The sequence below is a fragment of the Pseudomonas sp. NPDC090203 genome (genome assembly GCF_044746765.1).
GTDB classification, from domain to species: Bacteria; Pseudomonadota; Gammaproteobacteria; order Pseudomonadales; family Pseudomonadaceae; genus Aquipseudomonas; species Aquipseudomonas putida_AD.
The window spans coordinates 338,669-531,352 of record NZ_JBIVCV010000003.1 but is presented as its reverse complement, the minus strand read 5'-3'; the positions used below and the strand labels follow the sequence as shown (position 1 = coordinate 531,352).

The following is a 192,684-nucleotide window of genomic DNA, read 5'->3' as shown; positions in this document are numbered from 1 at the left end:
CGCCCCCGCCGGCAAGCCGTGCTGCTACGGGGTGTGGGGGTGTTCACCAGAGGCAAGCACACCCCGATCCCCGTAGGAGCGCGCTTGCCCGCGACCGCGTCAGGTCCGGCGCCGCGATGTTGAATGACCCACCGCCGTCGCGGGCAAGCGCGCTCCTACAGGTTTGTGGCGGGTTCGAAAGACCGTAGCAGCCGGGCTTGCCCGCGGGGGCGTACTTGAAATCGCCCCTGGCACCGACCTCACAGCCCCTCAGCCCAGATCAGCTTCGATGATGATCATTTCCCGGCTGGATGCACGCAGGGCCAATACCATCGCCTGCTGATAGGCGGGATCGTCGTAGCACGCCTTGGCCTGGGCATAGCTGGGAAATTCGACGATCACGACACGGCGTGTATCGCGGGTTTCGATGAAGGTCTGGGCGTTGGGTGCCTTGAGCCTTGCGCTGTATTTCTCTGCGATGGGCGCCCAGAGCCTGCCGTACTCCTGCTGGGCTTCGGTGTCCGTCACGTCCGAGCCAAAAATGATCCAGTAGCCTTTCATCGAGCGTCCTCATTCTGGTTGTTTGTCGAGAGCGTAGTCGTTGCAGTGTCCGTGTGAACAATGTTCATGGGCGGGCCGGATATTAACCACCAGCAGCCCGATCAATGAAAGCACCGCACCCAGGATAAACCCGTCGCTGGTCGTCTCATCCAGCAGCCACATGCCGATCAGCACCCCGAACAGCGGCGTCATGAACGCCATCACCCCAAGGCGCGCCGCCAGATAGCGCCTGAGCATCCAGAACCAGATCAGGTAGCTGGCAAACGCCACCACCAGTGTCTGAAACACCAGGCTCGCCCAGGCTACCCCGTTGAGCACCATGCCGGCCTTGCCCGTGATGAATGCAACGGGCACCAACACCAACGATGCGCCCATGAGCTGGTAGTACAGGGTCTGCGTGGCCGGGGCTTCGCTGAGCTTGCTGGTGCGTACGGCCACTGTGGTCATTCCCCAGGCCGCGCCTGCGCACAACCCCATCGCATCGCCCAGCAAGCCTTGGAGCAGCGGGGCGGCGTCCTGTGTGTCACCCCGTGGTGCAAGAAAGGTGATGGCGATGCCGATGAACGCCAGCGCGATACCCAGCCATTGTCGAGGCCCGAGGCGTTCTTCAGGCAAGCGGATGTGCAGCCCGATGGCGGCGAACAGCGGCGCCGTGTAGAGAAAAACTGCCATGTGCGACGCTGTCGTGCGCAACAGACCTTCGGCGATGAACAGAAACTCTGCGGCGAACAGCAGCCCGACGATCAGGCCGGAGCGACACCAGAGCCCCGGCAACCAGGCTTCATCCACGATTTTTCGTCCGACGAGCCAGACCAGACCCGCCGCAATCGCCGAGCGCAAGCCCACCTGCATCATCGGGTCCACATCGTCGGCAATGGCTTTGATGGCGACCTGTTGCGCGCCCCAGGCCAGGCACAGCAGGGTCATGATCAGCATCGCCGGGCCATCCACTGGTTTTCTCACGTGCACACTCATTCTCTGTCAATTCTCGATAATCCATTGTCTCGGCTACGCAGGCGCGTTACAAATCATGTGTCTTGACGCTATGGAAGAGAAAAACTGCAGCATGCGCGCGGATACTCCCCTGAAGGCCATCGCCTGTTTCGATGCCGTGATGCGCACGGGCAGCGTCACACTGGCCGCTGAAGTGCTCTTCGTCACCCCTGGCGCCGTTGGCCAGCAACTTCGCAAGCTGGAGCAATGGCTGGGCATCCCGTTGTTCGTGCGCAGCGTGCGCAAGCTGCAACCGACCGAAGAGGCACTGCGCTACTGGCAGCAAGTCAGGCCGGCTCTGGAGCAGATCGATGAAGCAAGCGCATCGGTGCAGGGCAGAGGCGCCCTGCAGGTGTCGCTCTCCATGCCGCCTGCGTTTGCCAACACCTGGTTCGCCCGGCGCATGGCCGATCTCACCCAGGCACTGCCTGATTTGCAGCTGCGGATCAATGCGGCAGAAGAGGCCGTCGATGTCGTGAGCGGCCCCTACGATCTGGCGGTTCGACACTTTGACGGCAAGACGGACACACTGCACGCATCGCTGTTGCTGCGCGATGAGGTCAGCGTCTTTTGCAGCCCGCAGTACCGTGATGGCCTGCCACTGCGCGGGGTTGAGGATGTGCAACAGGCAACGCTGCTGCACATCACCTCACACGCCAACTGGTCGCGCTGGCTGGCAGATGCGGGCGTCGAATCGAACGGCAAGAAAAGCGGCCTGCGCTTTGACCAGTCGGAGCTGGCCATCGACGCCGCCCGGCGCGGACAAGGGCTGGTACTGACCAGCCCCTGGTTGGTGGAAGATGATCTGGAACAGGGCCGGCTGGTGCAGGTGTTCACACAGCCACTGCGCACAGGCAAGAGCTACTACCTGGTTCACGCCCGGGAGAAAACCCTCAGCCCCGGCGCGCAGCAGTTGCATGAGTGGATCGTTTCAATGAGCGAGCAGTGCGTCACTTGATCCCGGCATACACCAGCTTGACGAAGTGATCCGGCCCGATCACGAAATGTCCCCACTTCTGGTCAAAGGTTGCAGTGGGTTTCGCAGCGATCACCTCATCCAGTGATTTGCCCTGGTGTATGAGTTCAGCGACGTTTTCGCGCACCTGTACCAGCATGTCGCGAAACTCGATCACTTGCGCGCGGGTACCCACCGGGCCATGGCCGGGAATCACGATGGTGTGCGCAGTGGTACGTTCGATGGCCTTGTTCGCCCACTGGATGGCGGCGTCGATGCTGCCTCCGTCGTCGTTATCGATAAATGGATAACCCGCATTCCAGAAGGTGTCGCCCATCGCCAGGACATCGGCTTTTTCGAAATAGACCCACAGGTCGCCGTCCGTATGTCCGGGGCCGAAGTGCTCGACCTTGATCTTACTGCCGGCGAACGTGAACTCCTTCAGGTCATCGACCAGCAGTGTCGGGCGTGCCCCAAGCGGAACAGGCTCGAAGGTCCAGTTCCAGTCGTTGACGTGGGTGGTGCTCGACAGGTGATGCAGGGTGTTGGCCTGCGCCACGATGGTCGCACCAGCGGCATGCATTGCGGCATTGCCGTCGACGTGGTCCCAATGCCAGTGAGTATTGACCACGTACTTGACCGGCGCAGGACTGATCTGGAGCAACGCGGCCTTGACCTTGTCAGCGGATTTGCTGATACCCGCGTCCACCAGGAACTTGCCCTGTTTGCCGGACAGCACCACGATGTTGGCGCCTGAACCTTCCAGCACACTGATGCCATCGCGCAGGGTTTCGGTGACGATGGCGCCATCCGCTCGATGCAGATAATGATTGCCGGCGCCGGTATGAAAGTAGTCGTCGGGAGCCGACTGTTCATCGGCGTGAATCAGGTTCGAAGTGCAGAGGCAGGCAGCGGCGATCATCGCTGCGATACGTGAACGGGAGCACTGCTTCAGCGCGCGCCCTTGAAAAGATTTCATGTCGTTTTGCTCGATTGCGGGTGAGAAGTACGCGGTCTTTTGGTGCTCAGAAACCATGCAGCGAAGCGAAGGCTTCAATCGGTGCCTTGGGCATCTGTGGACGCTGCTGTGCCCATTGCGGATCGCCAAAGCCAATCGCCATGCTGCAAACCACCATTTCCTCGGCAGCCAGGGGCAGGTGGTCGCGGATCACCAGGTGGTAGCGCGAGAGAAATTCCTGGGTGCAGGTATCCAGGCCTCGGGCCGTGGCCGCGAGCATGATGTTCTGGATGAACATGCCCAGGTCCAGCCAGCTGCCTTTCTCCAGGCGGCGGTCGATGGTGAAGATCAAGGCAACCGGGGCATCGAAAAAACGGCAATTACGAGTGGTCTGCTCCGCCCGTGCGGCAACGTCATCGGCGGCGATGTTCAGCGAGCCGTAGAAGAGCGAGCCGAATTCGCGCCGGCGGGAGGCAAAGGGTTCCGGCAGTGGGTCCGGAAAGTAGCTGAACTCGGACCGATGGGCGCCTGGCGCTGTGGCGTGCACGTCGCTGAGGGCTGCGGTCAGCGCGTCTTTCACCGCGCCGGTGGTGACGTAGGCCCGCCATGGCTGCACGTTTGCGCCGGTGCCTGCGTAGCGTGCCGCATCGAGAATGCCTCGAATGGTCTCAACGTCGACTGCACGATCTATATAGAAGCGGTTGGCAAAACGACTCTTCATGATCCGCTCGACTTCGGACACTTCATTCGTCGCAGGCGCGGGATGGTTTGTCATGGTTCAGATCCGACTGGTTGATGATTTCTGTGCCGCCAACCTACGCCGCGCGGATGATGTCCAGAAGTGAACTTTCTACACTGTGAAAATGCACATCGTGCATGTGCGCATCTTTGATTCGCCTGCGCAATGTATGCACATCGTGCATTGCGGTGTTGCTGAAATTGCACTTCTTGTTTGCCAATCCACCCCGTAAGAATGCTCTCGGCACGCAATAACTTGCCTATTTCATTCTTACGTGCGGAAGCATCACTTATGACTTTCAACCGACACTCGGATACTGGCCGGCTAGTTGGCTTGGGTATCAAGATTCCCGACAGCTCACTGGCGCGCGAGATCACGCAATATGTTTGCGATTGTGAGAGTGAGCTGCTGTTCAGGCACTCGTGTCGCGTCTATTGCTGGGGCGCCAGGCTAGGCGTGCAAAGGCAGTTGAACTTCGACCCGGAGCTGCTTTACGCATCGGCCATGTTCCATGACGTGGGATTGACCCAGGCTTACCACAACAGCGACCTGCGTTTTGAAGTGGATGGCGCCAATGCCGCCCGTGATTTCCTGCGCGGGCATGGCATCTCGGCAGCCGATACCGAGAAGGTCTGGAATGCCGTTGCGTTGCACACCACCCCCGGCATTGCGGAACACATGGGCCCGGAGATCGCGCTGACGCAGGCAGGGGCGGGTATGGATGTGGCAGGGCGCGGTTTTGAACGCTTCACGGATGAGGAGCGCGCCGCCGTTCTGGACGTCTTTCCCCGTGAGGCCGATTTTGCGCAGCAGATGATCGATGTGTTCTACGACGGCATGAAACACCGCCCCGCGACCACCTTTGGCACCTTCAACGATGACTTCCTTGCCTACAAGAATCCGGACTTTCAACGGGTCAATCTTTGCAGCCTGATGCTGTGCTCTCACTGGACGAAGTAACCTGATCGTCCGCAACTCTTTGATTGCCTACCGGTGCTGGCGCGAGTTCGCGCGGCACTGCCGGGTTTTGGCTGTGTTCCTACAACAATAAGAGATTTTTTCCATGGCACATCACGACGCACTTGAAGTCGCTGCAACGGCGCCAGTGAACCGGTTCCATTACGGTCTGCTGTTCTGGTGTTCTTTCATCATGCTGTTTGACGGCTATGACCTGGTCATTTACGGATCGGTCGTGCCTCACCTGATGGAACAATGGTCGCTACCCGCCGTGCAGGCGGGGTGGATGGGAAGTGCCGCACTGTTCGGAATGATGTTCGGTGCATTGACCCTCGGCCCGCTGGCTGACCGTTTCGGGCGGCGCAAGGTCATTCTGGTCGCGATTGGCCTTGGCAGCCTGACCGCGCTGGCCAATGCTTTCGCGTGGGATGCCTGGAGCTTCGCGGTGCTGCGGTTCGTGACCGGCATCGGACTGGGTGGAACCATCCCCAATATCGTCGCACTCATCAACGACATGGCGCCCAGGGCCCGACGCAACATCATGACCACCATCATGCTGGGCTGCTATTCCTTGGGCGCGCTGCTGTCGGCGTTGGTGGCGCTGCTGGTGCTGGCGCGGTTCGGATGGCGTTCGACCTTCATCATCGCGGGCCTGCCGCTGCTGACGTTGCCTTGGATGTACCGTTACTTGCCTGAATCGCTGCCTTATCTGGTCAGGCGCGACAAGGCTTCGGCAAGTGCGCTGTTGCGCCGGATCAAGCCGTCCCTGGACGTAGCGAGTGTGCGCTGGCCGGTCGTGGATGCCCCGCAGGTGGGCGGTAGCGTCCAAGGCTTGTTCACCGAGGGCCGCGGGCTGCGTACGTTGGCGCTGTGGATCGGCTTCGCCATGTGCCTGCTGATGGTCTACGGCCTCAATACCTGGTTGCCGAAGATCATGGTCGCGGGCGGATACCCTTTGGTGTCCGGGCTGAAATTTCTCGTCACCATGAACCTGGGCGCGACGGCGGGGGCGCTGGGCGGAGGCTGGCTGGCCGACCGTTGGGGAGCGAAGCCGACGCTGTTGATTCTGTTGCTGCTGTCAGTGATTTCCCTTGGCGTGCTGGGGCTCAAGCCGGGCCCAGTGATGCTCTACGTCGTGCTGCTGATTGCAGGCGCGGCGACGCTTGGCAGTCTGGCGGTGATTCACGGATTTGCGGCGCAGCAATACCCCACCGATATTCGGGCAACCGGCATCAGCTGGTGCTCGGCGATGGGGCGCCTGGGCGGGATCGCGGGACCTGCGCTAGGTGGATTGATGCTGAGCATGAACCTGTCGCTGCAACTCAATTTCGTGTTGTGTGCGGTGCCGGGGGTGATTGGGTTTCTGGCGGTGGCGGCGGTCATCGAGCGCCGCGACCGGGGGCCGGGGCTGGTTCAGCTGCACGACTTGAATGCTTGAAAGAGGGTTGATTTGAGAGAGCCGTCAGATGAATCTGGCGGCTTTTTTATGGTCTGGACGCAGATACGTATTGAGGGGATGACGGCGCCCGTGCCGGGCGCCGCCCTCACTTAAAACAGCACGCCTAATCGCACGAAACCGGTGTAGTCGAACTTGTACCCGCCACGCACTTCCAGATCACGGTTGATCTCGGTGTACAGATGAACATTCTTGCGCAACCAATAGCCGATTCCCGCACGGGCGCGCAGATAGTCGGTGCGTCGGCCGGTGGGTTCGCCGTCAAGCGTCGACTCTCCGCCCCATGTGCGTGCAATCCCCAGCGATGTGGTGACTTTGTTGTCGAAGCTGTAGCTCACCCACGGCTGGAAGTTGAACGTTGGGTCCTGCTTGAGACGGCGATTGTCGGCGCCGGACTGGTTATTGTCGCCGTACCAGGTCACATCCTGGTTGAGCTCCAGCCGCCATGGGCCCCAGGCCTGGGAGTAAGCCGCCACGATGGCGTGGGCGTAACGGTTGTTGCCCATGTTCAATGACTGCTTGCTGTCATAGGCGCCTGTGGGAAACAGCATGTAGCCGGTAAATGACAGGTAGCGCTTGTGCTCGGGGTCGTCGATCGGCCAGAAGGTTGCCGCAATGTAGGGGTCGGACAAGCCGCTCTCATGGCCGATTTTTCTGCCGTTGAAGGTCAGGTCCTGGCTGCCGAAGGGCAAGCCGAACTGAAGCTGTACGCGGTGTTGTGCGACCTCGAACATATGAAACAGCCTGACCAGGCCCATGCGGGTTTTCAACTCCGTGCCCTTGCTGACCGCGTGGCCGTGGTCCGGTTGAAACTCGCCGGCCTTGCCACCGCCCAGATAGAGCAAGGCCAGATTACTTCCGACAGGGATCGGGATATAGGCACCAGGGGATGCATCGACGGCGTAGGCGTTATTGGCGCACACAGCGCCCAGAGCCAGAGAAAGGGTAAAGCCGGCGCGCAGGCTTAGCCTGCACGCGCATTGGGAAGTGTGCATGAAAGTACCTTATTGTTGTTATTGAAGTTGGCAGTGCAACGAAGTTGTTTATCGGTTGAGCACCTCCCATAGTGCGGGCAGGAAAACTTCCTGAACCAGGATCTGTTGGTGTTTGCGGCTGAATATGGAGTGTCGTTGCCAATGGTTTTCAGGCGCGCGGCACAGGTGTATTTCGCTGCGTGACCAGGGCGTATCGCCGAACAGCAATTGCCCCAGTGGGACACTGCCCCGTTGTAACGGGGCCGCTGTGTCATCGCTGCCGTTGGCCGCAACCATCACCGAGCGGGCGAAGATCAGAGGCTGGCCCAAACCCGTCAGGTGAACCTCGCGGATCCAGCCTGCTGCACCCCGTGGCTGGCCCAGCCGCTGGCATTCGTCTGCCGACAATGTCCCGGGCTCTTCGCGCAAGGTGACAACGGCGAAGGACGGGCCGGCGATTTCAACCAGCCGGCGGGTCAGCGATCCTCGGTCCAGCAACCAGTCGGCGCAGATCGCGTCCAGCCCCGGGACGGGCTCAGCCTTGCGCCTGGATGTCATAGGAAATGCGACCTGCAGGCAGGAAGAAGAAGGCAATCAAGGCGCCGTTCTTGACCTCGGGGTAGTGGTGGCTGCCAGGCGAAGGTGCCGTCCAGCCAGCGCCTTGCCAGCCCAGCGGCCCGGCCAGCACCGCGTCCTTGTCCAGGGGAATGACCATGTTCAGCTCGCCATAGGGGTGGCTGTGGTAGTCGCCACGGAAGGTGCGCTGGGTGTTGTCCAGTTCGAAGCCTTTGCTGTCCATGTACACCGCCGTGATGCTGAAATAGAAGGTTTCAGCACAAGGTTCACAGAGTCGGCTGCGGCGATAATGGGGCCCTGCGATTTCGATATTGGCCGCCCAGCCCTCGGCGACGCCTTCGATGACCAGGTCAGCGATGCGTCGATAGGTCTCGCTGTCCGGGCCGTAATGACGGTTGAGCCATTTTTCGATATCGGCGCTTGCGGTCTTGTCTTTTATCGTTGCCAGAAACTCGATGCACAGCTCAATCAGTTGATCGCGCTTTTCCATCTGCCAATCCTCACGGGTTTAATTAATCAATAATTTCCCATAGTTGCGAACAGGCAAAAAACGATCATTCTGCAGAGTCGTATTGCACGCTGTTCATATGGCCTGGGCCTTTGAATATCAGCTTGCAATCGATTGAACCTTGGATTCCAATTCACGGCACAATTGTTCGTACCGACCGCACCTTAATGTGACTGATACCTGATGATTGCTTTCGACAAGCTGGATCTGAACTTGATAAGAGTGTTCGACGCGGTCATGCAGGAGCGCAGTGTGCTGCGTGCCAGCCAGCGTCTGCATCTGAGTCAGTCAGCGGTCAGCCACGCCTTGTCACGGCTGCGTGAAGGCCTGGGTCAGGAGATTTTCGTGCGCACGGCAAAGGGCATGACGCCCACCAGTTTCGCCATCGAAATCAGCGGCCCGTTGCGTGACGCGCTCAACAGCATGAGCAACGCCCTGGCGCAGGCCGCCTCGGCGTTTGAACCCCATAGCGTCAGCCGCTCATTCACCCTGGCTGCCAATGACTACATCTGCGCGACCTTGCTGCCGCAACTCAACCGGCAGTTGGCTCAGGCCGCGCCAGACATCGATCTCATCATCACCCCATCGACCCGCCTGGACCTGGCCGAGCAGATCGATCTGGGGTGCATCGACGTGGCCATTGGCGCGTATCGCAGCGTGCCTGACCGGCTGCGCACGATACCGTTGCTGTCGCAGGAGGAAGTGCTGTTGTGCAGCCGTCAGCACCCCCTTGGCACGGGCGCAGTGACGCTGCAGGATCTGGTCAGGTACCCGCTGGCGGTGGTGTCGCTGGGCGGGGATGGGGAAGGCGCGCTCAGTGGCTACATTCTGGAGCGAGGGCTCGCCCGACAGGCTCAGATGTATGATCGCAATGCGCTGGAACAGGCCCTGACACAGGCCGGGTTATCGGTACGCAGGCAGATCGTGCTGCCTCATTTCCTGGCGCTTCCGATGCTGCTCGAAGACAGCGAGCTTCTGGCAATCATGCCGCTGCCACTGGCCCGAACTTTCGCCCGAACCCTGGGATTTGTGGTCAAGCCACTGCCTTACCCCGTGGCGCGGCAACAGGTGGACATGGTCTGGCACAGCAGCAACGACAACGACCCTGCCCATCGCTGGCTGCATGGCCAGATCAGCGCGGCGGCCAATGCAATCGTCAATCAGGACGGCTGATTTCCCTGTAGGTGCACGGCTTGCGAGCGGGGTGGAGTGTCAGGGGATATCTTCGTCACAGACACATCGTCCCGCCGGCAAGCCGTGCTGCTCCGAGGCCGTCAGAGAATCAGCCTTGGCGCACGGCGCGGCAGCATTTGACCAGAGCCTCACCCACGGCTTTGACTTCGCCGGCAACAACCTCGTTGTTCAACTGGTTGTTGTCGCCGAACGCCTGATAGGCCTGGCCCAAGGTAAAGCTCTGAGGAATGACCAGAGCGCCAAGTTTCTCCAACACGCCGCGCATCGCCAACATCGAGCGGATGCCGCCCATGGGCCCTGGCGATGCGGAGATCACCGCCGCCGGCGTATTGGCGAACAGCTCCATGCCCGAGCGCACTTGCGCAATCGGACGGCTCATCCAGTCGATGGTGTTCTTCAACAGCGCAGGATAGCCACCGTTGTAGTCAGGTGACGCGACCAGCAGCGCATCGTGTTCGCCGAACAACGCTTGCAGGCGCCTGGCGTGATCGGGAACGCCCAGTTCCTTCTCAAGGTCGCTGTCGTAGAACGGCAACGGGTAATCCCTCAGTGAAACCACAGTGACTTGCGCTCCCGCTGCCAATGCGCCTTGCACGGCGACATTCAGGAGTTTCTGATTCACGGAACCTACACGCGCACTGCCACACATGGCCAGGATTCTGACTGCCATCTTGATGTACACCTCATGTTGCGGTTGAAGAAACGCAGAAGACGGGGACGGTGAAGTGTTCCCGGTGATTACTGATCGAATCCGATGAATCGCGCCAGCTCTTCGGTCCGTGCGCGGGGCATGCGCAGCGAGTTGAGCAGCGCGTTGTCGTCGGCATAGCCCAGCGACATGCCGCAGACGATCTCCTGCCCGTCGTCCAGATGCAGGAAGTCGCCGATCAGGTTTTGAAAGCGAGCGAAGGAGACTTGAGGGCAGGTCGCAAGGCCCCGGGCCTGAGCGCTGAGCATCAGGGTCTGGAGGAAAATGCCGTAGTCGACCCAGCTGTATTTTTTCAGGTTCGAATCGATGGTGAAGATCAGTCCAACCGGCGCGCCGAAGAATCCGAAGTTCAATCCGCTGACTCGCGCTCTTGCGCCAGCATCGCATTTGTCGACTTGGTGCAATCCATAGAACAGCGCTCCGAACAGCTCCTGACGCTGGCGGTATCGTTGCCCAAGATCACTTGGAAAATGGGTCAGCTGTTCCGAATGGGGGTCGTTGTGGGCGGCCATCAGCAAAGCGCTCAGTGCCTGCTTCGGCTCGCCGGTCAGCACATGGACATTCCAGGGCTGAATATTGGAATTGCTCGGCGCAAGGCGCGCGATGTCGAGGATCTCGCTGATCAGGGTCTTGGGCACAGGCGTTGGCAAAAATGCCCGAGCTGCCCGACGTGAAGTGACCAGTGAATCAAATTCAAGCACACGCGAACTCATAGCAGACCCCACCACACGAACTGTCTTGTAATTAGTCAGGCGAGTGTTGCACAGCGTCCGGGGGAACAGCAGTGAAGTGTATGCAGCCTGAAAGTGTACGGCGTGCAGTTGGGTTTCCAGGGTTTTTCATCGCGGTGTGTCACTGATCGAGCCCTGAGGCCCCGTCCGTCGAATCAAGTGCACTTACCCTTCGGGCATTTCCTCTGAATGATAGGCGCGGGTGTTCTGCGTCACTGATGGGAGAGTTGCCATGTCTATCGACCACAACGGGCCAGATGCCGCGTACCCAGGCCCAGACGAGAAATCATTCGATACCGGCCAGGAGTCGGGCCTTGAGCAGGCCAGTAGCGAACCCAAACAGGGCAGCGGCGAGCGGCCTGAAGACTGGAATCCTCCGCCGGGCAATCCTGGGTCCGATCAGGATGCGCAAACCGGTCGCGACAATGGTGGCGCCGGGGCAGGAGAGAAGGAGGGCGTCGATGACGAGTTGGGGTTTGACCCTGACTCACCGGATCTTGCCGATCCGCAGATCGACCCGCCGCATCCGGCGCGTACCAGCAACGATCCTTGATGTGGGAGTGGGTTAGGGATTATTGCGCCACGTCCGAGGTGTGCGCAAAATCGCGCGATATCCCCGTAGCAGTCCGGCTTGTCGGCGATGGCGATCTTGAATCCGCCCCCGCCGGCAAGCCGTGCTGCTACGGAACGGCAGCCATGCCCAGATTCCGCGAACAACCCGACCCCGTAGCAGCCGGGCTTGCCCGCGGGAGCGATTCTGAGGCCGCCGACGCCGGCAAGCCGGACTGCTACGCGAGCGTGGTGGTCCGCCAGGTCCGCGCGGTCATTCCTCGGACGGAGTTACAGCCTCAGGCGCTGCTTCAGCCGCCAGCTTCAAACGGTCGGCCTTGCTGATGTAGGTCGATTTGCGCTTGGGCGCGAGTTTGGCGCTGGCTTTTTTTGCGTGGGCCTTGAGCAGTTGCTTGATTTTCTTCTGACGGTTCATGGTTTTCGATTCGAGGCAATGGTGCGTGCGCGGGCCTGCCAGAATACTGAGAAGGCCGGGTGAACACCACTCGTGTTAACGTTTGCGCTCATCTTGCCGAGACCCTGCACCATGTCCATCGCCGACAATATCCTGGCCTTTACCCTGGCCGCGACCGTGTTGACCCTCACCCCTGGCCTGGACACCGCCCTGGTGCTGCGCACAGCGACGGTGGAGGGCAGGTTTCAGGCGTTTCGGGCGGCGCTGGGCATCAATGCCGGGTGCCTGTTGTGGGGGGCGGCGGTCGCTTTCGGACTGGGTGCGTTGATCGCGGTGTCCGAGCTTGCCTTTAATGTGCTGAAATTCTGCGGCGCGGGCTATCTGGCCTGGCTGGGGCTGAACATGCTGTGGCGCCCCCGTCGCTCGCTGGCTTCCGAAGCGACTGCCGCAAGGCCTGACGCCAACTGGTTCATGAAAGGGATGCTGGGCAATCTGCTCAATCCCAAGATCGGCATTTTCTACGTGTCGTTCCTGCCGCAGTTCATTCCGCAGGGTCAGCCGCTGGTGGCCTGGACCTTCGGTCTGGTGAGCATTCATGTGGTGCTTGGGTTGCTCTGGTCGCTGGCGCTGATCGCCGCCACGCAGCCTCTTGCCGGTGTACTGCGCAGTCCGCAGGTCATTACCTGGATGGACCGCGCCACGGGCATGATCTTCGTGCTGTTCGCGGCGCGTCTGGCGTTCAGCAAGCGCTGAATGCAGGGCGATTGCCCGGCCGGAGCCGGGCAACCGTTTCGTCAGCCCAGGTGATGGGTTTCGGCCAGCCCGAACACCGGGGTCGGCAGCCCTTCGAAGCGTGCCTTGAGTTGCAGCGCCAGGTACAGCGAGTAATGCCGTGACTGGTGCAGGTTGCCGCCGTGGAACCACAGATTCTGCTGTTGCGTGGGCTTCCACATGTTGCGCAGCTCACCCACGTACGGTCCTGGGTCCTTGGTGGTGCCCGAACCCAGCCCCCAGCAGCGGCCCACCTTGTCGGCGACTTCCTGGGAGATCAGCTTCGCCGCCCAGCCATTCATCGAGCCGTAGCCGGTGGCATAGACGATCAGGTCAGCCGGCAGGCGGGTGCCATCGTTGAGCACCACGGCGTCGGCTTCGATGCGCTCCACGCCAAGCCCCGGCGCGCTCTTGAGCTTGATGGTGCCGTCGGCGATCAGTTGCGAGGCGCCGACGTCGATGTAATAGCCCGAGCCGCGCCGCACGTACTTCATGAACAGCCCCGATTCGTCATCGCCGAAATCGAGCATGAAACCGGCCTTGCTCAGGCCCTCGTAGAAGTCCTTGTCACGCTCCTTGATGGCGTCGAACACCGGCTGGTGGAAGCTGGGCATGACCTTGTACGGAATCGAGGCAAACAGCATATCGGCCTTGTCGGTGGTCAGCCCGCTCTCCACGGCGTCTTCGGAGTACAGCCCGCCGAACACCAGATCCATCAGGCTGTCGGAGCGCACGATGTGGGTCGAGGAGCGCTGGACCATGGTCACCTCTGCGCCGTTCTCTACCAGGTCCGCGCAGATGTCGTGGGCCGAGTTGTTGGCGCCGATGACCACTGCGCGCTTGCCGCGCCAGGCATCGCCACCGGGGTGGCGGCTGGAATGATGCTGCTGGCCCTTGAAGCTTTCGGCACCCGGATAGCTCGGCACGTTGGCAACGCCGGACATGCCGGTGGCAAGGATCAACTGGGTCGGGTGCAGGGTCAGGCGCTCGCCGTTGCGCTGGACTTCCACGGTCCAGGTGCCGCTCTGCTCGTCGAAGCTGGCGCCGATGCACTCGGTGCGGGTCCAGTAGTTGAGCTCCATGACTTTGCTGTACATCTCCAGCCAGTCGCCGATCTGGTCCTTGGGCGTGAACACCGGCCAGTGATCGGGGAAGGGCAGGTAGGGCATGTGGTCGTACCAGACCGGGTCGTGCAGGCACAGCGACTTGTAGCGGCCGCGCCATTGATCGCCGGGGCGCTCGGCCTTGTCGATGATCAGGGTAGGCACGCCCATGCGCTTGAGGCGTGCCGCCAGCCCCAGGCCGCCCTGGCCGCCGCCGACGATCAGGCAGTAAGGTTGAGTGGTAATGCCTAGGGAGGCTTCTTCATCGCGGCGGCGCTCAGCCCAGTTGCGTTTGTCAGGGTGGCCATGGCCGTGGGTGGCCCCAAGCGGGCGGCGGCGGCCGTTGGGTTCCTCGAACCCCTTGAGTTCACGCATGGTGGTCAATAGCGTCCAGCACAGGCCGTTCTTAAGGCGCACGTAGCCCTTGCCGCGAGCGGTATCGGTTTCCAGGCTGATCCAGCCTTCGAGCACGCCGTTGTCCAGCGTGGCGTCGCCTTCGACTTTCCAGCCCTGCGGGCGAGTCTGTTCAAGGCGGGTTTCGAGCATGTCCCGGATGGCGGGCTTGCCTTCCAGAGTGACGAGGTTCCAACTGAACAGCAGCAGGTCTCGCCAGTAGCACTCTTCACTGAACAGGCCGAGGGTGGCATCCAGATCGCCCTGGCCGAGCGATTGCTCCAGGCGTTCGAGCCAGTCGGTGAGCTGGGCAGTGGGGTTCTGTAGCGGGGTTTCGATCGCGACATTCATGGGGCTTCTCCCTGTTTTTTGTTTTTGTGGCGACAGGGCTGTCAGCAAGGGCCGGGCCATCTCGCTGAAAGGCGCTTTGTAGAGGGCGTGCGAGCCGATCTGCCAGACGACGGCGGGGATGCCGCCGGCGTGAATGTCACGAATTCGGGAATGGCGCAGGACAAATTGTCACCCCTGCAGCGCTGGTGACGATAACCGACCGGTAATCCGCCCATGCCGCGGCATTTGTTCTAAGCTGCCCATTCAAGTTGTGTCGCAATCGCAGCGGAGAACAAGAACAATGACATCTGCCTTGATCAGCGCCCATGCCCAGCAGGTGCTGCAAGCGGTGCATGGCTCGGCCCAGACGCAGGGCCATGGTCCGATGGCCGACGCCGCCATCACCCGCTCATGGCGCCGATGCCTGGACCAGCACCAGCTCGATCCGGCCAGCCAGCGTGCGCCCAATGTGGTCGAACACCCGCGCTTGCAGGATCACCGTGCGCCGCTGGAACACATCATCGCCGTGGCCCGCTGGCAGATGAGCAGCCTGCATCAGCAGCTGGGTGGCGACGGCCATGTGGTGCTGCTGACCGACGCCCAGGGCGTGGTGATCGACAGTGTGTTCAATGAGGCCGAGCGGGTGGATTTCCAGCGCGCCGGGCTGTGGATGGGCGCGATGTGGAGCGAGGACATCGAAGGCACCAATGGCGTGGGCACCTGCCTGGTGGAACGTCAGCATGTGACGATCCGCCGGGATGAACATTTCCGTGGCCGTCACGCGGGCCTGACCTGTTCGGCAAGCCCCATCTTCGACGCCCGCGGCGAACTGCTGGCGGTGCTCAACCTGTCCAGCGCCCGTGAAGAGCACAGCCTGCACCAGCGCTTCCAGGCCATGGCGCTGACCAATCTTTCCGCCAAGCTGATCGAAAACTGTTTTTTCCTCGGTCACGAGCCCCATCGCTATCTGTTGCGGTTTCACCCCGAGGCGCGGTTCGTCGGGTTGTTGGGGGAGGGCTTGTTGAGTTTTGACGACACTGCGCGGATCTGTTCGGTCAATCAGGCGGCGCTGGATCTGTTGGGACTGGCCCGTGAACAATTGGTTGGACAGCCCCTGACGCTGTTGCTCGAATCGCCCCTTGAGCAGTTGCTCGCCCACGCGAGCCCGCAACCTGGCCTGTGCTGGCCGCTGCGCCTGGCTGACGGGCGCCTGTTCTATGGCCAGTTGCGCGAGCCGGTTCGCACCCCCGCAAGACCTGCGGCCGAGCTGCCAAAAATCCTCGACACCCGAGTGTGCCTCGAAGACCCGCGTCTGCAGCGCGGTCTGTCCCGCGCATTGCGGGTGCTGGAGCGGGACGTGCCGGTGTTCCTGCATGGCGAAACCGGCACCGGCAAGGAGGCGTTCGCCGCAGCGCTGCACCGCGCCAGCTCCCGGGCGCGCCAGCCGTTTGTGGCAATCAACTGTGCGGCCATTCCTGAAACACTGATCGAGAGCGAACTGTTCGGCTATCGCGGCGGCAGTTTCACCGGGGCGCGCAAGGAGGGCATGGTCGGCAAGCTCGAGCAGGCCCATGGCGGCATCCTGTTTCTCGACGAAATCGGCGACATGCCGCTGGCCCTGCAAACCCGTTTGTTGCGGGTGCTGGAAGAGCGTCAGGTGGTGCCCCTGGGCAGCGCAACGGCCCGTGCGGTGGATGTGCGGCTGATCAGCGCCAGCCATCAGGACCTGCAAGCCAGCGTGGCCGAAGGGCATTTTCGTGAAGACCTGTTTTACCGGCTGGGCGGGTTCACCGTGCAACTGCCGCCTCTGCGTGAACGCTCGGACAAAGGCAGCCTGCTCGATCTGTTGCTGCGTGAAGAGGCGGCGGGTAGCGCGATCACCCTGGAACCGGGCGTGCGCGAGCATCTGTTGGCACAACCCTGGCCTGGCAACGTGCGCCAACTGCGCACTTGTCTGCGCACTCTCGTGGCACTGGCATGGGAAGGGCTCGTCAGTCTCGAAGACGTCGTCGAACTGCTGCCGGGAGCAACTACGCCGCGTACATTGGGGGAGGATCCGCTCGGCACTTCAGAGCGACAGACCCTGTTGACGCTGATCGACGAGGAGCACTGGCACATCGGCCGGGTGGCCGAGCGTCTGGGAATCAGCCGAAATACCTTGTATCGCAAACTCAAGCAGCACGGCATTGCCCGGCAGGGATCGGCCCAGGGCCAATAGCCTTTGGGGCAGTTCTGCCAGCCGGATGAGCCCCGCCAGACATCGGCGGGGCCCGGTCGCGTCAGCTCAGGGCGACCTTGGGGAAGTCCACAGGGATATTCAGGGCGACGTTGATGTAGTTGGTGAACAGGTTCAGCGCGATATGCGCCATGATCTCCACGACCTGCTCATCGCTGAAGCCGGCGTCGCGCAGGCCGGTGACGTCCTGATCGGTAATCTGTGCGCGCTGTTCGACCACTTTCAGGGCGAAGGTCAGAGCGGCAGCAGTCTTGGCATCGTTAGCCTTGCCGATCTGCGCAGCCGACATTTCAGCGGACGTCGCACCGGCTTTCTGACCGAGCACGGTGTGGGCCGCCAGGCAGTATTCGCAGCGGTTGCGATTGGCGATGGCCACGGCGATCTGCTCGCCGAGCTTGGCGCCCAGCGTGCCTTTGCCCAGTGCGCCGAAAGCAGCCCACATGCTCTGCAGGGCCACCGGAGAGTTGGACACGGCCTTGAACATGTTCGGCGTAGCGCCGAATGCCTGGTGGATCTGGGCCAGGATCGGCTGGCTGGCGGCAGGGGCGTTTTGGGTCTGAAGGTTTACACGGGACATATCGATCTCCTGAGAAGTGGGTGCTGTGTGATACAGCGTGGCCAGTCTAGGAAAAGTTGCTGTATGATTGGGATCAATACATTCACTAAACATACCCATTAGTACAAATGCAGACACTGCCCCCACTGGATCGACTTTCAGGCATCCTCGAACGCTTTCGGGTTCAGGCTCAGCTCTATCATTCGGGTGCCCTGTGCGGAGTAACGACCTTTTCCGCGAGTGAAGGGTATGGCTACCTGCATGTCCTGCGCCGTGGCGAGTTGCAGGTGAGCCACCCGGGCGACCGTCGTGGGCTGGGCTTGCTGCGATTCGATGAGCCGACGTTGCTGCTGTACCCACGGCCCTTGACCCATCGCTTTCACAATCCGCCGCAAGAGGGTTCGGACTTCACCTGCGCGCGGCTGAGCTTCGATGGCGGCGCCTACAATCCCCTGGCCCGGGCGTTGCCAGCGCTGGTGGCGATACCCCTGGCCCGGGTACCGGGGCTGGAGATGGCCCTTGAGTTGTTGTTCTCAGAGACCGATCAACTGCGCTGCGGCCAGCGACTGCTGGTGGACCGCATCTTCGAGGTGGTGGTGATCCAGTTGATGCGCTGGTTGCTCGACCATCCTCAGGAAGCCGGGGTGCAACCGGGCTTCATCACCGGGCTGTCGGACCCGCGCCTGGCCCGGGCCCTGGTGGCCATGCATGACGCACCGGGGGAGAACTGGTCGCTGGAACGCATGGCCGGCTGTGCGGGGATGTCGCGCACGGCCTTCGCCAATCGCTTTCGCGAGGTGGTCGGGCAGACACCTGCGGATTATCTGGGTGACTGGCGCATGGCATTGGCCCAGGGGCGACTGCGCGCCGGGCAGCCGATCAAGTTGCTGGCCGAGGAGCTGGGCTACGCCAACCCCTCGGCGCTGTCGCGGGCATTCGCGGCCAAGGTGGGGATGTCGCCACGGGAGTGGCTGGCCAAGGCGGCGCAAGAGGCCGACGTCTGAGGAGGTTGCGATGAAACAACTGCTGATCATCGGCATCGGTGCAGGGAATCCTGAATACATCACGATTCAAGCGGTCAAGGCGCTCAACCGGGCCGATGTGGTTTTCCTGATGGACAAGGGCTCGGACAAGGTCAAGCTCAACGACCTGCGCAGGGACATCTGCGAGCGCTACATCGAGCACGGCAATTATCGGATCGTCGAGGCGCTGAATCCCGAGCGGCGGCGCGAGGCTGCGGATTACCGGCGGGCGGTTGACGATCTGAACGCGCAAAAGCAGCAGACCTTCGAGCGTCTGATTGCCGAAGAACTGGCCGATGGGGAGTGTGGGGCCTTTCTGGTGTGGGGCGACCCGTCGCTGTACGACAGCACCATCCGCATTGTGGATGCGATCATCGAGCAAGGCCGGCACGACATTGCCTACGAGGTCATCCCCGGCATCACCAGCGTTCAGGCGCTCACGGCCCGGCACCGCGTACCGCTCAACAGTATCGGGCAATCGGTCGAGATCACCACCGGGCGGCGTGTGGCCAAGGGCCTGACCGGAGATGCCGAGAGCGTGGTGGTGATGCTGGACGCCGAGAACAGTTGGCAGACCCTGGTGGATCAGGACCTGGATATCTATTGGGGGGCGTACCTGGGGACGCCGGATGAGATCCTGATTGCCGGCAGGTTGAAGGACGTCGCCGACGAGATTCAGCGCGAGCGCAGCGCGGCTCGGCAGCGGCATGGCTGGATCATGGATACCTATTTGCTCAAGCGAAGGGATTAGGCAACCCCCGTAGCAGTCCGGCTCGCCGGCGACAGCGTCCTCAAGATCGCCCCCGCGGGCAAGCCCGGCTGCTACGGGTTTGGTGTCGAACGTAGAATTTGCGTACATCCATTTGTCTGTAGCAGTCCGGCTCGCCGGCGTCAGCGGTTTCGAGATCGGCGACGCCGGCAAGCCGGACTGCTACGGGTTTGGTGTCGGACCTGGCATTTGCGTACCCCAATGCTTCGTAGCAGCCGGGCTTGCCCGCGGGGACGGGCTTGAGGGCACTATTGCAGTTGGGTCAGGCGCGTTTACCCAGGCGCCAGATCAGCAGCGCCGCCAGTAGCTGGCTGATGGCGTAGAAGGTAAACAGGCCTTGGGCCGTCCACTGGGCGTCGATCAGCAAGCCGGCTGCAGCGGGGGAGACGATTGAACCCAGGCGCCCGGCCGCCAGCACCAGACCCACGCCGCGGGTGCGGATGGCAGTGGAAAACGCCCGTGGCGCCAGCGTAAATAGCCCGGCAATCGCGCCATACAGCAACATACCGCTGCAAAAGCCCACCGCGCCCCCGAGCCAGCCCAGGCGGGTCGCGGGCACGATCAAGCCCATCAAGATCGCATCCAGCAACACAAACCCCAACAACAACCTGCCAACGCCTATTCGGTTGCCGCCCAAGCCCATCGCCAATGCACCGAGCATGCCGCCACTACTGAGCAACATGCCGCCTGCCGCGCCGTCCTTTTCGGAAAAGCCACTCTGAATCAGCAGCGTCGGCGTCCAGCTGGTCACGAAGTAGAAACTGAACATGATCAGAAACAGCGCCGTCGCCAAGGGCACCGTCAGTTGCCACTGGCCCGGGGCGAACAGTTGCCGGTAGTTCATCGACACCGAAGCAGGCCCTGAGCTGCGCTGACGGCGGGTGCCGAGCGCAAGAAATGCCTCGGACTCACGCAACCACAACACCCCGGTCAGCCAGCCGCCCAAGGTAATGCAGCCACCCGCCAGAAACACATAGCGCCAGCCTTCAGTGTCATTGAGCGTGTGAGCCAGCATGCCGCCCACGCTTGCGCCCAGCCCGAATCCCACCGACTGCAGGGCCACGGCAAGGCTGCGTCGCTCGGGGCTTGCATGTTCATGGGCCAGCACGTTGGCCCCCACCACGACCGCCCCGACGCCAAGCCCCGTCAGGCCACGCAGCAGCATCAACGAGTACAGGTTCTCGCTCCAGAACGACAACAGCATGCACAGACCGCTCAGCAGCAGCCCCATCAGCAACATCGGCCGGCGCCCATGACGGTCGGCAGCAGGCGCGGCGAACATCGACCCGCAGGCCATGCCCACCAGGCTTGCACTGAGCAGCACCCCAAGCTGCGAGCCGCTGAGCCCCCATTGCGCCGAGACGCTGTTGGCCGTGAACGCCATCGCCATGACGTCCAGCCCGTTGATGACGTTGAACAGCATGCAGAGGCTGACGATCGCCCACTGAAACGCCGACATGGAGATGGGGTTGATCCCTTCGCGCACCAATCACTTACTCTTGTTGTTGTGGCCTGTTCCATTGGCAGGTCCCGCTAGGGCAACCGCCACGTTCGCACGGCGCGCATGGTATCAATACTTGGCGCGCTGGCGTGTGTGTCATGAATGGCGATTGACGTTATTTCCAGCTTCTGGATATCTTGTCCAGATGAAAAAACACACCCCCGAACAACACGCCCTCATCGAACAGCTCGGCCACATCGCCAAGGGCCTGAGCGAGACCTTCAGCCCGTTCTGCGAAGTGGTGTTGCACGATCTGCGCGATCCTCAACATGCGATCCTGGCGATTCACAACAACCTCTCCGGGCGCAGCGAAGGCGACCCCGCCACGGAACTGGGCCTGGCGCGGATTGCCGACCCGGCCTATCCCCAGGTGATCGCCAATTACCCGAACCGCTTCAGCGATGGCCGACAGGTGAAAAGCACTTCGATTGGCATCAAGGACTCCACCGGCAAGTACGTTGCGGCGCTGTGCATGAACGTCGATCTCTCGGTTTTCCGGGGGCTGCAGGGCATGCTTGACCAGTTCAGTGCCTTTGGCGAAGACCGTCCCGAAGAAACGCTGGAGGTGGGCAGCGCAGAGCTGATACGTGGCCGCATCGACCAGTTTTCCGCACGCCTTGCCACCACGCCGCGCGCGCTAAAGGCGGCGGACCGGCGTGTGCTGATGCAGGAATTGCGCGAGGCCGGGCTGCTGGACATCCGCCGCTCGATGGAAACCGTGGCTGCGTACCTGGGGGTTTCCCGGGCGACGGTCTACAACGACGCCCGGTAAGGTTCAGGTTGGCTCAGGGCAGGGCGCTGACCTGTGCCAGCGCTTCGATTTCCACCAGATAGCCATGGTGCAATTCCGGCACCGGCACCACCACCCGGGCCGGGCGATGGTTGCCCAGGCGCTGGGCATAGACCCGGTCGAACTCCGGCCAATGCTCCACGCCCGCCACATACACCGTGACCTTGACCAAATCCTCCACCGAACAGCCGGCCGCCTCCAGAATGGCCAGCAGATTGTCGAGCATCAGCCCCACCTGTTGGGTGAACGGCGCGTCGAGGTGATGGCGCCCGTCGGGGCTGACCGGCAGTTGACCTGAAATGTGCAGCGAACCTTGATGGATGACTGCCTGCGAGTAATGCCCGGCAGGTGGTGAGGCGCGCTCGGTGGTCACGATGTGCATGGTGTCTTTCCTGGCCCCGGCGTTCATGAAGTGAGCAACGCCGCGTAGCGTTCGATGTCGACGTTGCCGCCGGTGATGATCACGCCCACGCGCTTGCCCCGCAGTTGCTCTTTCATCTTGCGCACCGCTGCCAGCCCCAGGCAGCCGGTGGGCTCGACCACTATCTTCATGCGCTGGGCGAAGAACTTCATGGCGGCCACCAGTTCAGCGTCGGACACCGTGACGATGTCGGTCACCCCGGCCTGAATGATCGGAAAGGTGTAGCGCCCCAGATGCTGGGTCTGGGCACCATCGGCCAGGGTCGCTGGGGTATCGATGTGGACGATCTCGCCCTTGCGCAGCGATTGCAACCCGTCATCGCCAGCTTCTGGCTCGACGCCATACAGCAGGCAATCCGGGGCCAGGGCGCGGGTGGACAGCGTCGTTCCCGAGAGCATGCCACCGCCGCCGAGCCCGACGAACAGCGCGTCCAGCGGGCCGGTGCTTTCCAGCAACTCCTTGGCGGCGGTGCCTTGTCCTGCCAGCACATCGGGGTGATCGTACGGAGGAATCATGGTCATCCCGTGTTCCAGCGCCAAGGCCCGGCCGATGGCTTCGCGATCCTCGGTGTAGCGATCGTAGAACACCACTGTCGCGCCGTAGCCCTGGGTCGCTGCCACTTTGGCCGCCGGTGCGTCGTTGGGCATGACGATGGTGGCGGGCATCTTCAGCAGCGCTGCCGCCAGTGCAATGCCCTGGGCGTGGTTGCCCGAAGAGAAGGCCACCACACCGCCCTTGCGTTGCTGTTCATCGAACCGGGACAGGGTGTTGAACGCTCCGCGAAACTTGAACGAGCCGGTGCGCTGCAGGTTTTCACACTTGAAGAACAGCTGCGCGCCGATTTCTTCGTCAATGGTGCGTGAGGTCAGGACCGGGGTCTGGTGCGCATGACCTTCGATGCGCGCGGCCGCATCCTGTACGTCTTTGAAGGTGGGTAGAGACAGTGAGTCCACAGCGATCTCCTCGGGTGCAGAGTGAATGGCGTTGCAAGACACATTATCCATATTTAGACGTTGTGTAAATTGGCGGGCGACAGCTGTGATCCGCCCGGGCTTTCCGGGGTATCATTGAGCCTCGATCAACGTCCCAGCCCGCCTGTACGGGGCACCTCCCAAGAGCCGCATACCTGATGCTATCCGCCGAGTTGAAATCCTTCCACATGGTTGCTCGCCTGGGCAGCATCACCCAGGCGGCGAAGAAGCTCGGCTTGAGCCAGCCCACCGTCACCACACAGATTCGCAACCTGGAAGCGCAATACGGGGTCGAGCTGTTTTATCGCGGCGGTCGTCGCCTGACGGTCAGCGAGGAGGGCGCCCGCCTGCTGCCGATGGTGCAGAAACTGCTGCAGCAGGAGGCCGACATCGAGTTCTTCCTGCGTAACAGCGGGCAGATGCAGGGCTGCCTGAGGATCGCGGCGACGGCGCCTTACTACGTGCTGGATCTGGTCCGGCGTTTTCGAGAGCGCTTCCCGCAGATCCAGGTGACCCTGGAAATCGGCAACTCGCAGCAAGTGGTCGAGGCGCTGGAGGAGTACCGGGTGGACCTGGCCGCGTCTTCGCAACTGGAGGACGACGGGCGATTCACCCAGTTGGTGCTTGGCCACGATCCTCTGGTGCTGGCGGTGCATCGCAGCCACCCGTTGGCGGTTCATTCGCGGCTGTCGCCTGCGGCCCTGGCCGGGCATTGCCTGCTGATGCGCGAGACCGGCTCCACGACGCGGATGCTCACCGAGCAGATGCTGCGCGCAGCAGGTGTGGCGCCTGGGCCAATGCTGGAGATTGGCAGCCGCGAGTCGATCCGTGAAGCGGTGCTGCGCAACATCGGCATCAGCGTGATTGGTCGCCATGAGGTGCCGGACAACCCGGATCTGCGCGTGGTGACGCTGGACGATGCGCCGATGATCCCCGAATATCTCTACTGTCTGCGCGAGCGTCGCCAGGCACGCCTGCCAGCGGCGTTCCTGAGCATTGCCCGGGAAACCTGCTAGCCCCGCCGTTTCACATCACAAAAATGCTGATACCACTATCGGCAGCTTTTGCCTTTTTGCCACGAAGCCTTCGCAAGCGGCGCTCAGGATAACCCTCGTTTTCTATCAAGCGAGGTTACCCCCATGGCCACTGTCGATCTGCAATTGCGCGACATTCATAAAGGCTTCGGCACGTTCAAGGCGCTGGACGGCGTGTCGCTGGATATCGCGGCGGGGGAACTGGTCTGCCTGCTGGGCCCGTCGGGCTGCGGCAAGACAACCTTGCTGCGCTGCATCGCGGGCCTGGAGCATCAGGATAAGGGACGCATTCACTTTTCCGGGCGTGATGTCTCGACCTTGCCGCCACAGGCCCGGGACTACGGCATCCTGTTCCAGTCCTACGCGCTGTTTCCCAACCTGACCGTCGGCCAGAACATCGCCTACGGTCTGTCGGGGCAGGGGCGCGAGGCCATTCGTGCGCGGGTTGCCGAAATGCTCGAACTGGTCGGTCTCGGTTCAAGCACCCACAAATACCCGGCGCAGCTCTCCGGCGGCCAACAGCAGCGCGTTGCCCTGGCGCGTGCCCTGGCGCCCAGCCCGTCACTGCTGTTGCTCGACGAGCCGATGTCGGCACTCGATGCGCGGGTGCGTGAGCACCTGTGCACAGAGCTACGGGGGCTGCAGCGCCAGCTCGGGATCACCACCCTGATGGTGACCCACAACCAGGATGAAGCCATGTTGATGGCTGACCGCATTGCGGTCATGAATCACGGCCGGGTGGAGCAGTACGCGACAGCGCAGCAGATCTACGACAAACCCGCGACTCCCTTCGTCGCCGAGTTCGTGGGCCAGGGGAACTGGCTGCCGTGCCATCGCGAAGGCAGCCAGGCCCGCGTGGGGCAGATCAGTCTTCGCCTGGCCCAGGCCGGCGGCAATGCCCAGGGCCGTCTGTTCTGCCGCCCCGAGGCGGTGATGATCAACCCCCAGGCGCAACAGGAAAACCAGTTCGCGGCGCGCATGCACGAGATGACCTTTCTCGGCAATCGCTGCCGTGTGAGCTTCGAACTCGATGACTTGCCGGGCCACGCGCTGCTGGCCGAGATGGCGCCGGAAGCCATGCCGCTGTTGCAGGGCAACCGGATTCGGGTCGCCATGCCCCCGCACAGCCTGCAGGTGTTCGTCTGATGGAACAGGTAAGCACCCTGTCGGCGCAGGCGACAAGCACTCGCCGATCCGAAGACCTGACCGACCGCCTGTTCATCCAGGGCGGCCAATGGCTGATGCTGGTTCTGCTGGTGCTGGCCGTGGTCCTGCCGCTGCTGGCCATGATCTGGCGCGGGCTTGCCGGTGATGCGCAGCAGGGCGGGGGGCTGGCTGCGGCGGCGGAGCTGTTCGGCGGTGCCAACTTTCGCTGGCTGCTGGGTAACAGCCTGACCAGCGCCATGACCGTGGTGATGATCGTTGTGCCATTGGCCTACGGTTTCGCCTATGCCCTGCAGCGCACCTGTATCCCGGGCAAGGGCGTGTGGCGTGGCATCTCGTTGCTGCCGCTGCTGGCGCCGTCGATGTTGCCGGGGATCGCGCTGATCTACCTGTTCGGCAACCAGGGGCTGCTGCGGGGCTGGGTCGCGGACAACATCTATGGTTTCTGGGGCATCGTGCTGGGTCAGGCGATCTACACCTTTCCCCATGCCTTGATGGTCCTGCTCAGCGCGCTGGCACTGGCCGACGCAAGGCTGTTCGATGCGGCGTCGAGCATGGGGGCTTCGCCGTGGCGCGCCTTTCGCAGCATCACCTGGCCGAGCAGCCGCCAGGGCGTGTTCGCGGCCGGCTGCCTGGTGTTCACCCTGTGCGTCACCGATTTCGGCGTGCCGGTGGTGGTCGGTGGCGACTATCAGGTGTTGGCCCTGGAAGCCTACAAGGCAGTGCTCGGCCAGCAACAGTTCGGCCGCGGCGCGCTGATCGGCATGTTCCTGCTGCTGCCGGCACTGCTCAGTTTCGCGGTGGACTTGTGGTTGCGCCGTCGCCAGCGCGATGCGATGAGTGGCCGTGCGCAGATCTATCATCCCAAGCCCCACCGCCGTCGCGACGCAGGCTTCCTGCTGCTGGTCGCACTGGTCAGTGCAGCGTTGCTCGGAGTGTTTGGGATGGCGGTGTATTCGTCGCTGGTCAAGTTCTGGCCGTACGACCTGTCCCTGTCGCTGAACAACTACGGTTTCTCCGAATTGCCTGGCGGCTGGCTCGCCTACCGCAACAGCCTGCTGCTGGCCGGTGCCTGCGCGCTGTTCGGCGGTGCGCTGATCTTCACCGGCAGCTACCTGCTGGAGAAGACCCGCCAGACTCGCCTGACCCAGGTATTGCGCCTGCTCTGCTTCATCCCCATGGCGGTGCCGGGGCTGGTGCTGGGTCTGGGCTACGTGTTCTTTTTCAACCTGCCGGCCAATCCGCTGCACGCGCTGTACGGAAGCATGACGCTGCTGGTGATCTGCACCGTGGCGCACCTGCTGACCACCGCGCAAATGACCACCGCCACTGCGCTGCGCCAGCTCGACGGCGAGTTCGAGGCGGCAGCGCTGTCGCTCAAGGTGCCGATGTACCGCCACTTCCTGCGTGTGACCTTGCCGATTTGCCTGCCCGCACTGCTGGACATCATCCGCTACCTGTTCGTGTCGGCCATGACCACGGTGTCGGCGGTGATCTTCCTCTACAGCCCGGACACGGTGCTGGCGTCGGTTGCCGTGCTGAACATGGATGACGCCGGCAGCGTCGGCGGTGCCGCCGCCATGTCCACCCTGATCCTGCTCACATCCGCGGGCGTCTCGCTGCTGCTCGCCCAGGTTTCGCGCGGCTTGCTCAAGCGTTCCCAGGCCTGGCGCGTGGCGCCCGGTCATTGATGCGCTAACCCGGCACGAACTCTCTGATCGTCTTCTCAATCAAGCCCATTTCCCCACAGGAGCTCTCCCATGTTCAAACCCGTTGTCGTGCTCACCAGCCTGCTCGCCGCCATGACCCTGCAAGCCCAGGCAGCCACTGAACTGACCGTCTACACCGCGCTGGAAGTCGAGCAGCTCAAGCCTTATCAGGAGGCGTTCGAGAAGCAGAACCCCGACATCCGCATCAAGTGGGTGCGCGACTCCACCGGCATCGTCACGGCCAAGCTGATGGCCGAGAAAGACCGTCCCCAGGCTGACGTGGTCTGGGGCTTGGCGGCATCCAGTCTGGCGATCCTGGACAAGCAGGGCATGCTCGACGCTTATGCGCCCAAGAACCTGGATCAGATCAGGGCCAACTACCGCGACAGCGCCAACCCGCCGTCCTGGGTCGGCATGGACGTCTGGGCCGCGAGCATCTGCTTCAACACCGTCGAGGCGCAGAAGCAGGGTCTGCCCAAGCCAACCAAGTGGGAAGACCTGGCCGATCCGGTCTACAAGGGCAAGATCATCATGCCTAACCCGGCGTCCTCCGGGACCGGCTACCTGGACGTCAGCGCCTGGCTGCAGACCTTTGGCGAAGACGGCGGCTGGGCCTACATGGACAAGCTGCACCAGAACATCGGCCAGTACACCCACTCCGGCTCCAAGCCCTGCAAGCAGGCGGCGGCGGGTGAGTTCCCGATCGGCATTTCCTTCGAATACCCGGCCGTGCAGCTCAAGCGCAAGGGCGCGCCACTGGACATCGTGCTGCCCAAGGAAGGCCTGGGCTGGGAGATCGAGGCCACTGGCATCATCAAGGGGACTGCCCATCTGGATGCCGCGCGCAAGCTTGCAGACTTCTCTGCCAGCCGCGAGGCCATGAACCTCTACAAGGCCAACTTCGCGGTGCTGGCCCAGCCTGGCCTGGCCGAGCCATTCCAGGAGCTGCCGGCCGACTACGAACAGCGCCTGATCAAGAACGACTTCAACTGGGCCTCGGAGAACCGCGACCGCATCCTCGCCGAATGGCGCAAGCGCTATGACGGCAAGTCCGAGCCTGTGAGCAAGTGATCAACGGGCGTCACCCGTCATCCGGGTGACGCCCTGATCTATCCCGCCGCTGTGGCGGTTCTCTTTCAGTTCAGGAGTTTCTCAATGAGTCAGCACGACTGTGACTTGCTGATCGTCGGCGCGGGCATTCTGGGGCTTGCCCATGCCTGGGCGGGTGTTCGCCGTGGTCTGAAGGTGCGGGTCTTCGAGCGCAGCGACCGGCCCCTGGGCGCTTCGATCCGTAACTTCGGCCAGGCATTGGTCACCGGCCAGGCGCCGGGGCCAATGCTTGACCTGGCGCGCCAATCCCACGGTTTGTGGGGCGAACTGGCCGACGCTGCCGGTCTGGCCTTGAAAAAACAGGGTTCGTTGATCTTTGCACGCAGCGAGGCCGAAGAAGCGATGCTTGAGGCGTTCTGCAGAGGTCGCGCCCGCGAGCAGGGCTATCGCGTCGAACTGCTGCGCGGCGCTGCGTTGCAGGATCTGTACGATGGCCGCTTCGTGCACCATCGCGCCGCCTTGCACGGCCTGGATGACCAGCAGCTGTTTTCTCGCGAGGCCTTGCCGCAGATCGTCGATTACCTGCGTGGGCTGGGGGTCGAGTTCCACTTTTCGACCCTGGTGAGGGATGTCGAAGCAGGTGCTGCGTTGACCACGGCTGGCCGCTTCAAGGCACGGCATGTGGTGGCCTGCTCGGGGCACGATTACCAGACGCTGCTGGCCGAGCAGATAGCGACGTTGAAGCCTTCGGTGTGCCGCTTGCAGATGCTGCGCGCTCGCCTGGAGCAACCTCTGGACCTGCAGCATTCGGTACTCACGGGCTTGAGCTGTGTCCATTACGGCGCGTTCTCCGACCTGCCGGAGGCCGAGTCGATCCGCACGCAGATTCGGCGCGACACCCCTGAACTGGAAACCCATGGCATCCATTTGCTGGCAAGCCCCACGCCCTACGGCGAACTGATCATTGGCGACTCCCATCACTACGGCAACGACGCCGAGCCGTTCAACGACGAAGCCGTCGACCGTCTGATGATCGACCTGGCCGAACACACCCTGGGTGGGCGGCTCCAGGTGCTGGAACGCTGGCAAGGGGTGTATGGCAGCCGTGGGCCGGGGCCGTTCAGTGTCTTGCAAGTCGGTGATACCGTGACTGCGGTACTGATGCACACCGGGCTTGGCATGAGTGTCGGCCTGGGGCTGGGCGAGCGCACGGTGGCGGCGTTGCTGGGGGAGGGGCGCTGGCCTGACGCGATGTCGGGGTAGGGTGTGGCTGAACGCGGTTGAGTGCACCGTGAGGATTTATTACCGGCACCGGGAGCATCCGTGAACTAAGCTGCGGGATCGTGCGAGGCGCATTTTCGACGGTACGCGCAAGATGCCTCCCGGGTTGGCCATCCCTGAAGCAAGGGCTGCCAATCAACGACGTACCACCTGCATCGGGTCGATGACCAAGGACGTCAGAGGTTGCGTATGTTCAAGCGTCACTCGGGCTGGTTCATGTCGCTCCTGATCACGGTCTGCCTGCCCCCCGGCGTCGCGCTCGGAGCCGAGGGCTGCAATCACCTGACGGCCACCGGCAACGCCGAATATCCCCCGTACCTGTGGCGCGATCCGCAGAACCCGCAACGGTTGATCGGTGCCAACGCCGAGTTGCTCAAGCAGTTGGGCACCCGGCTGGGGCTCGACATCGACGTGGTGTATGCCGGCCCCTGGTCGCGAGCGCAGGAGGAGGTGCGGGCAGGGCGCATCGACATGCTGGCCGGGTATTTCCTCACCCAGGCGCGCCAGCAGGTGGTGGACTTCATCGATCCGCCGTTTCTGGTGACCTCCAGCCGGGTCTGGGTGCGGCGCGACGAAACGCTGGTCTACCGGGGCTGGAACGACCTGATCGGGCACAGCGGCGGCACCCTGGTCAACAACAGCAACGGCCAGGGCTTCGACGATTTTGCCCGGGCCAATCTGTCCCTCGAAGCCGTGCCGACCGCCACCCAGGCTTTCCAGAAGCTGATCCTCAAGCGCAATGACTACGTGATCTTCGAGTACTACCCCGGCATGGCGCTGGCCCGCACGCTGGGCATCGAGGACGTGGTGCAGGCCCTGGAGCCGCCAGTGAGTAGCGAAGGGCTCTATCTGGCGCTGTCGCGCAGTTCGACCTGCATGACTACGGCGCTGCGCGAGCGGGTTGCCGCGCAGATGCAGGAAATCGTCTCGGGCCCTGTGCCACAGGCGCTGTTGAAGGCCAATCTGGAACTCTGGGGTTCGCAACAGCGCCAGGCGGTGAAACCCTGAGTGCTATCCGTGTTCAGAAAGGGCGGCCTGATTGACGGCGTCTTCCATTGCCCTGATCCAGGGCTTATCGCCGACGCTTTGTGCCAGCAATCGCGCGCCCAGCATGGCGGCGAACAGCACCATGGCCTTGTTCTGGTCCGGGATCGCTGGCGGGTTGTCGGTGCTTGCCGGGGCCATGGCATCGAGAAAGCTGTCGAACAGGGTTTTCGTGCCTGAAACGTAGGCGTCGGCACAGGCCTGGTCCACTTCGCCTGTGGCCACGGAGCCTGCGAACATCAGCATCGGGCAGTGCAGGGGGGATGAGCGGTTGTGCAGGTACTGGCGCACCATCGCTGTGCCTGGGTGTTCCAACTGGCTGTCGGCGCGCTGGCGAACCTGCTGCCAGCCCCCTCTGGACTGATCGAAGGCCAGGGCGAAGGCTTCGGCCACCAACGCATCCTTGGACTCGAAATGCTTGTAGAAGCCGCCGACGGTCATGTCGTTCGCCGCCATGATCTGCGCCACGGAAACGTTCTCCACCCCTGATTCCCGAAACATCCGGCAGGCGGTCTCGACGATGCTGGCGCGATTCTCCTGCGCTTTTTCCTTTGAAGAACGTCCCACGATGCACTCCCGCATTTGATATTTCTGAGCGCTTGCTGAAATAGATTATGTCGATTATCTTAATTTCTCAACAGGTATTGCCTGTCTCGTCTGATCCCTTTCCCAAGGAGTTGCCCATGCCACTGGTACGAATCGACATCATCAAACAGAACGACCCGGCTCACCTGCAGAAGATCGGGCAGGTCGTCTACAACTGCATGAAGGAGACCATCAACGTTCCGGACCATGACAACTTTCAGGTGCTGACCGAACACGAGCGCGACCGCCTGGTGTATGACGCGCAGTACCTGGGGATCCAGCGTTCGGATGGCCAGGTGTTCATCCAGATCACCCTCAACGAAGGGCGCACAGTGGATCAGAAGAAAGCCCTGTACCACGCCATTGCCCATCGTCTGAAGGAAGTTGCGGGGGTGAGGCTGGAAGACGTGTTCATCAGCCTGGTGGAAGTGCGTAAGGAGAACTGGTCATTCGGCAATGGCGTGGCGCAATACGCGACCTGACTCGATGCATCTCGTAGGAGCGCGCTTGCCCGCGACCGCGCCGGGTCAGACACCGCGATGTTGAATGACACACCGCCGTCGCGGGCAAGCGCGCTCCTACAGGTTTGTGGCGTGTTCGAAAGGCCGTAGCAGCCGGGCTTGCCCGCGGGTCGATCTTGAGGCCGCCCCCGCCGGCAAGCCGTGCTGCTACGGGTTTTGGCGTCGTTCCCGACTGCATGCCCACCCCAATTCCCGTAGGAGCGCGCTTGCCCGCGACGGCGCCGGGTCAGACACCGCGATGTTGGATGACACACCGCCGTCGCGGGCAAGCGCGCTCCTACAGCGTTGGTCACTGGCGCGCGGGATTTCACTGGGCGACGATCAGCTCGATGGTCAGCCCGGGGGCGAGGCTGACCCAGAGCTGGCGATCACTGAGCTCGTCGCTTTCGCTGATCTGGTAGGCAATGCCATGGTTGCGCAGGCGGCTGATGATAGCGTCCCACTGGTTCAGGTCATCGATGCGCAGGGCGATGTGGTCGATGCGCGGGGTCACGCGCGCAGCGGGCAGGCCGCCGGTGGCCTGGGTGAGGTGTATCAGCGGGCGGTCCTGATGATAGAGCCAGGCGCCCGGCACGCCGAACCCTGGCCGTGGGCCGAGGGTCAAGCCCAGTACCTGCGTGAAAAACCCGACAGTCTTGTCGAGCTCCGGGGTGACGATGTTGGCGTGATCCAGATGCATGTGCGTGCCCAGGTCGTTGAATGAAGTTGCGCCATTCTGCAAATCCGCCGGGCATTTGATAATTGACCTGACGGTTGATGGATTATCAAATTAACTGGAAAAATCCCGCTGTTAACCCAATCAGACCGATCAGTTTAAATGCTGTTCGACCCACCCGCCTGCTCAAACCGCTCACGCAAGAAATCCAGCAGCGCCCGCACCCGTGGCGCCAGGTAGCGACTGCGGGGATAGAGCGCATACACCGGCGCTTCGGCGGTTTGCCACTCGGGCATGACCCGAACCAGGCGGCCTGCTGCCAGATCGGCGCGGATGTCCCAGATCGATTTGAGCGCGATACCGTGGCCGTCGATTGCCCACTGCCGTGCCAGCGCGCCGTCATTGGTTTCGCGGGCAGCTTCCAGCGGCACCTTGAAAACGATCATTTCATCTTCACTTTGCAGCCGCCACTCGCTGGCCCATCCCGATTGCCCCGACACGATGTGCTCGAAATCAGCCAGTTGCCGTGGATGCAAGGGCGTGCCCCTGCGTTGCAGATAACCCGGTGCGGCGCACAGCACGCGGTGGTTGTCGGCCAGTTGCCGGGCAATGAGCGAGCTGTCCGGCGGCACACCGAAACGGATCAGCAGATCGACATCGTCGGCGATCAGGTGTGACAGCGAATCTGACAGCAGCAGGGCGGGCACCACCCCGGGATAGCGCGCCGTGAATTCATCAAGCCATGGATTGAGCACGTGACGCCCGAAGTCCGATGTGGCCGAGAGACGGATCTTCCCGCGAATTTCCTTTTTCTCCGCCGACAATGCAGCCCGTGCATCGTCCAGCGCCTGCAAGGCCTGACGGCAATGTTGCAGGTACAGCCGCCCCTCATCGGTCAGCCTCAATTGGCGCGTGGTGCGTTCGAACAGGCGGGTAGATAGCGAAGCCTCCAGCTTGAGCAGTCGGGCACTGGCCGCGGCCGGCGACAGCCCTAGCTTGCGGCCGGCGGCGGAGAGTCCGCCCAATTGCGCAGCCTCGACGAACAGGCGTATGGCTTCCAGGTTGTCCATGATTATTCCGCTATTTTTGAAAATCCATCAAAGACTAGCCCAATTATCAAACCCCGTACCTGATTGCAGACTGAGCCCATCCCCTCTCACTCGCTCAGGAAACTCACCATGACAACGTCTTCTTCGTTATTCACCCCCATCCAGTTCGCCGGCCTGAACGCCGCTCACCGCGTCGTGATGGCGCCCATGACCCGCGCTCGCAGCAGTCAGCCCGGCGATGTGCCCAACGCGCTGAACGCGCAGTACTACGCCCAGCGCGCTTCGGCGGCATTGATCGTCACCGAAGCGAGCCAGATCTCGCCTCAAGGCAAGGGCTACTCATTCACCCCCGGCATCTACAGCGATGCCCAGGTCGAGGGCTGGCGTGGCGTGACCCAGGCCGTTCACGCCGAAGGCGGGCGGATTTTCCTGCAACTGTGGCATGTGGGGCGTATGTCCCACCCGGACTTTCATCAGGGCGAGCTGCCGGTGGCGCCGTCAGCAGTGCCGTTTGAAGGCCAAATCTGGAAAGTTGACCCGGCCACAGGACTCGGCGCCATGGTCGATTGCCCGACGCCCCGGGAACTGAGCCGCAGCGAGATCGCGCAGATCGTCGATGATTTCCGTCAGGCCGCTCGCCGCGCCATCGACGCGGGCTTCGACGGTGTGGAAGTGCACGGCGCCAACGGTTACCTGATTGACCAGTTCCTGCGCACCACCTCCAACACCCGCACCGACGAATACGGTGGTTCGCGCAGCAATCGCCTGCGTTTTCTGCGGGAAGTGATCGATGCGATCAGCGACGAAATCGGTGCCGAGCGCACCGCGATTCGCCTGGCGCCGTTCTTGACCGCCCGTGGGATGGACTGCCCGGACATTCTGCCGACCATTCTTGAAGCCGCGCAGTATCTGCAGGAAAAGGGCATCGGCTACCTGCACCTGGTCGAAGCCGACTGGGACGATGCGCCAGTGTTCACCGAGTCGTTCCGCCAGGCGCTGCGTGAACGCTTCGCCCGTCCGATCATCGTTGCCGGCAACTATGATCGCGCCCGCGCCGAGTGGGTGATCGCCAAGGGTTATGCGGACCTGGTGGCATTCGGCAGGGCATTCGTCGGTAACCCTGACCTGCCGCTGCGCCTGGAACGCGATCTGCCGCTGGCGTCCCTGGACCCTGCCACCTTGTTCGGCGGCAACGCCCAGGGCTACAGCGACTATCCCGCCGCCGCCACCGCCCAGGCCTGAGGCGCACATCCTGGCAGCGTACCGCGGTGCGCTGCTATTCCACCGCTTCGGCCACCCCTTGATCCTCACCCAGAAACCCGCCGCTCTGGTGCTGCCAGAGCCGCGCATACACGCCGTTCTTCTCCAGCAACTGGGCGTGGGTGCCCTGTTCGATGATCCGCCCGTCATCCATGACGATCAGCCGATCCATCGCCGCAATCGTCGACAAGCGGTGGGCGATGGCGATCACCGTCTTGCCCTGCATCATCTCATCCAGGCTTTCCTGAATCGCCACTTCCACTTCCGAATCCAGCGCGCTGGTGGCTTCGTCCAGCAGCAGGATCGGCGCGTTCTTGAGCATCACCCGGGCGATGGCGACACGTTGACGCTGGCCACCGGAGAGCTTGATGCCGCGCTCGCCGACCAGAGTGTCATAGCCGCTGTTGCCTTGCTTGTCGGTCAGTTGCGAGATGAAACCATCGGCCTGGGCATTGGCGGCGGCGCTGCGGATCTGCGCATCGGTGGCGTCGGGCCGGCCGTAGGCGATGTTGTCGCGGATCGAGCGGTGCAGCAGCGAAGTGTCCTGGGTGACCATGCCGATGGCGCCGCGCAGGCTGTCCTGGGTCACGTGGGCGATGTCCTGGCCGTCGATGCGGATCTGCCCGCTGTTGACGTCGTAGAAACGCAGCAGCAGGTTGATGAGCGTGGACTTGCCCGCGCCGGAGCGGCCCACCAGACCGATTTTCTCCCCCGGCTGGATGCTCAGGCTCAGGTCGTTGAGCACCTGGCGTTCGCCGTTGTAGTTGAAGCTGACCTTGTCGAAGGTCACCGCGCCGCCGGTGGTCTTGAGTTCGGTGGCGTCTGCGGCATCCTGCACTTTGGGGCCACGGGTCAGGGTCGCCATGCCGTCCTGAACGGTGCCGATGTTCTCGAACAGCGAGGTCATCTGCCACATGATCCAGTGCGACATGCCGTTGATGCGCAGCGCCATGGCGGTGATCGCCGCGACCGCACCGGTACCGACTTCGCCCTGATGCCACAGCCACAGCGCGTAGCCGCCGGCGCCCATGATCAGCGCGACCACCAGCGCCTGATTGACGATCTCGAACTGGCTGACCAGACGCATCTGGCGAAAGCCGGTCTGTTTGAAATCTTCCATCGCGGCACGGGCGAAATGCGCCTCGCGCTTGGAGTGGGAGAACAGTTTTACCGTGGTGATGTTGGTGTAGGCATCCGACACGCGCCCGGTCATCGAAGAGCGTGCATTGGCCTGCTCCTGTCCAACTTGCCCCAGACGCGGCACGAAGTACCACATGGCCACGCCGAACAGGGCGATCCAGGCCAGGAACGGCAGCATCAGTTTCAGGGCAAAGCCGCCCGCCAGCGCGATGATTGCAATGAAATACACGCCGATACCGGGTGCGATTTCGATCACGGTGAACAGCACTTCGCGCACCGCGAGGGCAGTCTGCATGACCTTGGTGGTCACGCGGCCGGAGAATTCGTCGGAAAAGAACGACAGGCTCTGGCGCAGCATCAGCCGGTGGAAATCCCAGCGCAGGCGCAGCGGCAGGTTGATCGCCAGCACCTGGTGCTGAACCATGGTACGCAGTGCAACCAGCAAGACGCTGGTCAGCAGGACCAGGCCGATGCCCCACAACACGCGGCTCTCCTGGCCGCCTGAATCGCCGCCGTTCTGCCACGCCGAAAGCAGGTCGACGACCTGTCCGAGGAAGGAAAACAGCCAGGCTTCGTAGATCGACACCCCAGCGCTGAGCAGTGCCAGTGCGAGGATATAACCCCGGGCGCCACGGGTGCAGGCCCAGAGGAAACGGGCCAGGCCGACGGGGGGCGGTGGCACCTCGTCAGGCGGAAAAGGGTCGAGCCAACGCTCAAACACACGAAACATACGGGTCTCCATAACCATCAAGTCATGGGGATTCTGCCATCTATCGGGTGGCTTGAGGGGATCAATGGCAAGGGCGCGTGCTGTCTGCCAGTGGCAGGCCTGTGATACGGCAGACAGTTCGCGCCCTGTACGCTGACCAGATCAGCCAGCGTGGATGCGGCACTATTGCCCTTTGGTGCGGCTGCTGTCTTGCGAGCCTTCACCGCCTGAGGTCTTGCTGCCGAAGCCCGAATTGCCGCCGCTACCGGCTTCGCCACCGGAGCCTGGCAGGGCAGTGCCCTTGGTGGCCTGGCCGTTGGTGCCTTCGGGGCTGGATGATTTATCCGTCGATGTGGATTTGCCGCTCGACGTCGATGCCGAGTTGCTCATGCCGCTGGAGGTGCTGCCTGGCGTGGTTTCAGCCATTACCGGCATTGCCAGTACACAGGTCAGGCCAGTCATGGCCATCAAGCAGGTCAGTTTCTTGTTCATTGGAATGACGCCTCATCGTTGGAAAAAACGGAGCAGGGCGATGGCGTCTTCGCCGATCGCAATATTGTTGTGACTGGCCGGCGCAGCGGAAAGGTTTGAAAAAATGCCGAATCTGCGATGAACGGTTGCAGCACTTCATGAATGAATGGAATGAGCCCGCGACTATTTATCGTTTGTCTTGCCCGGCAGCCCTCGCTTGAATGGACGCACTTTCACCAGGAACTGCGACAGGCCATGAATCAGGACTGCATCAGCCAATCGATCAACATCGTCCACCCCGTGGAACTGACCCATGGCCGCAACGCGCAGGTCTGGGACACCCACGGCAAGCGCTACATCGACTTCATTGCCGGCATCGGCGTGCTCAACCTGGGCCACTGCAACACCGCTGTGGTCGAGGCGATTCGCGAGCAGGCCGGGCGCATGGTCCACGCCGCGTTCAATGCCGTGCCCCACGATCAATACGGCGCGTACATGCGCGCCCTCGCGGGGTTCATTCCGGTCAGCTACCCGGTGTCCGGCATGCTCACCAACAGCGGCGCGGAAGCGGCGGAAAACGCCCTGAAGATCATCCGCGCCGCCACCGGCCGCGGGGCTGTCGTGGCCTTTGACGGTGGCTTTCATGGCCGCACCCTGGCGACCCTGAACCTCAACGGCAAGGTCGCGCCGTACAAACAGAAGGTCGGCAGCCTGCCGGGGCCGGTGTTTCACCTGCCATATCCAAGCGTCGACACTGGCGTCACCGCCGAGCAAGGGCTCAAGGCGCTGGAGCGGCTGATCAGCGTGGAGATCGATGTCGAGGAAATCGGTGCGATCTTCGTCGAGTCGGTGCAGGGTGAAGGTGGTTTCCTTGCCCTGGATGCCGGGTTTGCCAAATCCCTGCGCGGGTTCTGTGATCGCCACGGCATCGTGCTGGTCATCGACGAGGTGCAGTCCGGGTTTGGTCGCACCGGCGAGCGCTTCGGTTTCACCCGCCTGGGGATCGAGCCCGACCTGTTGTTGCTCGGCAAGAGCATGGCCGGCGGGGTGCCGCTGGGTGCGGTGGTCGGTCGCCGGGAGCTGCTCGACACCTTGCCCAAGGGCGGGCTGGGCGGCACCTATTCCGGCAACCCGCTGGCCTGCGCTGCAGGGCTGGCAACGCTTGCGCAGATGACCGATGAAAACCTCTCGCGCTGGGGCGAGGAGCAAGGGCAGGCGATCGCCCGCTATCATGCTCGCTGGAAAGAACGCTTCACCTGTGTCGGGCGCCTGAGCGGTGTCGGCGCGATGCGCGGGCTGGAGCTGGTCAACCCTGACGGCAGCCCGGCGCCGCAACACCTTTCGGCGATTCTGGCCAGCGCCCGTGAAGCCGGGCTGTTGCTGATGCCCAGCGGCAAGGCGCGGCATATCATCCGCCTGCTGCCGCCGTTGACCACCGAACCGGCCATTCTGGAAGAAGGCCTGAATATCCTGGAACAATGCCTGGCTCAACTGGCCTGAGCGGAGACCGTCCAATGAGCAATTTCGTTTCCCCTGATCGCATTCGCGCCGATTTTTCCCGGGCCATGAGCGCCATGTACCAGCAGGAGGTGCCTCTTTACGGGGACCTGATGCAACTGGTCGCCGACACCAACGCCCGCACGCTCCAGGCACAGCCTTCGCTGGCCCAGGCCTTGACCCACACCGGAGAAATCGAGCGCCTGGACCTTGAGCGACACGGCGCGATCCGCGTCGGCACCGCAGAAGAACTGGCGACCCTGGGCCGGCTGTTCGCGGTCATGGGCATGTTGCCGGTGGGCTATTACGACCTGACGCCAGCGGGCGTGCCCGTGCACTCCACCGCTTTTCGTGCGGTGGAGGAGGCGGCGTTGCGCGCCAGCCCGTTTCGCGTATTCACCTCGCTGCTGCGCCTGGAGCTGATCGAAGACACGCAGCTTCGCGCCTTCGCCGAGCGCACCCTGGCGGCGCGACAGATCTTCACCCCGCGGGTCATCGAGTTGATCGAACAGGCCGAGGGCGAAGGTGGCCTGAGCGAGGCGGCTGCCAGCGAGTTCGTGACCCAGGCGCTGGAAACCTTCCGCTGGCACGGGCAGGCCACGGTGAGCCTGGCCGATTATCAGCGTCTGGATGGTGCCCACCGCCTGATCGCCGACGTGGTAGCGTTCAAGGGCCCGCACATCAACCACCTGACGCCGCGCACCCTGGACATCGACAAGGTTCAGGCCGACATGCCGTCCCGTGGCATCACGCCCAAGGCTGTGATCGAAGGTCCGCCACGACGCCAGTGCCCGATCCTGCTGCGCCAGACCAGCTTCAAGGCGCTCAACGAAGCCATCGATTTCGTCGGTGCTCAGGGCGTGGAGCAGGGCAGCCACTCGGCGCGCTTCGGCGAGATTGAACAGCGCGGTGTGGCGCTGACGCCCGAGGGCAGGGCGCTGTACGACTCCTTGCTGGGTCAGGCGCGGGAGGCGCTGGGGGGCTTCCCTTCAGAAGCCAACGCGCTGCGCTACAGCGAATTGCTGGCCGACGTCTTCAAGGCGTTCCCCGACGATTACGACACCCTGCGTCGCGAGCGACTGGCGTTCTTCCGCTACCGTGCCGTCGAGCCTGCGGGCGCCGGGGACGAGGCGTCTGCCGATGTGGAGGCGCTGCTGGCCAGCGGGCGTCTGGCCTGTGAGCCGCTGGTCTACGAGGACTTTTTGCCGGTCAGTGCCGCCGGGATCTTCCAGTCCAATCTGGGTGACAACGCCCAGGCTCAGTACGCGCAGGTGTCCAACCGTGACGCTTTCGAGCAGGCGCTGGGGCGTGAAACCCTGGATGAACTGCAGATCTACGCGCGCACCCAGCAGGCCTCGCTGGACAATGCCCTCAAGGCGCTGGGCGTGCCCGGCCACGCCGCAGCGGTCTGACTCAAGGTCATTGTCGGTGCTTCATTGCACCGACAGGCCCTGGGCGATGGCGCTGGCTGTGTCGATATGGCACAGCCGGCCCTGATGGTCGAACAGCACCCATTCATTGCCCATGCAGCGCAGTTGCGCATGGTGCAGCGGCCAGTGCAGAACTGCGCACAGGCGGTCACTGCTGCGGTGAATGAAGTGCCAGCGGGCGTCATCCTCGCCGACCCCGTAGCAGACCACCAGCCACTGCTCGAACGGGTAGACGTGCAGCGGGTCGACCGACTCTTCAAGCAGGCCGGGCAAGCGATAGCCCTTACTCGCGCCGTTTTCGTGGACCATCAGCACCGGGTCGCTGTCGGCGGCGGACTTGATCCAGTATTCGGTGGTGCGGCCAGCCGCGTTGAACACCTGGGCGCTGTGGGCCTGATGCCTGGCAGGCGTCGGCTCTCGGCTGAGCAGGCGGCGGTCGGGCAGGCGGTAGTGCCAGATCAGGCTCTCTTGCCCGGTGTGCAGCAAGGCTGACTCGTTGCGCTCGTCATCGCGGATGTAGGCCACTTTCCCCGGCAGGTCGCTGACGTGCCAGAGGGTTTCGAACTTGCGGTCCACGACCACCACGCGCAACTGTTCGCCTCGGCCCACCGTCCAGGCGGTGCCGTCGAAGGTTCTGGCGAAGGCGTCGAGCATCAGCACCCCCAGGTCGCTGGCGCTGCGATTGACCAGGTCCAGTTTGCAGATGCGCCAGACATCGCCGCGCCGGGCCAGCGCCAGTGCAACCTGACGGCTCTGGCCCTGGACGATGACCTGGGTCGGCACCGGGAAGTGAAAGAGCGTCTTGCCGCTGGCGTCGACCACCAGTGCGCCAGCCTCGCCCAGCGCCAGCAGGAAGCGTCCGTCGGGCAGCGGCACCGCGTCAGAGATGCTGCGGTTGCCCGGCTCCGGCGCGGTGAAGTTCAATGGCTGGCTAGCCCGTTCGAGGCCCAGGCTGGCGAGTCTGTTGCGCGGCAGGGCGTTGCCGGGCAGGTCGGCCTGCAGCAGTTTGTCCTTGCTCATCTTCACCAGCGCTTGCAGCTGGTTCTGGCTGAGATACGCCTGCGGCCCGGCCTGATCGCAGAGCATGGCCCGCACGGTCGCGGCGGCGAGCCAGGCCAGCGCTGGGCTGTGGGTCTTGTGGGCCAGCAGCGCCTGGGCCAGGGTGGCGCGTTCGGTGATGCGCTCGGGGTCGTTGCGCAGTTTGTCGACGAAGGCCTCGTAGCGGGTGAGGGTGTCGGGAAGCAGGATGGCCCGCTTGACCAGCGCGCTAATGGCCAGGCTGCCGCCAGCGGATTCGGCGGCGAGCAGCCATTGCGCGGCGCGCTCGCGTTCGGCCGCAAGGCTCCAGATCACGTCCACCGCCTGCAGCCACAGGCCTTTGTCGATCAGCGCCAGCGCCCATTCCAGGCGCAGGCGTGCAGCGGCTTCAGGCCACTTCTTCTCGAGCAGGATCACTGCGTCGCAGAACGCATTGTCCCGCCGCGCCACCTGCAATGCCCGTTGCCAGTCCCCGGCCAGGCACAGCAGGCGCACGATGGTCGAGGACGGCATGTCCCAGGCCAGCGCCAGGTCGGCGGCCTGCTGCTGACGCTGGTGTTTTTCCAGGTAGTCGAGTGCTTCCTGTCGGGCCCTGAGCAGTTCGGCCAGGACGAACACCGCTTCTTCGATGCGCCCCTCGCGGTCCAGCCGCTCGAATGAGGCTCGGTAGATCTTCTTCAGATGGCCTTCCAGATCGGCTTCGAACAGCATGTTCGACCGTGGCCCCGACTGCTGCGAAAGGGTCAGGTCGTTGCGCCGGGTGGGCGTGCCGAATGCCTGGCCGCCATCAGGATCGCCGCTGCCCAGCGGGATGGCGTGGCGCAGCGCTTCCTGCAGATCGCCATTCTCGAACATCTCCAGCATGCGCTGCATGTACGCCGCCTGACGCTTGCCGTACAGCGCCGACAGCCGCGAGTTCTGGGTCAGGCGCGTCAGCCAGCGTCGCCACCTGGCCGGACCACGCGGCTTGCCCGATGCCCGTGCCCTAATGCCAGGTTTTACAGGACGGGCGGCGGGTGCAGCGTTGCCCTTGGCGGTCGCTTTGACGGCGGCGGTGCCTGCCTCGCCGCGGCGCATCCAGGCGCGCACCGCAATCAGCGCCAGCGTCAGGAGCAGCGATCCTGCGATTGTCCAGAACACCGCACTGCCCAGATCGAATGTAGATGGGTCTGCCGCACGCGCAGGCTTGACCGCCCTGGCCGCAGAACCCGCCGGGCTCACCTGGGAATTGTTGTAAGTGTGCAGCCCGTAGAGCCCGAAACCCACGGCCACGGCGACGTAACCGGCCATGCTGTCTTTGATCAGGCCGGCGCCTTGCGGGGCATTCACCGGGTTGGGCGTGGGTTTGGCAGCAGGTTTGCTGTTTGCCGTCGCCGTGCGCTGGCGCTCGAGCAGCGCTCGCATCACCGCCTCCCGCTCGGGGCTGACCGGGGCGAGGGCATCGCCGAGGATTTCGCGGATGTTGGTCTGCACGGCCAGTGGCTCGGTTTCGGCTTCGGGGAGCACGTCGCGGCAGTCATAGGTGTCGAGCAGGGCGTACTGGCTGACGTCGATCCACTGGCCCGGCGCCAGGGTCGTGGCATCGCGCAGGTGCAGGGCGTTGACCTGGGTGCCGCGCACCAGCCAGACATCGGCGTGGGCCAGGCGCTGGATTTCTTCCTCCCTCAGCCGTGCCGAGCAGAGCGTGCGGCCCTGGCGGATCAGCGGCCAGCCGGCAAGGCCCTCGCACAGCCTCGAACTGGCCTTGGGAAAGCGCAGCAGGTCGCCCTCGGCAAAGCGAAAGGCCCGGGCGCCGGTCTGCCAGTGGGCGAGGATCAGGCGAGCCCGTTCCTGCTCGCTGAAGCGCTCGGCGGGAAACCACAGTGCTTCGATCTGCTGGTAGCCGGTCAGCGCCGGACGGCGAATGGTGACTGCGTCAGGTCCGGACATCGGCGTTGTCCTCCACATCCGCTTGGGTCTGATTGCACATGATCTGCAACACCCGGTGGTCAGTGCGCACCGAATACACCACCAGTTCCCTGGCCTTGGTCAGCGCGGCAATGAGCCCGCTCATCGGGCAGAAGCTGATGCGTACGATGGTGTCGTTGGTGGTGAACAGCACGTGTTGCTCGCCGCGCTGGTACAGCGAGACAGTGCGCTGGATGGGGCCGGTCAGGACCATGGAAAACACCCCTTCGTCGTCGATCAGCAGCCCCAGGCCTTTCCAGCCGGGGGCGAGGTCAAGCTGTTCGGTCTGCCCGTCCGGCGACACCAGTTGCCACTGTTGCTGATCCTCGACCTGGCGCATCCAGGCGCAGCCGGCAAAGGCCTGCTCCCAGCGAGAACTGGCCGGGAACAGTACCTGATCGACCTGTCTGGCCGTACCGACCACATGGCCCTGGCTCTGGGTGAGCCAGGGATTGATCCGGTGCACGTAGAGCCTGCCGGCATCCAGGCGCAGATAGGCCAGCATGCTGCGGTCGACCTGGGCCATGCCCACCACCTTATCGGCCATGGAGTGGGTGATACCGGGCTGGTGCGGGGTGGGCAACTTGCCGTTGTCGATCACCCAGAATGCCAGATGGCCCTGATTGTCGAGCAGGAACACCCGGCCATAGGTGCCGTTGTGCAACCAGATCACCGGCAGCAGCGCAGCGGTGCCCACAGGCGCCTGCAGTTGCTCGCGGCCTGGCCTTGGAACGTGCTTGACCCCGGCCATGTTCCAGAACACCAGTTGTTCATCCATGCTCAGGATCGCCCCGGGCATGCGCCCCGGGAAGGTAATGGCCAGCGGCGTGCCCCGTGCGCTCCAGTGAGTCTGGCGCACGTCGAGGGGTTTTTTCTGCCGTGGTGCCGGCAGCTTGATGACCACCAGCCCCGGCTCGTCGAGCATTTTCAGGGCAACATGGCTGCCGTTGTTGGCAATGATCGGTGCCAGCGTCAACGCGACCCGAGGAATGTGCGCCTTGATCGCTGTGCGGGCGATCTGCCGGGCGATGTCGAACTCGCCTTTGATCAGTTGTAGCGCCATGCGCGGCTCGGGGTTGGGCAGGGCGACTTCCCGCGCCGTGCCGCCTTGCACCGCGAAGGTCAGGCTATGGCCGTCGAGGCTGCGCTGGATGTGCACCCGGTGGGTACAGGTGCTGGCATCGGTGGCGGGCAGGCGCTGGCCGACGAGCCAGCGTTCGCCGCTGTCGTACGCCTGTTCCGCGAGCCAGTCGCGCCAGGCGTGCCAGTGTTCATCGCTGACGGTGTGGTAGGTGCGGGCGTCGAGCAATTGCTTGAGGTGCGCTGCGTCCTTGAACTCATGCAGGTGCGGCCTGTTCTGCAGGATGCCCCAGCGCAATTCTGCACCGGCTTCGCGGGCACGGCGGGCAAGCAGGATCAGCAATGCCAGGTGCACCAGCCTCGGTCCGCCCAGTTGCAGGGGGCCTGCATCGAACAGCACGACAATCATGCGATTGGCCTGATGGGTGCGGTATTGCGGCGCCAGAAACAGATGCTCGCCCACCGCCGCCCGACGCAGGAATTCATCGGGCAATTCCTCGGCCAGCAACCACTCGCTGGTCAGCAGGCGCTCATAGGGGCCACGACGCTGCAGGTCGCCCAGGCCGTCGGGTTCGGGCACGCCGCCCTGGTGCATGCCGCGCAACGGGCCGAGCAGCGGATTGAGGCGGGCGAAGAGGTCCGCCAGCAGGGGCAGTTGTCCGGGGGTGAACCATTGCAGCCATTCGCGCCAGGGTTGCAGGGATTGCGGTAATTGCATCAGCGACCTGCCCACCCGTCATGAATGCGTTGCAGATGCAGGGCCGTGACAGGCAGGCATCGGTCCAGCGGCAGCACCACGGCGGGTGCATGCCACAGCAGAAGCGGCGCGCGGGCGAATCGGTCGAGCAGCGCCTGGCCTATCAGATCCAGTGGCACATCGGGTTCCCAACTGGTGGGCAGCCACAGACCGGGCGCCGCGGGCTCGGCGCAGGCGTACTCGACGCCCTCGACCCACGGCAGGTCAACGGCATCTGCGGTGACGATCAGCACTTCGCGGTTGGCGGTGGCTTGCAGGCGCGCGGTCTGTTCCTCGGGCATGCGCAGCAGCCTTGCGTGCAGGCGTGCCCAGGCTTCGCCCCAGGCCACCGCCGCCTGGGGTTGGCCGGGCTCGCGCCGCGCCCGCCAGTTCCAGTCGATGGCAGGGGCGCTGGCCATGTTCGTCATGCCTGGGCCGTCAGCAGGTGGGCCACGCGACCCCGGGCCTCGTGCAGGCGCGCAGGGATGGTCTGGCTGTTGAAATTGGCGTCGATCTCCCGCAGCAGCGCTTCGAGCAACGGGCTGGCCGGCGGTTCGCTGCGGCTCAGGTAATCCTCGGCGGTTTCAAGCAGACGATGCAGGCGCGCCATGGGTTGCAGCGTCGCTTCCTCCACGGCGCTGAACAGGTGGCTGTTGCTGCATTGGGCGAACAGGTCCTGCAACACCTCACGGCCGTGCTGCTGGATCTCCCGGGTCGGCAGCACATAGAGCAGCGGCCAGAGGTCGGCTTCGGTGGCCAGGCGCTGCCCGCGCAACAGCGCTGCGGCGGCGATCAGGCGCTGGGACTTGACGATGCGCCGGTCCGACAGCTGAATGCCGGCCTCGCGCAATCGGCGAATGGCCTGGGCCAGCGCCGGGCGGACCTGGGCCAGATCGACGTCCTTGAGCGCGTGGCCCAGGGTGTCCAGTTGGGTCAGGCCGAGCAACTGTGGCACCGGACGCTGCTCCGACTGCCAGCCGCCGGCGAGCATCGCTTCGAGCTGGTTGTCGGGCACGGCATCGACGAACAGGTGCAGCAGGAAGCGATCACCGAAGGCCGCCAGCGACTCGTCGTCGGGCAGGCCGTTCGCCGCGCCGACACAGACCCGCAACGGGCACTGCACCTGGGTGTGGCCGCGGCGGAAACGCCGTTCGTTGAGGACGCCCAGCAGGGTGTTGAGGATGGCGGTGGAACCCAGGAAAACCTCGTCCAGAAACACGATGTCGGCTTCGGGCAGCATGCCGCTGATGTCGGTTTCCACGGTGCCTTCGCGCAGTTTCTTCAGATCCACCGTGCCGAACAGCTCCGAAGGCTCGGTGAAGCGCCCCAGCAGATACTCGAAATAACGCCCGCCCATGGACTGCGCAACCCGGCGCACCACGGCGCTCTTGGCGGTGCCGGGCGGGCCGACCACCAGGATGTGCTCCTGGGCGACGGCCGCCAGCACGATCAACTCGGCCAGTTGTTCACGGCCAACCAGGCCCTCGGTGGCGGCGCGGACGGCATGGCGGATCTGGGTGGCTGCGAGGTCGAGCGAAGCGGACATGGGGGCATCTTCCCTGATTCTTGAAGGGGTCTATCTTGCCTGAAGGCGAGGGCGAACTGGCAAGTTCATCGGCACGCAAGGCCCAATCTTGAGCCTTGCGCGCGGTCAATCGCGGCTCAACTGCGCCTGCAGCCAGTGGCTGAAGCTGCGCGCCATGGGGTCGTTCTCGCTGTCGCGGTGGGTCAGCATGGCCCAGTTCGGTCCGCGAATGGTGCCCTCCACCAGCGGCTGCAACAGCCCCTTGGCGCGGGCATCCTGGCCGAGCAACTGGCTGACCAGTGCGATGCCAAGTCCGCTGCAGGCGGCGTCCAGCAACAGGCCCGGATCGGAGAAATTCAGCCCCTGATCCTGCTGCCCGACATCGACCCCGGCTTCCACCGCCCAGTGGCTCCAGTCCATCTCGCGCTCGCCGTGCAAGGTGGTGCGCAGCTCGGGGGCCACTGACAGCAGGTCAGGGTGGCACGCCGGGTACAGGCGGTCGGCATGCAGTACCTTGAAGCTGCATTCGGCCTGGGAACTGATGTCGTCGCGCACGGCGATATCGATGGTCTGGGTCGCCATGTCCGGCACTTCATCGGTAGTGAACAGCCACAGGTCGATCCGCGGATGCTCGCGCCGAAACTCCCCAAGGCGAGGCAACAGCCAGTGCCGGGCAAAGGCCGGGGTGGTGTTGAGCACTAACTGGTTGGGCTTCTGATACTGGCCCAGACGGCGGATACCCACCGCAAGCTGTTGCAGCATGGCCTGGGTGGTGCTGAGCAGGTCGTGGCCGGCGTCGGTCAGGCTGACGCTGCGCCCGCTGCGGTAGAACAGCGGCTGTTCGAGATACGCCTCAAGGCTGCGAATCTGCTGGCTGATCGCGGACTGAGTGAGGTTCAGCTCGTCGGCCGCCTTGTGAAAACTGCCCAGTCGGGCGGCCGCTTCAAAGCCTCGAAGCGAGCTGAGTGGTGGCCAGTGTTTAAGCATGATCGATAAGCTCCCCTAATCAGTTTTCGGCAAAATCCATCGTTTGTCCGCCTTTTTTGCCGCACGTAGCATGGAATCCAACGCCAGCACGGCCGTTGCCATTGAACACAATGGCTTAACTCTAAGGGCTTTTTCCATGCAGCAGAACAACAAAAACAGTAGCGGCTGGCGCATGCCCGCCGAATGGGTGAACCACGCAGCGACCTGGATGGTGTGGCCGCACAATCAGGCGCTGTGGGAGTCGGGTTGGCGCGTGACCCTGCCACAGGTGCAGGAGGATTTCGCCGGGGTGGCCAACGCCATCGCCCGCTTCGAGCCGGTCAAGATGGTGGTCGACCCGAGCGCCGTTGCCAGCGCCGAACGCCTGTGCGGACCGAACATCGAGCTGATCCCGCTGGCGGTCAACGACAGTTGGTGCCGCGACTCCGGCCCCAGTTTCGTCTGTCACCCTGAACAGGGGCTGGCCGGGGTGAGCTGGCGTTTCAACGCCTGGGGCGGTAAATCGGTCCACGACCTGGACGAAGGCCTGGCGCGCCGCGTGCTCAACCTGCTGGGCGGACAGTGCTTTGGCACGCCGCTGGCCAATGAGGGCGGGGCGATTCATGTGGACGGCGAGGGCACGCTGATCACCACCGAATCGGTGCTGCTCAACCCCAATCGCAACCCGGGCGTGACCAAGGCCGACTTCGAGGAAGTGTTCAGCCGCCTGCTCGGCGTGACCAAGACCATCTGGCTGCCGGGCGATCCGGATTACGTCACCGGCGACATGACCGACGGCCACGTCGATGGCGTCTGCGCCTTTGCCCGCCCCGGCGTGCTGCTGGTCGATGCCACCCGCGACCAGAGCTCGGTGTATGCCAAGGTGGCGCGAGAGAATCGCCGGGCGCTGGAGCTGGCCACTGATGCCCGAGGCCGCCGCTTCGAGCTGATTGAACTGTTCGAAGCCAGCGAGGCGGTGGACCCGGAGGCCGACGTGTTCTGCGCGTCGTACACCAATTTCTACATCTGTAACAGTGCGATCATCATGCCCGCCTACGGCATCGAGGCGGACCAGGTCGCGGCGCAGACCCTGGCCTACGCCTTCCCCGGTCGCGAGGTGGTGCCGGTGCGCATCAACCATCTGGCCCACGGCGGCGGCGGGGTGCATTGCATCACCCAGCAGCAGCCTGCCTGGCCGGTGGAGGGCTGAGCCATGACTGTGATTAATGTCGCTGCCACGCAGATGCCATGCACCTGGGATCTGCCGAAGAACCTCGACCGCGCCGAACACCTGGTGCGTGAAGCCGCCGCTCAGGGCGCCCAGGTGATTCTGCTGCAGGAGCTGTTCGCCACGCCGTATTTCTGCATCGAGCAAGACCACCGGCACCTGGCGCTGGCTCAGGAGTACGGCAACAGCGCCATCCTCAAGCGTTTCGCCGACCTTGCCCGGGAGCTGGGCGTGGTGCTGCCCTTGAGCTGGTTCGAGAAGGCCGGCAATGCCTACTTCAACTCACTGAGCGTGGCCGACGCCGACGGCCGCCTGCTGGGTGTGTATCGCAAGACGCACATTCCCAATGCTATCGGCTATCAGGAGAAGGAATATTTCAGCCCCGGCGATACCGGTTTCCGGGTCTGGGACACCGCCTTCGCGCGCCTTGGCCTGGGCATCTGCTGGGATCAATGGTTCCCCGAAACGGCGCGTTGCCTGGCGCTGATGGGCGCCGAAGTGCTGCTGTTTCCCACCGCTATCGGCTCCGAGCCCGGCTGCGCCACCCTGGATTCCCGCGACCATTGGCAGATGACCATGCGCGGCCACGCTGCGGCCAATCTGCTACCGGTGATGGCGTCCAATCGCGTGGGCTGTGAAGTGGCGGCCAGCGATGCGGACCTGCAAATGCGCTTCTACGGTTCCTCGTTCATCTGCGATCACAAGGGCAAGCTGCTCGCCGAAGCGGACCGCGAGAGCTGCGGCGTGACGTTGCAGCGCCTGGACCTGACAGCCATGGAACAGGAGCGGCTGACCTGGGGCATCTTCCGCGACCGTCGCCCGGAGATGTACGGGGCGCTGTTGAGCCAGGACGGTCGTCGCCTTCATTCACGCTGGAATGGGCAAGGAGTCTGACATGGGCATCGCTAGCCGATATTTGCTTGGCGCACTGGCTCTGGCCTGCGCAATCCCCGCCGCTCAGGCCGAGGAGAAAATCCTGCGGCTGTACAACTGGGCCGACTATTTTGCCGAAGACACGCTCACCCGTTTCACCACTGAGACCGGCATCCGGGTGATCTATGACGTGATGGACGGCAGCGAAACCCTGGAGGCCAAGCTGCTGGCCGGCGGTAGCGGTTATGACCTAATCTTTCCCGGCGACACGGTGGCCGAGCGCTTGATGCGCGCCGGCAGCCTGCAGCCGCTGGATCAGGGCAAGATCACCGCGCTGGTTGACATCGAGTCTGGTTTGCAGGCGCTGCACAACCATTACGAGCATTCGAGCCAGGCCACGGTGCCCTACACCTGGGGCACCATCGGCCTGACCTACAACGCCGAGCAGATCAAACAGCGCATGAGCGATGCGCCGGTCAACAGCCTTGACATGTTGTTCAAGCCGGAACTGGCGGCGAAATTCGCCGATTGCGGGATCTCGATGATCGATTCCCCCGCCGAAGTGCTGGCCGTGGTGCTCAACTACCTGGGCCGCGATCCACGCAGCGGCAAGCGCGAAGACCTCGCCGCCGCCAGTGACCTGCTGCGCAAGCTGCGGCCCTACATTCGCAAGTTCCAGTCGCAGCCTGTGACCGACCTGGTCAACGGCAACCTGTGCCTGTCGCTGGGCTACAGCGGCGACATGACCCAGGCCCAGCGCACCTCAGACAGCGCTGGCAAGACCACGCGCTTCCAGTACCGCATCCCCAGGGAGGGCACCACGGTGTGGATGGACACCATGGCCATTCCCGTGGACGCCCGGCATCCGGACTACGCCTACGCTTTCATCAACTTCGTGATGCGCCCGGAGAACATGGCCGCCATCAGCAATTTCACTGGCTACCCGACTTCGAACGCCAAGGCGCGGCCGATGGTCGATGCCTCCATGCGCGACAATCCGGACATCTATCTTGATGAAGCCACCTATAAACGCCTGATTCCGGGCAAAGACATTCCCCAGGCCGACATGCGGGCACGCATGCGCACCTGGACACAATTCAAAACCGCAACTGCAAAGTGATTCAGGAAGCTATTCATGCCGACCCGTCGAGAGTTCATCAAACAGGTATCCGTCGCTGCCAGCGTGGGGGCCGCCGTCATGGGCCTGGGCCTGTCACCGGCCAGGCTCCTGGCCGCGGGGCAGGGCCGCTGGTTCATGCCCGACGAAGGCGAAAAGCACGAACGGGCATTCATCGCTTTTGGTGCGCAGGATGCGATCTGGGAGGACTTCACTGAAGATGTACAGGCGGCGCTGGGACGTATTGCCCGTGCCATCGCCCGTTTCGAACCGGTCACGGTGTTCTGCCGCGAAAGCGAGCGCAGCCTGGCAGAAGAGCACTGCGGCAGCGCCAACGTCACCTACGTGACCGCCGCACTGGATGACATCTGGATGCGCGATATCAGCGCCAACTTCGTGGTAGACGACAACGGCGCGCTGGGTGCAGTGGATTTCAACTTCAACGGCTGGGGCGATAAACAGCAGCACGGCAAGGATGCGAAGATCGCTCGGCGGGTCGCCAGTGAGGCCCAGGCCAGCTATCAGCGCAGCGAGCTGGTGGGCGAGGGTGGCGGTATCGAGGTCGATGGCCACGGCACCGGGATCATGACTGAAAGCAGCTGGATCAACAGCAACCGCAACCCTGACTGGAGCAAGGCCGACGTCGAGAAGGAGTTGAAGCAGCGGCTGGGGCTGCGCAAGATCATCTGGCTGCCGGGCATCAAGGGCAAGGACATCACGGATGCTCATGTGGACTTTTATGCGCGCTTCATCAGTCCCGGGGTGGTGCTTGCCAACCTGGACACAGACCCCGAGTCCTATGATCACAAGGTCACCCTGGCGCACCTTGAGATTCTCAAGGCCGCCACCGACGCCGACGGACGTCCGCTGCAGGTGCACACCGTGTCGCCGCCGCTCAATCCGCGCAAGAGCAAGTTCAACAAGGGCAATGGGGATTTTGCGGCGGGGTACATCAATTACTTCGTCATCAACGGCGCAGTGATCGCTCCCGAATTTGGCGACAAGGCGGCGGACAAGAAAGCCTATGACCTGCTGACCCGGCTCTACCCGAACCGCGAAGTGGTGCAGCTCAACATCGACGCCATTGCCGCCGGTGGCGGCGGGATACATTGCGTGACCAGTCATCAGCCGGGCTAGCCCATGCCCGTAGCAGTCCGGCTTGCCGGCGTCGGCGCCCTGAAGATCGCTCCCGCGGGCAAGCCCGGCTGCTACGGGGTGTGGGGTGTGTTGGAGATTTGTGGCACGCCTTCGTCCGTAGCAGCACGGCTTGCCGGCGGGGGCGTCCGCAGGGTCGACGCCGTGTGGATGGGTGTCCGGCTTGCTGTCCAGGGATGTGCCCGGCACAATCGCGGCCCGATCCGGTGGTGGGTGCCGGTGGTGTGGGTTGAGGAACGGCGGTTGAACGAACAGACATTGTCCATGCGCCTTGAGCGTGTCGCGGCGTATGTGCCGGCGGGTGCGCGGTTGGCGGATATCGGCTCGGACCATGGCTACCTGCCGGTGGCGCTGGTCAAGCGTGGCGTGATATCGACGGCGGTGGCGGGTGAGGTGGCGTTGACGCCCTATCACGCCGCGCAGCGCACTGTGCGTGACAACGGCCTGGAACAGCAGATCACCGTGCGTCTGGCCAGCGGTCTGGCGGCCATCGAATCACAGGATGCAATCACCGCGATCACCCTGTGCGGCATGGGCGGCGAGACCATTCGCGACATCCTCGAACACGACCAGGCACGCCTCAATGGCCAGGAGCTGCTGATCCTGCAACCCAACGGCGGCGAGCAGCCCCTGCGCCTCTGGTTGATGGCCCAGGGTTATCGCATCGTGGCCGAGCAGGTGCTGCACGAGAACCGCTTCTTCTACGAAATCATCGTCGCCGAGCCCTCGGGTCCTGTGACCTACAGCGATCGCGAGCTCTACTTCGGCCCGTTGCAGATGCAACTGCGCAGCCCGGATTTCCTGCTCAAGTGGCAGCGCATGTTGCGCCTCAAGCAGCGCACCCTCACTCAATTCGCCCGCGCCCAGGCCGTTCCCGAAGAGAAAGTGCAGGAACTGACCCGCCAGATTCAGTGGATCACCGAACTCCTGGCCTAGGTATTGGCTTCACCCGCTTGAAGGTACTCCACCATCTTCTGGTTGCCGTCCAGAATGTCGCAGCAGATCGCCGCGCGCGCAGCCGGTCCGTCCCGGCGCTTGAGCGCGTCAAGCACTTCCCAGTGATGATCGATGGCCATGCGTTCGTTGAAGCTTGCGTAGGCCTGGGCGATCAAGGGCCCGGTGCGCATCCACAGGCTGTCGAGCATACCGGCCAGCACCGGCATGCGGGCGATGGTGGTCAGGGCGTAGTGAAACTCCTGATTGCACTTGAGGGCGGCAGTCAGGTCCTGGTCGTTGATCGCCGCGATGTTTCTGTCGATGCAGGCTTGCAGATCGATCAGCTCGGCATCGGTGACAAGGCCCGCGGCGGTTTCTGCAGCCAGGCCCTCCAGCGCCAGGCGGATGCTGCGGATCTCGGCGTATTGCGCCACGGTGAGCATGGGCACGCGGATGTCCCGGGGCGTCTTGAGGATCAGCGCCTGTTCCTTGGCCAGTTGCAGGATGGCGTCGCGCACCGGGGTCACGCTGGTGCCCAGTTGCTCGGCCAGGTCGCGGATGCGCAGGCGGTCGTTGGGCTTAAAGCGCCCGGTGATCAGCGATTCACGCAGCAGCTCGTAGATCCCGCTGCCCAGGTAGGAGTGATTAAGGGTCTGGATGGGGTAGGGGTGGCTCATGTATTGCTCGTTCACGGCAGATGCCCGGCCTGAATGATGGGAGTTTCCGGCCGGGATTTCCAGCGCCTTACACGTGCTGGCCGCCATTGACGTGGATTTCCGCGCCATTGATGTACCCCGCGCCGTTGGTGCAGAGGAAATGCACCAGCGAGGCGACTTCCTCCGGCCTGCCCAGGCGATGCATGGGGATGTCACGCTCGACGATCAGCTCGGTGCCCGCCGACAGAATCGAGGTTTCGATTTCACCCGGCGCAATGGCGTTGACCCGCACGCCATGGGGGCCGAAATCGTGGGCCATTTCCCGGGTCAGTGCCGCGAGCCCGGCTTTGGAACAGGCGTAGGCGACCCCGGCAAAGGGGTGTACCCGCGAGCCAGCGATGGAAGTGACGTTGATGACCGAACCCTGGGCCGCCTTGAGCTCATCGAACAAGCCTTGGGCGAGCAGCGCGGTGGAGAACAGGTTCACGTTGAATACCCGAAGCCAGGTCGCGTAGTCGGACTCCAGCACGCCCAGCCGTGAACCGTTCTCGCCCTTGGGCGAAATCCCTGCGTTGTTGACCAGCGCATCCAGCCGGCCACCGAGCTTTTCGCGGATCAGCGGAAGGCTGCGGCGGACCTCGTCGATGTCTTCCAGATCCAGATGAATATGGTTCAACAGCCCCTCGGCCCACGGACAACCTTCGGTCCAGTCCTGCCGGGAAGCGGTGAAGACCCGCCAGCCAGCCGCGTTGAAATGTTTCACCGTCGCATGCCCGATACCGCGGCTTGCGCCTGTCAGAAGCAGTGTTCGTTGCCTGGTCATAGTCGCGCCTCCTGGAAGTGGATTGCAGGGCTCAGCCTACACCACAAAAAATTATGATGCATCATATTCCAAATATGGTACTAATGAGCCGCGCCCAGGCTCATCCCTGACGCCAGCCACCGGACGCTCGACGCCCGGCGCTGACCGCTACACCGCTGCCAAAAACAAAAAACGACCTGCCATCCCTTAAAGCTGCCGCTAACGCACGTAGCGAATGTGGAGAGACGCATGAACAAAAAGTTTGCAGCTGTACTGACACTCACCGCGCTTACCGCGCTCACAGGCAGCGCGAGCGCCGCCGAAAAACTCACCGTGGTTTCCTTTGGCGGCAACAACCGCCAGGCGCAGGAGAAGATGTTCTACGCGCCGTTCACCGCGCAAAAGGGCGTCGCGATCACCGCCGATGACTACAACGGCGAGATGGCCAAGATCCGGGTCATGGCCGACACCGGCAAGACCAGTTGGGACGTGGTCGAAGTCGAAACCCCGGAACTGCTGCGCGGTTGCAGCGAAGGCCTGTTCGAGCCGCTGGACTGGTCGCGCATCGGCAAGAAAGAGGATTTTCTCCCCGCCGCCGTCAGTGATTGCGGGATCGGCATTTTCATCTGGTCTACCGTACTGACGTACGACCCCAGGAAGTTCAAGAATGCACCCCAGAGCTGGGCCGATTTCTGGGATGTGAAGAAATATCCGGGCAAGCGCGGCCTGCGTCGTGGCGCCAAGTTCAGCCTCGAGTTCGCGCTGCTGGCCGACGGCGTTCCCAAGGAAGACCTGTACAAGGTGCTCGGCACCGAGGAAGGCGTGCAGCGGGCGTTTCGCAAGCTGGACCAGATCAAGCCCGACATCCAGTGGTGGGAGTCCGGGGCGCAGCCGTTGCAGTGGCTGGCAGCGGGTGACGTGGTCATGACCTCGGCGTACAACGGCCGTGTGACTTCGGCGCAGAATGACGGCCAGTCGTTCGCGATGCAGTGGAACGGCAGCCTGTATGACCTGGACCATTGGGCCATCGTTAAAGGCTCGCCGAACAAGGCCCTGGCCGAGACGTTCATTGCGTTCGCCAGCGAGCCTGTGCAGCAGAAAAATTTCGTGGAGACGATTCCCTACGGGCCAAGCAACAAGAACGCGGTGCCGCTGGTCGATGCTGCGGTGGGCAAGAAGCTGCCGACCTCACCTGAAAACCTGCAGAACGCCCGGGCCACCGACGCGGAGTTCTGGATCGATCACGGCGAAGACCTGGAAGAGCGCTTCACTGCCTGGGCCAACAAATGATGCAGCGGGCCTGTGTGGTTGCAGGCAGGCCCGTATTACCTGAGCGAGGAGCCAGAAGATGTCGCTCGATACTGTATTGACGCAAGCCTGTCTGTTGCAGGCTGCCCCGGCGAAAGTGACCGAGGCGCAGGTCCTTGAGGTGCTCAGACAATGCTATGGCCTGAGCGCGAGCCTGGAAAGAATGGGCGGCGAGCGCGACCTGAATTTCCGGGTCATGCTCGCCGATGGTTCGTCGCGCCTGCTGAAGATGTCCCACCCTCTGGAAAGCCCCGAAGTGGTGGACTTCCACAACCAGGCCATGCGCCTGATCGAGCAGCGCGACCCCGATCTGCCGGTGCAACGCGTCTACCCTTCGCTCAACGGCGAGTTCGTGGAGAAGGTCGAGATCGACGGTCAGCCCATGCTGGTCAGGCTGCTGTCGTTTGTCGATGGCCTGCCGCTGCATCGCGTAGGCCACACCTCGCCGCTGTTTCGCCAGAACCTGGGCCACGCGCTGGCCCGTTTCGACATCGCTCTGGAAGGCTTCAACCACCCGGCCGCCGGGCACGTGCTGCTGTGGGACATGCAGCACGCCGAACGCATGCAGCCGCTGTTGCCCCATATCGAGCAGGGCGCGTTGCGTGACCAGGTTCGCCGCAGGCTCGAGGGCTTCGAAGAGCAGGCGCGGCCCAGGCTTTCCGGTTTGAGAAAACAGGTGATTCACAACGACATGAATCCGCACAACATCATCGTCGATCCGGATCAGCCAGACGTACTGCGCAATATCCTGGACTTCGGCGACATGGTTCACGCGCCGCGGGTCAACGACCTGGCGGTCGCGGCGTCCTATCAGCTGGGGCGAGCGGGGGATGTGCTGGAGCCGGCACTGGACATGATCGGCGCCTATCATCGGGTCAATCCGCTGGGCATCGACGAGCTGGAACTGCTGCCGGTGCTGATCTCGACGCGCCTAGCGCTGTCGCTGTGCATCAACTTCTGGCGGGCGGACCTGCACCCGGATAACCGCGAGTACATCCTGCGCAATTCGTACCGTGCCCGGGACAGCCTGATGGGGCTGGCCGAGGTGTCCGACGCCCAGATCCACGACAGAATAGTTGCCGCATGCCGGCAGAAGGTGAGCCCATGAGCATGATCAACGGATTTACCGCAGGCGATGCCGAGCGTCTTTCGGAGCACGAAAGGCAGCTCATCGAACGCCGGAGCCAGGTGCTGGGCACGGCGTACCGGCTGTTCTACGAGCATCCGCTGCACACGGTGCGCGGCGAGGGCGTGTGGCTGTATGACGATCAGGGGCGGCGCTATCTGGACGCCTATAACAATGTGGCGTCCCTGGGCCACTGCCATCCCCGAGTGGTGGAAGCCATTGCCCGCCAGGCCGCCCAGCTCAATACCCACACCCGTTATCTGCAGGAAGGCATTATCGACTACGCCGAGCAGTTGCTGGGCACCTTTCCCGAGCACTTGCAGCGGGTGATGTTCACCTGCACCGGCAGCGAGGCCAACGACCTGGCCCTGCGCATCGCCCGGCAGTTCACCGGCGGCACCGGGGCCATCATCACAAGGTTCGCCTATCACGGCGTGACCGGGAACATAGCTGAGCTCTCGCCTTCGCTGGGCCCGGCGATGGTCTTGCCGCCCCACGTGCGAACGGTGCGTGCGCCGGATGCCTATCGCCTGGGGGCCGAGAATGTTGCGCAGGTGTTTGCTGCGGATGTGCAGGCGGCCATCGAGGATATGCGTGCCCAGGGCATTCGTCCGGCGGCGATCCTGCTCGACGGTATCTTTGCCAGCGACGGTGTGCTGGCCGAGCCTGCGGGCTTTCTCGCCCAGGGCATCGCGCTGGCCCAGGCTGAGGGGCTGCTGTACATCGCTGATGAGGTCCAGTCCGGCTTTGCCCGTACGGGCCTGAACATGTGGGGCTTCCAGCGCCACGGCGTGCAGCCGGACATCGTGACCCTGGGCAAACCCATGGGCAACGGCCAGCCGATTGCGGGACTGGTGGGGCGGGCAGAGGTGGTCGATCACTTCGGCAAGAACATGCGCTACTTCAACACCTTTGGCGGCAATCCGGTGTCCTGCGCCGCAGGCCAGGCGGTGCTGGACGTGATCCGCGACGAGCAGTTGCAGAGCCGCTCCCATGAGATGGGCCAGTACCTGCTGACAGGGCTGCGTCAGTTGGCCGAGCGTTATCCGATCATCGGCGACGTGCGCGGGGCCGGGCTGTTTCTCGGGGTGGAACTGGTCGCCGATCGAGCCAGCAAGCAGCCGGCAGCGGCGCAGACTCGCAAGGTGGTCAACGCCATGCGCGAGCAGGGTGTGCTGATCAGCGCCGCCGGCCCTCTGGAAAACATTCTCAAGATCCGGCCGTTACTGGCCTTCGAGCGCGAACATGCCGATCTGTTGATCGAGACGGTGGGCAATGCACTGGAAGGAGTCGAGCCCTGATCGCTCGGTGCGCCGGGCGACTCAGGCGAACTGCGCGATCAGCCAGTCCTTGAGCCGCCCCACGGCAGGATCCTGAGCCTGCTGTTCGTTGATCACCAGATACTGGAGTGATTCGCGCAGGATCATCTGGTCTTCGACTGGCCGCACCAGCCGGCCTTGCTGCAGGTGATGGCGGATCAGGTGATCCCAGCCCAGCACCAGCCCTTGCCCGTCCAGGGCCATCTGAATCAGCAGGTTGTAGTCGTTGCTGCTGAAATACGGCTGGCTGCGCTCGGCCGGGATGTGCAGGTCCGGGGACTGGAAGGCGAACCACACGTCCCAGTCCACCTGCTCCGACAACTGCGAACGCCCATAGGGGTTGAGGTCCAGCAGCCTGCTCTGGCGCATGCCTTCGGGCGTGCACAACTGCGGGTTGGCGGCCAGGAACGCGGGCGTACACACCGGAAATACAGTCTCGTGAAACAGCGGGATATGCAGGTAGCCCGGACGCGTGTCGGTGCGCTTGGTGATGAAGATATCGGGGTGAATGCCCGGTTCCATGTTGAGGAAATGCGCGGTGGTGATCACGTTCAGATCGACATCCGGATTGGCCTCGATGAAATCCCGAAGCCTGGGCGACAGCCACAGCGCCGATAGGGCCGGCGAGCAGCACAGGGTGATGCGACGGCTGTCGTGCTGTTCCCGGCGGATGCGTTCGGTGGCCTGAAAGATGTTGAGCAACGACAACTGCGCGGCGTCGAACAGCGCGACGCCCTGTTCGGTCAGTTCCAATTCGCGCCCGGTGCGGATGAACAATTCGGTGCCCAGGTACAGCTCAAGGTCGCGGATCTGACGGCTGATCGCCGCCTGGGTGACGCACAGGGTCTGCGCGGCCCGGGAGAAATTGCGATGCTTGGCGGCGGCCACGAACGAGCGCATCGCTTTGAACGACGGCATCTTCATCAATGCGTGGTCGGGTAAAAGGCCGTTGGCCATAACAAAAAATGCCTGATTGTGCGAAGAAAAAGTCGGTTCTGCCCATCCACCAGCGGCGCTTACACTCTATCGCACAACGCGCTTGCGGGCGCCTGAGTTGGCAATAATAACAATGAGGACCCACATGGCTTTCGGATCTGCAACAGCTGCGTTCATGGCCGGGGTGCGCGCGCTGCTGCCCCTGACACCGGGCGTTGTGCCGTTCGGGCTGGTGACGGGGGTCATGGCCATCGACATGGGCATGTCGCCGGCCACCGCCATGAGCATGACCCTGATCTTCTATTCGGGCTCCGCGCAGATGGTTGCCCTGCAACTGCTCCATCAGGGCGTGGTACCGGTGGCGATCGTAGTGACGGCGCTGATCATCAATCTGCGTTTCATCATGTACAGCGCGTCAATGGCTCCGCACCTGCACGGGCTGCCGCGCCGCTGGACCTGGCCACTGTCCTATCTGCTGTCGGACCAGTCCTTCGCGCTGTGCAGCTTCAAGCTGTCCTCAGGGGAGCTGGGGCGTTTCGCCCATCATTTCTATGCAGGCACCGCCCTTGCCATGTGGCTGGTGTGGAACCTGTCAGTACTGGCGGGCATCCTGATGGGGGCGAAGGTGCCGCAGGCCTGGTCACTGGGGTTCACCATACCGCTGTCGTTCCTGGCGCTGCTAGTGCCTGCGATCCGCAACGTACCGAGCCTTGCGGCAGCAGTGGTCGGTGGCTTGCTGGCCGTGCTGGCAGCCCGCTTGCCTTATAACCTGGGGCTGGTCACGGCGGCCATAGGCGGGGTCGCGGCGGGGCTGCTGACCGAGAACCTGCGCAACCGCGCCCCTCAGGTCGAGGGGCAGACGCCATGAATGATCTGTCGATGTGGGGCATGTTTCTCGGCGCGGGGATCGGCACCTTCCTGCTGCGCCTCTCTTTCGTTGAAATCCACGGCCGCTGGCGCATTCCGGCGTTGCTCAACCGCGCATTGCCTTACGTGCCGGCCAGCGTGCTGTCAGCGCTGGTGTTGCCCGCAGTCGTCTACCCCGCAGGGCCGGGCGAATGGGTGGCGAGCAACCCGCAACTGCCCGCAGCCTGCGTCGCGGCGCTGGTGGCCTGGACCACGAAAAGCACAGTGTTGACGCTGGCGCTGGGGATGGCGGCGCTGTGGGCGTTCAAGTTTCTGATGGGCTGACCGGCCACTGCGTGCGCATGGCTTGCTCCACGAACTCGATAAACGCCCGCACCTTGGCGTTCAATGCCGACCGCTCGCTGACGCAGGCATAAATCTGCATGGGTTCGGATTCGGCCCAGGCGGCGCTGCGGCTGGCCGGTTCGAATAGCGGCAACAGCCGCCCGCTGTCGATCAGGGGCTGGGCAATGAAGCTGGCCAGCCGCGCGATACCGCCGCCGTTCAAGGCGATCTGGGCGATGGTGTCGATGTCGTCACAGACAAATCCAGGATTGACCCTGGCCTCGAAGCGCTGGCCATCGCGGCGGAAATGCCAAGGCAGAAAGCGCCCGTCAGTGGGGTAGCGAAACACCAGGCAGGCGTGGTGTTGCAGGTCTTCCGGCGTTGTCGGCACCCCCGCGGTTTCGAGGTAGCCTGGCGAGGCACAGAACACGAACGGGATCGAGGCGATGCGCCGGGCGATCAGTTGCTCGTTGAGTTGCGCATCGATGCGCAGGCTGACGTCAACACCCTCCAGCCTGTGATCGACACGCCGATCAGTGCAGATCAGCTCGATGTCGATGCGCGGATAGGCAGCCTTGAATGCGGGCAGCAGCGGTGCGAGCACGTATCGCCCGAAAGCTGTGGTCGTGGCGATGCACAACGGTCCCTGTGGCGCCGTAGCGACCGCAGCGGCCTGGGACGCAAGCTCGATGTCATGGGGGATGTGCCGCACCTTCTCGAAGTAACGCGCACCGCTTTCGGTGAGTGCCATGCTGCGGGTGGTACGCGAAAGCAGGCGCACGCCCAGGTGGGTTTCCAGCCGCGTAATGCTCTGGCTGACCGCCGCCGGGCTCATGCCCTGGGCGCGGGCCGCTGCGGCGATGCTGCCGTTTTCGATCACCCGGATAAAGGTGTTGATCAGACCCAGAATGTCCATTGAATCCCTTCTGTCTGCTGCATCTATTCGTAGAATTTACTTAATGATCAATCAAGCATAAGGCGTCTACCGAGGCGTCCAGGGAGTTGTTAGGTTAGCCGCTCACTTAAACTCAGTGACTGACAGGGAGCACTCAATGGAAAACACCACAGCCACCAAAACCTCGCGCATTCGCTTCCCCAAGCACATGACCCCCTATATGTTCGCCCTCTACATGGCGACCATCATGGCGTTTCTCATGTGCCTGGTCATTACCCTTGCCGAATCCGGTATGGGCGAACATTACATGGAAAGCGTGATGAATGCGTATCGGGTCGCCATGCCGTCAGCGTTCGTTTGCGTGCTCATCGTGCGCCCGGTGGTTGCCCGGCTGGTGGCCTGGACTGTTCACCCTCATTGATCTGCCGACCTTGCCGATTCGCGGATAACCCCCCATGCTCAGCGCGCATCGCCACACAACGTCAGGCAGGGCGGCTCGATGGGTTTTGAAGTCTTTCGCTATATCGATTTGATGGGCACATTCGTCTTTGCCTTGAGCGGCGCGATGGCGGCGATCCATCGGCGGCTGGATATCTTCGGCGTGTTCGTCGTGGCATTCGTCACCGCGTGCGGCGGCGGGGTGATTCGCGACCTGTGCATCGGCGTGTTTCCACCGGCGGGGCTGGTGAACATCGAATACCTGAGCCTGGTGATCGTCGCGGTGGCGTTGGCGGCGTTTTTCCAGAACCAGCTGCTCAAGCTGGCCCAGCCCACGCTGTTTTTCGACGCGGTGGGCCTGGGCTTCTTTGCCGCATTCGGCGTGCACAAGACCTTCGCCCACATTCCCCATGTCGAGCTTTCCATCGTTCTCGGGGTCATCTCTGCGGTGGGTGGCGGGGTGATCCGCGACATCCTGCTGGGCCGGGTGCCCGCCATCCTGACCAAGGAAATCTACGCCCTTGCAGCATTTGCCGGGGCGTTCGTCCAGTTGCTGGGCGATACCCAGGTGATCGACGATCGCTTCAGCCCCTGGCTCGCGATTGCCCTGTGCACGGGGGTGCGCATGCTGTCGCTCAGGTATGGGTGGAATTTGCCTGCGTTGAAGAAGGAGCCTTGAGGCTCGCTCGTAGCGGTCAACCGAGCGCGGGCGGCTCCAGATCACTCAGGTAGCTGAACAGGTTGGCCGCTTCCGGGGACAACCTGGCCGCGTCGGCCACACCCACGAACAATGTCCTGGCGGCCCACTCGTCTTCCAGCGTGATAGCGCGAAGTTTGGCGTCCAACAGGCCGGGCTGCACGGAGCCCAGCGGCAGGATACCGATCCCTAATCCGGCATCGATCATCCGGCAGATGCCATCGAAACTCGAGACCTGGATGCGCACCTTCAACAGTTTGCCGGTGCGGGTGGCGGCGTCGCTGATGCGCCTGAGCAGCGAGCTGCCCTGATTCAGCGCGACGTAGTCGTAGTCCAGGGTGTCCACCAGATGCACGCGCTCGCGCCGGGCCAAGGGGTGGGCTTGCGGCACCAGCACCACCAGACGGTCTCTTCGATAAGGCCGCACTTCGAGCCTGGGGGCCGGGATGTTGTCAGCGAAAATGCCGATGTCCGCGCGGCCGTCTTCCACGGCCTCTATGGTCATTTCGCTGAGGGCTTCTTCCAGGCCAATACGTACATGAGGGTTCGTCGACAGGAAACAGGTCAGGTCCTGGGGCAGGAACTGAATCACCGCCGAGGTGTTGGCGAACAACCTCACGTGCCCCCGCACTCCGCTGGCGTAATCACTGGCGTCGTGGGCCATGCGCTGGGCGCCTTCGAGCAGTTGGCGGGCGTGTTCGGCCAGGCCCTTGCCGGCGGGCGTCAATTGCAACCCCCTTGGCAGGCGCACGAAGAGCGTGCACTGGGTTAGCCTTTCCAGTTCCGCCAGGCGCTTGCTCGCCGCCGACACCGTCATGTGGGCCGCGTCGGCGGCCTTGGTGAGGTTCTGGTGATCGGCAGTCAGTACCAACAGTCGCAGTGACACGAAGTCCAGCGGCAGGAGATTGAGCATGGAGCTGTTTCCTTTTCCATTTTGGAAAGGGTAGTGGAAAACTTTGAAATTCTCACTCGAAGGTTTTGCGTGGATGATCGGCTCATCGAATCCAACAAGAACGGAAAACGTCATGAGCCTACCCCTGGAAGGCATCAAGGTGGTCGAGATGGGCCAACTGATTGCCGGCCCTTTCGCCGCCAAGATCCTCGCCGAATTCGGCGCGCAAGTGATCAAGATCGAGCCTCCTGCCAGCGGTGATCCGCTGCGCAAATGGCGCTTGCTGCATAACGGCACCTCCGTCTGGTGGGCCGCCCAGTCACGTAACAAGCAATCGGTGACCCTCGACCTGCGCCAGGCCGAAGCCCACGACGTGGTCAGGAAACTGGTTGCGGACGCAGACATCCTGATCGAAAACTTCCGCCCCGGAACCCTTGAAAAGTGGGGCCTGGGCTGGGACGTGCTGGCAGCCATCAATCCCGGCCTGATCATGCTGCGCGTCTCCGGCTATGGTCAGACCGGCCCCTATCGCGACCTGCCCGGCTTCGGCGTCATCGGGGAGGCCATGGGCGGGCTGAGGCATCTGTCGGGCGAGCCCGGTCGTACGCCGGTACGCGTCGGCGTCTCGATGGGTGATTCGCTTTCGGCATTGCACGGTGTCATCGGCGTGCTCCTGGCGTTGCGGCATCGGGAGTGCAACGGTGGAGCGGGGCAACAGGTCGACGTCGCACTGTACGAGTCGGTGTTCAACATGATGGAAAGCCTGATTCCGGAGTATTCGGTGTTCGGCACCGTGCGCGAACCTGCCGGAAGCAGCCTGCCGGGTATCGCGCCGACCAACGCCTATCGTTGCCTGGACGGCAAATACGCCCTCATCGCTGGCAACGGCGACAGCATCTACCGACGCCTCATGGAAAAGATCGGGCGCATGGACCTGGCCGACGATCCTGAGCTGATGCATAACGATGGTCGTGTGCGGCACGTGGCGCGGATCGATGCCGCGATTTCGACCTGGACTGCCGAGCGTTCTCTGGATGAGGTACTGGCCGGGCTGAAGGACGCCAACATTCCCTCGGGCAAGATCTACGATGCCGCCGACATCGCCGCTGATCCTCATTACCAGGCCCGCGACATGCTGCTTTGTAGCGAACTGGACGACGGTACACCGGTGATCCTGCCGGGCATCGTGCCCAAGCTCGACGCTACACCTGGAAGCGTGCGGTCCCGTGCACCCACGCTGGGCCAGCACACCGATCAGGTCTTGCAAGGGCTGGGCATCGACGCCCGCACCCGGGAAGCCTGGCGCGCCCGTGGCGTGATCTGACGACAACAAGAAGGAGTGAGCGTAATGAAACGCCTGTTCATGCAGGAAGTCGCGACCCGGGACGGCTTCCAGAACGAAAAGACCTTTATCGAAACCGAGCACAAGATTGCCCTGATCGACTCGCTCAGCGAGTGTGGCTACGCCAAGATCGAAGTCACCTCGTTTACCTCGCCCAAAGCCATCCCCGCGCTGCGCGATGCCGAGGCGGTGATGGCCGGCATCCGGCGCAAGCCCGGAGTGGAGTACACCGTGCTGGTGCCCAACGTGCGCGGCGCGGAGCGAGCGCTTGGCTGCGGTATCGACGAAGCCAACCTGGTGATGTCGGTCAGCGAGCCGCACAACCGTTCGAACCTGCGCATGACCCGCGAGCAGTCCTTTGAGCAGTTGAGAGAGGTTATTGCTGTTGTCGGGAAGAGTCCGGTGGCGGTGAACGTATCGCTGTCGACGGTGTTCGGTTGCCCGATGCAGGGCGACGTGCCTGCCCGGGATGTGCTGGGCTGGGTCGAGCGTTTTGCGGTGCTGGGCGTGCGTGGCATCACGCTGTGTGACACTACGGGCATGGCCTACCCCTCGCAGGTCGAGTCACTGTCGCGGCAGGTCCGTGAGCGTTTTCCCGAGTTGCAGATCACGCTGCACTTTCACAACACGCGGGGCATGGCCCTGGCCAACACTCTCGCCGCGTTGCAGGCCGGAATCGACCGCTTCGACGCCTCCCTGGGCGGGCTGGGTGGTTGCCCCTACGCACCTGGCGCCAGTGGCAACGTCTGCATGGAAGATCTGGTCCATATGCTGGACCTGATGGGGTACGACACCGGCATGGATCTGGATCGGGTGCTGGCCGCATCGGCCAGGTTGCCCGGGCTGATCGGCCACCCGACGCCGAGTCAGATCCTCAAGGCCGGCCGCCGCCTGGACCTGCACCCGATCCCCGAGCATGTTCATTCACTGAGCAGGCAAGTCGCCAACGCCGAACTGGAGCGTGCGCCATGATCCACCACCTCGACCATCTGGTCCTGACCACCACCGATATTGCAGCCTGCAAGGACTTCTACGTGCGGGTAATGGGGATGCGCCTCGAGACCTTTGGCGCCGGGCGGACCGCCTTTCGTTTCGGCGATCAGAAGATCAACGTGCATGAGCAAGGGCGTGAGTTCGAACCCAAGGCGCACCTGCCGGTGCCGGGCGCCCTGGACCTGTGTTTCATCGCAAGTGTCGGGCTCGATGAAGTAATCGCGCACCTTCAGGCCCAGGCCTGGCCGATCGTCGAAGGCCCCGTGCAGCGCACCGGCGCCACCGGGCCGATCCGTTCGGTCTACGTGCGCGATCCGGACCTTAACCTGATCGAGATCTCCGAGCCGCTCGCGCCGAACGCACAATAAAGGATACGCCATGAATATCGTATTTCTCGACGGCGCGAGCCTGCCGTCTGCCTTGCCGCGCCCGGCGCAAGCCACGGTCTGGAACCTGCGTGAAAAAACCTCCCCCGACCAGGTGCTCGACGCCTTGCGGGATGCTGATGCAGCCATTACCAACAAGGTGCGTCTGGATCGTCCGACGCTGGAACAGCTACCGGGCCTGAAACTGATTTGCGTCGCGGCGACCGGCTACGACTGCGTCGACATCGCGGCCTGTCGCGATCAGGGCATCACGGTCTGCAACGTCCCGGCGTACAGCGCCGTCAGTGTCGCCGAATCGGTCATCGCATCGCTGTTCGCCCTGCGTCGCCATTTGCTCGCTTACCGCAGTTTCTCCGCCACCCAGTGGCCTGAGTCTTCGCATTTTTGCGTACACGGCGCGCCCATCGAAGACCTCCAGGGATCGACCCTTGGCATCGTCGGACGCGGCGATATCGGCAGCCGCGTGGCGCGCCTGGCGAAAGCGCTTGAAATCAATGTGCTGTTCGCCGAGCACCAGGGTGCCCAGCGGACAAGGGAAGGGTATACGGCTTTCGACGAGGTGCTGGCCAGGTCCGATGCACTGACCTTGCATTGCCCGCTGACACCCCAGACCCGCTATCTGATTGGCGCTGGCCAAATTTCCCGGATGAAGCCAGGCGCTGTCCTTATCAATACTGCACGGGGCGCGCTCGTCGATGAAAACGCAGTCCTCGCGGGGCTGGAGAGCGGCCAGTTGGCTGGCGCGGCACTGGACGTGCTGCACGTGGAGCCGCCCCGCGCCGACCACCCGTTGCTGCATCACACCCATCCCAATCTGTTGGTGACGCCGCATGTGGCCTGGGCCAGCCAGAGCAGCGTGGCCCGGCTCAAAACCGTCCTGGCCAGCAACATCGCGGCCTTCGCGGCCGGCAAGCCCGTCAATGTGGTGAGCTGAGCCGCCGCGACCTCAAAAATCCAACCCCATCAGGTAGAGCCATGACAAAAACAATCAGCTCTTCAATCGACACCCTTGCCGCTGCCCCCGCAACGGCACGGCGCAAGCCGATCTATCACCACCTGTACGTGCAGGTACTGTTCGCAATCATCCTCGGCGTGATCCTGGGGCATTACAGCCCGGCGCTGGGCGAGCAGATGAAGCCTTTGGGGGACACCTTCATCAAGCTCATCAAGATGCTAATTGCGCCGATCATCTTCTGCACCGTCGTCAGCGGCATCGCCGGCATGCAGAGTCTGAAACGAATTGGCCGGATCGGTTTCAAGTCGCTGCTGTACTTTGAAGTCCTGACCACCGTCGCGCTGGTGATCGGGCTGATCGGTGTCAACCTGTTCAAGCCCGGAGTGGGCATGCACATTGACCCGGCCACCCTCGACAGCACGGCCATCGCCGGTTACGCCAAGGCCGCGCATGACCAGAGCGTGGTGGGCTTTATCACCCATATCGTGCCGAGCACGGTGTTCGGCGCCTTTGCCGATGGCGAGATCCTGCAGGTCCTGTTTATCTCGGTCCTGTTCGCGTTCGGTCTGCAATTGCTGGGGGAAGCGGGGCGGCCGCTGCTGGACACCATTGACCTTGTGGCCAAGGCGTTCTTCCGGATGCTGAAGATCGTCATGTACCTGGCGCCGCTGGGGGCGTTCGGCGGCATGGCGTTCACCATCGGCAAATACGGCGTGCAGTCGCTGGGCGCCTACGTGAACCTGCTGGTGTGCTACTACGTCACGGGGCTTGTGTTCGTGTTCGTGGTGCTCAATGTCGTGGCGCGGATTGCAGGTTTCAGCCTCTGGAAGTTCCTCAAATACATCCGCGAGGAACTGGTGCTTGTGCTCGGGACTTCATCATCCGAATCGGCCTTGCCGCGGTTGATGGGCAAGCTTGAAAAACTCGGCTGCGAGAAGTCCACGGTGGGCCTGGTGGTGCCGTCCGGCTATTGCTTCAACCTGGATGGCAGCTGCATCAACATGACGGTGCTGGCGATCTTCATCGCCCAGGCGCTGGATATCGACGTATCGCTCTATCACCAGGTGACGCTGTTGCTGATCCTGCTGCTGACCTCCAAGGGCGCTGCCAGCGTTACCGGCGGTGCGTTCATCACCCTGGCGGCGACTCTGGCTTCGGTGGATGTGATTCCTGCGGCCGGTCTGGTGCTGGTATTGGGCGTCTACCGTTTCATTTCCGAAGGCGGAGCGCTCATCAACGTGATTGGCAACGGTGTGGCGACGCTGGTGGTGGCCCGTTGGGATGGCGCTCTGGATCGCGAGCAACTCAAGCGCGAGCTGGGCTAGTTTCAACCCAGGGGCTGCCCGTTCTCGGCCACCACGCCTGGCCGCTTACGATCAGCCCCTGCGTTGTTTTTCTCCGGTCCCGGCATTGGCAAGCATGCATCGTCTGGCCCATGCTTGGCGTTCACAGTCGTCATTGGCCCGGGAGAGAACGCTTGCATAACGAACCCGTCATTCGCCGCGCTGGCCCCGAGGATGTCGACAGCATCACGGCGCTGGTCCACGACGCCTACGCCCCGTACATTCCCCGCATCGGCCGCAAGCCGGCGCCCATGCTCGATGACTACCGGCAGGTGGTTGCGCAGCCCGGCACCTTCGTGCTGACCGATGCCGGGCAGGTGGTCGGGGTGCTGGTGATGATCGTCGAGGGCGACGGGCTGCTGCTGGAAAACATCGCCGTCGCGCCCGGCTTCAAAGGTAAAGGCGGCGGCAAGCGGCTGATGGCGTTCTGTGAGGAGTATGCGCTGAGCAACGGCTGCCACGCGGTGCGGCTGTATACCCATGAGCGGATGGTGGAGAACGTCGAGATCTACACCAGGCTTGGCTATCGCGAGACACACCGGGCGACCGAGAACGGTTTCGCCCGGGTGTTCATGTGCAAGGTGTTGGGCGTCGAGTGATGGATCAGAGCTCCATCACCATTTCATGCCACGCCATGCCGCCATGGTCGGAGTCCGACGGCTTGACGTAGCGGTAGCCCATGCGTGCGTACAGCTCGACATGCCGATCCTTGCACATCAGGTGGATGGTGCGTTTGCCCAGGCCGCGCATGTGTTGCACGAAGTGGCGCATCATCAGCGAGGCATAGCCTTTGCCCTGATGGGCGGGGTCCAGCACCACCGACATGATCACCACGTTCGGCGCGTCACTGTCGTGGCCGATCAGCTCCTTGAACGCCTCATCGGACATGACCACCTCATGGGCGCAGCCGCCGTTGATGAAGCCGATCACTTCGCCGTTCAGCTCCAGGATCTGGAAACCTTGCGGGTACTGGTCGATGCGGATAGCGATCTTTTCCCGGGTCGCGGCTTCGTCGCCTTCGTAGGCCGAGGTCTCGATCTGATAGCAGCGGGAGACGTCCGCCGGCGTGGCGTCGCGAAAAAGGGGCGTGTTCATGGTGACCTCGGGCAGGATTCGAGGCGCCATGATAGAAAAAACCCGAGGCGCTGGCCAATGCCCTCAACCGTTCACTCAATTCCCCCGTAGCAGTCCGGCTCGCCGGCGTTGGCGGTCTCAAGGGCCCCGACGCCGGCAAGCCGGACTGCTACGGGGCCGGGGGTGATCGCAAATTCCGGGCGTACCGAAACCCTGTGGGAGCGGGCTTGCCCGCGAATGCGTCAGGCCTGACGTTACGAGGGTGCCTGACCCACCCCTTTCGCGGGCGAGCCCGCTCCCACAGATCCAGACCAGACGGGGGCTGAGGTCAGGCCTGACGTTACGAGGGTGCCTGACCCACCCCTTTCGCGGGCGAGCCCGCTCCCACAGATCCAGACCAGACGGGGGCTGAGGTCAGGCGAGCGGCAGCCACAGGGTGATCTGCGTGCCTTCGCCGGGGCGGGAGGCGATATCGAGCCCGCCACCCGATTGCACCGCCAGGCCCTGAACCATCGACAACCCGAGCCCGGTGCCTTTGCCCGCGCCCTTGGTGGAGTAGAAGGGTTCCAGGCAGCTCTGCAGGATGTCTTGCGTCATCCCACAGCCAGTGTCAGCCACGGTCAGGCTGACATAGTGGCCAGCGGGCATCGAGCCATGGGGCGCGGACAGGGACTTCTCGGCGGCGGTTATCGACAACCGGCCGCCTTCGGGCATGGCATCACGGGCATTGACGGCGAGGTTGAGCACGGCCAGTTCCAGTTGCTGCGGGTCCACGAACACCTCGGGCAGGCTGGAAGGGATCGCGATGTCGAGGTCGATCCCCGCATCCAGCGAGCGTTCGACGAGGTCCTGGAGCTCGCCTACCAGATGCCCCAGGCTCACGCGCTCGGGCTTGAGGGTCTGGCGGCGGGCGAAGGTCAGCAGTTTGCCCACCAGCGCCCTTGCGCGTTCGGCGGCCTGCATGGCGCTGCTGGCCAGTCTCTGGGTGCCGGTGTCGTCAGTCCTGCGGCCGATGAGTTCCAGCGAAGCCAGGATCGGTGTCAGCAGGTTGTTGAAGTCATGGGCGATGCCGCCGCCGATCTGCCCGACCATCTCCATCTTGCGCGACTCGTGCAACTGCGCCAGAACCCTTTCCCGTTCGCCGACGATGCTGACCACGCGCTCTTCAAGTTCTTCATTGAGCCGCCGCAGATCGCGCTCGCCCTTGGCGTGGTTGATCCACAGCCAGGCAAGCTCGGCGACTTCCCGGGTCAGGCGCAGGTGGTGGCCGCCAAAGGTTTCCAGGGCGGCCGGCCTGATGCTCATGACGGCCGTCAGCTTGCCATGATGAATCACCGGAATGTCCACGCGGGCGGGCGGTTCGTGTTCAAGAAAGGCGAAGATATCAGGATCCGGCATGCCACTGCGGGCGCCGCTTTCATGGTGGAAGATCACGTAGCCTGCGCGCAACTGGCTCAGGGTCAGGCTGTCCCATTTCAGGATCTCGCCATCACGGAACAGCCGCCCGCGCTCGTAGGACTGGCGGCGTTCGAAGGTTTCGCCGTCGTCCTCGCTGATTGCAAAGCGAATGGTCTCAGGCTCGAATTCGTTGCCCAGTTGACGCAGCACATGGGCCTGGATGACATCCGGATCATTGAACGAAGGCAGTGCCTTGCCCAGCTCCACCAGAAAGGCCTGACGCCGCTCGAACTGCACTCGCTGGGTGGTTTCGGTGACGATGCACAGCACGCCGCCTACCGAGCCGTCCTGTTCGCGCACGGCCGAGTAGGACACGTCGAAATACACCGTTTCACCCCGGTCACTGCGCTTGATGTAGAAGGGGCGGTCCTTGGCGGAGAAGGTCTGGCCGGTCTCGCGCACGCCGCGCAGCAAGGGTTCGAGGTCATCCCAGAGTTCTGCCCAGTACTCCACGGCCGGCCGCCCTAGGGCACCGGGGTGTTTGTCGCCGATGGTGGGGGCGTAGGCGTCGTTGTACAACGCGACGTAGTGCGGGCCCCAGAAGATGACGATTTGCGCCTGAACGGGAAGGGTGGTCGCCATCAGCGTCTTCAGGCTGTGGGACCATTGCGTCGGCGGGCCGAGAGGCGAACGCTGATGCAGGGCGGATTTCAGCAGGCTGCTGACCTCGCCGGTGCCGGGCAAGAACCACGCCGCATCCGCAGCAATGCCTATGGCGTCTTCAGGTCGGAGTCGTTCCATGTAGGGTGGCACTTTTCGAGGGTGAACGGGCATGTGCTCTTAGAACCACGGCGATGGCTGACCGTTCCATCGCGCTTGGGCGATGGGAGAATACTGCATCCTGCCGTTCGACAGAACAACTCAAACCCGTAGCAGCACGGCTTGCAGGCGGGGCGTCCTGATGATCGCCGTCGCCGGCAAGCCGGACTGCTACCTGAGTATCAGTAGCCGCGATGTATGCGCCTTGCGCGCTGTTCGTAGCAGTCCGGCTTGCCGGCGTCGGCATACCCGGATGCCTCCTGAAGGCAAGGCCGGGCTCAGCCCTCGATCATTTCGCGGACCTTGGCCGTCAACTGGTCGAAGGCGAAAGGCTTGGTGATCATCTGCATGCCGGTCTCGAGGAAGCCCGCCCTGACGCCTGCGTTTTCCGCGTAACCGGTGATGAACAGCACCTTGAGTTCAGGCCGCATCTGGCGGCCGATATCGGCCAGTTGCCGGCCGTTCATGCCTGGCAGGCCGACGTCGCTGATCATCAGATCGATGCGCTGGCCAGATTCCAGGATAGGCACCGCACCCACCGCGTCTGCCGCTTCCAGATACGCATAGCCCAACTCGCCGAGGACCTGGCTGACCAGCGCCCGCACCGCCGGATCGTCCTCGACAATCAGAATCGTCTCGCCCTCCAGTGCCCCGGCCGGTGGGTGATCCAGTGCCACGTCCGCCTCATCCTTATTGCCATGGAAGCGGGGCAGGAACAGTTGCACGGTGGTGCCATGGCCCACTTGGCTGTCGATGGACACATGACCGTGGGACTGCTTGCTGAAGCCATAGATCATCGACAGGCCCAGCCCGGTGCCCTGGCCAATCGGTTTGGTGGTGAAGAATGGATCGAAGGCGCGGTTGATCACGTTTTCCGGCATGCCGCTGCCGGTGTCCGTGACGCTCAGCACCACGTAATCCCCGGGCAGCAGATTCTCGTGGGCGTTGGTGAAGTGGCGGTCCAGGTTGCGGTTGAAGGTTTCGATCATCAGCATGCCGCCGTTGGGCATGGCGTCCCGGGCATTGAGCACCAGGTTGAGCAGGGCGCTTTCGAGCTGGTTGGGGTCGGCTTCGGCGGTCCACAGTTGCGGGTCCAGGCACATGTCCAGGCTGATGCTCTCATTGACGCTGCGGTGCAGCAGTTCACCCATGGAGCGCACCAGCTCGTTCATCTCCACTGGCTTTGAGTCCAGCGACTGACGCCGGGAGAACGCCAGCAGCCGATGGGTGAGGGCGGCGGCGCGATTGGCCGAGGTCACGCCCAGGTCGATCAGGCCGTCCAGGTCGTCGGTGCGGCCACGGGCGATCCGCCGCCGCAGCAGTTCAAGGCTGCCGATGATGCCGGTGAGCATGTTGTTGAAGTCGTGGGCGATGCCGCCGGTGAGCTGGCCGACCGCTTCCATTTTCTGCGACTGGCGCAACACTTCTTCATTGTGGCGCAACTGCGAGGTGCGCTCCTCGACCTGTTGTTCGAGGGTTTCGTTGAGGCGCCGCAACTGGGTTTCAGCCCGTTTGCGCTCGGTAATGTCCGAGGTCACGCCCACCAGCAGGCTGACCCGCCCGTTGCGCCCGCGAATGGCCCGGGCGCGGGCGTCGACCCAGTGCAGCGAGCCATCGGCCCAGACGTTGCGAAACTCGATGATGAAATCTTCGCCGCTGTCCAGCGTGTGCTGCAGCGTTGACTGCATGCGCGGCTGATCCTCCGGGTACACCGACTCCAGCCAGTCGTGGTAGCTGAACGATGCGTGCTCATCGCGTCCGAAGTGCACCTTGCTGATCGCCGAGCAATCGAGCTGCAAGTGCTCGGCTTCCAGTTGCCATGAACCCAGCCGTCCGGCCTTGAGCGCGTGTTGCAGGCGCTGCTCGCTTTCGAGCAGATCCTCCATGCGGCTGCGGGCATCGTACTGCCGGCGCCGGCCGCGCACGGCAGTGGTCACCAGGCTGACCAGGGTCGCCGGGTGAAACGGCCGCTCGAGAAAGGTCACATTGCCCAGCATCTTGCCAAGCCGCGCAGAAGGGTTGTGTTCCGGCCCACCGTGGCGGGTCAGCAGCACGATGGGCAGGTCGGACCAGGCAGGCTGGTTCGCCAGGAGCGTCAGCCATGGATTGAGATCGACACCGCGCAGCGCCTCGTCGGCGACGATGGCAAGGCCGGCTCCGGATGCCATCTCCCGACACAGGCCCGCCAGATCGTGGGTGACCAGTGCCGGGAAGCCTGCTTCCTGCAGGATCATCAAGGCAATTTGGCTGTCGCGGCCGTGGGGCGCGAGAATGATTGCCCGTTCTGATAGTTGTCCCGGTGTGCTCACACTTCCTCATCCTGCAGTAGCGGATTGTTTTCGCCAAGGTACTGCGGCACCCCGCGCAAGACGCCCTGGAAGGCTTCCAGCGGCATGCCGATTCTAAGGCCGTTGCGGCTGATGCGGTATTCCCGGATGGTCGATTCGTGGCTGCCGGTGCGCTTCTTGATGATCGAGATGGCTCGACGCACCTTGCCCAGCGCCTCGAAGTAGCGCAACAGAATCACGGTGTCGGCCAGGTAAGTGATGTCCACCGGCGACTGCATGTCACCCACCAGGCCGTGTTGCGCCACGGTGATGAACGTCGATGCACCCTGGCGATTAAGGTACAGCAGCAGCTCATGGATGTGCAGCACCAGCGCATTTTCTTCCGGCATGGCGGCGCGGTAGCCGTTGACGCTGTCGATGACCACGGTGCGAATCTGCAACTCATCGACACTGCGCCGTACACGGTGGGAGAACTCACCGGGTGACAGTTCGGCGGCGTCCACTTGTTCGATCAGCAGATTGCCGGTTTCCTGCAGCGCAGCCAGATCGATCCCGACCTTGCGCATGCGCTCGAACAGCAGGCCGATTTCTTCATCGAAGATGAACAGGCCAACCCGCTCGCCGCGCATCACGGCGGCAGCTGCAAACACCAGGCTGACCAGCGACTTGCCGGTACCGGCAGGGCCGAGGATCAGGGTGCTGGAGCCGCTGTCGACGCCACCACCGAGCAACGCGTCAAGTTCCTCGATGCCGCTGCTCAACTGGTTGCTCCGGTAGGCGGAGCGGTGCTCGGCAGCCACCAGGCGCGGGAACACATGCACGCCATCTTCCAGGATGTTGAAGTCGTGATAACCGCCGCGATAGCGCTGGCCGCGATACTTCACCACCCGCAGGCGCCGACGCTCGGCACCGTAGTTGGGGGTCAGTTCCTCAAGGCGGATCACGCCGTGGGCCACGCTGTGCACGGTCTTGTCCAGCAGTTCGGTGGTCAGGTCATCGAGCAGGATGACGGTGGCGTCATACCGGGAGAAGTAGTGCTTGATCGCCAGGATCTGCCGACGATAGCGCAGCGAACTCTGGGCCAGCAGGCGGATTTCCGAGAGGCTGTCGATCACCACGCGCGACGGCTTGACCTGCTCGACGATGTCGAAGATCTGCCGGGTGGCCTCGCCCAGCTCAAGGTCCGAGGAGTACAGCAGGCTCTGCTGGTGCTCGGCATTGAGCAGGTCTTCGGGCGGGGTGAGCTCGAATACGCTGATCTGTTCGTCCAGTTCCCACCCGTGGGAGCGGGCGCCGTCGCGCAGTTCGCGCTCGGTCTCGGACAGCGTGATGTACAGGCAACGCTCGCCCGCTGCAGCGCCTGCCAGCAGAAATTGCAGGGCAACGGTGGTCTTGCCGGTGCCTGGTTCGCCTTCCAGAAGGAAGACGTGGCTGCGTGAAAGACCGCCGGACAGAATGTCGTCCAGGCCCACGATGCCGGTTGCTGCTTTTGATGTAGTCAAGTATCGCCCTCATGCGACTTGAGAAAGAGTGGCGAGCCGTCCTGAGACTGCCGCCGGGGCAACGAACATGACAAGGATGTGCGATTGCTCGCTGCCATCATTCTGGACCGTGCAGCCAGGCGGCGGTTCCATTCTTCGGGCCAAGGCAGACATGGACGGTCACTGATTCTGCTCGGCATTGGTCCGGCAAATGGCGCAACCGTGGCCTGCGACTGAAAATCGGGCTTGATATAGTCGCCCGTCTGGATTTCACACCCACCGCAGGCCATTCAAGGATCTTCGCCGTGTCCGACTACAGCGCTTTCAAGGTCGAACTGACCGACCACATCGCCCACGTGCAAATCAATCGCCCGGAAAAGATCAACGCCATGAACGCGGCGTTCTGGAGCGAGATCATCGATATTTTCCACTGGATCGAAGACACCGATGAAATCCGCGCGGTGGTGCTCAGCGGTGCGGGCAAGCATTTTTCTTCTGGCATCGACCTGATGATGCTGGCCCAGGTGGCCAACGAACTGGGCAAGGACGTGGGCCGCAACGCCCGGATGCTGCGGCGCAAGATCCTGCAGATGCAGGAGTCATTCAGCGTGGTCGACCGTTGCAGCAAGCCGGTGCTGGCGGCGGTGCAGGGCTACTGCATCGGTGGCGCCATCGACCTGATCAGCGCCTGCGACATGCGTTACGCAGCCGACGACGCGCTGTTTTCCATCCGCGAAATCGACATGGGCATGGCCGCCGATGTCGGCACCCTGCAACGCCTGCCCCGGCTGATCGGCGACGGCATGATGCGCGAGATGGCCTACACCGGGCGCAACGTGGACGCCAGCGAAGCGCTGCGCATCGGCCTGGTCAACCGCACCTTCGCCGATCATGAACAGTTGCTCGAAGGCGTGTTTGGCATCGCCCGGGAAATCGCCGCCAAGTCGCCGATTGCCGTCGCCGGCAGCAAGCGGATGATCGGCTACATGCGCGACCACAGTGTCGATGACGGGCTTGAATACGTTGCCACGTGGAACGCTGCCATGTTGCAATCAGCGGACCTTAAACTGGCCATGGTTGCCCACATGGGCAAACAGAAGCCGGTCTTCGACAATTGACCGGCAACCCCGGATTCGCAGGCACCCGACGCCGCCGAACCTGACGCGCACCTCTGTGGGCGCGCGCCGAGCGGCGAGGGTTGCCCATTAGAGGAGTGCTTTCATGACGCGCCCCAGGCGTTGGACCACCGCTGTGCTCGACACCCAGAGCGCAGGGGGTTGGGCCGTAGTTCACAGTGATCAGGGCTTCATGCTGGACGGCAACGGGGTGATGTTTCCCCGCCAGTGGCTCAAGCAGCAGGATCTGCCTTTGCTCAGCGAGCATGGCATCGGCCATTTCGACGGCGAGCCGGTCTACGTGCAGGTGCTCAAGCATGCGGTCGAGCTGCCTGGCACCCATTGGCAGACCTTGCGCCAGTTCATGCTGGCGGATGACATCGACGTTTTCCAGAAACTCGGTTACGCCGCGCAGATCAGCACCTGGGCGCGGGAACACCGCTTTTGCGGCAGTTGCGGCCAGGCGACGACCCAAGTTCCGGGCGAGCGGGCGATGTACTGCAAGGACTGCGACCTGCGCGCCTATCCGCGCATTTCACCGAGCATGATCGTGCTGGTGACCCGCGGCGATGAAGTGCTGCTGGCGCGCTCGCCGCGTTTCGTCACGGGGGTCTACAGCACCCTTGCAGGCTTTGCCGAGCCGGGGGAATCGGCCGAGGATTGCCTGCGCCGCGAGGTGATGGAGGAGGTGCGGATCAAGGTCAGGAACATCCAGTACAAGGGCAGCCAGTGCTGGCCGTTCCCGCACTCGATGATGCTGGGTTTCCACGCCGAGTATGAAAGCGGCGACATCGTGCCCCAGGCCGACGAGATCGAAGATGCGCAATGGTTCAGCATTCACGACATGCCGCCGTTACCGGCCAGCCGTTCCATTGCGCGTTACCTCATCGACCTGTATCTGGCCGAGCGCCTGGGTTTAGCTAAACCAGTGCTGCCAGGCCAGGCGGATGGTTAACGCCAGTACCACGGTGATGAACACCGGGCGGATGAACTTCGCGCCGCCCTGGATGGCGGTGCGGGCACCCAGGAACGCGCCGACCATCAGCGCCGAGCCCATGACCAGGCCAATCGCCCAGTCCACCGAGCCGTTGATGGCGAAGATCGTCAGGGCCGCCGCGTTGCTGACGAAGTTCATGCTGCGCGCCACGCCACTGGCCTTGACCAGATCCACCGGGTACATCAGCAGCGTGCTGACGGTCCAGAATGCGCCGGTGCCGGGGCCTGCGACACCGTCGTAGAAGCCCAGGCCGAAACCCTGGGGAAACTGCCAGCGGGTCTTGATCGGCGCGTCGCTGTCCAGCGGCGCCTTGGGCGTGCCGCCGAACAGCAGGTACAGGCCGCAACCGAAGACGATCACTGGCAGCATCTGGTTGAGCAGTTCGGCGGGCAGGTAATGCGCGACGACGGCCCCCACCAGTGCGCCGATCAGCGTGCCGATCAGGCCGCGTTTCCACTGCGCGGGATGGAACAGCTTGCGCCGGTAGAAGGTGAAGCTTGCCGTGGCCGAACCGAAGGTCGAGCTCAGCTTGTTGGTGCCCAGCACCAGGTGCGGTGGCAGACCGGCAGTGAGCAAGGCAGGGGTGGTCAGCAATCCGCCGCCACCGGCGATGGCATCGATGAAACCGGCAACGAAGGCGACAAGGGCGAGCACCAGCAGCGTGGTGGGGTCTACGGTGAGTTCGAACGGCATGGGCAAGGGCTTACTTGGCAGACGGGCAGAATGGCTGCCCGGAAGCGCGGCATTCTACCAGTGAGGATTGCCGTTTTGGTGCGGTATTGCTCTTGATTCTGCCCGGAGGGCGTAGGAGCGTAGCTTGCTCGCGATCTGCCGGGAACCGGCAGTAAACCCTGCCCACGCCGTACTGCTGACACGACTGAGGTGCTTGATTTTGCTACCGCTTCGCGGTAGATCGCGAGCAAGCTACGCTCCTACGGCCTCCGGCCAGAATCAAAAGCGGGTGAACGCTTCAGACATCCGAAACCGTCACCCACCGCATCTCCCTGGCCGCAATGCGAATGGCACTGGCCAGCCGTTCCACCTCAAGGGCCTCGGCGAAATCCGGCCCTTCGTTGCCTTTCCCGCATAACGCCTGGATCAGGGCATGGACCTCAAGGGTCTTCAACTCGTTGTACCCCAGCTGGTGCCCCGGCGCCGGGCAGAACGCCGCATAACCGGCTTGCGCGGGGCCCGCCAGAATCCGCTGGAAACCATCACGCCCCGGCGCCCCCGCGCGATACAGCCGCAGCTCGTTCAAGCGTTCCTGATCGAACGACAGAGTCCCCAGCGTGCCGCTGATTTCGAAGCTCAGGTGGTTCTTGTACCCATGCTTGAGCCAACTGCTGGCAAAGGTGCCCCGCGCGCCGTTGGCGAAGCGCAGCAGGGCGTAGGTCTGGTCGTCGATGCCGATCGCACGCTGCTCGTGACTGCCCTTGCTCGCCGGGCGTTGGCCGTGAACTGTCTGGGCGTCGGCGCACACCGCTTCGACATCGCCCAACAGATAGCGGGCCATGGCCAGCAAATGACTGCCCAGGTCCGCCAGCGCGCCACCGGCGTGGGCCTGCTCGCAACGCCAGGACCACGGCTGCTGCGGATCGCCCATGAAGTCTTCGCTGAATTCGCCCTGAAAGCTGATGATCTGCCCCAGCTCACCGCTTTCGATCATCTGCCGGGCGAGGCCGATCATCGGGTTGTGCTGGTAGTTGTAGCCGACCCGCGTGACCACGCCGGCCTTTTGCGCGGCCTGCTGCATGGCCCGGGCTTGCTCAAGGCTCACCGCTAGGGGCTTTTCGCAGTACACCGCCTTGCCCGCTTCCAGCGCAGCCATGGCCATGGGGTAGTGCAGATGATTGGGGGTGGTGATGGCCACGAGGTCCACGGCCGGATCGGCGATCAACTGTTGCCAGTCAGCGTGGCTGCGCTCGAAACCCCAGGAACGGGCGCATTGTTCGGCGCGGGCGGCATCGGCGTCGGCCAGGGCGCTGAGTTTGAGATTGACCGGGAGATCGAAGGTGGTGCGGGCATTCTGGAACGCCAGGGCGTGAGCCCGGCCCATGAAGCCCGTGCCGATCAGGCCGATGCCCAGGGTGGGGAGAGTCGATTCGCGCATGACAGCAGGTCCTTTGACGGGATGTTGTTATGCGGAAAATGTATTCGCTGCCGGGCTCGGATGGAATCATTATTCCATCAGCGAACCCTCAAATTCACCTCAGCCCTGTAGGAGCGCGCTTGCCCGCGATGGCGGTGTGCCTGCGCACGCTGTACCGCCTGAAATGGCGCGGTCGCGGGCAAGCGCGCTCCTACAGAGGTTGGGGGTCAGGACAGAAACCCGCCATCCACATTCAACGCCACGCCCGTGGTGTAGCTCGATGCATCGCTGGCCAGGTACAGCACGGTACCTGCCATCTCGCTCGGGTCGGCAACGCGCTTGAGCGGGATCTGCTGCAGCGCGGTGTTGAGGATCTTCTCGTTGCTGACCAGCGCCGAGGCGAATTTGGTGTCGGTCAGGCCCGGCAGCAGCGCATTGCAACGAATGCCGAACTGCGCGCATTCCTTGGCGAACACCTTGGTCATGTTGATGACCGCAGCCTTTGTCACCGAATAGATGCCCTGGAAGATACCCGGCGAGACGCCGTTGATCGACGCCACGTTGATGATGCTGCCGCCGCCGTGCTCGCGCATCAGCTTGCCGGCCTCCACGGACATGAAGAAATAGCCGCGAATGTTCACGTCCACTGTCTTCTGGAACGCGCCCAGGTCAGTGTCCAGCACATTGCAGAACTGCGGGTTGGTGGCCGCGTTGTTGACCAGGACGTCCAGCCGGCCGAATTCCTCACGAATGCGCGCGAAGACCGAGGTGATCTGCTCCATCTCACCGATGTGGCAGGCAATCGCAGTGGCCTTGCCGCCGTCAGCGATGATCGCATCGGCCACCTGCTGGCAGCCTTCGATCTTGCGGCTGGAGACGATGACGTGGGCGCCTTGCTGCGCGAGCAGCTTGGCGATGGCCTCGCCGATACCGCGACTGGCGCCGGAAACGAAGGCGATCTTGCCATCGAGGTCGAACAAGTGGGTCTTGGACATGTTGTCTTCCTTATCGTGTCGCAATCGTCAGAGGTTAGAGCGCGGAGCGGTCGATGACCTGCAGGGCCATGTGTTCCAGCAGCTTGTTCATGTGGATGAACTGGGCGAAGCGCTTGTCCTGGGTCTGGCCGTGGAAAAACCGGTAGTAGATTTGCTGCACGATGCCGGCCAGGCGGAACAGGCCATAGGTGTAATAGAAATCGAAATTGTCGATGCGGATTCCCGAACGTTCGGCGTAGTAGGCCACGAACTGCTCGCGGGTCAGCATGCCCGGCGCATGGCTGGGCTGGCGGCGCATCATCTGCACGGGTGCAGGGTCATTGGCTTCGATCCAGTAGGCCAGGCTGTTGCCCAGGTCCATCAGCGGATCGCCCAGGGTGGTTAGTTCCCAATCCAGTACGCCGATGATCTGCATCGGGTTGGCGGGGTCGAGGATCACATTGTCGAAGCGGTAATCGTTATGCACCAGGCTCGACACCGGGTGATCGGCAGGCTTCTTGTCGTCCAGCCAGCGCGCGACCTTCTCCCAGCTTGGCGCATCGGCGGTGCGGGCCTTCTCATAGCGCTCGGTCCAGCCGCGAATCTGGCGCTCGACGTAACCCTGGGGCTTGCCCAGATCGCCCAGGCCGCAGGCGTTGTAGTCGACCTGGTGCAGGTCCACCAGTTTGTCGATGAAGCTCTTGCACAGGGCCTCGGTCTGCGCAGCGTCGAAGTTCAGCTCGGCAGGCAGCTCGGAGCGCAGGATGATGCCCTTGACCCGCTCCATGACGTAGAACTCGGCGCCGAGTACCGCTTCATCGGTGCAGTGCACGTAGGCCTTGGGGCAATACGGGAAGGCGTCCTTGAGCTGGTTGAGAATGCGGAATTCGCGGCCCATGTCGTGGGCGCTCTTGGCCTTGTGGCCGAAAGGCGGACGGCGCAGGACGAACTCCTGATCGGGGTAGGCCAACAGGTAGGTGAGGTTGGAGGCCCCGCCGGGAAACTGGCTGATCTGCGGCTCGCCACGCAGGCCCGGAATCTGGGCCTTGAGGTAAGGGTCGATAAGCGCAGCGTCGAGTTCTTCGCCGGATCGAACCTGGGTGGACTGGTCGGTTAAGGCCATGCTTATCCCTGCTGTTTATTTTGGTTGGTCAGGATCATTGGCTAATCTAATGCGAGCAAGGCTCTGGAACAACGTGCACGGGGCCTTATAGGCAAGCGTGTTACAGGGCGATCAGCCGCTTTGATTCGCGGTGTGCATAAACCGTAGAGCAAAAAAAACCGAAGCCCGGAGGCTTCGGTCTGGCTCGATCTCTGTAGGAGCGCGCTTGCCCGCGATGGCGGTGTGCCTGCGCACGCTGTGCCGTCTGAAACGGTCGCGGGCAAGCGCGCTCCTACAGGGGTTGTTGCCACGTCTTACGACGGAAACAGCTCGCTCAGCTTCATCGCCAGCATCATGTCGCCTTCGGCGCGCAGCTTGCCGCCCATGAAGGCCTGCATGCCGTCGGTTTCGCCGGAAACGATGCCCGCCAGGGTCTCGCCGTCCATCACCAGGGTCACCTGGGCGTCAGGGTTTTCGCCTTCCTGCAGTTCGCAGGTCTTGTCCTTGACGATCAGCGAGAAGTGCTTGGATTCGTCGATACGGAAACCGAACACCAGGTCCAGGCCGGCAGCGGCGCTTGGGTCGAACTTGGCTTTCATGGCTTGTACGGCATCGGCTACGGAAGTCATGGTGTCATCCTTTTAGATAAGTGATTTGCAGGCACCTTGCGGTGCGTTTGGCCGGGCTCAGCGGTAGGTGATGAGCTCCGGCGCCTTCATCAGTTGCAGATGGGCACTACTGTTGAAGGAAGCCAGGGACACCTCGCGACCACGGAACTTCAGATGGTTGAGCGAGGTGTTGACGATTTGCCAGTTGAGCTCGAACGCCTGCAGCGCGGGCATCTGAGTGATCTGGTGGAGCAGGGCGGTGATGGTTCCGCCCGAGGTAAATACGGCGATACGCTCGCTTGGAGCTGCGCTGTCGAGAATCCGCCCAAGGCCAGCCTGCGCCTGGGCGACGAATGCCAGCCAGCTTTGCAGTGCCGGGGTGTCGTGCTCGCCGCCCAGCCAGCGGCCAATGATCAGCGCGAACAGACGCTGGAACTCGGCGCGGTTGTGCGCGGCGTTGCGCATGATCTCCAGCGCTTCGGGTTCATCGGGAAGCATCGCCGGCAGCAGCGCGCGGATCACGCCTTCGGCATCGAATTCATTGAAGCCGGGGTCGATTTCCAGCGCGGGCTGTTTGAAACCGGCGGCGTCCAGCTGGGCCATCACCGTTTCGCCCGTATGACGCTGGCGGAACAGGCTGCCGCTGATGCAACGGTCGAAGCTCAGACCCAGTTGTGCCAGGTGCGCGCCGAGCACTTCTGCCTGACGATAGCCGGTGGGCGACAGAACGTCGTAATCGTCCGCACCAAAGGAGGCCTGGCCATGTCTTATGAGGTAGATGCTGCCCACGTTCGCGTCATCCCGACACGCTGAAAGTGAAGCGAGGTTATGAGCAGGGTGCAGGGTCTGTCAATAAAAAAACATACGCTTGTTTGAATTGTGCGATTGTCATGATCTTTGACAGTCGTGTAGCTGGCCCGGCGCGAGGCGCGCCGGTATGCTGGGCTCATTCGCGATTTGTGAACGGGCCTTGGTTCAAGGTTCTGACGTGCAGGTAAGGAGCCTCTGTGGAGTTCATTTTCGATTACGCCAGCTTCCTGGCAAAGACCGTGACCGTGGTGGTTGCCATCGTCATGGTGCTGATTGTCATCGCTTCGCTGCGCGGCCGCGGTCGTCGCGGTGGTGGCGGGCAGTTGCATGTGACCAGGCTCAACGATTTCTACAAGGGCCTGCGTGACCGCCTGGAAGGCTCGCTGCTGGACAAGGCGCGGCTCAAGGCGCTGCGCAAGTCCCAGGCCAAGGAGCTGAAAAAGGACAAGAAACAGGTCGAAGTCAAGCCGCGCGTCTATGTGCTGGATTTCGACGGCGACATCAAGGCGTCGGCCACTGAAAGCATGCGCCACGAGATCACCGCGTTGCTGTCGCTGGCCACCGAGAAGGACGAAGTGGTGCTGCGCCTGGAAAGCGGTGGCGGCATGGTCCACAGCTACGGGCTGGCCTCCTCGCAACTGGCGCGGATTCGTCAGGCCGGCATTCCGCTGACCATTTGCATCGACAAGGTCGCGGCCAGCGGCGGCTACATGATGGCGTGTATCGGCAACCGCATCATCAGTGCGCCTTTCGCCGTGCTGGGTTCCATTGGGGTGGTGGCGCAACTGCCCAACGTCAACCGTCTGCTGAAGAAGCACGACATCGACTTTGAAGTGCTGACGGCCGGTGAATACAAGCGCACGCTGACGGTGTTTGGCGAAAACACCGAGAAGGGCCGTGAGAAGTTCCAGCAGGACTTGGACATCACCCACGAGCTGTTCAAGAACTTCGTCGCCAGCTATCGCCCGCAGTTGCAGATCGATGAAGTGGCGACCGGTGAGGTGTGGCTGGGCATGGCAGCCAAGGACAAGCTGCTGGTGGACGAACTGAAGACCAGTGACGAGTACCTGGCCGACAAGGCCAAGACCGCCGAGGTGTTCCATTTGCATTATGCCGAGCGCAAGAGTCTGCAGGAGCGCGTCGGCCTTGCGGCCAGCACCTCGGTGGATCGCCTGGTGACCGGCTGGTGGAGCCGCCTGACCCAGCAGCGGTTCTGGTAAACCGCGATGATTTCATTGCGCTGAGTCTGTGGGAGCGAGCTTGCTCGCGAAGGCGTCGGGTCGGATTTGTAAGATGTGTTGCACGTACCGGCCCTTTCGCGAGCAAGCTCGCTCCCACAGGGTTGGGTGTATGTCCCAAACAAAAAAGCCCCGGCTTCGTAAGAAACCGGGGCTTTTTGTTGCTGGCCGAAAGGTCGGCTTAGCGACGACGGAACAGCGGCAGCGGCTCGTCGGTTGCAGCCTGGTACGTCACGGAGAAGTCCTTGAGACTCTCCAGCGCTTCGTACGGGTCTTTGTCCGCGCGGATGGCGAAGGCGTCGAAGCCGCAACGATGCAGGTAGAACAACTGGTCGCGCAGCACGTCGCCAATGGCCCGCAGCTCGCCCTTGAAGCCGTAGCGATCACGCAACAGGCGCGCATTGGAATAGCTGCGACCATCGGTGAACGCCGGGAAGTTCAGGGCGATGACCTGGAAGTGCTTGATGTCATCGCCGATTTCCTCGGCTTCTTCGTCGCTGTCCAGCCACACGCCCAGGCCGCCGTCGCGGGCCTTGAGCGCGTGACCATGGTCGCGCCACAGGGTCAGTGGCACGATCAGGTCGTCGCAGTTGGACAGGCTGTCGAACTCGGTGTCCTTGGGCAGCAGGTGCCAGGTCTCGTCGATGACTTCGTTGTTCTTAATGATTCGCTGCATAGACGCGCTCCTTGAAAGGGTCGATGCCGATACGCTGGTAGGTGTCGATGAAGCGTTCGTCTTCGGTACGTTTCTCAACGTAGACGTCGATCAGCTTCTCGATCACATCCGGCATGGCGTCCTGTGCGAAGGAAGGGCCGAGGATCTTGCCCAGGCTGGCATCGCGGCTGGCGCTGCCACCCAGGGATACCTGATAGAACTCTTCGCCTTTCTTGTCCACGCCCAGAATGCCGATGTGGCCGACGTGGTGGTGACCACAGGCGTTCATGCAGCCGGAAATGTTCAGGTCCAGTTCGCCGATGTCGAACAGGTAGTCCAGGTCGTCGAAACGGCGCTGGATGGATTCGGCAATCGGGATCGACTTGGCGTTGGCCAGCGAGCAGAAGTCGCCGCCCGGGCAGCAGATGATGTCGGTCAGCAGGCCGATGTTCGGCGTGGCGAAACCGCCTTCACGCAGCTCGCCCCAGAGGGTGAACAGCTGGCTCTGCTCGACGTCGGCCAGAATGATGTTCTGCTCGTGGGAGGTGCGCAGTTGGCCGAAGCTGTAGCGATCGGCCAGATCGGCGATGGCGTCCAGTTGCTTGTCGGTGACATCGCCAGGCGCAACGCCCGTCGGCTTGAGCGACAGGGTCACGGCCACGTAGCCCGGTTTCTTGTGAGCCAGCACGTTGCGCGAGCGCCAGCGGGCAAAGCCTGCGTGCTCCTGGTCCAGGTTCGCAAGTTCGGCGCTGTAGTCGGCCAGTGCCTTGTACTCCGGATCGACGAAGTGCTTGGCGACGCGATGCACTTCGGCTTCGGTCAGGGTGGTCTGGCCGCCGCGCAGGTGGGCCATTTCGGCCTCGACCTTCTCGGCGAAGACTTCAGGCGTGAGCGCCTTGACCAGGATCTTGATCCGGGCCTTGTATTTGTTGTCGCGACGGCCGTAGCGGTTGTAGACCCGCAGGATGGCGTCCAGGTAGCTCAACAGGTCCTGCCAGGGCAGGAATTCGTTGATGAACGCACCGACCACCGGGGTACGGCCCAGACCGCCGCCCACCAGCACGCGGAAGCCCAGTTCGCCAGCGGCGTTCTTGACCGGCTCAAGGCCGATGTCGTGGACTTCGATGGCGGCGCGGTCGGAGGTGGAACCGTTGATCGCGATCTTGAACTTGCGCGGCAGGTACGCGAATTCAGGGTGGAAGGTGGTCCACTGACGCACGATCTCGCACCATGGGCGCGGGTCAACCAGCTCGTCGGCTGCGACGCCGGCAAACTGGTCCGTGGTGACGTTGCGCAGGCAGTTGCCGCTGGTCTGGATCGCGTGCATCTGCACAGTCGCCAGTTCAGCCAGGATGTCAGGGATGTCTTCCAGCGCCGGCCAGTTGAACTGCACGTTCTGGCGGGTGCTGATGTGCGCGTAGCCCTTGTCGTAGTCGCGGGCGATTTTCGCCAGCATGCGCACCTGGCGCGCCGTCAACTGGCCGTAAGGCACAGCCACGCGCAGCATCGGGGCGAAGCGCTGGACATAGAGGCCGTTTTGCAGGCGAAGCGGGCGGAACTCTTCTTCGCTCAGCTCGCCGGCCAGATAGCGGCGGGTCTGGTCGCGGAACTGCTTGACGCGGTCCTCGACGATCCGCTGATCGTACTCGTCATATACGTACATGGTGGTCCTGTTCTCAGGCGGTTCACTGCTGCTTGGACCAACTGAGAGGCGATGCTATGCCGCCTGCATTCAGGGTCCGAAACAAATCTGCGCGCACGGTCGCGCAGCCTCCAACGAGGCCGGGGGGACAATAGCAGTTTGAGAATATGCGCAAAAGTGATGTTTCTTTATATGCAAATAGCTAAAAGCGATAAGCAACCCGTCGGCTGCTCATGACCACACTTGTGAGAGGGATAACCCTGGACTTTACTCAGGTTCAGGCCGGGGTCAACCGTCTTCGGTCAGTTCCATGTCTCATCGACAATAAGACAGACAAGAGGCGATGCAATGAGCCGATCCCACCCTAAACCTGCCAAGTCCGACAGTCACGTAGACGCCTGGGCGATTCTCTTTATCATCATTCTGGTCGTAGGCGCTGCGGTGTTCTGGGTGAGTCACCAGTAACGCCGGCACCGGGTATCAATGCGCGGGGTAGAGCTTACCCGACGCTTGCCGATAAGGTATAAGCAGGCCTGATGCAGGTCGGTTGTATCGTTTTCGGCGTGAGGCTCGGTGTCCGATGGCAAGGTTTTTCAGTGGCTGCCTCATGCTCGTCGTGGGTGGGTTGTGGCTGGGTAATGCGTGGGCGGCTTCGGTGGTGTTCCTCAACCCGGGCTCGGCCCAGGATCCGTATTGGTCCAGTTATTCCCGCTTCATGCAGGCTGCGGCCGACCGGCTGGCCATGAACCTGACCATCCACTACACCGACCGCGATACCCGCACGCTGCTCACCTTTGCGCGCCAGGCGCTGCAAGGCACTGCACGACCTGATTACCTGGTGTTCTCCAACGAGTTGAACGTCGCACCCGAAGTGCTGCGCCTGTCGGTGGGCAGCGGGGTCAAGCTGGTCGCGGTCAACAACACCTTTACCTCCAACCAATTGAGCATCCTGGGCGACCTGCGCAGTCGCTACCCGGATTTTCTCGGCAGCGTGGTCGCCAACGATGAAGAGGGCGGCTATCTGGTTGCCAGGCGCCTGATCGAATCCCATCCGCCAGTGCCGGCGGGGCAGTTCATCGACATGCTGGCGTTCTCGGGTACCAACAGCACGCCGGTGTCGCTGCAGCGGGAGCGCGGGCTTTACCGGGCACTGGCCGAATTCCCTCAGGTGCGGTTGCGACAGATCGTGCTCGGTGGCTGGCGCCGCGACCGGGCCTACGAGCAGGCGCAGGTGTTGCTCAAGCGCTATCCCGACGTCAGCCTGATCTGGGCCGCAAGCGACCTGATGGCATTTGGCGTGATGGACGCCGTGCGCGAAACCGGCAAGCAGCCGGGCAAGGACGTGCTGGTGGGCACCATCAACGATTCCACCGCCGCGTTGCAGGCGTTGCACGACGGCACGTTGAGCGTCGACGCCGGCGGACATTTCACCCTCGGGGGCTGGGCCCTGGTGCTGCTCAATGATTACGACAAGGCCGACAGCCAGACCCGCCAGCCCTTCGGTACCTGGCGTGTATCGGCGATGCAGCTTCGTGAGCGCAAGGATAGCCAGCGCTTCATGCAGGCCAACAGCCGTGACGATTACGGAATCGATGTGCGCCAGTTCACTCAGGGGCGCAGTCCGGAGGGGGGCGCGTATCCCTTTGTGAAGGTGGGGAGCAACTGAAAAGCGCAGGGCTCAGGGCAGGGGGAAGTGCAGCACCAGTTGCACGATGCCCAGCAGGATCAGTGCGAACACGGCGGTGAATACGATGCCCAGGATCACGAAGTGCGACGGCTTGCCGTGGGTGAAGTCCCGCGCCCGGTTCTTCTGGCTTTGCACGCCGAATGCTGCCGCCATGACGCTGTGCAGCATCTGCCAGAGGGTCGGCGGCTTGTGGTCAGGTGGGTCGTTGGATGGATTGTCCATGTTCGCTCCAGCGCCGGCAAAAGGGCTGAAGAAAGGATAGCCGCGATATTGCCTGCGTGGGGGCAACTGGTTTGAACCCAGCCGCCCTAACGATCCCACCCCGTAGCAGCACGGCTTGCCGGCGGGCTGGTGCGCAGCGCCAGTAAAACCGGCTGCCGCGGTGTGTCAGGCAAACCGCGTGCTCAGGATCTACTGCCGCTTCGCGCCAGCCCGCCGGCAAGCCGTGCTGCTACGCCCTTCGGGCAGAAGCTACCCGCAGCCCTGTAGGAGCGCGCTTGCCCGCGACGGCGTCGGGTCAGACGCCGCCGGTGTGAAAGGTCTGACGCTTTCGCGGGCAAGCCCGCTCCCACAGTGGGTCTGGGTCTGCCCCGGAATTGATGAACACCGCAACACCTGTAGGAGCGCGCTTGCCCGCGACGGCGTCGGGTCAGACGCCGCCGATGTGAAAGGTCTGACGCTTTCGCGGGCAAGCCCGCTCCCACAGTGGGTCTGGGTCTGCCCCGGAATTGATGAACACCGCAACACCTGTGGGAGCGGGCTTGCCCGCGAAAGCGGTGGTTCAGACGCCGCCGGTGTGCCCGGGCTTACTCGTCGTAGCCCAGGTTTGGCGCCAGCCAGCGTTCGGTGACGCGCATTTCCTGGCCTTTGCGGGCGTTGTAGCTTTCCACCTGGTCCTTGTCGACCTTGCCCACGGCAAAATACTGCGCCTGTGGGTGGGCGAAGTACCAGCCGCTGACCGCCGCCGCCGGGAACATCGCGTAATGCTCGGTAAGGAACACGCCGCTGATGCCGGGTTTGCCTTCGCCCTGGGTCGGGTCCAGCAGGTCGAACAGCACGCCTTTCTCGGTGTGGTCAGGGCAGGCCGGGTAGCCTGGGGCAGGGCGGATGCCTGCGTATTTCTCCTTGATGAGGTCCTCGTTATCGAGTTGCTCATCAGCGGCGTAACCCCAGTACTCTTTGCGCACCTGCTGGTGCAGCCACTCGGCACAGGCCTCGGCCAGACGGTCGGCCAGGGCCTTGACCATGATCGCGTTGTAGTCGTCGCCCTTGTCCTGATACGCCTTGGACACTTCCTCGGCACCGATGCCCGCCGTGGTGATGAAACCGCCCACATAGTCGGTCACGCCGCTGTCTTTTGGCGCCACGAAGTCGGCCAGGGAGAAGTTCGGCTTGCCGTCGGTCTTGATGATCTGCTGGCGCAGGTGGTGCAGTTTCGCCAATGGCTGGCCGTTGTCGTCCAGCAGCTGGATGTCGTCGTGGTCAATCTGATTGGCCGGCCAGAAACCGAACACCGCGCGGCTGCGGATCAGCTTCTCGTCGATCAGCTTGCGCAGCAGTTCCTGGGCGTCCTTGAACAGCGAGGTCGCCGCTTCGCCCACCACTTCGTCGGTGAGGATGCGCGGGTATTTGCCGGCCAGATCCCAGGAAATGAAGAACGGCGTCCAGTCGATGTAATCCACCAGCACGTTCAGGTCGATGTCTTCCAGCACCTTGACCCCGGTGAAGGTCGGCTTGACCGGCTCATACCCGGCCCAGTCGAACTGCGGCTTCTTGGCGATAGCCGCGCTGTAGCTCAGGCGCTCGGTGCGGGCGCTGCGGGCCGAGGTGCGTTCGCGCACTTCGACGTACTCGGCGCGAGTCTTCTCGATGAAGCCGGCTTTCAGTTCCTTGGACAGCAACTGCGTCGCTACACCCACGGCGCGGGAGGCGTCGGTGACGTAGACCACCGCATCGTTACTGTACTTGGGCTCGATCTTCACCGCCGTGTGCGCCTTGGAGGTGGTCGCGCCACCGATCATCAGCGGCAGGCTGAAGTTCTGGCGCTGCATCTCGCGGGCCACGTGGACCATTTCATCCAGCGACGGGGTAATCAGGCCGGACAGGCCGATGATGTCGCATTTCTCTTCCCTGGCCACCTGCAGGATCTTCTCAGCAGGCACCATCACGCCCAGGTCGACGATGTCGTAGCCGTTACAGCCCAGCACCACGCCGACGATGTTCTTGCCGATGTCGTGCACGTCGCCCTTGACCGTGGCCATCAGGATCTTGCCCTTGGCCTCCGGCTTGTCGCCTTTTTCCGCTTCGATGAACGGGATCAGATGCGCCACGGCCTGTTTCATCACGCGGGCGGATTTCACCACCTGCGGCAGGAACATCTTGCCCGAGCCGAACAGGTCGCCGACCACGTTCATGCCGGCCATCAGCGGGCCTTCGATCACTTCGATCGGGCGTGCGAACGACTGGCGCGACAGCTCGGTGTCTTCGACGATGTGGGTGGTGATGCCCTTGACCAGCGCGTGCTTGAGACGCTCGTTGACCTCCCAGCCGCGCCACTCTTCGGTTTCCGCTTCCTTGACCGAACCGTCGCCCTTGAACTCGTCGGCGATGGCCAGCAGTTTTTCGGTGCCCTCTGCATCAACGTTGAGCACCACGTTTTCCACCGCTTCACGCAGTTTGGCCGGGATCTCGTCGTAGATCTCCAGCTGGCCGGCGTTGACGATGCCCATGGTCAGGCCGTTGCGAATCGCGTGCAGCAGGAACACCGAGTGGATCGCCTCGCGCACCGGGTTGTTGCCACGGAACGAGAACGATACGTTGGACACGCCGCCCGATGTCAGGGCATACGGCAGTTCGTCACGGATGTAGGCGCAGGCGTTGATGAAGTCGACGGCGTAGTTGTTGTGTTCTTCGATACCGGTGGCGATGGCGAAGATGTTCGGGTCAAAGATGATGTCTTCCGGCGGGAAGCCCACTTCGTTGACCAGAATGTCGTAGGAGCGTTTGCAGATTTCCTTCTTGCGCGCTTCGGTGTCGGCCTGACCGGCTTCGTCGAACGCCATCACCACCACCGCCGCGCCATATCGCTTGCACAGTCTGGCGTGATGGATGAACTGCTCGACGCCTTCTTTCATGCTGATCGAGTTGACGATGCCCTTGCCCTGGATGCACTTCAGACCCGCTTCGATCACTTCCCATTTCGAGGAGTCGATCATGATCGGCACCCGGGAGATGTCTGGCTCGCCTGCGATCAGGTTGAGGAAGGTCACCATGGCCTTCTTCGAATCCAGCATGCCTTCGTCCATGTTGATGTCGATCACCTGGGCGCCGGCTTCGACCTGTTGCAGGGCGACTTCCAGGGCTTCGGTGTAGTTGTCTTCACGGATCAGGCGGGCGAAACGGGCGGAACCGGTGATGTTGGTGCGCTCGCCGACGTTGACGAACAGCGACTGGCGATCGATGGTGAACGGCTCAAGACCCGACAGGCGACAGGCTTTCGGGATGTCCGGAATGGCCCGTGGCGCGTATTTGGACACCGCGTTGGCAATCGCCTTGATGTGCGCAGGGGTGGTGCCGCAGCAGCCGCCGACGATGTTGAGGAAGCCGCTCTGGGCGAACTCTTCGACCACTGCGGCCATCTCGGCCGGGCTTTCGTCGTACTCGCCGAATTCGTTCGGCAGGCCGGCGTTCGGGTGGGCGGAGACCTGGGTGTCGGCCTTGTTCGACAGCTCTTCCAGGTACGGGCGCAGATCGCTTGCACCCAGGGCGCAGTTCAGGCCCACGGAGATCGGCTTGGCGTGACGCACCGAGTTCCAGAACGCTTCGGTAGTCTGGCCCGACAGGGTACGGCCCGAGGCGTCGGTGATGGTGCCGGAAATCATGATCGGCAATTCGAAGCCGATCTCGTCGAACACGCCCTGCACGGCGAAGATCGCCGCCTTGGCGTTCAGGGTGTCGAAGATGGTTTCGATCAGGATCAGGTCCGCGCCGCCTTCGATCAGGCCCTTGGTGGCCTCGGTGTAGTTCTCGACCAGCTCATCGAAGGTGACGTTGCGGTAGCCTGGGTTGTTGACGTCTGGCGACAGCGAGCAGGTGCGACTGGTCGGGCCGAGGACGCCGGCGACGAAGCGCGGACGGTCCGGGGTTTCCAGGGTCTTGGCGTCGGCCACCTTACGCGCCAGGCGCGCACCTTCAACGTTCAGTTCGTACACCAGCGCTTCCATACCGTAGTCGGCCTGGGACACCTGCGTTGCGTTGAAGGTGTTGGTTTCGAGGATGTCGGCGCCGGCGTCCAGGTATTCCTTCTCGATGGCGCCAATCACGTCCGGGCGGGTCAGCACCAGCAGGTCGTTGTTGCCCTTGAGGTCGCTTGGCCAGTCGGCGAAGCGTTTGCCGCGGTAGTCTTCTTCCTCCAGGCGATAGCTCTGGATCATGGTGCCCATGCCGCCATCGAGTATCAGGATGCGCTCTTTGAGAGCCTGCTGGAGTGCTTGAAGACGCGCGCTGCGATCTGACATAGGGTTACCCGAACCAGGAAAAGACAAAAAAGGTGACGATGAAAGGTGCGAAATAATAGCAAACCTGTACGCTTTTAAACCGTTGCAGCTTTTTCATGAATTCTGCTCATGTTGATGGCAGCTCGCCACGGGTAGAATCGTCGCAGGTTTAAATATTCAGGACGTCCGTTCCATGTTGCATCGCGTGTTCGCCATTTCCCTGGCCCTATTGTTTTGCGGTGCAGCGTTCGCGCAGTCACCCCTTGCGCAACCCGTCTCTCCACACCCGGCCATTTCCTACAGCCGCGACATCCAGCCGATCTTCACCGAGAAGTGCGTGGCCTGCCATGCCTGCAACGACGCCGCCTGCCAGTTGAACCTGGGCAGCGGCGAAGGTGTGCTGCGCGGGGCGTCAAAGGTGCCGGTGTACCAGGGCGACCGCAGCCAGGCGATCGCGCCGTCGCGGATTTTCTACGACGCCCAGGGGCCTGAGGCCTGGCGCAAGAAGGGCTTCTATTCGGTGCTCGACGGCCAGAGCAACCAGGCCGCCTTGCTGGCGAAAATGCTGGAGTTCGGCCACAGCGCGCCGCTGGTGCCCAACGCCAAGCTGCCGGATGACATCGTGCTGGGCCTCAACCGTGAGAACATGTGCCCGTTGCCGCAAGAGTTCGAGGGCTACGCCAAGTCGCATCCGGGGCAGGGCATGCCGCTGGCGGTCACCGGCTTGACCGACGCCCAGTACAACACCCTGCAGACATGGCTGGCCGCCGGTGCGCCGGTCGAGCAGACGCCGCTGCAGCCGAGCGCAGGAGAGGCCGCGCAGATCAACGAATGGGAAAGCCTGTTCAATCGCCCAGGCTCCACCGAGGCGCTGGTGGCGCGCTGGCTGTACGAGCACCTGTTCCTGGCGCACATCTATTTCACCGACGGCGAGCAGGGGCATTTCTTCCAGTGGGTACGTTCGCGCACGCCAAGCGGCCAGCCGGTGGACCTGATCGCCACCCGCCGCCCCGATGACGACCCCGGCACCACCTTCTACTACCGCCTGATGCCCGTGCAGGGCGTCATCGTGCACAAGACCCACATCACCTACCCGATGGGGCCGCAGAAGCTGGCGCGGGTCAAGCAGCTGTTCTATAGCGGCAACTGGCACGCCACCTCGCTGCCGGGCTACGGCCCGCAGCGTCGAGCCAACCCGTTCGACACCTTCAAGGAAATCCCGGCGGTGGCCCGTTACCAGTTCATGCTGGATAACGCCGAATACTTCGTGCGCACCTTCATTCGCGGGCCGGTGTGCCGGGGCCAGATCGCCACCGACGTGATTCGCGATCATTTCTGGGCGCTGTTCCAGGAACCGGCCCACGATCGCTACATCACCGATGCGGCCTACCGCGCCCAGGCCACGCCGTTGCTGGCGATGCCGGGGCAGGACGATGACGTGGGCAGTGTCCTGAGCCTGTGGCACAACTACCGCGACAAGCGCAACGCCTACGAAGACCTGCGCAGCGATGCCTACGCGCACATGCCGCCACCGGGCTGGGCGACGCTGTGGGCGGGCAACGACAATGCGCTGCTGACCATCTTCCGTCACTTCGACAGCGCCACGGTGAACAAGGGCCTGATCGGCGACCTGCCAACCACCGTGTGGCTGTTCGACTACCCGCTGCTGGAGCGCACCTATTACCAGTTGGTGGTGAACTTCGATGTGTACGGCAACGTGTCCCATCAGGTGCAGACGCGTCTGTATTTCGACCTGATCCGCAACGGCGCGGAGGTCAATTTCCTGCGCCTGATGCCGGCCGACAAGCGCGACGACATCCTGGGCAGCTGGTACCAGAACAGCGGCAAGGTGAAGATGTGGCTGGACTACCAGGCCATCGACGATGACACCCCGACCGGCATGAAGCTGGACAAGAAGGACCCCAAGCGCGACTTCGAACGCAAGCTGATCGAGCGCGCCGGCACGCTCAACGCCGCTCCCGATCCGATCAACCGTTGCTCCGGCGCCTATTGCTCGCGTCCGGGCGTGGGGCCGGTGTTCAGCGATGTGGAACAGTCGCTGAGCCGGCTGGTAGCGCGCCCTGCGGCGGGGCTCAAGGTCATCAATCAGTTGCCGGAAGCGACCATGCTGCGGATCCAGGACGGCACCGGCAAGCGTATCGTCTACAGCATGCTGCGCAACCGCGCCCACAGTAACGTGGCGTTCCTGCTGGGCGAGGCGTACCGCTATCAGCCGGGGCTGGACAACCTGACGATCTACCCCGGCGTGCTGAGCAGCTACCCGAACTTCATCTTCAACATTCCGGCCAATGAGGTGAGTGCCTTCGTGGATGCGATGGAGAAGGCCCATGACCACAAGGAAGCGTTCGAGAAGATCGTCGAACGCTGGGGCGTGCGCCGCAGCCATCCGCTGTTCTGGACCTACTTCCATGACCTGAACCGCTACATTCAGGAGACCGAGCCGCAGGAGGCGGGGGTGCTGGACATGAATAGGTATGAAAACCTTTGAGTGACCGTCTGTCGCTGATTCTGTAGGAGCGCGCTTGCCCGCGACGGTGGCAAGACAGGCGCCATATGCATCGCTGATGCACCGCAATCGCGGGCAAGCGCGCTCCTACAGACGACATCTTTTCGTCCAGAAAGCCTTATAAATCATGGCCTGCAGCCATTATGCAGCCCGTCAGTCTTGCCGAACCTTTTCGCCAAAGTCGAAGTCGGACCCTGTGAGCAGTCGTGCCCGGCATGGCGTTTTCGAGGTTCTGGAGGGTGGGTCAAGCCCGGAGAAGCAAGAGGTTGCAGATGTTGATTTCGGTTCAGGCCCTGCGGGCACTCGCCGCGTGGGTCGTTGTGTGTCACCACTTCATGCAGATTTTTTTCGATTTTCATCCCAGCGGCCCGATCGGCCGGTTCTTCACCGAGAAAGGCGCCGTGGGCGTCGACATCTTCTTCGTCATCAGCGGCCTTGTGATCTACCTCTCCACGGTGGACAAGGACATTCCCGCCAGCCGCTTCATGCTCAACCGCATCATCCGCATCGTGCCGGCCTACTGGCTCTACACCCTGGTCATGGGCCTGTTGGTGGTGGTCGCCCATCCGCTGTTGCCCCATCAGGTGGTGGACTGGCAGAGCTTCATCCTCTCACTGTTGTTCATCCCCTCGGAAAACCCCGGCGGCTATGGCCTCTATCCGACGCTCAACGTCGGCTGGACTCTCAACTACGAAATGCTGTTCTACGTGCTGTTTTCCATGGTCTTCCTGTTCCAGCAACGCCTTCGACCGCTTATCATTGCCGCCGCGCTGTTCGCCGTGACCGACGTGCTGGGCCGCTCGGGCCTCATCAGCCGCTTTTACGCCAATGACATCGTCTATGAGTTTCTGCTGGGCATTGGCATCGGCGTCGCTTACCGTCGCGGCTGGATCACCGAACGCCTTTGGCTGCCGCTGCTGGCGATCGGCGGGGCGTTGCTGACCATCAAGCAGCTGCCACCGGATTTGCGAATCGTCAACTGGGGTCTGCCGAGCGCGGTGATCGTGGTGGCGTGCATCTCGCTGGAGCCGTACATGCGCGGCAGTCGCCTGCTGAAGACCATGGGCGACTGTTCCTACTCGGTGTACCTGCTGCACGTGCTGGTGCTTTACGGGGGCTGGCTGGCCAGCGAGCGCTATGGCCTGAACCCATACCTGGCGTTCGCCATCTGCGTGCCGGTGATCGCGCTCGGCGCCTGGCTCAGTTACGAGTGGATCGAGAAGGGCCTGTACCGACGCATGAAGGGCTGGCTGGACAGCCGCAGGACGTCCCGTGAGGCCGCGCTTTCATGAGAATTTATTTTCATTCGCATTAGTTGAGTGAAATACTAGGACTTTGTCAGTTGACGTGGAATGGCGTAGACTGCGCCCCACGTCTGCGAGGAATTTTCATGACCGCTATTACCATTACCGATGCCGCCCACGATTACCTGGCCGATCTGCTGCAGAAGCAGAATACCCCCGGTATCGGCATCCGCGTGTTTATTACCCAGCCTGGCACCCAATACGCTGAAACCTGCATTGCCTACTGCAAGCCGGGCGAAGAAAAACCGGAAGACAAGGCCATTGGCCTCAAGAGCTTCACGGCCTGGATCGACTCGTTCAGCGAGGCCTTCCTGGACGACGCCGTGGTCGACTACGCGACCGACCGCATGGGCGGCCAGCTGACCATCAAGGCGCCGAATGCCAAAGTCCCGATGGTCAATGCCGACAGCCCGATCAACGAGCGCATCAACTACTACCTGCAGACCGAGATCAACCCGGGTCTGGCCAGCCACGGCGGCCAGGTTACGCTGATCGACGTGGTCGAGGAAGAAGACAAGAACATCGCCGTTCTGCAATTCGGCGGCGGCTGCCAGGGCTGCGGCCAGGCCGACGTGACCCTCAAGGAAGGCATCGAGCGCACACTGCTCGAGCGCATCCCTGAGCTGTCGGGCGTACGTGACGTGACCGACCACACGCAGAAAGAAAACGCTTACTACTGAGTGTTTCGCTGCAAACGAAAAAGCCCCGACCTGTTCGGGGCTTTTTTCATGGTGTCGGAATCCCGTAGCAGCATGGCTTGCCAGCGGGAGCGATCTTGAGAATGTCCCCGCCGGCAAGCCGTGCTGCTACGGGGCCGAGGCAAGGCACAGAATTCATCGGCGCCCGCCATCCTGTAGCAGCACGGCTTGCCGGCGGGAGCGGGCTCAAGGTCGAAACAAATGCGCATGCCCTGCGCGGTACAACGATGATTCACTGAACACGTCATTGCCCAATACCCGGCCCACGAGAATCAACGCCGTGCGTCTAAACCCCTTGGCCTGCACTTTCTGTTCGATATCCGCCAGGGTCCCGACCACCCAGTCCTGATCCGGCCAGCTGGCCCGGTGGACCACGGCTATCGGGCAATCCTGACCATAGTGCGGCGTCAGTTCGGCGACGATTTTGCCCAGGTTGCTGACCCCCAGGTGGATCGCCATGGTCGCCTTGTGTCGTGCCAGATCCCCCAGTTCCTCGCCCTTCGGCATGGCGGTTTTGTCGCCGTAACGGGTCAGGATCACGCTCTGGGAGATGTCCGGCAGGGTCAGTTCGGTGCCCAGCAACGCAGCGCACGCGGCAGTGGCGGTCACCCCGGGGATGATTTCGAACGGGATACCGAGTTCACGCAGGCAGCGAATCTGCTCGCCGATGGCGCCGTACAGGCTCGGGTCGCCGGAGTGCACGCGGGCCACGTCCTGGCCATTTGCATGAGCGGATTTCATCAAGGCGATGATCTGCTCCAAGTGCAACTCGGCGCTGTTGACCACCTGGACCGCCGAATGCCCCACAAGAACCGCCTCTGGCACCAGTGATCCGGCGTAGATGATGACGGGGCAGGTGCGGATCAGCCGCTGGCCCTTGACCGTGATCAGATCCGGATCGCCTGGGCCTGCACCGATGAAAAAAACAGTCATTGCATCTCCGAAATCAAATCTCACCCTGTAGGAGCGCGCTTGCCCGCGACGGCGGTGTGTCAGACGACACAGGGGTGACTGATACACCGCCGTCGCGGGCAAGCGCGCTCCTACAGGTTCGAGGCCAGCGCAAAAGTGGCGCGGGAGGTTTTACGCCGTTGTATCAACAGCCTGGACGCACGGCCCGTCAAACGTGTGGCCAACGCCAGCGCCGCGCTTTCCGCCACACCGTAGCAGCCGGTGGTGTCGAAGGCGATCAGTGAGCGGTGGGCCAGTTGCGGCTCGAAGGCTGTCATTTCTTGCGCGCTGAAAAAGTAGAGCGGCAACCCAAGCTCCTCGGCCAGTTCCAGCAACCCCGGTTCCGTCGACTTGCTGTCGATTGAGGCCAGGGCTGTGATGTCTGACAGTGCCAGTTGATGCTCAACCAGGGTGACCTCGATCAAGCCGCGAAGCACCAGTGCCGGGCAACCGCGCTGGCAGCCCAGGCCGATCACCAGGATCGGCCTTGCGGCTGCCTTGTTCATACCGCGTGGTTCAGGCCAGGGTGTGCAGCGTGTGCGTCATAACGGCGGAACAGCCAGGCGCTGATCAGGCCCATCGCCACCCAGAACACCGCGTTGGTCAGCAGCGAGGCAATCTTGAACTGGGCTTCGAGCGCTTCAGGCGCCAGTGCCGAATGCACCAGCGGCTGCGGGGCGCCGACGATGTGTGGAACCACCAGGATGGCCGCGCCGAGCACCTTGAGCAGCCAGTTCTGGGCAAACACGATCAGCGCAAGACCCACGGCAGTGGAGGCGGCGGTGCTGATCCACCAGATCTGACGCTGGGTCAGGTCGGCGGCGGCAGTGCCCGGCAGCTCCGGTGGCAGGCCCAGGGTAGGGGCGAGGACAAACACGGCGAAACCGGCCAGGCCCCAGAGCGCGCCCTGGCTGGTTTTCGACGGAGCGCGCAAGGTGTACAGCGCCGCCAGCATCAGGGCGAAGCCCACCGCGACCACCAGGTTACCGCCGGTGGTGGAAAGCACGCGCTGCCAGCCGTCTTCAGGCTCCCAGGCCTCTTCATCGTGCACGTGACCGGCCATCGCGGTGTCGCCATGCTCGTGGGCGTGCTCGTGCATTTCTGCGGCAGGGGCCTTTTCATAGGTTTCGGCTTGCAGGATCAGCGGCGCGACCCAGAAACTTTGCACCAGGGTCAGCAGCAGGGCTGCGAGCAGGCCAGTGAAACCGGCTGTTTGAGCGATACGCTTGAACATGGCGGCAGGTCTCAGTGGCAAGGGAAGGCGGAGCTGTGACGGGTGTCGTGCGCGGCGTTGTGCACGGCGTCGATGTGCGAGAAACCCGCGAAATAAACCAGGCACGCGCCCAGAATCATCGCGCTGACGGCGGCAGTCAGGCGCTGGCTCTGGGTGCCGGCGGAGCTGGCGGTCTGGGTGCTGGTCTGGTTGGTCGTGCTGATCGACATGGCGCTTCCCTCTGAAAGTTTCAGCGAACGGGAAGGCGCAAGGCACACCACTGACGCACGTCAGTGATGAACGCAACTGCACCCGCCCACCGCGGGTTTGTTATGTGAACGTTGTCGGGCCGGTCTCCGGGCTTGCGAGGGGCCTGACAACTGCCTTCAAGAATCGCCTTCCCATATCGCTGACCGACACAGTGGATCTGACTCTTCGCTCGCTTACCGTTGCGGGGGCAGCGCCGGACTTGCACGAACCATGGGGCTCGCACGCACCGGTTTCCCGTTTCACCCTGTGAAGGGCACCCGTAACAAGGTGTGTAGGAGAGCATGGGGCGCAGGATCAGTCAATCGGCGCCAGAGATGACCGTAGCAGCACGGCTTGCCGGCGGGGACGATTTCGAGGCCGCCCCCGCCGGCAAGCCGTGCTGCTACGTAGAGCGTGTTTGCAGGCATTGCCTTGGTATGAACGTTGACCTTCGCCAAGGCACTGCGTAGCCTTGCGCACTTGAGGTTCACCGTTGTGCCTGTCAAGCAGGCTGCGGTGCTAAGAAGGGAATGTGGTTCGACGCCATAGCTGCCCCCGCAACTGTAAACGGTCATGTTCATTGCACAGCCACTGCGCGAGCGGGAAGGCGCGATGGACGCGAGCGGCCTGACCTGCGTCAGCCTCGCCACCGTGAGCCAGGAGACCTGCCTCGAAGCGGACGCCACGTCCACGAATTCTCATTACAACCGGGCGGGGTGATCCGGTGGCGAATCGAACAGCAGGCCTGTCCAGCGCGACGGCCGCGCGGTTTTCGTCCTGTTTGCCCGCCGCTACCCCATAGGGCATCCGATGAAAACACTGGCCAAACTCCCCGTCACCATCGTTACCGGCTTTCTGGGCTCGGGCAAGACCACGTTGCTGCGCCACATGCTCGACAACGCCGAAGGCCGCCGCATCGCGGTGATCGTCAACGAGTTCGGCGAGCTGGGCATCGACGGCGAAATCCTCAAGCAATGCACCATCGGCTGCACCGAGGAAGAAGCCAACGGCCGCGTCTACGAACTGGCCAACGGCTGCCTGTGCTGCACCGTGCAGGAAGAGTTTTTCCCAGTGATGCAGGAGCTGGTTGCCCGTCGCGGCGATCTGGACCACATTCTCATCGAAACCTCGGGCCTGGCCCTGCCAAAACCTTTGGTACAGGCCTTCCAGTGGCCGGAAATCCGCAACGCCTGCACCGTTGACGCGGTGATCACCGTGGTCGACAGCCCTGCGGTGGTGGCCGGTACCTTCGCCGCGTTCCCGGATCAGGTCGACGCCCAGCGCAAGCTCGATCCGAACCTGGATCACGAATCGCCGCTGCACGAGCTGTTCGCCGACCAACTGGCCAGTGCTGACCTGGTGGTCCTGAACAAGGCCGACATGCTCGATGCCCAGGCGCTGGCTGCCGTGCGTGCCGAAGTCGCCGAAGAACTGCCGCCTGCGGTGAAAATCATCGAGGCCAGCAAGGGCCAGTTGCCGATCAACGTGTTGCTGGGCCTGGGCGCCGAGTCCGAACTGCACATCGATGGCCGCAAGACCCACCACGATCACCACGAAGGCGACGATCACGATGACCACGATCACGACGCCTTCGACTCGATCTCCATCTCGCTGCCTCAGGCCGACGAAGCACTGCTGCTCGATGCCCTGACCCAGGCCGTGGTGCAACACGGCATTCTGCGGGTCAAAGGTTTCGCGGCGATTCCCGGCAAGCCGATGCGCCTGCTGGTGCAGGGCGTGGGCACTCGTTTCGACAAGCACTTCGACCGCGCCTGGAAAGCCGACGAAGAACGCGTCAGCCATCTGGTGCTGATCGGTCAGGACCTGGACGCCGCCGTGCTCGAAGCCCAGTTGCGCGCCGCGATCCAGGGCTGATCCATGCACCTGCTGCGCACCCAGCCCGGCGGCTTTGTCCCCGACGACAGCATCGCCGACCTGGGACAGACGCCTGCCGATCTGGTGATCCTGTGCAGCGGTGACTCCCATCTGGCGCTGCTGGCGGAAACTGCCCAGCAGTTGCCTGACGACTACCCGAGCCTGCGCCTGGCCAACCCGATGCAGGTGCAGAACCACGCTTCGGTCGATCTCTATGTCGACGAAGTGCTGCGCCACGCCAAAGTCATCCTGATTTCCCTGCACGGTGGCATCGGCTACTGGCGTTACGGCGTCGAACGGCTGGTGGAGCTGGCAGCGGCCTCTAAAAAAGGGGCCGGTGTGAAACTGATTCTGGTGCCGGGCGACGACCGCCCCGACCCGGAACTCAGCGACCTGAGCACTGAACCTGCCGAGGACCGCGAGCGGCTCTGGCACTACCTGCGCCAGGGCGGCAAGCACAATGCCCTGCAGCTGTTCAATTGCCTGGCCAGCCGTTGGCTGGACCGCGACTACGCCTGGGAAGAACCTCAAACCCTGCCGCGCACGGCGATCTATCACCCGCACAAGGCCAGCGCGACCCTGGCTGACTGGCAGGCCGAATGGCAGGTCGATCATCCCGTGGCCGCCGTGCTGTTCTACCGCTCGCATTTGCAGGCGGCCAATACCGGCTTCATCGACGTGTTCTGTCAGCGGCTGGTCGCCCAGGGATTGAACCCGTTGCCCATCGCCGTGGCGAGCCTGAAGGAGCCGGCTTGTCTTGAGGCCGTGCAGGACTGGCTGGATCAGGCCGAGTGCGAAGTGATCCTCAACACCACCGGTTTTGCCCAGTCCAGCCCAGAGGCACCGCATTTACGACCGTTTCGTCTAAATATCCCGGTGATCCAGGCAATCTGCGCCCAGGACAACGAACCGGCCTGGCAGGCCAGCGAGCAGGGCCTTGGCTCAAGGGATCTGGCGATGCACATCGCATTGCCGGAACTGGACGGGCGCATCATCAGCCGGCCCATCAGTTTCAAGGACCTGGCCTGGCGCAGCGAGCGCAGCCAGTCCGATGTGGTGTGCTACCGGGCGCAACCCGAGCGCATGGATTTCGTCGCCGAGCTGGCGCGGCGCTGGGTATTGCTGGCGCGCACTGCCAACGACGACAAGCGTGTGGCGCTGATCCTCGCCAACTACCCGACTCGCGACGGGCGCATCGGCAATGGCGTCGGGCTCGACACGCCGGCGGCGGCCCTGAATATTCTCAAGGCCATGCAGGACGAGGGCTACCCGGTCCAGGACCTGCCGGACAGCGGCACGGCACTGATCCACGCTTTGCTGGGCGGCGTGACCAACGACCCCGACAGCCTCGATCAACGCCCTTGCCATCAAAGCATGGCGATGGACGAATACCTGGCGGCGTTCGACGCCTTGCCACAGGCCAACCGCGATGCGGTGATCCAGCGCTGGGGTTCGCCACAGAACGACCCGATGTGCCGCAACGGGCGGATGATGGTCGCCGGGCTACGCTTCGGCCTGACCTTCGTCGGCATCCAGCCGGCGCGGGGCTATGACGTCGATCACAGTGCGGTCTACCACGACCCGGATCTGGTTCCGCCCCATGGTTACCTGGCGTTCTACTTCTGGCTGCGCCAGACCTACGGCACCCATGCGGTGATTCACGTGGGCAAGCACGGCAATCTGGAGTGGCTGCCGGGCAAGGGCGTCGGGCTGTCGGAGCAGTGCTGGCCGGATGCGATTTTGGGGCCGTTGCCCAACATCTATCCGTTCATCGTCAACGATCCGGGCGAGGGTGCCCAGGCCAAGCGCCGCACTCAGGCGGTCATCATCGATCACCTGATGCCACCGCTGACCCGCGCCGAAACCTACGGGCCGTTGCGCAATCTGGAGCTGCTGGCGGACGAGTACTATGAGGCGCAGTTGCTCGACCCACGGCGCGCGCGGGAGTTGCAGAAAGACATCCTGCGGCTGGTGCGCGAAACCCACATCGACCGCGAACTGGCGCTGGATGAAGGGCTGGACGCAGATGCCGACGCGGCCATATGGCTGCCACGCCTGGACACTTACCTGTGCGACTTGAAGGAGTCGCAGATTCGCGATGGCTTGCACGTCTTCGGCCAATCCCCGGCAGGCCGCTTGCGCATCGACACGCTGCTGGCGATTCTGCGAGTGCCGCGCGGTGATGGCAAAGGTGCGCAAGCCAGTCTGTTGCGTGCCTTGAGCCATGCGTTCGAGCTGGGCTTCGACCCGCTGGACTGTACGTTGGGCGAGCCGTGGGGCGGTCCGAAACCTCAGGAACTACATGAAGTCAGTGCAGATCCCTGGCGCACGACCGGCGATACCCGCGAGCGTCTGGAGCTGTACGCGCAGCAGATGCTGACGCAGATCCTTGATAACCAGCATGGCTATAAATTGATTGAAAACAATGAATTAGAACTCATTGTTAATGCGGTGCTAGAAGTCGTGGCGCCAAGGCTGGATCACTGCGGCCCTGCGGAAATGCGTGGCTTGCTGGACGCGTTGGGCGGCCGCTTCGTGCCGGCCGGCCCCAGCGGCGCGCCGAGTGGCGGGCGGCTGGATGTGCTGCCCACCGGGCGCAATTTCTTCTCGGTGGACGTGCGCAACCTGCCGACCATGACCGCCTGGAGAATCGGCTTTCAATCGGCCAATCTCTTGCTGGAAAGGCACTTGCAGGACAATGGTGATTACCTGCGTCAACTCGGTTTGTCAGTCTGGGGCACGGCGACCATGCGCACCGGCGGAGATGACATCGCCCAGGCCATGGCGCTGATGGGAGTGCGTCCGGTGTGGGCCACGGGCAGCCAGCGGGTCGATGACTTCGAGATCCTGCCGCTGAGTCTGCTGGACCGTCCGCGGGTGGACGTGACGCTGCGAGTGTCCGGCTTCTTCCGCGATGCCTTCGCCAACCTGATCCGCCTGTTCGATGCCGCTGTACAGGCCGTGGCCGCGCTGGATGAGCCGGATGACATGAACCCGCTGGCCGCCCGCGTGCGCCAGGAGCGCGAGCAGTTCGAGCGCGAAGGGCTGAGTGCCGAGCAGGCGGCGAAACAGGCTGGCTGGCGGATCTTCGGCGCCAAGCCCGGCGCCTATGGCGCAGGTGTGCAGAACGCCATCGACGGCCGCCTGTGGCAGACCCGCGAGGACCTGGCCGAGGTGTACCTGAACTGGGGCGGCTATGCCTATGGCGCAGGCGACGAAGGCACCCCGGCGCGCAACGACTTCGCCCGCCGCCTGAGCAAGGTGCAGGCCGTGGTGCAGAATCAGGACAACCGCGAGCACGACCTGCTCGATTCCAATGATTACTACCAGTTTCAGGGCGGCATGTTGGCGGCAGCCGAAAGCCTGAGCCGCGAAACCGTCGCCAGTTACCATGGCGACCACAGCCAGCCGGACCTGCCGAAGATTCGCAGCCTCAAGGAAGAACTCAACCGGGTTGTGCGCTCGCGGGCGGCCAATCCGAAGTGGATCGAAGGGGTCAAGCGCCACGGCTACAAGGGCGCGTTCGAAATGGCCGCGACCGTGGATTTTCTGTTCGCCTTCGATGCCACCACCGAACTGATCGACGATCACCAGTACGCCTTGCTGGCCGATGCCTACCTGCTCGATGCTTCCACCCGGGACTTCATCCAGCAGCACAACCCCGATGCCTTGCGCGACATGACCGAGCGCATGCTCGAAGCCCAGCAGCGCGGTTTGTGGCAGGAACCGGGCGAGTATCGCCAGGCGCTGGAAAACCTGTTGCTGGATATAGAAGAGACCTGAGTTGCCTATGACCGACACCCCACATTTCCCGCTGGCTGCCGTGGTCGGTGCCGACGAGCTGAAGCTGGCGCTGTGCCTGACGGCCATCGACCCGAAGATCGGCGGCGTGCTGATCGAAGGGCCGCGCGGCATGGCCAAATCGACCCTGGCTCGCGGGCTGGCCGACCTGTTGGCCAGTGGTCAGTTCGTCACCTTGCCGCTGGGCGCCACCGAGGAACGCCTGGTGGGCACCCTGGACCTGGATGCGGCGCTGGGCGAGGGCCGGGCCAGTTTTTCTCCGGGGGTGCTGGCCAAGGCCGATGGCGGCGTGCTGTATGTGGATGAGGTCAATCTGCTGCCGGATCACCTGGTGGACCTGTTGCTCGATGTCGCGGCCAGTGGGGTTAATCTGGTCGAGCGTGACGGCATTTCCCACAAGCATCCAGCGCGATTCGTATTGATTGGCACCATGAACCCGGAAGAGGGTGAACTGCGCCCGCAATTGCTCGACCGCTTTGGCTTGAACGTCGCCCTGAGTGGGCAGACGGTGCCTGAACAGCGCGGGCAGATCATTCGTCGCCGCCTGGATTTCGACGCAGCGCCTGAAGCGTTTTGCGAGCAGTGGGCCGGGCAGCAGCAGGCGCTGAAGACACGTTGCGAAACGGCACGCAGTTTGTTGGCTGGCATCGAGCTGGATGATGCGAGCCTCTCGAAGATCACCGAGCGCTGCTTTGCGGCCGGTGTCGATGGCCTGCGTGCGGACCTGGTGTGGTTGCGGGCGGCTCGGGCCCATGCGGCCTGGCGCGGGGTGTCAGCCATTGCGGACGAGGACATCGACGCGGTGGCCGAATTTGCCTTGCGTCATCGTCGTCGCGAAAGCCCGCCGCAGCAGCCAACCGCGCCGAATCAGGACAGCTCTGGCCAGACGAGCCAAAACCCGCCGCAACAGGGCGAGGGCAATTGGGGCCGGATGCCGGCGCAGCCCGTTGCCACTGGCGCACGGCGTGAAGTGCCCAGCTGGCCAAAAAAGCCTTAGGCATTCGCCCCCGCAAGAGCATGGGGGCGAATGCCAACCCCCGGCCGGGCAGGCTTGACGGCGGCAAGAGCGGTTCAGTCCGGGCCGGTGGCGAAGGCGCTATTGCCTGGGTGCCGACACTGCTGCGCGGCCGTCCGCAGCGCCGCGCCGATCTGGTTCGTCAGCCGCGTACACACAAGGCGCAGGCGCTGTGGCTGGTGATTGTCGACGCATCGGCTTCGACCCGGCGGCACCACGCCTTGAGCCAGGCCAAAGGGCTGTTGGCGCAGTTGTTCGATGACGCTTATCGCCAGCGGGCGCGGCTGGCCTTGCTCACCGCCAGTGGTGGCGGCGCGCGGTGGCAGCAGCATGGATTGAAGGCAGGGGCGGCGTTGCAGCCCTGGCTTAAAGCCTTGGGGGCAGGGGGCGGCACGCCATTGCTTGAAGCGATCGGGCAGGCGGGGGAATGGCTGGCCAAACGGCTTGATCGTTACCCGGCGGAGGCGCAGCGGGTGGTGATTCTGACCGATGGGCGTATCAAGGAAGTTTCGCCTGTCTGCGCGTTTGCCTGCCCGAGCCTGTTGATCGATATCGAACGTGGACCGATCCGGCTGGGCAGGGCGCATGAGCTTGCTCGCTTGCTGGATGCCGAGTATCGGCACATCGACGAGCTTGGGTAGCGGCTGGGGCGGGTGAACACCCTGATATCGCTACGCCGGCAAGCCGGACTGCTACGAGGTTTCCTGCGTACGCCAATTTTGCATACACCCCCTTTTCCGTAGCAGTCCGGCTCGCCGGCGTCGGGGCCCTCAAGATCGCTCCCGCGGGCAAGCCCGGCTGCTACGGGTATATGGTGTGCTCGGGATCTGAGTTCACCGAGGCCCCGTAGCAGCACGGCTTGCCGGCGGGGCGATCTTGGGGGCGCTGCCGCTTGTCAGGCTGGCATGGTCCACGGCTCCAGACGGTAACCTTCACCGCTGATCTCGGCGCGAGCCTGTTCCAGTGCCTGGGCCAGTTGCTGTGGATCGCGGTAGGTGCTGCTTGGAATCTGTTTGCGGCCAATGCGGGTGCTGGTGCGATCGACGACCGTCAGGCTCAGCTCGCCATTGCCATCCTGTGCGGACCAGGCCACGCACTGGAAGGGTTCGAAGGCGTGACCGGCGATCAGCAAAGCATCGTTAAAGCGCAAAGGGGCGTTCATGGAAAGTCCTCAAGTGCCCGTAACATTCAATCACCGATGGCGGGCTTCCCAGTCGGCAGAGTCATTGGTTCAGCTACTTGTACTGATGACCGGCCCCCGGTGTTGAGTCACAAGATATTTCGATATTTTTCAATTTATCTACGTTTTTTTGCGATCCGTGCCGTTTACAGCCGGCGTTTCTGCCTGTGGACGGGTGTTTCAATACTGATCCAGTAGTTTGATTACCTTTTTAATGCCTTTTTGATCTTTCTAAGCACCTTTCGATCTGAGCCTTAGATTCAAACGGTCCAAGCGCGCGTCAAAAACATTGCTAATGTACATTTCAAGGCTGCCAAGACACTGTTTCTAAAAATGTTTTTGCTACGGAATATTATTCGAATCGTGGCGCCAAGGAACTTGATATGCATGAGATGGCATCAATCCGCCGCCTGTTAATTGTCGAACCCTGTGATGAATGTCTGCGCCTGATTCCCGGCCTGCGCATAGCCGGATGGGAAGTGGACAGCTGCGCGCTGGAGTCGGCTGCCTCCCATCCGTGTGACGTGGGCCTGATTCGCCTGATGCCGCAGCATTTCGAGCAGCCCCAGTTGATCAAGGAATTGATCACCCGCAGTAACACCGAATGGATCGCGGTACTGACTGCCGATGACCTGCGCCGAGAGTTGATCGGCGATTTCGTCTGCGAGTGGTTTTTTGACTTCCACACCTTGCCGTTCGACGTCGCTCGGGTGCAGGTCACTCTGGGCCGCGCCTATGGCATGGCACGGCTGCGTGCCCAGGGCGCCAATTACGGCAGTGGGCCGGAGCATGAAATGCTCGGGGAGAGCCGCCCGATCCGCGAACTGCGGCGCCTGCTGACCAAGCTTGCGCCTACCGAGTCACCGGTGCTGATCCGTGGCGAACCCGGCACTGGCAAGGAGCTGGTAGCGCGTACCCTGCACATGCAGTCGCAGCGGCGCAATCAGCCGTTCGTGTCGATCAATTGCAGCGTCACCGGCGAGCAGCAATTGCAGGTGGAGTTGTTCGGCCAGGACGAAGACGGCCAGCGCAGGCCGGGGCGAATCGAAGCGGCCCATGGCGGCACGCTGTTCCTGGACGAGATTGGCGACCTGCCGCTGGACGTGCAGGCCAATCTGCTGCGCTTTCTTCAGGACCGGCACATCGAAATTGCCGGGGAGCGGGTCGCCGTGGACGTGCGGATTCTGGCCGCCACCCATGTGGATCTCGAAGCCGCCATTCGCAAGAAGCGCTTTCGCGAAGACCTGTACTACCGCCTCAACGTGCTGCAAGTCGGGACGGCACCGCTGCGGGAGCGCCATGGTGACCTGGCGTTGCTGGCCAATCATTTCGCCCATTTCTACAGCCAGGAAACCGGGCGCAGGCCGCGCAATTTCAGCCAGGACGCGCTGGTGGCCATGGGCAAGCACGACTGGCCCGGCAACGTGCGCGAACTGGAAAACCGGGTGCGCCGTGGCCTGGTACTGGCCGAAGGCAGACAGATCGAAGCCTTTGACTTGGGATTGCTGGGCGAGGAAGAAATCAGCTCCAGCATGGGCACCCTGGACGAGTACAAATCACGGGCCGAACGCCAGGCCCTGTGCGACGTGCTGACCCGCCACAGCGACAACCTCAGCGTGGCGGCCAAGGTGCTGGGCATATCCCGGCCAACGTTTTACCGGTTATTGCACAAACACCAGATTCGTTGAACCCGGCCTGTTGTCCTGTGAGAGCGAAGTCATTCGCGAATGACAGGCGGGCGATAAGAAACCAGTCGAATGTGCACGCCATTCGACTCAGCTTTGCGCAGTCTCCAGCAGCTCCTGAACCGCTGTAAACGCCCGGTCCTTGCGGTAGCTCCAACTGCCGTCGATCACTTCAAACCGTTGCCCGGTCTCGACCAGCCAGCTCCGGCACCCTTCGAAAAACGCCCAGCGCTCGGCAAAGCCCGGCTGGCACCGCATGCCGTCGCCGACCCACTCCACGCCGTCCGGGGACAGCAGCAGGTGCAGGTCGTAGTGCCTTGAGGCCAGGGCCTGATCGAGCCAGGGCGGGCAGTCACCGAACAGGGTCTGGCTCCACAGGATATTGCTGAGCAAGTGTGTGTCCAGAATCAACAGTTCAGGCGCGCGGGCGCGGGCGGCATCTTCCCAGGCCAATTGCCCTTGAGCGATGGCGGGGATGTCGGCGTAGCAGGTGTCACGCTCTTCCTGCTCGATGAAATAGCGCACGTACTCGGAAACCCGTTCGCCACCGAAATGCCGCTGGATGTGTTCGGCCAGCCAGCTCTTGCCGCTGGACTCCGGGCCTGTCAGTACCAATACCTTCATGGGAGCGTCAACGGGCCATGGCCGGATCGGCGCGCCAGTCTCGCCAGCCCTGCACGGCCAGCAAGGTGAACAGGCCATACAGGGCCGCCGTCAGGTACAGATCTTTGTAGAGGAACAGCCCGACGAAGATGACATCCAGCACGATCCACAACGGCCAGCACTGCAGGCGCTTCTGCGCCATCCACACCTGGGCCACCAGGCTGAAACCGGTCAGGGCCGCGTCGAGCCAGGGTTGGGCGGCGTCGGTGAAGTGGGCCATGGCAGCGCCCAGCGCCAGGCTGACCACCGCGCCGATGGCCAGGCTCAGGGCCAGCGGGCCGGCCCCCAGGGACGTCACGCGACGGCCCTCGATGACCTGGCCGCGGCGTGTCCATTGCCACCAGCCATACAATTGCAACACGGCGTAGACAACCTGCAGCAGCATGTCCGAGTAGAGCTTCACGTCGAAGAAAATCCAGGTGTAGAGCAACACCATCACCAGGCCGATCGGCCAGCACCAGGGGTTCTGCCTGACGGTCAGCCAGACGGCGATGACACCCAGTGCTGCGGCGAACAGCTCAAGCCCGGACATGAAGACTCCTGCATTCGAAAAGGGGGGAATGAATCGGCCGGCGATTGTAAGCCGTTTGGCGTGCGTTGTGGCGGCACGATTGCGACAGAGGTTGCGAACTATCGACGTGTGAGCTGTCGAACCCTGCGCGCCGCGATCCTGACACAGCCTTGCTAGAGCGTTTGCCACAAGGCTCTGGTAGGATCGCGGCGCGCGAGTGCATGGCACCGCAAATCTTGACTGTTCATGCGATTTTTTGACATCGGACCGTTTATCGTTCGCGTAACAGTGCTCAGAACATTTCAAGAGAGTCTCGCCATGAGCGGGCTCCATTTTTTTTGGGGGAATGATGGATCTTTGGACCGCCGCACAGGCGTTGATACTTGGGGTAGTGGAAGGGTTGACGGAGTTCTTGCCGATCTCCAGCACCGGGCACCAGATCATTGTCGCCGACCTCATCGGGTTTGGTGGCGAAAGGGCGATGGCGTTCAACATCATCATCCAGCTGGGCGCGATCCTGGCCGTGATGTGGGAATTTCGTCACAAGATCTTCGAGGTGGTCACAGGCCTCCCGACAAAGCCGCAGGCGCAGCGTTTCACCCTCAACCTGATCGTCGGCGTGTTGCCGGCCGTGGTACTGGGGGTGCTGTTCTCCGACCTGATCCACCATTACCTGTTCAACCCGATCACGGTCGCTGCGGCGCTGGTGCTGGGTGGTTTTGTCATGCTCTGGGCCGAACGCCGCGAGCACCAGGTGCATGCGAACACCGTGGACGAGATGACCTGGGTCGATGCGCTGAAAGTGGGTTTTGCCCAGTGCCTGGCGATGATTCCCGGCACTTCGCGTTCCGGCTCGACCATCATCGGCGGCCTGTTGTTCGGCCTGTCGCGCAAGACCGCCACGGAGTTTTCCTTCTTCCTGGCCATGCCGACCATGGTCGCGGCGTCGGTGTACTCCGGCTACAAATACCGCAACCTGTTTCAGCCCGATGATTTCGCGGTGTTCGCGGTGGGGTTCATCACCTCGTTCATCTTCGCGATGATCGCCGTGCGTGGCCTGCTCAAATTCATCGCCACCCACAGCTATGCAGTGTTTGCCTGGTACCGCATTGCCTTCGGCTTGCTGATCCTGGCGACCTGGGCCTTCGGCTGGGTCGACTGGTCCAGTGCGCAGGCCTGATGCGGTGACCCCGCGTGCGCAAACCAGGGGCGCCGGCCGCACGGACAAGGCATCCGTGCGGTTTCTCAAGTTGAAGCTCGCCGCCATGGCCTTGCTCTGTGCATTGCCGCTGTATGGGGTGATTTCCATCGGGCTGCGGGGCGGCTCGTGGCTGCCGCTGCTGGTTTACCCGGTGCTCAGCGCGATTGCCTTCGGCCTGTATGGCCATGACAAAAGCCAGGCCCGCAAGCAGGGGCCGCGCACCCCGGAAAAACTCCTGCACGCCACGGAGTTACTGGGCGGCTGGCCGGGTGCGCTGGTGGCGCAGCAGGTGTTTCGACACAAGACACGCAAGGTGTCGTATCAGACGGTGGTCTGGCTGATTGTGTTGGCGCATCAGTTGTTCTGGATCGATCGACTGTTGCTGGGTGGCAACTTCCTGGCCCGACATTTTTATTGAGCCGGATCCCGTAGCAGCACGGCTTGCCGGCGGGGGCGCCCTCAAGATCGCCCCGCCGGCAAGCCGTGCTGCTACGGGGTGGTAAAAGTTGCAGACGTGTTCAAGCATCGAGCTTGAGCGCCACTTGCCGGCGCTTGGGCAGCTTGCTGACCACCAGTTGATGGGAACGGGTCAGCAGCTCGCGTAGCTCTTCGCTGCTCATTGCGAACGGATAGGTCAGGGTGACCCAGTGCGCCCGCGCAAGGTACGGGGCAGGGCGCACGCCCGGACGGTCGATGTAGCCCAGGAACAGATCAGGCCCCACCTTGAATGACAGGTCATTGCCGGCAAGGCCCATTACCGCGAACATTTTTGTCTCGGCTATCGAGAACACCCGCACGCCACCCCATTTGTAATCTTCTCGCGCACCTGGCAGGCCCAGGCAAAACTCGGCGACGTCTTCGATGTTCATAGGGTTCCTGTTCGGTCAGTGAATCGTCCGGTGTCCGTTTTAACAGATTCAGTCTTGTAGAGCCTGTCACCCTTTACGCCAGGGTGTGATCGAGCGGATCGGTCGCGCCCATCATTTTTGCAGGATGCATTGCCATACCCGGTCAACGCCGTTGCAGGCAGGCGGGTCAGCATCTGGAGAAACGCAATGCCTTTGACACGACGCGACATTCTTTTCGGCGGCGCGGTGTTTTGTCTGCCGTGGGCCGCTGGCGCCACGGTGGGGCCCGGCTTGAACCTCAGGCAACTTGCAGCTGCCATCGCCCCGGCAGAGGCGGCGCAGGTATCGTTGCCGGACGCCGTGGTCGAGCAGATTCTGGAACGCGGTGGCTGGTCGCCCATGGCCGATGACAACATCAAGGGCGAGACACTCAAGACCGACTTCGTCAAGGGCCTGATGCTCGACTACCGCGACCGACCCACGGACCGCGCGGCTCAGTTGGGGCTGGGATTGCTGGCGTTGACCCTCGGCGTGGCGCAATGGGGCATCGACGACCCCGCAGGCCTGCCCCAGGACCCGGCCATGAGCGACTGGAGCGCCCAGACCAGCGCCAACGCCGGCAAGCATCTGATGAGCTACGGCGTGGGCGGCGTCGGCATCGCCCATCTGGATCAAGGCGACCTGATCGCCTTCATGGACTACGTGCTACAAAGCGGCGTAGTGCCCGCCGAGCATCGGTCGGCGTTCGCCCGGTTGACCAGTCCCGCGCTCTATCCACCAACCCAGGGAGGTGTTTATGGTCAGTTGCGGGCGGCAGGCGTGTGCGCGCCGCTGGCCATCGACGTTGACCTGGAAGGCGCCGCGTTCAAGCATTTCAACAACCCGCACAATGTCGGGTACTGCAGAAAGTACAAGAACCCGGCGCTGACGTCCCTGGACTGGCAGACCTTTCGTACCTGGATCCGCGCCGCGCTGCGCACCAAGGAGGCGCAGATCTGGCTGCTCGAGGCCTGGCTCACGAAATACTGGGACAAGAGCCTGGCCGTGGTGCCTCCCGGGGAGGGCGCGACCGAGGAACTGCTCATCAATGTGCGCATCCGCAATTCGCTGCCCGCCTGTGCCAACCGCGCTGTGGAGGCTGCTGCCGAAGGCGCGGAGGGGCGAGTGCGCCGTGAACTGGACGAATACGCCAAATGCGCGCCGAGCGCCTATGAACGCAGGCGCGAGTTGATGTTGCGTTCGGTGGTGCTGTATCGGCATTTCACCGGGGCCGCGCCGCTGGACTTCAGTTGATTCAGGCGCAGCCCATGGACTGGCCCGAGAACGCCGCCGTCACGTGATCGATCCAGGCACGCACGGCGGGCAAGGACCCGCGCCGCTGGGTGTAGGCGGCTTGCAGGTTGCCACCGGGCATTGACCAGTCGGGCAACAGACGCACTAGGCTGCCGTCGGCCAACTCTTCATGGCAGTTCATCATCGGCAGCATGGTGATACCCAGCCCCGCCAGGGCGGCCGCCTTGCGGATCGGGAAATCGTCGATGGCCAGGCGCGGCTCCAGTACCACCTCAAAGCGCCGACCGTCCTGATGCACCAGTTGATAATGCACCTTGCGGTCAGCGTCGATGGCGCCCAGCGCAGGCAGGCTGGCCAGATCCTGGGGCGTCTGGATGCTGTGGCTGGCGGCCAGGGCCGGGGAGGCCACCAGCACCGCTTCGGCTGGCGAGAGCTGGCGAACGATCAGGCTGGGGTCTTCGTCGCCGATGTCTCGTACGCGCAAGGCCACGTCGATGCTCTCGTTGACCAGATCGACGCGGCGGTTGACCAGCAACAACTCCAGTTGCACGTGCGGGTGGTGTTCGAGGAATGCCGTCACCACGTCGCTCAGGCCCCAATGGGTCATGCCCACCGGGCAAGACACCCGCAAGCGCCCGTGAGGCTCCGACGACAGGCTGGCCACGGCTTCGTCGGCCATCTGCGCCTCCAGCAACATGGCCTGGCAGTGCTGCAGATAGCGCTCGCCGATGGTGGTCAGGGCCAGTTTGCGCGTGGTGCGTTGCAGCAGGCTGGCGTTGAGTCGGGTTTCAAGTTCCGCGATACGCCGGGATAGCCGGGACTTGGGAATGCCCAGCGCGCGGCCGGCGGCGGCAAACCCGCCACACTCGACCACCTGGACGAAATAGTAGAGATCGTTGAGATCTTGCATGGGTTAAATCTGATTGTCCTGTGAGTGGGACAAACTATCGCATTTTTGCCGACTAATCAGCTATTGGCTTGCGCGGTAGGATGATCACCATTCAGTCGCCCAGCGGCGATACTCACTCAGGAAGCCCGTTATGAAACTCTTGCACATCGATTCCAGCATCCTCGGCGATCATTCCGCTTCGCGCCAGCTGAGCCGTGGCGTTGTCGAGTCCTTCACCGCCGCCCATCCGGGCACCGAAGTGGTGTACCGCGACCTGGCGAACGACGCACTGAGCCATTTCTCCGGCGCCACCCTGGCCGCAGCAGGCACCCCGGCTGAAGGCCGCGACGCTGCTCAAGCCCGCGAAGTGGACACCAACGAAGCCGTGCTGCAGGAATTCCTGTCGGCTGACGTCGTGGTTCTCGGCGCACCGATGTACAACTTCAGCATCTCCAGCCAACTCAAGGCCTGGATCGACCGCATCGCCGTTGCCGGCCGCACCTTCCGCTACACCGAAGCCGGTCCTGAAGGCCTGTGCAAAGGCAAGAAAGTGATCGTGGTTTCCACCGCCGGCGGCCTGCACAGCGGTCAGCCAACCAGCGCCGGCCACGACGACCTGCTCAAGGTGCTGTTCGGTTTCATCGGCGTCACCGACCTGCAATTCGTCCACGCACAGGGCCTGGCCTATGGCGACGAGCCACGTGCCAAGGCCATGAGCGCTGCGAAGAAACACATCGAGGAAACCCTGTTTGCCTGATGTCTGACCTCTTCAGGCGTTAAGCGGCGCATTGTGTAGCGATGCACCGAGGTAGCAGACAGTGTCACCGCAAGCCCCATCGTTCAACGGCGCCAAGCCAGCGGACGATGGGGCTTTTGTCGTTTATGGCGCCTTGTCACCACCCGTTCAGCCGGGCGACAGGCTTTGCGATTTCTTTGCGAGTAACGTGTAAGGGTTGCGGGTAGAATCGCCGCCCGGTTTGGTCGACGCAGTACGTGGAATGGCCAGTTTTTCGGTTTCTCCAGAGTTTGGCCCGTCTTGTGCACTATTGATCTGCAAGCCGCTTTGAAAGCGGTGTTGAATGTATTCGGCGCGCGCCGGTCATATGGCTACAGCCGCCGATTTACAAGGACATCAGACATCTCGGGTCTGGATTCCAGGGCATGGATCTACAAGGTGAGGGGCATTGCAATGATGCGTCTTTGTGCAGCGATGGTACTGGCCCTGTTCGGCAGCCTGATTTCGGTGCAGGCCAGCGAACTGGCGAACTGGAGCGTCGGCTTTCATGAGCTGACGTTCCTCGATCCTCTAGACTCCCGGCCCATGCACGCCTACGCGTTTTACCCGTCCACCGACCAGGACCAGATGACCCGCGTCCAGGGCTATCCCGTCGAGGCCACCCAGGACGCCACCATCGCCATGGGGCGCTTTCCATTGCTGATGCTTTCCCACGGCAATGCCGGTACGCCCCTGGCCCAGCATGACCTAGCCACCTCGCTGGCGCGCCGTGGCTTTGTGGTGGTGGCGGTGTTTCACCCCGGTGACAACTATCTGGACCACAGCCGCCTGGGCAGCCTGAGCAACCTGTATGGCCGCCCGCAGCAGATTTCCGAAGCGATCAGCGCCGCCTTGCTGGACCCGATGCTCTCGCCCTATATCAGTGCCCGGCGAGTGGGGGTGATCGGTTATTCGGCAGGGGGCGAAACCGCGCTGATTCTCGCCGGCGCCCAGCCTGATTTGCAGCGCTTGCGCCAGTACTGCATGGAGCGGCCTCAGGACCGCGATGCCTGCAAGACCCAAGGCGAACTGCTGGCTGACCGCGATGACCTGCACGCCCAGGCCGATCCCCGTGTCGGCGCCTTGATGCTGATGGCGCCACTGGGCTTGATGTTCGGTCGGCATACCTTGTCTGAGGTGCATGTGCCGGTGCTGCTCTACAGCGGCGATGGCGATGAGTTACTGGCCATCGACAAGAACGCCGAAGCCCTGGCGCGCAAGTTGCCCGAGGTGTCGGACTTCAAGCTGTTTCCCGGGGCTGGACACTTTGTGTTCATGGCGCCTTGCGATGACCTGCAACGTGCGACCCAGCCTGGTTTGTGCACCGATCCGGTGGGAGTGGACCGCGAGGACATCCACCGTAACCTCAGCAGCGAAGCCGTGCGCTTCTTCGGCACCGCGCTGGGAACACCGATGAGTACGGCAGGCATGCAGACGGCGGTGCATCGGCAGTGATATCTGGACTCAGACCTGTAGGAGCGCGCTTGCCCGCGACCGCGACGTGTCATTGATACATGCGTCTCTGGCACACCGCGGTCGCGGGCAAGCGCGCTCCTACAGGGCTTGATCAACTGCTCTTGCGAATTACCTTTCCTCGCCGCTCGGCAATCTGCCGGGCCTGACCATCCCGCTGCTTGCCGGTACGCGCTTCGCTGATCAGCGCCGGAATCAGCGGCCCCTCGGGCAAGTTCTTCCAGAAACGCGCAGGCAGGTGCCCTTGCATCACCTTGGGGTTCAGCCGCGCCGGGTTGAAGATGTGGCTGTAGTAGGTCAGCCACAATTCGCCGTGGGGATCTTCGGCGTTGCGCGCCAGGGTCTTCCAGGCCTCGGGGCACTGGCGCTGATAGATCAGGCGCTCGCCGTCGTAAAACACCCCATCCTTGGGTGTTGCGATCATCCAGCAATGCCTGCCCATGCGCCCGATGAAATGCTCGCTGGCAGTCAGCAGGATGTCATGGGCCGGTTCATGCCAGGCCACGAACTCCGGCAGCTTGTGGGTTTCCAGAAGCGCGGCTTTTACCGCCAGATCCTTGCCATGGGCTGCACCGGGCAGGGCAACGAAACGCAGGAATGCATGCAAGTGGTGCGCTTCACGGCTGACCCGCTTGAGGCGCCGATGCAGTTCGCTGCCCAGCTTGTCCCCGGCCAGCATCGCGGTGCGGTCGCCATGGCTGACCCGCCACAGCACCTCGTACAACAGGCTCCAGCGCTGCTCGCCGCAATATTGGGCGGCGTTCTGCAGCAGGTCGAGCAAGGCCATCGGCACCCGCGCCTGAAAAGGCCCAGGCGTGTCAGGGTACTGCTGGTCGGTGCTGAACAGGTCGGCGTCCTCGCGCAGGCTCCAACTGACCTGATCGGGATCGATCTGATGGCTCAACAGCCAGCGCGCCTGTTGGCGCCAGGTGTCGAACCGGTCGTCGCAGTCGAGGATGATCATGCCCACAACGCCATCTGTTGCGGCTGCGGACGGTCACGCAACTGCTCGCGCAGCGAGACGCTGGAACTCTCGGCTGAGCGTGGATGGTAGTCGCTGGTGATGATGAACGGCCTGGCCTTGGCCAGGACGCAGCGCAGCCGGGTGAGGTCTTCATAGCGAATTCGCCGTTCGCGGCGCAACTCGACCAGCCGCTTTGTGGTGCGGATGCCGATGCCGGGAATGCGCGCGATCATCGCAGGCTCGGCGCGGTTGAGGTCCAGCGGAAAGACGTCACGGTGTTCCAGCGCCCAGGCCAGTTTCGGGTCGATGTCCAGCGCCAGGTGGCCCGGACCCGCCAGTAGTTCACCCGCGCTGTAGCCGTAGCCGCGCAGCAGGAAGTCGGCCTGGTACAGGCGGTGCTCGCGCATCAGCGGCGGGGCGGCCAGTGGCACGCTTTTCGGGCTGTTGGGAATGGGGCTGAACGCGGAGTAATAGACGCGCTTGAGGCGATAGTCGCCGTATAGCGATTCGGCAGTGTGCAGCAAGGTGCTGTCGTCGGTGTCATCGGCGCCGACGATCATCTGCGTGCTTTGCCCGGCCGGGGTGAAGCGCGGCGCCCTGGGCTCGTTGAGCACTGTCTGCTGGCCGGTGTAGATGGTGTTCATGGCCTGCTTGATCGAACCCATTTCCTTTTCCGGCGCCAGCGTCTGCAGACCGACCTGGGTCGGCAGTTCGATGTTCACGCTCAGGCGATCGGCGTAGCGTCCGGCTTCCTCGATCAGCGCGGGATCGGCTTCGGGGATGGTCTTGAGGTGGATATAACCGCGAAACTCGTGTTCCTCGCGCAGCAGCTTGGCAACGCGCACCAGTTGCTCCATGGTGTAGTCGGCCGAGCGGATGATGCCGGAGCTCAGGAACAGCCCGCTGACGCAGTTGCGCCGGTAGAAATCCAGGGTCAGGGTGACGACTTCCTCAGGGGTGAAGCGCGCCCGGGGCACGTCGCTGGAGCGGCGGTTGACGCAGTACTGGCAGTCATACAGGCAGAAGTTGGTCAGCAGGATTTTCAGCAGCGAGACGCAGCGGCCATCAGGCGTATAGCTGTGGCAGATGCCCATGCCGGTGCTGTTGCCAAGCCCGGACTTGCCCTCGGAGCTGCGCTTGGGCGCGGCACTGCTGGCGCAGGAGGCGTCGTACTTGGCGGCGTCGGCGAGAATGCTCAGCTTGTCGATCAGCTGCATGGAAATACCCGATACTGTTTTTATATACAGTATCGGGTTGAAGGGCGACTAACAAGCGTCGAATGGATGGATTTTCAATAGAAATCTTGACACGTCCCCCGTAGCAGCACGGCTTGCCGGCGGGAGCGGGGGGGCAGTGGATACATCTTTCCCAGATACACCGCTCCCGCCGGCAAGCCGTGCTGCTACGGGGATAGGCGTCAGCTGATGCGCTGTACCAACTCGCGCAACTCGCCGAAATTCTGCACCCGGTGAAAATTGGCGTGGTCGAAAAACTCGGAAAAGTCGGTGTCATGCCCATACCCGGCCACCTGCGCGCCTGCGCCCAGGCCGGCCTGAACGCCCGGCACGCTGTCTTCCACCAGCAGGCATTCCTCGGGCTTGAGCCCCAGCAGGTCCGCCGCGTGTTCGATGAGCACCGGCGAAGGCTTCCAGGCCTGCACTTCGTAGGCACTGACGATCAAACCATGAAACACATCCAGCAGGCCCACGGTGCTCAGACAGGTTTCGATCTTGCTGCGCGGCCCGTTGGAGGCCACGCATTTGGGCAGCGAGAGGCTGCGCACGAACTCCACCGCGCCGGGCATTTCTTCAAGGCGCTCCTGCAGCAGCGGCAGGGTGCGGGCGCGGAAACTGTTGACGATCTCGATGTTGGGCAGCCAGGGATAATCGCGGCAAAGACCTTCCATGCACAGGGCAAACTGCACGCCACGGAAGCGGCCCAGCACCTGCTCAAGACTCAGCGAAACCTCATGTTCCTGCAAAATGTCACGCAGAAGCCCGGCGGCCAGTCGTTCGCTGTCCACCAGGGTCCCGTCGCAATCAAAAATGACACCGGCAATGTTCAAGCAGGATTCCCCCGGGTTGTTCAATAAAGGCTACGAGCGCTAATGGCGCGATTGGACCGGCATTATCCGGAAAAGTTGGCAGGCGGGGGTGAAGACTGACCTACGGTCACAGAAAGCAGCCGCAAGTTATAAGCTACAAGCCGCAAGCCGATGGTGCGGGCCGGGCAAAACGCACCGGGCCCGCAAGCGATGAGCGTTTAAAGCTGAACGGGAGTGACGAGGGAGCCATCCTCGAAATACTGGCTGACGTTGGCGAACACCAGATCCGCCATGGCCTGGCGCGTCTCGAAAGTGCCGCTGCCGATGTGCGGGGTCAGGACCACGTTGTCGAGCTTCATCAGCTCGGCTGGCACATTGGGTTCGTCTTCAAAGACGTCCAGCCCGGCGCCGCCGATTTCACCTTCCAGCAACGCGCCGACCAGTGCCTGTTCATCCACCACCGAGCCACGGGCGACGTTGATCAGGAAGGATCTGGAACCCAGGGCCTTGAGCACGTCACGGTTGATGAGGCGCTCGGTTTCCGGGCCGCCCGGCACGATCACCACCAGGTAGTCCGAAGCCTTGGCCAGCTCTTGCAAGTCACCGTAGTGGGTGTAGGACACATCGGCATAGGCCTGGCCACGACGGTAGTAGGCGATGTTCATGTCAAAGCCTGCGGCGCGTTTGGCGATGGTCTTGCCGATCTTGCCCAGGCCGACGATGCCGCAGGTCTTGCCGCACAGGTCGTTGCCCAGCGGGAATTTGCCGCCGATCCACTTGCCGGCCCGCACGAAGCGCTCGGCCTCGCTGATACGCCGGGACACACAGAGCATCAGCGCCAGTGCGGTTTCGGCGACGGCATTGTTCAGCACGTCCGGGGTGTTGCTCAGCTTGATGCCGCGGCGGGCCAGGTAATCGGTGTCGTTGGCGTCATAACCGACGCCGAAGCTGTTGACCACTTCCAGGTTGGGCAAACGCTCCAGCAGGGCGTTGTCGGTGCCAAAGACACCGCTGGTGACCACGCCACGCACCTTGGCGCCGTGTTCAGCGACCCAGGCGTCAAGGTCCTTGATCTCCCAGAGGTTGTGCACGTTGAAGTCGCGGTTCAGCCCTGCGGTCAGCGAGGCATGCATCGGGCCCCAGACCAGCACATCAGCTTTCTTGTCGCTCATTTTTTCCTCCTTGTGGCGTGGCTCGTGCAGCGCGAGCCACGCACCGATTGCACGGATGAAGACGGAATCAGCCGTTCTTGTTTAACACAGGTTGCGCCTCGGAACGCCCGGTCTTGAGCAGTTCGGCGATGGCCATGGTCAGCAGCGGGGCGAACAGGGCGAAGTACGAACTGTCGATGCCGTACGGGTTGCCGGCCAGGAACCAGCCGATGGTGGAGATGACCGACAGGATCACGCCCGCCAGTGCACCACGGCCCGAGCCGAACTTCGGTGCGTAGAAACACATCAGCACGATCACCGCCAGGGTGGCGCGCAGGGCTTTGCCGAGGAAGGCGATCAGCAGGATCTTGTCGGCGAACAGCGCGAGGATCAGCGGCAGGAATCCGATCACCACGATGGCCAGACGGATGAACACCACCGATTTGCGATCGTTCTTCTCTTTGTTGAAGAAGGGGTCGTAGAAATCCTTCATCGCCAGGGTTGCCGAGGCGAGGGTGTTGGCCGAGATACCGCCGAACAATGCACCGGCCAGGCCGATCACCACAAGGCTTGCGGAGAAGGTCGGCATGTGGGCGATCAGGGCAGGGAAGGCGTCGATGGACTTGATGCCGGGGTACAGGTAGGCGCTCGCCATGCCGATCAGCGCGGCCATGATGCCGAACGGAATCATCAGCGACGATACGTAGAAGCACGCGCGCTTGGCGGTCTTGTGGTCCTTGGTGCTGACCAGGGCCTGAATCACGTATTGCGTGGCGAAGATCGAACCGATGCCGCCAATCATCCAGGCGAAAATCTGCCCCCAGCCCACACCGGTGAAATCGAACATGGCGGCAGGCAGCTTGGCCTGCATCGCACCGATACCGCCGGTGGCGTTCAGCGCGAAGGCGAGTGCCAGGACGATGCCGATGTACTTGATGACCGCGTGGGCGAAGTTGGTGTAGACCACCGAACGCATGCCGCCGACGCTGACATAGAACACCGTGATCACACCCACCAGCAGGATCGCCAGGGTCTTGTCGATGTTCAGTACCGCGGCCAGTACCGCGCCGCCGCTGGCATACAAGGCCACCGAAACGATGCTCAGGGCGCAGATGGTCAGCACCGAGGCCGCGTAGCGCGTGCCCTGGCCGTAGTTCTGGGCGAGGATCCCGGAAATGGTGTTAAGGCCGGTCTCGCGGTACTTCTTGGCGAGCACCAGGGCCAGCAACAGGAAGCCCATGGACAGGGCGACCAGGTTCCAGGCGGCGGAAATGCCGGCTTCGAAGCCTTTTTGCGCGGTGCCGATGCTCACCGAACTGCCGATGAATTCCGACAGCAGCAGGGCGCCGATCAGAAAGGGAGGAAAGCTGCGGCCGCCTCCGGTGAAGCCGTCACTGCTCTTGGCGTGTTTGCGCACGCTGTAGCCGATGTAGGACATGACGATGAAGTAGCCGGCGGTCAGACAGAGGATGATTGTTATTCTTGGGTCCATGTTTCTCTCCGTACCCTCAAAGGGGTGCGTGGGGTGTCGGTGTTGCAAAGAGGTCGTGCGGCGGTGGGCTGTTGTCAGACGACATGCCCCATTCGCGCGCGTGCTGTCGAAGCCTGGTCAGGGCAGTCGTGGGCTACGAATGGCTGTTGCAACAGGGTCGCGAGAAGGGCTCGCGGTGCAGGGAGGAGGGTTTGGAGGCGTAGTTGTGGCGTGTGAGTGTGTGTATTGTCATTTTTATTAGAGGCTCGTGATTAGCGTTGGATGGACAACTCAATACGAAGTCTTCGTTATACGTCATCGTACAACACCAATCAATCTTCTTCTGTCCACTAACGCTTGCATCTGCAGGAGCATGCTTGCCCGCGGTGGCGTTGCATCTGCGCATGCTGTGTTGCCCCATGCATCGCCGTCGCGGGCAAGCGCGCTCCTACAGCGCTCGCGCCTGCCGCCTGGCACCTGGCGAACAAAAATCCTGTAGGAGTGAGCTCGCTCGCGATCGCGGTATGCCAGGCGACACGTTCGCAACAGGTATCCCCCCATCACTGTAGGAGCGCGCTTGCCCGCGACGGCGGCCTTCCAGACGATGATGTGCAGGCAGGCAGACCGTTATCGCGAGCAAGCTCACTCCTACAATGGACCGTGGTGAATCTGTTGAATCGCCTTCGTCCGTCCCGCCGCCGTCGCGGGCAAGCGCGCTCCTACAGCGTCCGCGCCTGCCGCCTGGCACCTGGCGAACAAAAATCCTGTAGGAGTGAGCTCGCTCGCGATCGCGGTGTGCCAGGCGACACGTTCGCAACAGGCATACCCCCATCGCTGTAGGAGCGCGCTTGCCCGCGATGGCGGCCTTCCAGACGATGATGCGCAAGCAGGCAGACCGTTATCGCGAGCAAGCTCACTCCTACAAAGGATCGTGGTTAATCAGTTGAATCGCCTTCGTCCGTCTCGCCGCCGTCGCGGGCAAGCGCGCTCCTACAACGTCCGCGCCTGCCGCCTGGCACCTGGCGAACCAAAATCCTGTAGGAGCGAGCTTGCTCGCGATCGCGGTGGGCCAGGCGACACGTTCTAAACAGGCATACCCCCATCACTGTAGGAGCGCGCATACAGGGCCGCGGAAATCAGCGCTGCAGGAAATCCTGGGTCGACACCACTTCTGCATAGGCAAACCCCAACGCCGCCATATACGCGGCGTGGGCCTGGGCGGCGGGGATGAGGGTGCCATTGAATTCCAGGTCCTTGGTGGCGCAGGCGTCGTGCACGACTTTGACCTTGTATCCCAGGTCGGCTGCGGCACGGGTGGTGGCGTCGATGCACATGTGGCTCATGGAGCCGACCACCGTGACATCCTCGATGCCATGCTGATCGAGTAACTGTTCAAGCCCGGTCTCCCTGAACGAATTGGGGAAGTGCTTGAGCATCACCGTCTCATCAGGCAGGTTCGCGACCTTCGAATGCAGGTTCGCCCCGGCAGAACCCGGGGTGAAGAAGGGCGCGTCATCGCTGGTGAACTCATGGATATGCACCACCAGATCACCCGCCTCGCGGGTGGCCTTGAGCACCCTGGCGGCGTTGTCGGCGGCAGTGTCGGCACCGACCAGCGGCCATTTGCCGCCGGGAAAGTAGTCATTCTGGATGTCCACCAGGATGAGTGCGGATCTAGGCATGTCGGGTTCCTTTTCAAATAGGCTCTATTGGACCTGCGCCATCAATCGGGCATAGGCTGCGCCGACATCCAGCGAGGAAATCTGAGAATGAGCGTAGAACGGTCCGCCAGAAATATCGGCCCGCTGGTCATTTTGGCGTTTCTGGCCGCTTGCGGCACCCAGCGCAACCAGACACCGCCGCCCGCTCCGGACGTGGTGCGCAGCGAAATCGTGCGCCTGCTGCCTGCCAGTGTCGCGGACCGGCCAGGTTGGGCCACCGATATCTACACAGCCTTCGAAAGCCAGAAGCTCGACCCCACCGTCGAGAACCTCTGTTCGGTGCTGGCCGTGACCGAGCAGGAGTCCAACTTCAAGGTCGATCCCGCCGTGCCGGGCATGGGCAAGATCGCCCAGGATGAAATCGACCGCCGCGCCAGCAAGGCTCACATCCCCAATCTGCTGGTGCGCAGCGCGCTGGATATTCGCTCACCCACCGGCAAGACCTACAACGAGCGCCTGAGCGCGGCGCGCACCGAAAAGGACCTGAGCCTGATCTTCGATGATTTCATCGGCATGGTGCCGCTGGGGCGCACGTTGTTCGGCAACTTCAACCCGGTGCACACCGCAGGTCCCATGCAGGTCAGCATCGAGTTTGCCCAGCGTCAGGCCCAGGATTATCCCTACACCGTTGAGGCCTCCATCCGACATGAGGTGTTCACCCGACGGGGCGGCATGTATTTCGGCATAGCCCACCTGCTGGGCTATCCGGTCAGCTATGACAAACCCCTGTACCGCTTCGCCGACTTCAACGCCGGCTGGTACGCCAGCCGCAACGCCGCGTTCCAGAGTGCAGTGGCGCGGGTGTCCGGCAAGCGCCTGGCCCTGGATGGCGACCTGATAGCCTATGGTTTCGGGCCGTCGCTGGGCCAGACCGAACTGGCTGTGCGCAGCCTGCACACGCAATTGGGCATGCGCAACACCACAATCCGCAGCGACCTCGAGAAGGGCGAGACCCTGGCCTTCGAGGACACCGATCTCTACAAGCAAGTCTATGCCCTGGCCGACAAGGCTGCTGGCAGGCCGCTGCCCAGGGCGATCCTGCCGGGCATCGTGCTGGAAAGCCCGAAGATCACCCGCAAGCTCACCACCGCCTGGTTCGCCCAGCGTGTGGAGGAGCGCCGGGTGCGTTGCATGGCGCGCGCGTCCGGAAAACTGAAATAAGCCCATCGGGTTCTGTGAGCCAGCGCACAGCGCAGTGATACCGCCGGTTGCGCGCAAAACGCCCGGCTACAATGAGTTTTCGGTCTCGGCGCGCAGGGAAAGCTGGCGCCTGCCTGAACCCACAAGGAGGTGATGCGATGTTGTTTACTCCGGAACTGCGCAGGACGCTGGAGAGTGCTTTCCTGCCCCTGGCATGCGAATGCACGGTCATGCCCGGCGGCGCCTTGATGGTGAAGATCTTTGACCCCGACACCGGCAGGGTGGCCATGCGGGTCGAGGAGCTGTCCATCGCCAACCTGACCACCATTCGTGCGGTCGCCGACCTCATCGCCGAGCTGCGTTATGACTTGCGCACCTGCGCCACACCCTTCGGTGCCGAACCCCTTTCCCTGAACGCTTTTGGCCGCGCCGGGTAAGCGCGGATTTAAAGGCATGCAGAAAATCGTTCAAATTCGTATCAGGTAATGGAACCTTTGGCGCTGGGTGATGTTACCTTGACACCAACCAGGCAGCGGCGTATTCCCTTCGCTTTATTCGCAGCACTAAAAATGCTTTGTCTTTAAGGAGTTAGCGCACGGTTTTGAAAAACCGATCCGCTGACGATGTTCTTCTCCTATGTTTGTTTGTCATCGGGCGCTGTGCCCGACAAGAAGTCGCGCCCATTCTCAGGAGCTACGCCATGGCAGCACTGCAACAAACCACCGTCGATTCCCTCAAACGTGCCGAAGCTCAGTTGTCTGCACGCTGGCTGGCCGATCTTGAAGCCAGCGGTGCCATGCGCAACCTGAAGGGTGATGACGTCAAGCAGCAAACCGGCGAGTTTCTCGATCTGCTGATGGTAGCGCTCGAACGCGGCGCGCCGCAGGGCATCACCGCTGCCGAATGGGACGAGACCCGACTGTTCCTGGAAAAGCTCTCCCATCAGCGCGCCCTCGCAGGCCAGGATTCGCAGCAGACCGCGCACTTCATCTTTGCCCTCAAAGGCCCGCTGTTCGCGGTGCTGCAAGAGGCCTTCGCCGGCCAGCCACAGGCGCTCGCTGAACAGACCTGGGAAATCTCCCAACTGCTGGACCTGCTGGCGATGCACACCATCCGCATCTACCAGAAATCCCGCGAGGGCGTGATCAAGCGCCAGCAGGAAGAACTGCTGGAACTGTCCACCCCGGTGGTCAAGCTGTGGGACGGCGTGCTGGCGCTGCCGATGATCGGCACCCTGGATTCGCAACGCACCCAGGTGGTGATGGAGTCGCTGTTGCAGCGCATCGTCGACACCGGTTCTGAAATCGCCATCATCGACATCACCGGCGTGCCCACCGTTGACACCCTGGTGGCCCAGCACCTGCTCAAGACCGTGACCGCCATTCGCCTGATGGGCGCCGATTGCATCATCAGCGGCGTGCGTCCGCAGATCGCCCAGACCATCGTGCACCTGGGGCTGGACCTGCAAGGCGTGGTCACCAAAGCCAACCTGGCCGACGCCCTGGCGCTTGCGTTGCGCCGCCTGGGCCTGACCGTCACCAAGGCGGTGTAGGTCCATGGAACGCATTCCGATTCTGCAGATGGGTGACTTTCTGCTGGTGACCATTCAGGTCGACATGCACGACCAACTCGCCCTGCAACTGCAGGACGACCTGTCCGAGCGCATCAGCCGGACATCCGCCCGTGGGGTGCTGATCGATATCTCGGCGCTGGACATGGTCGACTCTTTCATCGGCCGCATGATCGGGATGATCTCGGGCCTGTCGCGGATCATGGACGCCGAAACCGTACTGGTGGGCATGCAGCCAGCGGTGGCCATCACCCTGGTGGAACTGGGCATGACGCTGCCCGGCGTCAGTACGGCGCTGAACGTCGAGCGGGGCATGACGCTGTTGCGTGAGCGGACGTATTCACAATGAACGTGCGCAGCAGCGGCACCCAGGCCATTCATGCCGAGCAGGACGTTGTGCTGGCGCGGCAACTGGCGCGCAAACTGGCGCAGGAGTGCGGCATGCGCCTGATCGACCTGACCAAGCTGGTGACCGCCGTCAGCGAGCTGGCGCGCAACACCATGGTCTATGGCGGCGGCGGTGACATGGACTGGCAGATCGTGGAGGAGGGCGCTCGCACAGGTCTGCGGCTGACGTTTCGCGACGAAGGCCCTGGCATTCCCGATATCAAGCTGGCGATGACCGACGGCTGGACCTCCGGCAGCGGGCTGGGCCTGGGCCTGACCGGCGCCAAACGGCTGGTCGATGACTTCGAACTGGACACAGCGCCTGGCGCAGGGACACGCGTGACGATCTGCAAATGGACCTGAAACTGCACAGCAGCCTGACCCAGGTGCTGAAAATCGAGGACGCCAGCCAGGTCGGCCACGCCCGGCGCACCACCCAGAAGCTCGCCGAGGGACTGGGGTTCGATGCGGTCGATTCTGGCCGCGTGGCGCTGGTGGTCACCGAGCTTGCCAGCAACATCCTCAAGCACGCCACCCTGGGTGAGCTGCACCTGCGTGCGTTGCCCGCCGCAGTGCCCGGCATCGAAGTGATCGCGATCGACCGTGGGCAGGGGTTCGACGTCCACGTCTGCATGCCCGATGGCGTCTCGACCCGCGGTACCCAGGGCATCGGGCTGGGCGCGATGTTGCGTCAGGCCCAGGTGTTCGACGTGCACAGCGACAGCCGCGGCACGGTGCTGCTGACCCGGTTCTATCCGCGCACGGCAGCCTTCACGGACTTGCGCGCGGGCATCAGCCAGCACTCGCTGCACGATGACCCGGCCTGCGGCGATGCCTGGGAAGTCGCAGTCAGCGGCCAGAGCGTCAGCGTGCTGATGATCGATGGCCTGGGCCATGGCCCGGAAGCTGAAACGGCGGCCAGGGTTGGCGCTGCAGCCTTCGCTCGCGAACCCTTTGCGGACCCGGTGATGTTGCTCGAAGACATTCACCATGACATGCGCGGCACTCGCGGCGGCGCGGTGGCTATCGCCCGCTTCGAAGGCCGGGATGAACGGGTGCGCTTCGTCGGCATCGGGAACATTGGTGCGGCGCTGGTCTCTGAAGGCAAGATGCGCGGCATGGCGTCCCATCCCGGCATCGTCGGTTTGCAGTACCGGAAGGTGCTGGCCGTGGACTACGCTCAATGCGCAGGACAACTGCTGGTGATGTACAGCGATGGCCTGCAATCGCGCTGGAATCTGCATGACTATCCGGGCCTGATGTATCGGCATCCGGCTATCATCGCGGCGGTGTTGCACCGCGATTATTGTCGGGGCAGGGATGACGTGACCGTACTGGTATTGGCGCTGGAGAAGCTTGATGACTGACCACCCTGCCCACGAAGCCCTTGAGGAATCGGAAGAGCTTCGGCAACTGCGTGACGAGGCCGCCGCGCTTCGCGCCGAACTGGACGAAACCAACCAGGGCGTACTGGCGCTGTATGCCGAACTGGACATGCAGGCAGAACAGCTGCGCCAGGCCTCGGACCTCAAAAGCCGCTTCCTTTCCTACATGAGTCACGAGTTCCGCACACCACTGGGTTCGATCCTGAGCATCGCCAGCCTGCTGCGCGACGAGCTGGACGGCCCGCTGAGCCCCGAACAGCACAAGCAGGTGGATTTCGTCAGCACCGCCGCGCGCGAGCTTAGCGAAATGGTCGATGACCTGCTGGACCTTGCGAAGATCGAGGCAGGGCGCATCACCATTTCGCCGGCCTGGTTCGACATGTTCGACCTGTTCTCGGCGCTGCGTGGCATGTTCCGCCCCATCGTCGATACCTCGGCGGTGGACCTGATCTTCGAAGAGCCTGTGGGCCTTCCGCGGCTGTATACCGATGACAAGAAGCTGGCGCAGATCCTGCGCAACTTCATCTCCAATGCCCTGAAGTTCACCCAGCGCGGTGAGGTGCGGGTCTCGGCCCGGCTTGAGGGCGACAAGGAAATTCGCTTCGCGGTCAGCGATACCGGGATCGGCATTGCGCAGGAACTGCACGGGGCGCTGTTCGAGGATTTCACCCAAGTCGATTCGCCTCTGCAGAAGCGCCTGCGGGGTACCGGGCTGGGCCTGTCGCTGTGCAAGCGCTTCGCCGAACTGCTTGGCGGGCGGGTGGGGCTGGAAAGCCAGCCTGGCGTGGGGTCCACCTTCTATGTGGTGATTGCCCTGGCGCTGGCCGAGGATAACGTCGATGAAAGCTGACACGCGCCTGCTGATCGTCGATGACAACGTTGCCACCCGCTATGCCTTGCGCCGGCGCATGGAGCGCCAGGGCTTCTGCGTCCTGGAAGCGGGCACGGGCACCGATGGCCTGGCAATGATCGCCGAGCAGATTCCCGATGCGCTGATCCTGGACGTCAACCTGCCGGACATGAGCGGCTTCGACATCGTGCGCCAACTGCGGGCCGAACCGCGCACGGCGTTGCTGCCGGTGGTCCATGTATCGGCGGCGTCGATCCAGACCGGCGATATCATCACCGGCCTCGAAGCGGGCGCCGATGCCTATCTGGTGCATCCGGTGGACCCTGATGTGCTGCTGGCGACCCTGCGCACGCTGTTGCGGGTGCGTGACACCGAATTTGCCCTGCGTGACAGCGAAAACCGCTTTCGCGAGATTTTCGTCAACGTGTCTGCGCCCATTGCCGTGATGGACGGCGCGCTCAGCGTTCATGAATGCAATCACGCCTTCGCCCGGCTGATCGCCCAGGGTGCGGCCACAGGCGCGCTGCCAGCCTGTTTCAGCGACGACCAGGATCACGCCATTGCCGGCCTGCGCGACGCGCTCAAGGCCGAGGAACGCTGGAAGGGCACGCTGACCATGCGGGTTCGCGGCGAGTTGCGGGAGACCGAGTGGCAGGTTTCGCCCTACAGGGTTCCGGGCCTGAGCCTGGTGTTTGTCGAGGACGTGACCGAGCATCGGCGCCGGGAAGAATCCCATCGCCAGCAACTGGACAGCGTCAACAGCCAATTGGCGCAGAAGGTCGCCGAGCACGCGCGCACCGAGGCGCAACTGCTGCAGGCGCAGAAAATGGACGCCATCGGCAAGCTCACAGGCGGCATTGCCCATGACTTCAACAACCTGCTGACCGGCATCGTCACCGGCCTCGAGCTGATCAAGAAGCGCACGGCTGACGGTCGGACCGAGAAGGTGCTCGGTTACGCCGATGCGGCCCTGGCGTCGGCCAAGAGCGCAGCCGCGCTGACCCATCGGCTACTGGCATTCGCCCGGCAACAACCCCTGGATACGCGACCAACCGACGTCAACCAGCATGTGCGCTCCCTGGAAGACCTGCTCAGCCGCACCATCGGCAAGCGCATCGCGCTGACCCTGGAGCTCACCTCCCGCAGCGCCGTGGCCATGGTCGATGCCAGCCAGCTGGAAAGCGCGGTGCTCAACCTTGCGATCAACGCCCGGGACGCGCTGCCCGAGGGCGGCAATGTCTGGATCAGCACCTTCGAGGCGTACTCCCAGGGCAACTCCCGCCTGCCGGATGGCCCTTACATCGCATTGACGGTGCGCGACGACGGCGTGGGCATCGAGCACCAGTTGATCGACAAGGTTTTCGACCCGTTCTTCACCACCAAGCCCCTGGGCGAGGGCACTGGCCTGGGGCTGTCGACCATCTACGGCTTTGCCCGCCAGTCCCGGGGCGATGTGCAGATCCGCAGTGTGATCGGTCATGGTACGGAAGTGACGCTGATGCTGCCCGCAGCCGCAGACCAGACGGCTGTCGCGCCAGCGAGTGCGAAGCCTGCCGAACTTGGCGCAGGCGAACATGTCCTTATAGTCGAGGACACTGAATCGGTGCGCATGTTCGTCAACGAGGTGCTGACTGACGCAGGTTATCGCTGCACCCAGGTGGGCGATGTCAAGACCGCGCTGGCGATGCTGGAGAACGATCCGACGGTGGATCTGCTGCTCACCGATGTCGGCATGCCGTTGATGAATGGTCGTGAGCTGGCGCAACAGATGCGCACCTGGCGACCCGACGTACCGGTGTTGTTCATGACCGGTTACGCGGAAAACGCCGTGAACCGCCAGGATTTTCTAGGGGAGGGCATGGACATGATCATCAAGCCGTTTCAGATGGTGGAGTTGCTCGACAAAATCAGGGCGGTACTGGACGCCTGACCGGCCAGGATTCATGTCGCAGGCGTTGCTGCGACGTTTTCGACCAACCACCCATGCGTGATATTTGATACTGTTTGCGCCAATTTATTCTGTGCCCTCGCAAAGGCACGCACCATTGGCGATCGCCCCCCGAGGCGAGCCGGATGGTGAAGGAGACCCCGTTTTGACCCTTAGCCAGGAACTTCACCAAAGCGCAATCGACAACTGCGCCCGTGAGCCCATCCAGATTCCCGGCAGCATCCAGCCGCAAGGTTTTCTGCTGATCATCGACGAAGCGAGCATGACCGTCGCCCAGGTCAGCGCCAACGTCATGACCTGGCTGGGGCTTGAGCCGCAGGCGTTGATTGGCGCCGGCCTTGCCGACGTGTTCGAGGATTGCGAGCACTTGCTCGAACGCCTGGCCGCACTGCATGACGATGACCAGAATCCGTTTCATGTCGGCGATGTGAAGTTTCGCAGCGGCAGCCGCGCTGGCCAGCCGGTTGCGATGATGGCGCACCGGCACGACCGGGTACTGATCGCCGAGTTCGAGCCTTCAGGGGACATGACCTCGGCCTACGGCAATGTCTACCCGCTGATGCGCACCTTCATCAGCCAGATGAACGAGGCCGAAAGCATCGACCAGCTCTGTCAGCGGTCGGTGGCGCAGGTCAAGCGCATCACGGGATTTGGCCGGGTCAAGGCCTATCGTTTCGATGGCGAGGGTAACGGCCTGGTCAACGCCGAACTCGCCGATGCGGATTACCCGAGCTACCTGGGCCTGAGCTTTCCGGCCACCGACATTCCAGCCCAGGCACGCGCCCTCTACGTGGCCAACCGGATCCGGGTCATCGAAGACGCCAACTACCAGGCATCGCCACTGGTGCCGCTGCACAACCCTGTCACGGGGGCGCCGCTGGACCTCAGTTTCGCGACCCTGCGCAGCGTATCGCCGGTGCACCTCCAGTACATGCGCAACATGCAGACCCTGGCGTCGATGTCGATTTCCATCGTGGTGCGCGGCCAGTTGTGGGGGCTGATTTCCTGCCATCACGCATTGCCGCGTTCGGTCAGCTTCCAGACCCGCACCGCCTGCGAATTGCTGGGCAGTGTGCTGTCCCTGCAGATCGAAACCAAGGAAGCCCAGGCCAAGACCCAGCGCGTGTTGAGCCTGCGCCGGCAGATCGTGCAGATGCTGGCGGCCATGGCTGACCTGGACAGCGTGATCGGCGGCTTGCGTTCGATGCCCGACGTGCTGTTGGCATTCGTCGGCGCGACGGGCGCGGCGGTGATTTCCGAATCAACGCTGGATGTCTACGGCGACACGCCCGACCGCGAGCAGATCAAGGCCCTGACCCAATGGTTGAGCGAGCGTGACTCCCACGAGGTGTTCCAGTCCGACAACGTTGGCCGCGACATCCCCCAGTTGCCGCAACTGAGCCAGTCGGTCAGCGGCGTGCTGGCGATGGCGATTTCCGAGCTGCATTCGAACTACATCATCTGGTTCCGTCCCGAGCAGACCCGGGTCGTGAACTGGGCCGGCAAGCCTGAAAAATCCGTCGATGATTCAGGCACCTTGAGCCCCCGTCACAGCTTCGCCCTGTGGCAGGAAACCGTGCGCGGCTTCTCGCGCCCCTGGGACGAACTGGACACCGAAGGCGTGGTCGAACTGCGCGCGGCGGTGCTGGGTATCGTGCTGCGCAAGGCCGAGGAAATGGCCGCGCTGGCCGAAGAACTGGAGAAATCCAACAAGGAGCTTGAAGCCTTCTCCTACAGCGTGTCCCATGATCTGCGTGCGCCCCTGCGGCACATCGCAGGCTACGCCGAGTTGCTGGGTGATATCGAAGGCAGCAAGCTGTCCGACCGTGGCGTGCGCTTTCTGGAGAACATCGGCGAGTCGGCGCGCTTTGCCGGCACTCTGGTGGACAACCTGCTGAGCTTCTCGCAGATGGGCCGCTCGGCGATGCGCTACTCGCAAGTCGACCTCAACGCGATGGTCGATGCGATCCGCCGCGAGATGCAGCCCGACTACGAAGGCCGCAATCTGACCTGGAGCATTCCCGAGCCCTTGCCCGTGGTGATCGCCGATGCCGCGTTCCTGCACCTGGCGATGCGCAACCTGCTGTCCAACGCCATCAAGTACAGCCGCAATGAGTCCGCGGCCCTGATCGAGGTCGGCAGCTACGAGGAAGACGGCCAGGTGGTGTTGTATATCCGCGACAATGGCGTGGGTTTCGACATGCAGTACGCCGGTAAACTGTTCGGCGTGTTCCAGCGCCTGCACCGCATGGAAGAATTCGAAGGCACCGGCATCGGCCTGGCCAGCGTGCGGCGGATCATCGAGCGCCATGACGGCACGGTCTGGGCCCACAGTGAGCCCGGCCAGGGCGCCACTTTTTATGTATCGCTGCCCAAGCGCAGCCTGACTGTATCCCTTTGAGTGTCTAAGGAGACGCCCAATGCTCAAACCCATTCTTCTGGTCGAAGACAACCCCAACGACCTGGAGCTGACCCTGGTAGCCCTCGAGCGCAGCCAGCTTGCCAACGAAGTGATTGTTCTGCGTGACGGTGCCGAGGCGCTGGATTACCTGTTCCGACGCAACCAGCATCAGGACCGTGCGGCAGGCAACCCGGCGGTGCTGTTGCTCGACCTCAAGCTGCCCAAACTCGACGGGCTCGAAGTGCTCAAGGCCATCCGCGAGAGTGACGATCTGCGCAGTATTCCGGTGGTCATGCTGACCTCCTCGCGTGAGGAGCCGGACCTGCAACGGGCCTACTCTTTAGGAGTGAACGCTTACGTGGTCAAGCCGGTCGAATTCAAGGAATTCGTCTCGGCAATCTCCGATCTCGGGGTTTTCTGGGCCGTTCTCAACGAGCCGCCGCCAGGCTCACTGCGGTTGACGCGCCGTCCGGGGTCCTGATCGGTTTACCTGATTGGGCTATGCCGCCTGCGCAAGACCGGGCGGCACGGACCGATTCACTCTATTGACGACTATTCATGCCGCTACCGCTCCTCAAACTGCTGTTGGTCGAAGACAGCCCGCACGACGCCGAACTGACGCTGCTGACCCTGGAAAGCAGCGGTCTGACAATCGACGCCACCCTGGTGTATACGCACCAGGACGTGGAGCGCGAGTTGCTGGCCCAGGACTTTGACCTGATCCTGAGCGACTACCTGTTACCGGGCTCGTCCGGCGGCGAGGTGCTGAACACGGCGCTGCGGTTGTCGCCACAGACGCCTTTCATCTTTCTGTCCGGTATTTTCGGCGAGCAGCACGCGGTCGAGATGATGCGCATGGGCGCCATCGACTACGTGCTCAAGCAGAACCTGAAAATGCTGCCCAAGGCGGTCAATCGCGCCGTCTCCGAAGTCCGCGAGCGGGAAAAGCGCCTGCGCGCCGAGCAGACCCTGCAGGACGCCGAAGTGCGCGCCCACCTGGCGATCGAAGCGGCGGACATGGGCGTCTGGACCTACGATCCGCGTACCGAAACCCTGTTCTGGGACGAGCGCTGCAAGACTTTGTACGACTTGCCTCCCGAGGCGCAGGTCAGCATGGCGTTCATGTTCTCCCGTTGCCATCCCGACGACCGCGACCTGCTGCAGAGCAAGGTCATGGCCGCGCTGACCGCCGACACCGGCTTTCAGATCGAGCATCGCCTGGTGACCGACGGCGCCGAGGAGCGCTGGGTGTTTTCCAACGGACGCTCGCTGTTCGAGGACGGCAAGTGCGTGCGCTTCACTGGCGTCATGCAGGACATCAGCGAACGCAAGCGCACCTCCCAGGCGCTGCTGCAACTCAATGAAATCCTCAGTGAGCGCGTGGTACAGCGCACCCGTGAGCGCGACCGCACCTGGGAGCTGTCCCGGGAATTGCTGGGCGTATTGCGCCTGGACATGACGCCGATTGCCCTGAACCCGGCCTGGGAAGCGACGCTGGGCTTCAAGCGTGCGGGATTCACGGCGCAGGGGCTGTGCGATTTGATTCACCCGGATGACCTCGCTGCGACGTTGCGCGAGACCGCCAGTGTTGCCGAGGGCAACGTCACCACCCGCTTCGTCAATCGGATGCGCCATGCCGAGGGCGGCTATCGCTGGCTGTCCTGGACCATCGTGCCGGACGAGGGCCTGATGTACGCCGCAGTGCGCGACATCACCAGCGAGCGCGCGGTGATGGATGAACTGGCGGCGACCAACAAACGTTTGCGTGACCAGATTCGCGAACGCGAACGGGTCGAGGCGGCCTTGCAGCAGATGCAGCGTCTTGAGGTAGTGGGGCAACTGACCGCAGGCGTCGCCCACGACTTCAACAACCTGCTGACAGTGATCCTGACCAGCGCCAACTTTCTCACCCGCGACCTGGAAAAGGGCGTGTTCACCAAATCGCCCCAGCGTCTGCAGAACATTCGCGAGGCCGGTGAGCGCGGGGCCAAGCTGACCAGCCAGTTATTGTCGTTCTCCCGGCGTCAGCGCCTGGAGCCAGTGGCGTTGAACCTCAATGACACCATCGCCGGAATGCGCGAACTGCTGGGGCGGGCCCTGGGAGGCAGCGTCTGGGTCGAAACGAGCCTGGCCGATGACCTGTGGAGCGCGCTGGTCGACCCGACCCAGACCGAGATGATCATCCTGAACCTTGCGATCAACGCCCGGGACGCCATGGCATCGGGCGGGCAGCTGCGCCTGAGCACCTGGAACCAGATCGTCTATCGTCTGCCGCAACGGCCTGAAGACCCTGATCCGGGTGCCTACGTGGTGCTGTCGGTCAGCGATTCGGGCTGCGGCATGAGCGAGGAGGTGCTGGCCAAGGCCTTCGAACCCTTCTTCACCACCAAGGCCGTGGGCAAGGGCTCAGGGCTGGGGCTGGCCCAGGTGTTCGGTTTCGCCAAGCAGTCCGGCGGCGGGGTGAGCATCGACACCGCCCAGGATGCTGGCACCACCATCAAGGTCTACCTGCCGAGCATCGCGCAGACCGCCGTGCCGGTCATCAGCCAGTCGGACATGCCCGGCCACGCCGAGCCCGACGACCTGCACCGCACCATCCTGCTGGTGGACGACGACCCCGACGTGCGCTCGGTGACCTCGATGATGCTCAGCTCCCTGGGCTACTCGGTGGTGGAGGCCGACAGCGGCCACGACGCATTGAAGAAAATCGACAGCGGCATTGATCTTGTGCTCACCGACTTCGCCATGCCCAACATGACCGGCGCCGAACTGTCCGAGCTGCTCAAGCGCGATCGCCCGGAATTGCCGGTGATGTTCATCACCGGATTCGCCGACATCGACATCCTCGACGTCGACCAGCAATTGATCGTGCAGAAGCCGTACAAGGAAGAAGAGTTGGCGCGCAAACTGGCGCGGGTGTTGGCGCGGGTGGGTGTGGCAAGCTGAAGGGCGATGGCGCCTATAAGAACGCTCCCGCCGGCAAGCCGTGCTGCTACGGGAATGATGTCGTACGTACTAACGTAGCAGCACGGCTTGCCGGCGGGGGCGATTGTGAGGGCGACGCAGGTGCGTCAATCCTCCCGCGTCAGCACTTCCAGCAATTCTATCTCGAAGATCAGGTTCGAATGAGGCTTGATGTGCGCGCCCATCGAACGTTCGCCGTAGGCCAGGTGCGCGGGAACCAGCAGCTTGCGTTTGCCGCCGACCTTCATCCCCATCAGGCCCTGATCCCAGCCCTTGATCACCCGCCCGGTGCCAATCACGCACTGGAACGGCTTGCCCCGTTCCCATGAGGAATCGAACACGGTGCCGTCTTCCAGGGTGCCGGTGTATTGCGTGGTAATCAGCGCGCCCTTGACCGCCGCCTTGCCGGTGCCTTCTTCAAGGTCGATGATCTGTAGTTCGTCGTTCATGGTGTGGTTCCGTGGAAACTTGAGCAGGCGGCGATGCTAAAGGCGCCTGCCCGCGCTGGCAATCGCCCATGAAAAAACGGCGCGCCCGGTCAAGGACGCGCCGTTTTCATTTCAGCGCCGCACGATGTTCATCAAGCGATGACGTCAGTGCTCCATTCGCCGTTGACCAGGCGCTTGAGGCCCAGCGGGTTGGCGTTTTGCAGCGCGGCCGGCAGCAGGCTGTCCGGGTAGTTCTGGTAGCACACCGGACGCAGGAAACGGTCGATGGCCAAGGTGCCGACCGAGGTGCCGCGCGCGTCGGAAGTGGCCGGGTACGGGCCGCCGTGGACCATCGCATCGCAGACTTCGACGCCAGTAGGGTAGCCGTTGACCAGAATCCGGCCAACTTTCTCTTCCAGCACCGGCACCAGCCACTGGTACTTCTGCAGGTCGGCGGTTTCACCGATCAGGGTCGCGGTCAGTTGACCACGCAGGGCCTGCAGGGCGGCCTTGAGCTGGGCGTCGTCGGCGACTTCGATCAGCAGCGTGGTCGGGCCGAACACTTCTTCCTGCAGCAGTTCGTCGCCGTTGAGCAGCATGCTCACGTCAGCCTTGAACAGCTGCGCCTGAGCCTGACGGCCTTCCTGCGGTTTGCCGGCCAGGTGCGTGACGCTCGGGTGCGCCAGCAGTTTCTGTACGCCTTTGCTGTAGCTGCGCAGGCCGCCTTCGTTGAGCATGGTTTGCGGCGCCTGGCCACCCATGTGCTCTTTGAGTTGCTCGGTGAATGCAGTCAGGGCAGGGGAAGCGATACCGATCACAACGCCTGGGTTGGTGCAGAACTGACCAGCACCCATGACCACCGAAGCCGCCAGCTCGCCAGCGATGGCTGCGCCGCGGGCCGACAAGGCGCCAGGCAACAGAACCACCGGGTTGATGCTGGACATCTCGGCGAATACCGGGATGGGCTCAGGACGGTTGGCCGCCAGTTTGCACAGGGCGTCGCCGCCGTGCAGCGAACCGGTGAAGCCGACAGCCTTGATGGCCGGGTGCTTGACCAGGCCTTCACCCACGCCGCTGCCGAAGATCATGTTGAACACGCCTTTGGGCATGCCGGTTTTTTCGGCAGCGCGCACGATGGCCTGGCCAACCAGATCGGCCGTGGCCATGTGGCCGCTGTGGGCCTTGACCACGACCGGGCAACCGGCGGCCAGGGCAGAAGCAGTGTCACCGCCGGCGGTGGAGAAGGCCAGCGGGAAGTTGCTGGCGCCGAACACGGCGACCGGACCGACGCCCAGACGCTGCTGGCGCAGGTCAACCCGTGGCAGTGGCTTGCGCTCTGGCAGGGCCAGGTCGATGCGGGCACCCAGGAAGTCGCCGCGACGCAGCACCTTGGCGAACAGACGCATCTGGCCGCTGGTACGACCACGCTCACCCTGGATACGGCCGGCCGGCAGTGCAGTTTCCTGGCAGACCAGCGCCACGAAATCATCGCCCAGGGCGTCCAGTTCGTCGGCGATGGCGTCAAGGAACTCGGCGCGACGGGCAGGGCTCAACTGACGGAATTCGCCGAATGCCTCTTTGGCAGCCAGGGCAGCGGCATCGATCTCGCCGTCGGTGGCCTGGTGAAAGGCGTAGGGCAGGGCTTCGCCAGTGGTGGCATCGAGGCTCTTGTGGCGCGCTTCGCCGAGGCCGCTGCGGGCGCCGCCGATGAAGTTCTGGCCGAGAACGTTAGGCATCTGCTTCTCCTGTTATTGTTGGATCGTATCGATCAGGCGCGGGCCTGAAAGGGAATCGGTGAGTGTGCATGAAGCGTGGCGACAATGACCATGCCGTGATGGACATTGCAAAGTTGACAGTCATCATACAACTGCATTTTTCTGCCCGCAACCGCTGTCCGAATCTCGCGACCGACGCGGCATTGGCTTCCCGATCTTTCAAGGGATTGGTTATTGGGCTGGCCACGTGGCAGGCATAAGCTGGCAGCCTGACTCTTATTGCGAACCTGGCCATGACATCCCGAATCGACTATCACCAAGCCTCGCCCGTGGCGATGAAGGCGATGCAGGCGCTGGAGCAGGCGGTCAACCGCTTGCCGCTGGATGCGACGCTGGCGGCGCTGGTCAAGCTGCGGACCTCGCAGCTCAATGGCTGTGCCTGGTCGGTGGATCGCTTCACCCATGAGGCGAGCCTGCAGGGTGAGTCGGAACGCAAGCTCTATGCGGTGGCCGTCTGGCGCGAATCGCCGCTGTTCAGCGATCGCGAACGGGCCGCCCTGGGCTGGACCGAAGTGGTGACCCGCATTGCCCACACCCACGCACCGGACAGCGACTATGCCTGGCTGTCGGAGCACTTCAGTGAAAGCGAGCGGGTAGACCTGACGCTGCTGATCTCCACGGTCAATAGCTGGAACCGCCTGACGGTCAGCTTCGGGCAGCGCCTGGAAGGTTGACCGCCAACCCCATCAACTGATCTGCACCAGCAAATCGCGCAAGCGGTCCATGGCCGGGTCGATGTCCAGCGTCTCGATGGCGCCGAATCCCAGAATCAGGCCGTCCCGGGGCGGTGTATCGCTGTAGAAGCCGGTCAGCGGATACAGGCCGATTTCCACCTTGCGCGCCAGTTCGATCAGCAGCGGCAGGTTGATCGGCACCTTGAACATCACCGCCATGTGAAATCCTGCAGTGGACGGGATCGCTTCGAGCCAGGGTGCAAGGTCACCGGCGAATCGTGCCAGGATGCGGTCCCGGCGGCTGGCGTAGATGCTGTGGCAGCGGCGGATGTGCTTGTTGAGCAAGCCCTCGCTGATGAACTTGGCCAGCGCCCATTGCGGCAAGGTGCTGGTGTGCCAGTCTGTCAGTTGCTTGGCCTTGATCACGGCTTCCAGAATCGCCTTGGGCAGCACCGCATAGCCCAGCCGCAGTTCGGGCAGCAGGGTCTTGGAAAAGGTGCCGACGTAGGCGACCACGCCGAACTGATCCATGCTTTGCAGCGAATCGGTGGGGCGACCTTCGTAGCGGAATTCGCTGTCGTAGTCGTCCTCGATGATGATCGCGCCGATGCGCCGGGCTTTCTCCAGCAGGGCCTCGCGCCGCGCCACGCTCATGGGCATGCCCAGTGGCATCTGGTGCGACGGCGTGACGTAGATGGCGTGGGCGTTTTCGGGGATCTGATCGACGATGATGCCTTCGGCGTCCAGCGGCACGCCGACCACATTGGCGCCCTGGGCTGCGAACAGCAGACGCGCCGGGGTGTACCCGGGGTCTTCCATGGCCACGGTGCAACCGGGTTCCAGCAAAACCCGCGCGATGAGGTCCAGCGCCTGCTGCACGCCGTTGCACACCACCACATCCTCGGCCACGCAACGCACCCCGCGGGAAAACGCGATGTGCCCGGCAATGGCGCTGCGCAGCGAGGGCAGGCCCTCCGGCTGGCTGTAGAAACCCCGCGCCTGGGACATCTGGCGCAGGGCGTACTGGGTGCAACGGCGCCATTCGTCATGGGGGAACTGGGTCTTGGCGGTGGCGCCGCCAATGAAGTCGCAGCGCAGGGTGCCTTCCAGCGTCGGGTGTCGCAGCGGCAGGGAGATGTTCGCCCACTTCTTCACCAGCGCAAGGCTGGCCAGGTCCGATGTGATCTGCTGGCGCTGGGTGGTGCGGCTCAGGGTGTTGACGAAGGTGCCGCTGCCGATCTTGCCCACCAGGTAGTTTTCGTACGTCAGGCGGCTGTAGGTGTCGGAAATGGTCTTGCGCGAAAGCCCCAGTTGCGCGGCCAGCAGGCGGCTCGGCGGCAATTGCACGCCTGCGGCCAGGCGCCCGGATTCGATGCTGTCGCGCAGTTGCTCATACACCTGGTTCGCCAGGTCCTTGCGGCCCTGAATGACAATATGAAGTTCCACGAACGGCTCCTGAACAGACAGGGCTCTGTTGGCCCATGCTCGAGAATTCTAGCCAGCGCTCGGGAAGGCGGGATAGCTGCGCACTGAAAAAAACCCGGATTGGCCTATTGGCGGGGCTGTTCGATTGGTCTGCTGCGAATTCGGGGGATTGGGCGTGGTGACAGGCTGCCTGCGGGCCTAGATTGAGACTCCGGGAAACTCACTCAGGACCGCGCCGTGCAACCACGTCTGGACTATTACACCGCATCCCCCGCAGCGCTCAAGGCGTTGATGCTGCTTGAGGCGGCGAACTTCGACCTGGGTGTCGACAAGCCCTTGATGGAACTGGTCAAACTGCGGGTTTCGCAACTCAACGACTGCGCCTTCTGCGCCGACATGCACGCCACCGAAGCGCGCAAGAGCGGCGAAAGCGAACGGCGCCTGCACAGCCTGGTGGTGTGGCAGGACTCGACGCTGTTCAGCGAGCGCGAGCGGCTGGCGCTGGCCTGGTGCGATGCGGTGACCTTGCTGGACCGGCCGGTGATGGCAGGGGATCTTTATGACCGGCTTTGCGCCCAGTTCAGCGAAAGGGAAGTGGTGGACCTGACGGTCGGCATTGCCACCATCAACTGCTGGAACCGCATGGCCACCAGCTTTCGCAAGCAACCGGCGGCCTGAGCGTCGCCCGCAAGATCGCCCCGCGGGCAAGCCCTGCTGCTACGGCCTTCGGCCAGAAGCCTATCGCGTGTCGCCCACCGCTTGCCGCACGGCCTTCGGCCAGAAGCGGTGACGCCTGCACTCCACCCGTAGCAGCACGGCTTGCCGGCGGGGCGATCTTGAGAACGCCGCAACCGGTCGGCAAAACCCGCCGGACCCGCTATCCTGCGCGCTTTCTTTCCACCGACAGCTCGACGGATACCCAACATGGAGTTTACCAGCGGCTTTTTACTGAGCCTTTCCCTGTGCCTGGACATTGGCGTGGCCAACATCGCAATGATCACGCTGGCGATGCAACGCGGCTATCTGCAAGGCTTCTGGTTGGGGCTGGGGACCTGTTTCGGCGATCTGTTCTACGCGATCCTGGCGCTGGCCGGCATGACCGTGCTGCTGCAATACGAATGGGTGCGCTGGGCGCTCTGGCTCGGCGGATCGGTGCTGCTGATCGGTTTCGCGGTGAAAATGGTCATCTCGGCCCTGAGCAGCCACAACAATCTGGCACTGGCCGAAGACGCCGACAATCGCTCCGGCCTGCGCGAATTTTCACGCGGGGTCTTTTTGGCAGTGTCTTCGCCGACGGCCATCCTCTGGTTCGCAGCTGTCGGCGGTACGCTCATCTCGCGGGCGGGCGGCCACGGCAGCCTGAGCACGGCGTTCTTTCTTTCCGGTTTCTTCAGCGCAGGCGTGGCCTGGTGTGTGTTCATCTGCTTTGCGGCCAGCCACGGCGGCCGGTTGCTGGGTGACCGGCTGCTCAAGTATTCCTACTGGGTGTCGGCGGCGATCTTCTGCTATTTCGCGCTCTACGTGATCGGCTCGGGGTACCAGGAGTTCATCGTCAACGCCGCACGGGGCTAGGCCCGTACGCTGGCAACAAATCCGTTCTCGATGCAACGTTTACGTCCATGAGGGCTCATAGACATAAGCAACGGCGCAGACCCAATCGAGACGGAGCCCCAGATCCTATGACCACACCGGACAAGCAGTACGTGGAATGGCTGGTTGAGCAGTCGATGCTCAACGCCGCAAAGCAACGCGCTAAGCTCTACGGCGGCCAGGGACGGCTCTGGCAACGCCCCTACGCCCAGGCCCGGCCGCGAGACGCTTCGGCCATCGCTTCGGTGTGGTTCACCGCCTATCCGGCCTCTATCATCACCCGCGAAGGCGGCTCGGTCCTTGAGGCCCTGGGTGATGAAAAGCTCTGGCATGCGCTCTCGGAAATCGGCATCCAGGGCATCCACAACGGCCCGCTGAAAGCGTCCGGCGGCTTGAAAGGGCGCCAGCGCACGCCGAGCATCGACGGCAACTTCGACCGCATCAGCTTCGAAGTGGACAGCGACCTTGGCACCGATGCGCAGTTTCTCAACCTCAGCCGCATCGCCGCCGCGCACAACGCGGTCATCGTTGACGACGTGATTCCGTCCCACACCGGCAAGGGCGCGGACTTCCGCCTGGCCGAACTGGCCTATGAGGATTATCCCGGCCTCTACCACATGGTGGAAATCCGCGAGGAAGACTGGCCATTGCTGCCCGATGTGCCCGCCGGGCGCGATGCAGTCAACCTGCCGCCGGCCACGTGCGACATATTGCGCGACAAGCATTACATCGTCGGCCAGTTGCAGCGGGTGATTTTCTTCGAACCCGGCGTCAAGGAAACCGACTGGAGCGCCACGCCGGTCATCACCGGGGTCGACGGCAAGAGCCGACGCTGGGTGTACCTGCACTATTTCAAGGAAGGCCAGCCATCGCTGAACTGGCTGGACCCAAGCTTCGCCGCGCAGCAGATGATCATCGGCGACGCGCTGCATGCCATCGACGTGATGGGCGCGCGGGTGCTGCGCCTGGACGCCAACGGTTTCCTTGGGGTTGAGCGAAAGGCCGACGGCACGGCGTGGTCGGAAAGCCACCCGCTGGCGATCACCGGCAACCAGTTGCTGGCGGGAGCGATTCGCAAGGCTGGCGGGTTCAGCTTCCAGGAACTGAACCTGACCATCGACGACATCGCCGCCATGTCCCACGGCGGCGCGGACCTGTCCTATGACTTCATCACGCGGCCTGCCTACCAGCATGCGCTGCTGACCGGCCGCACCGAGTTCCTGCGCCTGATGCTGCGCCAGGTGCATGACTTCGGCATCGACCCGGCGTCGCTGATCCACGCCTTGCAGAACCACGACGAACTGACCCTGGAGCTGGTGCATTTCTGGACCCTGCACGCCCACGATCAGTACCTGTACATGGGCCAGACCTTCCCCGGCAACATCCTGCGCGAGCATATTCGCGAAGAGATGTACGAGCGCCTGGCCGGCGAGCACGCGCCGTACAACCTCAAGTTCGTCACCAACGGCGTGTCCTGCACCACGGCCAGCATCATCACAGCCGCGCTGGGGATTCGTGACCTGGACGCGATTACTCTGGCCGACATCCAGCAGGTCAAGCACATCCATCTGCTGCTGGTGATGTTCAACGCGATGCAGCCGGGCGTGTTTGCGCTGTCAGGCTGGGACCTGGTAGGCGCCTTGCCGCTGACGGCCGGGCAGGTCGAACACCTGATGGGCGATGGCGATACTCGCTGGATTCATCGCGGGGCCTACGACCTGGTGGACTTGGACCCCGACAGCCAGGTGTCCGCAGGGGGCATGCCACGGGCCAGGACGCTGTACGGCAGCCTGGAAGAGCAATTGCAGGTGCCCGATTCCTTTGCCTCGCAGTTGAAAAAGATCCTGGCGGTGCGCCGCGCCTACGACATCGCCGCCAGCCGGCAGATCCTTATCCCGGACGTCGAACACCCGGGGCTGCTGATCATGGTTCACGAACTGCCGGCCGGGAAGGGCACGCAGATCACCGCGCTCAACTTCAGTCCTGAGGCCATCGTCGAAACCCTGCATTTGCCGGGCATTGCACCGGGGCCGGTGGTGGACATCATCAATGAGCGGGTCGAGGGCGACCTGACCGAGGAGGGCGAGTTCACCATTACCCTGGATGCCTACGAGGGGTTGGCGTTGCGGGTGGTGAGCATGGTCTCGCCGATGATGTAAGGTTAGAAACCACCACAACACCTGTAGGAGCGCGCTTGCCCGCGATTGCGGTGTGTCAGCCGTTGCATAACCAATTGACACACCGCCGTCGCGGGCAAGCGCGCTCCTACAGGCGTGGGTGGATCATGTCTTTTCATTCTTTCAGTAAGGCCTTGTCACTTGTCCATCGCCCAACGCACCCCAACCCTCAACCACCTGTGGAGCTACCGCCTCACCTTCCTGCTCTCCGGCATGTCCTTGGGCGCATGGGCGCCGCTGGTGCCGTTCGCCCGAGAGCGAGCCGGGCTTGAAGAGGCGCAGCTTGGCCTGTTGCTGCTGTGCTTCGGCCTGGGCTCGATGCTGGCGATGCCGCTGGCGGGGATGATGACCACGCGCAAGGGCTGCCGATTCGTGGCGATCATCGGTGGCGTACTGATCTGCGCGATGCTGCCGTTGCTCGCGACGCTCGATTCGTTCGTCACCCTTGCAATGGCGCTGGCATTGTTCGGCGCGGGGCTAGGCAGCATCGATGTGGCGATGAACGTGCAGGGGCTGATGGTCGAGCAGGACCACGGGCGGCCCATGATGTCCGGGTTTCACGGGCTGTTCAGCCTGGGCGGTATCGTCAGCGCCGCCCTGATGGGCGCGTTGCTGTGGAGCGGTGCATCGCCGCTGGTGGCGGTGCTGGTGGTGGTGGCGCTGGTCGGCGGAATGCTCGCCTGGCATGCGCGGCACCTGCTGCCCTACGGTGCCGATGATCCTTCGGCGCCCTTCGCCTGGCCATCGTTGCACGTGGTGGGCATTGGCTTGCTGTGCTTCATCGCACTGCTGGTCGAAGGCGCGATCCTGGACTGGAGCGCAGTCTTTCTGAACCGTGCCCACCAGATCGACCTGGCCCTTGCGGGTGCGGCCTACGCAGTGTTTTCCCTGACCATGGCCGCGGGCCGCTTCTGCGGCGACGCCTTGAGAAAACGCTTCGGCGCGATGAAATTGCTGATCGGCGGCGGTGTGCTGGTGCTGGCCGGGTTCGCCATGGCGGTGCTGCTGCAACCCTGGCCGCTGTTCATGCTCGGTTTCGCCCTGATTGGCCTGGGGCTGTCCAATACGTTTCCGGTCTATGCTTCGGTGGCAGGCGCGCAGACCGTCGTGCCGGCGGGGCTGGCGATCGCCATCATCACCGGTATCGGCTACTGTGGCATTTTGCTGGGGCCGGCGCTGATCGGCTTTGCCGCACACTTCATCGGCCTGCGCGAGGCGCTGCTGTGCGTCGGCGCGCTGATGCTCGCGCAGGTACTCACGGCCCGGCGAATGACCCGGGGCTGACCGGCTCTGATAGACTTCAGCGCCTTGAAACTCAGGGGGCTCCCATGAACGACACGGTTCGTCTTACCCAGTACAGCCACGGCGCCGGTTGCGGCTGCAAGATCTCGCCCAAAGTCCTGGAAACCATCCTGGCCGGCAGCGGCGCGCAAAACCTCGACCCGCGCCTGTGGGTCGGCAATGCCTCGCGCGATGACGCGGCGGTCTATGCCATCGATGACGAAAAAGGCGTGGTGTCCACCACGGACTTCTTCATGCCCATCGTCGACGATCCGTTCGATTTCGGCCGCATTGCCGCCACCAACGCCATCAGCGACATCTACGCCATGGGCGGCGATCCGCTGATGGCTATCGCCATTCTCGGCTGGCCGGTCAACGTGCTGGCCCCGGAAATTGCCCGTGAAGTGATTCGCGGCGGCCGCGCAGTGTGCGACGCGGCGGGCATCCCGTTGGCGGGCGGCCATTCCATCGATGCACCCGAGCCGATCTTCGGCCTGGCCGTGACGGGCCTGGTGGAAAAACGCTTCATGAAGCGCAACGACACCGCCACCGTTGGCAGCAAGCTGTTCCTGACCAAGCCCCTGGGCATCGGCATCCTCACCACCGCCGAGAAAAAAGGCCTGCTGCGCGACGAAGACGCAGGCCTGGCCCGCGATGTGATGTGCACGCTGAACAAGCCGGGGGCGCGTTTCTCAAGGCTGGCGGGCGTCACTGCGATGACCGACGTCACCGGCTTCGGCCTGTTGGGGCATCTGGTGGAAATGGCCGACGGCAGCCAGTTGACCGCACGCCTGAATGCGGCGGCGGTGCCGCGTCTGGGCAGCGTCGATTTCTACATCGAGCAGGGGTGCATCCCCGGCGGCACCCACCGCAACTTCGACAGCTACGGCGAGCGCATCGGCGCGCTGAGCGAGGCGCAGAAACTGTTGCTGTGCGATCCGCAGACCAGCGGTGGCCTGCTGGTTGCCGTGGAGCCTGCCGAGGAGGCGGCGTTCCTGGCGCTGGCCGAAGAACTGGGCTTGGCCCTTGCGCCCATCGGCGAGCTGGTCGAGCGACAGCGGCTCGCCGTAGAGGCGTTCTGATGCGCGACAACAGCGCTCATTTTCGCGACATCTTCCTGCACGACGTGCCCATGATGGATGTGCGCGCCCCGGTCGAGTTCACCAAGGGGGCGTTCCCGGGCGTGATCAACCTGCCGCTGATGAACGACATCGAGCGGCAGAAGGTTGGCACTGCCTACAAACAGGAAGGGCAGCAGGCGGCCATCGAACTGGGCCACAAGCTGGTCAGCGGCGAACTCAAGCAGGCGCGCATCCAAGCCTGGGCCGAGTTTACCCGCCAGCATCCCGAGGGCTTTCTGTACTGCTTTCGCGGCGGCTTGCGTTCGCAGATCACCCAGCAGTGGCTCAAGGGCGAGGCGGGCATCGAGTACCCGCGGGTCATTGGTGGCTACAAGGCGCTGCGTAACTTTCTGATCGGGGTCACTGAACAGGCGGTGGCCGAATGCGATTTCGTGCTGATCGGTGGCATGACCGGCACCGGCAAGACCGAGGTACTGCAACGCCTGGACAACGGGCTGGACCTCGAAGGCCACGCCAACCATCGCGGTTCGAGCTTCGGCAAACACGCAACGCCACAGCCGGGGCAGATCGATTTCGAAAACCGGCTCTCGATCGACATTCTCAAGAAGCGCGCAAGGCACCGGCATCAGTTCGTGATCGAGGACGAAGGCCGCGTCGTCGGCAGCCGCGCCGTGCCGCTTGCATTGTACCGCACCATGCAGGCCGCGCCGATGGTGTGGCTCGAAGACAGTTTTGAAGGAAGGGTCGAGCGGATTCTCAAGGATTACGTGATCGACCTGTGCGCCGAGTTCATTGCCGTGCAGGGGCTTGAAAACGGATTCGCGGGCTACGCCGAGCGTCTCAAACAGAGCCTGGCGAGCATCACCCGGCGCCTGGGTGGCGAGCGGTATCAGCGTCTGGCGGCGATCATGGACAGCGCGTTGCAAGAGCAGGAACGCAGTGGGGATGTAGAGCAGCACCGCGCCTGGATCAGCGCCATGCTGGGCGAATACTACGACCCGATGTACGCCTACCAGCGCGACAACAAACACCCGCGAATCGAATTCGCCGGCGATCAGCAGGCCATCGTGGAGTACCTGCAACACCGCCGCGCCACGTAGCAGCCCCCCAACCCCTGTGGGAGCGAGCTTGCTCGCGAATACATCAGTTCTGACCCAACCTAAATCTCGTAGCAGCACGGCTTGCCGGCGGGGGCGTTCTCAAGTCCGCCCCCGCCGGCAAGCCGTGCTGCTACGGGCCAGGCGTTCACATCACAACACCGCCGCCCCAACCAGCCCGCTGACCACACCGATAACCATGGTCAACACACCCACCACCACCAGCACCCTGGTGTCGAAGGATTTGCGCAGCATCAAGAGCGACGGCAGGCTCACGCTCGGCAGGGTCATCAGCAGCGCCACCGCAGGTGCCGTGCCCAGGCCCAGGGTCATCAGCGTCTGCACGATGGGGATTTCAGCCGCGGTCGGAATCACGAACAGCGTGCCCACGATGGCCAGCGGCACCAGCCACAGCAGGCTGTTGCCCATGGCACCGTCGACGTGGGGGAACAGCCAGACCCGCGCCGCGCCCAGCACCAGAACCGCCAGCACGTAGATCGGGATGGTGGTCCAGAACAACTGCCACAGGGTCCTGGCCCAACGGCTGAGCAAGCTGCCCTGATCGGCAGCTTCCGCTTCGGCCACCGCTTCCACGGCCTCTTCAGGCAAGGCTTCGGGGCGCGAGATACGCTGGGCCACCAGCGACACACCCACCACCAGCACTACGCCCGCCACCAGCCGCAGCGCGGTAAAGCCCCAGCCCAGCACGAAACCCATGAACACCAGCGTTGCCGGGTTGAGCACCGGGTTGGCGATCCAGAACGCCAGCGCCGCACCGACCGAGACGTTCTGCTTGCGCAGGCCCGCTGCCACTGGCGCCGCACAGCAACTGCACATCATGCCGGGCAGGGCGAACAGGCCGCCGCGCACTGTCGAGCCCAGCCCTGCACGGCCAAACAGGCGCAGCAGCCAGTCACGAGGGATCAGCACCTGCAGCAGCGAGCCGAGAATCACCGCCAGCACGGCCGCCTTCCAGATCGCCAGGAAGTACACCTGCGCATAAGCCAGGGCCGCCATCCATGGGTTGGCCGGGTTGTCGTTGATGATCGAGCCGCCGATGTTGTGGGTGTCGGCGGCGACGAAGGACTTCAGGTAATACGGCGACCATTTCACGTAGTACAGGCCGATGGCGGCCACCAGCAGAAACACCAGCGGTTTCCACCAGAAAGACCAGCCTCGACGTTCGGAGGTGAGCGGAAGTGTGGACATGGTGAGGTACCGGGCAAGAACGAAGGGGCGCGATGATACGCTTTCGTTTTGCAGTGTAGTAGTTGTTGCAAATTGTGTCGGTGGGGCCTGTTTCGAGATGTTCAGGGTGCTTGCCGAGGCGGCGGGGGTGGGGCAGCATGGCGCTTCGACCTGCGCTGTACAGTCCCAAGTCCTAGAGGTTTCAATGAGCTCTTTCTTCCCGCAACGGCCTTCCTACACCCAACTGCGCGAGCGTTTTCTCCGCGCCGCCCAGGCCGCTGGCGCGCAATTGACCGAGTATGTCCATCCGCTAGCAGGCCCCTTCGGTGAAACCCTGGCTACTGACGTCGCGTGGCTCGGCGACCCTGATGCGCGCAAGGTGCTGGTGGCGCTGAGCGGGACCCACGGCGTGGAGGGCTACTATGGCTCGGATTGCCAGAGCCGCTGGCTCGAAAGCCTCAAGGGGCGCCAGCTGCCTGAAGGCGTCGCGGTGCTGATGATCCACCTCATCAACCCCTGGGGTACGGCGTGGATGCGCCGGGTCAACGAAGACAACCTCGACCAGAACCGCAACTATCTGGACTTCAGTAAGCCGCTACCTGACAACCGCGCCTATCAGGATGTCCACGCCATCTACGCCTGTGAGCAGTTGCAGGGCCCGCAGCGGGACAAGGCCGATGCGGCTTTCGAAGCAGCCATTTCGCAGATGGGTTGGTCGGGGCTGATGTCGGTGGTGGAGGCCGGGCAGTACGACTTTGCCGACGGGCTGTTCTACGGTGGGCGCGAGCCGAGCTGGTCGAACCGGACCCTGCGCAGCATCGTTGCCGGGCACCTCAGTGGCGTTGAAGTGGCCGCCTGTTTCGACCTCCACACGGGCGCCGGGGATTATGGTCACCCGATGCTGATGAGCATCGTCGAGTCGGCCTATCCTGCGCTCGATGACGCCAAGGCGTTGTTCGGGCCCTGGCTGTTCACCTTGATTACCGGGGCGGGGCAGGTCAGTGAGACCGGCGTTGCGGCCACCTCCACTGGCTACACCTCGCAGATGCTGCTCGACGCGCTGCCCGGCGTGCACCTGATGCCGTTCGTCATCGAATGCGGCACCTATCCGGGTGCAGAGGTGCACGGGCATCTGCGCGACGATCACTGGTTGCACATGCACGGCGACCCGCTGGATGAAACCGGTCGGCGGATCAAGCTGGGGTTGCTCGAGCAGTTCTACCCGGCGGATCCGGATTGGCAGGACGTGGTGTGGCTGCGCACGCGACAGATCTGGGACAAGGCGCTGGCGGCATTGCTCACGATCAAGCCGTGAACCCCAGCGACCTTCCGTAGCAGTCCGGCTCGCCGGCGTCGCGATCTCAAGGCCGTCCCCGCCGGCGAGCCGTGCTGCTACGGATCCGTGATCAGGCCCAAATCCCACGAACGGCTGGTTCCCCGTAGCAGCCGGGCTTGCCCGCGGGAGCGATCTCAAGGTCGTACTCCACACCTGCGAACGCCTCCATTACGAGGCGATCATTCTCTGCGCCAATTCTGGCAACAACACCTCACAGGACGCTGCAATCTTCAAATTCAGCAACTCGTCCGCCCGGGTCTTGCCCAGGTTGATCGCCACCAACGGCTTGCCCTGATCGGCTATCGCCCGGCACAAGCGAAACGCCGAATAGGCCATCAGCGAGGTGCCCACCGCCAGCAGCCCATCCGCTTGCTCCACCAACGCCATGGCCCGGGCGGCAGTGGGTGGGGCGACGTTTTCGCCAAAGAACACCACGTCCGGTTTCATCCGCTCACCGCCGCAGTGAGGGCAGTGCGGCACCTCGAAACGCTCCTCGAACGCCGGGTCCAGCAGGGTATCGCCATCAGGCGCCTGCACCGCATCCACGCCCAGCAGGTACGGGTTTTGTTCAAGCAGGCTGTGCTGGATCAAATCCCGCTCGGTACGCTGACGGCAATCCAGGCACAGCACCCAGTGCAGGCTGCCATGCAGCTCGATCACCTCGGCGCTGCCTGCCTGGTCATGCAGGGTGTCGACGTTCTGGGTAATCACGCCGCTGATCAGGCCCTGCTGTTGCAACCGGGCGAGCGCCTGGTGGGCGGCGTTGGGTTGCGCGGCGCGTACCCGTGGCCAGCCGAGCATCGCCCGCGCCCAATAGCGCCGGCGGGCCTCGGGAGCATTGAGGAATTCCTGAAACATCATGGGCTGCCGCCCACGGCGCACGCCCTCACTGTCGCGGTAATCGGGAATGCCCGATGAGGTGCTGATCCCGGCACCGGTCAACACCACGAACCGTCGATCGGTCATCAGTTGCAACAGGGATTCGACCGGGGAGTGGGCGGATGTATCGAACATGCGCGAGGCCTCGTCAGCGCGGTGGTGCGCTGATACTAGACGAGGTGATGCCATACACGAAACCCCGTAGCAGCACGGCTTGCCGGCGGGAGCGATCTCAGGTCCGCTCCCGCCGGCAAGCCGTGCTGCTACGGTACTGGGGTGAGCGATGAAGCGGTCAATTCAACAACTCGGCAAACGCCTTGTCCGCCTCCAGCACCGCTGGCAGGGCGGCGAACAGTGCGGTCAGATCGATACCCTCCATCAGCGGGCCATCAGCCGCCTGTTGCGCTTCAGGGGTTGCGCCGCCGTGGCTCTCCAGCGCATCGGAGATGGTCAGCGCCTGGGCCACGATCCGCGCCTGAGTGGCATCGCCAGGGGCCTGCATCGGGCGTGCCTGGTAGGCGATGGCGTGCTGGATAACCGCAGGCAGTTGCCAGCGCCGCGCCAGTTCCGCGCCGACTTCCGGGTAACCGAAGCCCAGTTGCAGGGTCTCCAGCGCCGCACGGCTGGTGGTGCCGGTCCTGGTGGCCGCGTTGATGCGCTCGGCCACGGTCGGCGCGCCGGTCTGGATCAGCAACTCGCCGATGTCGTGCATGACCCCACAGGTAAAGGCGATTTCTGCATCGGCGCCGGACTGCTTGGCCAGCAGGCGGCAGATGCCGGCGACTTGGAAGCTCTTGAGCCAGAAACCCTTGAGGTCAAAGCTGGGGCTGGCCTTGAACGCGCCGGTCACCGCCGAAGCCAGCACCAGCGTGCGAAGGGTATTGAACCCCAAGCGCATAGCCGCGTCCTCGATGCTCGACGATTCCCGCGCGCCACGGAAGCGCGCAGAGTTGGCAAGGCGCAGGATCTTCGCCGAAATCACCGGATCCTTCTGGATGTTGCGCGCGATGCTTTCCAGATTCGACGAAGGGTTGTCGAATTGTTGAATCAGGTCCTGAGCCACTTTGGGAATGCTCGGAAGACTGCCCAGATCCGCGAAGAGTTGCTCGATACCCATGGCCTTGCTCCTGTTTCATGTGAATTACAACACGATAGGCAAGATTTGCGGATCTGCACGGGCAGTGTTCAGCTTTTGATACAGGCGGCGCAGATTGCCCGCTGGCCCTACAATGCGGCTTCGCGGAACTGCACCACATTGCCTTCAGGGTCGAAGCCGTCGCAGGCCACGAAGCCGCGAGCCTTGAACTCGGCAGACGGCGCATCCACCTGACCGCCCAGCGCCACTGCTCGAGCCCTTGCCTGGGCGAGGCTTTGCACCGGGAATACCAGCTTGGTCGGCAGATCGACCCGGCGCTGGGGAGGCGTGGTGATGTCGAGACGATCCGCCACCGCCTTGGGGATGCCGTGAATCACTAACTGGAAGGTGTCCGACTCCAGAACGATCAGCCGCGATTCGGTCACTGTCTGCACCATGCCCACCAATTCTCGATAAAAGGCGGCGATGCGCGACAGGTCCTTGGCAAACAGCACGGCGCCATGTTTCGGCAATTTTGCTGACATCATTTGTCTCCATGACGTGATAAACCGCCATTCTGCCCATCAATGCCGGCCCTGCGGAAGATGCTCGTTGCCGGGGATCCAGGCCATGGGCACAGGATTCTTCAGATTAAGTGGCGAGAGGGCGGTTTGCCGGGCAAAAAATCAGTAATATGGCGCAACATCGGAACGGGCCGTGTCCTGTACCGGGCCTTCACGACCATATTGTAGAAACGCCAGCCCCTGCGCACGCCGGGCGTGCTGGCCAGGAAATAGAGGGTGTCATGGGTAACGAAAGCATTAACTGGGACAAGCTGGGTTTCGACTACATCAAGACCGACAAGCGTTTCCTGTCCGTCTGGCGTGATGGCCAGTGGGACAAGGGCACCCTGACCGAAGACAACGTGCTGCACATCAGCGAAGGTTCCACTGCGCTGCATTACGGCCAGCAGTGCTTCGAAGGCCTGAAGGCCTACCGCGCCAAAGACGGCTCGATCAACCTGTTCCGCCCGGACCAGAACGCCGCACGCATGCAGCGCAGCTGCTCGCGCCTGCTGATGCCCCACGTGCCGACTGACATGTTCATCGAAGCGTGCAAGGAAGTGGTCCGCGCCAACGAGCGTTTCATTCCGCCTTACGGCACTGGCGGCGCGCTGTACCTGCGCCCGTTCGTGATCGGCGTGGGTGACAACATCGGCGTGCGCACCGCTCCAGAGTTCATCTTCTCGGTGTTCTGCATCCCGGTTGGCCCGTACTTCAAAGGTGGCATGAAGCCGCACAACTTCGTGATCTCCAGCTTCGACCGCGCCGCGCCGCAAGGCACAGGCGCCGCCAAGGTCGGTGGCAACTACGCCGCCAGCATGATGCCGGGCAGCGAAGCCAAGAAAAACGGCTTTGCCGACGCCATCTACCTGGACCCGCTGACCCACTCGAAGATCGAGGAAGTCGGTTCGGCCAACTTCTTCGGCATCACCCACGATGACCAGTTCATCACCCCGCGTTCGCCGTCGGTTCTGCCAGGCATCACTCGACTGTCGCTGATCGAACTGGCCGGAACCCGCCTGGGCCTGAAAGTCACCGAAGGCGAAGTCTTCATCGACAAACTGGACCAGTTCAAGGAAGCCGGCGCCTGCGGTACCGCCGCGGTCATCACGCCAATCGGCGGGATCAGCTACCAGGACAAGCTGCACGTGTTCCACAGCGAAACTGAAGTGGGTCCGGTGACCCAACGCCTGTACAAGGAACTGACCGGCATCCAGTTCGGCGACATCGAAGGACCGGCGGGCTGGGTCGTCAAGGTCTGAGCCTGACGGCACCTGCCACGCAACAAAAAACCACCGCCCTTGAGGCGGTGGTTTTGTTTCCGGGGTACACACACCTGTAGGAGCGCGCTTGCCCGCGACAGGGGTGGGTCAGACGCCGCTGCTGTCATCTGGCCCGCCGCTGTCGCGGGCAAGCGCGCTCCTACGGTGTGCTTCGTGCTACGGCCGGGCGCAGCCGCCACACCAGCCGCACGGCCGTGATCAACCAGTTCAGCACCGCCACCCCCAGCAGAATCCCCAGCATGGTCGACAACCCATGCTCGACGATCACTTTGCCCGCCAACAGCGGAAAGCCGAACACGCCGATGAAATACGAAAGGCTGAACAACAGCAGCGACTGGGTCGTGGTGCCGGTCGGTGCTTCGTTCGCCGCCAGACCATTGATCACCGAATAGGTCAGGCCGTACCCGACGCCCAGCACGATGGCCGCCAGCAGATAGCCCAGGCTGCTGCTCACCTGAAACTGAAACATCAGCACCGATACCACGATCAACCCCGACAGCAGGCAAGACATCACATACGGATCGCGCCTGACCACGATTCCCGCCACCAGCATCCGCCCGCTAATGGCGGCGCCCATGAAGCCTGCGAAAAACAGTGAATAATCCAGCGAGCGTGCCTGGGCGTAGCTGGTCTGAAAACTCGACAAGCCGCCGAAGATCGCGCCACCCAGGCCCACCATCACAATCGCGAACACCGCCTTGGAACGCAGCACGCTCAACGCACCGGGCAGGGACAGCTTCGAGGCGACCGCGCCCGACTGGTCCGGCAGCTTCCTGAGGGCATCAGCCAGCCGCCAGAACACCAGGACACCTATCAGGCTGGCCAACGCCGCGATCACAAATGCCCAGGTGATGGGCAGACCGGCCTGGCTCGCCAGCCTGCCGAGCAGCGGCGCCGAACCGATGCCGCTCATCATGCTGCCCGACAGCAGCGCGAAATAGCGGGCGCGCTGGGCGGGCTCGACCATCATCGCCACCATGATCGGCCCGAGGGTGTAGAACACGCCCCAACCGATCCCCAGCACAAAACCGAACAGCATCATCAGCTGCAACTGACTGGCACTGACTGCGAACCCCAGATTGGCCACCACCAGCGCAATCCCGCACAGCGCAACCGAGCGGGCTGCGCCGAGGCGATCACACAGATGGCCGGAAAGCACCACTGCAACGAAGGTGCTGACCATGGCGGCTGAAATGATAGTGCCGGCATTCTTCTCGTTGCCGCCGTGGCTGCTCATCAGCAGCGACAGCAGGAAAGTCGAGCCGTAGGCCATCGACAGCAGGTAGCTGGCCATGCAAAACAGGCTGAACAGGCGAGGGGACGGTTTGCTGGAAAGGGGAGACGGCTGTTCGATCATTTGAATTGTTCTGTTCGAAAAAACGAACGGAAAGTCTGATCGGCCCAGGCCGTTTGTCACATACAGAATTACAAAACTCAGGTTAAGAGATTCTGTAACTGTATTGTGCTAAATCGTCCCGATTCCTACACAAGGATGTTCCATGATTGCACGCGTTGTTTGCCGTTCGTTTCAGCGTATTCACCCGCTGATGCTGTCGTTGGGCATGCTGACCTTTGGCGCTGGCTCCCATGCCTGGGCCGATGATTATGAATACCCACACGCTCACGAGCCGATCGGCAGCGTCGAGCAGATCTACGAAGGCACCATGCTGCCGGATCTGGCCGTCAGCACCTATCGCAACATCGACCGCCTGTTTCCCTCGCGCACCATCAGCGCGGGCGGCCATGCCTACCCGTTGCCGCGATACCAAAAGCAACTGGAAAACGTGCAGTTCACCTGGCAGGACAAGAAGTACGACCTGTTCGACTACGTGGCGCTGGACAGCGTGACGGCGATGCTCGTGCTCAAGGACGGCCAGATCGCCTACGAGATCTACCAGTTCGGCAACACCGAGAAAACCCGCTGGATGTCGATGTCGGAGGCGAAATCCATTACCTCGACGCTGGTGGGCGCGGCGATCCGTGACGGCTATATAAAGAGCGTCGATGACCTGGTGACCGACTACGTACCTCGCCTAAAAGGCACCGCTTACGAAGGCGTCACACTGCGCAACGTGCTGATGATGGCGTCCGGGGTGAAGTGGACAGAGGCTTTCACCGACCCTCAATCGGATCGCCGGGCACTGCTGCGTGCGCAGATGTCGCAGACACCAGGGGCGGCCATGGCACTGATGGCCAGCCGGCCAAGAGCGGCCCAACCCGGCACGGTAAACAACTACAACACCGGCGAAGCGCAGGTGCTGGCCGAGGTCGTGCGCAGTGCGGTGAAGATGCCCCTGGCTGATTACCTCACGCAGAAGATCTGGCAGCCCATGGGCATGGAGCACGACGCCAAATGGTGGCTGGACTCACCCAACGGCATCGAAATCGGCGGCAGCGGCATCAGCGCCACGCTGCGGGATTTCGGGCGTTTCGGGATGTTCTTCATGAACCAGGGCAAGATCGACGGCCAGTCGATCCTGCCCGATGGCTGGGTCAGGCAGGCGACCTCGTCGACCACCCTCAAGGACGGCAAGCCGCTGGCCTACGGCTACATGTGGTGGCCGGCCCAGACCGAGCAATCGATCAAGGACGGCGCCTATTCGGCCATCGGCATGCAGGGCCAGAACATCTACGTCAATCCGGCGCAGAAAGTGGTGATCGTCACCTTCGGCGCCCAGCCCAAGCCGCTGCGCAGAACGCTGGTTTCGCCCGTGGCGTTCTTCGATGCCGTGGTGGCGGCGCTCGACTGACATCGCCACGAAAGCCGCCCGAGGGCGGGGCGGCTTGCGGGCTGATCACTGGCCCAGATTGCCCAGCAGGTCGGCCTGAACGATCTCCACCCAGTATTCGTCCGGATCGCTGATAAAGGCTACGTGCTTCATGCCTTTGTCCAGGCGTTTGACGAAGGGCACGCCCAATGACTCGAAGCGCGCGCAGGCCGCCTCGATGTCCGGCACCGAGAAGCAGATGTGCCCGAAGCCGCGAGGGTCCTTGTTGCCATTGTGGTACTGCGAATCATCGCTTTCGCTGCCCCAGTTGTGGGTCAGTTCCAGCACCGACTCGCGGCTGAAGGTGTAGCTCATCCGCGCTGCGTCATCCTCCGGCACCTCGACGCCCTTGGTCATCGCCAGGAAGAACAGCGAAAACTTCGCCTCTGGAAAGTCCAACTTGCGCAGCAAACCCATGCCCAGCACCCGCGTGTAGAAATCCAGCGAACGCGCCGGATCCTTCACCCGCAACATCGTGTGATTGAACACGTAATCCTGCGTGACGGCATCGGGCGTTGTGCAGACACCGGTTTGGGTTTCGCTCTGGAAGGACATGGCAGGCTGCTCGTGAGGAATGGTCAGGCAGTTTAGAAAGCCGCCGGGCGGGCGAGGTAATACCGGATTACTACGGCGCGGACTGTAGGAGCGCGCTTGCCCGCGATCTGCCGGGAACCGGCAGCGAACCCTGCCCACTCGGTGAGTCTGAAGCTCGGTGTTCGCGGGTTTTACGGCGGGTTTGCCGCCGGTCGCGGGCAAGCGCGCTCCTACACAGGGTGGGCTTATAACCACGTAGTAGACCGCTATTACCTTGTGCCCAACAGCGCTACTACTATCAATTGAGCTCTATTGCACCGACAACAAAAATAACAAGGACAAAAGCCATGAGAGACCTGATGCTCGATCGTCGCCGCTTCCTGCAGGGCAGTGGCGGATTGCTGTTGGGAACCCTGTTGTTTACCTCCGGACCTATCGCATTGCTGGCGCCGAGCAGGACCTGGGCGCTGGAAATGAGCACGCTGGACAGCGCCACCGGCAGCAAGCTGTTGCTGGTGATCCGCAGGATTTTCCCCCATGACACCATGGAAGATGCCGTCTATGCGTTTTCCGTCAAAGCCCTGGACGAGAAGGCTGCTCAGGATCCGGGCATCGCCGACCTGCTGAAAAAAGGCCTGGCCGATCTCGATCAGCGCGCAGGTGGCGACTGGAGCAAGCTTGCCGAGGACAAACAGGTGAGCCTGCTCAAGGACGTGCAGGGCGAGCCGTTTTTCGCGCTGGTGCGTGGCACTTCGGTCAACACCCTGTACAGCAACGAACTGGCCTACCAGCACTTCGGCTATGAAGGCGCGTCATTTCCCAAAGGCGGCTACATCCATCGCGGATTCAACGACCTGAAATGGTTGCCGAACCCGCCTGTCGATGCCAGCCCGGCTGTACCTGCCTGAGGAGAGAAATCATGACGACTTACAATTTCAACGACGATTCGGTGGTGGTCATCATCGGTTCCGGGGCAGGCGGCGGGACCCTGGCCAACGAGCTGTGCCAGAAGGGCGTGCCGGTGGTGTTGCTGGAGGCGGGCACGCGCCAGTCCCCGGGCACCTTTATCAACGATGAATGGCCGTCGTTTTCCCAGTTGTCCTGGGGCGACGTGCGCACCACCTCCGGTTCCTGGCGGGTGGCCAAGGATTTCCCCAATCTGCCGGCCTGGATCTGCAAGACGGTTGGCGGCACCACCACGCACTGGGCCGGCGCCAGCCTGCGGTTTCAGGAACACGAATTTCGTGCGCTGCAGACCTACGGACCGGTCAAGGGCGCGGACCTGCTGGACTGGCCCGTGACGCTGGCGGAGCTTGAACCTTATTATGCCCGTGCCGAAGACAAGATGGGCGTGACCCGCACCAACGACATACCCGGCCTGCCGGGGAACAACAACTTCAAGGTGCTGTACAACGGCGCGCAGAAGATGGGTTACAAGGAGTGTTCGACCGGGCACATGGCGATCAACAGCCAGCCGCGCAAGGACCGCGCCGGCTGCCAGCAACTGGGCTTCTGTTTCCAGGGCTGCAAGATGGGCGCGAAGTGGTCGACCCTGTACACCGAGATTCCCGCTGCCGAAGCCACCGGCAAGCTGGAGCTGCGCGCGCAATGCCACGTGGCGAAGATCGAGCACGACGACAAGGGCCGGGTCAACGCCGTGGTGTATTTCGATGCCCAGGGCAAGGAGCAGCGCCAGAAGGCGCGGGTGGTCGCGGTGGCAGGCAACTCTATCGAAACGCCGCGCTTGCTGCTCAACTCCGCCAGCAGCCAGTTCCCCCACGGCCTGGCCAACGGTTCGGGCGCCGTGGGCAAGTACTACATGCGCCACACCACCGGCAGCGTGTTCGCCTCGTTCAAGGAAGACGTGCATTTCTATCGCGGGACCATCATGGCCGGGATCATCAGCGACGAGATCCACCACAAGCCCGACCGTGGTTTCGTCGGCGGCTACGAGATGGAAACGGTATCGCTGGGGCCGTCGTTCCTGGCGGCGTTCTTCGATCCGGGTGCCTGGGGGCGCGACTTCACCAACGTGATGGAGCAATACACCAAACTGGCGGCGATGTGGATCGTCGGCGAGGACATGCCCCAGGCGACCAACCGCATCACCCTCAACGATGGGGTCAAGGACCGCTTCGGACTGCCGGTGGCCAACGTGCACTACGATGACCACCCCAACGATCTGGCCATGCGCGAATACGCATTCAAGCAGGGCGAGGCGCTGTATTCATCGGTGGGCGCGGTGCAGACCTTCCGCGTGCCGCCATACCCCTCGACCCACAACCTGGGCACCTGCCGCATGAGCGCCAGGGCAGAGGACGGCGTGTGCAACCAGCACGGGCAGAGTCATGAAATACCCAATCTGTTCATCTCCGATGGCAGCCAGTTCACCACCAGCGCAGGGGAAAACCCGACATTGACCATCGTCACGCTGGCGATTCGTCAGGCAGATTTCATTGCCCAGGGGTTATCGAGCAAAGCGATTTGAGTAGGGCGGTGAAGCGTTATTGGCAGGTCAGACGCCGTCGCGGGCAAGCGCGCTCCTACAAAAGGAGCGTGCTACTGCCGACTCAGCCGTTGATGTAATAGATGCACAGCGACAGAGTGACCAACGAGCCCAGGGTCGAAATCAGAATGGTGCTCGACACCACCGACGCTTCGCGCTTGTAGTATTCGGCCAGCATGAACGGTCCGGTGCCGGTGGGCAGGGCGCTGAGCAGCAGGGCCGAGTTGGCCCATAGCGGCGGCAAGTGAAACACCCGGAACGCCAGGAACCAGGTCAGCAACGGATGCGCGACAAGCTTGATCAACACCAGAAGGCTCGTGCCATGGCGCGGGCCTTGTTGTTTCTGGGCCAGGAACAGCCCCAGTGAAATCAGCGCGCAAGGCGTGGTCGCGGCGCCCAGCAGGCTGAGAAACTTCTCCAGCGGCCCCGGCAACGGCGCCCCGGTGCTCGCCCAGCAGGCACCGAGAATCGGCGACACCACCAGCGGATTCTTCGCCAGCGCCAGCAGCACCTTGAGCACGATACGGTGCACATGGGCTTCGCTCTGCAAGCCGACTTCGATGCAGACCAGCGCTATGCCGAACAGCACGCAGACCACCAGCAGCGAGGCGATCAACGCCGGTTCCAGGCCACTCTGGCCCAGCACCATCACGCACAGCGGGATGCCGATGTAACCGGTGTTGGCGTAGGAGGCGCTCAGCGCATCGATACTGGCATCGGCAAAATGCCCGGCCTTCTTGCGACGAAGCAGCAGCGTGATGACGAACATCGTCATGGTCGACAGGGTAAACACCAGCACGAAACCGGGGTGCCAGATCTGCTCCCAGGTGGCGGTGGCCGTGGCATTGAACAGCAGCGCGGGCAGGCACAGCCACACCACCATTCGGTTGATTTCCGAAGCGGCGGTCGGGCCGAGGCGATTGGTTCTGCGACACAGGTAACCGACCAGAATCAGGGCGAAGATCGGTAACAGCACATTTAAAACGGAGGACATCGGATCCGGGCCTTGGCTCGCTGAAAGGGGCGTTGAAACAAGCGGCAAAGATTAAGGTTGAAAATCGTTAGCTTGCAACCTTTCTTGTCCAAAACCCTAAATCTTCCCATCACTCCGATCCGTAGCAGCACGGCTTGCCGGCGGGAGCGGTGTGTCAGTGACTATATCTTTCACTGATACACCGCTCCCGCCGGCAAGCCGTGCTGCTACGGGAAATGTGGTGTTAGTGAGGCAGTGCCTGGGCCACGCTGACCGCCAGCGGCGTGGTCGCTCGCCCGATCAGGCGGCTCAACTGCTTGCCATCATCGAACAGCGCGCCCCTGGCCGCTGCGGCATCGGAGTTGGCCAGAAGCTCGGCGACGAACTCCGGCAGACCTGCGCCCAGCAAGGCCGATTTGAAGCCCGCTTCCGGCAAATCGGTATAGCTCACCGCCGTACCCGACTGGCGCGTTACCTCGGCCGCAAACTCGCTCAGGGTGTAGGCATCATCGCCTGCCAGCTCATACACCTTGCCCGCCTGATCTTCACTGGCCGTCAGCACCGCCACTGCGGCCGCCGCGTAATCAGCCCGTGCTGCCGAGCTGATTCGGCCTTCACCGGCGCACCCGAAATGCGCGCCGTGGGCCAGGTCGCCGGGGATCGCAGCGGTGTAGTTCTCGTGGTACCAGCCGTTGCGCAGCACCACATGGGGCACACCGGATTGCGCCAGGGCGCTTTCGGTCTGGCGATGTTCTTCGGCCAGGCCCAGCAGTGACGTCGCCGCATGCAGCACGCTGGTGTAGCCCAGCAATTTGACCCCGGCTTTTTGCGCGGCGGCGATCACGGCCTTGTGCTGCGCGACCCGCTGGCCGACTTCACTGGAGGAGATCAGCAAGACTTTCTCGGCCCCCGCAAACGCGCTTTCCAGAGTGGCCGGTTGCGCGTAATCGGCCTTGCGCACTTGTACGCCCCTGGCGGCCAGGTCACTGGCTTTTTCCGGGCTGCGCACGGCGGCGACGATCTGTGAGGCGGGGATCTTCTGCAGCAGTTTCTCGATGACCAGACGGCCCAACTGGCCTGAAGCACCGGTGATGACAATCATGATGATTTCCTTGGTGACGTTGAATGTGCGACCAGCATAGAGATCGTGCTAACCTTTCGTAAGTACGTACGAAAAGGTTAGTGCCATGAACGATATTTCCACGCTACCCCCCACCATCAGCCCCAGCCCCGAAAACGCATCCCTGCTCGAACGCATTCGCATGGGCGAGGTGCTGGCGCGTGATTGTCCGTCCCGCGAGATCCTCAACCACGTGTGCAGCCGTTGGGGCGTGCTGGTGTTGGTGGTGCTGCTGGACGGCATGCACCGTTTCAGCGAACTGCGGCGCAAGATCGGCGGGGTCAGCGAGAAGATGCTCTCGCAAACCTTGCAGAGTCTGGAGCAGGACGGTTTCGTCGACCGCAAGGCGCTGCCCGTGGTGCCGCCCCACGTCGAATACAACCTCACGCCCATGGGCAAGGAGGTGGCGTTGCAGGTTGACGGCCTGACGACGTGGATCGAACAGAACCTGCCGCGCATCCTCCAGGCCCGCGAGCTGCGCGAGGCAGAGCCGCGTCAAAGCTCTGCTGCGAGTTCAAGCGCGGTCTGAATCGAGGCTCGGCGCGACTCGGCGTCGATGTCCGGTCCCATCAGGGTCTTCTCGATCACGATGTTGTATTGCTCGTCGATCCCGACCATCTCGCTCCAGGTGGTCAGGTACGCGACCTGATGCTCGGCCCGGTCCAGCGGCGCGCCGCGCGCCGCGATCACCACCACCTTGCGGCCATCGAGCAGGCCGTTGAGCCCGCGCTCGTCAAAGGTGAACAGCAGATCTTTCTGGCTGACCACGTCAATCAGGTGCTTGAGCTTGTAAGGAATGCCGAAATTCCACATCGGCACGCCAAACAGGATGATGTCGGCCTGAATGAAACGCTGGGCCAGTTCGCTGATCTGCGCCCAGGCCTGTTTCTGGTCCGGCGTGCGTTCGATGCCCTGGATGCCTGCGTACTTGGCGTCCAGCGCCGCGCCGTCGAATTCCGGCAGCACAGTGTTCCAGACGTCCAGCGTATCCACCGTGGCGATGGCGTGCTGGGCCTGCCAGGCCGTGATGAAGGCGTTGGCGACTTCGATGGTCGCCGAGCGCTGTTTGCGTGGCGAGCTTTCGATGTACAGAAGATGTGGCATGGCGCGGGCCCCTGCATGCTGTGAGTCGAACCATCAGTCATAGCAGATTTTCACTGTCTCCCCGTAGCAGCACGGCTTGCCGGCGGGAGCGGTGGATCAGCAACGAAGCTGTCAACTGGCACGCCGCTCCCGCCGGCAAGCCGTGCTGCTACGGGATCATTGGCGCACACAAAAATGCCCGACCCCAAACAGGCGGTCAGGCATTTTTCGTCACGCAACCACGCAACGCCTTACTTCGGCGTCAACGCCTCACGCACGTCCTTCACGCTGGCGCTGGACACCGCAGGTGCGGCGTTGCCCCAGGTGTTGCGCACGTAGGTGAGCACGTCCGCGACGTTTTCATCCGACAGGTTCCAGCCCAATGCCGGCATCGCCGGGGCGGTGGGGGCGGCGTCGGTTGAGCCTGCGCGGCTGCCTGCCAGTACCACGCGGATCAGCGACGACGGATCGTTGCTGTTGACCAGCGGCGCCATGGCCAGTTTCGGGAACAGGTTGGCTGCGCCTTCACCGTTTGGCGTGTGGCACGCCGAGCAGCGGTCGGCGTAGATGGCCTTGCCGGCCGCCATGGCCGGGTCTGTGGCGGCCACCGGTTTGGCGGCTTCCACAGGCTTGGCGCCGTCCTTGAGGTACGCCGCTACCGCCATCAGGTCCTGGTCGGTCCAGTGCTGGGACGAGTGCTCGACTTCCTCGGCCATCGGTCCCGACGCGATGTCGAAGCGGTTGGCGCCGGTCTTCAGGTACTTGACGATGTCCGCTTCACTCCACGCCCCGATGCCGTCATGGCCGGTGGAAGTGATGTTCGGCGCGACCCAGTTCTGCAGGTTGGCGCCGGTGAGGAACTGCTCGTTCTTGTCGCCGCCGATGAGGTTCTTCGGGGTGTGGCAGGTGCCGCAGTGGCCCAGTCCTTCGACCAGGTACGCGCCCCGGTTCCACTGCTCGGACTTCTGCGGGTTGGGCTTGAATTCGCCTTCCTTGAAGTTGATCAGGTTCCAGCCGATCAGGCTGGTGCGCACATTGAACGGGAACGGCAGCTGGTTGGTTTCGACGTGGTTGTCCGAGGCATCGACGGTGCGCAAGTAGGCCCAGATCGCCTGGTTATCCTCGCGGGTGACCTTGGTGTACGCGGTGAACGGCATCGCGCCGTACAGGCGTTTGCCGTCCAGGCCGTGGCCCTTGGACATGGCGTTCTGGAAGTCCTCGAAGCTCCAGCGGCCGATACCGTTGACCGGGTCGGGCGTGATGTTGGCGCCGGCCAGTTTGCCGAACGGCGTATCGAGAATCACGCCACCGGAGAAGAGCGGTTTGCCCGGCATTGTGTGGCACGCGGTGCAGTCACCGAGGGTGGTCAGGTAACGGCCTTTTTCCACCAGATTGTACGAATCAGCACCCGTCGCGGCGTGAGCCATGTTCAGGGACAGTCCGATGACGCCTGCGCATACAGTCAGAAGGGTCTTCATACGCTGATCATCTCCCCTGGACGCTTGAGGTAGCGGGTACGAATGGCATCCGCCGCTTTGAACGCCAGCGCCGCCACGGTGCCGGTCGGGTTGTAGCCAGGGTTCTGCGGGAAGGCCGAGGAACCAACCACGAACAGGTTCGGCACGCCCCAGACTTGCAGGTGTTTGTTGACCGAGCTGTTCTTCGGGTCGGCGCCCATGATGAAACCGCCGACGATGTGCGAAGACTGGTACGGCGCGCTGTTCCAGTGCCCTTGCTGGGAGCTGGGGACCATCTGCCGCGGGTTCATGCTCTTGGCGATTTCACCCACTTTGCCGGTGACGTAGGCCGCCATCTTGCGGTCGTTCTCCGGGAAGTCGAAGGTGATGCGCAACAGCGGTCGGCCCAGCGGATCCTTGTAGGTCGGGTCCAGCGACAGGTAGTTGGTGCGCGTCGCGTAACTGCTCGCTTCGCAACCGATGGACATGGTGCTGGCGTAGTTCTTGACCGTGGCTTTCTTCCATTCCGAACCCCAGGTCGGGGTGCCGGGTGGCAGCGGGCGCGAGTCGATGGGCGCCGCGCCAATCGGCGTGACGCGGGTGCTGCCGCCGCCGACGAAGCCCAGGCCCGAGTGGTCGAAGTTGTCGTTGTTGAATTCGTCGATGCCCATGCCGATGGCGCCGCCACCGATGAACGGGTTGAAGTTCTTGTCATCGAAGAACATCCGCACGCTGTTGGCGGTCTGGTAGGCGTAGTTGCGGCCGGTGGTGCCAGTGTTGGTCACCGGGTCGTACGGCTTGCCGATGCCGGAGAGCAGCATCAGGCGCACATTTTCGAAGATGAACGCGCTGACCACCACCAGCTCCGCTGGCTGTTCCCATTCCTGGCCGTTGGCGTCCATGTAGACGATGCCGGTGGCCTTCTTGCCGCTGCTGTCCATGGTCACTCGCAGCACTTCGCAATTGGTCATGGCGGTGAAGTTCGGCTTGCGGATCAGCGCCGGCAGAACGGTGGTGATGGCACTGGCCTTGGAGTAGTTGGCGCAGCCATAGTTGGTGCAGAAACCACAGTAGGTGCACGGGCCCATCGCCACGCCAAGGGAGTTGACGTAGGGCTGGGACACCAGCGCAGACGGCACCGGAAACGGTTTGTAGCCCAGGTTCCGGGCGGCCTCGGCGAACAGCGTCGGGGCGTAGGTCTGTTGCGTCGGCGGGTTGGGGTATTCCTCGGAGCGCGCGCCCTCGAACGGGTTGCCGCCTTCCTGGATAACGCCCTTGATGTTGCCGGCCTTGCCCGAGATGCCGGCCAGGCGGTCGAACTTGGCGTAGAACGGCTCCATTTCTTCCCAGTCGGTGCCCCAGTCCTGCAGGGTGAGTTCCGGCGACAGCTCCTTGCCATAGCGTTCGGTCAGGTGGCTGTGCAGGCGAAATTCATGGGGCTGGAAACGAAAGGTGATGCCGGCCCAGTGGTTACCGGCGCCGCCGGTGCCGTTGCCGGGGTGAAACGAGCCCCAACTGCGCATGGGTAGCGCTGTCTCGTTGACGCTATTGCGAATAGTCGTGGTGTTTTGCCGCGTCCTCACCATCAGGTCCTGGCGGCGGTTGTAACGCAGTTCATCGGCAGCGGAGGCGACGTTGAAGTCGGCTGCGGTGTCGCGCCACGGCCCACGTTCGTAGCCGATGACGTTCAGGCCTTCGTCGGCCAGTTCATTGGCGATGATGGATCCGGCCCAGCCGAGTCCGACAACCACGACGTCCGTGGCAGGTAGTTTTTTGGCCATGTCGAATTAACCCTTCTTGGTCCAGGCTGCGCTTCCGGAAATGGAAAGCGGGATCAGGTTCAGCTTCTGGTTGTGCAGGCCGACGTACTCGCGGTAGTCGTAGCGCGCACCGGGGAAGCCGATCATTTTCCACGACACCATGTCGCGGTTGCCGCCATACACCGGGTCCGCGAAGAAGCCTTCCATGGTGTTGCCCAGCACCTGCTGGAAGAACAATTTGGCGTCGATGCCTTCGAGAGTGATCTCGCCTTTTTCAAGCCCGGTCAGCACCTGGTCCTGCTGCTCTGGAGCGAGGGTTTCGAAGTTTTTCTGGAAGGCTTTCTGGCAGTAGGCCTCAAGCCCGGCCAGGCCCAGACGGTAACGCTCGCGCGGCACCAGTTCCGACTGGTCGCCCTGCATCGGCGTGCCTTTCTGGAAGGGGCCCTGCATGTACAGGCGGCTGAAAGTGCCGTATTCCCCCGCCAGTTGGCGGTCGATGAACACCGCGCAACCGGCGTCCTTGCCGCTGACGCTCAGCTCATCGGCGGGAATCAGGCGCGCAACGATGGCTTCCACGGCGCTGGCTTCGGCTTGGGTGAAGAACTGCCAGCCGGGCGTGTCGTAATGCATCGGGCCGTTATGGTCGAAGGGGATCCATTGCGGAACACCGACCACGGTGGCCGCCTTGGCCGTTGCGGCAGCACCGACGGCCAGGGTCGTGGCTGAGGATTTCAGCAACTGGCGGCGGGTGAGGCCTTTGGATTTCTCTGTCATTCAGGGCTCCTGCAAACGCACCTGTACAAAGAGCCATGCCGGGGCATGGTCCGTAACGGGTGGCGTTGTAAATGTTTCTCACGGTTGGGTCCGACAGCGCGAGGTGTCGGGCGCAGGGTGCAGCGGCGGGTGTGACATTGGGTCTCTGGCAAACCTGCGGGCAGATGGCGCACGCTAGGCGGGGGGAAGCCAGGCCGCTAGCCATCTTTTCCACGCGAAGCGCAATCATAGATGTGTTACTGACTGTTGCATCCTGTTAAATCGGTAAATGACTGTTGCAATATATGTAACAGTACGGTTTTCTGCGATTTTTGCGGTGCGCGTCCGTGATGGACCGGGGTAGGTCCGCAAGGCTCGTTCCAGTGCGGTTGTCGTTTTTACAGAAATCAGTCGCGCGGTCGAGACTTCATCTGAGCCGATTTTCGTTGCGCGATCTGATCCCTGTCGTACGACGAGATTTATTGCACTTATGCAACAAACCCGTCTCACTTTTTAACAGGTTGGTGACCGTCAAGGCGGCCCTCAACGTTCCAGATCCCGGGCACCTTTCGTCAACATGACAGGATTTTCATGAAGTTCGCCCGATGAGTGCAGGTGCTTCTTGGTATCGTGCACGCCATTTGCGTCCTGGCCTGGTTCAGAGGACGCTGTCTGTATCGTTCCTGTCGTCACCGAGTAGCTGTAGAAATGCCTGATCCCATACCGTTAAAAGACCACGAAAAAGAGACGCGGCTGGTCAATCGACGCCTGATCGCCTGCGCCGTGTTCGTGGTCGCGTTGAGCATCGCGCTGGTCTGCCGCCTGTACATCCTGCAGGTCATCGAATTCGCCTATCACTCCACCATTTCCGAAAACAACCGCGTCCACGTCTTGCCGATCCCGCCAGAGCGCGGGCTGATCTATGACCGAAATGGCGTGATCCTCGCCGATAACCGGCCCAGCTTCAACCTGACCATGACCCGCGAACGGGCAGGGGACTGGCACGCGGTGATCGACACCCTGATGCAGATCCTCAACCTGCCGGACGAAGACCGCATCATCTTCGACAAGGCCATGAAGAACTCGCCGCACCGTTTCGTACCGGTGACGCTGCTCTATGAACTCACCGAAGAACAGATCGCCCTGCTGGCGGTGAACCAGTTCCGCCTGCCGGGGCTGGATGTGGAGGCGCAGTTCGTTCGCCATTACCCGCTGGGGGCGCATTTTGCGCACTCCATCGGTTACGTCGGGCGGATCAACGAGAAGGAAGCCTCGCAACTGGACCAGGTGGAATATCGTGGCACCCAGTCCATCGGCAAGACCGGCATCGAACGCTTCTATGAGCCCGAGCTGCACGGCCACGTGGGTTACGAGGAAGTGGAAACCAACGCCCAGGGCCGCGTACTGCGCGTCCTCAAGCACACCGATCCGGTGGCCGGAAAGAGCATCACGCTGAGCCTGGACATCAAGTTGCAGGAAGCCGCCGAAGAGGCACTGGGCGACCGCCGTGGTTCGGTGGTGGCCATCGACCCGGCCACTGGCGAGGTGCTGGCGATGGTCAGCAAGCCAAGTTTCGACCCGAACCTGTTCGTCACCGGCATCAGTTTCAAGGAATACTCGGCGCTGCGGGACTCGGTCGACCGGCCGCTGTTCAACCGCGTGCTGCGTGGCCTGTATGCCCCAGGCTCGACGATCAAGCCGGAAGTGGCGATCGCGGGGCTCGACAGCGGCATCATCACGCCCTCTACCCGGGTGTTCGACCCTGGCTATTTCCAGTTGCCGGACTTCGATCACAAATACCGCAACTGGAACCACAGCGGCGACGGCTGGGTGGACCTGAATGCGGCGATCATGCGTTCAAACGACACCTACTTCTACGATCTTGCGCACAAGTTGGGCATCGACCGGCTGCATGACTACCTGACCATGTTCGGCATCGGCCAGAAGGTCTCGCTGGACATGTTCGAGGAGTCTGCAGGCCTGATGCCGTCCAAGGAGTGGAAACGCATTACCCGCCGCCAGGCCTGGTTCCCGGGGGAAACGGTGATTCTCGGCATCGGCCAGGGCTACATGCAGGTCACGCCTTTGCAACTGGCCCAGGCCACCGCGCTGATCGCCAACAAGGGCGTGTGGAACCGCCCGCACCTGGCCAAGGAGATCGGCGGCGTGGCGCCGGTGGACGAGCACCCGATGCCCAACATCGTCCTGCGTGATCCCCGTGAGTGGGATCAGGTCAACAATGGCATGCAGTCGGTGATGCACGACCCGCGCGGCATCGCCCGTGCGGCGGCGCAAGGGGCGCAATACCGTATCGCCGGCAAGAGCGGTACGGCGCAGGTGGTGGCTATCAAGCAGGGCGAGCGTTACAACCGTGACAAGACCCTGGAGCGGCATCGTGACAACGCCTTGTTTGTCGGTTTTGCCCCGGCGGCCAACCCGAAAATCGTGGTTTCGGTAATGATCGAGAACGGCGAGGCGGGTGGTCGGGTGGCAGGGCCGGTGGTGCGGCAGATTCTCGACGCCTGGTTGCTGGATCAGGATGGGCATCTGAAACAGCAATATGCGACGCCCAATGCAGCGCCGGTCAACCCGAAAGTGCAGATCGCAGCGCCGAACAAACCGGTGGTCCAGCCGCCGGTATGACCTGAAGCACGGCTGCCTGCGGCGGCGTCCACAAGATCGCTGCCGCCGGCAAGCTGTGCTGCTACGGGTCAATCCTGCGAGAGTTCACAGAAGCGGATCCTGTTACCGGACGGATCGGCGATTTCCATGACTTTGCCCCAGCCCTGTTCGACGATCCCCGGCCGCGAAAAACCGTAGCCTTTGGCATTGAGCGCCTGGCAGAACGGCTCGATTTCCTGCATCGGTACGAAAATGGTCGAGCCCGGGGTGGCGTCGCCGTGGTGGCCGGTGAGGTGAATGAGCAGATCCCCGCGGCGAATCTGCATGTACAGCGGCAAGTCCGCTTCGAAGCGGTGCTCCCAGTCCACCGAGAACCCCAGAAAATCCACATAAAACTCCCGGGCTTTTTCTTCGCTGAACATGCGAAGTACCGGAATCGCCCCTGAAATCTGCATGCGCCTCACTCCTTGGTGCAAAAACGCCGAGTCTAACCCAATGCGTGCCCAAACCAAGGGTGAATGGATTCAGGCAGCGTTTCCGACCGAAGGCGCGATTTGCGCAAACAGGTTGGCGAGCAACGGCACATCGCCATAGGTATAGTGGCGACATTCCCCGGTCTGGGCATCGTCCATGAAATACCTGCGCCCGTTGGGGTTATTGATGTGCGGCCTTCTCGCGTCGCTGCCGGCGGGCGCTGCCGAGCAGACGCTGCGTGTGCTGGCGTGGCCCGGTTACGCCGACACTGACCTGGTGAGCGTTTTCGAGAAGCGTTTCAAGGTCAAGGTCGAAGTCACGCTGGTGGGCAGCGATGAAGTGCTGCGGGCCAAACTGTCTGAAAATCAGGGTGGCGATTTTGACGTGATCGCGGCCAACACTGCCGAAATTCACCACTATGTGAACCAGGGCCTGTTGCAGCCTTTGCATCCCGAGCGCATCGCCAATACGGCGCGTCAGCTCCCGCGTTTTCGCGATTATTCCAGAATCCCCGACATTGTCGTCGACGGGCATGTCTATGCCGTGCCCTATGCCTGGTCGGACATGGGCCTGATCTACGATCGCAAGCAGTTCAGCCAGCCGCCCGACTCGATTCAGAGCATGTGGGACCCAAGGTTTCAGGGCCGCGTGCTGGCGTTCAACACCAGCAACCACAATTTCTCCCTGGCAAGCCTGGCCCTCGGCGGTGATCCGTTTCACATCGGCGCAGCGGACTTTCCCCGGGTGACCGAAAAGCTCATCGCGTTGCGGCGCAATGTGTTGACCTTCTATTCCCTGCCGGAGGAGGCGGCCGAGCTGTTCCGCAGCCATTCGGTGGCGCTGATTTTCGCCAACTATGGCCGTCAGCAACTTAAGCAACTGCGCGATGCAGGCGTGGACGTCGGCTATGTGGTACCCCGGGAGGGCGCGCTGGCCTGGCTCGATTGCTGGGCGATCAGCAAGGGCGCCCATGACCTGCGACTGGCCAATGAATGGATCAATTACATGCTCGAACCGGATGTCAGCCGCGCCCTGAGCGAACGCCAGGACCTGTCCAACACGGTGCAGGAACCGCTGGATGCCAGCCCCTCCAATCGCATGATCTGGCTACGCCCGGTCGAGGACGATCAGCGCCGCGCCGAGTTGTGGCAGCGGATCGTGTCCGGCGAGCGTCCGCCGCTGGTGGAGGCGCGATGAGGTTCGGTATCGCGTTCAAGCTCGGTTGCCTGATGGCCCTGTTCGGCATGGTGCCCACGGGGCTCGCCGGTTACTACATCTACAACAGCAGCCGGGAAATGCTGCTGCAGGCCGCCGAGCGTGACTTGCTGACGTCGGTCCAGGTGCTGGGCCGCAACCTGCACGGCAGCCTGCGCAACATTTCCCTGGATGCCACGGTGTTGACCAACGGGGCCCAGGTGCACGAACTGGGCGAGCTGACCAATCCTGCGACCCGCAAGACCGTCAGTGACAACCTCGCCGAGTCATTCCGGGCCATGTTGCTGGCCCATCCCGATTACATGCAGATCCGTCTGATCAGCGCGACCGACCATGGTCTGGAACTGGTGCGCCAAGACCGCGACGGGGCCGATATCGTCAGGGTCGAGGGCGCCGATCTGCAGGAGAAGGCCCATTACGCCTACGTCTTCGAAACCCTGCGCCTGGCGCCAGGGGAGGTGCGTATCTCGCCGATCGTGATCAACCACGAGCAGGGCGCGCACTCGGGGCTGGGCAAACCGACGCTGCATGTCTCCACGCCCGTGGCGGATGCGACAGGCAAGGTGTTTGCGCTGCTGGTCATCAACGTTGACCTCGATCAGCTGTTCAACCAACTGCAAAGCGATCTGCCCAAGGAATACCAGGTCTACCTGAGCAACCGCTGGGGCGATTTGCTGGTGCATCCGGACCATCGCCGCACCTTCGGTTTCGATCAGGGCCGGCGGTTGTTCTTGCAGGATGAATTCCCGGAAGTCGCCGGGCTGCTGTCCGACAAGGCGCCTGGCAGCCTTATCAGCCGCAGTGTCGAGCAAGGCCAGCAGGACCGGTTGGTGGCGGCGTTCGTGCGCCTTTCCCATAACGGCGATGCCGAACCCTTCGTGGTACTGGGCCTGGGCCAGCCGCAAAGCCATGTTTTGGCCAAGGTGTCCCGCGTGGGCAACAGCATCGTGCAGATCGCGTTGCTGTTCAGCGTGCTGGCGCTGTTGGCGGCCTTCATCGCCTCCCGTGCGCTGATCCGGCCGTTGCGCAGCATGACTGACGCGGTGGAGCTGTTCTCCCGGGAGCGCAAGATCAGCGAGCTGGCACCCAGGGACGACGAGTTGGGGGTGCTCGCCCATCGTTTCCATGCGATGAAACAGGAAATCCTCGGCCAGTTGGACGATCTGACGTCCAGCCGCGCCGCCTTCGAGCACCTGGCCCGGCATGACCCGCTGACCGAATTGCCCAACCGGCGCATGTGCTTCGAACGTCTGGAGCAGGCGTTGATCGAGGCGCGGGAGGGCGGGAAGAAGATGGCCCTGCTGTTCGTCGACCTGGACCACTTCAAGGAAATGAACGATCAGTATGGTCACCGTTTCGGCGATCAGGTGTTACAGGCGGTGGCCAAGCTGCTGACCACCGCCAGTGACGGCGCCGATTGCGTGGCGCGGCTGGGCGGTGATGAATTCGTCATCTCGTTCTGCGATGTGAAGGACCCGCAGAAAATCGCGGCGTTGCTGGAAAAACTCCACCAGTGCTTCCAGTTGCCGCTGTTCATCGACGGGCGCAAGGTGCAGATCCACGCCAGCATGGGCGTCAGCCTGTTCCCCCGCGACGGGGACGACATCGGCACGCTGGTGCAGCATGCCGACCATGCGATGTACAAGGCCAAGAGCGCAGGCCGAAACCGCTACCTGTTCGAGATGCATTCAAGCGACTGAATCTGCGATGCCGTCGGTGGTGCCGAAAGTGTTGATGCAGGTCCAGATCGACACCAGCACAGGCACCAACAGACACCAGAGGCCGATGGCCAGGTACAACAGTGCGGCACCGACACAGCCGACGGTGAAGCCCAGAAGATTCAGTCCGATGGGCTTGAGCCGCTTTTTGATGACGGCCCGTTGCTCGACATCGCGCAGGCCGATCAGGTCGAACAGGTCGATGGACAGTTGCGTGACGTTGCCGGTCATCAGGGTGGTGGGCGGGGCGCCCTTGAGGTGCTGACGGGAAATCGCGTTGAGCACCGCCATGGCTGCCACGCCGGTCATGCCGGTGAGCAGGGCAGCGCCGCTGTCGCCATCGTTGAATGGGCCAAAGCAGAGGGTGAAGGCGGCGAACAGCGCCAGCAGCAGGGTGTGCAGAATCAGCAGCGGCCGCAGGGGCACCAGGCCGCGACGGTTGATCGCCACCGCGGCCAGGTGCGTCAGGCCGACCACCAGGGCGAACATCGGCAGGGCCAGCAGCTTGGCCAGCGCGCCGGAGGTGCCGTGCACGATGCTCACCCCCAGGGTCACGAAGTTGCCGGTGACATGGGCGGTGAACAGGCCTTGTAACGCGAGGAAACCGATGGTGTCGACGAAGCCGCCGTTGAAGCTCAGGGCCGGGGCGGTGGTGCGGTGGATGGATGACATGATGAACTCCGTGTAACCAATGAATTTTCGTAGGTGACTATGCCCTGTAGCAGCACGGCTTGCCGGCGGGGACGTCCGTAAGATCGCTCCCGCCGGCAAGCCGTGCTGCTACGGTTCTGTGTGACCCTGATCTTGTAGGAGCGCGCTTGCCCGCGATGGCGTCCGTAAGATCGCTCCCGCCGGCAAGCCGTGCTGCTACGTGTATCGGTTGGCTTAATTCAAATGCGCCTTGAGCTCACCGGCTGCCTGACGCATCGCCGCCTTGACCTCTGGAATGTTGCTCAACGGGTTGAGCAAACCATAGTCGTGGATCATGCCGTTGTAGCGCACGGCGGTGACATCCACACCGGCGGCATCGAGCTTGCGGGCATAGGCCTCGCCTTCGTCACGCAACACGTCCAGGCCCGCAGTCTGCACCAGTGCCGGTGGCAGCCCTTTCAATTGCTCGGTGCTGGCACGCAGCGGCGAGGCATGAATGTCGGCGCGCTGGGCGGCGTCGGTGGTGTAGCTGTCCCAGAACCACTTCATCATGTTGCGGGTGAGGAAGTGCCCCTCGGCGTACTGGTCGTAGGAGGCGGTGTCGAAGCTCGCATCGGTCACCGGCCACAGCAGCAACTGGAAGCGCAGCTTCGGCGTGCCCTGTTCCTTGGCCTTCAGCGCAACGACCGCCGCCATGTTGCCGCCCACGCTGTTACCGGCCACCGCCAGGCGCGAGCTGTCGACACTGATCTGCTTGCCATGCTCGGCCACCCAGCGGGTTGCGGCGTAGGCCTGGTTGATCGCGGTCGGGTAGTGCGCTTCCGGCGATGGCGTGTAATCCACGTAGACCGCCACCGCACCCGAGCCGACCACCAGATCACGGATCAGGCGAGCGTGGGTCGGGTAGTCGCCCAGCACCCAGCCACCGCCGTGGAAGTACATGAACACCGGTAACTCACCCTTGACCCCGGCCGGACGCACGATGGTCAGCTTGATGTTCTGGCCGTCGGCCTGGATGGTCTTTTCACTGACCTGAATCCCCGACATATCGACCTTCACCGAGCTCTGCGCGCCGGTCAGCACCGCACGTGCGTCCTTGGGGCTCAGTTGCTCCAGCGGCCGGCCACCACCAGCAGCCAGGGCGTTGAGGAAGGCCTGGGTCTGGTGTTCAGGCACTGTGTTTTCAGCGGCGAAGGCGCTGCCGATGGAGAGGGCCAGCAGGGTTGCGGTCAGGGCTTTTTTAACAGTGTTCATGATGGGCTCACTTATAAATCAGAATGGGGTCGTGGTGAAAAAGGGGCCCCGTATCGAGGCCCGGATCAAAGGGTTCAGCCGGCTTTGCGCTGTGGTGCGCCGTGGACCATGGTGTAGGCGTAGTCGACACCCATGCCGTACGCGCCGCTGTGTTCCAGCACCAGTTGCATGACCGCTTCGTAGGTTTCCTTGTGAGCCCAGTCACGCTGGAATTCGAGCAGCACCTGCTGCCAGGTCACAGGCACGGCACCGGCCTGAATCATGCGTTGCACCGACATGTCGTGGGCTTCCTTGGTGGTGCCGCCGGAGGCGTCGGTGACGATGTACACCTCGTAGCCCTCAGCCAGCGCGTCCAGGGTCGGGAAGTTCAGGCAGACTTCGGTCCAGAGCGCGGCGATGATCAGCTTCTTGCGCCCGGTGGCCTTGACCGCGTCCACCAGCTTCTTGTCTTCCCAGGAGTTCATCGATGTGCGCTCGATGGGCTGTTGATCCGGGTGCACCGCCAGCAGTTCTGGCCAGATGTAGCCGCTGAAACTCTTGGTTTCCACCGAGGTAAAGATGGTCGGCACGTTGAAGATCTTCGCCGCCTTGGCCAGACCCACAGTGTTGTTCTTCAGGGTCTGGCGATCGATCGACTGCACGCCGAAGGCCATCTGTGGCTGGTGGTCGATCAGGATCAGGGCGGAGTTGGTTGGGTTGAGCAGTTCGCGGATGGACATGATGTGTATTCCCTTGAATTCGAAAATGGTCTGTATGGTTCGCCGCTTCAGCTCGCTGGCTGTTTGCTTGCTGGCTTGGGAGTAAATCTACGGACTAAACGAATGGGGAACAATTACCCTAAATTGAGACTCATTGATTCTAATATGGGGACATTCTCGCAATGCGCATTGTGTTTGTAGGAGCGCGCTTGCCCGCGATCTGACGCGAAGCGGCAGTAGAACCTGAGTTCGCGGTGTACCTGACACCCCCAGTGAGCATGGTTTTGCTGCTGCTGTGCAGCAGATCGCGGGCAAGCGCGCTCCTACAGCGAGCGGATTTGCGGCGAGTACGGGGAGTGGAGTGGCGGCGAGTACGGGGAGCGGAGTTGCGGCGAGTGCGGGGCGCGGAGATGCAGCGAGTGCATCAGTGCGCAGAGCGGGGGAATTCAGCGTTGGCGATTGAGCGTCTGGCTCGGATACTCCAGGAACAACTCGCGGTACGCCTCGGCAAAACGCCCCAGGTGCCAGAACGAATAGCGCATGGCGACATCGGCCACGCTGGTGTCTTCCGCGCGCGAGGTCAGTAGGTCCTGACGCGCCAGATTCAGCCGTCGGCTGCGCAGCCAGGCGGTGGGGGCCATGCCGACGCAGGCGGTGAATGCCTTGCGCAGCTGCTGGAAGGAGGTGCCGGCGCTGTCGGCCAGTTGCACCACGCTGAAGTTTTCGGTGGGGTAGGCGCTTACCTGCTCGAACACCCGTTGCACGATCCGTCGTTGCCCGGCCAGGCGCAGGCAGGCGTCACCCATGCGTGCGGGGTCCGATTGTTCCAGCACGAACAGGCAATCCTCGATCAGTTGTTCGCCCAGAAGCCGCGCCTGTTCGGCATCGCTCTGCTGGGAAAGGCGGGTCAGCATCGTGCTCAGCCAGCCACTGAACAGCGCGGCATGAGGGGATGTGAGTGGGGTCAGCAACAGCTCTTCGAAAGTCTCGTGCAGGTGGCGCGAGCCCAGGCAATCCTGGCGGATCACCACGGCGATTTCGCGGTAGTTCTCGGGTGTGATCCACAGGTTCTGGGTGCTGGCGTCGAGCAGGTACAGCGCGCGTTCGCTCATGTCGAAGCTGAACACCAGGGCATCGCTGGGCGCCTTGTAATACTGCTCGATGCGGGTATTCATGTGTTCTTCGTAGACTTGCACGCCGCCCAGTTCCGCCTCCACCAGACGACCCTTGAACTGCCCCGAAGACATTTGTGCGTAGTGCAGGCTCCAGCCCGCGTTGGAGATACCTTGCTGATCGGCGGCGACGGTTTCAAATACCCTGACCGACATGAAAAACCTGCTCTGGCAGTGTTGTTATGAGTGCGAGCACCTTAGCAGCATGGTTCGAGGCCGGGCAATACACCATGGGTGAACCAGGCTGCGCACCAAAATGAGGCGTGCATGGCGAGCGAAAGTGGATAGACGAACGGACAGCGTCCCCTTCAGCATGTCGCCACCACGACGTTGCGACCCCAGTGCGCAGCGCCACGACCCGTCCCGACAGCCAGAGGCCCCATGGACAGCAGCGTGAAAGATCCACTCGCCGAGTGGTTGAGAAGTTACGGCATCACCGAAGTCGAATGCGTGGTCAGCGACCTGACCGGCATTGCCCGGGGCAAGATCCTGCCCACCAACAAGTTTCTCAACGAGCACGGGATGCGCCTGCCCGAGAGCGTGTTGTTGCAGACCGTGACCGGCGATTACGTCGACGACGATATCTACTACAGCCTGCTGGACCCTGCCGACATCGACATGAGTTGCCGCCCCGATCCGCAGGCGGTGTACGTTTTGCCCTGGGCGCTGGAGCCCACGGCGATGGTCATCCACGATACCTTCGACCGCTACGGCAACCCCATCGAACTGTCGCCGCGCAACGTGCTGAAAAAAGTGCTGCAACTCTACGCCGAGCAGGGCTGGCGGCCGGTGGTGGCGCCGGAAATGGAGTTCTACCTGACCCAGCGCTGCGAAGACCCCGACCTGCCGCTGCAAGTGCCGACCGGGCGCTCGGGTCGGCCTGAAAGCGGTCGTCAGTCGTTCTCCATCGAGGCGGCCAACGAGTTCGATCCGCTGTTCGAAGACGTCTACGACTGGTGCGAGGCCCAAGGCCTGGACCTCGATACGCTGATCCACGAAGACGGCCCGGCGCAGATGGAAATCAACTTCCGCCATGGCGACGCGCTGGACCTGGCGGACCAGATCACCGTATTCAAACGCACCATGCGTGAGGCGGCGCTCAAGCACAACGTGGCGGCGACCTTCATGGCCAAGCCGATAACCGACGAGCCGGGCAGCGCCATGCACATCCACCAGAGCGTGGTCGACATCCACACCGGGCGCAGCGTGTTCAGCACCGAGGAGGGCGAGGCCAGCAAGCTGTTCCTGCAACACATCGGTGGCCTGCAACGCTACATCCCGGAAGTGCTGCCGCTGTTCGCGCCCAACGCCAACTCGTTCCGGCGCTTTCTGCCGGACACCTCGGCGCCGGTCAACGTGGAGTGGGGCGAAGAAAACCGCACCGTCGGCCTGCGCGTACCGGGGTCCGATCCCCAGGCGCGGCGCGTCGAGAACCGCCTGCCAGGCGCCGACGCCAACCCGTACCTGGCCATCGCCGCGAGCCTGTTGTGCGGCTACATGGGCATGATCGAAGGCTGCGACCCGAGCGCGCCGGTGCAGGGCCGTGGCTACGAGCGGCGCAGCCTGCGCCTGCCGCTGACCATCGAGGATGCACTGGAACGCATGGAAGGCAGCGCCGCCCTGCGCCGAGTGCTGGGGGACAAGTTCGTGCAGGGCTACGTCGCGGTCAAACGCGCCGAACATGAAAACTACAAGCGCGTCATAAGCTCCTGGGAACGCCAGTTCCTGATGATGAGTGTGTAAGCGCAACCGTCTTGTTCATTGACGTTGGGGGCACCATGAAGTTGATCGTTTCCACGCTGTTCGTGCCGGCCGTTCTGGCTGGCGCGGTCGCAACGGCGCACGCTGAAGGCAACACCGTGAAGATTTACAACTGGTCCGACTACATCGGCCCGACCACCCTGGCGGACTTCCAGCAGGCCACCGGGATCCAGCCGACCTACGACGTGTTCGACTCCAACGAAACCCTGGAGGGCAAGATGCTCACGGGCCGGTCGGGGTACGACGTGGTGGTGCCTTCCAACCATTTCCTGGGGCGGCAGATCAAGGCCGGGGCCTTTCAGAAACTGGACCTGAGCCAGCTCCCCAATCGCAAGAACCTGGATCCGCAGCTGATGAAGCAACTGGAGGCCAACGACCCCGGCAACCAGTACGCCGTGCCGTACCTGTGGGGCACCAACGGCATCGGCTACAACGTCGACAAGGTCAAGGCGGCACTGGGTGTCGACACCATCGATTCCTGGGCGGTGCTGTTCGAGCCCGAGAACATGAAGAAACTGCAGAAATGCGGCGTGTCGTTCATGGATTCCCCCGACGAAGTCTTTCCCGCCGTACTCAACTACATGGGCATGGATCCGCGCAGCGAGTCGGCCAAGGACTACGAGCGCGCTGCGGCGAAGCTCAAGGCCGTGCGCCCCTACGTGACCTATTTCCATTCCTCCAAATGGGTGTCGGACCTGGCCAACGGCGACATCTGCGTGGCCTTCGGGTACTCAGGCGACGTGTTGCAGGCGAAGAACCGCGCCATCGAGGCCAACAACGGCGTGAACGTCGCCTATTCGATTCCCAAGGAAGGCGCCAACGTCTGGTTCGACATGCTGGCGATCCCCAAGGACGCCGAGCATCCAAAAGAAGCGCTGGCGTTCATCAATTACCTGCTCGATCCGCAGGTGATCGCCAAAGTCAGCGAGACAGTCGGGTATGCTAACCCCAACCCTGCGTCCAATGCCCTGATGGGCACCGAGATCACCGAGAACCCGTCGATCTACCCATCGCCGGAAGTCATGAGCCGCTTTTACATCTCTTCGGAATTGAGCCCCGCGACCCTGCGCCTGATGACGCGCAAATGGTCCGACATCAAATCCAACCGTTAAGGAAAACCCATGTCCGTTGCACTGCCACACATCGCTTCCTACTACGCAGCTTCTGCTGGGACGCCGCCTGAACGCTCACCGCTGACCGGCGCCATCAGCGCCGACGTGTGCGTCATCGGTGGCGGTTTTACCGGGGTGAACACCGCGCTGGAACTGGCTGAACGGGGTGTGTCGGTGGTGCTGCTGGAGGCCCAGCGCATCGGCTGGGGCGCCAGCGGACGCAACGGCGGACAATTGATTCGCGGCCTGGGGCACGATGTCAGTGGCGTCGAGCGCTGGGTGGGCAAGGAGGGCGTGCACTACCTGGAACAGGCCGGGTTCGAGTCGGTCGATATCGTGCGCCAGCGGGTGCAGAAGTACGGCATCGACTGCGACATGCGCTGGGGCTATTGCGACCTGGCCAACACCCCGGCGCACTTCAAGGGCTTGCAGGAAGAACAGCAGACGCTGGCGGCCCAGGGCTACCCCCATGAAGTGCGGCTGGTAGCGAAAGAGGCGTTGTCCCAGGTGGTCGGTTCGTCAGTGTACCAGGGCGGCCTGATCGACATGGGCTCGGGGCACCTGCACCCGCTCAAGCTGATCCTGGCCGAGGCGCGGCTGGCAGAAGAGATGGGCGCGGTGATTCATGAGGCCAGTCCCGTGCAGCGTATCGTCCATGGACCGCAGATTCAGGTGTTCACCGACCATGGCCAGGTCACTGCCAACCGGATCGTGCTGGCGTGCGACGCGTTTCTCAACAAACTGGAACCGGCGCTGACCGGCAAGCTGCTGCCGGCGGGCAGCTACGTGATCGCCACCGAGCCGTTGGGTGAGGCGCGGGCGCGCTCGCTGATTCCGCAGAACATGGCCCTGTGTGACCAGCGTGTCGCGCTGGATTACTACCGGCTGTCAGCGGACAACCGCTTGCTGTTCGGCGGTGCCTGCAATTACTCGGGGCGTGATCCGAAGAACATTGCCGATTACATGCGGCCGAAGATGGAGCGGGTCTTCCCGCAGCTCAAGGGCGTGGGGATCGATTTTCAGTGGGGCGGGATGATCGGCATCAGCGCCAATCGCTTCCCGCAGATCGGCTCGGTGGCCAATAAACCGAATGTGTATTACGCCCAGGGCTATTCGGGTCACGGGCTCAACGTCACTCACTTTGCAGCGCGGGTGCTGGCCCAGGCGATTGCCGACAACGACAGCCGCGCAGTCGACCTGTTCGCCCGCGTGCCGCACCGCACCTTCCCCGGCGGCGAACGGCTGCGCTCGCCGCTGTTGGCGCTGGGAATGATGTGGTATCGGCTCAAGGAATTGCTCTGACCTGACGCCGCCCCCGCCGGCAAGCCGTGCTGCTACGGACCGCGTCGGCGGCGCGATCGTTGTAGGAGCGCGCTTGCCCGCGAAGGCGGCGTATGAATTACCGTCGAGTTGTCAGGCCTGACGCATTCGCGGGCGAGCCCGCTCCCACGAGGTAACCGGTACCGTTCCTCGCTGCAGGCAAAAAAAACCCGCCATCAGGCGGGTCTTTTTTTACTCAAACTTTCATCACAGCTCTTTGACGGTACGAACCTGATCCTTGTTGATCCGGGTTTCCTTGCCGTCGAGTTGTTTGAATTCATAGAAACCGGACTCTTCGTCGTACTTTGGCGAGTCCGTGGCCTGGATTTCACGGCCGTCGTTCAGCGTGATCACGGTCGGCGAGGAGCAGCCGGCCAGGGAAGCCAGGCCAAGTGCGAGCAGGAAGGCTGCGGGGATAGTCCGTTGTTTCATTGCTGTGTCTCCGAGGGTAATTCTTTGTGTAGTAAGGTTTCTGACGCAGAGGTTAACGGCAAAGTTCCATGAAAGATGGCACGCTCGTTCAAGGCTTGATCTCGGTCAACAGCTCGGGCGTGTTCAGGTTGGCCAGCCGCGGGTCATCGGCGGCGCATTGCAGCGCCACCGCACCCAGCTCGGCCATGGTTCGGCGCGGGCTGCGCTGGCCTTCCTGCCAGTGGTGTTCGAACACCTCGGCGTGGGCGGTTGGGATGCAGCACAGCAGCGGCTCCCACTGTTCCCCCTGGCGAATCATCACCGGCTTGCCGGGATGCGCGGCGGCTGTGGCGCGCAGGCCTTGCAGCAGATGCAGGTCCAGCATCGGCGTGTCGCATGGCATGACCAGCAGGAACCCATGCCGGGCCACCGCCAGCCCTGCGCGAATGCCGGCATAGGGGCCGGGAAAACCTTCTTCGTCGTCCTGCACTAGGCGATCGGCGAAGGCTGCGTACTGCTCGTGATTGCGGTTGCAGGAAATGATCAGGTCGTCGGTCAACGGCCTGGCCAAACGCTGCAGATGGGCAATCAACGGCTCGCCGCGCCAGGTCAGCAGGCCTTTGTCCCGGCCGCCCATGCGCCGGCCCTGACCACCGGCCAGCAGCAGGATCGAGCAAGGGGGCAGGGCAGTGCTGGCGGTCATGGCGGGCTCCTGAAACGGCGCGGTCGGGCAGAGAAAAAAGGGGTGCTGTGATATAACACCGCTCTGTTTCCTCTACAACCGGACCTGCTCGATGAAAGCCAAGGCTGACACCCCTTTCGTGCCGCTCAACATTGCCGTTCTCACCGTCAGCGACACCCGCACCTTTGAAAACGATACCTCCGGGCAGATGTTCGTCGACCGCCTGACCGCCGCCGGTCATGGGCTGATCGAACGCGTGCTGCTCAAGGACGACCTGTACAAGATCCGCGCCCAGGTCGCCACCTGGATTGCCGACGATCAAGTGCAGGTGGTGCTGATCACCGGTGGCACCGGCTTCACTGGCCGCGACAGCACGCCGGAGGCCGTGGCCTGCCTGCTGGACAAGCAGGTCGAAGGCTTTGGCGAGTTGTTCCGGCAGATTTCCGTGGCCGACATTGGCACTTCCACCATTCAATCCCGGGCGCTGGCGGGGCTGGCCAACGGTACGCTGGTGTGCTGCCTGCCGGGTTCGACCAACGCGGTACGCACTGGTTGGGACGGCATTCTGGCCGATCAGTTGAACAACAGTTTCCGCCCGTGCAACTTCGTGCCGCACCTGAAAAAGGCCGAACCCTGCGCGACCCGTGGGTGATATCGATGAGCAAGCCTGAAATGCGCGGCCTGCTTCCGGTAGAAGAGGCCATGGCGCGCCTGATGAGCCTGGCCGAAGCGGCGCCGATCAACGAACGGGAAACCGTGGCCCTGGCCGATGCCCAGGGTCGGGTGCTGGCCGATGACCTGGTCTCCACCCTGGACCTGCCGCCCTGGCCCAACAGCGCCATGGACGGCTACGCCCTGCGCGTGGCCGACTGGACCGGCGAGCCGCTGCCGGTCAGCCAGCGGATCTTCGCAGGCCAGGCGCCGTTGCCCTTGCAGCCGGGCACCTGCGCGCGAATCTTCACCGGCGCGCCGGTCCCCGAGGGCGCCGACTGCGTCGAGATGCAGGAGAACGCCGAAGTGCAGCCCGATGATCGGGTGCGCTTCCTCGAAACCCTGAGCCTGGACCTGAACATCCGGCCCAAGGGCCAGGAAACCACGGTCGGCGACAAGGTGCTGGACGCCGGCACCGTCATGACCCCGGTGGAACTGGGCCTGGCCGCAACGCTGGGGCTGGGCCATTTGCAGGTCAAGCGTCGCGCCCGCGTCGCCGTGCTGTCCACCGGTGATGAACTCATCGAGCCGGGCCAGGCGCTGGGGCCAGGGCAGATCTACAACAGCAACCGCGTGCTGCTGTGCAGTTGGCTCCAGCGCCTGGGCTGCGAAGTGGTGGACGCCGGTATTCTCCCGGATGACCTTGAGAAAACCCGCGCCGCACTGGGCGCCTTGGGGGATGTTGACCTGATCCTGTCCACCGGCGGCGTTTCGGTAGGCGAGGCGGACTTTCTCGGTCACGCCCTGCGCGAGGAAGGGGAAATTTCCCTGTGGAAGCTGGCGATCAAGCCGGGCAAACCCCTGACCTTCGGTCATTTTCGCGGCGTGCCGGTGATCGGCCTGCCGGGCAACCCAGCGTCGACGCTGGTGACCTTCGCGCTGCTGGCCCGGCCCTATCTGCTGCGCCGGCTGGGGGTGCAACAGGTCACGCCGCTGCAATTCAAGGTGCCTGCCGGTTTCGTCTGGGGCAAACCAGGCAATCGCCGTGAGTACCTGCGCGGGCGCCTGGAGCAGGGGCGTCTGGTCGCCTATCGCAATCAGAGCTCCGGGGTGCTGCGCAGTGCGGCCTGGGCCGACGGCCTGATCGAGGTCATCGAGGGCACCACCGTGGCCGAAGGCGACCTGCTCAATTTCATCCCTTTGAGTGAAGTGATGGGCTGACGAGCGGTTGGATCCAAAATATGGATCGTGAACTACCCTCAAAAGAGTGTCATGACAAGTGGGCATCACGGACAGCCCCGGAGTATTGTTATGCAGTCTTTGCGTGTGGCCTGCGTCATTCCGACCTGCAACGGGCGCAGGGAACTTGAGCGATTGCTCACGTCCCTGTGGGCCCAGACCGCCGAATTCGACACGCTGATCGTCGATTCCGGCTCCACCGATGGAACGCTGGAGCTGGCGCGCTCGCGCTGCAGCCAGGTGGTCGAGATCGCCCCCGGCGATTTCAACCACGGCGCCACCCGGCAGATGATGGCCGAGAAATACCCTCAATACGATGTGCTGGTCTATCTGGCGCAGACCACCTGGCTGGATGACCCGCGCGCCGTCGAGCTGCTGCTGGAACCCTTCGAGGATCAACTGGTGGGTGCAGTCTGCGGGCGGCAATTGCCGCATCAGGACGCCACTGTGCTGTCGCAGCACGCACGCTGGTTCAATTACCCACCTGTTTCCCGCACCAAGAGCCTGGCCGATGTAGCCGAACTGGGCGCCAGGGTGCCGTTCATGTCCAACGCCTTCGGCGCATACCGGTGCAATGCCTTGCGCGCCGTGGGCGGATTCCCCAGGCACGTGATCCTGTCCGAGGGCATGTACGTGGCGGCAAAAATGCTGCTCTCCCACTGGAAGGTGGCTTATCAGGGCACGGCGGTCTGCCGCCATTCCCGCAACTTCAGCGTGCGTGAAGAATTTCGTCGCTACTTCGACATGGGCGTGTTCCAGGCGCGCGAGTCGTGGATTCAGGCAAGGTTTGGCGGTGCCGGTGTCGAGGCGCTGCGCTACATGAAATCCGAGCTGGGCTTTCTCGGCCTGCGTCGTTTCTACCTGTGGCCCGCGTCGTTGCTGCGCAATGGCCTGAAGATGCTGGCGTTCAAGCTGGGCAAGGAAGAGGCGCGCCTGTCCCGACCATTGAAGCGTCGGCTGGGGCTGTACAAGCGGTTCTGGGACAGTGAGCAGCTTCGTCGGTGATGCCCCTTTGCACAACAGTCGGGATCGATTCGTGCGTCTGACGCACTCATACACTGCCCAAATGTAAATTTTTCTTCATGCCAGGGCTTTTTAAACTACCGGGAATGAACCTGTTCCCGGAGTTTCTACATGCTCGCTGACTCATCCTTTCGCGTGTCGGACGCCTGCCAGCGGGCCTTGTCGTGACGGCCGCTGCCCCCATTGCACCGCTCAAGGCCGCGGTTGCGCCCGCTGCATTCGGTGTGCAGACCATCATCGGGCTGGTAGGCGTGCTGGTTGCGGTGCTGGTCGCAGGCATCAACGAAGGTGTCACTCGCGTTGCGCTCTCCGACATCCGCGGTGCGATGTTCATCGGCTTCGATGAAGGCAGCTGGATTACCTCACTGTATTCCGCCACGTCGCTCACGGCCACGGCCTTCGCGCCTTGGTTTGCGGTCACCTTGTCACTGCGCCGTTTCACATTGGGCGCCATCGCCGCCTTCGTGGTGCTGGCGCTGCTCTGTCCGCTGGCCCCCGACTACCAGAGCCTGCTGCTGTTGCGCGCACTGCAAGGCCTGGCCGCAGGCTGCCTGCCGCCGATGCTGATGACCGTGGCCCTGCGTTTCCTGCCGCCGGACATCAAGCTCTATGGCCTGGCGGGCTACGCGCTGACAGCCACTTTCGCGCCAAGCCTGGGCACGCCGCTGGCAGCGTTATGGACCGAATACTTCAACTGGCAGTGGACATTCTGGCAGGTCATCACGCCGTGTCTGGTGGCAATGATCGCTATTTCCCACGGCATCCCCCAGGACCCGGCTCGCCTGGAACGCTTCAAAGGTTTCAACTGGCGCGGCGTGCTGCTGGGCGCTCCGGCCATCTGCATGCTGGTGACGGGGCTGTTGCAAGGCAACCGCCTGGACTGGTTCGAATCCGGGCTGATCACCTTTCTGCTGATCGGCGGGCTGGTGCTGCTGGTGCTGTTCATGGTCAACGAATGGTTCACCCCGGTGCCGTTCTTCAAGTTGCAGATGCTCTCCAACCTCAACCTGTCCCACGCGCTGATTACCTTGGGCGGGGTGCTGGTGGTGCTGACGGCCACCGGTTCCATTCCTGCCTCGTACCTGGCGCAAGTCCATGGCTATCGGGCGCTGCAAACCGCGCCGATGATGCTGTTGGTGGCCATTCCGCAACTCTTGGTGCTGCCGCTGGTGGCCGCGCTGTGCAACATCCGCTGGATCGACTGCCGCTGGGTGCTGACCACAGGACTGGTGCTGCTGTCGCTGTATTGCTTTGCCGCGACGCAGATGAGCCCGGAGTGGATTCGCGACAATTTCTACAGCCTGCAACTGCTGCAAGTGCTGGGGCAGCCCATGGCAGTGCTGCCGCTGCTGATGCAGGCCACGGGCGGCATCGCACCACCGGACGGCCCCTTTGCCTCGGCGTGGTTCAACACCGTTCGCGGCCTGGCGTCGGTCCTGGCCACCGGCGTGCTGGATGCCCTGACCCGGTCCCGGCAGCACTTTCACTCCAGCATGCTGGTGGACCGCCTGGGCAATTCGCCGGAGCTTGCCGGCCAGGACTCGGCGGCGTCACTGGCCCACCGCATCCATGAGCAGGTGGTCACCTTGACCAGTATCGACCTCTATTTCTGTATGGGCTGGGTCGCCGCCGCGCTGATCCTGCTGATCCCGCTGATGCCGAGCCGCGTCTACCCGCCGCGCGCCGCCGCCTGATTTTTTTTTGAGAGCACCTTCATGAACATCACTTCGAAACAGACCCTGGCCTTGTGTGGCGCCGTGCTCGTTGTGGCGGCGCTGGGCATCTACGGTTTCACCGGCGAGCGCGGGCAGCAGAGTACCAATGACGCCTACGTCAGCGCCGACTATTCCAACGTCGCGCCCAAGGTGGCGGGTTTCATCAGCCAGGTGCTGGTGGAGGACAACCAGCAGGTCAAGGCCGGGCAGTTGCTGGCGGTGATCGATGACCGCGACTTCCAGACCGCGCTCGCCGCATCAGAGGCCGAAGTGTTGGCCGCCCAGGCGCAGTACGAACAGGCAAGCGCGGTGGTGCAGCGTCAGGCCTCGGTGATCGCCCAGTCTCAGGCCACGGTGGAAGTGAGCAAGGCCGAGGTGACGTTTGCCGAGCAGGAGCAGGACCGTTATGCCCACTTGGCGGGCATGGGCGCAGGCACGGTGCAGAATGCGCAGCAGGCGCGCAATCGCATCGACACTGCCCGTGCACGGCAGAACAGCGCCATCGCGTCTCTGGCCGCAGACCGCAAGCAGGTAGACGTCTTCACCGCGCAGCAACACGCTGCCGAAGCCGGGCTCAAGCGCGCCCAGGCCGCCCGCGATCAGGCGCGGTTGCAGTTGTCCTATACGCGCATCGTCGCACCGGTTGACGGCATGGTCGGCGAGCGTGCCGTGCGGATCGGCAACTACGTGACACCCGGCGCACGGTTGCTGTCGGTGGTGCCGCTGGATCAGGTCTACGTGGTGGCGAACTTTCAGGAAACCCAGCTCACCCAGGTGACGCCGGGGCAGGCGGCTGATGTGCGGGTCGATACCTTCTCCGGTGAGGCACTCAAAGGGCATGTGGAAAGCATCGCCCCCGCCACCGGCGTGACCTTCGCGGCGATCAAGCCGGACAACGCCACCGGCAATTTCACCAAGGTCGTGCAGCGCCTACCGGTCAAGATCGTGCTCGATCCGGGGCAACCGCTGCTGGCGCGGTTACGGGTGGGGATGTCGGTGTACGCCACTGTCGATACCCGCAGCACGGGCGCACAAGAGGTGGGCGCCCGATGAACAACAGACAGCCAACTTCGAACCTGTGGGAGCGAGCTTGCTCGCGAATGCTGGGCGACAGGCAACAGATCTGGGCCGGATGTACCGGCCTCTTCGCGAGCAAGCTCGCTCCCACAACGGACTACCCCCAAGGTCGTCGGTGGCTGGGACTGGTGGCCATGGTCCTGAGCTTGTCAGCCTGTCAGGTCGGTCATGACTTCCTGCAACCCAAGGCCGATGTGCAGGTGGACTGGCTGCCGATCCAGGGCGAGCAGGGCGCAAGCAAACCCCAGCCGGTTCAGATCAGCGAGCGCTGGTGGGAGGTTTTCAACGATCCGCTGTTGGCTACGTTGATCGACCGGGCGACTCGAACCAACCTTGATCTGAAAATCGCCGGTGCCCGACTGGAGCAGAGCCGCACCGCGCGGCAGGTGGTGGCCGGTGAACAACTGCCCAGCGTGTCGGGTGGCCTGGGTTATCAGCGCGCCCGTAACAGCGCCGAGGGCTTGAGCGATCCTTCGGGCAAGAGCGGCAAGACGGCTTTCAGCCTGTGGGACGGCGGCCTGGACGCCTCCTGGGAAGTGGATCTGTGGGGCCGGGTCAAGCGCGAGGTGGAGGCGGCGGATGCGACCGTCGCGGTCGCCGACAGCGATCGCCGAGGGGTGCTGTTGGCCGTCCAGGCTGAAACCGCGCAGGACTACCTGCAACTGCGCGGCGTGCAGGAGACCCTGGCCGTGACCCGGGAAAACCTCGAGCTGGCGCGCAACAGCCTTGAGCTGTCCAACGTGCGGCTGGCCAGCGGGGTCGCGACCCATCTGGACGTGGCCCAGGCCTCCGCTCAGGTGGCGACCGTCGCGGCGCGCATTCCGGTCCTTGAGCAGCGCCAGGCGCAACTGATGAACGCCTTGAGCCTGATGTTGGCGCAGACGCCACGCACGCTTCAAGAGGAGCTGATCCGGCCTGGTGACAGGGCGCCGTTGCCTGAGGTGATTCCTGTCGGCCTGCCTTCGGAGCTGGCGCAACGCCGTCCCGATATCCGTCAGGCCGAGGCGCGCATGCATGTGGCCGCTGCCAGCGTTGGTGTGGCCGAAGGCGACTTCTATCCGCGGATCGTGCTGTCGGGCAATGTCGGTTTTCAGGCCATGCAACTGTCGGATTTCGGCAGTTGGGGCTCGCGGCAATTCGGTATCGGTCCGCAATTGAGCGTGCCGATCTTCGAAGGCGGGCGCCTGCGCGGCATGCTGCATCTGCGCGAGGCCCAGGAGCAGGAAGCGGCGCTGAATTATCAGAAGACCGTGCTGCGCGCCTGGCAGGAAATCGACGACAGCATGAGCCTGTACAACGCAAGCCAGGTGCAGCAGTCGCGGTTGAACGATGCCGTGGAACAGAACCGCATCGCCTTGCAGACTGCCCGCGAGCAGTACAAGGCTGGCGCCGTGGATTTTCTCAACGTGCTGACCGTGCAGCGCGCCTTGCTCAGCAGCCAGGAGCAACGGGTGGATAGCGGCACGGCCCAGGCTCTGGCGCTGGTGGGGTTGTACAAGTCACTGGGCGGCGGGTTTGAGCCGTTGAAGACCGTCGCGCGAAATTAGCCGTTTTCACAACGCCCTTCAAAGCAGACAATTGCCCTCACTTTTCACGCAGAACAAAGGGCATGTCATGCAAAAGCCTTTGCAAGGGATTCGGGTCATCGAGTTGGGGCAACTGATCGCCGGGCCTTTCGCAGCCAAGATTCTTGGTGAGTTCGGCGCCGATGTGATCAAGGTCGAACCGCCGGGAACCGGCGACCCGTTGCGCAAGTGGCGCCTGCTGCACGAGGGGACCTCCGTCTGGTGGGCGGTGTCGTCGCGCAACAAGCGTTCGGTGACTCTGGATCTGCGCGAGCCGGAAGGCCAGGACGTGGTGCGCAAGCTGCTGGCCGAGGCCGACGTACTGGTGGAAAACTTCCGCCCTGGCACCCTTGAAGGCTGGGGGCTGGGCTGGAAGGAACTGCATGCCCTGAATCCGAAACTGGTGGTGCTGCATGTGTCGGGTTACGGCCAGACCGGGCCATACCGTGATCGCCCGGGGTTCGGCGTGGTGGGCGAGGCCATGGGCGGGTTGCGTCATCTGTCCGGTGAGCCAGGGCGCACGCCGGTGCGGGTTGGGGTGTCCATCGGCGACTCACTGTCGGCGCTGCATGGGGTGATCGGCGTGCTGCTGGCCTTGCGTCATCGCGATCAGAACGGCGGCGAGGGCCAGGAGATCGACGTCGCGCTGTACGAGTCGGTGTTCAACATGATGGAGAGCCTGATCCCGGAATACTCGGTGTTCGGCGCCGTGCGCGAGCCTGCGGGCAGCAGCTTGCCGGGTATCGCGCCGTCCAACGCCTATCGCTGCCGGGATGGCCGCTACGCGTTGATCGCGGGCAATGGCGACAGCATCTATCAGCGCCTGATGACGCTGATCGAACGCCCTGACCTGGCTGCCGATCCGGCGCTGGCTCACAACGATGGGCGGGTCAGGCAGGTCGAGTTGATCGATGCCGCTATCGGCGCCTGGGCGGCCAGTCTCGATCTGGATGATGTGCTTGCCAAACTGACTGCGGCGAGAATTCCCGCCGGCAAGATCTACGACGCGGCGGACATCGCCAGCGATCCTCATTACAAGGCCCGGGACATGCTGCTCGACAGCCAGTTGGACGACGGCACGCCGGTCACCTTGCCTGGCATCGTGCCCAAGCTCGGCACCACGCCCGGCGGTGTCATCCGCCCGGCCCCGACCCTGGGCCAGCACACCGACGAGGTGCTCGAAGGGCTGGGCATCGACGCGCAGCAGCGCGCCGAGTGGCGCGCACGCGGGTTGATCTGATGCCCTTGTAGGAGCGCGCTTGCCCGCGACGGCGTCCTTGAAATCGCCCCCGCCGGCAAGCCGTGCTGCTACGGGATGAGGTTTGTAGAAGCGCGCTTGCCCGCGACGGCGTCCTTGAAATCGCCCCGCCGGCAAGCCGTGCTGCTACGGGTTTACACTTTGCTTGCTCTGACACTGGAATACCTTCAATGCCCATGCCCGACATGAACCTGTTGATCGCCCTCGATGCCTTGCTCGAGGAGGGCAGCGTGGTCGGCGCCGCCCGGCGCATGCACTTGAGCCCGGCGGCGATGAGCCGCACGCTGGCGCGGGTGCGCGAGGCCCTGGGCGATCCGGTGCTGGTGCGGGCGGGAAGGGGATTGGTGCCCACGCCCCGGGCGCTGGCGATGCAGGCGCAGGTACGCGGCCTGGTCAACCAGGCCACCGAGCTGTTCCAGGCCCGAGACGAAGTGGACATGAGCACCTCCCAGCGTCTGTTCAACGTGCGCTCCAACGACGTGTTCTTCGGCGGTTTCGGCGGGCGGCTGGTGGAAAGCACCCGTCAGCAGGCACCGCTGGCCACGGTGCGTTTCGTGCCGGAGGGCGAGGGCGACGACGATGCATTGCGTGAAGGCCGGATCGACCTGCACGTCACGTCGCGCAGAAATTTCGGCCCCGAAATCAAGATGCAGCACCTGTTCACCACCGGGTTCGTCGGCCTTGTCCGCGAGGGACATCCGATCTTCGACGGGCCGCTGACCCCGGAACGCTTTGCCGCTTTCGACCACGTCAGCGTGTCCCGCCGGGGGCGCGCGCGAGGGCCGATCGACGATGCGCTCGAAACCTTGGGGTTGTCGCGGCGGGTCTCTTTCATCACGCCGAATTTCCACTCGGCGATCTTCTCCACCGCAGGCTCCGACATGATCCTGGCCCTGCCGGAGCCTGTGCTCTGGGGCATGCGCCAGTTGGGCTTGCGGATGCTGCCCCTGGTGATCCCGCTGGAGCTTGAACCGGTGAGTGTGATCCAGGCCTGGCACCCGCGCTTCGACAAGGACCCGGCTCACCGCTGGCTGCGACAGACGTTGAAGCAGGCGTGTGACACCCACGAGGCGCGGTACGGGGGCAAGGGATTGTAGGCGTCGGCGCGGCGTCCGTTGCTACGCCAGGACGGGGGCATCCTCCTTTTGATGAACCCGGGCATAGATAGCTTCCAGTTGCGCGGCAGACACCGACCAGTCGTGGTGCTGGCGCACATAGGCACGCCCGGCCTCGCCGATCTTCGCCAGCCGTGCCGGTTGCTCGACGGCGTCCACCAGTAACCGGGCAAGGCCATGGGCATCCTCGCAGCTCAGGTAATGGACGCCGTTCTCGACTTTCAGTCCCGAGCACCCCTGCGCGGTGGTCACCACGGCAAGTCCGGCGGCCATCGCCTCGAGCAGTTTGACGCTGGAGCCGCCGACATCGCGCAGCGGAGCGAAAAACAGCGCCGCCTCCTTCTGCACCGAGCGCAGGTCAGGCACGAAGCCCGGCCAGTCGATTCGCGGGTCAGGCCAGCGCTCGGGCCAGTCCTCCGGCAGCCCGTGGCCGCCGATGGTCAGTCGCACCATGGGGTCCAGCGCCCAGACACGGGGCATGATGTGATCCAGCGCCCATTGCACGGCATCCAGGTTGGGACTGTAGTCATAGTCGCCGATGAACAGCAGGCGGCGGCTGTAGCGATCCGGGCTGACCCTGGCGAAGTAACTGCAGTCTACGCCGTTGACCACCACGCTGGTGGCGCGGGCCGTCAGGCGGGTCAGGCTCTTGGCGTCGTCCTCGGTCACTGCGATCAGCGCCTGGGTCTGGGCGAATACGCGTTTTTCCCACTGCCGGTAGCGCCATTGGTCGAAGCGGGTAAAGGGGCCTGCCCAGTCCGGGAACAGGCGATAGCCAGCGGCGCCCATGCCTGACTCGATGTTGTGCTCGGTCATGATGAACGGCTTGCCCGAGCGCCGCAGCGGTGCCTCGAAGGGCTGGAAGCTGTAGCTGTGCTCGACCTGAATCACGTCCCACGGCTCTTGCAGCAGGGCTTCGAATTGCTGC

The 192,684-nt window shown here is 63.1% G+C and carries 176 protein-coding genes and 2 riboswitches (1 of these 178 running past the window's edge); of the genes, 94 read left to right on the top strand and 82 right to left on the bottom strand.

Features of this window, described 5'->3' with window-relative positions; all coding sequences use genetic code 11:
* Positions 1-249 precede the first annotated feature (249 nt).
* Together ACIPO9_RS07860 and ACIPO9_RS07855 are read right to left on the bottom strand one after the other, a co-directional pair.
* Positions 250-540: a DUF1330 domain-containing protein gene (locus ACIPO9_RS07860; protein WP_400779848.1), complete on the bottom strand. Its 291-nt coding sequence runs from the start codon at positions 538-540 to the stop codon at positions 250-252.
* Positions 541-549: 9 nt separating this feature from the next.
* Positions 550-1,509, bottom strand: a complete 960-nt coding sequence (locus tag ACIPO9_RS07855) for a DMT family transporter (RefSeq protein WP_400779846.1) — start codon at positions 1,507-1,509, stop codon at positions 550-552.
* A gap of 97 nt (positions 1,510-1,606) precedes the next feature.
* Between ACIPO9_RS07855 and ACIPO9_RS07850 the strand changes: the two genes are divergently transcribed.
* Entirely contained in the window at positions 1,607-2,491 is an 885-nt protein-coding gene (locus tag ACIPO9_RS07850; RefSeq protein ID WP_400779844.1) for a LysR substrate-binding domain-containing protein, read from the top strand.
* Here ACIPO9_RS07850 and ACIPO9_RS07845 read toward each other — a convergent pair.
* Together ACIPO9_RS07845 and ACIPO9_RS07840 are read right to left on the bottom strand one after the other, a co-directional pair.
* Positions 2,484-3,467 (bottom strand): MBL fold metallo-hydrolase, encoded by a 984-nt coding sequence (locus tag ACIPO9_RS07845; protein WP_400779842.1) that lies wholly within the window; start codon positions 3,465-3,467, stop codon positions 2,484-2,486. The genes ACIPO9_RS07850 and ACIPO9_RS07845 overlap by 8 nt on opposite strands.
* A 46-nt stretch (positions 3,468-3,513) precedes the next feature.
* Positions 3,514-4,221, bottom strand: a complete 708-nt coding sequence (locus ACIPO9_RS07840; protein WP_400779841.1) for a nitroreductase — start codon at positions 4,219-4,221, stop codon at positions 3,514-3,516.
* A 297-nt stretch (positions 4,222-4,518) separates the two neighbouring features.
* Between ACIPO9_RS07840 and ACIPO9_RS07835 the strand changes: the two genes are divergently transcribed.
* Together ACIPO9_RS07835 and ACIPO9_RS07830 are read left to right on the top strand one after the other, a co-directional pair.
* Positions 4,519-5,145 (top strand): HD domain-containing protein, encoded by a 627-nt coding sequence (locus ACIPO9_RS07835; protein ID WP_400779839.1) that lies wholly within the window; start codon positions 4,519-4,521, stop codon positions 5,143-5,145.
* 103 nt (positions 5,146-5,248) lie between these two features.
* Positions 5,249-6,580, top strand: a complete 1,332-nt coding sequence (locus tag ACIPO9_RS07830; RefSeq protein ID WP_400779837.1) for an MFS transporter — start codon at positions 5,249-5,251, stop codon at positions 6,578-6,580.
* A gap of 110 nt (positions 6,581-6,690) precedes the next feature.
* On the opposite strand, the gene ACIPO9_RS07825 is transcribed toward ACIPO9_RS07830, so the two are convergent.
* Genes ACIPO9_RS07825 through ACIPO9_RS07815 form a run of 3 tightly spaced genes read right to left on the bottom strand, consistent with a single transcriptional unit; the run spans position 6,691 to position 8,638 of the window.
* On the bottom strand, positions 6,691-7,593 hold the full coding sequence (locus tag ACIPO9_RS07825) for a transporter (protein WP_400779835.1): 903 nt from the start codon (positions 7,591-7,593) through the stop codon (positions 6,691-6,693).
* Between the two features lie 48 nt (positions 7,594-7,641).
* Positions 7,642-8,130 (bottom strand): chorismate--pyruvate lyase family protein, encoded by a 489-nt coding sequence (locus ACIPO9_RS07820; protein WP_400607881.1) that lies wholly within the window; start codon positions 8,128-8,130, stop codon positions 7,642-7,644.
* Positions 8,108-8,638, bottom strand: a complete 531-nt coding sequence (locus ACIPO9_RS07815) for a DUF4863 family protein (protein WP_400779833.1) — start codon at positions 8,636-8,638, stop codon at positions 8,108-8,110. The genes ACIPO9_RS07820 and ACIPO9_RS07815 overlap by 23 nt, the downstream gene beginning before the upstream one ends.
* Before the next feature lie 201 nt (positions 8,639-8,839).
* On the opposite strand from ACIPO9_RS07815, the gene ACIPO9_RS07810 reads away from it, so the two are divergent.
* Positions 8,840-9,829 carry a LysR substrate-binding domain-containing protein gene (locus ACIPO9_RS07810; protein ID WP_400779831.1) on the top strand — a complete coding sequence of 330 codons (990 nt, stop codon included), beginning with the start codon at positions 8,840-8,842 and terminating at the stop codon, positions 9,827-9,829.
* Positions 9,830-9,938: 109 nt separating this feature from the next.
* Here the strand turns inward: ACIPO9_RS07810 and ACIPO9_RS07805 are convergent, their stop codons facing one another.
* Both ACIPO9_RS07805 and ACIPO9_RS07800 read right to left on the bottom strand, forming a co-directional pair.
* Positions 9,939-10,520 carry an NADPH-dependent FMN reductase gene (locus ACIPO9_RS07805; protein WP_400779829.1) on the bottom strand — a complete coding sequence of 194 codons (582 nt, stop codon included), beginning with the start codon at positions 10,518-10,520 and terminating at the stop codon, positions 9,939-9,941.
* 68 nt (positions 10,521-10,588) lie between these two features.
* Positions 10,589-11,272, bottom strand: coding sequence for a nitroreductase (locus tag ACIPO9_RS07800; RefSeq protein WP_400779827.1), 684 nt, complete (start codon positions 11,270-11,272; stop codon positions 10,589-10,591).
* Between the two features lie 250 nt (positions 11,273-11,522).
* Between ACIPO9_RS07800 and ACIPO9_RS07795 the strand changes: the two genes are divergently transcribed.
* A complete protein-coding gene (locus ACIPO9_RS07795) occupies positions 11,523-11,843 on the top strand; it encodes a DUF6021 family protein (protein WP_400779825.1) in 321 nt (106 codons plus the stop codon).
* Positions 11,844-12,113: 270 nt separating this feature from the next.
* On the opposite strand, the gene ACIPO9_RS07790 is transcribed toward ACIPO9_RS07795, so the two are convergent.
* Entirely contained in the window at positions 12,114-12,275 is a 162-nt protein-coding gene (locus ACIPO9_RS07790; protein ID WP_274130385.1) for a DUF2986 domain-containing protein, read from the bottom strand.
* A 111-nt stretch (positions 12,276-12,386) separates the two neighbouring features.
* Between ACIPO9_RS07790 and ACIPO9_RS07785 the strand changes: the two genes are divergently transcribed.
* Positions 12,387-13,007 carry a LysE family translocator gene (locus ACIPO9_RS07785; RefSeq protein WP_400779824.1) on the top strand — a complete coding sequence of 207 codons (621 nt, stop codon included), beginning with the start codon at positions 12,387-12,389 and terminating at the stop codon, positions 13,005-13,007.
* Between the two features lie 41 nt (positions 13,008-13,048).
* On the opposite strand, the gene ACIPO9_RS07780 is transcribed toward ACIPO9_RS07785, so the two are convergent.
* Positions 13,049-14,872: an NAD(P)/FAD-dependent oxidoreductase gene (locus ACIPO9_RS07780; RefSeq protein WP_400779822.1), complete on the bottom strand. Its 1,824-nt coding sequence runs from the start codon at positions 14,870-14,872 to the stop codon at positions 13,049-13,051.
* 280 nt (positions 14,873-15,152) lie between these two features.
* Here ACIPO9_RS07780 and ACIPO9_RS07775 point away from each other — a divergent pair, with 280 nt between their 5' ends.
* The gene (locus ACIPO9_RS07775; protein WP_400779820.1) at positions 15,153-17,069 is read left to right on the top strand and encodes a sigma-54-dependent Fis family transcriptional regulator; all 1,917 of its coding nucleotides are present in this window, start codon (positions 15,153-15,155) and stop codon (positions 17,067-17,069) included.
* 61 nt (positions 17,070-17,130) lie between these two features.
* Here the strand turns inward: ACIPO9_RS07775 and ACIPO9_RS07770 are convergent, their stop codons facing one another.
* Complete coding sequence (locus ACIPO9_RS07770; RefSeq protein ID WP_400779818.1) at positions 17,131-17,664, bottom strand: carboxymuconolactone decarboxylase family protein; 534 nt, start codon at positions 17,662-17,664, stop codon at positions 17,131-17,133.
* A gap of 107 nt (positions 17,665-17,771) precedes the next feature.
* On the opposite strand from ACIPO9_RS07770, the gene ACIPO9_RS07765 reads away from it, so the two are divergent.
* Entirely contained in the window at positions 17,772-18,647 is an 876-nt protein-coding gene (locus ACIPO9_RS07765; RefSeq protein ID WP_400779816.1) for an AraC family transcriptional regulator, read from the top strand.
* 10 nt (positions 18,648-18,657) lie between these two features.
* On the top strand, positions 18,658-19,416 hold the full coding sequence (gene cobF, locus ACIPO9_RS07760; RefSeq protein ID WP_400779814.1) for a precorrin-6A synthase (deacetylating): 759 nt from the start codon (positions 18,658-18,660) through the stop codon (positions 19,414-19,416).
* Positions 19,417-19,696: 280 nt separating this feature from the next.
* On the opposite strand, the gene ACIPO9_RS07755 is transcribed toward cobF, so the two are convergent.
* Positions 19,697-20,920: an MFS transporter gene (locus tag ACIPO9_RS07755; protein ID WP_400779812.1), complete on the bottom strand. Its 1,224-nt coding sequence runs from the start codon at positions 20,918-20,920 to the stop codon at positions 19,697-19,699.
* 160 nt (positions 20,921-21,080) lie between these two features.
* Between ACIPO9_RS07755 and ACIPO9_RS07750 the strand changes: the two genes are divergently transcribed.
* On the top strand, positions 21,081-21,707 hold the full coding sequence (locus tag ACIPO9_RS07750; protein ID WP_274130376.1) for a transcriptional regulator: 627 nt from the start codon (positions 21,081-21,083) through the stop codon (positions 21,705-21,707).
* A 13-nt stretch (positions 21,708-21,720) separates the two neighbouring features.
* Here the strand turns inward: ACIPO9_RS07750 and ACIPO9_RS07745 are convergent, their stop codons facing one another.
* Both ACIPO9_RS07745 and ACIPO9_RS07740 read right to left on the bottom strand, forming a co-directional pair.
* Positions 21,721-22,107, bottom strand: coding sequence for a RidA family protein (locus ACIPO9_RS07745; RefSeq protein WP_400779810.1), 387 nt, complete (start codon positions 22,105-22,107; stop codon positions 21,721-21,723).
* Between the two features lie 23 nt (positions 22,108-22,130).
* Positions 22,131-23,090: a threo-3-hydroxy-L-aspartate ammonia-lyase gene (locus tag ACIPO9_RS07740; RefSeq protein WP_400779874.1), complete on the bottom strand. Its 960-nt coding sequence runs from the start codon at positions 23,088-23,090 to the stop codon at positions 22,131-22,133.
* A 185-nt stretch (positions 23,091-23,275) separates the two neighbouring features.
* Between ACIPO9_RS07740 and ACIPO9_RS07735 the strand changes: the two genes are divergently transcribed.
* The 6 genes from ACIPO9_RS07735 to ACIPO9_RS07710 all read left to right on the top strand — a co-directional run bounded on the left by ACIPO9_RS07735 (position 23,276) and on the right by ACIPO9_RS07710 (position 30,363).
* Positions 23,276-24,133, top strand: a complete 858-nt coding sequence (locus tag ACIPO9_RS07735; RefSeq protein WP_274130374.1) for a LysR family transcriptional regulator — start codon at positions 23,276-23,278, stop codon at positions 24,131-24,133.
* 123 nt (positions 24,134-24,256) lie between these two features.
* Positions 24,257-25,297, top strand: coding sequence for a putative 2-aminoethylphosphonate ABC transporter ATP-binding protein (locus ACIPO9_RS07730; RefSeq protein ID WP_400779808.1), 1,041 nt, complete (start codon positions 24,257-24,259; stop codon positions 25,295-25,297).
* On the top strand, positions 25,297-27,006 hold the full coding sequence (locus ACIPO9_RS07725; protein WP_400779806.1) for a putative 2-aminoethylphosphonate ABC transporter permease subunit: 1,710 nt from the start codon (positions 25,297-25,299) through the stop codon (positions 27,004-27,006). Before ACIPO9_RS07730 ends, ACIPO9_RS07725 begins: the two co-directional genes overlap by 1 nt.
* Before the next feature lie 69 nt (positions 27,007-27,075).
* A complete protein-coding gene (locus ACIPO9_RS07720) occupies positions 27,076-28,095 on the top strand; it encodes a putative 2-aminoethylphosphonate ABC transporter substrate-binding protein (protein WP_400607837.1) in 1,020 nt (339 codons plus the stop codon).
* Between the two features lie 84 nt (positions 28,096-28,179).
* Complete coding sequence (locus ACIPO9_RS07715) at positions 28,180-29,337, top strand: TIGR03364 family FAD-dependent oxidoreductase (RefSeq protein ID WP_400779804.1); 1,158 nt, start codon at positions 28,180-28,182, stop codon at positions 29,335-29,337.
* A gap of 207 nt (positions 29,338-29,544) precedes the next feature.
* The gene (locus tag ACIPO9_RS07710) at positions 29,545-30,363 is read left to right on the top strand and encodes a substrate-binding periplasmic protein (RefSeq protein ID WP_400779802.1); all 819 of its coding nucleotides are present in this window, start codon (positions 29,545-29,547) and stop codon (positions 30,361-30,363) included.
* A gap of 3 nt (positions 30,364-30,366) precedes the next feature.
* On the opposite strand, the gene ACIPO9_RS07705 is transcribed toward ACIPO9_RS07710, so the two are convergent.
* A complete protein-coding gene (locus ACIPO9_RS07705; RefSeq protein ID WP_400779800.1) occupies positions 30,367-30,966 on the bottom strand; it encodes a TetR/AcrR family transcriptional regulator in 600 nt (199 codons plus the stop codon).
* Between the two features lie 116 nt (positions 30,967-31,082).
* Here ACIPO9_RS07705 and ACIPO9_RS07700 point away from each other — a divergent pair, with 116 nt between their 5' ends.
* A complete protein-coding gene (locus ACIPO9_RS07700) occupies positions 31,083-31,466 on the top strand; it encodes a tautomerase family protein (RefSeq protein ID WP_400779798.1) in 384 nt (127 codons plus the stop codon).
* Positions 31,467-31,812: 346 nt separating this feature from the next.
* Here ACIPO9_RS07700 and ACIPO9_RS07695 read toward each other — a convergent pair whose 3' ends face one another.
* Positions 31,813-32,184: a VOC family protein gene (locus tag ACIPO9_RS07695; protein WP_400779796.1), complete on the bottom strand. Its 372-nt coding sequence runs from the start codon at positions 32,182-32,184 to the stop codon at positions 31,813-31,815.
* A 134-nt stretch (positions 32,185-32,318) separates the two neighbouring features.
* Positions 32,319-33,230, bottom strand: coding sequence for a LysR family transcriptional regulator (locus ACIPO9_RS07690; protein ID WP_400779794.1), 912 nt, complete (start codon positions 33,228-33,230; stop codon positions 32,319-32,321).
* 108 nt (positions 33,231-33,338) lie between these two features.
* Between ACIPO9_RS07690 and ACIPO9_RS07685 the strand changes: the two genes are divergently transcribed.
* Positions 33,339-34,451, top strand: a complete 1,113-nt coding sequence (locus tag ACIPO9_RS07685) for an alkene reductase (protein ID WP_400779792.1) — start codon at positions 33,339-33,341, stop codon at positions 34,449-34,451.
* A gap of 34 nt (positions 34,452-34,485) precedes the next feature.
* Here the strand turns inward: ACIPO9_RS07685 and ACIPO9_RS07680 are convergent, their stop codons facing one another.
* Complete coding sequence (locus ACIPO9_RS07680) at positions 34,486-36,339, bottom strand: ABC transporter ATP-binding protein (protein ID WP_400779790.1); 1,854 nt, start codon at positions 36,337-36,339, stop codon at positions 34,486-34,488.
* A 162-nt stretch (positions 36,340-36,501) separates the two neighbouring features.
* Positions 36,502-36,810 carry a hypothetical protein gene (locus ACIPO9_RS07675; protein ID WP_274130361.1) on the bottom strand — a complete coding sequence of 103 codons (309 nt, stop codon included), beginning with the start codon at positions 36,808-36,810 and terminating at the stop codon, positions 36,502-36,504.
* Between the two features lie 234 nt (positions 36,811-37,044).
* Between ACIPO9_RS07675 and ACIPO9_RS07670 the strand changes: the two genes are divergently transcribed.
* Together ACIPO9_RS07670 and ACIPO9_RS07665 are read left to right on the top strand one after the other, a co-directional pair.
* A complete protein-coding gene (locus ACIPO9_RS07670; protein WP_400779788.1) occupies positions 37,045-38,289 on the top strand; it encodes an aspartate aminotransferase family protein in 1,245 nt (414 codons plus the stop codon).
* Between the two features lie 14 nt (positions 38,290-38,303).
* Positions 38,304-39,698, top strand: a complete 1,395-nt coding sequence (locus ACIPO9_RS07665) for a VOC family protein (RefSeq protein WP_400779786.1) — start codon at positions 38,304-38,306, stop codon at positions 39,696-39,698.
* A 21-nt stretch (positions 39,699-39,719) separates the two neighbouring features.
* Here ACIPO9_RS07665 and ACIPO9_RS07660 read toward each other — a convergent pair whose 3' ends face one another.
* The 5 genes from ACIPO9_RS07660 to ACIPO9_RS07640 all read right to left on the bottom strand — a co-directional run bounded on the left by ACIPO9_RS07660 (position 39,720) and on the right by ACIPO9_RS07640 (position 47,029).
* Positions 39,720-42,683, bottom strand: coding sequence for a bpX6 domain-containing protein (locus tag ACIPO9_RS07660; protein WP_400779785.1), 2,964 nt, complete (start codon positions 42,681-42,683; stop codon positions 39,720-39,722).
* Positions 42,670-44,499, bottom strand: a complete 1,830-nt coding sequence (locus tag ACIPO9_RS07655; protein ID WP_400779783.1) for a hypothetical protein — start codon at positions 44,497-44,499, stop codon at positions 42,670-42,672. The genes ACIPO9_RS07660 and ACIPO9_RS07655 overlap by 14 nt, the downstream gene beginning before the upstream one ends.
* Positions 44,499-44,936 carry a hypothetical protein gene (locus tag ACIPO9_RS07650; protein ID WP_400779781.1) on the bottom strand — a complete coding sequence of 146 codons (438 nt, stop codon included), beginning with the start codon at positions 44,934-44,936 and terminating at the stop codon, positions 44,499-44,501. Before ACIPO9_RS07650 ends, ACIPO9_RS07655 begins: the two co-directional genes overlap by 1 nt.
* A gap of 5 nt (positions 44,937-44,941) precedes the next feature.
* Positions 44,942-46,063, bottom strand: coding sequence for an AAA family ATPase (locus ACIPO9_RS07645; protein WP_400779780.1), 1,122 nt, complete (start codon positions 46,061-46,063; stop codon positions 44,942-44,944).
* Between the two features lie 105 nt (positions 46,064-46,168).
* Positions 46,169-47,029 carry a LysR substrate-binding domain-containing protein gene (locus ACIPO9_RS07640; RefSeq protein ID WP_400779778.1) on the bottom strand — a complete coding sequence of 287 codons (861 nt, stop codon included), beginning with the start codon at positions 47,027-47,029 and terminating at the stop codon, positions 46,169-46,171.
* Between the two features lie 136 nt (positions 47,030-47,165).
* Here ACIPO9_RS07640 and ACIPO9_RS07635 point away from each other — a divergent pair, with 136 nt between their 5' ends.
* From ACIPO9_RS07635 to ACIPO9_RS07615, 5 genes are all read left to right on the top strand, one after another.
* On the top strand, positions 47,166-48,218 hold the full coding sequence (locus tag ACIPO9_RS07635; protein WP_400779776.1) for an agmatine/peptidylarginine deiminase: 1,053 nt from the start codon (positions 47,166-47,168) through the stop codon (positions 48,216-48,218).
* Between the two features lie 3 nt (positions 48,219-48,221).
* A complete protein-coding gene (aguB, locus tag ACIPO9_RS07630) occupies positions 48,222-49,130 on the top strand; it encodes an N-carbamoylputrescine amidase (protein ID WP_400779774.1) in 909 nt (302 codons plus the stop codon).
* A gap of 1 nt (position 49,131) precedes the next feature.
* Positions 49,132-50,229: an extracellular solute-binding protein gene (locus tag ACIPO9_RS07625; RefSeq protein WP_400779772.1), complete on the top strand. Its 1,098-nt coding sequence runs from the start codon at positions 49,132-49,134 to the stop codon at positions 50,227-50,229.
* A 15-nt stretch (positions 50,230-50,244) separates the two neighbouring features.
* Positions 50,245-51,363 (top strand): agmatine/peptidylarginine deiminase, encoded by a 1,119-nt coding sequence (locus ACIPO9_RS07620; RefSeq protein WP_274130341.1) that lies wholly within the window; start codon positions 50,245-50,247, stop codon positions 51,361-51,363.
* 261 nt (positions 51,364-51,624) lie between these two features.
* Complete coding sequence (locus ACIPO9_RS07615) at positions 51,625-52,317, top strand: tRNA (adenine(22)-N(1))-methyltransferase (RefSeq protein WP_400779770.1); 693 nt, start codon at positions 51,625-51,627, stop codon at positions 52,315-52,317.
* Here ACIPO9_RS07615 and ACIPO9_RS07610 read toward each other — a convergent pair.
* Entirely contained in the window at positions 52,314-52,994 is a 681-nt protein-coding gene (locus tag ACIPO9_RS07610) for a GntR family transcriptional regulator (protein WP_400610596.1), read from the bottom strand. The genes ACIPO9_RS07615 and ACIPO9_RS07610 overlap by 4 nt on opposite strands.
* A gap of 67 nt (positions 52,995-53,061) precedes the next feature.
* Positions 53,062-53,796: an SDR family NAD(P)-dependent oxidoreductase gene (locus ACIPO9_RS07605; RefSeq protein WP_400779768.1), complete on the bottom strand. Its 735-nt coding sequence runs from the start codon at positions 53,794-53,796 to the stop codon at positions 53,062-53,064.
* Positions 53,797-54,024: 228 nt separating this feature from the next.
* On the opposite strand from ACIPO9_RS07605, the gene ACIPO9_RS07600 reads away from it, so the two are divergent.
* The 3 genes from ACIPO9_RS07600 to ACIPO9_RS07590 are packed head-to-tail and all read left to right on the top strand — an operon-like array spanning position 54,025 to position 57,510.
* On the top strand, positions 54,025-55,065 hold the full coding sequence (locus ACIPO9_RS07600; protein ID WP_400779767.1) for an ABC transporter substrate-binding protein: 1,041 nt from the start codon (positions 54,025-54,027) through the stop codon (positions 55,063-55,065).
* 58 nt (positions 55,066-55,123) lie between these two features.
* Positions 55,124-56,191 (top strand): phosphotransferase, encoded by a 1,068-nt coding sequence (locus ACIPO9_RS07595; RefSeq protein ID WP_274130331.1) that lies wholly within the window; start codon positions 55,124-55,126, stop codon positions 56,189-56,191.
* Positions 56,188-57,510 (top strand): aspartate aminotransferase family protein, encoded by a 1,323-nt coding sequence (locus tag ACIPO9_RS07590; RefSeq protein ID WP_400779765.1) that lies wholly within the window; start codon positions 56,188-56,190, stop codon positions 57,508-57,510. The genes ACIPO9_RS07595 and ACIPO9_RS07590 overlap by 4 nt, the downstream gene beginning before the upstream one ends.
* A gap of 21 nt (positions 57,511-57,531) precedes the next feature.
* Here ACIPO9_RS07590 and ACIPO9_RS07585 read toward each other — a convergent pair whose 3' ends face one another.
* Positions 57,532-58,485: a LysR substrate-binding domain-containing protein gene (locus tag ACIPO9_RS07585; RefSeq protein ID WP_400779763.1), complete on the bottom strand. Its 954-nt coding sequence runs from the start codon at positions 58,483-58,485 to the stop codon at positions 57,532-57,534.
* Positions 58,486-58,609: 124 nt separating this feature from the next.
* Here ACIPO9_RS07585 and ACIPO9_RS07580 point away from each other — a divergent pair, with 124 nt between their 5' ends.
* Both ACIPO9_RS07580 and ACIPO9_RS07575 read left to right on the top strand, forming a co-directional pair.
* Entirely contained in the window at positions 58,610-59,332 is a 723-nt protein-coding gene (locus ACIPO9_RS07580; RefSeq protein ID WP_400779761.1) for an AzlC family ABC transporter permease, read from the top strand.
* Positions 59,329-59,655: an AzlD domain-containing protein gene (locus ACIPO9_RS07575; RefSeq protein WP_274130325.1), complete on the top strand. Its 327-nt coding sequence runs from the start codon at positions 59,329-59,331 to the stop codon at positions 59,653-59,655. Before ACIPO9_RS07580 ends, ACIPO9_RS07575 begins: the two co-directional genes overlap by 4 nt.
* On the opposite strand, the gene ACIPO9_RS07570 is transcribed toward ACIPO9_RS07575, so the two are convergent.
* Complete coding sequence (locus tag ACIPO9_RS07570) at positions 59,636-60,571, bottom strand: LysR family transcriptional regulator (protein WP_400779759.1); 936 nt, start codon at positions 60,569-60,571, stop codon at positions 59,636-59,638. The two genes, ACIPO9_RS07575 and ACIPO9_RS07570, sit on opposite strands and share 20 nt — an antisense overlap.
* Before the next feature lie 136 nt (positions 60,572-60,707).
* On the opposite strand from ACIPO9_RS07570, the gene ACIPO9_RS07565 reads away from it, so the two are divergent.
* Both ACIPO9_RS07565 and ACIPO9_RS07560 read left to right on the top strand, forming a co-directional pair.
* Positions 60,708-60,971, top strand: coding sequence for a DUF2798 domain-containing protein (locus ACIPO9_RS07565; protein ID WP_400779758.1), 264 nt, complete (start codon positions 60,708-60,710; stop codon positions 60,969-60,971).
* Between the two features lie 78 nt (positions 60,972-61,049).
* Entirely contained in the window at positions 61,050-61,667 is a 618-nt protein-coding gene (locus tag ACIPO9_RS07560; RefSeq protein ID WP_274130322.1) for a trimeric intracellular cation channel family protein, read from the top strand.
* Between the two features lie 16 nt (positions 61,668-61,683).
* Here ACIPO9_RS07560 and ACIPO9_RS07555 read toward each other — a convergent pair whose 3' ends face one another.
* Positions 61,684-62,598 carry a LysR family transcriptional regulator gene (locus ACIPO9_RS07555; protein WP_400779757.1) on the bottom strand — a complete coding sequence of 305 codons (915 nt, stop codon included), beginning with the start codon at positions 62,596-62,598 and terminating at the stop codon, positions 61,684-61,686.
* Positions 62,599-62,710: 112 nt separating this feature from the next.
* Here ACIPO9_RS07555 and ACIPO9_RS07550 point away from each other — a divergent pair, with 112 nt between their 5' ends.
* The 6 genes from ACIPO9_RS07550 to ACIPO9_RS07525 all read left to right on the top strand — a co-directional run bounded on the left by ACIPO9_RS07550 (position 62,711) and on the right by ACIPO9_RS07525 (position 68,195).
* Positions 62,711-63,901, top strand: a complete 1,191-nt coding sequence (locus ACIPO9_RS07550) for a CaiB/BaiF CoA transferase family protein (RefSeq protein WP_400779755.1) — start codon at positions 62,711-62,713, stop codon at positions 63,899-63,901.
* A 24-nt stretch (positions 63,902-63,925) separates the two neighbouring features.
* Positions 63,926-64,891 (top strand): hydroxymethylglutaryl-CoA lyase, encoded by a 966-nt coding sequence (locus ACIPO9_RS07545; protein WP_400779753.1) that lies wholly within the window; start codon positions 63,926-63,928, stop codon positions 64,889-64,891.
* Positions 64,888-65,280, top strand: a complete 393-nt coding sequence (locus tag ACIPO9_RS07540) for a VOC family protein (RefSeq protein ID WP_400779751.1) — start codon at positions 64,888-64,890, stop codon at positions 65,278-65,280. The genes ACIPO9_RS07545 and ACIPO9_RS07540 overlap by 4 nt, the downstream gene beginning before the upstream one ends.
* A 10-nt stretch (positions 65,281-65,290) precedes the next feature.
* A complete protein-coding gene (locus ACIPO9_RS07535; protein ID WP_400779749.1) occupies positions 65,291-66,232 on the top strand; it encodes a D-2-hydroxyacid dehydrogenase in 942 nt (313 codons plus the stop codon).
* Between the two features lie 41 nt (positions 66,233-66,273).
* Entirely contained in the window at positions 66,274-67,578 is a 1,305-nt protein-coding gene (dctA, locus tag ACIPO9_RS07530; protein WP_274130316.1) for a C4-dicarboxylate transporter DctA, read from the top strand.
* Between the two features lie 152 nt (positions 67,579-67,730).
* Positions 67,731-68,195: a GNAT family N-acetyltransferase gene (locus ACIPO9_RS07525; RefSeq protein ID WP_400610624.1), complete on the top strand. Its 465-nt coding sequence runs from the start codon at positions 67,731-67,733 to the stop codon at positions 68,193-68,195.
* A gap of 4 nt (positions 68,196-68,199) precedes the next feature.
* Here ACIPO9_RS07525 and ACIPO9_RS07520 read toward each other — a convergent pair whose 3' ends face one another.
* The 4 genes from ACIPO9_RS07520 to ACIPO9_RS07505 form a co-directional block, all read right to left on the bottom strand.
* Positions 68,200-68,691, bottom strand: coding sequence for a GNAT family N-acetyltransferase (locus tag ACIPO9_RS07520; RefSeq protein WP_400779747.1), 492 nt, complete (start codon positions 68,689-68,691; stop codon positions 68,200-68,202).
* 393 nt (positions 68,692-69,084) lie between these two features.
* Positions 69,085-70,869 carry an ATP-binding protein gene (locus tag ACIPO9_RS07515; protein ID WP_400779745.1) on the bottom strand — a complete coding sequence of 595 codons (1,785 nt, stop codon included), beginning with the start codon at positions 70,867-70,869 and terminating at the stop codon, positions 69,085-69,087.
* A 296-nt stretch (positions 70,870-71,165) separates the two neighbouring features.
* Positions 71,166-73,196 (bottom strand): response regulator, encoded by a 2,031-nt coding sequence (locus ACIPO9_RS07510; RefSeq protein ID WP_400779743.1) that lies wholly within the window; start codon positions 73,194-73,196, stop codon positions 71,166-71,168.
* Entirely contained in the window at positions 73,193-74,677 is a 1,485-nt protein-coding gene (locus tag ACIPO9_RS07505; protein WP_274130311.1) for an ATPase domain-containing protein, read from the bottom strand. Before ACIPO9_RS07505 ends, ACIPO9_RS07510 begins: the two co-directional genes overlap by 4 nt.
* A gap of 284 nt (positions 74,678-74,961) precedes the next feature.
* Between ACIPO9_RS07505 and ACIPO9_RS07500 the strand changes: the two genes are divergently transcribed.
* Both ACIPO9_RS07500 and nudC read left to right on the top strand, forming a co-directional pair.
* A complete protein-coding gene (locus ACIPO9_RS07500) occupies positions 74,962-75,774 on the top strand; it encodes a crotonase/enoyl-CoA hydratase family protein (protein ID WP_400779741.1) in 813 nt (270 codons plus the stop codon).
* 103 nt (positions 75,775-75,877) lie between these two features.
* Positions 75,878-76,726 carry an NAD(+) diphosphatase gene (gene nudC, locus ACIPO9_RS07495; RefSeq protein WP_274130308.1) on the top strand — a complete coding sequence of 283 codons (849 nt, stop codon included), beginning with the start codon at positions 75,878-75,880 and terminating at the stop codon, positions 76,724-76,726.
* Here the strand turns inward: nudC and ACIPO9_RS07490 are convergent.
* From ACIPO9_RS07490 to ACIPO9_RS07465, 6 genes are all read right to left on the bottom strand, one after another.
* Positions 76,688-77,461: a TSUP family transporter gene (locus ACIPO9_RS07490; protein WP_400779739.1), complete on the bottom strand. Its 774-nt coding sequence runs from the start codon at positions 77,459-77,461 to the stop codon at positions 76,688-76,690. The two genes, nudC and ACIPO9_RS07490, sit on opposite strands and share 39 nt — an antisense overlap.
* A 277-nt stretch (positions 77,462-77,738) precedes the next feature.
* Positions 77,739-78,878: a Gfo/Idh/MocA family protein gene (locus ACIPO9_RS07485; protein WP_400779737.1), complete on the bottom strand. Its 1,140-nt coding sequence runs from the start codon at positions 78,876-78,878 to the stop codon at positions 77,739-77,741.
* Positions 78,879-79,084: 206 nt separating this feature from the next.
* Positions 79,085-79,852 (bottom strand): SDR family oxidoreductase, encoded by a 768-nt coding sequence (locus ACIPO9_RS07480; RefSeq protein WP_400779735.1) that lies wholly within the window; start codon positions 79,850-79,852, stop codon positions 79,085-79,087.
* 34 nt (positions 79,853-79,886) lie between these two features.
* A complete protein-coding gene (locus ACIPO9_RS07475) occupies positions 79,887-80,954 on the bottom strand; it encodes a phosphotransferase family protein (protein ID WP_400779733.1) in 1,068 nt (355 codons plus the stop codon).
* Between the two features lie 293 nt (positions 80,955-81,247).
* Positions 81,248-81,562: an SCP2 sterol-binding domain-containing protein gene (locus ACIPO9_RS07470; protein ID WP_274130299.1), complete on the bottom strand. Its 315-nt coding sequence runs from the start codon at positions 81,560-81,562 to the stop codon at positions 81,248-81,250.
* Positions 81,563-81,619: 57 nt separating this feature from the next.
* Positions 81,620-82,330 carry a histidine phosphatase family protein gene (locus tag ACIPO9_RS07465; protein ID WP_400779731.1) on the bottom strand — a complete coding sequence of 237 codons (711 nt, stop codon included), beginning with the start codon at positions 82,328-82,330 and terminating at the stop codon, positions 81,620-81,622.
* A 218-nt stretch (positions 82,331-82,548) separates the two neighbouring features.
* Here ACIPO9_RS07465 and sohB point away from each other — a divergent pair, with 218 nt between their 5' ends.
* Complete coding sequence (gene sohB / locus ACIPO9_RS07460; protein ID WP_400779729.1) at positions 82,549-83,571, top strand: protease SohB; 1,023 nt, start codon at positions 82,549-82,551, stop codon at positions 83,569-83,571.
* Positions 83,572-83,770: 199 nt separating this feature from the next.
* Here the strand turns inward: sohB and ACIPO9_RS07455 are convergent, their stop codons facing one another.
* Together ACIPO9_RS07455 and ACIPO9_RS07450 are read right to left on the bottom strand one after the other, a co-directional pair.
* On the bottom strand, positions 83,771-84,265 hold the full coding sequence (locus ACIPO9_RS07455) for a DUF934 domain-containing protein (protein WP_274130295.1): 495 nt from the start codon (positions 84,263-84,265) through the stop codon (positions 83,771-83,773).
* A complete protein-coding gene (locus ACIPO9_RS07450; protein WP_274130293.1) occupies positions 84,249-85,907 on the bottom strand; it encodes a nitrite/sulfite reductase in 1,659 nt (552 codons plus the stop codon). Before ACIPO9_RS07450 ends, ACIPO9_RS07455 begins: the two co-directional genes overlap by 17 nt.
* 559 nt (positions 85,908-86,466) lie before the next feature.
* Here ACIPO9_RS07450 and ACIPO9_RS07445 point away from each other — a divergent pair.
* Entirely contained in the window at positions 86,467-87,552 is a 1,086-nt protein-coding gene (locus tag ACIPO9_RS07445; RefSeq protein WP_400779727.1) for an ABC transporter substrate-binding protein, read from the top strand.
* 12 nt (positions 87,553-87,564) lie between these two features.
* Here ACIPO9_RS07445 and ACIPO9_RS07440 read toward each other — a convergent pair whose 3' ends face one another.
* Both ACIPO9_RS07440 and metH read right to left on the bottom strand, forming a co-directional pair.
* A complete protein-coding gene (locus ACIPO9_RS07440) occupies positions 87,565-87,795 on the bottom strand; it encodes a DUF2970 domain-containing protein (RefSeq protein ID WP_400779725.1) in 231 nt (76 codons plus the stop codon).
* Positions 87,796-88,379: 584 nt separating this feature from the next.
* Complete coding sequence (gene metH / locus ACIPO9_RS07435; RefSeq protein ID WP_400779723.1) at positions 88,380-92,090, bottom strand: methionine synthase; 3,711 nt, start codon at positions 92,088-92,090, stop codon at positions 88,380-88,382.
* Positions 92,091-92,262: 172 nt separating this feature from the next.
* Between metH and ACIPO9_RS07430 the strand changes: the two genes are divergently transcribed.
* The 3 genes from ACIPO9_RS07430 (at position 92,263) to nfuA (ending at position 96,580) form a co-directional block, all read left to right on the top strand.
* A complete protein-coding gene (locus ACIPO9_RS07430) occupies positions 92,263-94,578 on the top strand; it encodes a fatty acid cis/trans isomerase (protein WP_400779721.1) in 2,316 nt (771 codons plus the stop codon).
* A gap of 290 nt (positions 94,579-94,868) precedes the next feature.
* The gene (locus tag ACIPO9_RS07425; protein WP_274136642.1) at positions 94,869-95,888 is read left to right on the top strand and encodes an acyltransferase; all 1,020 of its coding nucleotides are present in this window, start codon (positions 94,869-94,871) and stop codon (positions 95,886-95,888) included.
* Positions 95,889-95,986: 98 nt separating this feature from the next.
* Complete coding sequence (gene nfuA, locus ACIPO9_RS07420; protein ID WP_274136641.1) at positions 95,987-96,580, top strand: Fe-S biogenesis protein NfuA; 594 nt, start codon at positions 95,987-95,989, stop codon at positions 96,578-96,580.
* A 204-nt stretch (positions 96,581-96,784) separates the two neighbouring features.
* Here the strand turns inward: nfuA and cobM are convergent, their stop codons facing one another.
* The 4 genes from cobM to ACIPO9_RS07400 all read right to left on the bottom strand — a co-directional run bounded on the left by cobM (position 96,785) and on the right by ACIPO9_RS07400 (position 98,992).
* A complete protein-coding gene (gene cobM, locus ACIPO9_RS07415) occupies positions 96,785-97,531 on the bottom strand; it encodes a precorrin-4 C(11)-methyltransferase (RefSeq protein ID WP_400779720.1) in 747 nt (248 codons plus the stop codon).
* 110 nt (positions 97,532-97,641) lie between these two features.
* Positions 97,642-98,055, bottom strand: coding sequence for a cobalamin biosynthesis protein (locus tag ACIPO9_RS07410; RefSeq protein ID WP_400779718.1), 414 nt, complete (start codon positions 98,053-98,055; stop codon positions 97,642-97,644).
* Positions 98,052-98,783 (bottom strand): CbtA family protein, encoded by a 732-nt coding sequence (locus ACIPO9_RS07405; RefSeq protein WP_400779716.1) that lies wholly within the window; start codon positions 98,781-98,783, stop codon positions 98,052-98,054. The genes ACIPO9_RS07410 and ACIPO9_RS07405 overlap by 4 nt, the downstream gene beginning before the upstream one ends.
* Positions 98,784-98,794: 11 nt before the next feature.
* Positions 98,795-98,992 (bottom strand): CbtB-domain containing protein, encoded by a 198-nt coding sequence (locus tag ACIPO9_RS07400; protein ID WP_400610658.1) that lies wholly within the window; start codon positions 98,990-98,992, stop codon positions 98,795-98,797.
* Positions 98,993-99,091: 99 nt separating this feature from the next.
* Positions 99,092-99,308: riboswitch (cobalamin riboswitch) on the bottom strand.
* A gap of 169 nt (positions 99,309-99,477) precedes the next feature.
* A riboswitch (cobalamin riboswitch) is annotated at positions 99,478-99,699 on the top strand.
* Between the two features lie 122 nt (positions 99,700-99,821).
* On the opposite strand from ACIPO9_RS07400, the gene cobW reads away from it, so the two are divergent.
* From cobW to ACIPO9_RS07380, 4 genes are read left to right on the top strand one after another with little or no spacing between them, the layout of a single operon-like run.
* A complete protein-coding gene (cobW, locus tag ACIPO9_RS07395) occupies positions 99,822-100,886 on the top strand; it encodes a cobalamin biosynthesis protein CobW (RefSeq protein ID WP_400610660.1) in 1,065 nt (354 codons plus the stop codon).
* A 3-nt stretch (positions 100,887-100,889) separates the two neighbouring features.
* On the top strand, positions 100,890-104,669 hold the full coding sequence (gene cobN, locus ACIPO9_RS07390) for a cobaltochelatase subunit CobN (protein WP_400779714.1): 3,780 nt from the start codon (positions 100,890-100,892) through the stop codon (positions 104,667-104,669).
* A gap of 7 nt (positions 104,670-104,676) precedes the next feature.
* Positions 104,677-105,684: an ATP-binding protein gene (locus ACIPO9_RS07385; protein WP_400779712.1), complete on the top strand. Its 1,008-nt coding sequence runs from the start codon at positions 104,677-104,679 to the stop codon at positions 105,682-105,684.
* A gap of 20 nt (positions 105,685-105,704) precedes the next feature.
* Positions 105,705-106,343 (top strand): VWA domain-containing protein, encoded by a 639-nt coding sequence (locus tag ACIPO9_RS07380; RefSeq protein WP_400779710.1) that lies wholly within the window; start codon positions 105,705-105,707, stop codon positions 106,341-106,343.
* A 254-nt stretch (positions 106,344-106,597) separates the two neighbouring features.
* Here the strand turns inward: ACIPO9_RS07380 and ACIPO9_RS07375 are convergent, their stop codons facing one another.
* A complete protein-coding gene (locus ACIPO9_RS07375; protein WP_274136629.1) occupies positions 106,598-106,864 on the bottom strand; it encodes a hypothetical protein in 267 nt (88 codons plus the stop codon).
* A gap of 401 nt (positions 106,865-107,265) precedes the next feature.
* On the opposite strand from ACIPO9_RS07375, the gene ACIPO9_RS07370 reads away from it, so the two are divergent.
* Positions 107,266-108,570: a sigma-54 dependent transcriptional regulator gene (locus ACIPO9_RS07370; RefSeq protein WP_274136627.1), complete on the top strand. Its 1,305-nt coding sequence runs from the start codon at positions 107,266-107,268 to the stop codon at positions 108,568-108,570.
* Positions 108,571-108,657: 87 nt separating this feature from the next.
* Here ACIPO9_RS07370 and ACIPO9_RS07365 read toward each other — a convergent pair whose 3' ends face one another.
* Both ACIPO9_RS07365 and pnuC read right to left on the bottom strand, forming a co-directional pair.
* Positions 108,658-109,191, bottom strand: coding sequence for an AAA family ATPase (locus ACIPO9_RS07365; protein WP_400779708.1), 534 nt, complete (start codon positions 109,189-109,191; stop codon positions 108,658-108,660).
* Between the two features lie 7 nt (positions 109,192-109,198).
* Complete coding sequence (pnuC, locus tag ACIPO9_RS07360; RefSeq protein ID WP_400779706.1) at positions 109,199-109,762, bottom strand: nicotinamide riboside transporter PnuC; 564 nt, start codon at positions 109,760-109,762, stop codon at positions 109,199-109,201.
* Positions 109,763-110,090: 328 nt separating this feature from the next.
* Here pnuC and ACIPO9_RS07355 point away from each other — a divergent pair, with 328 nt between their 5' ends.
* Both ACIPO9_RS07355 and ACIPO9_RS07350 read left to right on the top strand, forming a co-directional pair.
* A complete protein-coding gene (locus ACIPO9_RS07355) occupies positions 110,091-110,921 on the top strand; it encodes an undecaprenyl-diphosphate phosphatase (RefSeq protein ID WP_274136624.1) in 831 nt (276 codons plus the stop codon).
* 55 nt (positions 110,922-110,976) lie between these two features.
* Positions 110,977-111,360: a DUF1294 domain-containing protein gene (locus ACIPO9_RS07350; protein ID WP_400779704.1), complete on the top strand. Its 384-nt coding sequence runs from the start codon at positions 110,977-110,979 to the stop codon at positions 111,358-111,360.
* Positions 111,361-111,460: 100 nt separating this feature from the next.
* Here ACIPO9_RS07350 and ACIPO9_RS07345 read toward each other — a convergent pair whose 3' ends face one another.
* A complete protein-coding gene (locus ACIPO9_RS07345) occupies positions 111,461-111,811 on the bottom strand; it encodes an MmcQ/YjbR family DNA-binding protein (protein ID WP_400779702.1) in 351 nt (116 codons plus the stop codon).
* 186 nt (positions 111,812-111,997) lie between these two features.
* Between ACIPO9_RS07345 and ACIPO9_RS07340 the strand changes: the two genes are divergently transcribed.
* Positions 111,998-113,083, top strand: coding sequence for a hypothetical protein (locus tag ACIPO9_RS07340; protein WP_400779700.1), 1,086 nt, complete (start codon positions 111,998-112,000; stop codon positions 113,081-113,083).
* A gap of 1 nt (position 113,084) precedes the next feature.
* Here the strand turns inward: ACIPO9_RS07340 and ACIPO9_RS07335 are convergent, their stop codons facing one another.
* Positions 113,085-113,993 (bottom strand): LysR substrate-binding domain-containing protein, encoded by a 909-nt coding sequence (locus ACIPO9_RS07335; RefSeq protein WP_400779698.1) that lies wholly within the window; start codon positions 113,991-113,993, stop codon positions 113,085-113,087.
* A gap of 130 nt (positions 113,994-114,123) precedes the next feature.
* Between ACIPO9_RS07335 and ACIPO9_RS07330 the strand changes: the two genes are divergently transcribed.
* Together ACIPO9_RS07330 and ACIPO9_RS07325 are read left to right on the top strand one after the other, a co-directional pair.
* Entirely contained in the window at positions 114,124-114,729 is a 606-nt protein-coding gene (locus ACIPO9_RS07330; protein WP_400779696.1) for an FMN-dependent NADH-azoreductase, read from the top strand.
* 432 nt (positions 114,730-115,161) lie between these two features.
* Positions 115,162-116,202: a dienelactone hydrolase gene (locus tag ACIPO9_RS07325; protein ID WP_274135824.1), complete on the top strand. Its 1,041-nt coding sequence runs from the start codon at positions 115,162-115,164 to the stop codon at positions 116,200-116,202.
* A 112-nt stretch (positions 116,203-116,314) separates the two neighbouring features.
* On the opposite strand, the gene ACIPO9_RS07320 is transcribed toward ACIPO9_RS07325, so the two are convergent.
* From ACIPO9_RS07320 to ACIPO9_RS07295, 6 genes are all read right to left on the bottom strand, one after another.
* Positions 116,315-117,184, bottom strand: a complete 870-nt coding sequence (locus tag ACIPO9_RS07320) for a TIGR03915 family putative DNA repair protein (protein ID WP_400779694.1) — start codon at positions 117,182-117,184, stop codon at positions 116,315-116,317.
* Complete coding sequence (locus tag ACIPO9_RS07315; protein WP_400779692.1) at positions 117,181-118,401, bottom strand: putative DNA modification/repair radical SAM protein; 1,221 nt, start codon at positions 118,399-118,401, stop codon at positions 117,181-117,183. The genes ACIPO9_RS07320 and ACIPO9_RS07315 overlap by 4 nt, the downstream gene beginning before the upstream one ends.
* Positions 118,402-118,601: 200 nt before the next feature.
* A complete protein-coding gene (locus ACIPO9_RS07310; RefSeq protein ID WP_274135820.1) occupies positions 118,602-119,249 on the bottom strand; it encodes an HAD family phosphatase in 648 nt (215 codons plus the stop codon).
* A gap of 197 nt (positions 119,250-119,446) precedes the next feature.
* Positions 119,447-120,400, bottom strand: coding sequence for a 2-hydroxyacid dehydrogenase (locus tag ACIPO9_RS07305; RefSeq protein WP_400779690.1), 954 nt, complete (start codon positions 120,398-120,400; stop codon positions 119,447-119,449).
* A 67-nt stretch (positions 120,401-120,467) separates the two neighbouring features.
* Positions 120,468-121,871, bottom strand: a complete 1,404-nt coding sequence (locus ACIPO9_RS07300) for a sodium:solute symporter family protein (RefSeq protein ID WP_400779688.1) — start codon at positions 121,869-121,871, stop codon at positions 120,468-120,470.
* A gap of 1,115 nt (positions 121,872-122,986) precedes the next feature.
* Positions 122,987-123,532: a cysteine hydrolase family protein gene (locus tag ACIPO9_RS07295; protein WP_400779686.1), complete on the bottom strand. Its 546-nt coding sequence runs from the start codon at positions 123,530-123,532 to the stop codon at positions 122,987-122,989.
* Between the two features lie 87 nt (positions 123,533-123,619).
* Between ACIPO9_RS07295 and ACIPO9_RS07290 the strand changes: the two genes are divergently transcribed.
* The 11 genes from ACIPO9_RS07290 (at position 123,620) to ACIPO9_RS07240 (ending at position 136,198) form a co-directional block, all read left to right on the top strand.
* On the top strand, positions 123,620-124,732 hold the full coding sequence (locus ACIPO9_RS07290; RefSeq protein WP_400779685.1) for a DUF1615 domain-containing protein: 1,113 nt from the start codon (positions 123,620-123,622) through the stop codon (positions 124,730-124,732).
* A gap of 137 nt (positions 124,733-124,869) precedes the next feature.
* A complete protein-coding gene (locus ACIPO9_RS07285; RefSeq protein ID WP_274135811.1) occupies positions 124,870-125,148 on the top strand; it encodes a DUF1652 domain-containing protein in 279 nt (92 codons plus the stop codon).
* A 263-nt stretch (positions 125,149-125,411) separates the two neighbouring features.
* Entirely contained in the window at positions 125,412-126,263 is an 852-nt protein-coding gene (locus ACIPO9_RS07280) for an STAS domain-containing protein (RefSeq protein WP_274135809.1), read from the top strand.
* 4 nt (positions 126,264-126,267) lie between these two features.
* Positions 126,268-126,630, top strand: coding sequence for an STAS domain-containing protein (locus tag ACIPO9_RS07275; RefSeq protein WP_274135807.1), 363 nt, complete (start codon positions 126,268-126,270; stop codon positions 126,628-126,630).
* A complete protein-coding gene (locus tag ACIPO9_RS07270) occupies positions 126,627-127,031 on the top strand; it encodes an anti-sigma regulatory factor (protein ID WP_400779683.1) in 405 nt (134 codons plus the stop codon). The genes ACIPO9_RS07275 and ACIPO9_RS07270 overlap by 4 nt, the downstream gene beginning before the upstream one ends.
* A complete protein-coding gene (locus ACIPO9_RS07265; RefSeq protein WP_400779681.1) occupies positions 127,022-128,035 on the top strand; it encodes an ATP-binding protein in 1,014 nt (337 codons plus the stop codon). Before ACIPO9_RS07270 ends, ACIPO9_RS07265 begins: the two co-directional genes overlap by 10 nt.
* The gene (locus ACIPO9_RS07260) at positions 128,028-128,903 is read left to right on the top strand and encodes a sensor histidine kinase (protein WP_400779679.1); all 876 of its coding nucleotides are present in this window, start codon (positions 128,028-128,030) and stop codon (positions 128,901-128,903) included. The genes ACIPO9_RS07265 and ACIPO9_RS07260 overlap by 8 nt, the downstream gene beginning before the upstream one ends.
* Positions 128,893-130,833, top strand: a complete 1,941-nt coding sequence (locus tag ACIPO9_RS07255) for a response regulator (RefSeq protein WP_400779677.1) — start codon at positions 128,893-128,895, stop codon at positions 130,831-130,833. Before ACIPO9_RS07260 ends, ACIPO9_RS07255 begins: the two co-directional genes overlap by 11 nt.
* A gap of 163 nt (positions 130,834-130,996) precedes the next feature.
* Positions 130,997-133,252, top strand: a complete 2,256-nt coding sequence (locus ACIPO9_RS07250) for an ATP-binding protein (RefSeq protein WP_400779675.1) — start codon at positions 130,997-130,999, stop codon at positions 133,250-133,252.
* A 19-nt stretch (positions 133,253-133,271) separates the two neighbouring features.
* The gene (locus ACIPO9_RS07245) at positions 133,272-133,733 is read left to right on the top strand and encodes a response regulator (RefSeq protein WP_274135799.1); all 462 of its coding nucleotides are present in this window, start codon (positions 133,272-133,274) and stop codon (positions 133,731-133,733) included.
* A 77-nt stretch (positions 133,734-133,810) separates the two neighbouring features.
* Entirely contained in the window at positions 133,811-136,198 is a 2,388-nt protein-coding gene (locus ACIPO9_RS07240) for a response regulator (protein WP_400779673.1), read from the top strand.
* A gap of 125 nt (positions 136,199-136,323) precedes the next feature.
* Here ACIPO9_RS07240 and ACIPO9_RS07235 read toward each other — a convergent pair whose 3' ends face one another.
* Both ACIPO9_RS07235 and ACIPO9_RS07230 read right to left on the bottom strand, forming a co-directional pair.
* Positions 136,324-136,665: an FKBP-type peptidyl-prolyl cis-trans isomerase gene (locus tag ACIPO9_RS07235; protein WP_274135797.1), complete on the bottom strand. Its 342-nt coding sequence runs from the start codon at positions 136,663-136,665 to the stop codon at positions 136,324-136,326.
* 131 nt (positions 136,666-136,796) lie between these two features.
* Positions 136,797-138,380, bottom strand: coding sequence for an aldehyde dehydrogenase (NADP(+)) (locus ACIPO9_RS07230; RefSeq protein WP_400610705.1), 1,584 nt, complete (start codon positions 138,378-138,380; stop codon positions 136,797-136,799).
* Between the two features lie 68 nt (positions 138,381-138,448).
* Between ACIPO9_RS07230 and ACIPO9_RS07225 the strand changes: the two genes are divergently transcribed.
* Positions 138,449-138,619 carry a hypothetical protein gene (locus ACIPO9_RS07225; protein WP_400779670.1) on the top strand — a complete coding sequence of 57 codons (171 nt, stop codon included), beginning with the start codon at positions 138,449-138,451 and terminating at the stop codon, positions 138,617-138,619.
* 33 nt (positions 138,620-138,652) lie between these two features.
* Complete coding sequence (locus tag ACIPO9_RS07220; protein ID WP_274135795.1) at positions 138,653-139,093, top strand: carboxymuconolactone decarboxylase family protein; 441 nt, start codon at positions 138,653-138,655, stop codon at positions 139,091-139,093.
* A gap of 12 nt (positions 139,094-139,105) precedes the next feature.
* Here the strand turns inward: ACIPO9_RS07220 and ACIPO9_RS07215 are convergent, their stop codons facing one another.
* On the bottom strand, positions 139,106-140,539 hold the full coding sequence (locus ACIPO9_RS07215) for a PLP-dependent aminotransferase family protein (RefSeq protein ID WP_274135794.1): 1,434 nt from the start codon (positions 140,537-140,539) through the stop codon (positions 139,106-139,108).
* Between the two features lie 216 nt (positions 140,540-140,755).
* Here ACIPO9_RS07215 and ACIPO9_RS07210 point away from each other — a divergent pair, with 216 nt between their 5' ends.
* From ACIPO9_RS07210 to mnmH, 6 genes are all read left to right on the top strand, one after another.
* The gene (locus ACIPO9_RS07210; RefSeq protein ID WP_400779668.1) at positions 140,756-141,196 is read left to right on the top strand and encodes a carboxymuconolactone decarboxylase family protein; all 441 of its coding nucleotides are present in this window, start codon (positions 140,756-140,758) and stop codon (positions 141,194-141,196) included.
* 246 nt (positions 141,197-141,442) lie between these two features.
* Entirely contained in the window at positions 141,443-142,090 is a 648-nt protein-coding gene (locus tag ACIPO9_RS07205; protein ID WP_274135792.1) for a LysE family translocator, read from the top strand.
* A 107-nt stretch (positions 142,091-142,197) separates the two neighbouring features.
* Complete coding sequence (treS, locus tag ACIPO9_RS07200) at positions 142,198-144,267, top strand: maltose alpha-D-glucosyltransferase (protein ID WP_400779667.1); 2,070 nt, start codon at positions 142,198-142,200, stop codon at positions 144,265-144,267.
* A gap of 159 nt (positions 144,268-144,426) precedes the next feature.
* On the top strand, positions 144,427-145,569 hold the full coding sequence (locus ACIPO9_RS07195; RefSeq protein ID WP_400779666.1) for an MFS transporter: 1,143 nt from the start codon (positions 144,427-144,429) through the stop codon (positions 145,567-145,569).
* Between the two features lie 44 nt (positions 145,570-145,613).
* Entirely contained in the window at positions 145,614-146,648 is a 1,035-nt protein-coding gene (gene selD / locus ACIPO9_RS07190) for a selenide, water dikinase SelD (protein ID WP_400779664.1), read from the top strand.
* The gene (gene mnmH / locus ACIPO9_RS07185) at positions 146,648-147,748 is read left to right on the top strand and encodes a tRNA 2-selenouridine(34) synthase MnmH (RefSeq protein WP_400779663.1); all 1,101 of its coding nucleotides are present in this window, start codon (positions 146,648-146,650) and stop codon (positions 147,746-147,748) included. Before selD ends, mnmH begins: the two co-directional genes overlap by 1 nt.
* A 150-nt stretch (positions 147,749-147,898) precedes the next feature.
* Here the strand turns inward: mnmH and ACIPO9_RS07180 are convergent, their stop codons facing one another.
* On the bottom strand, positions 147,899-148,954 hold the full coding sequence (locus tag ACIPO9_RS07180; protein ID WP_400610720.1) for a permease: 1,056 nt from the start codon (positions 148,952-148,954) through the stop codon (positions 147,899-147,901).
* A 184-nt stretch (positions 148,955-149,138) separates the two neighbouring features.
* Here ACIPO9_RS07180 and ACIPO9_RS07175 point away from each other — a divergent pair, with 184 nt between their 5' ends.
* Positions 149,139-150,248 carry a DUF2817 domain-containing protein gene (locus ACIPO9_RS07175; RefSeq protein WP_400779662.1) on the top strand — a complete coding sequence of 370 codons (1,110 nt, stop codon included), beginning with the start codon at positions 149,139-149,141 and terminating at the stop codon, positions 150,246-150,248.
* 189 nt (positions 150,249-150,437) lie between these two features.
* On the opposite strand, the gene ACIPO9_RS07170 is transcribed toward ACIPO9_RS07175, so the two are convergent.
* The 3 genes from ACIPO9_RS07170 to ACIPO9_RS07160 all read right to left on the bottom strand — a co-directional run bounded on the left by ACIPO9_RS07170 (position 150,438) and on the right by ACIPO9_RS07160 (position 152,768).
* Positions 150,438-151,283, bottom strand: coding sequence for an NAD-dependent protein deacetylase (locus ACIPO9_RS07170; protein WP_400779660.1), 846 nt, complete (start codon positions 151,281-151,283; stop codon positions 150,438-150,440).
* Between the two features lie 157 nt (positions 151,284-151,440).
* On the bottom strand, positions 151,441-152,265 hold the full coding sequence (locus ACIPO9_RS07165; protein ID WP_400779659.1) for an HDOD domain-containing protein: 825 nt from the start codon (positions 152,263-152,265) through the stop codon (positions 151,441-151,443).
* A gap of 107 nt (positions 152,266-152,372) precedes the next feature.
* A complete protein-coding gene (locus tag ACIPO9_RS07160) occupies positions 152,373-152,768 on the bottom strand; it encodes a VOC family protein (RefSeq protein WP_400779658.1) in 396 nt (131 codons plus the stop codon).
* A 260-nt stretch (positions 152,769-153,028) separates the two neighbouring features.
* Between ACIPO9_RS07160 and ACIPO9_RS07155 the strand changes: the two genes are divergently transcribed.
* Positions 153,029-154,048 (top strand): branched-chain amino acid aminotransferase, encoded by a 1,020-nt coding sequence (locus ACIPO9_RS07155; RefSeq protein WP_274133417.1) that lies wholly within the window; start codon positions 153,029-153,031, stop codon positions 154,046-154,048.
* Between the two features lie 160 nt (positions 154,049-154,208).
* Here the strand turns inward: ACIPO9_RS07155 and ACIPO9_RS07150 are convergent, their stop codons facing one another.
* Positions 154,209-155,426, bottom strand: a complete 1,218-nt coding sequence (locus ACIPO9_RS07150; protein ID WP_400779657.1) for an MFS transporter — start codon at positions 155,424-155,426, stop codon at positions 154,209-154,211.
* A gap of 142 nt (positions 155,427-155,568) precedes the next feature.
* Between ACIPO9_RS07150 and ACIPO9_RS07145 the strand changes: the two genes are divergently transcribed.
* Positions 155,569-156,819 (top strand): serine hydrolase domain-containing protein, encoded by a 1,251-nt coding sequence (locus ACIPO9_RS07145; RefSeq protein ID WP_400779655.1) that lies wholly within the window; start codon positions 155,569-155,571, stop codon positions 156,817-156,819.
* A gap of 45 nt (positions 156,820-156,864) precedes the next feature.
* Here ACIPO9_RS07145 and gloA read toward each other — a convergent pair whose 3' ends face one another.
* Positions 156,865-157,392, bottom strand: coding sequence for a lactoylglutathione lyase (gene gloA, locus ACIPO9_RS07140; protein WP_400779653.1), 528 nt, complete (start codon positions 157,390-157,392; stop codon positions 156,865-156,867).
* A 326-nt stretch (positions 157,393-157,718) separates the two neighbouring features.
* On the opposite strand from gloA, the gene ACIPO9_RS07135 reads away from it, so the two are divergent.
* Both ACIPO9_RS07135 and ACIPO9_RS07130 read left to right on the top strand, forming a co-directional pair.
* Positions 157,719-158,279: a tat (twin-arginine translocation) pathway signal sequence gene (locus ACIPO9_RS07135; protein WP_274133421.1), complete on the top strand. Its 561-nt coding sequence runs from the start codon at positions 157,719-157,721 to the stop codon at positions 158,277-158,279.
* An 11-nt stretch (positions 158,280-158,290) separates the two neighbouring features.
* On the top strand, positions 158,291-159,859 hold the full coding sequence (locus ACIPO9_RS07130; RefSeq protein WP_400779651.1) for a GMC family oxidoreductase: 1,569 nt from the start codon (positions 158,291-158,293) through the stop codon (positions 159,857-159,859).
* Between the two features lie 82 nt (positions 159,860-159,941).
* Here the strand turns inward: ACIPO9_RS07130 and ACIPO9_RS07125 are convergent, their stop codons facing one another.
* Together ACIPO9_RS07125 and ACIPO9_RS07120 are read right to left on the bottom strand one after the other, a co-directional pair.
* Positions 159,942-160,871, bottom strand: coding sequence for an AEC family transporter (locus tag ACIPO9_RS07125; protein WP_274133423.1), 930 nt, complete (start codon positions 160,869-160,871; stop codon positions 159,942-159,944).
* 223 nt (positions 160,872-161,094) lie between these two features.
* The gene (locus tag ACIPO9_RS07120) at positions 161,095-161,952 is read right to left on the bottom strand and encodes an SDR family oxidoreductase (RefSeq protein ID WP_400779649.1); all 858 of its coding nucleotides are present in this window, start codon (positions 161,950-161,952) and stop codon (positions 161,095-161,097) included.
* A gap of 160 nt (positions 161,953-162,112) precedes the next feature.
* Here ACIPO9_RS07120 and ACIPO9_RS07115 point away from each other — a divergent pair, with 160 nt between their 5' ends.
* The gene (locus ACIPO9_RS07115) at positions 162,113-162,499 is read left to right on the top strand and encodes a winged helix-turn-helix transcriptional regulator (RefSeq protein WP_400779872.1); all 387 of its coding nucleotides are present in this window, start codon (positions 162,113-162,115) and stop codon (positions 162,497-162,499) included.
* Here ACIPO9_RS07115 and ACIPO9_RS07110 read toward each other — a convergent pair.
* The 4 genes from ACIPO9_RS07110 to ACIPO9_RS07095 all read right to left on the bottom strand — a co-directional run bounded on the left by ACIPO9_RS07110 (position 162,466) and on the right by ACIPO9_RS07095 (position 167,044).
* Entirely contained in the window at positions 162,466-163,074 is a 609-nt protein-coding gene (locus tag ACIPO9_RS07110) for an FMN-dependent NADH-azoreductase (protein WP_400606386.1), read from the bottom strand. The two genes, ACIPO9_RS07115 and ACIPO9_RS07110, sit on opposite strands and share 34 nt — an antisense overlap.
* A 230-nt stretch (positions 163,075-163,304) precedes the next feature.
* The gene (locus ACIPO9_RS07105; RefSeq protein ID WP_400779647.1) at positions 163,305-164,531 is read right to left on the bottom strand and encodes a c-type cytochrome; all 1,227 of its coding nucleotides are present in this window, start codon (positions 164,529-164,531) and stop codon (positions 163,305-163,307) included.
* Positions 164,528-166,291 (bottom strand): GMC family oxidoreductase, encoded by a 1,764-nt coding sequence (locus ACIPO9_RS07100; protein WP_274133428.1) that lies wholly within the window; start codon positions 166,289-166,291, stop codon positions 164,528-164,530. Before ACIPO9_RS07100 ends, ACIPO9_RS07105 begins: the two co-directional genes overlap by 4 nt.
* 6 nt (positions 166,292-166,297) lie before the next feature.
* The gene (locus ACIPO9_RS07095; RefSeq protein WP_274133429.1) at positions 166,298-167,044 is read right to left on the bottom strand and encodes a gluconate 2-dehydrogenase subunit 3 family protein; all 747 of its coding nucleotides are present in this window, start codon (positions 167,042-167,044) and stop codon (positions 166,298-166,300) included.
* Positions 167,045-167,731: 687 nt separating this feature from the next.
* Between ACIPO9_RS07095 and mrdA the strand changes: the two genes are divergently transcribed.
* Positions 167,732-169,666, top strand: a complete 1,935-nt coding sequence (gene mrdA / locus ACIPO9_RS07090) for a penicillin-binding protein 2 (RefSeq protein WP_400606391.1) — start codon at positions 167,732-167,734, stop codon at positions 169,664-169,666.
* Between the two features lie 68 nt (positions 169,667-169,734).
* Here mrdA and ACIPO9_RS07085 read toward each other — a convergent pair whose 3' ends face one another.
* Complete coding sequence (locus ACIPO9_RS07085) at positions 169,735-170,100, bottom strand: glyoxalase superfamily protein (protein ID WP_400779645.1); 366 nt, start codon at positions 170,098-170,100, stop codon at positions 169,735-169,737.
* A gap of 175 nt (positions 170,101-170,275) precedes the next feature.
* On the opposite strand from ACIPO9_RS07085, the gene ACIPO9_RS07080 reads away from it, so the two are divergent.
* Positions 170,276-171,316: a PotD/PotF family extracellular solute-binding protein gene (locus ACIPO9_RS07080; protein WP_274133432.1), complete on the top strand. Its 1,041-nt coding sequence runs from the start codon at positions 170,276-170,278 to the stop codon at positions 171,314-171,316.
* Positions 171,313-173,034: a diguanylate cyclase domain-containing protein gene (locus ACIPO9_RS07075; protein WP_400779643.1), complete on the top strand. Its 1,722-nt coding sequence runs from the start codon at positions 171,313-171,315 to the stop codon at positions 173,032-173,034. The genes ACIPO9_RS07080 and ACIPO9_RS07075 overlap by 4 nt, the downstream gene beginning before the upstream one ends.
* On the opposite strand, the gene ACIPO9_RS07070 is transcribed toward ACIPO9_RS07075, so the two are convergent.
* The 4 genes from ACIPO9_RS07070 to ACIPO9_RS07055 form a co-directional block, all read right to left on the bottom strand.
* On the bottom strand, positions 173,023-173,724 hold the full coding sequence (locus tag ACIPO9_RS07070) for a YoaK family protein (protein WP_400779641.1): 702 nt from the start codon (positions 173,722-173,724) through the stop codon (positions 173,023-173,025). The genes ACIPO9_RS07075 and ACIPO9_RS07070 overlap by 12 nt on opposite strands.
* Positions 173,725-173,937: 213 nt before the next feature.
* Entirely contained in the window at positions 173,938-174,957 is a 1,020-nt protein-coding gene (locus tag ACIPO9_RS07065; RefSeq protein ID WP_400779639.1) for an alpha/beta hydrolase, read from the bottom strand.
* A 74-nt stretch (positions 174,958-175,031) separates the two neighbouring features.
* Complete coding sequence (locus ACIPO9_RS07060; protein WP_274133436.1) at positions 175,032-175,676, bottom strand: hydrolase; 645 nt, start codon at positions 175,674-175,676, stop codon at positions 175,032-175,034.
* Positions 175,677-176,101: 425 nt separating this feature from the next.
* Entirely contained in the window at positions 176,102-176,983 is an 882-nt protein-coding gene (locus tag ACIPO9_RS07055; protein ID WP_400779637.1) for a helix-turn-helix domain-containing protein, read from the bottom strand.
* Positions 176,984-177,208: 225 nt separating this feature from the next.
* On the opposite strand from ACIPO9_RS07055, the gene ACIPO9_RS07050 reads away from it, so the two are divergent.
* From ACIPO9_RS07050 to ACIPO9_RS07040, 3 genes are read left to right on the top strand one after another with little or no spacing between them, the layout of a single operon-like run.
* Entirely contained in the window at positions 177,209-178,570 is a 1,362-nt protein-coding gene (locus ACIPO9_RS07050; RefSeq protein WP_400606407.1) for a glutamine synthetase family protein, read from the top strand.
* Positions 178,571-178,605: 35 nt separating this feature from the next.
* Positions 178,606-179,700, top strand: coding sequence for a polyamine ABC transporter substrate-binding protein (locus tag ACIPO9_RS07045; RefSeq protein WP_400779635.1), 1,095 nt, complete (start codon positions 178,606-178,608; stop codon positions 179,698-179,700).
* Between the two features lie 9 nt (positions 179,701-179,709).
* The gene (locus ACIPO9_RS07040; RefSeq protein ID WP_400779633.1) at positions 179,710-181,002 is read left to right on the top strand and encodes an NAD(P)/FAD-dependent oxidoreductase; all 1,293 of its coding nucleotides are present in this window, start codon (positions 179,710-179,712) and stop codon (positions 181,000-181,002) included.
* A 225-nt stretch (positions 181,003-181,227) separates the two neighbouring features.
* Here ACIPO9_RS07040 and ACIPO9_RS07035 read toward each other — a convergent pair whose 3' ends face one another.
* Positions 181,228-181,452, bottom strand: coding sequence for a YgdI/YgdR family lipoprotein (locus ACIPO9_RS07035; protein WP_274133441.1), 225 nt, complete (start codon positions 181,450-181,452; stop codon positions 181,228-181,230).
* A gap of 88 nt (positions 181,453-181,540) precedes the next feature.
* Complete coding sequence (mobA, locus tag ACIPO9_RS07030) at positions 181,541-182,134, bottom strand: molybdenum cofactor guanylyltransferase MobA (RefSeq protein WP_400779631.1); 594 nt, start codon at positions 182,132-182,134, stop codon at positions 181,541-181,543.
* 91 nt (positions 182,135-182,225) lie between these two features.
* Between mobA and moaB the strand changes: the two genes are divergently transcribed.
* The 8 genes from moaB (at position 182,226) to ACIPO9_RS06990 (ending at position 191,738) form a co-directional block, all read left to right on the top strand.
* On the top strand, positions 182,226-182,765 hold the full coding sequence (moaB, locus tag ACIPO9_RS07025; protein ID WP_274133443.1) for a molybdenum cofactor biosynthesis protein B: 540 nt from the start codon (positions 182,226-182,228) through the stop codon (positions 182,763-182,765).
* A 5-nt stretch (positions 182,766-182,770) separates the two neighbouring features.
* Positions 182,771-183,985 (top strand): gephyrin-like molybdotransferase Glp, encoded by a 1,215-nt coding sequence (gene glp / locus ACIPO9_RS07020; protein ID WP_400779629.1) that lies wholly within the window; start codon positions 182,771-182,773, stop codon positions 183,983-183,985.
* Positions 183,986-184,075: 90 nt separating this feature from the next.
* The gene (locus tag ACIPO9_RS07015) at positions 184,076-185,008 is read left to right on the top strand and encodes a glycosyltransferase family 2 protein (RefSeq protein WP_400779627.1); all 933 of its coding nucleotides are present in this window, start codon (positions 184,076-184,078) and stop codon (positions 185,006-185,008) included.
* A gap of 182 nt (positions 185,009-185,190) precedes the next feature.
* Complete coding sequence (locus ACIPO9_RS07010; RefSeq protein ID WP_400779625.1) at positions 185,191-186,720, top strand: MFS transporter; 1,530 nt, start codon at positions 185,191-185,193, stop codon at positions 186,718-186,720.
* 21 nt (positions 186,721-186,741) lie between these two features.
* Positions 186,742-187,794: an HlyD family secretion protein gene (locus ACIPO9_RS07005; protein ID WP_400779623.1), complete on the top strand. Its 1,053-nt coding sequence runs from the start codon at positions 186,742-186,744 to the stop codon at positions 187,792-187,794.
* Positions 187,795-187,952: 158 nt separating this feature from the next.
* Positions 187,953-189,365: an efflux transporter outer membrane subunit gene (locus tag ACIPO9_RS07000; protein ID WP_400779621.1), complete on the top strand. Its 1,413-nt coding sequence runs from the start codon at positions 187,953-187,955 to the stop codon at positions 189,363-189,365.
* A 67-nt stretch (positions 189,366-189,432) separates the two neighbouring features.
* A complete protein-coding gene (locus tag ACIPO9_RS06995) occupies positions 189,433-190,623 on the top strand; it encodes a CaiB/BaiF CoA transferase family protein (RefSeq protein WP_400779619.1) in 1,191 nt (396 codons plus the stop codon).
* Between the two features lie 188 nt (positions 190,624-190,811).
* Positions 190,812-191,738, top strand: a complete 927-nt coding sequence (locus ACIPO9_RS06990) for a LysR family transcriptional regulator (protein ID WP_400779617.1) — start codon at positions 190,812-190,814, stop codon at positions 191,736-191,738.
* 21 nt (positions 191,739-191,759) lie between these two features.
* Here the strand turns inward: ACIPO9_RS06990 and ACIPO9_RS06985 are convergent, their stop codons facing one another.
* A protein-coding gene (locus ACIPO9_RS06985) for a glycosyltransferase family 4 protein (protein ID WP_274133450.1) crosses the window boundary here: on the bottom strand, positions 191,760-192,684 show its 3' portion. The gene runs 290 nt beyond the window's last position; the window shows 925 of its 1,215 coding nt (coding positions 291-1,215); its start codon lies beyond the right edge, outside the window; the stop codon is at positions 191,760-191,762.

Coding starts and splice junctions, on each gene's coding strand:
- ACIPO9_RS07295 (WP_400779686.1), bottom strand. CDS start 123,532: ATGCCTAGATCCGCACTCATCCTGGTGGACATCCAGAATGACTACTTT.
- treS (WP_400779667.1), top strand. CDS start 142,198: ATGACCACACCGGACAAGCAGTACGTGGAATGGCTGGTTGAGCAGTCG.
- ACIPO9_RS07080 (WP_274133432.1), top strand. CDS start 170,276: ATGAAATACCTGCGCCCGTTGGGGTTATTGATGTGCGGCCTTCTCGCG.
- mobA (WP_400779631.1), bottom strand. CDS start 182,134: ATGACCGCCAGCACTGCCCTGCCCCCTTGCTCGATCCTGCTGCTGGCC.
- ACIPO9_RS07380 (WP_400779710.1), top strand. CDS start 105,705: ATGGGGGCGAATGCCAACCCCCGGCCGGGCAGGCTTGACGGCGGCAAG.
- ACIPO9_RS07300 (WP_400779688.1), bottom strand. CDS start 121,871: ATGGACCCAAGAATAACAATCATCCTCTGTCTGACCGCCGGCTACTTC.
- ACIPO9_RS07285 (WP_274135811.1), top strand. CDS start 124,870: ATGTTGTTTACTCCGGAACTGCGCAGGACGCTGGAGAGTGCTTTCCTG.
- ACIPO9_RS07150 (WP_400779657.1), bottom strand. CDS start 155,426: ATGATCGAACAGCCGTCTCCCCTTTCCAGCAAACCGTCCCCTCGCCTG.
- ACIPO9_RS07320 (WP_400779694.1), bottom strand. CDS start 117,184: ATGATCATCCTCGACTGCGACGACCGGTTCGACACCTGGCGCCAACAG.
- ACIPO9_RS07035 (WP_274133441.1), bottom strand. CDS start 181,452: ATGAAACAACGGACTATCCCCGCAGCCTTCCTGCTCGCACTTGGCCTG.
- ACIPO9_RS07625 (WP_400779772.1), top strand. CDS start 49,132: ATGGGCATCGCTAGCCGATATTTGCTTGGCGCACTGGCTCTGGCCTGC.
- ACIPO9_RS07790 (WP_274130385.1), bottom strand. CDS start 12,275: ATGAACCGTCAGAAGAAAATCAAGCAACTGCTCAAGGCCCACGCAAAA.
- ACIPO9_RS07655 (WP_400779783.1), bottom strand. CDS start 44,499: ATGCAATTACCGCAATCCCTGCAACCCTGGCGCGAATGGCTGCAATGG.
- ACIPO9_RS07480 (WP_400779735.1), bottom strand. CDS start 79,852: ATGTCCAAGACCCACTTGTTCGACCTCGATGGCAAGATCGCCTTCGTT.
- ACIPO9_RS07670 (WP_400779788.1), top strand. CDS start 37,045: ATGAATCAGGACTGCATCAGCCAATCGATCAACATCGTCCACCCCGTG.
- ACIPO9_RS07100 (WP_274133428.1), bottom strand. CDS start 166,291: ATGGCCAAAAAACTACCTGCCACGGACGTCGTGGTTGTCGGACTCGGC.
- ACIPO9_RS07745 (WP_400779810.1), bottom strand. CDS start 22,107: ATGCACATCGTGACCACCGAGCGCGCCTCACCACCTGCCGGGCATTAC.
- ACIPO9_RS07815 (WP_400779833.1), bottom strand. CDS start 8,638: ATGGAAAAGCGCGATCAACTGATTGAGCTGTGCATCGAGTTTCTGGCA.
- ACIPO9_RS07685 (WP_400779792.1), top strand. CDS start 33,339: ATGACAACGTCTTCTTCGTTATTCACCCCCATCCAGTTCGCCGGCCTG.
- mnmH (WP_400779663.1), top strand. CDS start 146,648: ATGCGCGACAACAGCGCTCATTTTCGCGACATCTTCCTGCACGACGTG.
- ACIPO9_RS07095 (WP_274133429.1), bottom strand. CDS start 167,044: ATGACAGAGAAATCCAAAGGCCTCACCCGCCGCCAGTTGCTGAAATCC.
- gloA (WP_400779653.1), bottom strand. CDS start 157,392: ATGTCCTTCCAGAGCGAAACCCAAACCGGTGTCTGCACAACGCCCGAT.
- ACIPO9_RS07385 (WP_400779712.1), top strand. CDS start 104,677: ATGACCGACACCCCACATTTCCCGCTGGCTGCCGTGGTCGGTGCCGAC.
- ACIPO9_RS07410 (WP_400779718.1), bottom strand. CDS start 98,055: ATGAACAAGGCAGCCGCAAGGCCGATCCTGGTGATCGGCCTGGGCTGC.
- ACIPO9_RS07225 (WP_400779670.1), top strand. CDS start 138,449: ATGAAGCGTGGCGACAATGACCATGCCGTGATGGACATTGCAAAGTTG.
- ACIPO9_RS07280 (WP_274135809.1), top strand. CDS start 125,412: ATGGCAGCACTGCAACAAACCACCGTCGATTCCCTCAAACGTGCCGAA.
- ACIPO9_RS07180 (WP_400610720.1), bottom strand. CDS start 148,954: ATGTCCACACTTCCGCTCACCTCCGAACGTCGAGGCTGGTCTTTCTGG.
- ACIPO9_RS07230 (WP_400610705.1), bottom strand. CDS start 138,380: ATGCCTAACGTTCTCGGCCAGAACTTCATCGGCGGCGCCCGCAGCGGC.
- ACIPO9_RS07125 (WP_274133423.1), bottom strand. CDS start 160,871: ATGTCCTCCGTTTTAAATGTGCTGTTACCGATCTTCGCCCTGATTCTG.
- ACIPO9_RS07715 (WP_400779804.1), top strand. CDS start 28,180: ATGAGTCAGCACGACTGTGACTTGCTGATCGTCGGCGCGGGCATTCTG.
- cobM (WP_400779720.1), bottom strand. CDS start 97,531: ATGACTGTTTTTTTCATCGGTGCAGGCCCAGGCGATCCGGATCTGATC.
- ACIPO9_RS07620 (WP_274130341.1), top strand. CDS start 50,245: ATGCCGACCCGTCGAGAGTTCATCAAACAGGTATCCGTCGCTGCCAGC.
- selD (WP_400779664.1), top strand. CDS start 145,614: ATGAACGACACGGTTCGTCTTACCCAGTACAGCCACGGCGCCGGTTGC.
- ACIPO9_RS07535 (WP_400779749.1), top strand. CDS start 65,291: ATGAATATCGTATTTCTCGACGGCGCGAGCCTGCCGTCTGCCTTGCCG.
- moaB (WP_274133443.1), top strand. CDS start 182,226: ATGAAAGCCAAGGCTGACACCCCTTTCGTGCCGCTCAACATTGCCGTT.
- ACIPO9_RS07735 (WP_274130374.1), top strand. CDS start 23,276: ATGCTATCCGCCGAGTTGAAATCCTTCCACATGGTTGCTCGCCTGGGC.
- ACIPO9_RS07680 (WP_400779790.1), bottom strand. CDS start 36,339: ATGTTTCGTGTGTTTGAGCGTTGGCTCGACCCTTTTCCGCCTGACGAG.
- pnuC (WP_400779706.1), bottom strand. CDS start 109,762: ATGTCCGGGCTTGAGCTGTTCGCCGCAGCACTGGGTGTCATCGCCGTC.
- ACIPO9_RS07130 (WP_400779651.1), top strand. CDS start 158,291: ATGACGACTTACAATTTCAACGACGATTCGGTGGTGGTCATCATCGGT.
- ACIPO9_RS07220 (WP_274135795.1), top strand. CDS start 138,653: ATGACATCCCGAATCGACTATCACCAAGCCTCGCCCGTGGCGATGAAG.
- ACIPO9_RS07315 (WP_400779692.1), bottom strand. CDS start 118,401: ATGCAGCTGATCGACAAGCTGAGCATTCTCGCCGACGCCGCCAAGTAC.
- ACIPO9_RS07640 (WP_400779778.1), bottom strand. CDS start 47,029: ATGCTTAAACACTGGCCACCACTCAGCTCGCTTCGAGGCTTTGAAGCG.
- ACIPO9_RS07335 (WP_400779698.1), bottom strand. CDS start 113,993: ATGCAAGATCTCAACGATCTCTACTATTTCGTCCAGGTGGTCGAGTGT.
- ACIPO9_RS07830 (WP_400779837.1), top strand. CDS start 5,249: ATGGCACATCACGACGCACTTGAAGTCGCTGCAACGGCGCCAGTGAAC.
- ACIPO9_RS07330 (WP_400779696.1), top strand. CDS start 114,124: ATGAAACTCTTGCACATCGATTCCAGCATCCTCGGCGATCATTCCGCT.
- ACIPO9_RS07445 (WP_400779727.1), top strand. CDS start 86,467: ATGGCAAGGTTTTTCAGTGGCTGCCTCATGCTCGTCGTGGGTGGGTTG.
- cobF (WP_400779814.1), top strand. CDS start 18,658: ATGAAACAACTGCTGATCATCGGCATCGGTGCAGGGAATCCTGAATAC.
- ACIPO9_RS07260 (WP_400779679.1), top strand. CDS start 128,028: ATGACTGACCACCCTGCCCACGAAGCCCTTGAGGAATCGGAAGAGCTT.
- ACIPO9_RS07860 (WP_400779848.1), bottom strand. CDS start 540: ATGAAAGGCTACTGGATCATTTTTGGCTCGGACGTGACGGACACCGAA.
- ACIPO9_RS07820 (WP_400607881.1), bottom strand. CDS start 8,130: ATGACATCCAGGCGCAAGGCTGAGCCCGTCCCGGGGCTGGACGCGATC.
- ACIPO9_RS07780 (WP_400779822.1), bottom strand. CDS start 14,872: ATGAATGTCGCGATCGAAACCCCGCTACAGAACCCCACTGCCCAGCTC.
- ACIPO9_RS07060 (WP_274133436.1), bottom strand. CDS start 175,676: ATGTCCATCCGCGAACTGCTCAACCCAACCAACTCCGCCCTGATCCTG.
- ACIPO9_RS07165 (WP_400779659.1), bottom strand. CDS start 152,265: ATGGGTATCGAGCAACTCTTCGCGGATCTGGGCAGTCTTCCGAGCATT.
- ACIPO9_RS07805 (WP_400779829.1), bottom strand. CDS start 10,520: ATGGCAGTCAGAATCCTGGCCATGTGTGGCAGTGCGCGTGTAGGTTCC.
- ACIPO9_RS07305 (WP_400779690.1), bottom strand. CDS start 120,400: ATGAGCGACAAGAAAGCTGATGTGCTGGTCTGGGGCCCGATGCATGCC.
- ACIPO9_RS07155 (WP_274133417.1), top strand. CDS start 153,029: ATGGGTAACGAAAGCATTAACTGGGACAAGCTGGGTTTCGACTACATC.
- ACIPO9_RS07160 (WP_400779658.1), bottom strand. CDS start 152,768: ATGTCAGCAAAATTGCCGAAACATGGCGCCGTGCTGTTTGCCAAGGAC.
- ACIPO9_RS07545 (WP_400779753.1), top strand. CDS start 63,926: ATGAAACGCCTGTTCATGCAGGAAGTCGCGACCCGGGACGGCTTCCAG.
- dctA (WP_274130316.1), top strand. CDS start 66,274: ATGACAAAAACAATCAGCTCTTCAATCGACACCCTTGCCGCTGCCCCC.
- ACIPO9_RS07795 (WP_400779825.1), top strand. CDS start 11,523: ATGTCTATCGACCACAACGGGCCAGATGCCGCGTACCCAGGCCCAGAC.
- ACIPO9_RS07440 (WP_400779725.1), bottom strand. CDS start 87,795: ATGGACAATCCATCCAACGACCCACCTGACCACAAGCCGCCGACCCTC.
- ACIPO9_RS07050 (WP_400606407.1), top strand. CDS start 177,209: ATGGACAGCAGCGTGAAAGATCCACTCGCCGAGTGGTTGAGAAGTTAC.
- ACIPO9_RS07370 (WP_274136627.1), top strand. CDS start 107,266: ATGCATGAGATGGCATCAATCCGCCGCCTGTTAATTGTCGAACCCTGT.
- ACIPO9_RS07145 (WP_400779655.1), top strand. CDS start 155,569: ATGATTGCACGCGTTGTTTGCCGTTCGTTTCAGCGTATTCACCCGCTG.
- ACIPO9_RS07765 (WP_400779816.1), top strand. CDS start 17,772: ATGCAGACACTGCCCCCACTGGATCGACTTTCAGGCATCCTCGAACGC.
- ACIPO9_RS07065 (WP_400779639.1), bottom strand. CDS start 174,957: ATGAACACTGTTAAAAAAGCCCTGACCGCAACCCTGCTGGCCCTCTCC.
- ACIPO9_RS07650 (WP_400779781.1), bottom strand. CDS start 44,936: ATGGCCAGCGCCCCTGCCATCGACTGGAACTGGCGGGCGCGGCGCGAG.
- ACIPO9_RS07520 (WP_400779747.1), bottom strand. CDS start 68,691: ATGAACACGCCCCTTTTTCGCGACGCCACGCCGGCGGACGTCTCCCGC.
- ACIPO9_RS07290 (WP_400779685.1), top strand. CDS start 123,620: ATGAGCGTAGAACGGTCCGCCAGAAATATCGGCCCGCTGGTCATTTTG.
- ACIPO9_RS07555 (WP_400779757.1), bottom strand. CDS start 62,598: ATGCTCAATCTCCTGCCGCTGGACTTCGTGTCACTGCGACTGTTGGTA.
- ACIPO9_RS07665 (WP_400779786.1), top strand. CDS start 38,304: ATGAGCAATTTCGTTTCCCCTGATCGCATTCGCGCCGATTTTTCCCGG.
- ACIPO9_RS07850 (WP_400779844.1), top strand. CDS start 1,607: ATGCGCGCGGATACTCCCCTGAAGGCCATCGCCTGTTTCGATGCCGTG.
- ACIPO9_RS07135 (WP_274133421.1), top strand. CDS start 157,719: ATGAGAGACCTGATGCTCGATCGTCGCCGCTTCCTGCAGGGCAGTGGC.
- ACIPO9_RS07325 (WP_274135824.1), top strand. CDS start 115,162: ATGATGCGTCTTTGTGCAGCGATGGTACTGGCCCTGTTCGGCAGCCTG.
- ACIPO9_RS07725 (WP_400779806.1), top strand. CDS start 25,297: ATGGAACAGGTAAGCACCCTGTCGGCGCAGGCGACAAGCACTCGCCGA.
- ACIPO9_RS07255 (WP_400779677.1), top strand. CDS start 128,893: ATGAAAGCTGACACGCGCCTGCTGATCGTCGATGACAACGTTGCCACC.
- ACIPO9_RS07775 (WP_400779820.1), top strand. CDS start 15,153: ATGACATCTGCCTTGATCAGCGCCCATGCCCAGCAGGTGCTGCAAGCG.
- ACIPO9_RS07110 (WP_400606386.1), bottom strand. CDS start 163,074: ATGCCACATCTTCTGTACATCGAAAGCTCGCCACGCAAACAGCGCTCG.
- ACIPO9_RS07730 (WP_400779808.1), top strand. CDS start 24,257: ATGGCCACTGTCGATCTGCAATTGCGCGACATTCATAAAGGCTTCGGC.
- cobW (WP_400610660.1), top strand. CDS start 99,822: ATGAAAACACTGGCCAAACTCCCCGTCACCATCGTTACCGGCTTTCTG.
- ACIPO9_RS07825 (WP_400779835.1), bottom strand. CDS start 7,593: ATGCACACTTCCCAATGCGCGTGCAGGCTAAGCCTGCGCGCCGGCTTT.
- ACIPO9_RS07120 (WP_400779649.1), bottom strand. CDS start 161,952: ATGATTGTCATCACCGGTGCTTCAGGCCAGTTGGGCCGTCTGGTCATC.
- ACIPO9_RS07345 (WP_400779702.1), bottom strand. CDS start 111,811: ATGAACATCGAAGACGTCGCCGAGTTTTGCCTGGGCCTGCCAGGTGCG.
- ACIPO9_RS07695 (WP_400779796.1), bottom strand. CDS start 32,184: ATGCATCTGGATCACGCCAACATCGTCACCCCGGAGCTCGACAAGACT.
- mrdA (WP_400606391.1), top strand. CDS start 167,732: ATGCCTGATCCCATACCGTTAAAAGACCACGAAAAAGAGACGCGGCTG.
- ACIPO9_RS07710 (WP_400779802.1), top strand. CDS start 29,545: ATGTTCAAGCGTCACTCGGGCTGGTTCATGTCGCTCCTGATCACGGTC.
- ACIPO9_RS07575 (WP_274130325.1), top strand. CDS start 59,329: ATGAATGATCTGTCGATGTGGGGCATGTTTCTCGGCGCGGGGATCGGC.
- cobN (WP_400779714.1), top strand. CDS start 100,890: ATGCACCTGCTGCGCACCCAGCCCGGCGGCTTTGTCCCCGACGACAGC.
- ACIPO9_RS07405 (WP_400779716.1), bottom strand. CDS start 98,783: ATGTTCAAGCGTATCGCTCAAACAGCCGGTTTCACTGGCCTGCTCGCA.
- metH (WP_400779723.1), bottom strand. CDS start 92,090: ATGTCAGATCGCAGCGCGCGTCTTCAAGCACTCCAGCAGGCTCTCAAA.
- ACIPO9_RS07235 (WP_274135797.1), bottom strand. CDS start 136,665: ATGAACGACGAACTACAGATCATCGACCTTGAAGAAGGCACCGGCAAG.
- ACIPO9_RS07605 (WP_400779768.1), bottom strand. CDS start 53,796: ATGACCAGGCAACGAACACTGCTTCTGACAGGCGCAAGCCGCGGTATC.
- ACIPO9_RS07265 (WP_400779681.1), top strand. CDS start 127,022: ATGGACCTGAAACTGCACAGCAGCCTGACCCAGGTGCTGAAAATCGAG.
- ACIPO9_RS07560 (WP_274130322.1), top strand. CDS start 61,050: ATGGGTTTTGAAGTCTTTCGCTATATCGATTTGATGGGCACATTCGTC.
- ACIPO9_RS07785 (WP_400779824.1), top strand. CDS start 12,387: ATGTCCATCGCCGACAATATCCTGGCCTTTACCCTGGCCGCGACCGTG.
- ACIPO9_RS07720 (WP_400607837.1), top strand. CDS start 27,076: ATGTTCAAACCCGTTGTCGTGCTCACCAGCCTGCTCGCCGCCATGACC.
- ACIPO9_RS07675 (WP_274130361.1), bottom strand. CDS start 36,810: ATGAACAAGAAACTGACCTGCTTGATGGCCATGACTGGCCTGACCTGT.
- ACIPO9_RS07240 (WP_400779673.1), top strand. CDS start 133,811: ATGCCGCTACCGCTCCTCAAACTGCTGTTGGTCGAAGACAGCCCGCAC.
- ACIPO9_RS07660 (WP_400779785.1), bottom strand. CDS start 42,683: ATGTCCGGACCTGACGCAGTCACCATTCGCCGTCCGGCGCTGACCGGC.
- ACIPO9_RS07645 (WP_400779780.1), bottom strand. CDS start 46,063: ATGTCCGCTTCGCTCGACCTCGCAGCCACCCAGATCCGCCATGCCGTC.
- ACIPO9_RS07365 (WP_400779708.1), bottom strand. CDS start 109,191: ATGAAGGTATTGGTACTGACAGGCCCGGAGTCCAGCGGCAAGAGCTGG.
- ACIPO9_RS07270 (WP_400779683.1), top strand. CDS start 126,627: ATGAACGTGCGCAGCAGCGGCACCCAGGCCATTCATGCCGAGCAGGAC.
- ACIPO9_RS07040 (WP_400779633.1), top strand. CDS start 179,710: ATGTCCGTTGCACTGCCACACATCGCTTCCTACTACGCAGCTTCTGCT.
- ACIPO9_RS07565 (WP_400779758.1), top strand. CDS start 60,708: ATGGAAAACACCACAGCCACCAAAACCTCGCGCATTCGCTTCCCCAAG.
- aguB (WP_400779774.1), top strand. CDS start 48,222: ATGACTGTGATTAATGTCGCTGCCACGCAGATGCCATGCACCTGGGAT.
- ACIPO9_RS07845 (WP_400779842.1), bottom strand. CDS start 3,467: ATGAAATCTTTTCAAGGGCGCGCGCTGAAGCAGTGCTCCCGTTCACGT.
- ACIPO9_RS07245 (WP_274135799.1), top strand. CDS start 133,272: ATGCTCAAACCCATTCTTCTGGTCGAAGACAACCCCAACGACCTGGAG.
- ACIPO9_RS07085 (WP_400779645.1), bottom strand. CDS start 170,100: ATGCAGATTTCAGGGGCGATTCCGGTACTTCGCATGTTCAGCGAAGAA.
- ACIPO9_RS07490 (WP_400779739.1), bottom strand. CDS start 77,461: ATGCCGTTCGAACTCACCGTAGACCCCACCACGCTGCTGGTGCTCGCC.
- ACIPO9_RS07375 (WP_274136629.1), bottom strand. CDS start 106,864: ATGAACGCCCCTTTGCGCTTTAACGATGCTTTGCTGATCGCCGGTCAC.
- ACIPO9_RS07470 (WP_274130299.1), bottom strand. CDS start 81,562: ATGACTTCCGTAGCCGATGCCGTACAAGCCATGAAAGCCAAGTTCGAC.
- nfuA (WP_274136641.1), top strand. CDS start 95,987: ATGACCGCTATTACCATTACCGATGCCGCCCACGATTACCTGGCCGAT.
- ACIPO9_RS07055 (WP_400779637.1), bottom strand. CDS start 176,983: ATGTCGGTCAGGGTATTTGAAACCGTCGCCGCCGATCAGCAAGGTATC.
- ACIPO9_RS07170 (WP_400779660.1), bottom strand. CDS start 151,283: ATGTTCGATACATCCGCCCACTCCCCGGTCGAATCCCTGTTGCAACTG.
- nudC (WP_274130308.1), top strand. CDS start 75,878: ATGACGCGCCCCAGGCGTTGGACCACCGCTGTGCTCGACACCCAGAGC.
- ACIPO9_RS07205 (WP_274135792.1), top strand. CDS start 141,443: ATGGAGTTTACCAGCGGCTTTTTACTGAGCCTTTCCCTGTGCCTGGAC.
- ACIPO9_RS07275 (WP_274135807.1), top strand. CDS start 126,268: ATGGAACGCATTCCGATTCTGCAGATGGGTGACTTTCTGCTGGTGACC.
- ACIPO9_RS07840 (WP_400779841.1), bottom strand. CDS start 4,221: ATGACAAACCATCCCGCGCCTGCGACGAATGAAGTGTCCGAAGTCGAG.
- ACIPO9_RS07475 (WP_400779733.1), bottom strand. CDS start 80,954: ATGGCCTTAACCGACCAGTCCACCCAGGTTCGATCCGGCGAAGAACTC.
- ACIPO9_RS07005 (WP_400779623.1), top strand. CDS start 186,742: ATGAACATCACTTCGAAACAGACCCTGGCCTTGTGTGGCGCCGTGCTC.
- ACIPO9_RS07700 (WP_400779798.1), top strand. CDS start 31,083: ATGCCACTGGTACGAATCGACATCATCAAACAGAACGACCCGGCTCAC.
- ACIPO9_RS07000 (WP_400779621.1), top strand. CDS start 187,953: ATGGTCCTGAGCTTGTCAGCCTGTCAGGTCGGTCATGACTTCCTGCAA.
- ACIPO9_RS07610 (WP_400610596.1), bottom strand. CDS start 52,994: ATGAGCCACCCCTACCCCATCCAGACCCTTAATCACTCCTACCTGGGC.
- ACIPO9_RS07635 (WP_400779776.1), top strand. CDS start 47,166: ATGCAGCAGAACAACAAAAACAGTAGCGGCTGGCGCATGCCCGCCGAA.
- ACIPO9_RS07070 (WP_400779641.1), bottom strand. CDS start 173,724: ATGTCATCCATCCACCGCACCACCGCCCCGGCCCTGAGCTTCAACGGC.
- ACIPO9_RS07750 (WP_274130376.1), top strand. CDS start 21,081: ATGAAAAAACACACCCCCGAACAACACGCCCTCATCGAACAGCTCGGC.
- ACIPO9_RS07045 (WP_400779635.1), top strand. CDS start 178,606: ATGAAGTTGATCGTTTCCACGCTGTTCGTGCCGGCCGTTCTGGCTGGC.
- ACIPO9_RS07580 (WP_400779761.1), top strand. CDS start 58,610: ATGGCTTTCGGATCTGCAACAGCTGCGTTCATGGCCGGGGTGCGCGCG.
- ACIPO9_RS06990 (WP_400779617.1), top strand. CDS start 190,812: ATGCCCATGCCCGACATGAACCTGTTGATCGCCCTCGATGCCTTGCTC.
- ACIPO9_RS07770 (WP_400779818.1), bottom strand. CDS start 17,664: ATGTCCCGTGTAAACCTTCAGACCCAAAACGCCCCTGCCGCCAGCCAG.
- ACIPO9_RS07175 (WP_400779662.1), top strand. CDS start 149,139: ATGAGCTCTTTCTTCCCGCAACGGCCTTCCTACACCCAACTGCGCGAG.
- ACIPO9_RS07450 (WP_274130293.1), bottom strand. CDS start 85,907: ATGTACGTATATGACGAGTACGATCAGCGGATCGTCGAGGACCGCGTC.
- ACIPO9_RS07485 (WP_400779737.1), bottom strand. CDS start 78,878: ATGCGCGAATCGACTCTCCCCACCCTGGGCATCGGCCTGATCGGCACG.
- ACIPO9_RS07595 (WP_274130331.1), top strand. CDS start 55,124: ATGTCGCTCGATACTGTATTGACGCAAGCCTGTCTGTTGCAGGCTGCC.
- ACIPO9_RS06995 (WP_400779619.1), top strand. CDS start 189,433: ATGCAAAAGCCTTTGCAAGGGATTCGGGTCATCGAGTTGGGGCAACTG.
- ACIPO9_RS07355 (WP_274136624.1), top strand. CDS start 110,091: ATGGATCTTTGGACCGCCGCACAGGCGTTGATACTTGGGGTAGTGGAA.
- ACIPO9_RS07400 (WP_400610658.1), bottom strand. CDS start 98,992: ATGTCGATCAGCACGACCAACCAGACCAGCACCCAGACCGCCAGCTCC.
- ACIPO9_RS07600 (WP_400779767.1), top strand. CDS start 54,025: ATGAACAAAAAGTTTGCAGCTGTACTGACACTCACCGCGCTTACCGCG.
- ACIPO9_RS07115 (WP_400779872.1), top strand. CDS start 162,113: ATGGGCGAGGTGCTGGCGCGTGATTGTCCGTCCCGCGAGATCCTCAAC.
- ACIPO9_RS07570 (WP_400779759.1), bottom strand. CDS start 60,571: ATGGACATTCTGGGTCTGATCAACACCTTTATCCGGGTGATCGAAAAC.
- ACIPO9_RS07550 (WP_400779755.1), top strand. CDS start 62,711: ATGAGCCTACCCCTGGAAGGCATCAAGGTGGTCGAGATGGGCCAACTG.
- ACIPO9_RS07585 (WP_400779763.1), bottom strand. CDS start 58,485: ATGGCCAACGGCCTTTTACCCGACCACGCATTGATGAAGATGCCGTCG.
- ACIPO9_RS07075 (WP_400779643.1), top strand. CDS start 171,313: ATGAGGTTCGGTATCGCGTTCAAGCTCGGTTGCCTGATGGCCCTGTTC.
- ACIPO9_RS07430 (WP_400779721.1), top strand. CDS start 92,263: ATGTTGCATCGCGTGTTCGCCATTTCCCTGGCCCTATTGTTTTGCGGT.
- ACIPO9_RS07340 (WP_400779700.1), top strand. CDS start 111,998: ATGCCTTTGACACGACGCGACATTCTTTTCGGCGGCGCGGTGTTTTGT.
- ACIPO9_RS07455 (WP_274130295.1), bottom strand. CDS start 84,265: ATGCAGCGAATCATTAAGAACAACGAAGTCATCGACGAGACCTGGCAC.
- ACIPO9_RS07800 (WP_400779827.1), bottom strand. CDS start 11,272: ATGAGTTCGCGTGTGCTTGAATTTGATTCACTGGTCACTTCACGTCGG.
- ACIPO9_RS07540 (WP_400779751.1), top strand. CDS start 64,888: ATGATCCACCACCTCGACCATCTGGTCCTGACCACCACCGATATTGCA.
- ACIPO9_RS07515 (WP_400779745.1), bottom strand. CDS start 70,869: ATGGAACGACTCCGACCTGAAGACGCCATAGGCATTGCTGCGGATGCG.
- ACIPO9_RS07810 (WP_400779831.1), top strand. CDS start 8,840: ATGATTGCTTTCGACAAGCTGGATCTGAACTTGATAAGAGTGTTCGAC.
- ACIPO9_RS07425 (WP_274136642.1), top strand. CDS start 94,869: ATGTTGATTTCGGTTCAGGCCCTGCGGGCACTCGCCGCGTGGGTCGTT.
- ACIPO9_RS07105 (WP_400779647.1), bottom strand. CDS start 164,531: ATGAAGACCCTTCTGACTGTATGCGCAGGCGTCATCGGACTGTCCCTG.
- ACIPO9_RS07015 (WP_400779627.1), top strand. CDS start 184,076: ATGCAGTCTTTGCGTGTGGCCTGCGTCATTCCGACCTGCAACGGGCGC.
- ACIPO9_RS07690 (WP_400779794.1), bottom strand. CDS start 33,230: ATGGACAACCTGGAAGCCATACGCCTGTTCGTCGAGGCTGCGCAATTG.
- glp (WP_400779629.1), top strand. CDS start 182,771: ATGAGCAAGCCTGAAATGCGCGGCCTGCTTCCGGTAGAAGAGGCCATG.
- ACIPO9_RS07590 (WP_400779765.1), top strand. CDS start 56,188: ATGAGCATGATCAACGGATTTACCGCAGGCGATGCCGAGCGTCTTTCG.